Annotated in this window: 201 protein-coding genes, 4 tRNA genes, 1 other RNA gene and 7 pseudogenes (1 of these 213 cut by a window edge); 86 read left to right on the top strand and 127 right to left on the bottom strand. The window is 62.6% G+C overall.

Annotated elements, in window-relative coordinates; genetic code table 11:
• Together C8K18_RS13180 and C8K18_RS33685 are read right to left on the bottom strand one after the other, a co-directional pair.
• Positions 1–59 carry the start of a DUF1501 domain-containing protein gene (locus tag C8K18_RS13180; protein ID WP_107707716.1) on the bottom strand. Its footprint begins 1144 nt before the window's first position, so 59 of the gene's 1203 nt are visible here — the first part of the coding sequence; its start codon is at positions 57–59; its stop codon lies beyond the left edge, outside the window.
• 325 nt (positions 60–384) lie between these two features.
• The gene (locus C8K18_RS33685) at positions 385–711 is read right to left on the bottom strand and encodes a hypothetical protein (RefSeq protein WP_029968335.1); all 327 of its coding nucleotides are present in this window, start codon (positions 709–711) and stop codon (positions 385–387) included.
• A gap of 228 nt (positions 712–939) precedes the next feature.
• On the opposite strand from C8K18_RS33685, the gene ompR reads away from it, so the two are divergent.
• The 4 genes from ompR (at position 940) to C8K18_RS13155 (ending at position 4448) form a co-directional block, all read left to right on the top strand.
• Entirely contained in the window at positions 940–1674 is a 735-nt protein-coding gene (ompR, locus tag C8K18_RS13170; protein ID WP_006048917.1) for a two-component system response regulator OmpR, read from the top strand.
• Positions 1675–1718: 44 nt separating this feature from the next.
• Positions 1719–3068, top strand: a complete 1350-nt coding sequence (locus C8K18_RS13165) for an ATP-binding protein (protein ID WP_006048916.1) — start codon at positions 1719–1721, stop codon at positions 3066–3068.
• A 238-nt stretch (positions 3069–3306) separates the two neighbouring features.
• The gene (locus C8K18_RS13160) at positions 3307–3855 is read left to right on the top strand and encodes a peroxiredoxin (protein WP_006048915.1); all 549 of its coding nucleotides are present in this window, start codon (positions 3307–3309) and stop codon (positions 3853–3855) included.
• Positions 3856–3929: 74 nt separating this feature from the next.
• A complete protein-coding gene (locus C8K18_RS13155) occupies positions 3930–4448 on the top strand; it encodes a carboxymuconolactone decarboxylase family protein (protein WP_006048914.1) in 519 nt (172 codons plus the stop codon).
• A gap of 78 nt (positions 4449–4526) precedes the next feature.
• On the opposite strand, the gene ispF is transcribed toward C8K18_RS13155, so the two are convergent.
• Both ispF and ispD read right to left on the bottom strand, forming a co-directional pair.
• Positions 4527–5006: a 2-C-methyl-D-erythritol 2,4-cyclodiphosphate synthase gene (gene ispF / locus C8K18_RS13150; RefSeq protein ID WP_006048913.1), complete on the bottom strand. Its 480-nt coding sequence runs from the start codon at positions 5004–5006 to the stop codon at positions 4527–4529.
• Between the two features lie 54 nt (positions 5007–5060).
• Positions 5061–5774 (bottom strand): 2-C-methyl-D-erythritol 4-phosphate cytidylyltransferase, encoded by a 714-nt coding sequence (gene ispD, locus C8K18_RS13145; RefSeq protein WP_029968333.1) that lies wholly within the window; start codon positions 5772–5774, stop codon positions 5061–5063.
• A 120-nt stretch (positions 5775–5894) separates the two neighbouring features.
• Here ispD and mfd point away from each other — a divergent pair, with 120 nt between their 5' ends.
• The 4 genes from mfd (at position 5895) to mscL (ending at position 12481) form a co-directional block, all read left to right on the top strand.
• The gene (gene mfd, locus C8K18_RS13140) at positions 5895–9377 is read left to right on the top strand and encodes a transcription-repair coupling factor (protein ID WP_029968331.1); all 3483 of its coding nucleotides are present in this window, start codon (positions 5895–5897) and stop codon (positions 9375–9377) included.
• Positions 9378–9576: 199 nt separating this feature from the next.
• Positions 9577–10824 (top strand): acetylornithine deacetylase, encoded by a 1248-nt coding sequence (gene argE, locus C8K18_RS13135; RefSeq protein WP_006048910.1) that lies wholly within the window; start codon positions 9577–9579, stop codon positions 10822–10824.
• 62 nt (positions 10825–10886) lie between these two features.
• Entirely contained in the window at positions 10887–11921 is a 1035-nt protein-coding gene (locus tag C8K18_RS13130) for a threonine/serine dehydratase (protein ID WP_006048909.1), read from the top strand.
• A gap of 110 nt (positions 11922–12031) precedes the next feature.
• On the top strand, positions 12032–12481 hold the full coding sequence (gene mscL / locus C8K18_RS13125; RefSeq protein ID WP_107707715.1) for a large conductance mechanosensitive channel protein MscL: 450 nt from the start codon (positions 12032–12034) through the stop codon (positions 12479–12481).
• Between the two features lie 106 nt (positions 12482–12587).
• Here the strand turns inward: mscL and C8K18_RS13120 are convergent, their stop codons facing one another.
• The 3 genes from C8K18_RS13120 to C8K18_RS13110 form a co-directional block, all read right to left on the bottom strand.
• Complete coding sequence (locus C8K18_RS13120; protein ID WP_006048907.1) at positions 12588–14561, bottom strand: response regulator; 1974 nt, start codon at positions 14559–14561, stop codon at positions 12588–12590.
• A 52-nt stretch (positions 14562–14613) separates the two neighbouring features.
• Positions 14614–15099 carry a response regulator gene (locus tag C8K18_RS13115; RefSeq protein ID WP_107707714.1) on the bottom strand — a complete coding sequence of 162 codons (486 nt, stop codon included), beginning with the start codon at positions 15097–15099 and terminating at the stop codon, positions 14614–14616.
• Between the two features lie 142 nt (positions 15100–15241).
• Complete coding sequence (locus tag C8K18_RS13110; RefSeq protein WP_107707812.1) at positions 15242–16852, bottom strand: ATP-binding protein; 1611 nt, start codon at positions 16850–16852, stop codon at positions 15242–15244.
• A gap of 334 nt (positions 16853–17186) precedes the next feature.
• On the opposite strand from C8K18_RS13110, the gene C8K18_RS13105 reads away from it, so the two are divergent.
• Positions 17187–17678, top strand: a complete 492-nt coding sequence (locus C8K18_RS13105; RefSeq protein ID WP_006048904.1) for a hypothetical protein — start codon at positions 17187–17189, stop codon at positions 17676–17678.
• Positions 17679–17795: 117 nt separating this feature from the next.
• Here C8K18_RS13105 and C8K18_RS13100 read toward each other — a convergent pair whose 3' ends face one another.
• Entirely contained in the window at positions 17796–20435 is a 2640-nt protein-coding gene (locus C8K18_RS13100; RefSeq protein WP_107707713.1) for an AsmA family protein, read from the bottom strand.
• Positions 20436–20626: 191 nt separating this feature from the next.
• On the opposite strand from C8K18_RS13100, the gene C8K18_RS13095 reads away from it, so the two are divergent.
• Positions 20627–21337 carry an ATP-binding cassette domain-containing protein gene (locus tag C8K18_RS13095; RefSeq protein ID WP_107707712.1) on the top strand — a complete coding sequence of 237 codons (711 nt, stop codon included), beginning with the start codon at positions 20627–20629 and terminating at the stop codon, positions 21335–21337.
• Positions 21334–22140, top strand: coding sequence for an ABC transporter permease (gene fetB, locus C8K18_RS13090; RefSeq protein WP_107707711.1), 807 nt, complete (start codon positions 21334–21336; stop codon positions 22138–22140). The genes C8K18_RS13095 and fetB overlap by 4 nt, the downstream gene beginning before the upstream one ends.
• A gap of 24 nt (positions 22141–22164) precedes the next feature.
• Here the strand turns inward: fetB and C8K18_RS13085 are convergent, their stop codons facing one another.
• Together C8K18_RS13085 and C8K18_RS13080 are read right to left on the bottom strand one after the other, a co-directional pair.
• Complete coding sequence (locus C8K18_RS13085; RefSeq protein WP_006048900.1) at positions 22165–22728, bottom strand: DUF6013 family protein; 564 nt, start codon at positions 22726–22728, stop codon at positions 22165–22167.
• Positions 22729–23124: 396 nt separating this feature from the next.
• The gene (locus C8K18_RS13080) at positions 23125–24141 is read right to left on the bottom strand and encodes a zinc-binding alcohol dehydrogenase family protein (RefSeq protein WP_053858042.1); all 1017 of its coding nucleotides are present in this window, start codon (positions 24139–24141) and stop codon (positions 23125–23127) included.
• Between the two features lie 160 nt (positions 24142–24301).
• Between C8K18_RS13080 and C8K18_RS13075 the strand changes: the two genes are divergently transcribed.
• Entirely contained in the window at positions 24302–25270 is a 969-nt protein-coding gene (locus C8K18_RS13075) for a LysR family transcriptional regulator (RefSeq protein WP_107707710.1), read from the top strand.
• A 19-nt stretch (positions 25271–25289) separates the two neighbouring features.
• Here the strand turns inward: C8K18_RS13075 and C8K18_RS13070 are convergent, their stop codons facing one another.
• The 4 genes from C8K18_RS13070 to C8K18_RS13055 all read right to left on the bottom strand — a co-directional run bounded on the left by C8K18_RS13070 (position 25290) and on the right by C8K18_RS13055 (position 31103).
• Entirely contained in the window at positions 25290–25592 is a 303-nt protein-coding gene (locus C8K18_RS13070; protein WP_029968318.1) for a hypothetical protein, read from the bottom strand.
• Positions 25593–25872: 280 nt separating this feature from the next.
• The gene (ligD, locus tag C8K18_RS13065; RefSeq protein ID WP_107707709.1) at positions 25873–28695 is read right to left on the bottom strand and encodes a DNA ligase D; all 2823 of its coding nucleotides are present in this window, start codon (positions 28693–28695) and stop codon (positions 25873–25875) included.
• 9 nt (positions 28696–28704) lie between these two features.
• Entirely contained in the window at positions 28705–29712 is a 1008-nt protein-coding gene (locus C8K18_RS13060) for a Ku protein (protein ID WP_006048895.1), read from the bottom strand.
• 161 nt (positions 29713–29873) lie between these two features.
• Positions 29874–31103: a cytochrome P450 gene (locus C8K18_RS13055; protein WP_107707708.1), complete on the bottom strand. Its 1230-nt coding sequence runs from the start codon at positions 31101–31103 to the stop codon at positions 29874–29876.
• A 415-nt stretch (positions 31104–31518) separates the two neighbouring features.
• On the opposite strand from C8K18_RS13055, the gene serB reads away from it, so the two are divergent.
• Positions 31519–32364, top strand: coding sequence for a phosphoserine phosphatase SerB (gene serB, locus C8K18_RS13050; RefSeq protein WP_107707707.1), 846 nt, complete (start codon positions 31519–31521; stop codon positions 32362–32364).
• A 299-nt stretch (positions 32365–32663) separates the two neighbouring features.
• Here the strand turns inward: serB and C8K18_RS13045 are convergent, their stop codons facing one another.
• The 12 genes from C8K18_RS13045 to C8K18_RS12990 all read right to left on the bottom strand — a co-directional run bounded on the left by C8K18_RS13045 (position 32664) and on the right by C8K18_RS12990 (position 46714).
• A complete protein-coding gene (locus C8K18_RS13045; protein WP_107707706.1) occupies positions 32664–33125 on the bottom strand; it encodes a hypothetical protein in 462 nt (153 codons plus the stop codon).
• 205 nt (positions 33126–33330) lie between these two features.
• Entirely contained in the window at positions 33331–34515 is a 1185-nt protein-coding gene (locus C8K18_RS13040) for a cystathionine beta-lyase (RefSeq protein ID WP_053858035.1), read from the bottom strand.
• 126 nt (positions 34516–34641) lie between these two features.
• On the bottom strand, positions 34642–35286 hold the full coding sequence (locus tag C8K18_RS13035; protein ID WP_107707705.1) for a hypothetical protein: 645 nt from the start codon (positions 35284–35286) through the stop codon (positions 34642–34644).
• A gap of 59 nt (positions 35287–35345) precedes the next feature.
• Positions 35346–36530, bottom strand: coding sequence for a beta-ketothiolase BktB (gene bktB / locus C8K18_RS13030; RefSeq protein ID WP_006048888.1), 1185 nt, complete (start codon positions 36528–36530; stop codon positions 35346–35348).
• Positions 36531–36607: 77 nt separating this feature from the next.
• Positions 36608–37543, bottom strand: a complete 936-nt coding sequence (locus C8K18_RS13025) for a sugar kinase (protein ID WP_107707704.1) — start codon at positions 37541–37543, stop codon at positions 36608–36610.
• Positions 37544–37546: 3 nt separating this feature from the next.
• Entirely contained in the window at positions 37547–38938 is a 1392-nt protein-coding gene (gene rimO, locus C8K18_RS13020) for a 30S ribosomal protein S12 methylthiotransferase RimO (RefSeq protein ID WP_107707703.1), read from the bottom strand.
• A gap of 256 nt (positions 38939–39194) precedes the next feature.
• The gene (gene phaR, locus C8K18_RS13015; RefSeq protein ID WP_006048885.1) at positions 39195–39806 is read right to left on the bottom strand and encodes a polyhydroxyalkanoate synthesis repressor PhaR; all 612 of its coding nucleotides are present in this window, start codon (positions 39804–39806) and stop codon (positions 39195–39197) included.
• A 127-nt stretch (positions 39807–39933) separates the two neighbouring features.
• A complete protein-coding gene (locus C8K18_RS13010; RefSeq protein WP_006048884.1) occupies positions 39934–40674 on the bottom strand; it encodes a 3-ketoacyl-ACP reductase in 741 nt (246 codons plus the stop codon).
• A gap of 210 nt (positions 40675–40884) precedes the next feature.
• Entirely contained in the window at positions 40885–42066 is a 1182-nt protein-coding gene (locus C8K18_RS13005) for an acetyl-CoA C-acetyltransferase (protein WP_029968296.1), read from the bottom strand.
• A gap of 123 nt (positions 42067–42189) precedes the next feature.
• Positions 42190–44157, bottom strand: a complete 1968-nt coding sequence (phaC, locus tag C8K18_RS13000; protein ID WP_181324887.1) for a class I poly(R)-hydroxyalkanoic acid synthase — start codon at positions 44155–44157, stop codon at positions 42190–42192.
• A 374-nt stretch (positions 44158–44531) separates the two neighbouring features.
• Positions 44532–45392, bottom strand: coding sequence for a peptidoglycan editing factor PgeF (gene pgeF, locus C8K18_RS12995; RefSeq protein ID WP_107707701.1), 861 nt, complete (start codon positions 45390–45392; stop codon positions 44532–44534).
• Positions 45389–46714 carry an RluA family pseudouridine synthase gene (locus C8K18_RS12990; protein WP_029968293.1) on the bottom strand — a complete coding sequence of 442 codons (1326 nt, stop codon included), beginning with the start codon at positions 46712–46714 and terminating at the stop codon, positions 45389–45391. Before C8K18_RS12990 ends, pgeF begins: the two co-directional genes overlap by 4 nt.
• A gap of 38 nt (positions 46715–46752) precedes the next feature.
• On the opposite strand from C8K18_RS12990, the gene C8K18_RS12985 reads away from it, so the two are divergent.
• A complete protein-coding gene (locus tag C8K18_RS12985) occupies positions 46753–47613 on the top strand; it encodes an outer membrane protein assembly factor BamD (RefSeq protein WP_006048879.1) in 861 nt (286 codons plus the stop codon).
• A 119-nt stretch (positions 47614–47732) separates the two neighbouring features.
• Here the strand turns inward: C8K18_RS12985 and rlmD are convergent, their stop codons facing one another.
• The 6 genes from rlmD to surE form a co-directional block, all read right to left on the bottom strand.
• Entirely contained in the window at positions 47733–49160 is a 1428-nt protein-coding gene (gene rlmD / locus C8K18_RS12980; protein WP_107707700.1) for a 23S rRNA (uracil(1939)-C(5))-methyltransferase RlmD, read from the bottom strand.
• Between the two features lie 91 nt (positions 49161–49251).
• Complete coding sequence (locus C8K18_RS12975) at positions 49252–50028, bottom strand: 3'-5' exonuclease (RefSeq protein ID WP_029968289.1); 777 nt, start codon at positions 50026–50028, stop codon at positions 49252–49254.
• Positions 50029–50032: 4 nt separating this feature from the next.
• On the bottom strand, positions 50033–51112 hold the full coding sequence (gene rpoS / locus C8K18_RS12970; protein WP_006048876.1) for an RNA polymerase sigma factor RpoS: 1080 nt from the start codon (positions 51110–51112) through the stop codon (positions 50033–50035).
• A gap of 11 nt (positions 51113–51123) precedes the next feature.
• Entirely contained in the window at positions 51124–52071 is a 948-nt protein-coding gene (locus C8K18_RS12965; RefSeq protein WP_107707699.1) for a peptidoglycan DD-metalloendopeptidase family protein, read from the bottom strand.
• Positions 52072–52076: 5 nt separating this feature from the next.
• Positions 52077–53207, bottom strand: coding sequence for a protein-L-isoaspartate(D-aspartate) O-methyltransferase (locus C8K18_RS12960; RefSeq protein WP_107707698.1), 1131 nt, complete (start codon positions 53205–53207; stop codon positions 52077–52079).
• A complete protein-coding gene (gene surE, locus C8K18_RS12955; protein ID WP_053858026.1) occupies positions 53204–53962 on the bottom strand; it encodes a 5'/3'-nucleotidase SurE in 759 nt (252 codons plus the stop codon). The genes C8K18_RS12960 and surE overlap by 4 nt, the downstream gene beginning before the upstream one ends.
• Before the next feature lie 252 nt (positions 53963–54214).
• Between surE and C8K18_RS12950 the strand changes: the two genes are divergently transcribed.
• Positions 54215–55189, top strand: a complete 975-nt coding sequence (locus C8K18_RS12950; protein ID WP_107707697.1) for an NADPH:quinone oxidoreductase family protein — start codon at positions 54215–54217, stop codon at positions 55187–55189.
• A gap of 95 nt (positions 55190–55284) precedes the next feature.
• Here C8K18_RS12950 and C8K18_RS12945 read toward each other — a convergent pair whose 3' ends face one another.
• The 8 genes from C8K18_RS12945 to ffs all read right to left on the bottom strand — a co-directional run bounded on the left by C8K18_RS12945 (position 55285) and on the right by ffs (position 64414).
• Positions 55285–56109 carry an ABC transporter permease gene (locus C8K18_RS12945; RefSeq protein WP_006048871.1) on the bottom strand — a complete coding sequence of 275 codons (825 nt, stop codon included), beginning with the start codon at positions 56107–56109 and terminating at the stop codon, positions 55285–55287.
• A 78-nt stretch (positions 56110–56187) separates the two neighbouring features.
• The gene (locus tag C8K18_RS12940) at positions 56188–57000 is read right to left on the bottom strand and encodes an ABC transporter ATP-binding protein (RefSeq protein WP_006048870.1); all 813 of its coding nucleotides are present in this window, start codon (positions 56998–57000) and stop codon (positions 56188–56190) included.
• Positions 57001–57088: 88 nt separating this feature from the next.
• The gene (locus C8K18_RS12935; RefSeq protein WP_029968283.1) at positions 57089–58126 is read right to left on the bottom strand and encodes an ABC transporter substrate-binding protein; all 1038 of its coding nucleotides are present in this window, start codon (positions 58124–58126) and stop codon (positions 57089–57091) included.
• Between the two features lie 137 nt (positions 58127–58263).
• Positions 58264–59511, bottom strand: a complete 1248-nt coding sequence (locus tag C8K18_RS12930; RefSeq protein ID WP_107707696.1) for a CaiB/BaiF CoA-transferase family protein — start codon at positions 59509–59511, stop codon at positions 58264–58266.
• A gap of 72 nt (positions 59512–59583) precedes the next feature.
• A complete protein-coding gene (gene recR, locus C8K18_RS12925) occupies positions 59584–60180 on the bottom strand; it encodes a recombination mediator RecR (RefSeq protein WP_006048867.1) in 597 nt (198 codons plus the stop codon).
• Positions 60181–60536: 356 nt separating this feature from the next.
• The gene (locus tag C8K18_RS12920; protein ID WP_006048866.1) at positions 60537–60863 is read right to left on the bottom strand and encodes a YbaB/EbfC family nucleoid-associated protein; all 327 of its coding nucleotides are present in this window, start codon (positions 60861–60863) and stop codon (positions 60537–60539) included.
• Between the two features lie 79 nt (positions 60864–60942).
• A complete protein-coding gene (gene dnaX / locus C8K18_RS12915; RefSeq protein ID WP_107707695.1) occupies positions 60943–63993 on the bottom strand; it encodes a DNA polymerase III subunit gamma/tau in 3051 nt (1016 codons plus the stop codon).
• Positions 63994–64315: 322 nt separating this feature from the next.
• Positions 64316–64414, bottom strand: an RNA gene (gene ffs / locus C8K18_RS12910) — signal recognition particle sRNA small type.
• Between the two features lie 428 nt (positions 64415–64842).
• Between ffs and trxA the strand changes: the two genes are divergently transcribed.
• The 8 genes from trxA to C8K18_RS12870 all read left to right on the top strand — a co-directional run bounded on the left by trxA (position 64843) and on the right by C8K18_RS12870 (position 73798).
• The gene (trxA, locus tag C8K18_RS12905) at positions 64843–65169 is read left to right on the top strand and encodes a thioredoxin TrxA (protein WP_006048864.1); all 327 of its coding nucleotides are present in this window, start codon (positions 64843–64845) and stop codon (positions 65167–65169) included.
• Between the two features lie 262 nt (positions 65170–65431).
• Positions 65432–66700, top strand: a complete 1269-nt coding sequence (gene rho / locus C8K18_RS12900) for a transcription termination factor Rho (protein ID WP_006048863.1) — start codon at positions 65432–65434, stop codon at positions 66698–66700.
• A gap of 184 nt (positions 66701–66884) precedes the next feature.
• Positions 66885–67466 carry a MerR family transcriptional regulator gene (locus tag C8K18_RS12895; RefSeq protein WP_107707694.1) on the top strand — a complete coding sequence of 194 codons (582 nt, stop codon included), beginning with the start codon at positions 66885–66887 and terminating at the stop codon, positions 67464–67466.
• The gene (locus C8K18_RS12890; RefSeq protein WP_107707693.1) at positions 67463–69019 is read left to right on the top strand and encodes an MFS transporter; all 1557 of its coding nucleotides are present in this window, start codon (positions 67463–67465) and stop codon (positions 69017–69019) included. The genes C8K18_RS12895 and C8K18_RS12890 overlap by 4 nt, the downstream gene beginning before the upstream one ends.
• A gap of 14 nt (positions 69020–69033) precedes the next feature.
• The gene (locus C8K18_RS12885; protein WP_107707692.1) at positions 69034–69867 is read left to right on the top strand and encodes a M90 family metallopeptidase; all 834 of its coding nucleotides are present in this window, start codon (positions 69034–69036) and stop codon (positions 69865–69867) included.
• A 195-nt stretch (positions 69868–70062) separates the two neighbouring features.
• Positions 70063–70329, top strand: a complete 267-nt coding sequence (locus tag C8K18_RS12880; protein WP_006048858.1) for a type B 50S ribosomal protein L31 — start codon at positions 70063–70065, stop codon at positions 70327–70329.
• A 325-nt stretch (positions 70330–70654) separates the two neighbouring features.
• Complete coding sequence (locus tag C8K18_RS12875) at positions 70655–72412, top strand: glycosyltransferase family 39 protein (RefSeq protein WP_006048857.1); 1758 nt, start codon at positions 70655–70657, stop codon at positions 72410–72412.
• Between the two features lie 6 nt (positions 72413–72418).
• On the top strand, positions 72419–73798 hold the full coding sequence (locus C8K18_RS12870; protein WP_107707691.1) for an MATE family efflux transporter: 1380 nt from the start codon (positions 72419–72421) through the stop codon (positions 73796–73798).
• A gap of 193 nt (positions 73799–73991) precedes the next feature.
• On the opposite strand, the gene C8K18_RS12865 is transcribed toward C8K18_RS12870, so the two are convergent.
• Complete coding sequence (locus tag C8K18_RS12865; RefSeq protein WP_006048855.1) at positions 73992–74423, bottom strand: carboxymuconolactone decarboxylase family protein; 432 nt, start codon at positions 74421–74423, stop codon at positions 73992–73994.
• Positions 74375–74875 (bottom strand): MerR family transcriptional regulator, encoded by a 501-nt coding sequence (locus C8K18_RS12860; RefSeq protein ID WP_053858018.1) that lies wholly within the window; start codon positions 74873–74875, stop codon positions 74375–74377. The genes C8K18_RS12865 and C8K18_RS12860 overlap by 49 nt, the downstream gene beginning before the upstream one ends.
• 321 nt (positions 74876–75196) lie before the next feature.
• Here C8K18_RS12860 and C8K18_RS12855 point away from each other — a divergent pair, with 321 nt between their 5' ends.
• Complete coding sequence (locus C8K18_RS12855; RefSeq protein ID WP_107707690.1) at positions 75197–75847, top strand: helix-hairpin-helix domain-containing protein; 651 nt, start codon at positions 75197–75199, stop codon at positions 75845–75847.
• Positions 75848–75859: 12 nt separating this feature from the next.
• Complete coding sequence (locus C8K18_RS12850) at positions 75860–76504, top strand: YidB family protein (protein ID WP_370882110.1); 645 nt, start codon at positions 75860–75862, stop codon at positions 76502–76504.
• A gap of 195 nt (positions 76505–76699) precedes the next feature.
• Here the strand turns inward: C8K18_RS12850 and clpB are convergent, their stop codons facing one another.
• The gene (clpB, locus tag C8K18_RS12845) at positions 76700–79297 is read right to left on the bottom strand and encodes an ATP-dependent chaperone ClpB (protein WP_006048851.1); all 2598 of its coding nucleotides are present in this window, start codon (positions 79295–79297) and stop codon (positions 76700–76702) included.
• Positions 79298–79429: 132 nt separating this feature from the next.
• The gene (locus C8K18_RS12840; protein ID WP_107707689.1) at positions 79430–79939 is read right to left on the bottom strand and encodes an Rrf2 family transcriptional regulator; all 510 of its coding nucleotides are present in this window, start codon (positions 79937–79939) and stop codon (positions 79430–79432) included.
• A 310-nt stretch (positions 79940–80249) separates the two neighbouring features.
• Here C8K18_RS12840 and C8K18_RS12835 point away from each other — a divergent pair, with 310 nt between their 5' ends.
• Positions 80250–80792, top strand: coding sequence for a group III truncated hemoglobin (locus C8K18_RS12835; RefSeq protein ID WP_029971376.1), 543 nt, complete (start codon positions 80250–80252; stop codon positions 80790–80792).
• A gap of 36 nt (positions 80793–80828) precedes the next feature.
• On the opposite strand, the gene C8K18_RS12830 is transcribed toward C8K18_RS12835, so the two are convergent.
• The 6 genes from C8K18_RS12830 to C8K18_RS12805 all read right to left on the bottom strand — a co-directional run bounded on the left by C8K18_RS12830 (position 80829) and on the right by C8K18_RS12805 (position 87117).
• The gene (locus C8K18_RS12830; RefSeq protein WP_006048848.1) at positions 80829–81305 is read right to left on the bottom strand and encodes a molybdenum cofactor biosynthesis protein MoaE; all 477 of its coding nucleotides are present in this window, start codon (positions 81303–81305) and stop codon (positions 80829–80831) included.
• A 17-nt stretch (positions 81306–81322) separates the two neighbouring features.
• On the bottom strand, positions 81323–81580 hold the full coding sequence (gene moaD, locus C8K18_RS12825) for a molybdopterin converting factor subunit 1 (protein WP_006048847.1): 258 nt from the start codon (positions 81578–81580) through the stop codon (positions 81323–81325).
• Between the two features lie 24 nt (positions 81581–81604).
• Positions 81605–82861, bottom strand: coding sequence for a gephyrin-like molybdotransferase Glp (gene glp / locus C8K18_RS12820; RefSeq protein ID WP_107707688.1), 1257 nt, complete (start codon positions 82859–82861; stop codon positions 81605–81607).
• A 123-nt stretch (positions 82862–82984) separates the two neighbouring features.
• Complete coding sequence (gene thrC, locus C8K18_RS12815) at positions 82985–84436, bottom strand: threonine synthase (protein WP_107707687.1); 1452 nt, start codon at positions 84434–84436, stop codon at positions 82985–82987.
• Positions 84437–84443: 7 nt separating this feature from the next.
• On the bottom strand, positions 84444–85775 hold the full coding sequence (locus tag C8K18_RS12810; protein WP_107707686.1) for a homoserine dehydrogenase: 1332 nt from the start codon (positions 85773–85775) through the stop codon (positions 84444–84446).
• A 94-nt stretch (positions 85776–85869) separates the two neighbouring features.
• A complete protein-coding gene (locus C8K18_RS12805) occupies positions 85870–87117 on the bottom strand; it encodes a pyridoxal phosphate-dependent aminotransferase (RefSeq protein WP_029971373.1) in 1248 nt (415 codons plus the stop codon).
• A 464-nt stretch (positions 87118–87581) separates the two neighbouring features.
• On the opposite strand from C8K18_RS12805, the gene C8K18_RS12800 reads away from it, so the two are divergent.
• The 12 genes from C8K18_RS12800 (at position 87582) to C8K18_RS12745 (ending at position 101021) form a co-directional block, all read left to right on the top strand.
• Positions 87582–87956 (top strand): Mth938-like domain-containing protein, encoded by a 375-nt coding sequence (locus tag C8K18_RS12800; RefSeq protein ID WP_107707685.1) that lies wholly within the window; start codon positions 87582–87584, stop codon positions 87954–87956.
• A 163-nt stretch (positions 87957–88119) separates the two neighbouring features.
• Positions 88120–89841, top strand: coding sequence for a glycosyltransferase family 39 protein (locus tag C8K18_RS12795; RefSeq protein WP_107707684.1), 1722 nt, complete (start codon positions 88120–88122; stop codon positions 89839–89841).
• Positions 89842–89866: 25 nt separating this feature from the next.
• A complete protein-coding gene (locus C8K18_RS12790) occupies positions 89867–90238 on the top strand; it encodes an SMR family transporter (protein ID WP_006048839.1) in 372 nt (123 codons plus the stop codon).
• Between the two features lie 210 nt (positions 90239–90448).
• Positions 90449–91609 (top strand): DegT/DnrJ/EryC1/StrS aminotransferase family protein, encoded by a 1161-nt coding sequence (locus C8K18_RS12785; RefSeq protein WP_107707683.1) that lies wholly within the window; start codon positions 90449–90451, stop codon positions 91607–91609.
• Positions 91610–91615: 6 nt separating this feature from the next.
• Positions 91616–92686 (top strand): glycosyltransferase, encoded by a 1071-nt coding sequence (locus C8K18_RS12780; RefSeq protein WP_053858011.1) that lies wholly within the window; start codon positions 91616–91618, stop codon positions 92684–92686.
• Entirely contained in the window at positions 92683–93618 is a 936-nt protein-coding gene (locus C8K18_RS12775) for a formyltransferase (protein ID WP_006048836.1), read from the top strand. Before C8K18_RS12780 ends, C8K18_RS12775 begins: the two co-directional genes overlap by 4 nt.
• On the top strand, positions 93615–94661 hold the full coding sequence (locus C8K18_RS12770; RefSeq protein WP_006048835.1) for a bifunctional UDP-4-keto-pentose/UDP-xylose synthase: 1047 nt from the start codon (positions 93615–93617) through the stop codon (positions 94659–94661). Before C8K18_RS12775 ends, C8K18_RS12770 begins: the two co-directional genes overlap by 4 nt.
• A gap of 10 nt (positions 94662–94671) precedes the next feature.
• Positions 94672–95565, top strand: a complete 894-nt coding sequence (locus C8K18_RS12765) for a polysaccharide deacetylase family protein (RefSeq protein WP_107707682.1) — start codon at positions 94672–94674, stop codon at positions 95563–95565.
• Positions 95566–95763: 198 nt separating this feature from the next.
• Positions 95764–96225, top strand: a complete 462-nt coding sequence (locus C8K18_RS12760) for a peroxiredoxin (protein WP_107707681.1) — start codon at positions 95764–95766, stop codon at positions 96223–96225.
• A gap of 361 nt (positions 96226–96586) precedes the next feature.
• The gene (locus C8K18_RS12755; RefSeq protein WP_107707680.1) at positions 96587–98461 is read left to right on the top strand and encodes a PhoH family protein; all 1875 of its coding nucleotides are present in this window, start codon (positions 96587–96589) and stop codon (positions 98459–98461) included.
• Between the two features lie 213 nt (positions 98462–98674).
• A complete protein-coding gene (locus tag C8K18_RS12750) occupies positions 98675–99940 on the top strand; it encodes a C40 family peptidase (protein WP_107707679.1) in 1266 nt (421 codons plus the stop codon).
• 274 nt (positions 99941–100214) lie between these two features.
• Positions 100215–101021, top strand: coding sequence for an SDR family oxidoreductase (locus C8K18_RS12745; protein ID WP_006048830.1), 807 nt, complete (start codon positions 100215–100217; stop codon positions 101019–101021).
• A gap of 155 nt (positions 101022–101176) precedes the next feature.
• Here C8K18_RS12745 and C8K18_RS12740 read toward each other — a convergent pair whose 3' ends face one another.
• The 10 genes from C8K18_RS12740 to C8K18_RS12695 form a co-directional block, all read right to left on the bottom strand.
• Entirely contained in the window at positions 101177–102187 is a 1011-nt protein-coding gene (locus tag C8K18_RS12740; RefSeq protein WP_006048829.1) for an inorganic phosphate transporter, read from the bottom strand.
• Positions 102187–102813, bottom strand: coding sequence for a DUF47 domain-containing protein (locus C8K18_RS12735; RefSeq protein WP_006048828.1), 627 nt, complete (start codon positions 102811–102813; stop codon positions 102187–102189). Before C8K18_RS12735 ends, C8K18_RS12740 begins: the two co-directional genes overlap by 1 nt.
• 194 nt (positions 102814–103007) lie before the next feature.
• Positions 103008–104393: a replicative DNA helicase gene (locus tag C8K18_RS12730; protein WP_006048827.1), complete on the bottom strand. Its 1386-nt coding sequence runs from the start codon at positions 104391–104393 to the stop codon at positions 103008–103010.
• Positions 104394–104539: 146 nt separating this feature from the next.
• Positions 104540–104992, bottom strand: coding sequence for a 50S ribosomal protein L9 (gene rplI / locus C8K18_RS12725; protein WP_006048826.1), 453 nt, complete (start codon positions 104990–104992; stop codon positions 104540–104542).
• 27 nt (positions 104993–105019) lie between these two features.
• Positions 105020–105295: a 30S ribosomal protein S18 gene (gene rpsR, locus C8K18_RS12720; RefSeq protein ID WP_006048825.1), complete on the bottom strand. Its 276-nt coding sequence runs from the start codon at positions 105293–105295 to the stop codon at positions 105020–105022.
• A gap of 2 nt (positions 105296–105297) precedes the next feature.
• A complete protein-coding gene (gene priB / locus C8K18_RS12715; protein ID WP_006048824.1) occupies positions 105298–105597 on the bottom strand; it encodes a primosomal replication protein N in 300 nt (99 codons plus the stop codon).
• A 53-nt stretch (positions 105598–105650) separates the two neighbouring features.
• Complete coding sequence (gene rpsF, locus C8K18_RS12710) at positions 105651–106025, bottom strand: 30S ribosomal protein S6 (RefSeq protein WP_006048823.1); 375 nt, start codon at positions 106023–106025, stop codon at positions 105651–105653.
• Between the two features lie 193 nt (positions 106026–106218).
• Positions 106219–107199: an anti-sigma factor gene (locus tag C8K18_RS12705; protein ID WP_107707678.1), complete on the bottom strand. Its 981-nt coding sequence runs from the start codon at positions 107197–107199 to the stop codon at positions 106219–106221.
• Positions 107189–107902: an RNA polymerase sigma factor gene (locus tag C8K18_RS12700; RefSeq protein WP_374710193.1), complete on the bottom strand. Its 714-nt coding sequence runs from the start codon at positions 107900–107902 to the stop codon at positions 107189–107191. Before C8K18_RS12700 ends, C8K18_RS12705 begins: the two co-directional genes overlap by 11 nt.
• Positions 107903–108039: 137 nt before the next feature.
• Positions 108040–108954, bottom strand: coding sequence for a LysR family transcriptional regulator (locus C8K18_RS12695; protein WP_107707676.1), 915 nt, complete (start codon positions 108952–108954; stop codon positions 108040–108042).
• 165 nt (positions 108955–109119) lie between these two features.
• Between C8K18_RS12695 and gcl the strand changes: the two genes are divergently transcribed.
• The 4 genes from gcl to C8K18_RS12675 all read left to right on the top strand — a co-directional run bounded on the left by gcl (position 109120) and on the right by C8K18_RS12675 (position 113831).
• Entirely contained in the window at positions 109120–110895 is a 1776-nt protein-coding gene (gene gcl, locus C8K18_RS12690) for a glyoxylate carboligase (RefSeq protein WP_006048819.1), read from the top strand.
• 103 nt (positions 110896–110998) lie between these two features.
• Positions 110999–111808, top strand: coding sequence for a hydroxypyruvate isomerase (gene hyi / locus C8K18_RS12685; protein WP_006048818.1), 810 nt, complete (start codon positions 110999–111001; stop codon positions 111806–111808).
• 112 nt (positions 111809–111920) lie between these two features.
• Entirely contained in the window at positions 111921–112829 is a 909-nt protein-coding gene (locus tag C8K18_RS12680) for a 2-hydroxy-3-oxopropionate reductase (protein WP_006048817.1), read from the top strand.
• Positions 112830–113429: 600 nt separating this feature from the next.
• Positions 113430–113831, top strand: a complete 402-nt coding sequence (locus tag C8K18_RS12675; protein ID WP_006048815.1) for a DUF3597 domain-containing protein — start codon at positions 113430–113432, stop codon at positions 113829–113831.
• A 134-nt stretch (positions 113832–113965) separates the two neighbouring features.
• Here the strand turns inward: C8K18_RS12675 and C8K18_RS12670 are convergent, their stop codons facing one another.
• The 6 genes from C8K18_RS12670 to C8K18_RS12645 form a co-directional block, all read right to left on the bottom strand.
• Positions 113966–114997 carry an asparaginase gene (locus tag C8K18_RS12670; RefSeq protein ID WP_107707675.1) on the bottom strand — a complete coding sequence of 344 codons (1032 nt, stop codon included), beginning with the start codon at positions 114995–114997 and terminating at the stop codon, positions 113966–113968.
• Between the two features lie 111 nt (positions 114998–115108).
• Positions 115109–116035: a CysB family HTH-type transcriptional regulator gene (locus C8K18_RS12665; protein WP_006048813.1), complete on the bottom strand. Its 927-nt coding sequence runs from the start codon at positions 116033–116035 to the stop codon at positions 115109–115111.
• Positions 116036–116120: 85 nt separating this feature from the next.
• A complete protein-coding gene (locus tag C8K18_RS12660; protein ID WP_107707674.1) occupies positions 116121–117179 on the bottom strand; it encodes a sulfate/molybdate ABC transporter ATP-binding protein in 1059 nt (352 codons plus the stop codon).
• Complete coding sequence (cysW, locus tag C8K18_RS12655; RefSeq protein ID WP_181324884.1) at positions 117179–118258, bottom strand: sulfate ABC transporter permease subunit CysW; 1080 nt, start codon at positions 118256–118258, stop codon at positions 117179–117181. The genes C8K18_RS12660 and cysW overlap by 1 nt, the downstream gene beginning before the upstream one ends.
• Positions 118255–119157, bottom strand: a complete 903-nt coding sequence (cysT, locus tag C8K18_RS12650; protein WP_006048810.1) for a sulfate ABC transporter permease subunit CysT — start codon at positions 119155–119157, stop codon at positions 118255–118257. The genes cysW and cysT overlap by 4 nt, the downstream gene beginning before the upstream one ends.
• 152 nt (positions 119158–119309) lie before the next feature.
• On the bottom strand, positions 119310–120368 hold the full coding sequence (locus C8K18_RS12645; protein WP_107707673.1) for a sulfate ABC transporter substrate-binding protein: 1059 nt from the start codon (positions 120366–120368) through the stop codon (positions 119310–119312).
• Positions 120369–120679: 311 nt separating this feature from the next.
• Between C8K18_RS12645 and lexA the strand changes: the two genes are divergently transcribed.
• From lexA to C8K18_RS12630, 3 genes are all read left to right on the top strand, one after another.
• Positions 120680–121342 carry a transcriptional repressor LexA gene (lexA, locus tag C8K18_RS12640; RefSeq protein WP_006048808.1) on the top strand — a complete coding sequence of 221 codons (663 nt, stop codon included), beginning with the start codon at positions 120680–120682 and terminating at the stop codon, positions 121340–121342.
• A gap of 107 nt (positions 121343–121449) precedes the next feature.
• A complete protein-coding gene (locus C8K18_RS12635) occupies positions 121450–121830 on the top strand; it encodes a hypothetical protein (RefSeq protein WP_006048807.1) in 381 nt (126 codons plus the stop codon).
• A 129-nt stretch (positions 121831–121959) separates the two neighbouring features.
• Positions 121960–122661 (top strand): DUF2939 domain-containing protein, encoded by a 702-nt coding sequence (locus C8K18_RS12630; RefSeq protein ID WP_107707672.1) that lies wholly within the window; start codon positions 121960–121962, stop codon positions 122659–122661.
• 85 nt (positions 122662–122746) lie between these two features.
• Here C8K18_RS12630 and C8K18_RS12625 read toward each other — a convergent pair whose 3' ends face one another.
• The gene (locus C8K18_RS12625; protein ID WP_006048805.1) at positions 122747–123211 is read right to left on the bottom strand and encodes a universal stress protein; all 465 of its coding nucleotides are present in this window, start codon (positions 123209–123211) and stop codon (positions 122747–122749) included.
• A gap of 275 nt (positions 123212–123486) precedes the next feature.
• On the opposite strand from C8K18_RS12625, the gene nodI reads away from it, so the two are divergent.
• On the top strand, positions 123487–124401 hold the full coding sequence (gene nodI, locus C8K18_RS12620) for a nodulation factor ABC transporter ATP-binding protein NodI (RefSeq protein WP_006048804.1): 915 nt from the start codon (positions 123487–123489) through the stop codon (positions 124399–124401).
• A 75-nt stretch (positions 124402–124476) separates the two neighbouring features.
• Positions 124477–125304, top strand: coding sequence for an ABC transporter permease (locus C8K18_RS12615; protein WP_107707671.1), 828 nt, complete (start codon positions 124477–124479; stop codon positions 125302–125304).
• A gap of 81 nt (positions 125305–125385) precedes the next feature.
• Here C8K18_RS12615 and C8K18_RS12610 read toward each other — a convergent pair whose 3' ends face one another.
• Complete coding sequence (locus C8K18_RS12610) at positions 125386–125808, bottom strand: hypothetical protein (RefSeq protein WP_006048802.1); 423 nt, start codon at positions 125806–125808, stop codon at positions 125386–125388.
• Between the two features lie 211 nt (positions 125809–126019).
• Positions 126020–127072 carry an NADP(H)-dependent aldo-keto reductase gene (locus C8K18_RS12605; RefSeq protein ID WP_006048801.1) on the bottom strand — a complete coding sequence of 351 codons (1053 nt, stop codon included), beginning with the start codon at positions 127070–127072 and terminating at the stop codon, positions 126020–126022.
• A gap of 142 nt (positions 127073–127214) precedes the next feature.
• On the opposite strand from C8K18_RS12605, the gene C8K18_RS12600 reads away from it, so the two are divergent.
• The 5 genes from C8K18_RS12600 (at position 127215) to C8K18_RS12580 (ending at position 131566) form a co-directional block, all read left to right on the top strand.
• Entirely contained in the window at positions 127215–127427 is a 213-nt protein-coding gene (locus tag C8K18_RS12600; protein WP_006048800.1) for a DUF3820 family protein, read from the top strand.
• A gap of 104 nt (positions 127428–127531) precedes the next feature.
• Complete coding sequence (locus C8K18_RS12595) at positions 127532–127876, top strand: hypothetical protein (RefSeq protein ID WP_107707670.1); 345 nt, start codon at positions 127532–127534, stop codon at positions 127874–127876.
• 271 nt (positions 127877–128147) lie between these two features.
• Positions 128148–129386 (top strand): acyltransferase, encoded by a 1239-nt coding sequence (locus C8K18_RS12590; protein ID WP_035570657.1) that lies wholly within the window; start codon positions 128148–128150, stop codon positions 129384–129386.
• A gap of 314 nt (positions 129387–129700) precedes the next feature.
• Complete coding sequence (locus C8K18_RS12585) at positions 129701–130477, top strand: SGNH/GDSL hydrolase family protein (protein ID WP_258196111.1); 777 nt, start codon at positions 129701–129703, stop codon at positions 130475–130477.
• 15 nt (positions 130478–130492) lie between these two features.
• Positions 130493–131566, top strand: coding sequence for an acyltransferase (locus tag C8K18_RS12580; protein WP_107707669.1), 1074 nt, complete (start codon positions 130493–130495; stop codon positions 131564–131566).
• Positions 131567–131972: 406 nt separating this feature from the next.
• Here C8K18_RS12580 and C8K18_RS12575 read toward each other — a convergent pair.
• Positions 131973–132048 (bottom strand) — tRNA-His (locus tag C8K18_RS12575).
• Positions 132049–132147: 99 nt separating this feature from the next.
• Positions 132148–133149 carry a tRNA dihydrouridine(20/20a) synthase DusA gene (gene dusA, locus C8K18_RS12570; protein ID WP_107707668.1) on the bottom strand — a complete coding sequence of 334 codons (1002 nt, stop codon included), beginning with the start codon at positions 133147–133149 and terminating at the stop codon, positions 132148–132150.
• A gap of 333 nt (positions 133150–133482) precedes the next feature.
• On the opposite strand from dusA, the gene C8K18_RS12565 reads away from it, so the two are divergent.
• Positions 133483–133749 carry a hypothetical protein gene (locus C8K18_RS12565; protein ID WP_029971350.1) on the top strand — a complete coding sequence of 89 codons (267 nt, stop codon included), beginning with the start codon at positions 133483–133485 and terminating at the stop codon, positions 133747–133749.
• A gap of 122 nt (positions 133750–133871) precedes the next feature.
• Here C8K18_RS12565 and C8K18_RS12560 read toward each other — a convergent pair whose 3' ends face one another.
• The 3 genes from C8K18_RS12560 to C8K18_RS12550 all read right to left on the bottom strand — a co-directional run bounded on the left by C8K18_RS12560 (position 133872) and on the right by C8K18_RS12550 (position 134912).
• Positions 133872–134246, bottom strand: coding sequence for a glyoxalase superfamily protein (locus tag C8K18_RS12560; RefSeq protein ID WP_029971349.1), 375 nt, complete (start codon positions 134244–134246; stop codon positions 133872–133874).
• Positions 134247–134319: 73 nt separating this feature from the next.
• Positions 134320–134562, bottom strand: a complete 243-nt coding sequence (locus tag C8K18_RS12555) for a DUF6566 family protein (RefSeq protein WP_006048792.1) — start codon at positions 134560–134562, stop codon at positions 134320–134322.
• Between the two features lie 152 nt (positions 134563–134714).
• Positions 134715–134912 (bottom strand): hypothetical protein, encoded by a 198-nt coding sequence (locus C8K18_RS12550; protein WP_006048791.1) that lies wholly within the window; start codon positions 134910–134912, stop codon positions 134715–134717.
• A gap of 176 nt (positions 134913–135088) precedes the next feature.
• On the opposite strand from C8K18_RS12550, the gene C8K18_RS12545 reads away from it, so the two are divergent.
• Positions 135089–135385, top strand: coding sequence for a hypothetical protein (locus C8K18_RS12545; protein WP_029971346.1), 297 nt, complete (start codon positions 135089–135091; stop codon positions 135383–135385).
• Between the two features lie 8 nt (positions 135386–135393).
• Here the strand turns inward: C8K18_RS12545 and C8K18_RS12540 are convergent, their stop codons facing one another.
• From C8K18_RS12540 to ssuD, 4 genes are read right to left on the bottom strand one after another with little or no spacing between them, the layout of a single operon-like run.
• Positions 135394–135609, bottom strand: a complete 216-nt coding sequence (locus C8K18_RS12540; protein ID WP_006048789.1) for a molybdopterin-binding protein — start codon at positions 135607–135609, stop codon at positions 135394–135396.
• 47 nt (positions 135610–135656) lie between these two features.
• Positions 135657–136715, bottom strand: coding sequence for an ATP-binding cassette domain-containing protein (locus C8K18_RS12535; RefSeq protein ID WP_107707667.1), 1059 nt, complete (start codon positions 136713–136715; stop codon positions 135657–135659).
• Positions 136712–137578: an aliphatic sulfonate ABC transporter permease SsuC gene (gene ssuC, locus C8K18_RS12530; protein WP_053857989.1), complete on the bottom strand. Its 867-nt coding sequence runs from the start codon at positions 137576–137578 to the stop codon at positions 136712–136714. Before ssuC ends, C8K18_RS12535 begins: the two co-directional genes overlap by 4 nt.
• A gap of 50 nt (positions 137579–137628) precedes the next feature.
• Complete coding sequence (ssuD, locus tag C8K18_RS12525) at positions 137629–138789, bottom strand: FMNH2-dependent alkanesulfonate monooxygenase (RefSeq protein ID WP_006048786.1); 1161 nt, start codon at positions 138787–138789, stop codon at positions 137629–137631.
• A 371-nt stretch (positions 138790–139160) separates the two neighbouring features.
• On the opposite strand from ssuD, the gene C8K18_RS12520 reads away from it, so the two are divergent.
• Positions 139161–139586: a hypothetical protein gene (locus C8K18_RS12520; RefSeq protein ID WP_006048785.1), complete on the top strand. Its 426-nt coding sequence runs from the start codon at positions 139161–139163 to the stop codon at positions 139584–139586.
• A 58-nt stretch (positions 139587–139644) separates the two neighbouring features.
• On the opposite strand, the gene C8K18_RS12515 is transcribed toward C8K18_RS12520, so the two are convergent.
• The 3 genes from C8K18_RS12515 to C8K18_RS12505 all read right to left on the bottom strand — a co-directional run bounded on the left by C8K18_RS12515 (position 139645) and on the right by C8K18_RS12505 (position 141918).
• Complete coding sequence (locus C8K18_RS12515) at positions 139645–140781, bottom strand: enoyl-CoA hydratase/isomerase family protein (RefSeq protein WP_107707666.1); 1137 nt, start codon at positions 140779–140781, stop codon at positions 139645–139647.
• Positions 140782–141061: 280 nt separating this feature from the next.
• Positions 141062–141346 carry a DUF1488 domain-containing protein gene (locus C8K18_RS12510; protein ID WP_029971341.1) on the bottom strand — a complete coding sequence of 95 codons (285 nt, stop codon included), beginning with the start codon at positions 141344–141346 and terminating at the stop codon, positions 141062–141064.
• Between the two features lie 305 nt (positions 141347–141651).
• Positions 141652–141918 carry a hypothetical protein gene (locus C8K18_RS12505; protein WP_006048782.1) on the bottom strand — a complete coding sequence of 89 codons (267 nt, stop codon included), beginning with the start codon at positions 141916–141918 and terminating at the stop codon, positions 141652–141654.
• A 219-nt stretch (positions 141919–142137) separates the two neighbouring features.
• Here C8K18_RS12505 and C8K18_RS12500 point away from each other — a divergent pair, with 219 nt between their 5' ends.
• Both C8K18_RS12500 and C8K18_RS12495 read left to right on the top strand, forming a co-directional pair.
• Positions 142138–142329, top strand: coding sequence for a hypothetical protein (locus C8K18_RS12500; protein ID WP_029971340.1), 192 nt, complete (start codon positions 142138–142140; stop codon positions 142327–142329).
• Positions 142330–142374: 45 nt separating this feature from the next.
• Positions 142375–142755: a hypothetical protein gene (locus tag C8K18_RS12495; protein ID WP_053857986.1), complete on the top strand. Its 381-nt coding sequence runs from the start codon at positions 142375–142377 to the stop codon at positions 142753–142755.
• Positions 142756–142845: 90 nt separating this feature from the next.
• On the opposite strand, the gene C8K18_RS12490 is transcribed toward C8K18_RS12495, so the two are convergent.
• A complete protein-coding gene (locus C8K18_RS12490) occupies positions 142846–143178 on the bottom strand; it encodes an SMR family transporter (RefSeq protein ID WP_370882129.1) in 333 nt (110 codons plus the stop codon).
• Between the two features lie 10 nt (positions 143179–143188).
• Complete coding sequence (locus C8K18_RS12485; RefSeq protein WP_006048778.1) at positions 143189–143686, bottom strand: heme-degrading domain-containing protein; 498 nt, start codon at positions 143684–143686, stop codon at positions 143189–143191.
• Between the two features lie 373 nt (positions 143687–144059).
• Here C8K18_RS12485 and C8K18_RS12480 point away from each other — a divergent pair.
• The 7 genes from C8K18_RS12480 (at position 144060) to C8K18_RS12450 (ending at position 149583) form a co-directional block, all read left to right on the top strand.
• Positions 144060–144136: transfer RNA gene (locus C8K18_RS12480), tRNA-Met, on the top strand.
• A 278-nt stretch (positions 144137–144414) separates the two neighbouring features.
• A complete protein-coding gene (locus tag C8K18_RS12475) occupies positions 144415–144960 on the top strand; it encodes an NUDIX hydrolase (RefSeq protein WP_006048777.1) in 546 nt (181 codons plus the stop codon).
• Positions 144961–144969: 9 nt separating this feature from the next.
• A complete protein-coding gene (gene aat / locus C8K18_RS12470; protein WP_107707665.1) occupies positions 144970–145707 on the top strand; it encodes a leucyl/phenylalanyl-tRNA--protein transferase in 738 nt (245 codons plus the stop codon).
• A gap of 129 nt (positions 145708–145836) precedes the next feature.
• Complete coding sequence (locus C8K18_RS12465; RefSeq protein ID WP_107707664.1) at positions 145837–146658, top strand: arginyltransferase; 822 nt, start codon at positions 145837–145839, stop codon at positions 146656–146658.
• A 167-nt stretch (positions 146659–146825) separates the two neighbouring features.
• Complete coding sequence (locus C8K18_RS12460) at positions 146826–147848, top strand: quinone-dependent dihydroorotate dehydrogenase (RefSeq protein ID WP_107707663.1); 1023 nt, start codon at positions 146826–146828, stop codon at positions 147846–147848.
• Positions 147849–148003: 155 nt separating this feature from the next.
• Positions 148004–148798, top strand: coding sequence for a cystine ABC transporter substrate-binding protein (locus C8K18_RS12455; RefSeq protein WP_107707662.1), 795 nt, complete (start codon positions 148004–148006; stop codon positions 148796–148798).
• Positions 148799–148923: 125 nt separating this feature from the next.
• Positions 148924–149583 (top strand): amino acid ABC transporter permease, encoded by a 660-nt coding sequence (locus tag C8K18_RS12450; protein ID WP_006048772.1) that lies wholly within the window; start codon positions 148924–148926, stop codon positions 149581–149583.
• 97 nt (positions 149584–149680) lie between these two features.
• Here C8K18_RS12450 and C8K18_RS12445 read toward each other — a convergent pair whose 3' ends face one another.
• The 4 genes from C8K18_RS12445 to C8K18_RS12430 form a co-directional block, all read right to left on the bottom strand.
• Complete coding sequence (locus tag C8K18_RS12445) at positions 149681–150739, bottom strand: Gfo/Idh/MocA family protein (RefSeq protein ID WP_244230987.1); 1059 nt, start codon at positions 150737–150739, stop codon at positions 149681–149683.
• A 172-nt stretch (positions 150740–150911) separates the two neighbouring features.
• Positions 150912–151640 (bottom strand): FadR/GntR family transcriptional regulator, encoded by a 729-nt coding sequence (locus C8K18_RS12440; protein ID WP_053857982.1) that lies wholly within the window; start codon positions 151638–151640, stop codon positions 150912–150914.
• 384 nt (positions 151641–152024) lie between these two features.
• A complete protein-coding gene (locus tag C8K18_RS12435) occupies positions 152025–152894 on the bottom strand; it encodes a class I SAM-dependent methyltransferase (protein WP_107707661.1) in 870 nt (289 codons plus the stop codon).
• 57 nt (positions 152895–152951) lie between these two features.
• Positions 152952–153485 carry a GNAT family N-acetyltransferase gene (locus tag C8K18_RS12430; RefSeq protein WP_006048768.1) on the bottom strand — a complete coding sequence of 178 codons (534 nt, stop codon included), beginning with the start codon at positions 153483–153485 and terminating at the stop codon, positions 152952–152954.
• 1545 nt (positions 153486–155030) lie between these two features.
• On the opposite strand from C8K18_RS12430, the gene C8K18_RS12425 reads away from it, so the two are divergent.
• Genes C8K18_RS12425 through C8K18_RS12415 form a run of 3 tightly spaced genes read left to right on the top strand, consistent with a single transcriptional unit; the run spans position 155031 to position 158157 of the window.
• Positions 155031–155765 carry a Crp/Fnr family transcriptional regulator gene (locus C8K18_RS12425; RefSeq protein WP_006048767.1) on the top strand — a complete coding sequence of 245 codons (735 nt, stop codon included), beginning with the start codon at positions 155031–155033 and terminating at the stop codon, positions 155763–155765.
• A 35-nt stretch (positions 155766–155800) separates the two neighbouring features.
• A complete protein-coding gene (locus C8K18_RS12420) occupies positions 155801–157195 on the top strand; it encodes an undecaprenyl-phosphate glucose phosphotransferase (RefSeq protein ID WP_107707660.1) in 1395 nt (464 codons plus the stop codon).
• A gap of 2 nt (positions 157196–157197) precedes the next feature.
• Entirely contained in the window at positions 157198–158157 is a 960-nt protein-coding gene (locus C8K18_RS12415; RefSeq protein WP_107707659.1) for a glycosyltransferase family 2 protein, read from the top strand.
• Between the two features lie 88 nt (positions 158158–158245).
• On the opposite strand, the gene C8K18_RS12410 is transcribed toward C8K18_RS12415, so the two are convergent.
• The 5 genes from C8K18_RS12410 to rnr form a co-directional block, all read right to left on the bottom strand.
• Positions 158246–158668 carry a type II toxin-antitoxin system HigA family antitoxin gene (locus tag C8K18_RS12410; RefSeq protein ID WP_006048764.1) on the bottom strand — a complete coding sequence of 141 codons (423 nt, stop codon included), beginning with the start codon at positions 158666–158668 and terminating at the stop codon, positions 158246–158248.
• 300 nt (positions 158669–158968) lie between these two features.
• Positions 158969–160183 carry a glycosyltransferase family 4 protein gene (locus C8K18_RS12400; protein ID WP_107707658.1) on the bottom strand — a complete coding sequence of 405 codons (1215 nt, stop codon included), beginning with the start codon at positions 160181–160183 and terminating at the stop codon, positions 158969–158971.
• 322 nt (positions 160184–160505) lie between these two features.
• On the bottom strand, positions 160506–161201 hold the full coding sequence (gene rpiA, locus C8K18_RS12395; protein WP_107707657.1) for a ribose-5-phosphate isomerase RpiA: 696 nt from the start codon (positions 161199–161201) through the stop codon (positions 160506–160508).
• A 64-nt stretch (positions 161202–161265) separates the two neighbouring features.
• Positions 161266–162009: a 23S rRNA (guanosine(2251)-2'-O)-methyltransferase RlmB gene (rlmB, locus tag C8K18_RS12390; protein WP_006048761.1), complete on the bottom strand. Its 744-nt coding sequence runs from the start codon at positions 162007–162009 to the stop codon at positions 161266–161268.
• Positions 162010–162263: 254 nt separating this feature from the next.
• Positions 162264–164759 (bottom strand): ribonuclease R, encoded by a 2496-nt coding sequence (rnr, locus tag C8K18_RS12385; protein WP_006048760.1) that lies wholly within the window; start codon positions 164757–164759, stop codon positions 162264–162266.
• Between the two features lie 317 nt (positions 164760–165076).
• Here rnr and C8K18_RS12380 point away from each other — a divergent pair.
• The 4 genes and pseudogenes from C8K18_RS12380 to C8K18_RS12365 all read left to right on the top strand — a co-directional run.
• Positions 165077–165163 (top strand) — tRNA-Leu (locus C8K18_RS12380).
• A gap of 152 nt (positions 165164–165315) precedes the next feature.
• Positions 165316–165402: transfer RNA gene (locus tag C8K18_RS12375), tRNA-Leu, on the top strand.
• 153 nt (positions 165403–165555) lie between these two features.
• Entirely contained in the window at positions 165556–166788 is a 1233-nt protein-coding gene (locus C8K18_RS12370) for an integrase arm-type DNA-binding domain-containing protein (RefSeq protein WP_107707656.1), read from the top strand.
• 330 nt (positions 166789–167118) lie between these two features.
• Positions 167119–167445 (top strand): annotated as a pseudogene (locus tag C8K18_RS12365) (transposase); the annotation flags it as partial.
• A 477-nt stretch (positions 167446–167922) separates the two neighbouring features.
• On the opposite strand, the gene C8K18_RS33505 reads toward C8K18_RS12365, so the two are convergent.
• The 8 genes and pseudogenes from C8K18_RS33505 to C8K18_RS33680 all read right to left on the bottom strand — a co-directional run.
• The gene (locus tag C8K18_RS33505; protein ID WP_207909686.1) at positions 167923–168363 is read right to left on the bottom strand and encodes a hypothetical protein; all 441 of its coding nucleotides are present in this window, start codon (positions 168361–168363) and stop codon (positions 167923–167925) included.
• Between the two features lie 121 nt (positions 168364–168484).
• Positions 168485–168814 (bottom strand): colicin immunity protein, encoded by a 330-nt coding sequence (locus C8K18_RS12355; protein ID WP_107707655.1) that lies wholly within the window; start codon positions 168812–168814, stop codon positions 168485–168487.
• 6 nt (positions 168815–168820) lie between these two features.
• Positions 168821–180499, bottom strand: coding sequence for a colicin E5-related ribonuclease (locus tag C8K18_RS12350; RefSeq protein ID WP_107707654.1), 11679 nt, complete (start codon positions 180497–180499; stop codon positions 168821–168823).
• Between the two features lie 131 nt (positions 180500–180630).
• The gene (locus C8K18_RS12345; protein ID WP_107707653.1) at positions 180631–181257 is read right to left on the bottom strand and encodes a hypothetical protein; all 627 of its coding nucleotides are present in this window, start codon (positions 181255–181257) and stop codon (positions 180631–180633) included.
• Between the two features lie 66 nt (positions 181258–181323).
• Positions 181324–182238 carry a peptidyl-prolyl cis-trans isomerase gene (locus C8K18_RS12340; protein WP_107707652.1) on the bottom strand — a complete coding sequence of 305 codons (915 nt, stop codon included), beginning with the start codon at positions 182236–182238 and terminating at the stop codon, positions 181324–181326.
• 10 nt (positions 182239–182248) lie between these two features.
• Positions 182249–184093, bottom strand: coding sequence for a ShlB/FhaC/HecB family hemolysin secretion/activation protein (locus C8K18_RS12335; RefSeq protein ID WP_374710187.1), 1845 nt, complete (start codon positions 184091–184093; stop codon positions 182249–182251).
• 32 nt (positions 184094–184125) lie between these two features.
• Entirely contained in the window at positions 184126–186291 is a 2166-nt protein-coding gene (locus C8K18_RS12330) for a filamentous hemagglutinin N-terminal domain-containing protein (protein WP_216649313.1), read from the bottom strand.
• Between the two features lie 371 nt (positions 186292–186662).
• Positions 186663–187182, bottom strand: a pseudogene (locus tag C8K18_RS33680) (tyrosine-type recombinase/integrase); the annotation flags it as partial.
• Positions 187183–187342: 160 nt separating this feature from the next.
• Here C8K18_RS33680 and C8K18_RS12320 point away from each other — a divergent pair.
• Positions 187343–187684 (top strand): annotated as a pseudogene (locus C8K18_RS12320) (integrase core domain-containing protein); the annotation flags it as partial.
• Between the two features lie 168 nt (positions 187685–187852).
• Here C8K18_RS12320 and C8K18_RS12315 read toward each other — a convergent pair.
• The 5 genes from C8K18_RS12315 to C8K18_RS12295 all read right to left on the bottom strand — a co-directional run bounded on the left by C8K18_RS12315 (position 187853) and on the right by C8K18_RS12295 (position 192708).
• On the bottom strand, positions 187853–188623 hold the full coding sequence (locus C8K18_RS12315) for a hypothetical protein (RefSeq protein ID WP_181324880.1): 771 nt from the start codon (positions 188621–188623) through the stop codon (positions 187853–187855).
• Between the two features lie 116 nt (positions 188624–188739).
• Positions 188740–190185: a caspase family protein gene (locus C8K18_RS12310; RefSeq protein WP_107707650.1), complete on the bottom strand. Its 1446-nt coding sequence runs from the start codon at positions 190183–190185 to the stop codon at positions 188740–188742.
• A 232-nt stretch (positions 190186–190417) separates the two neighbouring features.
• Positions 190418–190894: a TIR domain-containing protein gene (locus tag C8K18_RS12305; protein ID WP_107707649.1), complete on the bottom strand. Its 477-nt coding sequence runs from the start codon at positions 190892–190894 to the stop codon at positions 190418–190420.
• Between the two features lie 85 nt (positions 190895–190979).
• On the bottom strand, positions 190980–191567 hold the full coding sequence (locus C8K18_RS12300; RefSeq protein ID WP_107707648.1) for a hypothetical protein: 588 nt from the start codon (positions 191565–191567) through the stop codon (positions 190980–190982).
• Between the two features lie 4 nt (positions 191568–191571).
• Positions 191572–192708 carry a toll/interleukin-1 receptor domain-containing protein gene (locus C8K18_RS12295; protein WP_107707647.1) on the bottom strand — a complete coding sequence of 379 codons (1137 nt, stop codon included), beginning with the start codon at positions 192706–192708 and terminating at the stop codon, positions 191572–191574.
• A 1759-nt stretch (positions 192709–194467) separates the two neighbouring features.
• Between C8K18_RS12295 and C8K18_RS12280 the strand changes: the two are divergent.
• Positions 194468–195742, top strand: a pseudogene (locus C8K18_RS12280) (IS3 family transposase).
• Between the two features lie 40 nt (positions 195743–195782).
• Here the strand turns inward: C8K18_RS12280 and C8K18_RS33675 are convergent.
• The 3 genes and pseudogenes from C8K18_RS33675 to C8K18_RS12265 all read right to left on the bottom strand — a co-directional run.
• A pseudogene (locus C8K18_RS33675) lies at positions 195783–195977 on the bottom strand (hypothetical protein); the annotation flags it as partial.
• On the bottom strand, positions 195970–196662 hold the full coding sequence (locus C8K18_RS12270) for a protein mobD (RefSeq protein ID WP_107707645.1): 693 nt from the start codon (positions 196660–196662) through the stop codon (positions 195970–195972). The gene C8K18_RS12270 and the pseudogene C8K18_RS33675, both read right to left, overlap by 8 nt.
• Before the next feature lie 10 nt (positions 196663–196672).
• Complete coding sequence (locus C8K18_RS12265; RefSeq protein WP_107707644.1) at positions 196673–197134, bottom strand: hypothetical protein; 462 nt, start codon at positions 197132–197134, stop codon at positions 196673–196675.
• A 915-nt stretch (positions 197135–198049) separates the two neighbouring features.
• Here C8K18_RS12265 and C8K18_RS12260 point away from each other — a divergent pair.
• Positions 198050–199158: pseudogene (locus C8K18_RS12260) on the top strand (IS3 family transposase).
• A gap of 179 nt (positions 199159–199337) precedes the next feature.
• Here the strand turns inward: C8K18_RS12260 and C8K18_RS12255 are convergent.
• Positions 199338–200615, bottom strand: a complete 1278-nt coding sequence (locus C8K18_RS12255) for a hypothetical protein (RefSeq protein ID WP_107707643.1) — start codon at positions 200613–200615, stop codon at positions 199338–199340.
• A 125-nt stretch (positions 200616–200740) separates the two neighbouring features.
• Between C8K18_RS12255 and C8K18_RS12250 the strand changes: the two genes are divergently transcribed.
• Together C8K18_RS12250 and C8K18_RS12245 are read left to right on the top strand one after the other, a co-directional pair.
• On the top strand, positions 200741–201922 hold the full coding sequence (locus C8K18_RS12250; RefSeq protein ID WP_107707642.1) for a hypothetical protein: 1182 nt from the start codon (positions 200741–200743) through the stop codon (positions 201920–201922).
• Complete coding sequence (locus C8K18_RS12245; protein WP_132384566.1) at positions 201915–202715, top strand: hypothetical protein; 801 nt, start codon at positions 201915–201917, stop codon at positions 202713–202715. Before C8K18_RS12250 ends, C8K18_RS12245 begins: the two co-directional genes overlap by 8 nt.
• A gap of 147 nt (positions 202716–202862) precedes the next feature.
• Here the strand turns inward: C8K18_RS12245 and C8K18_RS12240 are convergent, their stop codons facing one another.
• Positions 202863–204203: an ImmA/IrrE family metallo-endopeptidase gene (locus C8K18_RS12240; protein ID WP_107707640.1), complete on the bottom strand. Its 1341-nt coding sequence runs from the start codon at positions 204201–204203 to the stop codon at positions 202863–202865.
• Between the two features lie 179 nt (positions 204204–204382).
• Between C8K18_RS12240 and C8K18_RS12235 the strand changes: the two genes are divergently transcribed.
• The 4 genes from C8K18_RS12235 to C8K18_RS12225 all read left to right on the top strand — a co-directional run bounded on the left by C8K18_RS12235 (position 204383) and on the right by C8K18_RS12225 (position 206725).
• A complete protein-coding gene (locus C8K18_RS12235) occupies positions 204383–204652 on the top strand; it encodes a hypothetical protein (RefSeq protein ID WP_107707639.1) in 270 nt (89 codons plus the stop codon).
• Between the two features lie 147 nt (positions 204653–204799).
• The gene (locus C8K18_RS12230) at positions 204800–205180 is read left to right on the top strand and encodes a hypothetical protein (protein ID WP_132384565.1); all 381 of its coding nucleotides are present in this window, start codon (positions 204800–204802) and stop codon (positions 205178–205180) included.
• Positions 205177–205437 (top strand): hypothetical protein, encoded by a 261-nt coding sequence (locus C8K18_RS33085; RefSeq protein WP_132384563.1) that lies wholly within the window; start codon positions 205177–205179, stop codon positions 205435–205437. Before C8K18_RS12230 ends, C8K18_RS33085 begins: the two co-directional genes overlap by 4 nt.
• A complete protein-coding gene (locus C8K18_RS12225) occupies positions 205388–206725 on the top strand; it encodes an LPD38 domain-containing protein (protein ID WP_107707637.1) in 1338 nt (445 codons plus the stop codon). Before C8K18_RS33085 ends, C8K18_RS12225 begins: the two co-directional genes overlap by 50 nt.
• 416 nt (positions 206726–207141) lie before the next feature.
• Here C8K18_RS12225 and C8K18_RS12220 read toward each other — a convergent pair whose 3' ends face one another.
• From C8K18_RS12220 to C8K18_RS12210, 3 genes are read right to left on the bottom strand one after another with little or no spacing between them, the layout of a single operon-like run.
• Positions 207142–207654, bottom strand: a complete 513-nt coding sequence (locus C8K18_RS12220; protein ID WP_181324878.1) for a TniQ family protein — start codon at positions 207652–207654, stop codon at positions 207142–207144.
• Positions 207647–208516: a TniB family NTP-binding protein gene (locus tag C8K18_RS12215; RefSeq protein WP_107707636.1), complete on the bottom strand. Its 870-nt coding sequence runs from the start codon at positions 208514–208516 to the stop codon at positions 207647–207649. The genes C8K18_RS12220 and C8K18_RS12215 overlap by 8 nt, the downstream gene beginning before the upstream one ends.
• A gap of 9 nt (positions 208517–208525) precedes the next feature.
• Positions 208526–210145 (bottom strand): Mu transposase C-terminal domain-containing protein, encoded by a 1620-nt coding sequence (locus tag C8K18_RS12210; protein WP_107707635.1) that lies wholly within the window; start codon positions 210143–210145, stop codon positions 208526–208528.
• Between the two features lie 223 nt (positions 210146–210368).
• On the opposite strand from C8K18_RS12210, the pseudogene C8K18_RS12205 reads away from it, so the two are divergent.
• Positions 210369–210611, top strand: a pseudogene (locus tag C8K18_RS12205) (zinc-binding dehydrogenase); the annotation flags it as partial.
• 312 nt (positions 210612–210923) lie between these two features.
• Here C8K18_RS12205 and C8K18_RS12200 read toward each other — a convergent pair.
• The 5 genes from C8K18_RS12200 to C8K18_RS12180 all read right to left on the bottom strand — a co-directional run bounded on the left by C8K18_RS12200 (position 210924) and on the right by C8K18_RS12180 (position 217460).
• The gene (locus C8K18_RS12200; RefSeq protein ID WP_107707634.1) at positions 210924–212051 is read right to left on the bottom strand and encodes an L-dopachrome tautomerase-related protein; all 1128 of its coding nucleotides are present in this window, start codon (positions 212049–212051) and stop codon (positions 210924–210926) included.
• Positions 212052–212200: 149 nt separating this feature from the next.
• On the bottom strand, positions 212201–213214 hold the full coding sequence (locus C8K18_RS12195) for a zinc-binding alcohol dehydrogenase family protein (protein ID WP_107707633.1): 1014 nt from the start codon (positions 213212–213214) through the stop codon (positions 212201–212203).
• A gap of 45 nt (positions 213215–213259) precedes the next feature.
• Positions 213260–214858 carry a benzoylformate decarboxylase gene (gene mdlC, locus C8K18_RS12190; RefSeq protein WP_107707632.1) on the bottom strand — a complete coding sequence of 533 codons (1599 nt, stop codon included), beginning with the start codon at positions 214856–214858 and terminating at the stop codon, positions 213260–213262.
• Positions 214859–214885: 27 nt separating this feature from the next.
• A complete protein-coding gene (locus C8K18_RS12185) occupies positions 214886–216289 on the bottom strand; it encodes an NAD-dependent succinate-semialdehyde dehydrogenase (RefSeq protein WP_107707631.1) in 1404 nt (467 codons plus the stop codon).
• A gap of 73 nt (positions 216290–216362) precedes the next feature.
• Positions 216363–217460, bottom strand: a complete 1098-nt coding sequence (locus C8K18_RS12180; RefSeq protein WP_107707630.1) for an enolase C-terminal domain-like protein — start codon at positions 217458–217460, stop codon at positions 216363–216365.
• A gap of 315 nt (positions 217461–217775) precedes the next feature.
• Between C8K18_RS12180 and C8K18_RS12175 the strand changes: the two genes are divergently transcribed.
• Positions 217776–218315 carry a DJ-1/PfpI family protein gene (locus tag C8K18_RS12175; RefSeq protein ID WP_107707629.1) on the top strand — a complete coding sequence of 180 codons (540 nt, stop codon included), beginning with the start codon at positions 217776–217778 and terminating at the stop codon, positions 218313–218315.
• 83 nt (positions 218316–218398) lie between these two features.
• Here C8K18_RS12175 and C8K18_RS12170 read toward each other — a convergent pair whose 3' ends face one another.
• Positions 218399–218773, bottom strand: a complete 375-nt coding sequence (locus tag C8K18_RS12170; RefSeq protein ID WP_258196110.1) for a BON domain-containing protein — start codon at positions 218771–218773, stop codon at positions 218399–218401.
• A gap of 272 nt (positions 218774–219045) precedes the next feature.
• Positions 219046–220014: an AraC family transcriptional regulator gene (locus tag C8K18_RS12165; protein ID WP_165919822.1), complete on the bottom strand. Its 969-nt coding sequence runs from the start codon at positions 220012–220014 to the stop codon at positions 219046–219048.
• A gap of 578 nt (positions 220015–220592) precedes the next feature.
• On the opposite strand from C8K18_RS12165, the gene C8K18_RS12160 reads away from it, so the two are divergent.
• Together C8K18_RS12160 and C8K18_RS12155 are read left to right on the top strand one after the other, a co-directional pair.
• The gene (locus tag C8K18_RS12160; RefSeq protein ID WP_258196116.1) at positions 220593–221732 is read left to right on the top strand and encodes a major royal jelly family protein; all 1140 of its coding nucleotides are present in this window, start codon (positions 220593–220595) and stop codon (positions 221730–221732) included.
• A gap of 190 nt (positions 221733–221922) precedes the next feature.
• Entirely contained in the window at positions 221923–222975 is a 1053-nt protein-coding gene (locus C8K18_RS12155) for an AraC family transcriptional regulator (RefSeq protein ID WP_165919821.1), read from the top strand.
• Positions 222976–223406: 431 nt separating this feature from the next.
• Here C8K18_RS12155 and C8K18_RS33670 read toward each other — a convergent pair whose 3' ends face one another.
• Positions 223407–223628: a hypothetical protein gene (locus C8K18_RS33670; protein WP_258196109.1), complete on the bottom strand. Its 222-nt coding sequence runs from the start codon at positions 223626–223628 to the stop codon at positions 223407–223409.
• On the opposite strand from C8K18_RS33670, the gene C8K18_RS12150 reads away from it, so the two are divergent.
• Both C8K18_RS12150 and C8K18_RS33290 read left to right on the top strand, forming a co-directional pair.
• Positions 223521–224930, top strand: a complete 1410-nt coding sequence (locus C8K18_RS12150; RefSeq protein WP_375135812.1) for a winged helix-turn-helix domain-containing protein — start codon at positions 223521–223523, stop codon at positions 224928–224930. The genes C8K18_RS33670 and C8K18_RS12150 overlap by 108 nt on opposite strands.
• Before the next feature lie 31 nt (positions 224931–224961).
• A complete protein-coding gene (locus C8K18_RS33290) occupies positions 224962–225261 on the top strand; it encodes a hypothetical protein (protein ID WP_181324875.1) in 300 nt (99 codons plus the stop codon).
• Positions 225262–225993: 732 nt separating this feature from the next.
• Here C8K18_RS33290 and C8K18_RS34130 read toward each other — a convergent pair.
• From C8K18_RS34130 to C8K18_RS12105, 6 genes are all read right to left on the bottom strand, one after another.
• Positions 225994–226251 (bottom strand): immunity protein Tsi6 family protein, encoded by a 258-nt coding sequence (locus tag C8K18_RS34130; protein ID WP_107707624.1) that lies wholly within the window; start codon positions 226249–226251, stop codon positions 225994–225996.
• 295 nt (positions 226252–226546) lie between these two features.
• The gene (locus tag C8K18_RS33080; RefSeq protein ID WP_132384559.1) at positions 226547–226936 is read right to left on the bottom strand and encodes a hypothetical protein; all 390 of its coding nucleotides are present in this window, start codon (positions 226934–226936) and stop codon (positions 226547–226549) included.
• 615 nt (positions 226937–227551) lie between these two features.
• On the bottom strand, positions 227552–228451 hold the full coding sequence (locus tag C8K18_RS12125) for a DMT family transporter (protein WP_107707621.1): 900 nt from the start codon (positions 228449–228451) through the stop codon (positions 227552–227554).
• Positions 228452–229226: 775 nt separating this feature from the next.
• A complete protein-coding gene (locus C8K18_RS33285; protein WP_181324873.1) occupies positions 229227–229490 on the bottom strand; it encodes a hypothetical protein in 264 nt (87 codons plus the stop codon).
• Positions 229491–229814: 324 nt separating this feature from the next.
• Positions 229815–230063 carry a hypothetical protein gene (locus tag C8K18_RS12110; RefSeq protein WP_107707619.1) on the bottom strand — a complete coding sequence of 83 codons (249 nt, stop codon included), beginning with the start codon at positions 230061–230063 and terminating at the stop codon, positions 229815–229817.
• Between the two features lie 44 nt (positions 230064–230107).
• The coding region (locus tag C8K18_RS12105) for a hypothetical protein (RefSeq protein WP_107707618.1) at positions 230108–230686 on the bottom strand (579 nt) is incomplete at its 5' end.

Below are 230686 nucleotides of genomic sequence, written 5' to 3'. Positions count from 1 at the left end.
GGCAGCCAGAGGGCCGCGCTGGCGGCGGCGCTCATCGAGAGAAAGCTGCGTCGTTTCATGGGGCGTCCGGAAGGATGCGCGAATCACTGGCGAGCAAATGTGCAAGGCGCACGATGCGTTCATGACAGAGCAAATCTTCACGCACGATGACGCATCGCATGCGGCATGCCGCTCCCTTGTCTGCCCGCTTCTAGTACACAGGCCATATGCAAGACTCGACACACCTTGTCAGCATGATGAGCAAGACATGCCCAGCAAAATCACGAACGGGAAGCACAGCGAAGAGCGATGCAAGTGCGAACAAGCACAAGACAGCACAAGAACGGAAAGACAGCGTGGAACGCTAAAACCAGAACAAGCACGACGACCACCACCACCAAAACCCTACCGCTTATAAAGCTCCCGCACAGCATCTTCGATATGCTGCCTCAGCAAACGACGTTCGTCCGGCGTCATATGCCCATCGCGGCGGCGTTGATCGAGGTCGGGGGGAACCGCGGTGCGCAGCATCACGTCCGATGCAGGCCGCTCGCTGTTCGAGTCATGACGGTTTGCTTTTGAGGGACTCGGTCTGGGCGCGCGCGCGCTCGCAGCTCTGTCGGCAGAAGGCTGGGCGTGGGCGAGCGTTGATCCCAATGTGCCTGCGAGCGTACCGGCAACCGCCAGTGCAATCACGTTCAGGCGCACATTCGGCCAAACCCCTCCCTTCATGTTGTTCCCTTCGTGGCGCGGCAACCGGCGACCTCAAATGCTGTGACAAACCCGGTTACGAGCCGGGCGCGTGGGTTTTAGTCGAGTGAAGTATCCACCGAACAGCCGCATTCAGTAAAGGAGTCTAACTGGCGTCGCTTTACGCCGTGCCACAGGCAGGGTAAATTTTGTAACTGACTGTAACTCGACAAATGATGCAACCGCGCACCACTTTCTAATCGCGCTAAGATGCCGACCATGGAAACCAAAAACCCTTCGAAAATCCTCGTCGTCGACGACGATCCGCGCCTGCGCGACCTGCTGCGCCGCTACCTCGGCGAACAAGGCTTCAATGTTTATGTGGCGGAGAACGCGCCGTCCATGAACAAGCTGTGGGTGCGCGAGCGCTTCGATCTGCTGGTGCTCGACCTCATGCTGCCAGGCGAGGACGGCCTGTCCATCTGCCGGCGTCTGCGCGGCAGCAACGACCGCACGCCGATCATCATGCTGACGGCCAAGGGCGAAGACGTCGATCGTATTGTCGGCCTCGAAATGGGCGCTGACGACTATCTGCCGAAGCCGTTCAATCCGCGCGAACTGGTCGCGCGAATTCATGCTGTGTTGCGCCGTCAGTCGCCGTCGGAATTGCCGGGCGCGCCGTCCGAGACCACCGAGGTCTTCGAGTTCGGCGAGTTCGCGCTGAACCTCGCGACCCGCACGCTTACCAAGGCAGGCCAGGAAATCCCGCTGACCACCGGCGAGTTCTCGGTGCTCAAGGTATTCGCGCGTCATCCGCGCCAGCCGCTGTCGCGCGAGAAGCTGATGGAACTCGCTCGCGGCCGCGAATACGAAGTGTTCGACCGCAGCCTCGACGTGCAGATCTCCCGTCTGCGCAAGCTGATCGAGCCCGACCCAGGCAGCCCGCGCTTCATTCAGACGGTATGGGGTCTAGGCTACGTGTTCATTCCCGACGGCGCAGCCTGAGTTTGTTCACACCTCAAGCTTTTGTTTTCAGATAAGAAGGGCCCATGCGGATCGACCGGCGCCTCCTGACGCTCGCGTTCGGCGGCCTTTTCTGGCGGACCTTTCTGCTGATCGCGCTGTTGATCGCAGTCAGTCTCGCCGCGTGGTTCCAGAGCTTCCGGGTGATCGAGCGCGAGCCGCGCGCGCAGCGCGTGGCGTTGCAGCTCGTCGCCATCGTCAAGCTCACACGCACGGCACTCCTTTATTCCGATCCCGATCTGCGGCGCGCGTTGCTGCAAGATCTGGAAAGCAATGAGGGCGTGCGCGTGTATCCGCGCGAAACCACCGACAAGTTCAAGCTGCAGCCCGACGAGTCGCTGAACCGGCTGATCGAACACGACATTCGCGGCCGTCTCGGCGACGACACCGTGATCGCGCAAAGCGTCAACGACATCCCGGGCGTGTGGATCAGCTTCAAGATCGACGACGACGATTACTGGGTCGCGCTCGACCGCGATCAGCTCGACAATGCGACCGGCCTTCAATGGGCCGGCTGGGGCGTGTTCGCGCTCGCGTTGTCGCTATTCGGCGCGGCCTTCATCACGAGTCTCGTGAACCGGCCGTTCGCACGTCTCGCGATGGCCGCGCGCCGGGTCGGCTCGGGCCAGTCGCCCGAACCGCTGCCCGAGCGGGGCATGGGCGTCGCGGCCGAAACCAATCGCAGTTTCAACCAGATGGTGCGGGACCTCGAACAGCTCGAGGCCGACCGCGCCTTGATGCTCGCCGGCATCTCGCACGATCTGCGCACGCCGCTCGCGCGGCTGCGGCTCGAAACAGAAATGAGTCCGTCGGATCAAAGCACGAAAGACGCAATGGTCGACGACATCGAGCAGATGGATATGATCATCGGCCGCTTCCTCGATTACGCGCGGCCGGTGCAGCGCGTGCCCGAGCCCGTCGATCTGTCGGTGATCGCAAGCGAACTCGCCGCGCGCATGCAAAGCGAGGACAGCATGCGGCTGATCACGCGGCTTGCGCCGTCGGCGGTGATCGAAGCGGACGAGACCGACATGCGGCGCGTCGTCGGCAATCTGCTGGAAAACGCGCGCAAATACGGTTTGAGCGATGGCGACGGCATTCCGCACGTCATTCTGGAGACGCGTGTGTCGCACTCGCGAGTCGAGCTTTCGGTGGTCGACGAAGGCCCGGGCATTCCGGAAGATCAACTCGCGCTCGTCACACGGCCGTTCTATCGTGTGAACTCCGCTCGCACGCAGGCGAACGGCACGGGTCTCGGCATGGCGATCGTGCAGCGGCTCGTCGGCCGTTATCGCGGCGCGCTGCGCTTGCGCAATCGCACGCCGGGCCCCGGCCTCGAAGTCACGATCGAATTCCCGCTCGCCAAAGGCGCTTGAGTCCACTGCGAGCCCGCTGTGAACCGCTGTGGCCCGCGCCTTGCGACACCGGCGACATCAGACCAGGCTGCGCACTGCCAATGCCCGCCCCGTTGAATAATAACTATCCGGGTTGTTAGTTAAAAACTATTGAGCGGATAGTTCCATAGAGCTATAGTTAAAAGCCTGACACGCGCTCGTGATGACGAGCTGGTAGCCTCAACATGCTGTTTTTTCCAACACACGAAGGAGCACTCGCATGAAAACCGTTGGCGACAAACTCGAAGCGTTCACCGTCACCGCTGCCAAGCCTGGCTTTAACAACCACGAGGAAAACGGCGTCTCGGCGTTCGAAGAGATCACGGAGCAGTCGTTCCCCGGCAAGTGGAAAATCATCTACTTCTACCCGAAGGATTTCACCTTCGTGTGCCCGACGGAAATCGTCGAGTTCGGCAAGCTCGCGAAAGACTTCGAGGAACGCGACGCGGTGCTGCTCGGCGGCAGCGTCGACAATGAATTCGTCAAGCTCGCATGGCGCCGCGAGCACAAGGACTTGAGCAAGCTGAACCACTATTCGTTCGGCGACGTGAAGGGCGAGCTGATCGACCAGCTCGGCGTGCGCGACAAGGAAGCGGGCGTCGCGCTGCGCGCCACGTTCATCGTCGATCCGGACAATACGATCCAGCACGTTTCGGTGAACAACCTGAACGTCGGCCGCAATCCTGAGGAAGTGCTGCGTATTCTCGACGGTCTGCAAACGGACGAGCTCTGTCCGTGCAACCGCGCAGTCGGCGGCGCGACGCTGTAAGCCGTGTCTGCCCAGGCCCGCCACGCTTGAAAAAGCCGCGGGCTTTTTTATCGACAACCCGATAGGAGATCGCAATGGAGTTCTTGTCTTCCATTAAGGCGCTCGTGCCCGACTACGCGAAAGACATCCGGCTGAATCTCGACGGCACGATCGCGCGCTCGTCGCTGGAAGGTAACGATGCGGTGGGCGTCGCGTTGGCCGCGGCTTTCGCCGCGAAGAGCACGGTGATCGTCAACGCGATTCGCAACGCGGGCGTGCTCTCGCCCGAAGAGACGAACGGCGCGTTGACCGCCGCCGCGTTGATGGGCATGAACAACGTCTGGTATCCGTACGTCGAAATGACGGACAACGCGGATCTGAAATCGCAACCGGCGCAGTTACGCATGAACGCCTATGCGTCGCATGGCGGCGTGGACAAGCGGCGCTTCGAGATGTATGCGCTGGCCGCGTCGATCATCGGCAAGTGTCATTTCTGCGTGAAGTCGCACTTCGATACGCTGGTCGCCGAAGGCATGAGCACGACGCAGTTGCGCGACGTGGGCCGGATTGCCGCGGTGATCAATGCGGCCGCGCAGTGTATTGCCGCTGAATAACGGCCGTTGATTTCGTCGCGGCTTCCGGGCATTCTCGACGCCGCGCAAGCCGCTCTTCGCGGCCGCATAAAAAGCCAGTCAATCCTTGACCAGCAACACCACGGCCTGCGCCTCGATGCCCTCGCCGCGACCGAGATAGCCGAGCTTCTCATTCGTCTTGGCTTTCACGTTGACCTTTTCCGTCGGCAGGCCGAGGTCGGCGGCAATGTTCGCGCGCATGCCTTCGATATGCGGCGCGAGCTTCGGCGCCTGCGCGACCACGCTGCTGTCCACATTCGCGATCGAAAAGCCCGCGGCCTTCACGCGCGCCACGCACTCGCGCAGCAGCACGCGGCTGTCGGCGCCGGCGAACTTCGCATCCGTATCGGAGAAATGGCGGCCGATGTCGCCGAGCGCGGCCGCGCCGAACAGCGCGTCGGTGATCGCGTGCAGCAGCACGTCGGCATCCGAATGGCCGAGCAAGCCGCGCTCATAGGGAATCGTCACCCCGCCGATAATCAACGGACGCCCCGGCACCAGCGCATGCACGTCGTAGCCTTGCCCAATTCTGAAATCCATCTGCGTCAAGTCCTCAAGTCCGTTCACTGAATTCACTGAAAATGAAACCGCCGGTCACGCTGCCGAAGGCCGCAGCAAAATCGCCTCGGCGAGATCGAAGTCTTCCGGGTACGTCACCTTGAAATTGCGCAGGCTGCCCTGCACGAGCCGCGGCGCATGGCCGGCCCATTCGATCGCGCTCGCTTCGTCGGTGAGATCGTGGCCGTCGGCCTGCGCGCGCAAGATCGCTTCGCGCAGCATGCCGATGCGGAACATCTGCGGCGTCTGCGCCTGCCAGAGTCCGTCGCGCGATTCGGTGCGGGCAATGCGGCCGTCCGCCGATGCGCGGTCGATGCGCTTTAACGTATCCGCGACCGGCAAGGCCATGATGCCGCCCACCGCGTCGTCTTTCAGCGCGCCGGTCAACGTGCGGATCAGCCCCGGCGTGATGCCCGGCCGCGCGGCGTCGTGCACGAGCACCCAGTCGTCGTCGCGCGCGTTGAACTCGGTGAGCGCGTGCAAGCCGTTCAGCACCGACGCCTGGCGCGACGCGCCGCCGCAACGGCGCACGGCAAAGCGCAAGCCGCCGAAGCGGCGCGCGTCGAAGTGCTGGTCGTCGGGCGCAATGACGACGAGCGTTTGCGCGAATTCGCTGCACGCGTCGAATGCCGCGAGCGAATAATGCAGCAGGTCGCGGCCGGCGACGGTGCGATACTGTTTGGGCATCGCGGCACCGGAACGGCTGCCGGTGCCTGCGCACGGAATCAGGGCAAATAGACGGGAAGTCACGAGTGCGGATGCCGCGAGGTCAAAGTAAAGGACGGATTTTATAATAGGTCCTTCGCATCCACGCCCCGACACGCGTAAACTTGCCGGTTCGTGTGAGCCCGAGGCCGCCTTTTCCTTTCTATGCCAGATATCGCCGCAACATCGCAGTACTCCCCGCCCGTCGCGCTCGTCAAGGCCGGCCAGCGTTTCGCCTTCGACGGCACGCATGGCTCGTCCGACGCCCTGCTGATCGCCCGCTACCATCTCGCCTATCGGGAGAAGGTGCCGCTGCTCGCGGTCGTCTGCGAAAGCGCGGTCGATGCGCAGCGGCTGTCGCAGGAAATCGGCTTTTTCGCGCCGGACGCGCGCGTGCGCCTGCTGCCCGACTGGGAAACGCTGCCTTACGACACCTTTTCGCCGCACCAGGACCTGGTCTCGGAGCGCCTCGCCACGCTGCACGATCTCGGCGAGGGCCGCTGCGACATCCTGCTCGTGCCCGCCACCACGGCGCTGTACCGGATGCCGCCGGCGTCGTTTCTGGCCGCCTATACGTTCTCGTTCTCGCAAGGAGAGCGCCTCGACGAGGCCAAGCTGAAAGCGCAGCTCACACTGGCCGGCTACGAACACGTGAGCCAGGTCGTGCGCCCCGGCGAATACTGCGTGCGCGGCTCGCTGCTCGATCTTTACCCGATGGGCTCGCCCTTGCCCTACCGGATCGATCTGTTCGACGACCAGGTCGATTCGATCCGCGCGTTCGATCCCGACACGCAGCGCAGCCTTTATCCGGTGAAAGACGTGCGCCTCTTGCCGGGCCGCGAATTCCCCTTCGACGAAGCCGCGCGCACCGCGTTTCGCAGCCGCTGGCGCGAGACGTTCGAGGGCGATCCGAGCCGCGCGTCGATCTATAAGGACATCGGCAACGGCGTGCCGTCGGCGGGCATCGAATATTATTTGCCGCTTTTCTTCGACGAGACGGCCACCCTCTTTCACTACTTGCCGCAAGGCGCGCAACTCGCGTTTATCGGCGATCTGGATGCGGCGATCCGGCGCTTCACCAACGACACGAAGCAGCGCTACAACTTCCTGTCGCACGATCGCGACCGGCCCATTCTCGAGCCGCAGCGCCTCTTTCTGACGGACGAGGATTTCTTCACGCTCGCCAAGCCGTTCGCGCGCCTCGTGCTGCCGGCCAATGCGGGCGGCGGCTGGGCGACGCCGCTGCCGAATCTCGCGATCGACCGTCACGCGGACGATCCTGTCTCGGCCTTGCGCGCGTTTCTCGACACGACGCCGAACCGCGTGTTGTTCGCCGCGGAATCGGCGGGCCGCCGCGAAACGCTATTGCAGTTGCTTGCGGACAATCATCTGAAGCCCGCGTCGAGCGACAGCTTCCAGGACTGGCTCATCGGCGACGCGCGTTTTTCGCTCGGCGTCGCGCCGCTTGCGAACGGCTTTGCGGTGCCGGTCGACGGCATCGCGATCATCACCGAAACGGAGCTTTACGGACCGCTCGCGCGGCGTGCGGGGCGTCGTCGCCAGGAACAGGCGAGCAACGTCGATTCGATGGTGCGCGATCTGTCCGAGCTGAAGGTCGGCGATCCGGTCGTGCATTCGCAGCACGGCATTGGCCGCTACATGGGCCTCGTCACGATGGACCTGGGCGAAGGCGAAACAGAGTTCCTGCACCTCGAATACGCGGGCGACAGCAAGCTCTACGTGCCGGTCGCGCAACTGCATGTGATCTCGCGCTATAGCGGCGCCGACCCGGAAAGCGCGCCGCTGCATTCGCTCGGCTCGGGTCAATGGGAGAAGGCCAAGCGCAAGGCCGCGCAGCAGATTCGCGACACGGCCGCCGAGCTGCTGAACCTTTACGCGCGCCGCGCCGCGCGCTCGGGCCACGCGTTCGCGCTCGAGCCGAAAGACTATGTGAAGTTCGCCGAGAGCTTCGGCTTCGAGGAAACGCCGGACCAGGCCGCGGCCATCGCCGCCGTGATCGGCGACATGACGAGCGGCAAGCCGATGGACCGTCTGGTATGCGGCGACGTGGGCTTCGGCAAGACCGAGGTTGCATTGCGCGCCGCGTTTATCGCGGTGATGGGCGGCAAGCAGGTCGCGCTTCTCTCGCCCACCACGCTGCTCGCCGAACAGCATACGCAAACCTTCACGGACCGCTTCTCCGACTGGCCGGTGCGTATCGCCGAACTGTCGCGCTTCAAGTCGACCAAGGAAGTGAACGCCGCGATCCAGCAGATCAACGAAGGCAGTGTCGACATCGTGATCGGCACGCACAAGCTGCTCTCGTCGGATGTGCAGTTCAAGCGGCTCGGGCTCGTGATCATCGACGAAGAACACCGCTTTGGCGTGCGTCAGAAAGAAGCGCTCAAGGCGTTGCGCGCCGAAGTGGACGTGCTCACGCTGACCGCCACGCCGATTCCGCGCACGCTCGGCATGGCGCTCGAAGGGCTGCGCGATTTCTCCGTGATCGCGACCGCGCCGCAAAAGCGTCTGGCGATCAAGACCTTCGTGCGTCGCGAGGAAGAAAGCGTGATTCGCGAAGCGATGCTGCGCGAACTGAAGCGCGGCGGCCAGGTTTACTTTTTGCACAACGAAGTCGAGACCATCGAGAATCGCCGGCAGATGCTTGAAGCGCTCGTGCCCGAAGCACGCATCGCGGTCGCGCATGGGCAGATGCACGAGCGCGAACTCGAACGCGTGATGCGCGACTTCGTCGCGCAACGCGCGAACGTTTTGCTGTGCACGACGATTATCGAAACCGGTATCGACGTGCCGAGCGCGAATACGATCCTGATTCATCGCTCGGACAAGTTCGGTCTTGCACAATTGCACCAGTTGCGCGGGCGCGTCGGGCGCTCGCATCACCAGGCGTACGCGTATCTGCTCGTGCACGATCCGCAAGGTCTGACGAAGCAGGCGCAGCGCCGGCTCGAGGCGATCCAGCAGATGGAGGAACTCGGTTCGGGCTTCTATCTGGCCATGCACGACCTGGAGATTCGCGGCACGGGCGAAGTGCTCGGCGACAAGCAGTCGGGTGAGATTCACGAGATCGGTTTCCAGCTTTACACCGACATGCTCAACGACGCCGTGAAGGCGCTGAAGGACGGCAAGGAGCCCGACCTCACCGCGCCGCTCGCCGCGACGACCGAGATCAATCTGCATGCGCCCGCGATTCTGCCCGCCGACTATTGCGGCGACGTGCAGGAACGTCTGTCGCTCTACAAGCGGCTCGCGAATTGCGAGCACAGCGATTCGATCGACGGCATTCAGGAAGAGCTGATCGACCGCTTCGGCAAGCTGCCGCCGCAAGCGCATGCGCTTGTCGAGACGCATCGGCTGAGGCTAGCGGCGAAGCCGTTGGGCATCTCGAAGATCGACGCGGGCGAAGCCGTGATCGGCTTGCAGTTCATTCCGAATCCGCCAATCGACGCGATGCGTATCATCGAGATGGTGCAGAAGCACAAGCACATCAAGCTCGCGGGCCAGGACAAGCTGCGTATCGAAACGCGCAGTCCCGACCTTGCGGTGCGCGTCGCGACCGTCAAGGAGACCTTGCGCGCGCTCGGGTCGCCGAGCCGCGGTACGGCCGCGGCAACGGCCGCGCGATGAGTTGAGGCATGGCGTAGGGCGGGTTCATTCAGCGCACGCGTTACGCGCTGCCCAGCGCACAAAACCGCCCTACGTCTAGCGTTATTCCGCAATGCTGCGCTGCGCAACCCGCGCGCAGCAGCGCACTCACTGTACACAAGCCGCATACGGCACGGCATTTTTGGGTATGATCGAAAGACTCAAATGCCGGAGTCTTGTCATGTCTCATGTCGCTGATTCAGCGCAGTCCTCGCAAACATCCGCCACTGCATCATCCGCTTCCGCCTCCGATACGCCTGTCTCGCTGCCCTGGGTCACACGGCTCGTGTCGATGGATACCGTGAGCCGCAATCCGAATCTCGGTCTGATCGAAACCGTGCGCGACGAGTTGCGCGCCGTAGGCATCGACGCCACGCTCACGCACGATCAAAGCGGCAAATGGGCCAACCTCTTTGCGACGATCCCCGCGCACGACGGCGAAACGAATGGCGGCGTGGTCTTGTCCGGCCACACGGACGTGGTGCCCGTCGACGGTCAGCAATGGGACAGTGATCCGTTCAAGCCGGAAATTCGCGGCGACAAACTGTATGGCCGCGGCACCTGCGACATGAAAGGCTTCATCGGCGCGGCGCTTGCGCTCGTGCCCGACATGCAGCGCACGAAGCTCGCCAAGCCGATTCACTTCGCGCTTTCGTTCGACGAGGAAGTCGGCTGCGCGGGCGCACCGCTGCTGATCGCCGACCTGATGAAGCGCGGCGTGAAGCCGGACGGCTGCATCGTCGGCGAGCCGACCAGCATGCGGCCCATCGTGGCGCATAAGGGCATCAACGCTTATCAATGCTGCGTGCGCGGCCAGGCGGCGCATTCGTCGCTCACGCCGAAGGGCTTGAACGCGATCGAATACGCAGCGCGCCTCATCTGCTATATCCGCGACATGGCCGATCAGTTCCGCGAGCAAGGTCCGTTCGACGAACTGTACGACGTGCCCTTCACCACCGCGCAAACCAGCACGATCGTCGGCGGCAATGCGATCAATACGGTGCCGGCCGAATGCAAGTTCCAGTTCGAATTCCGTAACCTTCCCACGCTCGACCCGGAGCCGATCTTCGCGCGCATCGACCAGTACGCGCGCGAAACGCTGCTGCCGAAAATGTTGCGCGAGCATCCATCGGCGGCCATCGAGATCACGAAGATCGCCGCGGCGCCGGGACTCGATTCGTCCGAACAGGCGGCCATCACGCAGCTCGTGCGCGCGCTCACCGCGGATCAGGACAAGCGCAAGGTTGCATACGGCACGGAGGCCGGACTGTTTTCGCTGGCGGGCATTCCGAGCATTGTGTGCGGACCCGGCGACATCCAGCAGGCGCACAAGGCCAACGAGTTCGTCGCACTCGATCAGCTCGTGCAGTGCGAACGCTTCCTGCGCAAGTTCATCCACAGCATGTCGGTGGAAGCGCATGCGCTCTGAAAACGCGTGAGAAAGAAACACACACTCACGCGTTTCCCGATCAACCCATTGTCGCCCACGCCATGTCAACCGCCACGCCGCAGCACACCGACCATACGATCGACGGCGAGCCGATCCCCACTCTCGACGACATTGCCGCGCAGCACTTCGCGCTGACGCCGTGGGTGGCGCGAACGCCAGTGTTCGACAGGCTCGACTTCGCGTCGCTCGAAGGCACGGTGGTGAACTTCAAGTTCGAGTTGCTGCAGGCGGGCGGCAGCTTCAAGGCGCGCGGCGCGTTCACGAACCTGCTCGCGTTGGATGAAGCACAGCGCAGCGCAGGCGTCACCTGCGTATCGGGCGGCAACCATGCGGTAGCGGTCGCCTATGCGGCGATGCGGCTTGGCATCAGCGCGAAGGTCGTGCTGTTTCGCGCGGCGAATCCGGCACGCGTCGCGCTGTGCCGGCAATATCGCGCGGAAATTGTGTTCGCCGAAGATCTCGCCGAAGCGTTCGAGCTCGTGCGCCGCATCGAAGCCGAAGAAGGCCGCTACTTCGTGCATCCGTTCAACGGTTATCGCACGGTGCTCGGCTCGGCTACGCTCGGCTACGAATGGACCACGCAAACGCCCGACCTCGAAGCCGTGATCGTGCCGATCGGCGGCGGCGGTCTCGCGGCCGGCGTCGCCACGGCAATGCGGCTCGCGAATCCCGACGTCCACGTGTTCGGTGTCGAGCCAGAAGGCGCGGACGCAATGGGCAAGAGTTTCGCCGCGAATCACACGGTGAAGATGGGCCATATGCACAGCATCGCCGATTCGCTGATGGCGCCGCATACCGAGGAATACAGCTATGAACTGTGCCGCCGTCATATCGACGAACTCGTCACGGTTTCCGACGACCAGTTGCGCGCGGCCATGCTGACCCTGTTCGGACAACTGAAGCTCGCCGTCGAACCGGCTTGCGCGGCTGCCACCGCGGCGCTGCTCGGACCGCTGCGCGAGAAGCTGCAAGGCAAGCGTGTCGGCGTTCTGCTGTGCGGCACCAACACCGACCCGGTTACTTTCGCGGCGCAGATCGAACGCGCGCGCCACAGCGCGTCGCAGTTTCCCGACTAGGCTAGTCATGCCGACCAAGCCGAACTACGCTCACTAAGCTATAACTAAGGGCTGGCCTATCCGTCTGAGATTGGTATGATTAAGTCATCGATATTCGGGAGGAAAACCCTATGAGCATGGTCAAGGAATTCAAGGAATTTGCCCTTAAGGGCAACGTGATGGATCTCGCGGTCGGTGTGATCATCGGCGGCGCGTTCTCCACCATTGTCAATTCAGTCGTGAAAGACCTGATCATGCCGGTTGTCGGCGTCGCCTCGGGCGGCCTCGACTTCTCGAACAAGTTCATTCGCCTCGGCGACATTCCGCCGAGCTTCAAAGGCAGTCCGGAATCGTATAAAGACCTGCAAACAGCGGGCGTCGCCGTGTTCGGTTATGGCTCGTTCATTACGGTGCTCATCAACTTCATCATCCTCGCGTTTATCATTTTCCTGATGGTGAAGTTCATCAACAATCTGCGTAAGCCGGACGCTGCCGCACCGTCCGAACCCCCGCCGCCGCCGCCGGAAGACGTGCTGCTGTTGCGTGAAATCCGCGACTCGCTGAAAAACTCGCCGCGCTAGGCGACCGATGCTTGCCGTGCGGCGCTCTCATGTGCCGCACTTATGTGCCGCACTCATGTGCCGCATTTATGTGCCGTACTCATGTGCCACACCTACGCGCCGCGCGTTACATTTCCTTCTGCGCCTTCAGATTGATCGCGTTCTCGATCATCGTTTCCAGTTGCGCGAAGTTCACCGGCTTCGTCAAATGCGAGGTGAAACCAGCGGCGAGACAACGGCGCACGTCTTCGTCGGTGCCGAAACCGGTCAGCGCAACGGCGGGCGCATTCGAACGCTCGCGATATGCCTTGATGAAGTCGAGGCCGGTGCCGTCCGGCAAGCCGACGTCGCTGATCACCAGATCGAAAGTTTGCAACTGCGTGGCGGCGAGCGCGTCGTCCACGCGGCCCACCGTCGTCACGTCGTGGCCGAGCGTGCGTATCAGTTGCGCCATGACTTCGGCCGTATCGACGTGATCTTCGATCAGCAAAATGTTAAGTACACCGGCCGGATGCACCGGGTCGGGCAACACCGGCTGCGAGGTGCGCGCGGGGGCGGCAGCCGTCGGCAGCGTGATGGTGAACGTGGCGCCGCAGTGCGGGCCCGGGCTTTGTGCGGTCACCGTGCCGCCATGCACGTCCGTGAGCGCCTTGGTGATGGCGAGGCCGAGCCCCAGCCCACCGAACTGCCGCGTCATCTTCTGATCGCCCTGCTCGAACGCGTTGAACAGCTTGCCGATCTGTTCGGGCTCGATGCCGATGCCCGTGTCTTCCACCGAAATCTGCACATGCATGCGCTCGTCGCGCGTGCGTACGTAGATGTGGCCGCCGTCAGGCGTGAACTTCGCGGCGTTGCGAATCAGATTCCATAGCATCTGTTGCAGGCGCGCGCGATCGGCAAGCACGTAGTGATGCGTCGCGTCCTTGTGCACATGCACGTCCTGCTGCTTGACCTGGATTTCGCTGCGGAACAGTTCGAGCACGCTGTCGATCACCTCATGCACGTCGACCGTTTCCAGCGACAGACGCAGCTTGCCGTTGGCTACGCGCGTAAGGTCGAGCAGATCGTCGATCAGGCGCGCTTCCAGTTCGATGTTGCGGCGAATCATGCGCACGCTCGAGCGCGCCTGATCCGGCAGATCGGGAATCATCTCGAGGACGCTCGCGCCCGCCAGCACGGGCGTGAGCGGCGTGCGCAACTCGTGTGAAAGCATCGCGAGGAAGCGGTCTTTCGCGCGGTTCGCTTCTTCGGCGATCTGGCGCGCGGCCTGTTCGGAAGCGAGCAGCCGTTCGCGTTCCTGCATCGCTTCGCGCTCCGAATGGATGTCCGTGCAGCTGCCGAACCATTTGCTGATGTTGCCTTCGTTGTCGCGCGTGGCGACGATGCGCGTGTCGAACCAGCGATATTCGCCGTCATGGCGGCGAATGCGCAGTTCGTGCCGATAGGTGCCCGCATTCCCGGCCACCGCTTTGAGCCAGCTACGGCGCACTTCCTCGCGATCGTCGGGATGCACGGCATCGAGCCATGCAAGACCATGCGAGCTGTTTTCGGTGAGGCCGGTGTAGTCGTACCATTGCTTCGACAGAAAATCGCAGTCGCCCGCGGCATTGCAGGTCAGCACGAGATGAGGCAGCGCTTCAGACAAGTCGCGGTAATGCTGCTCGCGATCGCGCAGCAGCAATGCTTCGTCCGACGCGCGCTGCAGGCGCACTTGCGACAGCACGCGCTCCACCGCTTCGGGCAGGTAATCAAGGTAATCGCCTGACTTCGGCACCACGTCGGACACGCCCGCGCGCAGCGCTTCGATCACACGCGATTCGTCGGTAAAACCAGTCACGAGGATGGCCGGAATCCGCACGCCTTCGGAACGCAGCCGGCGAAAGAAGTCGAGGCCCGTTTCCGGTCCACTCAACTGATAGTCGAGCACCAGCAAGTCGAGGCCGCCCGCGGCGAGCCGTTCGCGCGCGGCCTCCACGCTCGGGCATACCGCGACCCGGCAGCCGGCGCGTTCGAGCGACTTGCGCGCGAGACGCAAGATGCCCTCGTCGTCGTCAACGACGAGAACACAAGCGGCGGGCTGCGTGGACACTTCTTCGGTCATGCGCGATCTTCGTCGGGTAGATATATAGAGTATGTGAACAAATTGAGGCACGTCATGATGGCGACGCAAAGCGATGCCCGGACGGCAGCTTCACCACTTGCAGGAAAAACCCGAGGCGGCGCACCGCTTCAATAAATGCATCGTACTCGACTGGCTTCGTAATGTAGACATTGCAGCCCAGTTCGTAGCAGCGCGCGATTTCGCGAGGATCGTCGGTCGTGGTGAGGACGATCACCGGCACCGGCGCCGTTTGCGGCGACTCCTTCAGGCGCCGCAATACTTCGAAGCCGTCGACGCGCGGCATCTTCAGATCGAGTAGAACGACGGAATTCCTCAGATCTTCCGCATCGGGATGCGCGCCCGGCGCGCTCTCGCTGTCCGCCTGCGCGCCGAAGAAATAATCGAGAGCCTGCTGACCATCGCGAAAGCGCACGAAGCCATTCGAAATACCGGCACGGCGCAGATTGCGTTCGACGAGCGTGGCGTGGCCGTCGTCGTCTTCGATCAACACGATGCTGACCGTTTCCCCGTGACTCATATGCCCTCCGTTCTCCCAGTTCACGGCAGTTCACGCCAGGTAAGGCCAAGTAAGGCCAAGTAAGGCCACGTAGTGCCGGCGTTGCGCTGGAGCGCAGGCCGCGCGAATCATGCGCTGCGAGTTTTCATTGCGCCCGCGCGACTCAGAGGCGCGCGGGCTGTTCCGGCAGCACGACGAAAAAGCTCGATCCCGCACCTTCCGCGGACTCGACCCACACTCGCCCGCCATGCCGTTCCACCGTGCGCCGCACCACCGCGAGACCGACGCCGTCGCCCTTTGCCACGTCGATATGCAGACGTTGAAACGCACGAAACACTTTCGACATATACGCGGCCGGAATGCCGAGGCCGTTATCGCGCACATAGTACGTGCGCATGCGCACGGCGCGCGGCCCGTTCGCTTCGACGGGCTCCGGCTCGAGCGCGCCGATCTCAATGCGCCCGATGCGCGCCGGGTCGAGGTAATTCAAAGCATTGCCAATCAGATTGCTGAAGACCTGTTCGATCGCGGCCGGGTCGCCCCAGGCCGGCGGCAAATCGCGCACGGTGACGACCACGCCGCGCTCGTCAATGGCGCTTTGCAGATTGTCGACAACGCGCGCCACCGCGCGCGCGACGCTCACCCGTTGCCACTGATACTCGAGCCGCCCCGCACGCGAAATGCGCAACAGCGCCTCGATAATCGCAGCCGCCTGGGTGACCGCACCACGCAAGTATTGCAGGGATTCGCGCACGTCGCCGTCGAGAATATGCGCCATCCGTTTATGTTCCGCTGCCGGCAGGCGCGCCTCGCCGACGATACCGTCCAGCTCGTCGCACGAAACCTGCAATTCCTTCGAGAACCCTTGCAGGTTCACGAGCGGCGAGCGCAGATCGTGCGATACGCTGTAGATAAACATTTCGTTGTCTTGCGTCTCCTGGCGCAGTTCCTCATTGACGCCGGCGAGTTCGTGCGCACGCGCTTCGAGGCGCCGCTTGAGCGACACCTGCTCGGCATCCGCCTCGCGCAGACGCGCGCCTGTCTGATGCAGCACGGCGTCGAGCGCAGCGATTTCGTCGTTGCCGGACAGGCGCGCGGCAAGCGGCCGCCCGTTGCCGAGGCGCTCCGCGTTATCGGTCAGCACCTCGAAGCGCCGGCCGATGCTGCGCGCAAAAACGACTGCGGTGCCGGCCCAGATCAGCATGGAGCCGATCACTGCCGCGATCAATGCATATTGCTGACGCTCGCGACGCCGCGCGAGCGCCGCGGCACGCTCGCCATCCAGACGCGAGGCCTCTTCGCCGAATGCCGCGAGTTCGTCGCGAAAGAGCGCGATAGGCTGCGGCAGCGCACCACTTTCGAGCGCGGCCAGCGACTTGCCGCTGCGCCCTTCATGCAACGCCTCCGACACGGTGGCGGTCTGCGCGCGATAAGCGTCGATCGCGCGTCTCATGTTCTGCACGCGTTGCACTTGCTGCGGCGTGTCGGCCACGAGCGCGTCGAGCTTCGACAGACGATCGCTCATGTCGATCCACACCGTGTGCCGGTCGAGCAATGACGGATCGCCGATCACCATGCCGGTTCGAACGCGTGCGGCCTGGCGCAGCAGCGGATCGACGAGCGCCGACGACTGATAAAGAATCTGCTTGCTATTGGTGACCCATTGCGCGGCCTGCGCTGTCTCTTCCTGCGTATCGAACACGGCGCCCAGAAGCGCCAGTTCGACGAGGCTAGGCACTGCGATCAGCAACAGACCCTTGGTGAATAATTTCATGGTCGCCCGAAGGTCGTTCACGCCGCGGCAAGTCACGGGAACCCGCCAGCCGGACGGGCCATTATCGACGTGAATCGGCAATATTTCAACGTGGCCCAAAGATGCGCCGCCCCACATAAAAACGACTTTTTTATTCGTGCGAGATGTTTTTTCGGCGCGCCGTGCGTCTATGATGGAGTCAGATGTGCTCGAATGCTAAGGCGCACGGCGAGGCGGTTCGGCATGATTCGTGCGGGAGACGGTGAGGCGGCGGGATTGTCGAATCATCGTGAATCCGGCCTTGTCGTATGCTATAAAAGATCGACGTGCGGCGCGCGAAGCCGGGAGTTGTCGCATGAGGACGCTGCGTTTCTTGCAATTCTTTTTCAGGCGAATTTTTATGTCCTTCCCGAAAAAGCGTAGACGCGCGAAGGTGGACGGCGATGAGTCGTTCCTCGCGGTACTGCGGCATTTCAAACCCTTCGGCCAACTCGACACCAAGATCGCACGCGCTCGGGCGCAAGACGAGCCGGTGCTTTATGCCCACGTGCTGCCGGGACTCGACGTACTCCTATGCAGCGTGCGCGGCGCACATCCACCCTACCCGGCCGCTGCCGAACTGCGGCGGCGCTGCATCGAATCCATTACGAATGCGCTGGAACAGCCGCTCGACGGTCTCGAGAACGGCGGTTACTGGTATGAAGCCGACGGCTTCGGGTTCCTCGTATTCGCAAGCCGCGCTCGCGGCAAGATCCTGACCGAGTTCGGCGCGACCCGCGTGGGCGCACGTCGTGGAGTTCGCCGGCAGGACGCGGCAGGCGACGCGACGCCGCGTTCGCTGCGCTAGGCACGCTGGCCTTTCATAGAAAGACAAAAGAAAGGCCGCCGCCGAACGTGCGAGTTTCACGAGTCGGCGAAAACAGGCAAGTGCCTCAGCTTCCCTTGGCCTCAGCTTCCCTTGGCCTTAGCTTCCCTTATATTCGGCGGCGCTCGCGGGCGACATCGGCGCGGGCTTGCGCGTTGCCGGTGCAACCGCCGAAGCGCCAGAAGCAGCCGATGCCCCCGAACCCGAGCCTGCCCCCGACGAACGCTTGTTGACCGGCACGCCCTCGAGCGAGATGGCGGGCTTCGGCTGCTGCTTGCTGCCCGGCGGCGGCGCAGTCGGCGCCTGACGCACTTGCGAGAGTAGTTGCGCGCACGGCAACGGCTTGTTGTTGCTCGGTGCGAGCAACGGCAACAGCGCCGCAAACGGATTGATGAGGCCGAGGCCGACGGCCGCGCCGCCTCGCAAGGCCAACGCGGCAGCATTCACGCCGACATGCGGGTTCTTGAACGTGCCCTTCGCGTACAGCGGCGAGCGCAGCGAGAACACGCGAAAACCCTTCGTATGCGGATGCACGCCGAGGTCCATCGTTTCGTCGCGCATGTTGACGTTGCCGTCGATGTCGATCACCGCGTCGTCGGTATCGAGTGCGAACACGCGCGAATCCAGCACGCCGTTGGTCGCGACGAAGTCGGCGGCCGCGCAGTTGATCTTCACGTCGCGATTGCCGAAGAGCTTCTCGTACACGACGTTCGCCACGTTCAGGCCGGCGGCCTCCATCAGCAGGCGGCTCACGGTGCCTTCGGTGACGAGCGCCTTGACCTCGCCGTTCGATGTCGCGGCGAGCGCGGCCGGCGAATTGCCCGTCGCGGTCAGCGAGGCGTCGCCGTTGATTTCGCCGAGTGCGTTTTGCATCGTCTTGAAGTTCGGGAAGAGCTGCTTCAACTTCAGATGCCGCGCCGAAGTCGCGAAGCGTCCCTTGAGCGGCGTGCCGCTACCGTCGAGATGAATGTCCGATGCGAGCGTGCCGCCTGCCACGCCGAACTTCAATGGCTGAAGCGACAGGACGCCGTCGGTCATCACGATGTGTGTGTACAGGTCGGTGATCGGCAAATCGGCGTTCTTGACGATGCGCCGGCCGGTGAACTTCACGTCGGCGTCGATCGCCTTCCAGCGGTCAGTGCGGAATTCTTCGACGGGCAGTGCCTTGTTGGACGGCTGCTTCGCCGCATCGCCGCGCTTGGCCTTGCTCGCGTTCGAGTCCGCGCCGATCACCGGCGCGAGATCGGAGAATTGCAGCAGGCGCGACTCGAGTTCGCCCTGCAGCAAGGGGCGCGGCCGACGCGCGGTGTAGGTCAGCGAACCGTTCAGATCGCTGCCGCCCACGCGGCCTGTAAAGTTTTCATACTTGAAGACGTTGCCGCTCGTCTTGAACTGGCCGACGAGACGTCCTTCGGTTGCGTAAGGCGGCGTGTCGGGCAAGGTGACGCCCGTCAGCGAATAGAGCTTGGCCATGCTGCTGCCTTGCACCCACAGGCGCAGGTCGACGGCGGCGAGATGCGCGGGGTCGGTGATGGTGCCGACGAGGCCCACGTGGAGATCGCCCGCCTTCACGTCCGCTTGCACGGGAAACGGGCGGTTCGCGTCCTGCAGCGCGAGCACGCCGCCGACCTTGCCGCTGCCCGACACGGGCGTCTTGTTGTAGGTGCCTTTCAAGGTCCAGCCGATCGCGTACGGCGGGAGTTCGGGTTTGCCGTTACGGGCGGTATTTGGGGCGCTGGCGGGGTTCGTATTGCTGGCCTCGTTGGCGCCGTTGGCTTCGTGGGTACCGCTCGTTCCGTTTGCATCGCTGGCGCGGTTCGCTCCATTGGCTCCGCTCGCGCCGCGTGCATCGCTCGGCGTCGCCGCCGATGCAACCGCCGCGCCGCTCGCGCCTGACCGCGCTGTCGCGCTTGCCCCCTTCGAACCGCCCGCGACCAGCCCACCCGAAGCGCCCGTGGCCGCCGTGGTGCCCGACGCATGCACATCCGTCGCGGAAGCCCCGCGCGCCGCGGCCGCGGAGGCAGCGGACGCCGCCGAGGCCGCCTGCGCATCGGCCTGCGCGCTCAGCTTCTTCGCGCCGTCCTTACCCACCGCTTCCGCCGATGCCTTGCGCGACGCCTCTTCCTGCTGCTTCATCGCCTCGCCGATCGGAATCGGCTGGCCGAGCGTATCGACGACCATCTGCGCGTCGACCTTCTTCTGCTGATCGGACAGCGCGATGTTGCCCTTCGCGAACACGATGTCATGCAACTGCAGCTTCCACTGCGACGGCGTCTTCGACTTCGGCAGCTCGAAGGTCCAGTTGTTACGTCCGTCGAGCATGCGTTCGAGATCGACGGAAGGATTCACCAGATTGATGGCGGGAATCACGATGTCGTGCGCGAGCAGCGGCAGCACCTTCACCTGGAAATCGATTTCGTCGAGTGTCGCGAACTGCGGGCGCTTGGCCCAGTCCGGATTCGCGATGGTGATGTTCGCCGCCGAGAAGCGCGGCCACGGCACCCAGCTTTTCAAGCCGGTCTCGCCGACCGGACGCCGCAAGCCGACCTTCAGATCGCCGTTGATCGTGAACTGCCGGCCGATGGCCTGCGTGACCTTGTCATTGACATAAGGCCGCGCGCGGTTCCAGTCGAAGGTCAGAATGAAAACCGTGAGCGCCACTATCAGAATGACGATGATCGCCAGTATCCATGCGACGATTTTGCCGGCCCGTCTTCCGATTGTGCTCGACCCTGCCATCAACGGCTCCGCGTTTTCTTCTTGGGTGCCGATCGTTCAGCAGATATTGTGCCCGGCGATTGCGTATCGTAAGAGTCGCGATCGCGTTTGAGCGCGGCACGGACTCATGCGAATGCTGTGCGTCTTGTGCCCTTCCGTGCCCTTATGATGCTGCATCGCTCATCGCGTTTTCTCACGCCTCGTCCATTGTCATGACCGACGTCCCCCTCGTCCTCGCCGACGGCATCGTGCGGCGCGATCCGTCGCGCGGCCAGACGCTTCTGCAGTCCACGCGCTTCGCGCTCGACGCCGGCGACCGCGTCGCCATCACCGGTCCGTCGGGCTCCGGCAAGAGCGTGTTCCTGCGCGCGCTCGCGCTGCTCGATCCGCTCGACGCGGGACGCATCGTCTGGCGAGGCGCGCCCGTCGCGCGCGCCGCGATCCCGCAATATCGGCGCAACGTCGCGTATATCCGGCAGCGGCCCGCTCTGCTCGATGGCACGGTCGAAGACAATCTGCGTTATCCGTTCGAACTGCGCGCGTATCGCGATGTGCGCTTTGACCGCGAGCAGGCGGCGAGTCTCGTTGCCCAGGCAGGCCGCGGCAACGGCTTCCTCGACAAGCTCGCAAGCGAACTGTCAGGCGGCGAGGCGCAAATCACCGCGCTCATTCGCGTGCTGCAACTCTCGCCCGAAGTGCTGCTGCTCGACGAACCGACCGCGTCGCTCGACCCCGAGTCGTCGCACGCCATCGAGGGGCTCGTGCGCGCCTGGTTCGACGCCGCGCCGCACGCGCGCGCTTCGATCTGGGTGTCTCACGACGCCGCGCAAGCCGCGCGCATGAGCGAGCGTCATCTGACGATGAATGCGGGTGTGCTTGATGAGCCGGCCGTCGCCTCCACTCACGAGGAACCCAGCCGATGACCTTGCAGAACCTGACGCTCTGGGACGTCGCGATCGCCGCGTTGCTGATCGTCGTGAACGGCGCGGTATCGGTTGCGCTCAAGCTCGATCTCGAGCGCAAGCTCGCATGGGCCGCCGTGCGCACTGTCGTGCAACTGCTCGCGATCGGCTATGTGCTTGGTTGGGTGTTTCGCTACGACCACTGGTTCGTCGTGCTGCCCCTGATGATCGTGATGACGCTGATTGCCGGCTTCGCGGGCGCGCAGCGCGGCAGCCGCACTTACGCGGGCCAACGCGTGGACAGCGTCCTGTCGATCTGGATAAGTTCGTGGCTGGTGGCCGCGGTTGGGCTCTTCGTCGTGATCCGCATTCACCCGTGGTACGAGCCGCAGTATGCGATTCCGATTCTCGGGATGATCCTCGGCAATACGCTCACGGGCGTATCGCTCGGCATCGAACGCATGACCGAGGAGTTGACCGCGCGCCGCGATCGCGTCGACATGGCGCTCGCGCTCGGCGCGACCCGCTGGGAAGCCGCGCAGGCGCCCGCGCGTCAGGCCGTGCGCGCCGGCATGATGCCGACGCTGAATCAGATGGCCGTGGTCGGCGTCGTGAGCCTGCCCGGCATGATGACCGGCCAGGTGCTGGCCGGCCAGTCGCCGCTGCAGGCGGTGCGCTATCAGATTGTGATCATGTTCCTGATCGCCGCGTCGTCGGCGCTCGGGACCGTGGGCGCCGTGCTGCTTACTTACCGGCGGCTGTTTTCGGCGGAGCACCGATTTTTGTCGGCGCGGCTGGTGGAGCGGAGCGCGGGGCGGCGGTGAGCCGGGCGAGCGCGGGCCAACCCTTCACCGCCTGGCGCTGATCGCGACCACCGTGCCGTCGCTGAGCGTCAGGGATTTGGTGCTGCCGTTCACGGGCATCGTGAAACGCAGGACCTGGCTCATGCTGACATCGTTCGGACACTTGAGCGATTTGCCGCCGGCCGTGACCGTCTTCATGCCGTCCGGCTTGTGCGCCTGGAAGCTCAGTTGCACGGTCGCCGTGCCGTCTTCGCCGACGACCGGCGCGAGCCGAATCTGCGTCTGGCGGATCATTGCGCCGTTGGCGTCGAGCGGCAGCGACGCGTAGTTCGGGCACGCATCGGTAGCAGGCACCGCGCCGCCGGGCGGCACGGTTTTCCACGTGAAATCGTCCGACTGGCCAGAGCGGATCGTGCGGGTTTCCTGCGAGTTGCCGAACTGTTTCGACGTGACGCGCACCGTGTAGCGAATCGGACCGTCGAGCGCGGATTGCGACGTCACCGTGATCGGCGTCGCCGCATGAGCGGCCGGCGCGAGCATGCCGCAAGAAAGCGCGCAAGCGAGAGAAGCGACAACTGGAACGGCGGAGAGTTTGAAGCTGGAGCTCATACTGTCACCTCGTTGTTGTGCCGTTGCATGCCCGCCAGAGCGCGGCCCTCCCGCATGGTCCCAGGTACGGTCCAGATACAGCGTGCGGGAGCCGGCAACGGACGCGAGACACGCAACCGTCTTAGCATGATGCATTACCAGTCTACCGCCAAGCGATGCCGCGCGTGCTCGCGCGGCATCGGGTGTTACCCCGCTTGCGCTGACGCGTTTTATCGGGGGCCGCTTGTCGAAGTTCCGTCAACAGCCGCACGTCGCAAGCCGCTCATGAAAAGCCGCGTGAGAAGCTGCTTATCGAAGCCGCGTCAGCAGCCACTCGTCACAAGCCGCTGATCGAAAACCGCGTTAAAAGCCCCTCGTCACGAGCGGCTCGTCTAAAGCCGCGTCACAACGCACGCATCAAAACCCGCTCAGCACCAGCTTCCCGATCGCGCGCCCTTCCTCCAGCAGACGATGCGCGCGACGCAGATTGGCCGCGTTGATCGCGCCCAGGTGCTGGCCGACCGTCGTGCGCAACGTTCCGGCATCGACGAGACGCGCCACCTCCGTCAGCAGCTTGTGCTGTTCGATCATGTCGGGCGTGCCGAACATCGAGCGCGTGAACATGAACTCCCAGTGAAACGCGGCGCTCTTCGCCTTCAGCAGTTCGACCGGCACCGGCTTGCTGTTCTCGACGATCGTGCAAATGCCGCCTTGCGGCTTGACGAGCTCGGCAGCGGCGGGGAAATTCGCGTCGGTGTCGTTGAAGAGCAGCACGTAGTCAACCTGCTCGATGCCGAGCTTTTTCAGTTGCGCCGGCATGTCGCCGAAGTGATCGACGATGTGATCGGCGCCCAGCTCACTCGCCCATTTCGCCGACTCCGGCCGCGACGCCGTGGCAATCACCTTGAGCTTGCCGAGCTGCTTGGCCAATTGGATGCCGATTGACCCGACGCCGCCCGCGCCGCCGAAAATCAGCACCGTGCGGCCTTCGTGCGCGCCCTGCGGCGAGACGCCGAGGCGATCGAACAATGCTTCCCACGCTGTTATCGCGGTCAACGGCAATGCGGCGGCATGCGTGAAATCGAGCGATGCCGGCTTGCGTCCGACAATCCGCTCATCGACGAGATGAAACTCGCTGTTCGCGCCCGGCCGCGTGATGCTGCCCGCATAGAAGACCGGATCGCCGACCTTGAAAAGCGTCGCCTCCGGGCCGACCGCGACCACGGTGCCGGCGGCGTCCCAGCCGAGCACGCGCGGCTCCTTCTCGACGGTGTCCTTCGGCGCGCGCACTTTCGTGTCCACGGGATTGACGGAGATCGCTTCGACTTTCACCAGCAGGTCGCGTCCGGTGGCTTGCGGTTGCGCAATCTCGACGTCGATCAACGCTTCTTCGTGGTCGATGGGCAGATAGCGGTAGAGGCCGACGGCTTTCATACAGGCTCCTTGGTTTGTTCAGGTCAGAGTTACAGGACGAGGACCGGCGGTGTGCGCGTGTGACGAGTACAACCGTCGATCCATGGACGTGATCGTAAGGCGCCTCTTACTGCGACAAAAGCGGCATAATCGCTGAAACATCTTTTTGATTTTCCGAAGAATGGACCTTGCTGCCGCTCCACAATCGCGTGATGCGCGCCCCGCTGCCGGCGAGCGCGAGCGCCTCGATCTGCTCGACGTCGCCCTGTTCGTGCGGGCCGCGCTGCTCGCCAACGTGTCGGCGGCCGGACGCGAGCTCGGGTTGTCGGCGGCGGTCGCGAGTTCGCGCATCGCTCAATTGGAAAAGCTGCTCGGCGCGCGGCTGCTGCATCGGACCACGCGCCGCATCAGTCTCACGCAAGACGGCGAAGTGTTCATGACGCGTGCCGAAGCACTGCTCGACGCGGCGGCGGCCGCGCGCGCGTCGGTGGGACGCGGCCAGGTGGAGCCGCAAGGCCGCTTGCGCGTGTCGATGCCGTCGTCGTTCGGACGGCAGCACGTGTCGCCTGTGATCAGCGAATTCCTGCGCCGTTATCCGGGCGTGAGCGTCGATCTGCGGCTGACCGATCAGGTGATCGATCTCGTAGATGCGGGTATCGACGTCGCGATCCGGATTGGCGCACTGAAGGATTCGTCGCTGGTGGCGCGCCGGCTCGCGGTCAACCGGCGTGTGTTGTGCGCGGCGCCTTCCTACCTCGAAGAGCGCGGCACGCCGCATCATCCGTCGGATCTCGCGCAGCACGAGTGCATCATTCTGTCGGACCAGCGCGACTGGGCCTTCCACACGCCGGCTGGACGGCTCGATGTGCGCGTGAGCGGGCGCATCGTCAGCGACAACGGCGAAGTGATCCGCGATGCGCTGCTCGCCGGCTTCGGCATCGCACTGAAATCCACTTGGGACGTCGCGTCGCTTTTGCGCAGCGGCGAACTGGTCAGCGTGCTCGAAAATTATCCGCTCGCCGAGCAGGTGGCGATCTGGGCCGTGTATCCGAGCCGCGCATTCGTACCGCCGAAGACAGTTGCGTTCATCGACTTTCTCGCCGCTCATTTCGGCGATCATCCGCCCTATTGGGACGTCGAGCCGGACTAGCTAGCGTCGCTCGCGCGAATCAGCGTTTGCCGGTGCCCGCGCCGGGCGATCTGTCGTCCGAATTGGTGTCGGCGTGCGCGTCGTTCTGCGTCTTTTCCTGATATTCGCCGCCACCGCGGCGGTCCGTGTCCTGCAGACCGCGTTCGACGTCCTGATGCGCCTGCTTGCCGACGCGCCGCGGATCTTCGTCGTTCTGCGATTCGGCATTCTGGTCGTTCTCATGCGGTAGCGGCGCGGCGGCTTCCTCCAGCGACTGAGGATTCTTCGGTGCATGCGGATCGGCTTGCTTGTCGCCGTCGGACGATTGCGGTGTGCTCTTCATAGTGGGCTCCTTTTTTGCGTTTGAGGTGCCTGAAGGAATGCGGCAGAGGCAATATGTCACGATGTGCTATGTGTGCGAAGGCGCGTTTGACGTGGTGAGGACGTGCCGCCGTATGTGCCAAGTACGCCGCATATGGCATGTACGCCGCGTATGGACATATGCCGCCAACGTCACGCACGCGATTTCCGCCACATACGTCACAACGTGACATATGCCACGTAGACTACATAGGCTACATAGGCCAAATACTCCACGCCCAGCGAGCCGCAGCCACCCTCAGCTACGCGCCGCTCAGACGCTTCCTCATCGCCGCCGTAATGCGTTGCCGCGTCTTTGCATAATCGGCCCACGGGTCTCCCTTCAGTTCGTCGAGGCGCTCGTGCAGGTTCTCGATATTCCACTGGTCGCCGCCCGTCGTTTGCGCGACTTCGTCCCAAGCAAGCGGAACCGAAACGCCGAGGCCGGGACGCGCCCGCACCGAAAACGCGGCGACGGTACTCGAGCCGCGGTTATTGCGCAGATAGTCGACGAAAATCTTCTGCTTGCGATTCTGCGCGCCCATCTTCGCGCTGAAGTACTTGGGCAGCGTGCTCGCCATGTGTTGCGCGACGGCCTGCGAGAACTCCTTCACCTCGTCCCACCCCGCGTGTTTCGAGAGCGGCACGACCACGTGCAGACCTTTGCCGCCGCTCGTCTTGCAGAACGACGTGAGGCCGAGTTCCTCGAGCAGCGAGCGCGTCAACATCGCGGCCTCGATCATCCGGTCCCAGCCGAGCGACGGGTCCGGGTCGAGATCGAACACCACACGGTCGGGCTTTTCGATGTTCGACGCCACGCCGTTCCATGTGTGAAATTCGATCGTGCCCATTTGCGCGGCGCCGACGAGCGCCTTCGCGCTATCGACGGTGATCAGCGGAGGATGACCCGGATCGAGCCCGGGATGCTGCGTGATGTTTGGAATCGACAGCTTCTGCGTGTGCTTCTGAAAAAACAGCTCGCCGCCGATGTCCTCCGGCGCGCGCACGAGCGACACCGGCCGGTCGACGAGATGCGGCAGCATCCATTGCGCGACGGATTCGTAGTACTGCACGAGGTCGATCTTGCGCGCGCCGGTGCTCTTGTCGATGACGCGGTCGGGATGCGAGATGCGGACCCCGGCGACTTCGGCGGGCGAGGATTTTTTGGCTCGCGGTGCGGTGGGTTCGGTTGAGTTTTGGGTGGCGGATTTGGTGGCTACTTTGCTCGCGGTTTTCGTGGCCACTTTGCTGGCGGATTTGGTGGCGGTTTTGTTGGCCTCGCCGCGCGCCGCACGCTTTTTCGGCGCGACCTCGGCCTCGATATCGGTTTGCTGTTGCACGTCGTCCCCCTTGCGTGGTGCTTCCTTGACGATCTGGCGCGCCGGCTTGTCCTTGCGCAGACTCACGAACGACGCCTGACGCACGATGCCGTCGCTCGTCCATTCGGCGAAATTGCATTCCGCGACGAGCACCGGCTCGACCCAATGCACAGGCGTGCGGCTGCGCTCGCGCGGTGTGCTCGCGAACGGCATGCGCTTCGTTTCGTGCGCGTCGAGTTCCTTCTTCACCGAGCGCAGCAACGCGGCGTCGAAACCCGTGCCCACGCGCCCCGCATACTGCAGTTTGCCCTTGCTGTCGTGCACGCCGAGCAGCAGCGCACCGAACGCCGCGCGGCTGCCCGACGGTTCCGAATAGCCGCCGATCACGAACTCCTGCCGCCGACGGCACTTCAGCTTGATCCACGTGGCCGAGCGGCCGGACACATAGCCGCTGTCGCGCCGCTTGCCGATGATGCCCTCGAGCGCCATGTCGCACGCGCTTTTCAGCAGATCGTCGGCGCTGAACTCGAAGTCGTTCGAAAAGCGCAGCACGCTGTCGTCGACGGGCTCCAGCAGCGCGCGCAAAATCGCGCGGCGCTGTTGCAGCGGCACGCCGCGCAAGTCGTAGCCGTTCAAAAACGGCGCGTCGAACAGATAGACGACGATGTCTTGCGGACGGTTCGAATCGAACGCGTTTTGCAGCGCCTGGAAACTCGGCACGCCGTTTTCGTCGAGCACCACAGCTTCGCCGTCGAGCCACGCGCTGTCGAGGCCCAGTTGCGCGAACGCCTTCACCTGCTTGCTGAATTTCGCGGTCCAGTCGTTGCCCGCGCGCGTGAAGACCTGCACGCCGCGGGTCTTCTCGCTTGCGTCGATACGGGCCAGCACGCGATAGCCGTCGAACTTGATTTCGTATGTCCAGTCGTCGCCGGGCGGCGTCGCGTCGACGAGCGTCGCCAGTTGAGGCTTCAGCGAGGCAGGCAGTTTGGCCTTCACCGCGCCTTCTATCGCGGGCGATGCGGCGAGTTCGCGCAGCGACTCGCTGCTGCGTGTCGCGACGATGTCGGGGCGCTTCGGATCGCCGCGCACCGAGGCGGTTCTGGTTTTGCCGGCGCTCTGCTTGATGGCCTGCTTATCGCTCTGCTTGCCGGCTTTTCCCTTCCCCGCAGACGGCGCTGCGCCGCTCAGCACGCTGCCGGGCCGTTCGGCGAGAATGTCGTATTCGCTTTCGTCGCGCGCCTCGTCGTCGCGTTCCTTGATGAGGAGCCACTGTTCCTTGTCCGCGTCGCCGCGCATGTGGCTGCGCACGAGCGTCCAGCCGCCGTGCAGCTTGTCGCCGTGCAGATGAAACTTGAGCTTGCCCGCGCGATACGCGCGCGCCGCTTCGGCCGGGCCGCCGACAGGTTCCCATGTGCCGCGGTCCCATACGATGACCGTGCCCGCGCCGTAATTGCCCGGCGGAATCTCGCCTTCGAATGTCCCGTATTCGACCGGATGGTCTTCGACATGCACGGCGAGGCGCTTCACCGACGGATCGAGGCTCGGCCCCTTCGGCACGGCCCACGACAGCAGCGCGCCGTTCAGTTCGAGCCGGAAGTCATAGTGCAGACGCCGTGCGTGGTGTTCCTGGATCACGTAGGACAGGCCCTGTTCGACTTCAGGCCGGGTGGCGCCGCGGCTGCCGCGCTTTTTCGCGGCGGTGCCCGCGGGCTCCGGCGTTTCGTCGAAGCGGCGCTTGCGGTTATAGAGGTCGAGTCTGTCGTTCATGGAGTGTCGTCATGCCGCCGCGCGGCGTTTGCGCGAAGCCGTCGTCGACTTCGCCGCGGCGCGGCCGCTCTTGCCGCCGCTCGTGCTGGCGCGAGACGTGCGCGTCGAGCGTGATTTTTTAGGCGCTGCCGTCGAGCCGCTGTCCTCGTCGGCATCGGAAGTTTCGTCGGCGGCTTCATCGTCCGCGGCACGCTTGCGCGAGCCCGACGCGGGCTTGCTCTTACCGCGTCCCAGGCTACGTTTGAGCAGATCGGACAAATCGAGAATATCCGCCGATTGACGCGATTCGCGCGGCGCTTCGATGTCGGTGATTTCCTCGGTCTTGCCCTCGCGGACCTTGCGCTCGACGAGCGCCATGATGTCGTCGCGGAACGTGTCGTGATATTTCGACGGGTCCCACGTGTCGCTCATGTCGTCGATCAGTTTCTGCGCCATGTCGAGCTCGCGCGCGCTCACGCCGGCGGCCTTGGCACCTTCGGCGGGCAACTTGAATTCGTCGAAATCGCGCACTTCGTCGGCCCAGCGCAGCGTGTTCAGAGCGAGCACCGGGCCGACTGGAATCAGCGCCGCGAGATGCTGCTTGTTGTGCAGCACGACGCTTGCGACGCCGACCTTGCCCGACGATTTCATCGCCTCGCGCAGCAGCGCATAGACCTTTTCGCCTTTGCGGTCGGGCGTCAGGAAGTAAGGCGTGTCGAGATAGAGAAACGAGATGTCCGGGGCGTCGACGAATGCGAGAATATCCACGGTCTGGGTCGACTCGGGATTGGCCGCGCGGATTTCCTCGTCGCTGAGGACGACGTACTTGTCCTTCTCGTACTCGAAGCCGCGCACGATGTTATCGCGCGTCACGTCCTTGCCGGTGCGCTTGTTGATCTGCTTGTAGCCGACCGGATCGATCGTGCGCTTGTCGAGCAGATTGAAGCCGACCTTTTCCGATTTCGTGGCCGGATATAACTGCACCGGTACGTGGACAAGGCCGAAGCTGATCGCGCCTTTCCAGATCATGTGTGCCATCGTGCGCTCCCCTGGGCCTGGAATCTAGGAGAAGCAGCAAGCATGCCACGGCGCTCTGCCGACGCACGGCGCGGGCGCGCCGTCATCAGCGCGCGCCGTGCTGTAACTCTTGCATGATGGCGGCAAGAACTACGGAGTCCCGCGTATTGCCGCCTCGCCTTCTATCGACACAACAGCGGTACTTCCGCGAAGCCGCGAAAACGCACGCGTCCGCCGCGCGTCGGCTCGCCATCGAGCTGATACGACGGAAAACGTCGAACGAAACGTCCGATGGCGATCCGCGCTTCGAGCCGTGCGAGCGAAAGCCCCGCGCATTGATGGATGCCGAAGCCAAACGCAAGGTGCCGGTTCGGCTCGCGGCGGATGTCGAAGCGGTCGGGGTCGGCGAACTGCTCGGGATCGCGATTCGCCGCGCCGATGCACAAGGTGACCGGCGTGCCGCGCGCGACCGGCTGGCCGCCGATTTCGGTATCGACAGTCGTCATGCGGTTGCCGAGCTGGTTCGAGCTCTCGTAGCGCAGGCATTCCTCGATAGCCGATTCGATCAACGACGGTTCGGCGAGCAAGGCCGCGCGTTGGTCCGGCCATTCAGTCAGCGTGACTAGCCCGTTGCCGATCAGATTCGTGGTGGTTTCGTGGCCTGCATTGAGGATGAAGATGCAGTTTTGCAGCAGTTCTTCTTCCGACAATTGCTCGCCGCCGGCCTCGCCCTGAATCAGCCGTGTCAGCACATCGTGCTGCGGATCGCCCGGCTCGCGTCGGCGCCGCGCGACCAGGCCGCGCAGATAATCGACGAATTCGCTGACGGCACGGTTGCCGCGCTCGAACTGCGCGTCGGTGAGCGACGGTTCGAGCGCGCCGAGAATCGCGAGCGACCAGTCGCGCAACGGGGCGCGTTCGGCATGCGGCACGTCGAGCAGATTGCCGATGATCTCCACCGGAATCGCCGACGCGAAGTCGCCGATCAGGTCGATGCGTCCGCGCTCGGCAGCGGCGTCCAGCAAGCCGTCGACGAGTTGGACCAGACCCGGCTCCATCGCCGCGATTGCTCGCGCGGTCAACGCGCCGGCGATCAGCTTGCGCACGCGCGTATGGCGCGGCGGATCGTTGAATACGAGACTCGTGGTGTGATGCGTGTAGAGCGGCGAGTCGCCGTACTTCGGACGGAATTCGACGGTCTTGTCCGAACTGAAGGTTTTCGGGTCGCGGTACACCGCCTGCACGTCGCGAAAGCGCGTGAGAAAGAGCGAGCCGTCCGGCATGCGCTTGACGGGTTCGTGAGCGCGCAGCGCGTGGTAGACCGGGTATGGGTTCGCGTAGAACTCGGGGCTCAGGTGGCGCAGATCGAAGTTGCGCGCGAGGGTGGCTGCGTCGGCGGTCGCCGTGGACATGCGTTGTCTCCTTGTTGTGTGTTTCTGTGCTCGTGTGTTGCGGGGCGTGTTTTGGTCGGGCGCTCGCTGCGTTTTGCGTGTGCTTTGCCTGTACGTTGGCTGTGCGTTGCCACTGCTTCGCGGCGCTTCAGTGCATGAAGTCCGTTTGAACTTCACGCCAAAATCCCGCGGCGGCTTCTGCATGCAATGGCAGTAAGCAGTGAGCGTGGTTTGATGCGTCAGTATGAACCGGGCGGACGCGGATTGCACTGGAGCCAACGCCCTGTTTGCGTTTCACGCGATGAGAGGCGCTCGCTGGCGGCAGCAAAGCACTAGGACGGCCCCCTAGCCCCCGAGCCGTTACAATAGCGGCATTTTCCGCGCCCCCTTCGCGCTCGCCCTTTCCTGCATCACTTCCCGCGTCAATGCGTCGTTCATGAACCTCGTCATCCAAAGCCCCGCGCCCCTTTCCGCCGATCACCACAAGACGCTCGTCGCGCTCGCACGCGGCTCGCACGCGACCGTCATCGATGCGACCGCGATTCGCATTGCCGACGCGGATGTCGCGCAGCGCCCCGACCTCGACGTCTATTGCGGCACGCATCGGCTGGACTACGCGTTTGTCGAAAGCGGCCGCCGTTTGCGCGACTTCGGGCTCGTGGCAATGGACATGGATTCGACGCTGATCACGATCGAATGTATCGATGAGATCGCCGATTTCTGCGGCCTGAAAGCGGAAGTCGCGGCGATCACCGAGGCCTCGATGCGCGGCGAAATCAAGGACTTCAACGAAAGCCTGACGCGCCGCGTGGCGCTTCTGAAGGGCCTCGACGCGAGCGCGCTCGAACGCGTGTACGAAGAACGCCTGCAACTCTCGCCAGGCGCCGAGCGGATGCTGGCGGGCGCAAAAGAAGCCGGGCTGAAAACGCTGCTGGTCTCGGGCGGTTTCAACTTCTTCACCGAGAAGCTGAAGGCGCGGCTTGGACTCGACTTCACGCGCGCCAATACGCTCGAGATCGTCGACGGCAAGCTGACCGGCAAAGTGCTCGGCGAAATCGTCAATGCCGATGTCAAAGCGCGCACGCTGCGCGAGACCTGTGCGCAACTGAACATCGAGCCGTCGCGCGCGATTGCAATGGGCGACGGTTCGAACGACCTGAAGATGATGGCGGAAGCCGGACTTTCAGTCGCGTTCCGTGCGAAGCCGGTAGTACGCGAAGCGGCCAGCGTGGCGTTCAACCACGTGGGGCTCGACGGGTTGTTGCGGTTGTTTGAAGCGTGATGCAGTTCGACGGACCGGCGCGATAGCTCGACGCGACGGTGCGATGGTGCGATGGTGCGATGGTGCGATGGCCAGGTGAAACGGCTGCATGATCGTCAACCAATGCTGCGCCTGACGGCGCAACCAGGCGACGTTATTTTCTCGGAAGCCCGAGAAGAAATAATAAAGCCGTGCTGATCCCGTCGACGACGATGAAGATGGTGGACCACTTCACAAGACGCGTGCGATTTTGTTCCGATGCCAGAAAACTTACGACCTTATTCATAGTGCCTCCTTGAGCGGTCAGTATAACGGCCCGACTATCCCATAAATGACATGATGCAGATATGTAGGATTGCCAATAGTAGGGCGGCCGCACACGTGGATGCGATCGAGCAGCCAATTGCCGTTCGGGAGAACGTCCGCGCCGCCGGACGCGCAGTATCGGAGTTAGAGGCTGCAGCCGGCCGGGCGTACCGTGTACTCAGAAGACACGTCATCACCACAATAGAACACGCAAACGCGAGCAGGCAAAAAGCGACAATCCCCGACTCCATAATCGGCGCGGCAGCGCTGCCCTGCTCCAACGCCGTCACCAGCTCATACACTCCGGCAGCGCACAGACCGATCGCACACCAGAACAGTTGTCCGTCCTTGATCGAGTCGGCGATCAATTCTTTCGCCACCGTCCAGCCATGTGCCGGCGCGACGAGCGCCAGCGTGAAGACCGGGCCGACGATCGGCACGCCGAGGTTCAGCAACATCCAGAAGAATAGGTTCATCGAAGCTCGCGGTCGTGCTCGGCAGTGAAATCGGATACGCACGATCGTAGCGTTTGCGCACTGCCGCAGCTATTCAGCCAAACGGCTAGTTCGTGAGGCAAAGCATAAGAAAAAAGCCCACTGAAAACCGAAGTCCAGTGGGCTTGTGTCGCTGCAACATTGCGTCGTCGCGGCGCGGAAAATTCACATCAGGTTTGCCTAAACTTCACGCGAGCGCCGCCAAACACTGCTCGATGTCCGCACGCAGATCCGCCTCTTCCTCAAGGCCGATATAGAACCGGACCAGCGTGCCCCGATGCGGCCACTGCGCCTCGGTCCGCATCGATGCGATGTCGTACGGCATCACGAGGCTATGCGCCCCGCCCCAACTCCAGCCGATCGCAAAGAGCTCCAGCGACTCGCAGAACGTGTCGATTTGCGCCGCACTATAGCGAGCATCGAACACGACGGAAAACAGTCCGCCCGCGCCCGTGAAGTCGCGTTCGTAAAACTCATGGCCCGGACAGTCGGCAATGGCGGGATGCAGCACCGCGGCAATTTCCGGCCGCGTCTTCAGCCACTGCGCGAGCGCGAGCGCCGAGCGGTCGTGCTGCTGAAAGCGTACCTGCATGGTCGGCAGGCTGCGCAGAATCAGCGAGCAGTCATCCGACGATACCCCGAGGCCCATGCGCATGCGCGCCGACTTCAGCTTCAGATGCAACTCGCGATCGACGGTAATGGTCGCGCCCATCAGCACGTCGCCGCCGCCCGATTGGTACTTGGTCAGCGCCTGCACCGAAATATCCACGCCGTGATCGAACGGCCGGAAAGCGAGGCCGGCGGACCACGTGTTGTCGATCGCCGTGACGACGTTGCGCGCGCGGGCCGCGGCCGTGATCGCGGGCACGTCGGACACTTCCATCGTCACCGAGCCGGGCGCCTCGAGCCAGATGAGCCGCGTGTTCGGCTGGATCAGGTCGGCGATTCCCGCGCCGATCATCGGATCGTAGTAGCGCGCCGTCACGCCGAAATCGCGCGCGAGCCAGTCGGCGTGATCGCGATTCGGCGAGTAGACGTTATCGGGAATCAGCACGTCGTCGCCCGACTTCACAAGCCCGAAGTACACGTTCGAAATCGACGACAAGCCCGACGGCTGCAACAGCGCGTGATTGCCGCCCTCGATGGCGGCAAGGCGCTGCGCGAGCGCTAACGAGGTGGGCGTCGCATGCAGGCCGTAGCGCCACTGCGCGTCGTTTTTCCAGTCGAGCGCGCGCATCGTCGCGAGGTCGGGAAATACGACCGTCGATGCACGCGTCACCGGCACGGAGAAAGACTCGAAGCCCGGCGTGAGTTGGTCTTCGGCTTGCACGATGCGGGTTTGCAAAGCCCGCTTGAGTTTTGATTGGGTCATGGCGAATTCGATGAAAAAGACAATGCGACGAGCGGACAATGCCGCGCCGTTCACGCAAGAGTAGACGAGTCGGCGGATTTTCGCCGCGGCGGGCGCAAGGGCCGCGAGGCTCGCGCCGTCGCGCGATTACTCGCCGGTTTGGAGATTGCTGACGCCGCCCACCGGGTGGCCCGCGCCGGTTGCGGGTGCGGATTGAGCCGGCAACGAAGGTGCGGTTGCAGCAGGCGCAGTCACATTACCCGGCTTACCCGCTTTGCCCGCCGCGGCCGGCACCGCTTGCCCCGCCGCCAGCGGCTTCAGATCGAACGGCTGCGGGTCGGAATCGTCGACGTTCATCCGCTCGCCGGCCAGCGAACCGTCGGCGGCGAACTTGCCGACCCAGTTCCCGGTGATGTGCGTGCCGTCGTTCGACTCCTCGACTTCGAGCGTGTCGCCGTCACGGTCCCCCGCGATCAGGATCAGTTCGCCGGTATCCGCGAACTGATATTCGCCGTGGACGCCCGCCGGATCGTCGGCTTTCGGGCCTAGGCGCAGCACGATTGGCCGCGAGCCGAGCGTGCCGCTGTAGCGCGGCAATTTCGCGAATTCGGGGCTCGGCTTGAGCGGCAACTGGATCGGCGGCGGCGCGGCAAGTTCCTTGACTGCGTCGCTCTGCGCGCAGGCCGCGCCCGGAAACCAGGCCACCGCGCTCACCGAGAGCAATGCGGCAACACTCGTCGCCGCCCAGCCGCGCCGGCGTACCGCGCCTTCCACCGATTTCACTTCCCGCATCCGTCGATCCTCATTGCTTGATACAGCTTGTGCGCCTTTCGCGACACCGTTCGTAAAATTCAGATCCGCTCGAAGACCGCCGCGATGCCCTGCCCGCCGCCGATGCACATCGTGACGAGCGCGTAGCGCCCGCCGATGCGCTGCAGTTCGTACAGCGCCTTCACGGTGATTAGCGCGCCGGTCGCGCCGATCGGATGACCGAGCGAAATGCCCGAGCCGTTCGGGTTGACCTTGGCCGGATCGAAGCCCAGTTCCTTGCTGACCGCACAGGCTTGCGCGGCGAACGCCTCGTTGGCCTCGATCACGTCGAGATCGGCGACCGTCAGGCCGGCGCGCTCGAGCGCCTTGCGCGTCGCCGGCACCGGACCGATGCCCATATACGCCGGATCGACACCCGCATGCGCGTACGACACGAGCCGCGCCAACGGCTTGATGCCGCGCTGCTCGGCGACGCCGCGCTCCATCAGCACGACGGCCGCGGCCGCGTCGTTGATGCCCGACGCATTGCCCGCCGTCACCGTGCCGTTTTCCTTCGCGAACACGGGCTTGAGCTTCGAAAAGTCTTCCGCCGATGCGTTCATGCGCGCGTGTTCGTCGGTGTCGAACACGACGTCGCCTTTCTTCGACGCCAACGTGATCGGCAGGATCTGTTCCTTGAAGTAGCCGTTCGTGATCGCGTGCGCCGCGCGGCGATGCGATTCTAGTGCGAGCGCGTCTTGCGCTTCGCGCGAAATTTCGTATTTGCGCGCGACGTTTTCCGCGGTCACGCCCATATGGATCGACTGGAACGGATCGTTCAGCGCGCCGACCATCATGTCGACGAGCCGCGCGTCGCCCATGCGCTGACCGAAGCGCGCGGCGGGCATCGAGTAAGGCGCGCGGCTCATGTTCTCCGCGCCGCCGCCGATCGCGATGTCGGCGTCGCCGAGCAGCACGCTCTGCGCGGCCGAGACGATGGCCTGCAAGCCCGAGCCGCACAGCCGGTTGACGGTGAGCGCGGGCGTGTGCTGCGCGACGCCGCCGTTGATCGCGGCCACGCGCGCGAGGTACATGTCTTTCGGTTCGGTATGCACGACATTGCCGAACACGACGTGCCCGACTTCGTCGCCGGACACGTTGGCGCGCAGCAGCGCCTCGCGCACGACGCGCGCGCCGAGTTCGGTCGGCGCAATATCCTTCAGACTGCCGCCGAAACCGCCGATTGCCGTACGCACACCGCTCACCACCACTACGTCCCGTTGCATCGTTCGCTCCTCTTTCAGTCTCTGCCGATAGTTTTGCTGCGGCGTGACCAGCATCGCCACGCGCGCCTTTACGACGCTCAGCCCGCCAGAATCTCTTCGACCGCCGCGCGCGAAGGAATCGGCGCGACCGCGCCATAGCCTTGCGTGGACAGCGCCGCCGCAACGTTCGCATAACGCGCGGCTTCGAATGGATCGTCGCCCTCAACGAGGCGCGCGATAAACGCGCCGCCGAAGCAATCGCCCGCGCCGGTTGCATCGACCGCATTGACGACGTGGCCCGGCACGACGCGCCGTTCATCCGGCGTCGCGATATACGAGCCGTCCTTGCCGAGCTTCAGCGCCACCACTCGCGGACCGTGCGACAGCAGAAAGTCGACGATCTCGTCGCGGCCCGTCAAACCGGTCAGCTCGGTGACGTCGTCCCAGCTCGGCAGGCAGATGTCGGTTTGCCGGATCGCTTCGAGCATCACGGCGCGCGCGCGGTTCAGTGGCCACAGCTTGAGGCGCAGATTCGTGTCGAAGCTCACGCGCACGCCGTTGGCGCGAGCATGCGCGATCGCCTCGAGCGCGGCATCGCATGCGGACAGGCTGATCGCGAGACTGATGCCCGACAGATGGACGACCTTGGCCGCGGCAATCGCGTCGAGCGGCAGGTCATGCGGCGCATAGCGGCTCGCCGCCGAGCCCGCGCGCAGATAGTCGAACGCGTGGCCGTCCGGACCGTGCGATACGAAATACACGCCGGTCGACGCCTGCGGATCGACGCGCACCTGCGCCGTCTCCACGTTCTCGCGTTCCCACAGGTCGATCAGCAGCCGTCCGAAATGATCGGCGCCGACCGCGGACACGAAGCCCGTCCGCGCACCTTGCCGCGCTGCCGCGATGCAGAAGTTCGACGTATCGCCGCCGAAGCCTTGCAGATACTTCGGCTCGCCTTTCGCCGACTGGTTGAACTCGATCATCGCCTCGCCGAGCGCGAGAACGTCCGGGTTAGCGGGCGTGTTCACCGTCATCGTTCAGACCTCGCCCCACAGGTCGTGACCGTCCGCGCCGGTGATCTTCACCGACACGAAGTCGCCGACCTTGTAACGCTTCGACGCCTTCGCGGCCGGCGCGATGTATACGACGCCGTCGATCTCCGGCGCATCCGCGGCCGTGCGGCCAATGCCGCCGTCGGCGTTGATTTCGTCGACGAGCACTTTCAGCGTCTTGCCGACCTTCTTCGCGATCCGTTTGGCCGACACCTGTTCGGCCACTTCCATGAAGCGCGCGCGACGCTCTTCGCGGACTTCGTCCGGCAACGCGCCGTCGAGCTCGTTCGCCGTTGCGCCTTCGACCGGCGAATACGCGAAGCAGCCCACGCGATCCAGTTCGGCTTCGCGGATGAAGTCGAGCAGCGTCTGAAACTGCTCCTCGGTTTCGCCGGGAAAGCCCGCGATAAACGTGCTGCGGATCGTGAGATCCGGACACATCTCGCGCCACGCCTTCACGCGCTCCATCACCTTCTCGGCGTTGGCCGGGCGCTTCATGCGCTTGAGCACTTCGGGATGCGCGTGCTGGAACGGCACGTCGAGATACGGCAGCACATGGCCCTTGTACGGACCCGTTGCCATCATCGGAATGACTTCGTCGACGCTCGGGTACGGATACACGTAATGCAGGCGCACCCACGCGCCGTATTGCGCGGCCAGTTCGCCGAGCGCGCCGACGAGATCGGTCATGCGCGTCTTGATCGGCTTGCCGTTCCAGAACCCGGTGCGATATTTGACGTCGACGCCGTAGGCGCTCGTGTCCTGCGAAATAACGAGCAGTTCCTTCACGCCGGACTTGAACAGATTCTCGGCTTCGAGCATCACTTCCGCGACCGGACGCGACACGAGGTCGCCGCGCATCGACGGAATGATGCAGAAGGTGCAGCGATGATTGCAGCCTTCGGAAATCTTGAGGTACGCGTAATGGCGCGGCGTGAGCTTGACGCCCGCGGGCGGCACGAGATCGACAAACGGATCGTGCGGCTTCGGCAGATGCATGTGAACATGCTGCATCACTTCGCCGACAGCATGCGGGCCGGTCACGGCCAGCACTTTCGGATGCACTTCTTCGATGAGGCCCGAGCCGCTCGCGCTCTTCTTCGCGCCGAGGCAGCCGGTCACGATCACCTTGCCGTTTTCGTTCAGCGCCTCGCCGATCGCGTCGAGGCTTTCCTGCACCGCTTCGTCGATGAAACCGCAGGTATTGACGACCACGAGGTCCGCGCCGTCATAGGTGCCCGAAATCTCGTAGCCTTCGGCGCGCAGCTGCGTGATGATCTGCTCGGAATCGACTAAAGCTTTTGGGCAGCCGAGGCTAACGAAGCCTACCTTCGGACTGGAAGGCGTCGGCGAGGCGGAAGAAGTGGTTTGCGACATAGGTGAATCCGGCGGATAGCGGTGACGTGGCGACAATGGGGATCGGGGACGGTGCGGCAAGCGGTGTGGCAAGGACAGGCGGCTCAGAAAACCCATGTCCCCGACTGCTGAAGATTCAGCGCCCCGCGCACGCAACCCGCTATTGTACCGCGCGCATTGGGCACGCGTCGGGGCGGGCGTTCGGACCCGAGCCCGCGCCTGAGCCGCTCGCCTACCCGCCGTCCGCAACGAGCGCGAGCGCCGACACAACCTTACGTCACTTCTTCTCCGGCTCCGGATTCGCCTGCGGAGTGGCGGTAGCAGACGGTGCCGCGGAGTTTGCGCCGCCCGGCGTGAACGGGAACGTCGCGAACATCGACTTCGCCTGGTTCTGCATCTGCTCCTGCATCTGCACGAACATGTTTTTCGACTGCTCGATGTAGCTGGTCATCATGCCTTGCATCATCGGCGCCTGCATGTTCATGAATTGCGACCAGACCTCCGGGTTCATCGCCTTGCCTTCGTACAGGTTCTTCGACTGATCGGCGAGCTTTGCCTGAATGTCGATGAACGCCTGGATGTTCTTCTCCAGATACGTGCCCATCATGCCCTGCATCGCATGGCCGTAGAAACGGATGATCTGCGACAGCATCGACGACGAGAACATCGGCAGCCCGCCGCTCTCCTCTTCGAGAATGATTTGCAGCAGGATCGCGCGCGTCAGGTCCTCGTTGCTCTTCGCATCGATAACCTTGAAATCCTCCTGGTCCAGCACGAGTTGCTTGACGTCCGTCAGCGTGATGTACGTGCTTGTCTCGGTATCGTAAAGCCGCCGATTCGGATATTTCTTGATCAGTCGTTCGGCTGCTTTCTTTGTAGTAGTAGTCATGTAACGCCTTTGAGCGCAAGTAAAGCGCGGACGGCGTGCCGGCTGCGCAATCGGGCCGTTGCGCAACGGGACGCCGCCGGAACCATCCGAGCGGGGCGCGCTGCCTCGTGAGCGGCGCGCCGCTTGCTCAGCCCATATGCAAACCGCCGTTCAGCGAGAAATCGGCACCCGTGGAAAAACCCGATTCTTCGGACGCGAGCCACGCGACGATCGAGCCGATCTCATCCGGCCGGCCGAGGCGGCGCACCGGAATCGTCGCAACGATCTTTTCGAGCACGTCGGGGCGGATCGCCTTGACCATGTCCGTGCCGATGTAGCCAGGCGACACGGTGTTGACCGTCACGCCCTTGGTGGCCACTTCCTGCGCGAGCGACATCGTGAAGCCGTGAATGCCGGCCTTCGCGGTCGAGTAGTTGGTCTGGCCGAACTGCCCTTTCTGCCCGTTCACCGACGAAATATTGATGATGCGCCCAAAGCCGCGCTCCACCATCCCGTCGATCACCTGCTTGGTGACGTTGAAGAGACTGGTCAGGTTGGTGTCGATCACCGCGGTCCAGTCTTCGTGCGTCATCTTGCGGAACACGACGTCGCGCGTGATGCCCGCGTTGTTCACCAGCACGTCGATCTCGCCGACCTCGGCCTTAACCTTGTCGAACGCGGCCTTGGTCGATTCCCAGTCGCCGACGTTGCCTTCGGATGCGACGAAGTCGAAGCCGAGCGCCTTCTGCTCTTCGAGCCATTTCACACGGCGCGGCGAATTCGGGCCGCAGCCCGCGACGACCCTGTAGCCTTCCTTGTGCAGGCGCTGGCAAATGCTCGTGCCGATGCCGCCCATTCCGCCCGTTACATACGCAATTCGCTGTGTCATAACCTAGACTCCGTTGTCGTTCTTGAGGCGCCGGCCGGCTGCCCCAGCCGGCTACCTCTACCCTCGCCTGATGCTTTGTCCACACTGCCGCCGGGCGACCGGCCGGCGAGGCCGCTCTCGGGCGTCACACGAGCGCGCGCCGGATTCGCAAAGCGGCGCGCGTCAACACCGTGCACGGCGCCTGATGCGCGGTCGGCGTGCGGATCGTCGTCAAACGCGCTCGAGCGCCAGCGCGACGCCCATGCCGCCGCCGATGCACAGCGAAGCCAGGCCCTTCTTCGCATCGCGCTTCTGCATTTCGTGCAGCAGCGTGACGAGAATCCGGCAGCCGGACGCGCCGATCGGATGGCCGATCGCGATCGCGCCGCCGTTCACGTTGATCTTCGACGTGTCCCAGCCCATCTGCTTGTGCACGGCGAGCGCCTGCGCGGCGAAGGCTTCGTTGATCTCCATCAGATCGAGATCGTTCACGCTCCAGCCCGCGCGCTCCAGACAGCGCTTCGACGCCGGCACCGGACCCATGCCCATGATCTTCGGATCCACGCCCGCGTTCGCGTACGCCTTGATGCGCGCAAGCGGCGTGAGGCCGAGCGCTTCAGCCTTTTTCGCGGACATGACGACCACAGCCGCCGCGCCGTCGTTCAGACCCGACGCGTTAGCCGCCGTGACCGTGCCTTCCTTCGAGAACGCCGGCTTCAGACCTGCCAGCGACTCGGCCGTCACGCCGTGACGCACGAACTCGTCGGTGGCGAAACGCACCGGGTCGCCCTTGCGCTGCGGAATCTCGACCGGCACGATTTCGTCGTCGAAACGGCCCGACTTCTGCGCGGCTTCCGCCTTGTTCTGCGACAGTGCCGCGAACGCGTCCTGCTGTTCGCGCGTGATGTCGAATTCCTTCGCGACGTTTTCCGCCGTCACGCCCATGTGATACTGGTTGTACACGTCCCACAGACCGTCGACGATCATCGTGTCCACCAGCTTGGCGTCGCCCATGCGGAAGCCGTCGCGCGAGCCCGGCAGCACGTGCGGCGCGGCGCTCATGTTTTCCTGACCGCCGGCGATCACGATGTCCGCGTCGCCCGCGATGATCGCGTTGGCCGCGAGCATCACCGCTTTGAGGCCCGAACCGCAGACCTTGTTGATCGTCATGCCGGGCACCGCCGAGGGCAGCCCCGCCTTGATCAACGACTGGCGCGCCGGATTCTGTCCCGAGCCCGCCGTCAGCACCTGGCCCAGAATGACTTCGCTCACCTGCTCGGGCTTCAGGCCCGCACGTTCCAGCACCGCGCGAATCACAGTCGCGCCGAGTTCGGGCGCGGCGATCTTCGCCAGCGACCCGCCGAATTTGCCCACTGCCGTACGCGCGGCCGATACGATCACAACATCAGTCATTTCCATATCCTCCGGGCTTCGCGGCCAATCAGGCCGGGGCCCGTCAAGTTAAAAATCTCGTTGCTCGTGAACCTGCTAGCTCGTCTTGCCCCGTTGCGTTGGGTGGCATCTGAGATCGTGTTCTTACTCGCGCTTGCGCACGTAGCGGCCCGGCGCCGGCTCGATAACCGGGAATTCCTCCGAGCCCGCCGCGGCGCGCGGCTTCACTTTCCTGCCGCCGTACTGATCGAGCCACGTGGTCCACTCGGGCCACCAGCTTCCGGGCACTTCCTTCGCCTCGCCGAGCCAGTCGTCCGGGTTCTCAGGCAAGCTCTTCTGCTCGCCCTCGAGCGTCCAATAGCTGCGCTTGTTTTTCGCGGGCGGGTTGATGACACCCGCGATATGACCCGACGCGCCGAGCACGAACTTCAACGGTCCGGTGAGGAGCGGCGCCGACGCATAGGCCGACGGCCACGGCACGATATGGTCGTCGCGTGAACCGTAAATGAAGGTGGGCACGTCGATCTTCGACAGATCGACCGGCTCGCCGCAGGTGGTCACTCCACCCGGTTCGCGCAGACGGTTCTCGAGATATGTGTTGCGCAGATACCAGACGTACATGGGACCGGGCAGGCTCGTGGAGTCGCTGTTCCAGTACAGCAGGTCGAACGGCACCGGTGTGCGTCCCTTCAGATAATTGTCGACGACGTAGTTCCACACCAGGTCGTTCGGACGCAGGAACGAAAACGTGTTGGCGAATTCGATGCCGCGCATGAGTCCCGGCGGCGCACCGTTCTTGCCGCCGATGGTCTGCTCGCGCATTTGCACATGCGCTTCGTCGACGAAAATATCGAGCACGCCGGTGTCGGAAAAGTCGAGCATCGAAGTGAGCAGCGTCATCGACGCGGCCGGATGTTCGCCGCGCGCCGCCGCAACCGCGAGCGCGGTGGCGAGCATCGTGCCGCCGATGCAGAAGCCGAGCGTGTTGATCTGCTCGCGGCCGCTGATCTTGCTCACGGTTTGCATCGCGGTGAATACGCCCTCGCTGACGTAGTCGTCCCACGTCTTATGCGCGATGGAGGCGTCCGCATTGCGCCACGAAATCAGGAACACCTGGTGGCCCGAATCGAGCGCATGGGCGACGAGCGAGTTCTCCGGCTGCAGATCGAGAATGTAGTACTTGTTGATGCAAGGCGGCACGATCAGAAGCGGCCGCTCGCGCACGGTCGCCGTGCGCGGCTTGTACTGGATCAACTGCATCAGGTCGTTTTCGAACACGACCGAGCCTTCGGTGGTCGCGAGATTTTCGCCGACCACGAAACGCGATTCGTCCGTCTGCGAAATCTTGCCGCGCTGCATGTCGGCAAGCAGATTCATCACGCCTTGCCGCAAGCTCTCGCCCTGGCTCTCGAGCAAGGTCTTTTGCGCCTCGGGATTCAACGCTAGGAAATTGCTCGGCGACGCGGCGGCCGTCCATTGCTGAACGGCGAAGCGGATGCGCTCGCGCACTTTCGGCTCGGTCTCGAGCGCGTCGACCATTTCCTGCAGATAGCGCGCGTTCAGCAGATACCATGCGGCGGTGAATGCGAAGGCCGGCGTGGCGCTCCATGCGTCCGAGCTGAAGCGGCGGTCCTTCAGTTCGGGCGCCTTCGGCGCCGCGCCGCCGCCGCTTGCCTGCTGCAGCAGCACCATCGCTTCACGCGTGTAGTCGGCTTGCAGTTTCTGCAGACGTTCAGGAGGAATCGCCGCGGCAGGTAGGCTCAGACCGGCGAACGACGGCATGCCGGGTATCCCACCACCGGCACCCGCTGCACCCGCTGCGAGCTTGCTGAAGTCAGGCATGCCAGGGAACGATGGCATCGACGGCATGCCGGGCACGCTCCACGGCGCCGCGCCTTGAACCGGAGGAAATTGCGGCATCGCGAACGGCGCGCCGTTGCCGCCGCCCGCCGTGCCTGCGCCCAACGAGCGCCAGGCGTTTAACCACGCGTCGAAAAATGGCTGAAGGCCCGCGGTCGCTGCGGCGCCGCTCGCGCCACTGGTGCCGGCCTGCTGCGTTTGCTCCTTCGAGGAGTCGGTGCTGGGGGAAGCTGGGGAATGAGGAGCTGCCATACCTGCTTTTGACCGGTAAGTCCTTGCGGACGGTTGAGAGGCAGGTTCTTGCGCACGTGGGCGATCGCTCGCGCCCTCGTCACGCCCTGTCCCATGTACGAGGAGCTGTGAGGAACATTCTTGCTCCCCATCGCAAGGCATGTCAATGCTTGTTCCCGATTTTGCCGCAGTGCGATAGTTTTTTAATTATCGTTTTCCCTGTATCACTGGCCGGCATTTTCAGACATATGTCAATCGAATGGCGGATTGCGAAAAAACGCTGTATTGCCGCGCTTAATTCACATTTATTGCTCGGTGTTAATGCGGGTATTAACGGACGAAACGATTCCGTTCGACGCTTCCGGCAGCGCAGCAAAATGCGAGTCGCGCTCGTCTCAGTCGCCGAGTGTCTGAGCTTCGTTGTCGAGCCAGATCAATGCGGCCATGCGCCCTGTCTCACGATCGCGGCGGTATGAATAGAAGCGCTCGCGCTCGCTGACCGTGCACATGTCGCCGCCGACAACGCGCGTCACGCCGAGCCGCTGCAAACGCAGACGAGCCAGCGCCGGAAGATCCGCAAGATATTTGCCGTCGGTTCGCGGATGCGCGACGAAGGCGCTCGCGGTTGCATCGCGTTCGCTCGCTTCCGCGCCGTCGAGGAATGCGTCGCGCACGTCGGGCCCGACTTCGAACGATTGCGGTCCAATGCAAGGTCCGAGATACGCGTGCAACGCGTGCGCTTCTACGCCGGCGAGTTCGGCGACGCGGCCGGCCGTCTGCTCGACGATGCCCGCAGCGAGTCCGCGCCAGCCCGCGTGCGCCGCGCCCACTGCACGGCCGGTTTCGTCGCACAGAAGCACCGGCATGCAGTCCGCGATCATCACTACGCACGCGATGCCCGCGCGATCCGTGGCGCTCGCGTCCGCTTGCGTCGGCGCGCCGTTCGCTTGCGCTTCGCGAAGCGCGTCCTCGGCTCGCACGATGCGCGCCGCGTGTACCTGATCGAGCCACGCGGCATCGGCGACGCCTGCCAGCGTGAGGAGCCGCTCCCGATTGGCCGCGACCGCGGCGGGATCGTCGCCGGACTTCATGCCGAGGTTCAGGCCGCCGGGTTCGTCCGCGCCGTCGCGCCAGCGACCGAACGGCGGCTTGCTCACGCCGCCGTTACGCGTTGTGACGAGCGCGCGCACGCGCGGCGCCACATTCCACGCGGGTTGCACGACATCGGCAAAGCTCAGTTCGGGCAGGCTGGTCATGCGCGATCGTCCTTGTCTTGCTGTGGGTTGTGGTCGTCGGGTTCGTCGGCTTGGTCGTGCTCGTCGGACTCGTCCTGCTCGTCGTATTCGCCGTGCGGATCGTGCTCGTCGGCGTCGTCGTGCTCGTCGTAGTCCGCGGCCTCGTAGCCGTCTTCCTCATAGTACGTCTCGTCGAACTCGCCCGCATCGTCGCGACCAAGACCCAGCGCCGCCGACAGCGCCGCGATATCTGCCGGCACGTCCGCGCGCCATTGCATCGTGCGGCCGGTCTTCGGATGAATCAGACCGAGGCGCCATGCATGCAGCGCCTGACGCGCGAACTCGCCGGGCAGCGGCGTCACCGAGCGCTTGCCGCGCGCGCGCCCATACACCGGATCGCCAAGCAGCGGATGGCCGATATGCGCGCAGTGCACGCGGATCTGATGCGTGCGGCCGGTTTCGAGATCGCAGTGAATCGCGGTGACCGGCTGACGCTGCCAGATCGCCGTATCGACGCGCCGGAAATGCGTGCGCGCCGGTTTGCCCGATGCGCCGGTCACGACGGCCATGCGCGTGCGCTCGCGCGGATCGCGGCCGATGGGCGCGTCGATCGTGCCTTCCTCGGGCATGTTGCCCCACACGAGCGCGAGATAGCGGCGCTTGACCGTGCGCGCCTGCAACTGGCGCACGAGGTCGGTCTGCGCCTCGAGCGTGCGCGCGACCACCATCAGCCCCGACGTTTCCTTGTCCAGCCGATGCACGATGCCCGCGCGCGGCAAGCCCGCCGCGGCGTCGCCGTAGCGGTACAGCAGACCGTTGAGCACGGTCCCGCTCCAGTTGCCGGCCGCCGGATGCACGACCATGCCGGCCGGCTTGTTGATGACGACGAGCGTGTCGTCTTCGTAGACGATCTCGAGCGGCACCGGTTCGGGCGTGAACGCGAGCTGTTCGGGCAGCAGGTCGGGCACGAGTTCGATGGTCGCGCCAAGCGGCACCGGCTGGCGAATCTTTGCCGGCTTGCCGTCGATCCGCACGCGCTCCGCCTCGATCCAGCTTTGCAGGCGGTTGCGCGAGAATTCGGGGAAAAGGCGCGCGAGCACCTTGTCGAGGCGCTCGCCTGCCAGTTCGTCGGGCACCACGACACTGCGCGGCGTTTCGTCCGCGACACGGTTTGCCACACTCGGCACCATGCTGGCGAGCGCGGCTTTGCCGAGCGCGTCGGCGGGGAGGTCGTCGTCGAGCGAATCGGGGCCCAACGCGTCGGAGGGGTCGGCGCTTACGTTATAATCTTCGTTGCTATTCCGGGCACCGGTTGCAGCGCCTGGAGTATTTGAGCGGGTCATTGAGTCTGGGTCACCTGGACGTAAAGCTAGACTGGAAAATGCGAGCCTTGAACACCATCACTAAAGCGGCGATCAATTTGAAGGCCATGAAGAGCGCGGCCCGGAAAGTGGCCGGATACATTGCGTGTGCCGCAGCCGTCGCGGTTGTTGCGGCTTGCCACGGCCTGCCGGAGAAGACCGACGAAACGGCAACGTGGAACAACAACAAATTATATACGGAGGCGAACGACGCCCTGAGCGGCGGCGACTTCGGCAAGTGCGCGAAGTACTTCGAAATGCTCGAAGGCCGCGACCCGTTCGGCCACTTCGCCCAGCAGGCGCAGATCAACGTCGCGTACTGCAACTGGAAAGACAATGAAGCCGCGGCTGCTGATCAGGCTATCGACCGCTTCATCCAGTTGCACCCGGATCACCCGGACATCGCCTATGCGTACTATCTCAAAGGCATGATCCACTTTAACGACGACCTCGGTCTCTTCGGCCGCTTTTCCGGCCAGGACATGAGCGAGCGCGATCCGAAGTCGCTGCGCGAGTCGTACGACGCGTTTAAGGTCGTGGTCGACCGGTATCCGAACAGCAAATATGCGCCGGACGCCGCCCAGCGCATGCGCTACATCGTGAACGCGCTGGCGTCGCACGAAGTCCATGCGGCGGATTACTACTACCGCCGTGGCGCGTATGTGGCTGCGATCAATCGCGCGCAGCTCGCGTTGAAGGAATACAAGAACGCACCGGCTATCGAAGACGCGCTGCACATCATGATGCTGTCGTATCAGAGGCTGAACCAGCCGCAACTCGCCGACGACACCAAGCGCGTGCTCGCCGGCACCTTCCCCGACAGCCCGTACGTCACGGGTCATGCAAGGCCGGGTAAGGAAAAGTCGTGGTGGCAGTTTTAAGCCGCGCCGCGGTGTGAACCGCGGCTGAACACGAGTTGCAAAGCAAAACGCCACGACTTCGGTCGTGGCGTTTTGCTTTATGCGTTAGCGGGATGGGTTGGCCATATCGACTAGCCGAATCAGTCCCGCTCGAACAACGCAATCGACTCGACATGCGACGTATGCGGGAACATGTTGACGACGCCCGCACCCACCAGCCGGTAGCCCGCCTCGTGCACGAGCAGACCGGCGTCGCGCGCAAGCGTCGACGGATTGCACGACACGTAGACGATGCGCTTCGGCAGCGGTCCATCGCCGCTTTGCGCGATTTCCGCCAGCGCCTTCGCGACGGCCAGTGCGCCTTCGCGCGGCGGGTCGACCAGAAACTTGTCGAAGTGGCCGAGCGCGCGCATGTCGTCGGCGGTGACTTCGAAAAGATTGCGGCATGCAAACGACGTGTGCGCCGCCACGCCGTTCAGCTCGGCATTGGCCAGCGCGCGCGAGGTCAGCACGTCGCTGCCTTCGATGCCCACCACTTCCCTCGCGATGCGCGCGAGCGGCAGCGTGAAATTGCCGATGCCGCAGAACAGATCCAGCACGCGGTCCGTGCGCGCGGGCGCGAGCAGGCGCAGCGCGCGGCTCACGAGCACACGGTTGATCGCGTGATTGACCTGCGTGAAGTCGGTCGGCTTGAACGGCATGCGGATGTTGTACTCGGGCAGCGTGTAGTCGAGCTGCACGTCGAGCGGATACAGCGGCGTGACCGTGTCCGGGCCGCCTGGCTGAATCCAGAACTGCACCTTGTGCTCATCGGCGAACTCGCGCAGCACTTGTTCGTCGGCGGCAGTCAAAGGCTCGAGATTGCGCACGACAAACGCCGTGACCGACGAGCCGACCGCCAGTTCGAGCTGCGGCATGCGGTCGTAGATGGACAGCTTGCGCACCATGAAGCGCAGCGGCATCAGCATCGCCGACACATGCGGCGGCAGCACTTCGCAGGTTTTCATATCCGCGATGTAGCTGCTCTTCTTCTCGTGAAAGCCAATGCGCATGCCGCCTTTTTCGGGCAGAAAACGCACGGCGAGACGCGCGCGATAGCGATAATCCCAGGCCGGTCCGTGAATCGGCCGGAACACCGTTTCGGGGCGCAGCTTCGCGAGATGCTGAAGGTTGTCCTCGAGCACGCGCTGCTTCACCGCGACCTGCGCGCGAATGTCGAGATGCTGCATCGAACAGCCGCCGCAAATGTCGAAATACGTGCATTTCGGCTTCGTGCGCATCACGCTTTCGCGGAACACCTGCACCACTTCGGCCTGTTCGAACTTCGGCTTGCTGCGATGTGTCGAGTAGCTCACGCGCTCGCCGGGCAGCGCGCCTTCGACGAAAATCACCTTGCCGGGTGTGCCGTCTTCGGACTCGATGCGGCCGACGCCGCGCGCTTCCATATCGAGCGAAACGATTTCGACGACCGGCTCGTTGCCGGTAATGACGGGCGCCGGAGCCGGCGCGGCTTTGTGGTATTTCGACGGGCGCTTCGGCGAGCGACGATGGTGGGCAGTTCGGGACACCTGCTACTTCCTGACAAACTTGGGGGAAAGGCGAGATTGTAGACGAAGCCGGCGCGAGCGACGCCCCGGCTCCGTGCACGCGGCCCCACGGCTATTGATCGAACGCCGCCAGATATTCCGCCCATTGCGGCGCGGTTTCGAGCGCGAGCGCGTTCTTGACGAGATTGATCTCGTCCGCATATTCGGCGGCGGAGAACGCGCCGCGAATCAACTGAAAGCGGCAATACAGCAGATACGTATTGACGACGTCGGTCTCGCAGTAATTGCGGATTTCCTCGATGCGCCCTTCCTGATACGCCTGCCACACCTGGCTGCCGTCCATGCCCATCTTGCCGGGAAAGCCGCACATCTTCGCGAGCGCGTCGAGCGGCGCGTTGGCGCGCGCCTGGTACATCGCGAGGACGTCCATGAGATCGGTATGGCGCGCGTGGTAGCGGCTGATGTAGTTGTTCCACTTGAACTCGCGGTCGTCCTCGCCGAGATCCCAGAACCGGTAGGCGGGAATCCCGTTGACGAGCGCGCGGTAGTTCAGCACCGGCAGGTCGAAGCCGCCGCCGTTCCACGACACGAGCTGCGGCGTGTACTTCTCGATCACGCGATAAAACGACTGCACCAGCGCCGCCTCGCCGTCTTCGAGCGTGCCGAGCGAGCGCACGCGAAAGCCGTTGTTATCGCGAAACACGCAGGAAATCGCGGCGATGCGTTGCAGATGATGCGGCAGAAAATCGCCGCCGGTCTTTTCGCGGCGCGCGGCGAACGCGTGCTCGGCGACTTCGGCGTCGCTCATCGTGGCGGGCAAATCTTCGAGACGGCGGATGCCGGCGACATCGGGAATCGTCTCGATGTCGAAAACAAGAATCGGTGTCATCAAGTCAGAGAACGGCGTCTTTGCGAACGCCATTAGAGGCGAAGAAGCGCTTTAACCGCACAAGCGCTTCCTGTTGGATCTGGCGCACACGCTCGCGCGTGAGGCCCATTTCATCGGCCAGCTCTTCGAGCGTGGCGGGTTCGATGTGATTCAGACCGAAGCGGCGTTCGATCACATGGCGATGCTTGTCCGACAGACGCGCGAGCCATGCGCGCGTGAGCGTTTCCAGTTCGCGATGCTGAACCTCCGCATCCGGCGACTGGCTCTGGTCGTCCGACAACAGATCGAGCAGACTGCTGGCCGGATCGAGATCGAGCGGCGCGTCGAGCGAGGCGGTGTGTTCGTTCAGCGCGAGAATGTCGGTGACTTCGTCGGTGGTCTTGCCGGTCAGATAAGCGATGTCGTCGATGCTGGCGTCGCGGCGCTCGGCTGCTTCGCCGGAGTTCATCGAATTCTTTTCCAGATGGCGCTTCGCACGCAGCACCTGATTGAGCTCGCGAATCACGTGCACCGGCAAGCGCACGGTGCGCGCCTGGTTCATGATCGCGCGCTCGATGCTCTGTCGGATCCACCACGTCGCGTAAGTGGAAAACCGGAAGCCGCGTGTCGGATCGAATTTCTCGATGGCGTGCATCAGGCCGAGGTTGCCCTCTTCGATCAGATCGAGCAGCGGCACGCCGCGATTCAGATAACCCTTAGCGATGCTGACGACCAGCCGCAGATTGCGCTCGATCATCACTTGCCGCGCTTCGAACTCGCCCGCCTTCGCGAGACGCGAGTACTTCTGCTCTTCCTCGACGGTGAGAAGCGGCTTCACGCTGATGCGATTCAGATAATGCTGGATCGTGTCGGCCGTGAGTTCGGCTTGCAGCAGCGCGCGGAAGTCGTCCGCGTCGGGCACGACCTCGGCTGCGCCTTCGCGCGCGTCGCCGCCTTCTTCGGCGCTCGGGCGCTCGTCGAGCTCGCGCTCTTCGACGAGCTCCTCTTCCGCTTCCGAAGCGCCGCTGTCGTCCACCGAAGCGGACGTGGCATTGCTGATCGTTTCAGATTCGGCTTGCGGCAGGCGGCGCTTCGGTTTCGGCATGGTCGTATCGCTTATTGCGGCGGCAAATACTTCAGTGGGTCGACAGGTTTACCCTGCCGGCGAACTTCGAAATGCAACATGACACGGTCTGAATCGCTGTTACCCATCTCGGCGATTTTCTGCCCCTTCGTGACCGCATCCCCCTCTTTTACCATCAAAGAGCGGTTGTGTGCATACGCGGTGAGATAAGTTGCGTCATGCTTGATGATAATTAGATTGCCGTAACCACGCAGCCCATTTCCGGCATAAACCACGCGGCCGTCCGCGGAGGCCTTCACCGCTTCGCCCGCCGCGCCGCCGATATTGACGCCCTTGTTGGTCGAATCGTTGAAGGTGCCGAGCAACTGGCCGCGCACCGGCCAGGAGAAGCTGATGTTGCTCGACGCGCCGGCAGTCGAATCGCTGGCTGCAGCGGCGTTCGACGGCGGCGTGAGCGCCGCGCTGTTCGCGCTCGAGCCGTAGATGGGCGGCGCGGCCACGCCGGCTGCCGCGCCCGTCGACGGCGCCGCGCCATTGAGCGGCGCGCTTTGCACCGCGCCGTTACTGCCGAGCGGCGCAGTCGCGACGCCCGGCGTCAGCGCAGCGGTGTTCGCGCCCGGCGGCACCACGCGCAGCAGTTGATCGACCTCGATCTGATTCGGGTTCGTGAGGTTGTTCCACGCGGAAATGTCGCGGTAGTTCTGGCCGTTCTCGAGTGCGATCCGGTACAGCGTGTCGCCCGGCTTCACGCGATAGTAGCCAGGCGGCGGCGGGCCGAGCGGCACGGCCGGTTGCTGCCCGGCCTGCGCGGCTTGCGTGCCGAGCACGCCGCCGCCGGAGCGGTCGACGACCGGCGCCTGATCGAGCCGGGATGCACAGGCTGTCATCAACAGGGACAAGGCGAGCACGCACACGCTACGCTGGGTTACGGACATGGGGACATTCAGGCTGGTTCTTTGCATCGCGCGCAACATACTCATCGGTGTCAAATCACTCCGGATTTTAAGGGTACAAAGAAAACGCGATCAAGCTGCGACTCGCGCCACTGCGCCGGCCCAAGGCGCTCGACGAGCGTCAGCACCTGGTTCTGGCCTTCCTGCGAGCCGACCGGCGCGATCAGGCGGCCGCCGATCGCGAGTTGTTCAAGTAATGCTTGCGGCACGTCGAGGCCCGCGGCGGCGATCAGGATCGCATCGAAAGGCGCCGCCGACGGCAGCCCCAAACGTCCGTCGCCATAGTGCAGCCGGATGTTCGGAATTCGCAGCGGACGCAAGTTTGTCTTCGCGCGCTCGGACAACGGCTTGATGCGTTCGATCGAATACACCTCGCGCGCGACCTGGCTCAGCACCGCCGCCTGATAACCGCAACCGGTGCCGATCTCGAGCACGTTGTTCAGCGCACGGCCCGTTGCGGCCAGCTCGATCATTCGCGCGACCACCGACGGCTTCGAGATGGTCTGGTGATGGCCGATTGGCAACGCCGCATCTTCGTAGGCCTGAACCGCGAGGCCGGGATCGACGAACATATGGCGCGGCACCACGGACATCGCGCTCAACACGCGCTGATCGGTGATGCCGTTCGCACGCAGGCGTTCGACCATGCGTTCGCGAACCCGTTCCGACGTCAATGCGGTTGCACGGTTCAGCGCGACGTTCGGCGCGGCGCCGCGCTCGTTCGAGCGGCTTGTCACGGACTTGGCGGCCGGCGAGGACGGTGCAGAGGAACTCACGGCCTTGCTCGCGGCTCGCGTAGACGACGACGCTGCACCCTTCACCGCGGACGACGGACGCGCGCCCGTGCTCTGCGCAATCGGCCGCGCCGGCGTCTTCACCGCAGGCGCGGCGAGCGCCCTGGGCGGCGTCACGATGAGCGGCCTCGCTGGCGTGCCGGCCGGCAATCTGTCCGCGACCGAAGCCGGCGCTCTCGCCTGCTTCGGCTGCGTCTTGCCAGCCGAACCGGGCTGCCCATGCTTCGCCGGCTGCTGCCGCGCATTGAGCGCGGCACTCGCGGCAAGCGCCGCCGCGCGCACTTCCCCTGGACGGCCTTCGGGCCGGCGCGGCTCGCGCACCAGATCTTCGAGGCCGAGTGGAAAGCGCTTCGCGCGCTCGCTCGTCATGAAGCGCCGCTGCCCGCACGCGCCCAGTCGTGTGCGGCCGGGAGCATTTGCGTGTGCGTCAGATCGAGCTGCAGCGGCGTGATCGACACATGGCCGTTCGCGACTGCGTGGAAATCCGTCCCTTCGCTCGCATCGCGCGCGCTGCCCGACGGCCCGATCCAGTAGATCGGCTCGCCGCGCGGATTGGTCTGCCGGATGACCGGCTGCGACGGATGCCGCTTGCCCAGACGAGTGACGCGCCAGTCGCGCAGTTGCTCGTACGGCAGGTTCGGAATGTTGACGTTCAGAAGGGGATGCCCCGGCAGCGGATGCGCGAGGTAATGCGCGACGATTTCCGCGGCGACGCGCACCGCGTCTTCGAGATGCACCCAGTCTTTATCGACGAGCGAAAACGCGATGGCCGGCACGCCGAACATGATGCCTTCGGTAGCCGCCGCGACGGTGCCCGAATAGAGCGTGTCCTCGCCCATGTTCTGGCCGTTGTTGATGCCCGAGACGACGAGGTCCGGCGTGTGGTCGAGCATGCCCGTCAACGCAATGTGCACCGAGTCGGTCGGCGTGCCGTTCACGTAGTAGAAACCATTGGCCGAGCGCAAAACCGAAAGCGGCCGCGACAAGGTCAGGGAATTCGACGCGCCGCTGCAGTTCTGCTCGGGCGCCATCACGGTCACGTCGGCGAGCGGCTTGAGCGCTTCGTAAAGCGCGCCGAGGCCGGGCGCCAGGTAACCGTCGTCGTTGCTGAGTAGGATTCGCATGCGGCGATTGTAACCGAGGAAAGATGGCGCGCGAACGACACGGCAAGCGCGTTGCGCAGGCCACGCAAAGCGCTTGCGCTGGTGTGTGAATGCGGGCTTGTTGTCTTGTCCCTATGCGCTCGTGAGCAGCGCAGTAAATGCAGATCGATGCGCGGCGCCCTGCTGCCGCCAGACCGCGAACCCGCGAAACGTACGGTCGTGCGCATGCATTACACTCTAAGCCATTGCGAACTCTGATCGAATGGAGACACGATGCGCGCGATTCGCTGCAATCAGTACGGCCCGCCGGAGAGCCTCACCGTCGAAGAGTTGCCTGATCTGGAACCGCCGCCAGGGCATGTCGTGATCGACGTGAAGGCGGCCTCCGTCAACTTTCCCGATGTGCTGATCATCCAGAACAAGTATCAGTTCAAGCCGCCACTGCCTTTTACGCCAGGCTCGGAAGTCGCGGGCATCGTGCGCGCGGTCGGTGCGGGGGTCACGCAGTTCACGCCCGGCTCCCGCGTGGTCGCGTTCACGGGCTCGGGCGGCTTCGCGCAGCAGGCGCTTGCGAGCGAGTCGGCCTGCGTGCCGCTCGCCGAAGACGTCGACCTCGAACTGGCCGCGGCCTTCACGCTCGCGTATGGCACGTCGCATCACGCGGTGGTCGACCGCGCCGCGCTGCAAGCCGGCGAGACGATGCTCGTGCTGGGCGCGGCGGGCGGCGTGGGACTCGCGGCTGTGGAAATCGGCAAGGCGCTCGGCGCGCGCGTGATCGCGGCGGCGTCGAGCGATGAAAAGCTCGCGGTGTGCTTGCAACATGGCGCCGACGCGACGATCAACTACGCGACCGAGGACCTGCGCGAGCGCATCAAGACGCTCACCGACGGCAAAGGCCCGGACGTGATCTACGATCCGGTCGGCGGCGTGTATGCGGAGCCGGCGTTTCGCAGCATCGGCTGGCGCGGTCGCTACCTGGTGGTCGGCTTCGCGAACGGCGAGATTCCGAAGCTGCCGCTCAATCTGACGCTGCTCAAAGGCGCGAGCGTGGTCGGCGTGTTCTGGGGAGACTTTGCGAAGCGCGAGCCCGAGCGCAATCATGCGGCGTTCCGGCAGATGGTCGGCTGGATCGGCGAAGGCAAGCTCAAGCCGCATGTGTCCGCGCGTTATCCGCTCGATGAAACGGCGCGCGCGCTGCGCGATATGGCCGAGCGTCGCGTGATCGGCAAGGTGGTGATCACGCCGTAGCCGGCCTCGCTGAGACGCGGCGCTCGCTCAAACAAAAACAGCGTGCGGCTCTGCGAGCCCACGCTGTTTTTTTTGCGCTGTGAAGTTTACGGCGCCTACAGCTTTTCGGTGTCTCCGGTCTTTGGCTGCCACTTCATCAGATGCCGCTCGCCGACGCCGACGATCGCATCGAGAATCAGCGCGAACGCGGTCAACACGAGAATGCCGGCGAACACGGTGTTGATGTCGAACGTGCCTTCGGCCTGCAGGATCAGATAGCCGACGCCGCGCGCGGAGCCGAGGTACTCGCCCACCACCGAGCCCACGAACGCGAGACCCACCGACGTGTGCAAGCTCGAAAAGACCCAGCTCATCGCGCTCGGCAAATAGACATAGCGCAGCAGTTGCTTGCCGTTTGCGCCGAGCATGCGCGCGTTCGCGAGCACGACCGGACTCACTTCCTTCACGCCCTGATAGACGTTGAAGAACACGATGAAGAACACCAGCGTGACGCCAAGCGCGACCTTCGACCAGATGCCAAGACCGAACCACACGCCGAAGATCGGCGCGAGAATCACGCGCGGCATTGAGTTCGCGGCCTTGATGTACGGATCGAACAGCGCGCTCGCAAGCGGCGACAGCGCGAGCCATAAACCAACGCCGAGTCCGAGCGCCGTGCCGAGCGCAAACGCGAGCACGGTCTCGAGCAGCGTGATCCACAGGTGCAGATAGATCTCGCCGGTTGTGAACCATTCCCAGATCCGCAGCAAGACTTTTTGCGGTTCGCCGAAGAAGAAAGCCGCCTTGTTCGGATCGTCGAAATAAAACGCGGGCAGCAGTGTCGGGCTCGTCAGCACGTACCAGAGCACGAAGCACAGCACGAGCAGCAGCCACTGCCAGATCACCAGATTCGCCCGGTTCGGGCGCAACGTCTTCCACATGACTCGGTTTGCCTCGGTTTGGCTTGGACGGTTGATAGACGTAAAGCGCGTTGCGTTCAGAGAGCGTTCAATGAGACGTCATACAGCGGTGAGTTGCTGTTGATAGCCTTTTAGCACCTCGTCGCGCAGCACGCTCCAGATCTGCGCGTGCAACTCGACGAAGCGCGGATGCGAACGGATTTCGGCGACGTCGCGCGGACGCGGCAAGTCGATCGTGAATTCGCCGATCGGATGCGTGCCCGGTCCCGCCGAGAGAACGACCACGCGATCCGACATCGCAATGGCCTCGTCGAGATCGTGCGTGATGAAAAGCACGGCCTTGCGTTTTGCCGCCCACAGGTCTAGCAACTCGTTTTCCATGAGTTGCCGCGTCTGGATGTCGAGCGCGGAAAACGGCTCGTCCATCAGGATGATGTCGGGGTCGAGAATCAGCGTCTGCGCCATCGCGACGCGCTTGCGCATGCCGCCCGACAATTGATGCGGATAGCGGTCGCCGAAACCGCCGAGACCCACGCGCTTGAGCCACTCCTCGGCTTTGGCACGCGCTTCCTGCTGCGCCACGCCGTGAAACGCGAGGCCGGCGATCACGTTGTCGATAGCGGAGCGCCACGGCATCAACGCGTCGGCCTGGAACATGTAGCCCGCGCGCCGGTTGATGCCGTTCAACGGCTCGCCGAATACGCTGACCGTACCCGCCGACGGCCCGAGCAAGCCCGCGCCGACATTCAGCAACGTGGACTTGCCGCAGCCGGTCGGGCCGACCACCGAGACGAACTCGCCGGGCGCGATCCGCAACGTGGTGTCCTTGACCGCCGTATAGCGCTGCGCGCGGTTGTCGCGCGCGGCGAAGGTGCAAGTGATGTTTTCGAGCGCCAGAGCTGCAACGGTCATGGTTCGACTCGCTTCGAGGATCGGTTGTTCGATGATAGGCTGACACGCGCCGCGCGCGGCATGTCGTCGTCGCGCGGCGCTCGAAGTTTTACGCCTTGACGGTGCTGAGCGCTTTCTTGACGAAGTCGTTGGTCCACGTCTTCGACACGTCGATCGGCTTGCCCTGCACGGTCGCGTCGAACGCCTGCAAGGTCTTGAGCGCGGTGCCGGGGCCGTCGGTCGGCATGAGGCCGTCGGGCGACATGGCTTCCTTGACGTGCTGCCATGCGTCGAGATAAACGGCGCGATCGCCGAGCAGATAGCTCTCCGGCACGGTGTTGATCAACTCGGTGCCGGTCGCCGTCTGCAGCCACTTCAGCGCGCGCACCATTGCATTGGTCAGCGCCTGCGTGGTGTTCGGATTCTTCGTGATGAAGCTTTGCGACGCATACAGGCAGCCTGCCGGCATGTCGCCGCCGAATACGCTGCGCGTATCGGCAAGCGTGCGCGTGTCGGAGACGATACGAATGTCGCCGGTGCGTTCGAGCTTGGTCATCACCGGGTCGAGGTTCGCCAGCGCGTCGATCTGGCCGGACTGCAGCGCGGCAATCGCGCCCGCGCCCGCACCCACGCCGATGAACGCGACGTCTTTCGCGGTCAGCCCGCCCTTGGCCAGCACGAAGCTCGCCATGATCGACGTCGACGATCCGGGCGCGGTCACGCCGATCTTCTTGCCACGCAGATCGGCGATCGACTTGTAGTTGGGCATCGTCTTCTTCGACACCGCGAGCACGATTTGCGGCGCGCGTCCTTGCAGCACGAATTCGCGGAACGACTGCTTTTGCGCCTGCAACAGCAGCGTGTGTTCGAACGCGCCGGACACCACATCGGCGCTGCCGCCCACCGCCGCCTTCAACGCTTGCGAGCCGCCGGCGAAGTCGGAGATTTCGACGTCGAGTCCTTCGTCCTTGAAGTAATTGCGGCGCTCGGCAATCGTGAGCGGCAAATAATAAAAGAGGTTCTTTCCGCCGACGGCAATGGCCACCTTCGTGGTTTCCAGTTTGCCCTGTGCGAAGGCGAGCGGCGTGGCCGTGAGCGTGGCGCCGGCAAGCGCGGCCGTACCGGCGAGGAAGCTTCTGCGATGCATGTTGGTTGTCTCCGAGGCTCTTGCAATTCTGCTGTTGCGATTTTATTGGCAGGTTGCTGCTTGCGTTGTGCGTGCGTGCGCGGCGTTCATGTGTCGGTCACATGGCTCACATGGCGCTCATGTCTCTCACGCCGCACTCACACAACTTGTTGCGCATGCAACCTTGCGATGTGGTCTGCATCATAACCTAGCGACTGCAGGACTTCATCCGTATGTTCACCCAGTTCGGGGCCGAGCCAGCGCGTTTCGCCGGGCGTCGCCGAGAGCTTCGGCGTGACCGCGGGCAGCGTGATCTCGCGGCCGTCCTGCCACTTGAAGCGCTGAATCATCTGACGCGCGAGGTACTGCGGATCGGTGAACATATCGGCCACGCTGTAGATGCGCCCCACCGGCACGTCGGCGGCGTTGAGCACTGCGAGCGCTTCGTCGATGGTGCGCGGCGCGAGCCACTCGGCGATCGCCGCGTCGATTTCCCCGGTGCGCGGCACGCGGCCGTCGTTGTGTGCGAGAGCGGGATCGTTGGCGAGATCCTCGCGTTCAATGGCAATCATCAGCCGCCTGAAAATCGGATCGCTATTGCCGCCAATCACGATGCTGCCGTCGCGGCAAGGGTACGTATTCGACGGCACGATGCCCGGCAGCGACGCGCCGGTGCGCTCGCGCACCATGCCGTACACGCCGTATTCGGGCACCATGCTTTCCATCATGTTGAAGACGGCCTCGTACAACGCGACGTCGACGACCTGCCCTTTGCCGCCGTTCACCTGCTTGTGATGCAGCGCCATCAGCGCGCCGATCACGCCGTGCAGCGCCGCAATCGAATCGCCGATCGAAATGCCGATGCGCGGCGGCGGCAATTCGGGGTAGCCGGTGATATGACGCAGACCGCCCATCGACTCGGCGATCGCACCGAAGCCAGGCCGATCGCGATACGGCCCGGTCTGGCCGTAACCGGAAAGCCGCACCATCACGAGTCCCGGATTTTCCGCCGATAGCACGTCGTAACCGAGCCCCAGCTTTTCGAGCAAGCCAGGCCTGAAATTCTCGACGACGATGTCTGCTTCACGCGCGAGGCGGCGCACGATCTCCTTGCCCTCCTCGGCCTTCAGGTTGATCGTGACGGACTTCTTGTTGCGCGCCTGCACGGCCCACCAGAGCGACGTGCCGCCGACTTCCGGATAAAGCTTGCGCCACTTGCGCAGCGGATCGCCGCCTTTCGGATCTTCGATCTTGATGACGTCGGCGCCGAACTCGCCGAGAAAGCGCGCGGCGAATGGGCCGGCGATCAGGGTGCCGAGCTCGAGGACTTTGACGCCGGCGAGCGGGCCAGCGCCGGGTGGGTTTTGCGGCGCGCCGTTCGCGCCCGAATCGGGAGTTGCGCTCATAGTCTCCTTCTCTGTTTTTGCTGTTTTGGCTGTTTCGGCGGCAGCGCTGGCGCCCACTCGTGCGGCTTGCCGCTACATCGAGCGGCGGTCAAGCATCGCGCGCGCGATGGTGCCCGCGTCGACGTATTCCAGTTCGCCGCCCACCGGCACGCCGCGGGCGAGGCGCGTGACGGCCAGACCGCGCGCCTTCAGCGTTTGCCCGAGATAGTGCGCGGTGGCCTCGCCCTCGTTGGTGAAGTTGGTGGCCAGCACGACTTCTTTAACGATGCCGTCCGACGCGCGCTTCACCAGCCGGTCGAAATGTATCTCCTTCGGGCCGATGCCGTCGAGCGGACTCAGACGCCCCATCAGCACGAAGTAGAGGCCGCGATAGGTCATGGTCTGCTCGAGCATGATCTGATCGGCGGGCGTCTCGACGACGCACAGCAACGTTGGATCGCGCTCCGAATCGAGGCACACTTCACAGATCTGCGCTTCGGTGAAGGTGTTGCACTTCTCGCAGTGCTGCAGATGCTCGGTCGCGAACAGCAACGCGCGACCGAGCTTCTCGGCGCCGTCGCGGTCGTGCTGCATCAGATGGTAGGCCATGCGTTGCGCGGACTTCGGCCCGACTCCAGGCAGCACGCGCAGCGCTTCGACGAGCGCCGACAAGGCGGAAGGTTGTTTCATGCGGATCGGCGTCGAGGTGAGTGAGGCCCGGGAATGCGGATTGGAACGCGTTTTTTGCGAACGTGGTACGAGCTTGTTTCAGCGGGCAAAGCTACGCGTGGCGATCTGCCGGCAGGTGGCATGGAGCGGCTCTTCACCGGCGAGTCTGGTCAGACAGCGCGCGGCAGCAAACGGCAACGATGCGCAACCAGGCGCGTCCGCGGTCGTCTCGCGAGGCGCACGGTCAGGCATCGCGCGGTGGGACCGACCACGAGTTCGACGCGTGCCGCGCTCTGCGTCGGCCCTCTTTACTCAGCCGCTTTGTGCACGCCCGGCAGACGACGTTGCCAGTTTGCCGCGTCGCCTGGAAGCGTCGCTTAGAACGGCAGTTTGAAGCCGGGCGGCAGCGGCAGGCCCGAGGTCATTCCGCCCATCTTTTCCTGCGCGGTCGCTTCGGCCTTGCGAACGGCGTCGTTGAATGCAGCGGCGACGAGGTCTTCGAGCATGTCCTTGTCGTCGGCGAGCAGGCTCGGATCGATCGACACGCGACGCACGTCGTTCTTGCAGGTCATCGTCACCTTGACGAGACCGGCGCCCGACTGCCCTTCGACTTCGATCTGAGCGAGCTGCTCCTGCATCTTCTTCATGTTTTCCTGCATCTGCTGAGCCTGTTTCATCAGCCCGGCGAGTTGACCTTTCATCATGGAAATGCTCCTTCTTGATAGCGTGAAATTCGGGAATCGGGCGCGCTTTTAATGTGCTTGCGTTCAGCGGCGCGGCGAATCAGTGAACCTGGGACGCGCCGTTCTGGCCGGCGTCGGGAGTAATCGGGCGGATCGAGCCCGGCACGATGCTCGCGTCGAATTCGCGGATCAGCGACTGCACGAACGGATCGGCGCTGATCTCGCGCTCGGCTTCCTGCTGACGTTGCGCGCGCATTGCGGCGTCGTGAGCGGCTGCAGTGCGGCGGGCCGGGCCGACTTCGACCACCACGTCGACATGCTGGCCGAGCTTGTCGGCGAGCGCCGCCTTGAGCTTCGCGACCTGCGAGGTTTCCGCGTACTGCGGCACGGGCACGTTGAGTTTGAGCGTGTTGCCTTCGAGCGCCATCAGTTCGCTGTTGAACGCAAGCTGATACGAAATGCCCTTGAGCGGCAGATCGACGGCGAGCGCCGGCCAGTCGCCGTTGAAGCCCAGCGGGTCGAGCGGCACGGCGGGCGGCAGCGGACGCCGATCGACGGCCGGTGCCGGTGCGGACGGTGCCGACGCGTTCACGCGGACGTCGTCCGGACCGCTGTCGAACACAGGCATGTAGTTGTCGTCGGGCGGGCCGTAGTAGCCGTCGTCCGATGCGGAAAGCGGCATGTAGTCGTCGGGCGGCATGTCGTCCCACGGCGGAACCGGCGAGCCGTTTTGCTGCGCGTCGTTGCGGGTCGCTGATTGCGCTGATTGCGCTGATTGCGCTGATTGCGCTGATTGCGCTGATTGCGCTGATTGTGCTGATCGTGCTGGTTGCGCTGGTTGCGGTGGCTGCGTCGACTGAGCCGATTGCGCTGACGCGCGCACGGTCGACGCGGGCGGCTGCTGCGCAGCAGCGCCGCGCGGCGCGCCGGGCGTGGGCACGGGGACTACCACGCGTGGCGCGGCTGGCTTCGGTGTTGCCGGCGCCGCGGTTTTCGCGGCCGTGGCGGCACTCGCGCGGCCACGATCGGACGATACCTTCAACCCGGCGCTGCGCAGAACGTCGAGCGCTGCGCTCGCACCGCCCGCGCGACGCGGCGGCATTTCAGATTCGGCTGCGGCGGCGTTGTGGCCTGCGGCTTGATCGACCGCTTCGCTCGCGCGTGCGAACGCGGCGGCGGCGGGCGGGTTCAATGCGGCGGGAGGCGCATCCTCGGCGAGCTTTGTGTCGGTGGAGGCGGAGTCGGATGCAGTGGTAGTTGCTGTGTCGGGTGCGGACGGCTGCGCCGTATTCAAAGGTGTCGGCGCAGAAGACGCCTGTCCGGCATCAGAAGATGCGGTGGCGGATGCCTGCCCCACTTCCGAAGATCCGGTGGCGGATGCCGTTTCCGATGATCCGGCGGCGGATACCTGCGCCGCGTCGGAAGGCCGCGCGGCGGATGCCTGCGCCGCATCGGAAGACGCAGTGCCAGCGGATGCAGAAGCAGAGGCATCCGATGCGTCTGCGGCGGCGCGTCTATCAGCTACGGGCTCAGCCGGCGCGTCCTCCCACGGCGCCAACGGCGGCGCGGCAGCGGCCTGCGCTGCGGCAGGCGTTGCGCTGGACGGCGCGGACGCCGGAGCACTTGCCGCCGATCGCTCCAATTCTGCGCTCTCTACCACTGACGAAGAGGCGGCCTCGACCGCTGACTCAGACGCCGCAGCCGCTGTACGCGCTACATCGTGCGCCGCACGCTCCGCCGCATTCCCGCCATCCTGCCCCGCTGCGGACTGCGCATCCCGCCCAGCGGGCTCCATCGAATCGGCTCGACGAACCGGCTCGGCTAACGCAGCGGGTTCGGAAGACACCTTAGCTGCCACATCTCGCGACTCACCAACCGGCGACGCAGCCGCAGCAACGCCGCCCACCCCCGCCCTGCCCGCCCCGCCCATCGACGCAACACTCCCAGGCGAAGCCAACGCGCGTGGCTGCGCGGCCACCGCCGGCGCGCCCGCCCGCTTCGATCCACCCGCGCCCGCCTGCCCGGCTTGCGCACCAGACCCCGCGACGCCGCCACCGCCGCCCGTCGGCGCCGGCTCGAAAGCCAGCATGCGCAGCAGCGTCATCGTGAAGCCCGCGTATTCGTCGGGCGCGAGGCCGAGCTCGCTTCGTCCGATCGTCGCGATCTGATAGAACAACTGCACCTGCTCGGCGCTGAGCGTCTCGGCGAAACGCCGCAAATCGCCGGCTTCGGGCCATTCATCCAGTACCGACGACGGCGCGAACTGCGCCCACGCAATCCGATGCAGCAAGCTCGCGAGATCCTGCAGCGCCGTGGAAAACGACAGACTGCGCAGCGCCATTTCGTCGGCAATCGTGAGCACCGTTGCGCCGTCGCCCTGCGCGAGCGCATCGAGCAGGCGAATCAGGTAGCTCTGATCGAGCGCGCCGAGCATGCCGCGCACGGCTTCTTCATTGACCTGATTCGCCGAGTAGGCGATCGCCTGATCCGTCAGCGACAGCGCGTCGCGCATCGAACCGTCGGCGGCACGCGCGAGCAGACGCAACGCCTGCGCCTCGTAAGGCACTTTCTCTTCGCCGAGAATGTGTTCGAGGTGCGAGACGATATGGCCGGCCGGCATCTGCTTCAGATTGAACTGCAGACAGCGCGACAGCACCGTGACCGGAATCTTCTGCGGATCGGTGGTGGCGAGAATGAACTTGACGTGCGGCGGCGGTTCTTCGAGCGTCTTCAACATTGCGTTGAAGGCGTGATTCGTCAGCATGTGCACTTCGTCGATCATGTAGACCTTGAAGCGCGCGTCGACCGGCGCGTACACCGCGCGCTCGAGCAGCGCCGCCATTTCGTCGACGCCGCGATTACTCGCCGCGTCCATCTCGACGTAATCGACAAAGCGCCCTTCATCGATCTCGCGGCACGCCCGGCACACGCCGCACGGCGTGGACGTCACGCCCGTTTCGCAATTGAGCGCCTTCGAAAAAATGCGCGACAACGTCGTCTTGCCGACGCCCCGCGTGCCGGTAAACAGATAGGCGTGATGCAGACGGCCGCCGTCGAGCGCGTGCGTGAGCGCGCGCACCACGTGCTCCTGTCCGACGAGCGACGCGAAATCCTTCGGCCGCCATTTGCGTGCGAGAACTTGATAGGTCATCCGGAAATTGTATCAGTAACAATGCCGCGCAAAACCGATTCGGCTGGCCGCGCGAACGCGCGTCGCCCGTCGATTGAAAGCGGCTAATGGAACGATAGAAAAAAATGGTCGCGCGGCGCGCAGTGCGGCTTGCGTGCGGGTCCGTGCGCGTTGCGTGCGTTGTGCAGAGAGTACGCCCACCGCCGCGCGGCAAAGGCCAAGGGCCAAGACACCGCGAGCACGCTTGCGAAGCGAACGGACGAAGCAAAGCGAACCGGCATCTGAAGTAGATGCAACGTGGGCAAACGCAAGGGGAGAAAAGCAGGACAAACAGAAAGAGGAAGGTGACGAGCCTGACCCTCGGCACTGGTGGAAAACGGCTGTGGCTGCTTCGTTCCCGACCTGACCAGGTTGACCATCCCTCCATGCGAGGAGGCCCGTCACGAAACATTCTATCATCGCGTGGCGCTTTGTGCGACTGTTAATACGACCAAACCGGCAAGCACACGCCGAATCGCGAACCCGCCGATTCGGTTGCGACGCGCGCGCCGCTCACTTGAGTTTGTCCGCCGAGCCTCCACATAGGCTACGTCGCAGTTGATGAAATACGGTGGCACTTCATCGGCAGCCGTTGGCCCCACTGCCTGTGATGACTACTATCGCCCCCGGCAACGCATAGCGAATTAAGCTAAACTGCCGTACGGATGACCCGCAAACGCGGGCCCTTTGCCGAAGCCAGAAAGTCTCGTACTTTTCAGGCGCCGGCAGCGGGGCTCCGGGTGCGGCTAAGCGAACGGAAGTTTCCCCAGGTTTTGACGTATCGTGGCGAGCAATTCAGGCGGGCCTCGAACCGATAGAGGTATTCATACAATGAGCGAACAAATCAAGCATATTAGCGACGCATCGTTCGAACAGGACGTCGTGAAATCCGATAAACCCGTGCTGCTCGACTTCTGGGCTGAATGGTGCGGTCCGTGCAAGATGATCGCGCCGATCCTCGACGAAGTCGCCAAGGATTACGCCGATCGCCTGCAAATCGCCAAGATCAACGTCGACGAACATCAGTCGACGCCGGTCAAGTTCGGCGTGCGCGGCATCCCCACGCTGATCCTGTTCAAGAACGGCGCTGTCGCCGCGCAAAAGGTTGGCGCATTGTCGAAGTCGCAACTCACCGCGTTCCTCGACGGCAACCTGTAAAACAGCGGCGCGGGTGCGTCACGCGGTCCGCCCGGACCCGCGCGCGCCCGCGTTGTTCTGCTTGCTGTCCTGGCTTGCCGTGCTGTTGTCAGCCGGCAACGTTTCGAAGAAGAAAGATGCCGCGCCGGCGCACTGGCGGAAACTGGCGTGTGCTATGCTAGAATCCGCAAAACGTCGAAAAGACGTGTAAGTCCTTGAGCGGTTCCGCTCACTTCTCCTCCCAGATTCCATTTCGTCGCACCTTCTCCTGCGGGTTCTCCGTATGCATTTATCCGAGCTTAAGACTCTGCACGTGTCCGAATTGATCGAGATGGCCAATGGCCTCGAGATCGAAAGTGCGAACCGCCTGCGCAAGCAGGAATTGATGTTCGCCATTCTAAAAAAACGAGCCAAAACGGGCGACACGATTTTCGGCGACGGCACGCTCGAAGTGCTGCCGGACGGCTTCGGCTTCCTGCGTTCGCCGGAAACCTCCTATCTCGCCAGCACGGATGATATTTACATCAGCCCGTCGCAAATCCGCCGCTTCAACCTGCATACGGGCGACACGATCGAAGGCGAAGTACGCACGCCGAAAGACGGCGAACGCTATTTCGCGCTGGTGAAGGTGGACAAGGTCAACGGCCAGCCGCCGGAGGCCTCGAAGCACAAGATCATGTTCGAAAACCTGACGCCGCTGCACCCGAACAAGGTGCTGCTGCTCGAACGTGAAATGCGCGGCGAAGAAAATGTCACGGGCCGCATCATCGACATGATCGCGCCTATCGGCAAAGGCCAGCGCGGCCTGCTCGTCGCGTCGCCGAAGTCCGGCAAGACCGTGATGCTTCAGCATATCGCGCACGCCATCAAGCAGAACCATCCCGACGTCGTACTGTTTGTTCTGCTGATCGACGAACGTCCGGAAGAAGTGACGGAAATGCAGCGTTCGGTGGCGGGCGAAGTGATCGCATCCACGTTCGACGAACCCGCCGCACGTCACGTGCAGGTCGCCGAAATGGTGATCGAAAAGGCCAAGCGCCTCGTCGAAATGAAAAACGACGTGGTGATTCTGCTCGACTCCATCACGCGTCTCGCGCGCGCATACAACACGGTTGTGCCGGCTTCGGGCAAGGTGCTCACGGGCGGTGTCGACGCGAACGCGCTGCAACGGCCGAAGCGCTTCTTCGGCGCGGCGCGCAACATCGAGGAAGGCGGTTCGCTGACCATCATCGGCACGGCGCTGATCGAAACGGGCAGCCGCATGGACGACGTGATTTACGAAGAGTTCAAGGGCACCGGCAACATGGAAGTGCACCTGGAACGCCGCCTCGCCGAGAAGCGCGTGTATCCGTCGATCAATCTGAACAAGTCCGGCACGCGTCGCGAAGAACTGCTGATCAAGCCCGAAGTGCTGCAAAAAATCTGGGTGCTGCGCAAGTTCATTCACGACATGGACGAAGTCGAGTCGATGGAATTCCTGCTCGACAAGATCCGCCAGACCAAGAGCAACTCCGAATTCTTCGACATGATGCGTCGTGGCGGCGGCAGCTAAGCTGTTTGCCGACCAACGCAGCATCGGATGTGAAAACCGCTCGTCGCCGACGAGCGGTTTTTTTTCGTCTGGCGGTTTTGCGTGAGCGTATAGGGGCAGCGTTTCGGGTCGCATCGGCCAACCTGTACGTGAACGTACAGGTTGAAGTACAATCACCCCGCCGCCACTCCGAACGCCACCGCTCATGCCGACCGAGCCGCCTGCCCTGCTGACCGTCGCCGATGCCGCCGAGCGCCTCGGCGTCACGCCGCGCACACTGAAGTACTACGAGGAGCGCGGGCTTGTTTCGCCGACGCGCAGCGAAGGCCGCTACCGTCTCTACGACGAGGACGATTTGTCGCGCTTCGGGCGCATCCTGCGTTTGCGTTCGCTCGGTTTCTCGCTGCACGGCATCACCGAAATGCTGAAACGGCCGCTCGAACCAGTGGAAGGCAAACACCGCTTTTCGACGGAATCGCTGCAGCAGATTCATGGCGCCTTGGCGGCACAAGTCGACGCGTTGAACGCGCGTATCGAAGCCATGCGCCGCGAGCTGAAGGAAGCGCAGAAACTGCGCGACGAATTGAGCCCTGATCTCGACTATCTGAAGCGCCGTCTGGCCGGCGAAAATGCGGACGCGTTGCTCGAGCAACGCCGCAACGCGCTGACAAAAAACGGCAACGCGCGTAAAACAGCGAGCGCCATTAAACCCGCCAAGGCCGACGCAAAGCCCACAGCAAAACGCGCCAAAAAACCGCGTGCCTCGGCGTCGCGCGAGCGGTCATGAACACATCGCGGGCTCACGCAGGCTGGCTCAGTGCTGACAAGCTGCGTGGCGATTTTTTCCCGTGGGTGCTCGCGGTCGTCACCGGCCTCGACTACTTCGACAATTCCGTCTTTTCGTTTTTCGCGAGCTATATCGCCGGCGGCGTGAATGCGTCGCCGGATGAACTCGTCTGGGCTTCGAGCGCGTATGCCGTGGCTGCTGTGCTCGGTATCCTGCAGCAGGAATGGTGGGTCGAGCGTTTCGGCTACCGGCGCTATGTGGCAGGCTGCATGTTGTTCTACGCGGCCGGCGCGGTGGCCGCCGCGCTCAGCGAATCGTCGGTTGAACTTGCGTTTGCGCGCGGCTTTCAGGGCTACTTCATTGGCCCGATGATGGGCACCTGCCGCATTCTGATCCAGATGAGCTTCACACCCAGAGAGCGCCCCGCCGCAACCCGCGCGTTCCTGATACTGATCGTGTTGAGCAGCGCGCTGGCGTCGTTGATCGGCGGTCAGTTGATTGGGTATTTCGGCTGGCGCGCGCTCTTTGCGTGCACGGCGCCCGTGGGCGCGCTGTTCGCCGTGCTTGCGTTCGCCGCGTTGCCCGACGCGGGCAACCGTCTGCCCGAAGAGCGTGGTTCGGCGCATTTCTGGCCGTACATCATCTTTGCGTTTGCGCAAGGCGCGCTGCAGATCGTGATGCAGCAAGTCCGCTTCCAGTTGTTCAGCGCGTCGCCCGGTCTCATTCTGCTGACGGTCGCCGGCATCGTCGCACTCGGCTGGTTCGCGTATCACCAGTGGCATCACCCCGCCCCGCTCATGCGTCTGCATGCGTTGCGCGAAAAGGTGTTTCAGGTGGGCCTCGTGCTCTACATGTTCTACTACTACCTGTCGACCGCGTTCAGCTACCTCGTGTCGCGTTTCCTCGAAAGCGGGCTGGGTTATCCGGTCGAGAATGCCGGGCAACTCGTCGGCGTCACGTCGCTGATTTCGGCGAGCGCGCTCTTCGTCTACCTTCGCTATGCAAAGCTGCTCACGCGCAAGAAGTGGATCATCGTGCCGGGCTTCGCGATCGCCGCGCTGACGGCCGCGTGGATGACGCGCATGTCGCCCGCCGCCGGCGAGGCCGCGCTCGCGGGACCGCTGCTGTTGCGCGGCCTGCTGTTATTGTTCATCGTGCTGCCGGTCGCGAACCTCACGTTCAGAATCTTCGCGATAGAAGAGTTCTCGCACGGCTACCGGCTCAAGAATGTCGTGCGCCAGTTGACCATCTCGTTTGCGACGGCGTCGGTGATCATCGTCGAGCAGCATCGGCAGGCGTTGCATCAGGCGCGCCTCGCGGAGTTTGTGAATCCGTACAATCCGGTGTTTCAGGATTCGCTGGCCGCACTTACGCGGGCGTTTTCCGCGGCCGGACATTCGCCCTCGGACGCGCATTCGCTTGCCGTCGTCGAGATCAGCCGGGCCGTGGCGCGGCAGGCGAGTTTTCTGAGTTCGCTGGACGGCTTCTATTTCCTGATCGGCATCGCGATATGCGGCGGGATTTTCGCCGCGTTGCAAAAACAGATCGACTAACGGTTTCATCGCCCATGCTTTCGAAACTCACTGGATGGCTCGGCTCACGCCGGCGCGAGCGCGCGCTGCGCGACTACGCGATCGGCGACACGCTGTGGCAAGCCACGCTCGACGGCCTGCCGTTCCTCGCGCATCTCGATGCGCCGGACCTCGCGCGCCTGCGCGAAATGAGCAGCCTGTTCATCGCGCAAAAGGAGTTCTCCACCGCGCACGAGCTCGAACTGACCGACGCGATGACCGTCGCGATCGCGGCTCAGGCGTGCTTGCCGGTGCTGAATCTGAGCCTCGACCTGTATCGCGGATGGGTCGGCGTGATCGTCTATCCGGGCGAGTTCGTGATCCGCAAGACCGTCGAGGACGAAGACGGCGTCGTCCACGAAGTCGAGCACGACGCGAGCGGCGAAGCATGGGAAGGCGGCCCCGTGATCCTGTCGTGGGAAGACGCGCAGATGACCGACGGGACGGACGCGTACAACGTGGTGATCCACGAATTCGCGCACAAGATCGACATGCTGAACGGCGAAGCGGACGGCCATCCGCCGCTCGTGCGCCGCTGGCATGCGCCGCTCGACTCAGAGGCGTGGGCGGACGTGTTCGATTCCGCCTACGACCAGTTCTGCGCCCGCGTCGACGCCGTGCCGCAGCGGCGCTGGACGCGCTTCGAGCGCGAGTCGCTGATCGATCCGTACGCCGCGGACCATCCGTCGGAATTCTTCGCGGTATGCAGCGAAGCGCTCTTCGTCAAGCCGCATGCTTTCGAGGCGGAGTATCCGGAACTGTACAGATTGCTCGCGCGCTATTACCGCCAGGACCCGGCGCGAGCCGGTCTGACGTTCGCCGCACCGTGATTTTCCGAATAGCGGCTGAATTCAGGCGGAAATGTGTCAAGAAAGCGGTCAAAAAACCTCGTCAGATTCGTCAAGCGACTGATTTTCTGGCATAATCGCCGTTTTTCGACCATAGGCAAGTGGCTCGCGCCTAAATGCGGTCCGCGCAACAGCGGCCTCACGCGGGTTGGCTACCGCCAGATTTAAGGAAAGATCATGAAAGAAGGCATTCACCCGAATTACCGCGAAGTCCTGTTCATCGACGTGTCGAACGACTTCAGGTTTGTGACGCGCTCCACGATCCAGACGCGTGAAACCGCCGAATTCAACGGCAAGACGTACCCGCTCGCCAAGATCGAAGTGTCGTCGGAATCGCATCCGTTCTACACCGGCCAGCAAAAGATCATGGACACGGCAGGCCGCGTCGAGAAGTTCCGCAACAAGTTCGGCTCGCGCGCTACCGGCAAGGCAGCAGCAAAGTAATACGCGCTTTGATCACCGCTTCGCCGGTTTCGGCCAGCAGCGGTGCAGCGAAAAGGAAGGGCAGCGCAAGCTGCCCTTTTTTGTCGCCTGCGCGCGGGCGGCTTGCGTCGCCTGGCTATGCTCACGCGCCCATCGCGCTCACGAGCGGCATCGCGCAACTCGCGCCTGAGCGCCTATGCGGGCCGATTGCAGCCCCGTTGCACGCGATTACTTGCCGTGACGCGCACAGTGCCGCCCGACTACAATGCCGGATGCTCCAATCGGGCCATCGCCGGCAGGAAGGTAGTCCGGTGACGGCTTTCGCTTATCCACTATCCCAAACCGCATGAGACCTGTCGTTCGCCTCACTGCCTCCGCGACCAGTGCGCTGCCACGCTGGCTGCTGTTGACCATCTGTATCGTCTACGCGTCGTTCGGCCTGTTCGGCCGCGATCCGTGGAAGAACGAGGACGCAGCCGGCTTCGGCGTGATGTGGACCATGGCGAACGGCAGCGCGCACGACTGGCTGCTGCCGAATCTCGTCGGCAAATACCTCACTGAAGACGGCCCGCTCGGCTACTGGCTCGGCGCGATCGCGATCCGCGTGCTGGCGCCGTGGGTCGACGCGAGCAATGCATCGCGCGTCTTCACAGGGCTGCTGTTCTGCGCGGGCTGCGCGTTCGTCTGGTATGCGGCCTACCTGCTCGGGCGGCGCGCCGAAGTGCAGCCGTTCAAATACGCATTCGGCGGCGAGCCGGAGCCGCGCGACTACGGCCGCACGCTCGCCGACGGCGCCCTGCTGATCCTGCTCGCGTGCTTCGGCCTCGCCGAACGCGGCCACGAAACGACGCCGCAACTCGCGCAATTCGTCGGCATCGCGATGCTGGTGTACGGCCTCGTGCGGATGATCGACAAGCCGATTCAGGGCGCTTCGATCTGGGGCCTCGCACTCGGCCTCGTGACGCTCGCGAGCAGCCCGGTGCTGGTCGGCGCGCTGCTGCTCGGCACCCTCGCGATGACCTTGATCGTGCGCGAAACGCGCTCGCGCTGGCTGCTGCTGGCGGGCCTGCCGATCGCTCTGGGGCTCTCCGTCGCATGGCCGATTGCCGCGCTGGCCGCGTTTCCCGTCGACGCCGTCTGGTATCTGAACCAGTGGGTGCACGTGAGCCTGAGCTCGTTCGCCGGCCCGCCCGGCTCGGTGGCGGCTTACGCGCTCAAGAACCTGCCGCTCTTCACGTGGCCCGCGTGGCCGCTCGCGCTATGGGCGTGGTTTAGCTGGTCGGGGCTGCGCCGCGGGCCGCACGTGGCGATTCCCCTTTCGGTGATCGGGCCGCTGTTCGTGCTGGTGGTGCTGCAAAGCCATCAGTCGAACCGGCTCTATATGCTGCTGCTGCCGCCGCTCGCGGTGCTGGCCACCTTCGCGCTGCCTACGCTCAAGCGCGGCGCAATCAACGCAATCGACTGGTTCGCCCTGCTCAGCTTCACGATTCTCGGCAGCTTCGTGTGGCTCGTTTATGTGGCCGGGCTGACCGGTTTCCCGCATCCGCTGGCGCGCAATCTCGCGCGTCTCGCGCCGGGCTTTGCGCCGCAGTTCAAGATTCTTTCGTTCGTCTGCGCGGTCGCGGTGACGGTGTGCTGGTTCGTGCTGGTGCAATGGCGTCTCGCGCGCCATCCGAAGGTGTTGTGGCGCAGCGTGGTGCTCTCCAGCGCGGGCACGACGCTGATGTGGGTGCTGCTCATGACCTTGTGGCTGCCGGTCGTCAACTACAGCCGGACATATAAGGACGTGGCCCAACAGATCTCGAGCCATCTGCCCGACGACTACACCTGCATATCGCCGGTGCGCCTCGGCAATGCGCAGATCGCGACCTTCGCGTATTTCGGCGACATGCACTTCGCGTTCAATGAAGATTGCGACGTGATTCTGCGTCAGGACACGCAGGACTACGGCGAGCCGAGCGCAATGTCCAACTTCGTGTGGAAGCTCGTATGGGAAGGCCGACGCGCGGCCGACCGCGACGAACGCTTCCGTCTGTATGTCCGCATCGACCGGCCGAAGCCGCCCGTCGTCAAACGGCGCAGCTGGCACAAGAAAGCCGACTGAACGACGATGCTCGCCGACCTACGGAAAATCGCAGGGCTCGCGTGGCCGGTGCTGATCGGCCAACTGGCGATCATCGCGTTCGGCGTGATCGACACGGCCATGGTCGGCCGTTATTCGGCCGTCGATCTCGCCGCGCTCGGCCTCGGCTCGTCCATCTACATTTCGGTGTACATCGGCCTGACCGGCATTCTCACGGCGCTGCAGCCGATCACCGCGCAACTCTACGGCGCGCGCCGCTATGAAGAGATCGGCGAGGAGATCCGCCAGGCGCTGTGGCTCGCGCTTGCGCTGACGGTGATCGGCTTTCTGATCCTGTTCTTTCCGGGCCATCTGCTGAAGCTCGCGCGCGTGCCGGAGGCGCTGCACGAGCGCACGGTGTCGTATCTGCGGATACTCGCGTTCGGTCTGCCCGCCGGTCTCGTCTTTCGCGTTTACGGTTCGATCAGCAATGCAGTCGGCAAGCCGCGGCTCGTGATGATTCTGCAGATCGGCGGCCTGTTGCTGAAGGTGCCGCTCAATACGTGGTTTATTTTCGGCGGTCTCGGTGTGCCGGCGCTCGGCGGCCCTGGCTGTGCGCTGGCAAGCAGCCTGATTAACTGGGCGCTCGCGCTCGTCGGCATGCTGCTGCTCACGCGCGTCGACGTGTTCACGCCCTTCGCGATCTTCCGGCGCTTTTGCTGGCCGGTCTGGCGGCGCCAGGCGGCGCAGTTGCGGCTCGGCATCCCGATGGGACTGTCGTATCTAATCGAAGTCACGTCGTACACGTTCATGGCGCTTTTCATCGCGCGCTTCGGCACGACGACGCTCGCCGGGCATCAGATCGCCGGCAACATCGGCGCGGTGTTGTACATGACGCCGCTGTCGATCGGCATTGCTTCGTCGACGCTCGTCGCTCAGGCGCTCGGCGCGCATCGCCCGGAAGCGGCGCGCACGCTGTCGCGGCACGGCATCATGATGGCCGTCGCGATCGCCTGCTGTTACGGCGTCATCGTGCTCGCGCTGCGCCCGTATGTGATCGAAGGCTATACGCCGAATGCGCAAGTCGTGGCCGCGGCGATGCCGCTCGTGCTGATCGTCGTGTGCTACCACGCGTTCGACGCGTTGCAGATCACCACCGCGTTCGTGCTGCGCGCGTACAAGGTCGCGGTCGTGCCGACCGTGATCTACGCGGTGGCGCTATGGGGCGTGGGGCTCGGCGGCGGCTATCTGCTCGGCTTCAATGTGAGCGGCACGATCCCGCCGTGGTTGACCGGCGCACGCGGCTTCTGGGTGGCCAATACCGCGAGCCTCGCGATTGCCGGCATCGGCTTGCTGCTTTACTGGCGAGTGGTCAGCAGGCGGCACGTGCGCGCGGCCGCGGCGTTGCGGGCGGATGCTGGGGTTTGATGGTGGAAGTCGCGGGCGGTCGCACTGCGGTGCGGTTGGTTGAAAGCGCGGATTGTTTCTATGTCCGCCCCCCGTACCGGGCGCGGGCGGGCCGGGCATAGGTGCAGTGCGTGTGTTGAGCGCAGGTTCCGAACGCCGGTTCCAGGCGACGACTAAACGCAGCCGCTCAAATACGCGGCCCGCATCCACCGCTTCAACCCGCATCCGCCGCTTCAACCCGCGCCTCCGCCCCTCCCGCCTCCCGATCATGCCGCTCGAAAATCTCGCGTGCGGCAAAGAGCGCGTTCAGCGCCGCCGGAAAGCCGGCATACAACGCCATCTGCATGAACACTTCGACGATTTCCTCGCGCGAGCAGCCGACATTCAGCGCTGCTTCGATATGCACCTTCAACTGCGGCTGCGCGCAGCCGAGCGTGGCAAGCGAAGCGATCGTCGCAATTTCGCGCGCGCGCAAATCGAGCTGCGGACGGCTGTAAATATCGCCGAAACCGAATTCGATCAAAAGACGCGCGAAGTCCGGTGCGATCGGCGCGAGCGCGGCGATGACCTGCTCGCCCGCCGAGCCGTCGATTTCCCTCAGCTTGTTCCAGCCTTGCGTGTAGCGGTCGTTTTGTGCGTGGTCCATGGTGAGTCCTTTTCCGAGTGTGATAGGGATGACGTGTCGTCGATCCGCCGTGTCCGGCCGCCCGCCGCGGGCGTCTGGCCGGCCGCTTCGCCTTCGTAATACGCGATCTTGTCGATGATCGCGCCGAGGTTCGTCTGCAACTCGGCGATCCGCGCCAGCACCGCATCGCGATGCGCGGCGAGCAGGTCGCGACGCGCGCCCATCGTCTGCTGACCCTCGGCCCGCAGCGCCGCGAAGGCCTGCATGCCGGCGATCGGCATGCCGGTCGCCTTCAGGCGCATCAAGAACCGCAGCCAGTCGAGGTCGGCCGGCGAGTACAGGCGATGCCCCGCCTGCGTGCGGCCGACCGCGCGAATCAGCCCGGCCTGCTCGTAATAGCGTAGCGTGTGCGTGGAGACGCCGATGGTTTCGGCGACCTGCCCGATGGTGAGTGCGTTCGACGTTTTCGACATGACAGGACTCAGGTTAGGACTTCGAGTGCACTCTAAGTCAAGCGCGCCGCGCTGTCATTCGCGCTGTCGTTTATTGCCGCTCATTCGTCGACACGGCCACGCGCGCGCGGACGATGTGAGCAATCGGCGCACAACCGCCTTATATCGAGGCAAAAGGTTTAAAGATTGTTCATGGCGATTTACTTGCCATCAATCGATCGGTATAAATCGTCGGCGTTCGCAAATAAAGGGGCGCATTTGTCCTATGCTTATGCGCAGCGCCTGCTGAGCGATGCGTCGCCCGTTTCCGGCTAACTTTTTGCCCCCAATGGAGTGCTTGCCATGCTGAAAAAGCTCGTGATGCTTTGCGTTGCTCTCGCGTTCTCGCTGTCGGCCGGATTCGCGGCAGCAGTGGAAGTCAACTCCGCCGATCAGGCGGCGCTCGAATCGGTCAAGGGCATCGGGCCCGCGCATGCGAAGGCGATCATCGAAGAACGCAGCAAGAACGGCCCGTTCAAGGACGCCGACGATCTGGCCGCGCGCGTCAAGGGCATCGGCAGCAAGTCGGTCGTGAACCTGGAAGCGGCGGGCCTGACGATCAACGGCTCGTCGACGCCGCCCACGGGTGCAAAGGCGGCCGCCAAACCTGCGGCTACGCCGTCCGCGGCCACGAAGCCGACGGAGACGAAGGCCGCGCCCACGGCTAATACGACCGCGACCGCGGCCACAACGCCGGCAACCGCGGCGCCGGCCACGCCTGTCGATGCTTCGGGCGCTAAGGCGTCCAAATCCGCAAAGTCATCCAAGTCGAAGAAGGCTAAGGAGGCTGCAGCGGCATCGGCGCCTGCGGGCACTGCTACTACCGCCACAACCACGGCCACCGCCGCCACGGCCGCGAGCGCGCCGGCCGACGCGTCGGGCGCCAAAGCATCGAAGAAGAAAGCGAAGAAGAGTAAAGCCGCGTCGGCAGCGGCGGCTTCCGGCGGCGCATAAAGAACCCGTCCGATGCAAACCGTGTCGGACATTGATCGAACAGCAAGGCAGTGCGCCGCGCAGCGATGTTTGCGCCGTGGGCGCACCCAGTGCAGCCGGCACAGTTGGCGCACCACGGGCACCACCGCACCGCACGCACTACCTTCTTTCCCCTCGACGCCGCGCAGCCGCGCGGCGCCTCACCCGCCGGCCCGTCATCGACGTGCCGGCATTCAAGAGAGACCCATCATGAGCCTACTCGATACCCTCGGTTCCCTGGTCGGTAAATCGCCCGAAGGCGGCGGCCAGGCAGCGCTGATCACAGCCGCACTCGAATTCGTCAACAGTCAGCCGGGCGGGCTGAACGGCCTGATCCAGCGCTTCCAGGAAAAGGGCCTCGGCGAGGTCGCATCGTCGTGGGTCAGCAACGGCGAGAATCAGCCGATCGCCGCCGACGCGCTGCATAGCGTGCTCGGTTCCGACGCCGTCGCCGGCCTCGCCGCGAAAGCCGGCGTGCAACCGGATCAGGTCACCGGCCTGCTCGCACAAATCCTGCCGCACGTGGTCAACGCGGCCACGCCGGAAGGCGAAGTGCCGGCCGAAGGCAAGCTGAACGCAACGACCGTGCTGGGCGCGCTCGGCGGTTTGTCGGCGCTGTTCGGCAAGGGCACGGCCTAAGCGAAATCGGGCTGGCGCGAGCGGCGTGAGCGATTGAAGCGCGCCTCGACGCACCGAGCGGACCGCTGAAGCAAGCGAACCACTCCTGCCGGCCACGGAGCAGCAAAAAAAAGCGGCAACGAAGTCACCTTCGTTGCCGCTTTGCCATCTACGCGCGCTTGATTACCGCGCGTGAGACCGTTCGTGACGTGTGGCTCAATGCACCACGCGCTCGAACACCAGGTTGCCGTCTTCCAGTTCGACCGGAATCACATCCTTCGGACCGAACTTGCCCGCCAGAATCAGCTTGGCGACCGGGTTCTCGATCTCCTGCTGGATCGCACGCTTCAACGGCCGCGCGCCGAACAGCGGATCGTAGCCGACCTTGCCGACGTGCTCGAGCGCCTCGTCGGAGACCACCAGTTGCATGTCGAGCTTCGCGAGCCGGTCATGCAGACGCTGCAACTGAATCCGCGCGATGGACTGCACGTTCGAGCGGTCGAGCGCATGGAACACCACGACGTCGTCGATCCGGTTCAGGAACTCAGGGCGGAAGTGCAGCTTCACCTCCGTCCACACCGCGTCCTTCACGGCTTCCTGCGGCTCGCCGACCATCGCCTGGATGACCTGCGAACCCAGGTTCGACGTCATCACGATCACCGTGTTCTTGAAGTCCACGGTACGCCCCTGGCCATCGGTCATACGGCCGTCGTCGAGCACTTGCAGCAGCACGTTGAACACGTCCGGATGCGCCTTCTCGATTTCGTCGAGCAGAATCACGCTATACGGCTTGCGACGCACCGCTTCTGTCAGATAACCGCCCTCTTCGTAGCCGACATATCCCGGCGGCGCGCCGATCAGACGCGCGACGCTGTGCTTCTCCATGAATTCGCTCATGTCGATACGGATCAGATGATCTTCCGAATCGAACAGGAACGCCGCCAACGCCTTGCACAGCTCGGTCTTGCCCACGCCGGTCGGCCCGAGGAACAGGAACGACCCGTACGGACGGTTCGGATCGGACAGACCCGCGCGCGAGCGGCGGATCGCGTCGGCCACCGCGCTGATCGCCTCGTCCTGGCCGATCACGCGCTCATGCAGCTTGTCTTCGATCTGCAACAGCTTCTCGCGCTCGCCTTGCATCATCCGCGAGACCGGAATGCCGGTGGAGCGCGACACGACTTCCGCGATTTCCTCGGCGCCGACCTGCGTGCGCAACAGGCGCGGACGCGTCGGATTGTTCTGCTCCTTCGCCTCGGCCTGCGTCACTTCCTTCAGTTGCGCCTCGAGACCCGGCAGCTTGCCGTATTGCAATTCGGCGACTTTTTCGAGCTTGCCTTCGCGCTGCAAACGCGTGATTTCCGCACGCGTCTTGTCGATCTCTTCCTTCAACTGCGCGCTGCCCTGCACCGCTGCTTTTTCCGCGGTCCAGATTTCCTCGAGGTCCGAATACTCGCGATCGAGCCGCTCGATTTCCTCTTCGATCAGTTGCAGACGCTTTTGCGACGCTTCGTCCTTCTCTTTCTTGACGGCTTCGCGTTCGATCTTCAACTGGATCAGCCGACGGTCGAGCCGGTCCATTTCTTCGGGCTTCGAATCAATTTCCATCTTGATCTTCGACGCGGCTTCGTCGATCAGATCGATTGCCTTGTCCGGCAGGAAACGATCGGTGATGTAGCGATGCGACAGCTCGGCCGCCGCGACGATCGCCGGGTCGGTAATGTCCACGCCGTGATGCAGTTCGTACTTTTCCTGCAAGCCGCGCAGGATCGCGATCGTGGCCTCGACCGTCGGTTCGTCGACGAGCACCTTCTGGAAGCGGCGCTCGAGCGCGGCATCCTTCTCGATGTACTTGCGGTATTCGTCGAGCGTGGTCGCGCCGACGCAATGCAGTTCGCCGCGCGAGAGCGCCGGCTTCAGCATGTTGCCCGCGTCCATCGCGCCTTCGGCCTTGCCCGCGCCGACCATCGTATGAATTTCGTCGATGAAGACGATGGTCTGCCCTTCGTCCTTCGCGATGTCGTTCAGCACGGCCTTCAGGCGCTCTTCGAATTCGCCGCGATACTTTGCGCCCGCGAGCAACGCTGCCATGTCGAGCGACAGCACGCGCTTGCCCTTGAGCGTCTCCGGCACTTCGCCATTGACGATGCGCTGCGCGAGCCCTTCGACGATCGCGGTCTTGCCCACGCCCGGCTCGCCGATCAGCACCGGATTGTTCTTGGTGCGGCGCTGCAGGATCTGAATGGCGCGCCGGATTTCGTCGTCACGGCCGATCACCGGGTCGAGCTTGCCGGCCCGCGCGCGCTCGGTCAGGTCGACCGTGTACTTCTTCAGCGCCTCGCGCTGGCTTTCGGCGTCCTGGCTGTGCACTTGCGAGCCGCCGCGCACCGCCGCAATCGCGCTTTCGAGCGACTTGCGCGACAAGCCATGCTGACGCGCGATGCGGCCGGCCTCGCCCTTGTCGTCGGCGACCGCGAGCAGAAACATTTCGCTCGCGATGAACGTGTCGTTGAGCTTCTGCGCTTCCTTGTCGGCCTGGTTTAGCAGTCCGGTCAACTCGCGGCCGATCTGCACATTGCCGTCGGTGCCCTGAACTTGCGGCAGACGCGTGATGGCGTCGTCGAGCGCGGTTTGCAGCGCCTGAACGTGCACGCCGGCGCGCGACAGCAGCGAACGCGCGGACCCGTCCTGCTGCGCGACGAGCGCCGCGAGGACGTGAACCGGTTCGATGTATTGATTGTCATGGCCGACCGCGAGACTCTGCGCGTCCGCCAGCGCTTCCTGGAATTTAGTGGTGAGTTTGTCGATTCTCATGCGAGACCTCCAATTTCGATTACCACCAAAATGAGGCGTTTTATTCAGGTTTCAAGCGCTTTTTTGTCCTCAGGACGTAGTTTTTAACGTTGCACGCGAAGAAAAATGCGCGACGCTTCGCGCGAGCCGCGTTCAGGCGACCGGCAGCGGGTTGTCGCTCGCCGGCTCGACGGGCACCGCCGGCACGACCGGGATCACCGTGCGGATGCCGAGCAAGGCCGCCAACGGCCCTTGCGGACCCGCGACTTCATCGATCGTATGGCGATCGAGTTCGGAGAGAAAGGCATTACGCGCAGCCTCGAGCACGTTGCGCAACCGGCATTGAGGCGTAATGACGCAAGGACGGCGTTCGCCGTTCTGGTCCGGCAGACACGCGACCAGCGCGAAGTCGCTTTCCGTCGCGCGCACGATCTCGCCGACCGTCAGCTTGCGGGTGCGCTCGGCAAGCCGCAAGCCGCCGTTACGGCCGCGCACGGTTTCCACCCAGCCCAGTTCGCTCAACTGCTGCACCACCTTCATCAGGTGGTTCTTGGAGACGCCGTACGCGTCGGAAATGTCCTGAATGGTCGACAAGCCCTCGCCGCGAATAGCGAGGTATAAAAGGACGCGCAGCGAATAATCGGTGTAATCGGTCAGTCTCATGGTTGCAGTATCACAATGAGCGCAAGCCGCGATCCGTGGGATAACCGCGTCGATGCAAGGGTTGCCGGGGGCCGCGGCTTCGCCATAAGATGCAGGGTTGGCACATGTTTAATTATGCTGCATCGATGAATCCGGGCCTTCGACGCCAATGGTAACGTTTCGCGCCGCGCCTATTCACACCAAAAGCGCGCTATTTTGAGCTGACTTCCGCGGAACTGGTAGTTTTTATGGCAGTTCCGGACGCCCGGTGGCGCCCGGTGGCGCGCTTTGACGAATCGCAGCGCAATCGTCGCATATTTCTGGAACCCGCATGAAACCGTCTTTTCCGGCCGCGCCGGTTGTCGAGCGCGCCGCCGAGCCTACCGAAACGAACATCCGCGAGCTGGTGTACGCGTTTTATGACCGCGTGCGCGCCGATCCGCTGCTCGGGCCGGTGTTCGACGCAACGCTCGCGGGCCGCTGGGACGACCATCTGCCAAAGATGTGCACGTTCTGGGCGAGTCTCGTGCTCGGCGCGAAGCAGTACCGCGGCAATGTGCAGCAGGCGCATCAGCCGCTCGAGGGAGTCGAACCGCAGCATTTCAGCCGCTGGCTGTACCTGTTTCTCGACACCGTCGAATCGCGTTACGAGCCGGCTGCGGCCGTGCGCTTCATGGAACCGGCGCTGCGTATCGCGCAGAGCTTGCAGCTAAGCCGCTTCGGCTGGGACTACAAGATTCCGGCGGAACAGCAGGCGTTGCTCGAACGGGTGGCGCCGAAGCGGCCTCGGGCGGACGACGAACCGCATCTTCCCGCACGGCCCGCCGGGGAACCGTTTCCGACGCGCATTATCGGTAAATCGCGGGACGAGTGAGAGCGGTTGGCGCCGTGCCGAGCGAGCGCCCGGCGCTTACTCCAACCCGCCGTTGCCCGACTCGATGCCCCAGCGCGCAAGCGCCGCGTCATCGGTCACGCGGGCGTCGACCCAGCGCTCGCCCGCCTCGGTTTTTTCCTTCTTCCAGAACGGCGCCTGCGTCTTCAGATAGTCCATCACGAATTCGCACGACGCGAATGCGTCGCCGCGATGTGAAGCGGTGGTCGCGACCAGCACGATCTGATCGAGCGGATAAAGCTTGCCGACGCGGTGCACGATCAGCACCTCGATGCCCGGCCAGCGCTCGCGCGCGCTCACGATGATCGCTTCAAGCGACTTCTCGGTCATGCCCGGATAGTGCTCGAGTTCCATCGCCTCGACGGTGCTGCCGTCGTTCAGATCACGCACCGTGCCGACGAAACACGCCACCGCGCCGACCTTCGGATTGCGGGCGCGCAACGCGGCGACCTCGGCGGTGAGATCGAAATCTTCGGTCTGGACACGAACGGGCATAGCGGGCTCCTTGCGGCTCAACCGCCCGTGACGGGTGGGAAGAACGCGACCTCGCAGCCTTCGGTGATGCGCGTGCCGGCGTCGGTCATCACGTGATTGCAGGCCATGCGCAGCGCGCGGCCTTCGGCCAGCGTGTCGGCCCAGATGCCGCCGCGCACGCGCAGCCATGCGCGCACGTCGCCGACGGTCGCGATGCCCTCGGGCACCTCGACGGTTTCGTCGGCCAGGCCGAGCGCTTCACGCACGCTCGCGAAATATCGCAGTTGAATCTTCATGGGATGCCGCCGGCTCAGCCGGCCTCAATTCAGCAATTCGGAAAAAGGAATGAAGCGCACGGTTTCGCCCGCGCTGATCGCGTGATTGGCCGGATTGTCGATCAGCCCGTCGCCCCATACCGTCGACGTCAGCACGGCCGAGCTCTGGTTCGGGAACAGGTCGAGCCCGCCCTCGGCATTGATGCGCGCCCGCAGGAATTCATTGCGGCGATCGGCCTTGCTCTGCGTGAAGTCCGCGCGCAGCGACAGCGCGCGCGGCACGACGGCCTGCACGCCGGCAAGACGCAGAATGAACGGACGCACGAACAGCAGAAAGGTGACGAAGCTCGATACGGGGTTGCCTGGCAGGCCGATGAAAAACGTGTCGGCTGAAGGGGTAGCGGGAGCCGCGGCTGAATCTTTTGCCGAGCCGCTGTCCACCCCGCGGCGCACCGCGCCGAACGCCAACGGCTTGCCCGGCTTCATCGCGATCTGCCACATCGCGAGGCGCCCTTCCGCTTCGACGGCCGGCTTCACATGATCTTCCTCGCCGACCGACACGCCGCCGCACGTCAGAATGAGATCATGCGCCTGCGCGGCTTCCCGCAGCGTGGCGCGCGTCGCATCCAGACTATCGGCGACGATGCCGAAATCGCTCACCTCGCAGCCGAGCTTCTCGAGCAGGCCACGCAGCGTGAAGCGATTCGAGTTGTAGATCGCGCCGGGCTTGAGCGGCTCGCCGGGCATGGTCAGTTCGTCGCCGGTAAAGAACACGGCGACTTTCACGCGACGGCGCACGGGCAGTTCCGCGCAACCGACAGACGCCGCGAGCCCTAGCGCCTGCGGCGTGAGCCGCGTGCCGGCCGGCAGGATCACCGAGCCGCTGCGGATGTCCGCGCCTTGTGCGGTAATCCATTCGCCCGGCTGCGGGCCGTGCAGGATAGTGACTTCGTCGGCAGCGGCTTCCGTTTGCTCCTGCATCACGACCGCGTCCGCGCCCGGCGGCACGGTCGCGCCGGTGAAAATGCGCGCCGCCGTGCCGGGCTTCAGCGGATCGGGCGCGTGGCCGGCGGGAATGCGTTGCGATACCGGCAGGCGGCGATTGCTGTGCGTCGTGAGGTCGGCGGTGCGGATCGCGTAGCCGTCCATTGAACTCGTGTTCATGGGCGGCACGTCGAGCGGCGACACGACGTCGGCCGACAACACACGGCCCGACGCTTCGAGCGTCGGAACCGACTCGCTGCCGTCGACGGCGCGCGCGGCGTCGAGCAGGGTCGCGAGTGCGTCGGCAGTGGCGAGCATCGGAGCGCGGGGCGTGGGAGTGGACATCTGTGGTTTCAGGCCGCTGGTCAAAAGAACATTGTAGCGGGCCAACGGCGAGCCTTGTCGGGTCGGCGATGCTGGCACCGACCCGCCCTTCGATACTCAGGCGCCCGTATTCGCGGCAATGAAGTCCTTCACGCGCTGCGCGTCCGCCGGCAACACTTCGAAGCGCTGCGGCAGCGACTCCAGTCCCGCGAACGCCGCCGGACGCTCCGGTTCGCGCAACAGCGCTTCGCGAATCGTTTCACCGAACTTGATCGGCTGCGCGGTCTCCAGCACGATCATCGGAATGCCCGGCTGCAGATGTTCGCGCGCAACCTTCAGGCCGTCGGCGGTATGCGTGTCGATCATCGTGTCGTAGCGCTGGAACACGTCGCGGATCGCCTCGACGCGATCGTCGTGACTGCTGCGGCCCGACACGAAACCGAACTCCTTCACGCGCGCAAAGTCGCCGCTCGCCGCAAGGTCGAACCCGCCCTTTTCCTCGACGTCGCGGAACAGTTGCAGCACGCGCGACGGATCGCGGCCGAGCAGATCGAACACGAAGCGCTCGAAGTTAGACGCCTTCGAAATGTCCATGCTCGGGCTGCTCGTGTGATACGTCTCGGCCGCCTTGCGCACGCGATAGATGCCGGTGCGGAAGAACTCGTCGAGCACGTCGTTTTCGTTCGTGGCGACCACGAGCTTTTCGATCGGCAGACCCATCATGCGCGCGATGTGCCCTGCGCACACGTTGCCGAAGTTGCCCGACGGCACCGTGAACGACACGCGCTCGTCGTTGCTCTTCGTCGCCGCGAAGTAGCCCTTGAAGTAGTAGACGACCTGCGCGACGACGCGCGCCCAGTTGATCGAATTGACCGTGCCGATCTTGTACCGCGCCTTGAACGCGTGATCGTTCGACACCGCTTTCACGATGTCCTGGCAGTCGTCGAACACGCCCTCGACCGCGAGATTGAAGATGTTCGGGTCTTGCAGGCTGTACATCTGCGCGGTTTGAAACGCGCTCATTTTCTTGTGCGGCGACAGCATGAACACGCGAATGCCCTGCTTGCCGCGCATTGCGTATTCGGCGGCGCTGCCGGTGTCGCCCGAAGTCGCGCCCAGAATGTTCAGCGTTTCGCCGTGCTTCGCGAGCGCGTATTCGAACAGGTTGCCGATCAACTGCATCGCCATGTCCTTGAACGCGAGCGTCGGACCGTTCGACAGTTCGAGCAGCGACAGCGGCGCGCCGTTTTCGACGCCAAGCGTTTTGAGCGGCGTGATCTGCGCGGCGCTTTCGTCGTCGCGCACGTTGCTGTACGTGGCCGCCGTGTACGTCTTGCGCGTGAGCGCGCGCAGGTCTTCGGCGGGAATGTCGTCGCTGAACTTCGACAGAATTTCGAAGGCGAGGTCCGCGTACGGCAGCGTGCGCCAGCGCGTGAGTTCGTCGGCGCTGACGCGCGGATAGTCGGCCGGCAGATAGAGGCCGCCGTCTTTCGCGAGACCGCCGAGCAGGATTTCGGAGAAGGTGTGGCGCTCGCCGGCTCCGGCGCCGCGCGTTGACAGGTAGTTCATAGTTGGCCTAGTTCAGCGCTTCCATGCGCAGCTTCGTGACTTGCGAGACAACGGTCTTCAATGCTTCGATCGTTTTGATCGCCGCGTTGACGTGCTTTTCGACCGTTTCGTGCGTGATCAGGATGATGTCGGTCTCGCCCTTGCCGTTGGCGTCGACCTGTTCCGATTCCTTCTGCAGCAGCGCGTCGATCGAGATACCCGTGTCGGCCAGAATGCGCGTGATGTCGGCCAGCACGCCGGTCACGTCGGCAACGCGCAGACGCAGGTAATAGCCGCTCGTCACTTCGTCGATGGGCAGAATCGGCGTGTTCGACAGACGGTCCGGCTGGAAAGCCAGATGCGGCACGCGATGCTCGGGGTCGGCCGTGTGCAGGCGCGTCACGTCGACCAGATCGGCGACGACCGCCGACGCCGTGGGCTCCGCGCCCGCGCCCTTGCCGTAGTAAAGCGTGGTGCCGACCGCGTCGCCGTGCACAACGACCGCGTTCATTGCGCCTTCCACGTTGGCGAGCAGACGCTTGGCCGGGATCAGCGTGGGATGCACGCGCAATTCGATGCCCTTGTCGGTACGGCGCGCGATGCCGAGCAGCTTGATGCGATAGCCGAGTTCCTCGGCGTATTTGATGTCGATCGCGGCGAGCTTGCTGATGCCCTCCACATACGCGCGGTCGAACTGCACCGGCACGCCGAACGCGATCGCGCTCATGATCGTCGCCTTATGCGCGGCGTCGATGCCTTCGATGTCGAAGGTCGGGTCGGCTTCGGCGTAGCCCAGTTCCTGCGCGGCCTTCAGCGCGGTCGCGAAGTCGAGCCCGCGGTCGCGCATTTCCGAAAGAATGTAGTTCGTCGTGCCGTTGATGATGCCCGCGATGTACTGAATCTGATTGGCCGTCAAGCCTTCGCGCAGCGCCTTGATGATCGGGATGCCGCCCGCGACGGCCGCCTCGAACGCGACCATCACGCCGTTCGCGCGCGCCGCCTCGAAGATCTCGGTGCCGTGCACGGCGAGCAGCGCCTTGTTGGCCGTGACCACGTGCTTGCCCTTGCCGATTGCGCGCAGCACCAGATCGCGCGCCACGCCGGTGCCGCCGATCATTTCCGCGATGATGTCGATCGACGGATCGTCGACCACCGCGTTGAAGTCGTCGGTCAGCGCGACGCTCGCGGCTTGCGCGCCGAGCGCCGCCGTCGCCTTGGCCGGATTGCGCACGGCGATGCGCGCAATCTCGATGCCGCGGCCCGCGCGACGTTTGATTTCATCCTGATTGCGGCGCAGTACCGTGAAGGTGCCGCTGCCTACCGTGCCGAAGCCCAGCAGTCCAACTTTGATCGGTTCCATGCAGCGTGGTGTCGTGTAGTGATTAAGGGAATTCGGGTGCCGGTTGGCCGGTGCGCGCAGCGGACAGATCACGCGTTGCGCACCGTATTGTGCGCTACGCCGTGTGACGTTTGCGATAACCGTCGAGGAAGCGCGCGATCCGGTTGATGGAATCGGCCAGATCGTCGACGTTCGGCAGGAACACGACGCGGAAATGATCCGGCGTCTTCCAGTTAAAGCCGGTGCCCTGCACGAGCAGCACGCGCTCCTCCAGCAGCAGGTCGAGGATGAACTGCTGGTCGTTCTCGATCGGATAAATCTTCGGATCGAGGCGCGGGAACATGTAGAGCGCCGCCTCCGGCTTCACGCAGCTCACGCCCGGAATCGCCGTCAGCATGTCGTACGCGAGCTCGCGCTGCTTGTAGAGGCGCCCGCTCGGCACGATCAGGTCGTTGATGCTCTGATAGCCGCCGAGCGCGGTCTGGATCGCGTACTGGCCTGGCACGTTCGGGCACAGGCGCATGGACGCGAGAATGCCGAGCCCTTCGAAATAGTCTTTCGCGTTGCGGCGGTTTTCGCCGGTGAGACCCGAAATGAACATCCAGCCGGCGCGGTAGCCGCACGAGCGGTAGCTCTTGGACAGGCTGTTGAACGTGACGGTCAGCACGTCTTCGGACAGCGCGGCCATCGACGTGTGCGTCTTGCCGTCGTAGACGATCTTGTCGTAGACCTCGTCGGCGAAAATCACGAGGCCATGCTGGCGCGCGATTTCGATGAGGCCGAGCAGCAGTTCGTCGGAATACAGCGCGCCGGTCGGGTTATTCGGATTGATGACGACGAGCGCGCGCGTATTCGGCGTGATTTTCGCGCGGATGTCGTCCAGGTCCGGCATCCAGCGGTTCGATTCGTCGCAGATGTAGTGCACGGGCGTGCCGCCCGCGAGGCTCACGCCGGCGGTCCACAGCGGATAGTCGGGCGCGGGCAGCAGCACTTCGTCGCCGTCGTTCAGCAGCCCCTGAAGCGCCATCACGATCAGCTCGGACGCGCCATTGCCGATGTAGATGTCGTCCAGTTCGACGCCGTGCACGCCCTTTTGCTGCGTGTAATGCATGATCGCCTTGCGCGCGGCGAACACGCCCTTGGAGTCCGAGTAACCGGACGAACCAGGCAGATTCAGGATCATGTCCTGAATGATTTCGTCCGGCGCTTCGAAGCCGAACGGCGCCAGGTTGCCGATGTTCAGCTTGATGATGCGATGGCCTTCTTCTTCGAGCCGCTTCGCATGTTCGAGGACGGGCCCGCGAATGTCGTAGCAGACATTCAACAACTTGTTGGATTTGAGAATCGGTTTCACGGCGGGCACTTCATCCTGGTTAATGTCCTGGTTAATGTCCCGGTTAAGGGCATTGAGGGCTTCAAGGCTTGAGCTCGGGGCTGGCGGCGAACGGCTCGGCCAACCGGCTCTGGCGAACAAATCGACGGACCGTGCAGGCTCGCCGATTGCGGAATTCGGGTGCGGCAACGCCGCGGGGCCGCCCGGGATCGGGCCGCCCATGATGGACGAAAGCGGGCGGAACCAGGTAGGTAGCCGGTGGGTCGCACCCCGAACCTTAGCGCCACTTGTGACGGCGCGTGAGCAGGGGCGCCGCGAGGCGGCTAAAAAGTTATAATTTAGCGGATTTTGGCCGACTTCCGCAATGCACCAGGCGTAACGGGAGCCTTTTGGGCCCTTTCCTGTCCCACCTCGTGTAGAACCGCCCTGCTCGCGCCTCGCGCGATCAGGCCTTCAACACGCATGATGTCTCGCGACGACTTCGGAAAACGAATTTGAAATTACATCAGGATTCCAGCGGCGCCCTCAATACCGTCACCGGTTACGGCGCCGGCTATGTCGAAATCAATCTGGTGCGTCACGCGGGCAGCCTTCTCGTGCTGCCGGACGCGCCTGTCATCCCCTGGCCGGTTACGTCTTTCGAGCAGTTGAGCGCCGAGCTCTTCGCGATGCTGGTCGAGCCCGCGCCCGAGGTCGTGATATTCGGCAGCGGCGAGCGGCTGCGCTTTCCGCATCCGCGCCTGACGGCGGCGCTCACCGCGAGGCGCATCGGCGTCGAAACCATGGACTTCAAGGCCGCCTGCCGCACGTACAACATTCTGATGGCCGAGGGCCGCAAGGTTGCGGCCGCGCTGCTGATCGAAGGCTAGCGCGGCAGCCGACGCGCCTCCCGCGCGCGCCCAGGCTCGCTCTCGCCGCGTCACGCCCGATCACGTACACTGCGCGCCATCCGCGCGAGGCCGGCTGCGTGCCGCCATCTCCGAATAACAACGCGGCGCCGCGCGAGCGGCGTCGCCAGAAAGGTTTGAATCCATGAACGATACGCCGTCGAGGCTACCGCTCAACCGCACCGCCATCCTGCTGCTGGTGCTCGCCCTTGCCGTCATCTGGTTCGTGCCGCTCGGCTGGCGCCATCTGCTGCCGAGCGACGAAGGCCGCTACGCCGAAATGGCCCGCGAGATGTTCGTCACCGGCGACTGGATCACGCCGCGCTACAACGGCTACAAGTACTTCGAAAAGCCGCCGCTGCAAACCTGGGCGAACGCGCTGACGTTCGCGTGGTTCGGCATCGGCGAATGGCAGGCGCGGCTCTATACGGCGCTGACCGGCTTTGCCGGCGTGCTGCTGATCGGCTACACCGGCGCGCGCGTGTTCAATGCGGCGACCGGCGTGTTCGCCGCGCTCGTGCTGGCGACCTCGCCGTACTGGAACCTGATGGGCCACTTCAACACGCTCGACATGGGCCTGTCGTTCTGGATGGAGCTCACGCTTTGCGCGTTGCTGCTCGCGCAGCGCCCCAACCTCAAGACTTCGTGCGAGCGCGGCTGGATGTGGCTGTGCTGGGGCTCGATGGCGCTCGCGGTGCTGTCCAAGGGTCTCGTCGGCGTGATTCTGCCGGGCGCGGTGCTGGTGCTTTACACGCTGATCGCGCGCGACTGGGCGGTGTGGAAGCGTCTGCATCTGATCGGCGGCCTGATCGTGTTCTTCGCGATCGTCACGCCGTGGTTCGTGCTGGTGCAGCAGCGCAATCCGGAATTCCTCAATTTCTTTTTCATCGTCCAGCAGTTCAAGCGCTATCTGACGCCTGAGCAGAACCGCCCCGGAGCGTTCTATTACTTTGTGCCGGTGCTGATTATCGGTTTCCTGCCGTGGCTTTCGGTGACGGTGCAAAGCGTGCGTCACGCGTGGCGTCTGCCGCGTCAGCCGAACGGCTTCGCGCCCGTCACGATGATGCTCGTCTGGATCGGCTTCATCTTCCTGTTCTTCAGCGCGTCGCACTCCAAGCTGCTGTCGTACACGCTGCCGATCGCGCCGGCCATCGCGCTGCTGATCGGCATGTATCTGCCGCTCGTCACGCGCGAGCAGTTGCGCCGCCATCTGACCGGCTATGTGCTGTTTCTCGTAGTCGCCGCGTTTGCCTCGCTGTTCCTGCCGCGCTTCGGCAGCGCGCGCAATCCGGCCGAGCTGTATGCCGAGTACCGCACGTGGGTGCTCGCGGCGCTCGCCGTTGCCTTCGTGCTGACGCTCGCCGCGCTGTGGCTGAATCGCCGTGGCCGCGCGAGCAGTCTCGGCGCCATCGCCAGTTTCGGCGCGGCATGGCTGCTGCTCGGCACGATCGCCGGCACGGGCCACGACGTGTTCGGCCGCCTCAGTTCCGGCGCGCCGCTCGCGCCCGCGATCAAGGCGCAAATGGCGAAACTGCCTGCCGACACGCCGTTTTACTCGGTCGGCGTGCTGGATCACACGCTGCCGTTCTACATCGGCCATACGATGACGATGGTCGAGCATCCCGACGAACTGGCGTTCGGCGTTTCGGTGGAACCGCAGAAATGGCTGCCTTCGGTGCAGGCATGGGTCGAGCGCTGGAAGGCCGACCGCTACGCGCTCGCGCTCATTCCGCCGTCCACCTACGACACGCTTCTCAAGCAGGGCCTGCCGATGCAGGTCATCGCGCGCGATTCGCGCCGCGTCGTCGTGATGAAGCCGCTCGCGGCGGGCGCGGCGGCCGCGGCGCTGGAAAAACCGCAGCAGTGACCCCATATCAGGACCTGAACATTCGATGAATCCGATTTCCCTCTTTTGCATTCTTGCCGGCGTCACGTTGAACGCCGGTGCGCAGTTGTTGCTCAAAGCCGGTACGAATGCCGTTGGACACTTCGAATTCACCCGTGCGAACATCCTGCCGATCGCCTTTCGACTTGCGACGCAGCCGCCGATCATCGGCGGGCTGGCGTGCTATGTGATCAGCGTCGTGGTGTGGATCGTCGGGCTGTCGCGCGTGGACGTGTCGATCGCGTATCCGATGCTGTCGCTCGGCTACATCGTCAATGCGTTCGCCGCGTGGTATCTGTTCGGCGAAGTGCTGTCGGTGCACAAGCTCGTCGGCATCGGCGTGATTCTGGTCGGCGTGGTGATACTTGCGCGCAGCTAGGCGCGTCGCGTAGAACGCCGTGGCAAACGCCGCGGCAAACGCCGGGGTAAAGACAGCGTAAGCCGGCATCCATGCCGGCCAAGCAAAATGTAAGGTTCATCGCGGTATGCTCCGCGGTTGCACCCTTTTTCGGCCTTGGCCTCGAATCGCGCGCAGTGTGTTTCCACAGCGCCGTTCGGGCCCCGGCCTCATTGATCGAGCGAAGCATTCATGACCCAGTCAACCGTTGCGTCTCTGCCCTTCCTGCCGTTCGTCAAACCGGAAATCGACGAAGAAACGATTCAGGGCGTAGCCGATGTGCTGCGCTCCGGCTGGATCACCACGGGCCCGCAAAACCAGAAATTCGAGGCGGCGCTCTCCGAATTCTGCGGCGGCCGTCCGGTGCGCACGTTCAATTCCGGCACGGCGACGCTGGAAATCGGTCTGCGCATTGCAGACGTCGGCGAAGGCGACGAAGTGATCACGACGCCTGCCTCGTGGGTGTCGACGAGCAACGTGATCTACGAAGTCGGCGCGACGCCGGTATTCGCCGACATCGACCCGGTCACGCGCAACATCGACCTCGACAAGCTCGAGCAGGCGATCACGCCGCGCACCAAGGCGCTGATCCCCGTCTATCTGTCCGGCCTGCCCGTCGACATGGACCGCCTGTACGCGATCGCTCGCGCGCACAAGCTGCGCGTGGTCGAAGACGCCGCGCAGGCGTTCGGCTCGACATGGAACGGCAAGCGCATCGGCGCGATCGGCGACATGGTCTCGTTCAGCTTTCACGCGAACAAGAACCTCACGTCGATCGAAGGCGGCGCGCTCGTGCTGAACAATGAGGACGAAGCCGTGCTCGCGCAAAAGTACCGCCTGCAAGGCATCACGCGCACGGGTTTCGACGGCATGGACTGCGACGTGCTCGGTGGCAAGTACAACCTGACGGACGTCGCCGCGCGCGTCGGCCTCGGTCAATTGCCGCATCTGGAACGCTTTCTCGCGCAGCGCAGGAAACTCGCGCGCGCGTATTTCGCCGGCTTCGAGGGCGGCGCGGCGCAGAAGCTCGGCGTCGGCCTGCCGTTCGCCGACTTCGAGAACAGCAACTGGCACATGTTCCAGATCACGCTGCCGCTCGACAAGCTTTCCATCGACCGCGCGGGTTTCATGAGTCAATTGAAAGACCGCGGCATCGGCTCCGGCGTGCACTATCCTGCGATTCACCTGTTCACGCTGTATCGCGCGCGCGGCTTTACGGAAGGCATGTTCCCGCACGCCGAGCGTTTCGGCGCGACGAACGTCACCCTACCGCTCTTCACGCTGATGAACGAAGGCGACGTGCAGCGCGTCTGCCGCGCAGTCAATGAAATTTGCGAACAATACGGAAAATAAGCGGAAATGATTTATACGGAACAACGCGCCGTCACACCGGAAGTGTCGATCATCATTCCGGTGTACAACGAGGAAGCCGGGCTGGGCGCGCTCTTCGCGCGGCTCTATCCGGCGCTCGACGCGCTCGGCACGTCGTATGAAGTGATCTTCATCAACGACGGCAGCCGCGACAAATCCCCCGCGCTGCTCGCCGAGCAGTTCCGCGCGCGCCCCGACACGACCCGCGTGATCCTGCTGAACGGCAACTACGGGCAGCACATGGCGATTCTCGCGGGCTTCGAGCAGTCGCGCGGCGAGATCGTCATCACGCTCGACGCCGATCTGCAAAATCCGCCGGAAGAAATCGGCAAGCTCGTCTCGAAGATGCGCGAAGGCTTCGACTACGTCGGCACGATTCGCCTGCAACGCCAGGACAGCTTGTGGCGCCGCAAGGCTTCGCGCGCGATGAACCGTCTGCGCGAGCGCATCACGCGCATCAAGATGACCGACCAGGGCTGCATGCTGCGCGCGTACAGCCGGCACATCATCGACACGATCAATCGCTGCGGCGAAATCAACACGTTCATTCCGGCGCTCGCGTACACCTTCGCGCAGAATCCGGTCGAGATCGAAGTGGCGCACGAAGAGCGCTTCGCGGGCGAATCCAAGTACTCGCTGTATTCGCTGATCCGCCTGAATTTCGACCTCGTGACCGGCTTCTCGGTCGTGCCGCTGCAGTGGCTGTCGTTCATCGGCGTCATCCTGTCGCTCGGCTCCGCGGCGCTGTTCGTGCTGCTGCTGATTCGCCGCTTCATCATCGGCGCGGAAGTTCAGGGCGTGTTCACGCTGTTCGCCATTACGTTCTTCCTGCTCGGCGTGATCATCTTCGCGCTCGGGCTGCTCGGCGAGTACATCGGGCGGATTTATCAGCAGGTGCGCGCGCGTCCGCGTTATCTGGTGCAGACCATTCTCGAAGAGCGCAACGGCACGGCGGTGGCCGACATGCCGCGTCAAACCGTCGTGCAGGCTGTTCAACCGGCGCCGATTGTCGACCAGCGCGACCAGCGCGATCACCGCGACCAGGGCCCGAACCGATGAAACCGCGCGCCGTCGTATTCGCGTATCACAACGTCGGCGTGCGCTGCCTGCAGGTGCTGCTCGCGCGCGGCGTGGACGTGGCGCTCGTCGTCACTCACGAAGACAGTCCGACCGAGAACATCTGGTTTGGCAGCGTCGCGAGCGTGGCGGCCGAGCACGGCATTCCCGTCGTGACGCCCGCCGATCCGAAAAGCCCGGAACTGCGCGCGGCGGTGAGCGCGGCGCGGCCGGACTTTATCTTCTCGTTCTACTACCGCCATATGTTGCCGGTCGACGTGCTCGCGCTCGCCGCGCGCGGCGCCTACAACATGCACGGCTCGCTGCTGCCAAAGTACCGCGGCCGCGTGCCGACCAACTGGGCGGTGCTGCACGGCGAAACCGAAACCGGCGCGACGCTGCACGAAATGGCCGCCAAGCCGGACGCGGGCGCGATCGTCGCGCAAACGCCGGTGCCGATCCTGCCCGACGACACCGCCGCGCAAGTGTTCGACAAGGTCACCGTGGCCGCCGAGCAGACGCTGTGGCGCGTGCTGCCGGCGCTGCTGGCGGGCGAGGCGCCGCATCTGCCGAACGATCTGTCGCACGGCAGCTACTACGGCGGGCGCAAGCCGGAAGACGGCCGCATCGACTGGAGCCAGCCGGCGCAACAGGTCTACAACCTGATTCGCGCGGTCGCGCCGCCCTATCCCGGCGCGTTTACCGACGTCGGCGGCCGGCGTTTTGTTGTTGCGCGCGCACGCCTCGCGACACCCGGCGCGCTTCGCCCGGATTTGCCGCCGGGCCTGCACGTAAGCGATAATGCCGTTTTCGCGATATGCGGCGACGGTCGCGCGATCGCCATCCACGAATTGCGGCATCAGCACGACGGCACCGAAACTGTCGTCACTCCGGCCGAATTCGCCCAGCTCATTCAAACTCCCCGACCTTTATGAAGAAAGTCCTGATCCTGGGTGTGAACGGCTTTATCGGCCATCACCTGTCCAAACGCATTCTCGAAACGACCGATTGGGAAGTCTTCGGGATGGACATGCAGACCGAACGTCTGGGCGATCTCATCAATCATGAGCGGATGCACTTCTTCGAAGGCGACATCACGATCAACAAGGAGTGGGTCGAATATCACGTCAAGAAGTGCGATGTGATTCTGCCGCTGGTCGCGATCGCGACGCCCGCCACTTACGTGAAGCAGCCGCTGCGCGTGTTCGAACTCGACTTCGAGGCGAACCTGCCCATCGTGCGTTCGGCGGTCAAGTACGGCAAGCACCTCGTGTTTCCGTCGACGTCCGAGGTCTACGGCATGTGCACGGACGAGCAGTTCGATCCGGAAGAATCGCAACTGTCGTACGGCCCGATCAACAAGCCGCGCTGGATCTACGCGTGCTCGAAGCAGTTGATGGACCGCGTGATCTGGGGCTACGGCATGGAGGGCCTGAACTTCACGCTGTTCCGTCCGTTCAACTGGATCGGCCCGGGCCTCGACTCGATCTACACGCCGAAGGAAGGCAGCTCGCGCGTGGTCACGCAGTTCCTCGGCCACATCGTGCGCGGCGAGAACATCAGCCTCGTCGACGGCGGCGCGCAAAAACGCGCGTTCACGGATATCGACGACGGCATCGGCGCGCTGATGAAGATCATCGACAACAAGAACGGCGTCGCGACGGGCAAGATCTACAACATCGGCAATCCGACCAACAACTTCTCGGTGCGCGAACTCGCGCACAAGATGCTGACGTTGGCCGCGGAATTCCCTGAGTACGCAGAGACCGCGAAAAAAGTGCAACTGGTCGAGACGTCGTCGGGCGCGTACTACGGCGCGGGCTATCAGGACGTGCAAAACCGCGTGCCGAAGATCGACAACACGATGCAGGAACTCGGCTGGGCGCCGAAGTCGACCTTCGACGAAGCGCTGCGCAAGATTTTCGAAGCGTATCGCGGCCACGTCGCCGAAGCACGCGCGCTCGTCGAACAGCAATAAGGGCTGATCCTTGGCCCGTATCGTCCTGAAGATCGACGTCGACACGCTGCGCGGCACACGCGAAGGCGTGCCGAACCTCGCGCGTATTTTCGATCGCTTCAAGGCGCGCGCCACCTTCCTCTTTAGCCTCGGGCCCGACCACACCGGTTGGGCGATGCGCCGCGTGCTGCGGCCGGGCTTTCTGAAGAAGGTGTCGCGCACGTCGGTGGTCGAGCACTACGGCATCAGGCAACTGATGTACGGCGTGCTGCTGCCGGGGCCGGATATCGGCGTGAAGGCGTCGGCGGAGATGCGCGCGATTCACGAAGCCGGTTTCGAATGCGGCATTCACACGTGGGACCACGTCTATTGGCAGGACAACGTGCGCTCGAAAGATCGCGGATGGACCGCGGCGCAAATGCAGCAAAGCCATGATCGTTTCGTCGATATTTTCGGCGCGCCGCCGCTCACGCATGGCGCAGCCGGCTGGCAGATGAACGGCCACGCGTTCGAGCAGATCGACGCGTGGGGCATGCACTACGCGTCCGACGGCCGCGGGCATTCGCCGTATCTGCCGGTCGTCGACGGCAAGACGCTTGCGCATGTGCAGATGCCGACCACGTTGCCCACGCTCGACGAAGTGCTCGGCGTGAACGGCGTCGACGAACACAACGTGGCCGCGTTCATGCTGAAGCACACGGAAAACAATCCGCACGATCAGGTCTTCACGCTGCACGCGGAACTCGAAGGGCAAAAGCTCGCGCCGATCTTCGAACAGTTGCTGAACGGCTGGCGCGCGCAAGGCCATACGTTTGCGACCATGGGCGACTATTACGCGGCGCTGGACCGCGGCGCGCTGCCATCGTACCCTGTTACGTGGGGCGAAATTCCAGGGCGCTCCGGCGAGTTGATCGTCCAGCCGTGACGGGTCGGTCGGCGCGCTTCCAGTCGACGCAGCCTTCGTTGCCATCCGGTTGCTGTTCGATTAAGGCCGGCAGACTGCCCTTATGCCCAGCCGCCACGCGAGACTATGCGCGCACCGGTAGCCCCTCCCCCAAAAAGTTTCGATGCCAGGCCCGCGCCGCCATAACGCGCACGCCGACCATAACAACCGGAGAACCTCGTGTCCATCGCAGTCGATAAACCCATCCCCGACTTCACCGCTGCCGCTACCGGAGGCGAGATCACGCTGTCCGGCCTGCGGGGTAAGAAGGTGGTGCTGTACTTTTATCCGAAGGACAACACGCCGGGCTGCACGACCGAAGGTCTGCAGTTTCGCGATCTGTATCCGAAGTTCAAGAAAGCCGGCGCCGAAATTCTGGGCGTCTCGCGCGACAGCCTGCGCTCGCATGACAATTTCAAGGCGAAGCTCGAATTGCCCTTCCCCTTGATCTCGGACCCCGAAGAAAAACTGTGCGCGCTCTTCGGCGTCATCAAAATGAAGAAAATGTATGGCAAAGAAGTGCGGGGAATCGAGCGCTCCACGTTCCTCATCGACGCTGACGGCGTGCTGCAGCAGGAGTGGCGCGGCGTGAAGGTGCCGGGCCATGTCGACGAAATTCTGGAGGCTGTACAAGCGCTTTGAGGCGCGTTATATTGGGTTGCAATGAGTGCCTGTCCACCCCAAATTTTTCGTCGCTGCGCAAGACTTGACGGTCATATCGCCGTCGTCGCCCTCATCGGGACTGGCGGAGTCGTCAGGCGCAACGCGAACACCGTAGGCGAGCCGCTTGCCCCGTACGACGGGGCGGCGGCTTTTTTAATTGCGCGCAGCCGTTCGTTCATTCGGCCACGCGTTTCCGTTAAGGAGCCGATCGAAGACCAGGCGAACCGGCATCTCTAGACCGAATGCGCGCCTCCGGGCGCAAACTGCGTGCGCAACATCGGCACCGGCAGAATGCGACAGGCGGCGCACGATATGCGACCCGATAATTTCGAGGGAAACCATGCCTTTGCCTACCCCCCCGAGCAAGCTCGGCAATCTCCTGCCCCCTGACGAATACAAGGCCAAGGCCGCCACGCCGGCGCGCTCCGCCGCGAAGAAACAGGCCGAGGGAGAATCCGCGGAGCCGGCCGACTACGGCCGCGCGAATGTCGCCACGCCCATGGCGCACGCCGCCAATGCCGCGACCACCTTGCGGCCGGTGCCGGCATCGTCGGCTGCCGCCACCGCGTCCGCCGCAGGCGAGGCCGCGCAGTCACGCGGCGCGTCGGGCTCCGGGCGCAAGACCCGGCAAACCGCCGCGCTGCTGCAGCCGGTTCCCGCAGCGCGTCCGCAGGCCGAGCCCGCTGTCGAGCCGTCCGCCGAACCGCAGCCGGCCATCGCGCGCAAGCCAGGCGCGAAGCAACCCGCCGCCAGCGCGCCCACTGTCGCGCCAACCGCGCGCGGCACGAGCAAAAAACGCGGCACGGACGCACAGTTGGTCGAGATGCAAAAGCTCTTCGTGCTCGACACCAACGTGCTGATGCACGATCCAAGCTGCCTGTTCCGTTTCGAGGAGCACGACGTCTATCTGCCGATGATGACGTTGGAGGAACTCGACAACCACAAGAAAGGCATGTCGGAAGTCGCGCGCAACGCCCGTCAGGTGAGCCGCACGCTCGACGCGCTGGTGGCGAACGCGGGCAACATGTCCGACGGCATTTCGCTCGCGCGGCTCGGCAGCCGCGAGGCTTCCGGGCGCCTCTACTTCCAGACGAAGCTGACGGCGATCGAACCGGTCGAGGGCTTGCCGGAAGGCAAGGCCGACAATCAGATTCTCGGCGTGGTGCGCGCGTTGCAGCGCGACCGGTCGGATCGCCAGGTCGTGCTGGTGTCGAAAGACATCAACATGCGCATCAAGGCGCATGCGCTCGGCTTGCCCGCTGAAGACTACTTCAACGACCAGGTGCTCGAGGACAGCGATCTGCTGTATTCGGGCATCCGCGCGCTGCCGCAGGACTTCTGGACCCGCCATGCGAAGGGCATGGAGAGCTGGCAGGACACCAAGACCGGCACCACGTATTACCGCGTGACCGGGCCGCTGTGTCCGTCGATGCTCGTCAACGAGTTCGTGTATCTCGAGCCGCAGAACGGCGAGCCGGCGTTCCATGCGCTCGTTCGCGAGCTCAACGGCAAGACGGCGCTGCTGCAAACGCTGCGCGACTACGGCCATCACAAGAACAACGTGTGGGGCATCACCGCGCGCAACCGCGAGCAGAATTTCGCGCTGAACCTGTTGATGAATCCGGAGATCGACTTCGTCACGCTGCTCGGCCAGGCCGGCACCGGCAAGACGCTGGTGGCGCTCGCAGCGGGGCTCGCGCAGGTGCTCGACGACAAGCGCTACAACGAGATCATCGTGACGCGCGCGACCGTGCCCGTCGGCGAGGACATCGGCTTCCTGCCCGGCACTGAAGAGGAAAAGATGCAGCCGTGGATGGGTGCATTCGACGACAACCTCGAAGTGCTGCAGAAAACCGACGACGCCGCGGGCGAATGGGGCCGCGCCGCGACCCAGGAACTGATCCGTTCGCGCCTGAAGATCAAGAGCATGAACTTCATGCGTGGCCGGACGTTCGTGGACAAGTATCTGATCATCGACGAGGCGCAAAACCTGACACCCAAGCAGATGAAGACGCTGGTCACGCGCGCCGGGCCGGGCACGAAGATCATTTGCCTCGGCAATATCGCGCAGATCGACACGCCTTATCTGACGGAAGGCAGTTCGGGTCTGACGTACGTGGTCGACCGTTTCAAGGGTTGGGCGCACAGCGGGCACGTGACGCTGGCGCGCGGCGAGCGTTCGCGCCTCGCCGACTACGCATCGGAAATCCTTTAAAGATCAACCGGCTGGCCGTCAGGCCGGTTACCGCTCAAGCCGCGCCCCGCTTTCCCGGGGCGCGGTTTTTTTATGGCTGCGGCGTCTTTGGCAGGCAACACTTAGCGTGTGAACTTCAAGTAATTTGTCAAGAATTCTTGCCGGTTGCGCGTTTCACCGGCTACCATCCGGACATCGTCCGCCTTTAAACGAGCGTTTACCGCCTTCCCTTTCATGCGCCGACTCGCCCTCTCGCTACTGACCGTCGTGCTGCTCGCCGCGTGTGCCGGCGCGCCGCAGAAGACGTCGTCGCGCGCGGGAAGCTCCGTCGTCGTCGCAAACGGGGCGTATCGGCCGCCGCCGCCGGGCTTTCCGAACTTCGTGGACCACAGCATCGGCCGCGAGGAAATCTCCATTCAGGCGATGAGCCTCGTCGGCGTGCCCTACCGCTGGGGCGGCAACACGCCCGATAGCGGCTTCGATTGCAGCGGCCTGGTTCGCTACGTGGTCGCGCGCGCGGCTTCGGTGAATTTGCCGCGCACGACCGCGGATATGAGCGGACGCGGCGAATCGGTCGAACCCGACGAGATAGCGCCGGGCGATCTGATCTTCTTCAACACGACTGGGCGCCCGCACTCGCATGTGGGCATCTACGTGGGCAAGCTGCGCTTCGTGAATGCGCCGTCGACGGGCGGCACGGTGCGGCTCGACTACCTGACCAATCCGTACTGGGCAAAGCGCTTCGACGGCATCCGCCGTATGGCCGGACCGGCCGCCAAGCCGGCGCCGTTCGACGCGCCGAGCTATCAGGCTGCGGCGCCGCAGCCTGAGCGCTCCGCTGCGACTGGCTACGGCAGCGATCAAGGCGGTGCCCGCGCGAGCGCCGCGAATACGCCGTCTGTGACGGCGAAGACGGGTTCGGACTACGCCGCCGATGCTGGACTTTCGCAAACCACCACGGCTCGGGTTACCGGACAACCGCGAGTGACATCGAACGCGACTGGCGATTCGGCCGCGCTCTCGACGGTCTCAACGGCAGCGACCCGCGCGCCGCAAGCCGATCCGTTCGAGCCGCCGCCGCCCGCGATGACCGCAGCGCAATTGCAGGCCCGCGCGGCCGGCGCCGTCTCGCCGACGCCGGTCGCGTCGACGCGGGCAAGCGGCTATGGCAGCGACAGCGGCAGCAGTGGAACGCCCGTTCAAGCGCAATCGACAGCCACAGCGCGCGCGATGCCGCAGACGGCAAACGCCGCTACACCGGACGCCATCGATGCAGCCGCCGACGCTTTCGAACCGCCGCCACCGGCTTCGATCGCCGCCCGCCAGGCGCGCCTCGCACAGCAGACTGAACAAACGGGGCAAGCCCAGCGCGCAGGTGAAGCACAGGCGGATGACGGCGCCGTGCAAATCATGCGCGCCTCGACGGCCTCGCGACCCACACCCGCTCCTTCGCAGACCAACGACGACCCGATCGCCCGTTTCGCCAACGGCAAGTTCTAGCGAAAGCGGCGACCCCAGCACGCGCCAACGCGCGCGCCCTTATACATGCTGGTTAGTTGCCTGGAGCACAAAGCATCCGCCATCTGCAATGCGGTCAATCTGCTTCGCAATGCTGATAAATACGCGAACTAAACGCGCACACATTGTCCCAGCGATGAATCGGATTCGTCCGATCGGCACGTCCAGAAACACCGCGCGCAGCCTGGCTCGGTCAGCACGCGGACGCCGCCGATCTGCTATCGTCATCGGTATTCTTCCGAAGCGGGTGACGACAATGGATCTCGGGCTGAAAGAAAAAGTGGTCTTGATCACGGGTGGCAGCAAGGGCATTGGCTTTGCGTGTGCCCGCGCGTTCGCGATCGAAGGTGCGAAGGTCGCGATCGTTTCGCGCGATCCCGCCAACCTGGCGCGCGCCTACGAGCAGCTGAAACAGGAAGGCTTGCACGTGCATCGCACGCGCGCCGATCTGCACGAACCGCACAGCGCCGCGGACATCGTCGAGGAAGTGACTACCGCCGTCGGCCCGATCGATGTGCTGGTCAACAGCGCCGGCGCGGCGCGCCGCTACGACCCCGAAACGCTCGATGCGGACGCGTTTCGCGCCACGATGGAAGCCAAGTATTTCCCGTACATCTACCCGCAACAGGAAGTGCTGCGCCGGATGGCGGAGCGCGCGAAAAGAGGCGATGGCGGCGACCCGGGGACGATCGTGAATATCATCGGCATGGGCGGCAAGATCGCGAGCGACATCCATATTGCCGGCGGCGCCGCAAATGCCGCGCTGATGCTCGCCACGGTCGGCCTCGCCCACTACTACGCGCGTTACGGCATCCGGATCAACGCGATCAATCCGGGCGCGACGCTGACCGAGCGCGTCGAGGAAGCAGTCCAGTTGGAAGCGACGCAGCAAGGCATCGGGAGCGCGGAGGCGCTGGCGCGCGGACAGGCGAAGGTGCCGCTCGGGCGCTATGCAAAACCGGAGGAAATCGCGGACGTCGCGCTATTTCTGGCGAGCCGCCGCGCGAGTTATGTGACGGGCGCGATCGTGCCGATGGATGGCGCGAGCGCGCCGTTGATATGAGGTGAGGCGTTGAGCCTGGGCGTTGGGCTTGGCCCGTTCATCCGCCCGCGGCGGTAGAGCCGTTGACCTGCACCGCTGCCACGCTGTGTTACGCCTACCGTGTTACGCCTACCGGGCGGACGACCACAGCGTCCCCCGCCGGCAGGCCGTGAAACTTACAGGAAATGGTGGCCGAGCCACCATGCGACGGCGGCGAGCGCCGCCGAAGCCGGGATCGTCAGAATCCAGGCCCACACGATGTTGCCGGCCACGCCCCAGCGCACCGCGCTCAGCTTCTGCGTCGCGCCGACGCCGACGATCGCGCCGGTGATCGTATGCGTGGTGGACACCGGAATACCGAGCCACGAGGCGGTGAACAGAGTAATCGCCCCGCCCGATTCCGCGCAAAAACCGCCAACCGGCTTCAGCTTCGTGATCTTCTGCCCCATGGTGCGGACGATTCGCCAGCCGCCGAACAACGTTCCAACACCCATCGACAGATAGCAGCCGCCGATCACCCACAACGGCGGCGCATCGGCGAGCGACGACGCATAGCCCGTCGCGATCAGCAGCATCCAGATAATGCCGATGGTTTTTTGCGCGTCATTGCCGCCGTGCCCAAGACTGTACAAACCGGCGGATACCAGTTGCAGGCGGCGGAAGCGCCGGTCGACCTTGCTGGGTGGCGTGCGGAAATAGATCCACGACACGGCCAGCATGAAGAACGAGCCGAGCACGAAGCCGAGCAGCGGCGAGACGAGAATAAACGTCACGGTCTTCATGAGCCCGTCGAAATTCAGCGAGCCCCAGCCGGACTTGGCGAGCGCCGAGCCCACGAGCCCGCCGATCAGCGCGTGCGACGAACTCGACGGAATGCCGTAGTGCCACGTGATGACGTTCCACCCGATCGCGCCGACGAGCGCGCCGAAAATCACGTAGTGATCGACGATGGCCGGGTCGATCGTGCCCTTGCCGACCGTCGCGGCGACTTTCAGGTGGAACACGAAATACGCGATGACGTTGAACGCCGCGGCGAACGCGACCGCCTGCTGCGGCTTCAGCACGCCGGTCGACACGACGGTGGCGATCGAATTCGCCGCGTCGTGAAAGCCGTTCATGAAGTCGAAAATCAGCGCGACGGCGACCAGGGCGGCGACCACCCAGATAGCGAGTTGTATCGATTGCATTATGCGTTTTCCAGCACGATGCCTTCAATGATGTTCGCTACGTCTTCACACTTGTCGGTGATCGTTTCGAGCAATTCGTAAATCGCCTTCAGCTTGATAAGCGTCTTGACGTTGTCCTCTTCGCGAAAGAGTTTCGACATGGCCGCGCGCAGCACGCGGTCCGCTTCGGATTCGAGCCGGTCGATTTCCTCGCACGCCTTCAGAATCTGGCTTGCCTGCTTCATGTCCGACAACAGTCTCACCGCGAACTGCACGCGCTCGGACGTCGCCGTGCAGATGTGCGCGAGCTGGCTCGCCTCGGAGGTGACGGACTGCACGTCGTAAAGGGAAATAGCGGTGGCGACGTCTTCCATCAGATCGAGGATGTCGTCCATCGTGGTGATGAGCTTGTGGATTTCGTCGCGGTCGAGCGGCGTGATGAACGTCTTGTGCAGCAGGTCGATGGTTTCGTGCGTGAGCTTGTCGGCAGCCTTTTCGGCCTTTTGCACGTTTTGCTTGTGGGTTTCCGCGTCCTGCAGATTGTCGATCAGCAGTTCGAGTTCGCGGCTCGCCGAGACGATGCACTCTGCATGCGCGTTGAAAATATCAAAAAACTTGCCCTCGGTGGGCATGAATCGACCGAACATTGGGATCCCGAAAATTGGTCACATAATGGCTGACATAAAACCGCCATATTGTACCGTTGCAGGATCGATGTCGCACTTTGCAAAGCGCGGTTACAACAGCGCCATTGCTTCGGCGCTGCTTTTGGTCGCGGCTTTCGTGCTACGTCATCGATTCGCGGCTGCTCGCCGCTTTATTTGCCGTGCTACTCACCACGCTACTCGCCGTAAAAATTCTGCGCGCCGGCAAAGTTGTCGAACTTCGTGAATTGGCCGTGGAACGTGAGCCGAACCGGCCCGATCGGACCATTCCGCTGCTTGCCGATAATGATTTCCGCCGTGCCTTTGTCAGGGCTGTCGGGGTTATACACTTCGTCGCGGTAAATGAAGAGGATCACGTCGGCGTCCTGTTCGATAGCGCCCGATTCGCGCAAGTCGGACATGATCGGCCGCTTGTTCGGACGCTGTTCGAGGCCGCGATTGAGCTGGGACAAAGCAATTACCGGTACGTCGAGTTCTTTCGCGAGACTCTTGAGCGAACGCGAAATCTCCGAGATTTCGGTCGCGCGGTTTTCGCCGGACGACGACCCGCTCATCAGCTGCAAATAGTCGATGATGATGAGCCCTAGCTTGCCGCACTGGCGTGAAAGCCGCCGCGCGCGCGAGCGCAGTTCCATCGGATTCAGACCGCCGGTTTCGTCGATGAAAATCTGCGCCTCGCTCATTTTCTGCACGGCGTGCGTGAGCTTCGGCCAGTCCTCGTCGGTCAGGCGGCCGGTTCGCATGCGGTGCTGGTCGAGCCGGCCGACCGAGCCGAGCATACGCATGGTGAGCTGGGAGCCTGGCATTTCCATCGAGAACACGGCGACCGGCAAGCCGTATTCGACCGCGACGTATTCGCCGATATTCATCGAAAACGCCGTCTTACCCATCGACGGACGCCCTGCGACGATGATCAGCTCGCCGCCGTGCATGCCCGACGTCATGCGGTCAAGGTCGACGAAGCCCGTCGGCGTGCCCGTCACATCGCTCGGATTGGCCGTGTGGTAAAGCGTATCGATGCGCTCCACCACTTCGGTGAGCAGCGGCCCGATTTCGAGAAAGCCCTGGGTGCCGCGCGCGCCGTCTTCGGCGATCGAAAACACCTTCGACTCCGCTTCGTCCAGCAGTTGCCGGACTTCCTTGCCTTGCGGATTGAACGCGTCTGCCGAGATTTCATCGGCAACCGAAACCAGCCGGCGCAGCACCGCGCGATCGCGCACGATCTCGGCGTAGCGCCGGATATTCGCCGCGCTCGGCGTGTTTTGCGCAAGCGCATTCAGATAGGCAAGCCCGCCGACCTCTTCCGCCTTACCCGAGGTGCCGAGCGCTTCGTACACGGTAATCACGTCGGCCGGACGCGTGGCCGCGATCAGCTTGCCGATGTGCTCGAAGATGATGCGGTGGTCGTAGCGGTAGAAATCGCTTTGCGACAGAAAGTCGGCGATGCGGTCCCACGCGGCGTTATCCAGCAGCAAGCCGCCCAGCACCGATTGCTCGGCCTCGATCGAATGCGGCGGGACTTTCAGCGACTCGAGTTGGGGATCTTTGGACGGTGCGTTCATGGAGAGGGATTATCGTGGAAATGAGGCGACCGCGGCCAGCAGGAAATCAATTTGACGCGCACAAAAAAACAGGGGCCGGTTGCCCGGCCCCTGCCTTTAGCCAGCAACTTCCTGGCCGATACTATCGGATGCTCGACGCAGCCGGTTTAAACGTGCTCGCCCAGCACCGACACCGTCACGTCCACAACCACGTCGGTGTGCAGCGAAACCTGGATCGGGTGGTCGCCCACCAGCTTCAGCGGGCCTTCCGGCAGACGCACTTGCGCCTTTTCCACTGCGAAGCCTTGCTTGCCCAGCGCTTCAGCGATGTCAGCGTTCGTCACCGAGCCGAACAGACGGCCGTCGACGCCGGCCTTCTGGCCGATCTGAACCGTCGAGCCAGCCAGCTTTTCGCCTTGAGCTTGAGCAGCAGCCAGCTTTTCAGCGGCGATCTTTTCGAGTTCGGCGCGGCGGACTTCGAATTCAGCCAGCGCTTCTTTCGTTGCACGGCGAGCCTGCTTGTTCGGGATCAGGAAGTTACGTGCGTAACCGTCCTTGACCTTCACGATGTCGCCCAGGTTGCCCAGATTGACGACTTTTTCCAGAAGAATGATTTGCATTCGGATGCTCCTTATCGCGTCGTCGGGTTAGGCCTTGTGCTGGTCGGTGTACGGCACGAGCGCGAGGAAACGCGCGCGCTTGATTGCCGTATCCAGCTGGCGTTGATAGTGCGACTTCGTACCCGTGAGACGCGCCGGCGTGATCTTGCCGTTTTCGCCGATGAAGTCCTTCAGCGTTTCGATGTCCTTGTAGTCGATGTACTCGACGCCAGCGGCCGTGAAACGGCAGAACTTCTTGCGCTTGAAGAGCGGATTTTGTTGCTGACGACGCTTGTCGAATTTCTTACCAGTCGGGCGGGGCATGTTCAGTCCTTTCCAATGTCCTGCAATGCTGTGATGTGAAATACCAGAGTTCTCGCGTTGCGGTGCTTTTTAGCCAGGAAGCCTGTGAAGAGCGTTTCGACGCCCATCGGACAGCTTTCCAGCTTACCGCTCGCCTCGCCTGCGGCTACTGCCTGCATGGTCAGTTCGACTTGCCGGGCAATCCCGGCTTCGACGACTTCGGTGCGGTGCTGCAACGTGCAGCCTGCAATCGGAACGCCGGCGGGTGTGTACCGCACCGGTTCGCGTTCGACGACGCTGGCCGTAAGTTGCAGCCGGTTCATGTAGCCTTTGGCAAGAGCGGCGCGCTGTGCTCTGGTAGCTTAAATTGGGTGTCTTAAGCCTGCGCTTCGGACGGTTGCGTAGCAGCCGACTTCTTGGCTTCTTCGCGCTGCACTTCCTTCATCATCGGCGACGGGCCGGTTTCGGCCTTCTTCATCTTGACGATGAGGTGACGCAGAACTGCGTCGTTGAACTTGAACGCGTGTTCCAGCTCGTCGAGCGTGGTCTGGTCGCATTCGATGTTCATGCAGACGTAGTGAGCCTTCGCGAGTTTCTCGATCATGTAGGCCAGTTGGCGACGGCCCCAGTCTTCGATACGGTGGATCTGGCCACCGTGCGAGGTGATCGTGCTCTTGTAACGCTCGATCATGGCGGGCACCTGCTCGCTCTGATCGGGATGCACGATAAAGACGATTTCATAATGACGCATACACACTCCTTGTGCTGACTTATGGATAGAAGCCACCCGGGCGTCGAACCGGTGTGGCAAGTGAGAAGCCGAAGATTGTAGCCCGATTGGGGCCGGGTTGCAAGGCATCGAACCGCGCCAGCACGCGGTTCGGGCGTGTTTTCAGGCATTTAGCGAACGCGCCCCGGTGCGGGCGCCGGCTTGCCGCGCCGGCTCAACCGCTCTCGGTGCGCGCGCTGCCGGCCGCGAGGCGCGCCTTGAGCGCCGTTTCCAGACCGCTCAGCGCCTCGGGCGCAGCGTCCGTGATCGCCCACCAGGTCATGCCCTCGGCGTCCCAGTGCGCGAGCGAATAGCCTTCGCGGGCAAGCGCCGCCGGCGCGCCGCCGTCCGTGCCGCCCGTCTGCGGGAACACGTAGACGTCGATCACGTGCTTGCGGTAACGGTAGACCAGCACGGCGACCCGTCGATGCGCGAGGTAATCGAGCCGCCCGCCTTCCAGCGCGAACCCGCTCGCCGCGAGGTCCTCGACCGGCGGCGAATAATCCAGCCGGCCGTTGAACCAGGGCTTGACGGTATGCCGGTCCGTCGAAATCACGTCGATGTCGCGGCCCGACACCTGCGCACGCACATGGCTCGCCACGAGTTCGTCGGCGAACGGCGCGAAGTCGGCGGGACGGCGCAGGTTGAGCGTCACTGTGACGGCCAGCGCGCCGAAGGCGACGACGAGCGGCACCAACCAGCCGGACGCGAGCGGCGCTGCCACGCCACGAGGCGCCGCCGGACGGCTCCCCCCGCCCAATGCGCCCTGCCCGCCCTCGGCGGAACGCCCGCCGAACCATCTGTCGATCCGATCGCGCAAACCATCGCCTAGCCTGCGCGGCCGCTCGCCGCCCAACGGCTGCGGTGCCGGCGCGCGCCCCGCCTGCTCCGCCTCAGCGCCCGCACCCCGCGCTCCAGCGTCTTCCGCCGCGCTTTGCGTCTCCGGCAAGCCCGCAAGAATGCGCGAGCGCAACGACTGCGGCGCGCGATGATAAGGCGCCGTGCGCAGCGCGTGGCTCATCGTCCGGAGGCTCTCGCTTTCGCGCCGGCAGGCCTCGCAGCTCTCGATATGCTGCTGGACGCGCCGTGCATCCGGCGCGGGCAATTCGCGATCGGCGTTCGCATCGAGGAGCGGCCGCGCTTCGTTACAGTCCATCTGGCGTCTCCTGAGCGTTGCCGGCGGACGCGCCGCCGCGGTTGTTGAGCGATCTGCCGTTGGCCACGGCCCGAAGCGGCGTCACCGACGCGCTCGGCGCGCCCGCCGCATCGCGCGGCTCGCCGAGGAGCGCCGCGAGCTTGCGCCGCCCGCGTGCGAGCCGCGACATCACAGTGCCGATCGGCACATCGGCGACCTGAGCGATCTCGCGATAACCCATCTCTTCCAGTTCACGCAGAATCAGCACCTCGCGATACTCGACGGGCAGCAGCGCGAGCGCCTCGTGCACGCGCTTCGCGTCCTCGTCGCGGATCAGGAGCGCCTGTGGATCGGCGCCGCCCGCGCTCCACCCCTCGAACGTGGCGTCGTCCATCGTGTCGTCGAACTCCACTGTTTCATGCGACGACGCGCGCCGCCGCCACTCCGTGTACCAGGTGCGGCGCACGATCGCGAGCAGCCACGGCCGCGCCGAATCGCCGCGGAACGTGTCGAAAAAGCGGAACGCGCGCATGAAGGCTTCCTGCACGACGTCGTCGGCATCGTTCGGATTGCCGCACAGCCAGCGCGCGAGGTTGTACGCGGCGTCGAGATGCGGCAGCGCGAGCTGCTGGAAACGGCGGCTGCGCGCGGCATCGGTCTCGCCGTTCGCGCGGGCAGCGTCTGAATCGGCGTCTGAATCGGCGTCTGAATCGATCTGGACCACCTCGGCCCTCCAGGGCATGTGCGGCTATGCGGTGCGGTTCGTCGTCAAGCTTCACATCGCATAACCGGCCATGCGCCGAGTTTATTCCCGCCGCGGCGCGCCGCTGACAAAAAACCGCGGCAGAACCCGAAACAGCGCTAATACGCGGGCCGGTTCCAGTAGTCCTCGCTCGCGTAAATCTCCTTCAGATAATCGATGAAATAGCGCACCTTGGCCGGCACGTAGCGCTGCTGCGGGTAGACCGCGAGGATGTCGTAGTCGGGCAGCGCGAATTCGTCGAGCACCGTTTCGAGTTCACCGCGCGCGAGCTGCTGCTGGATTTCCCACGTGGAACGCCAGCCGAGGCCGAGCCCTTCGGACACCCAGCGGTGCAGCAGTTCGCCGTCGTTGCAGTCGAGCGTGCCGCCCACGCGCACCGTGACGAGCTTGCCGTTGCGGCGGAAATACCAGCCGCGGTTCTGCCCGCCTTGCAGATTGAACGCGAGGCAGTTGTGGCGCGGCAGATCTTCGAGCGTTTTCGGCTTGCCGTGCTGGCGGAAATACTCGGGCGTGCCGCAGACCACGCGCCGGTTCGACGCCAGTTTCACCGCGACGAAGTTCGGGTCGACCGCGCCGCCGATGCGAATCGACAGGTCGTAACCCTCGCGCACCAGGTCCACCACACGGTCGGTCAGGTTGAACGACACCTGCAATTCGGGCTTGTCGGCGACAAACGCGGGCGCGAGCGGCGCGACATGCTTGCGGCCGAACGCGGCCGGCGCCGACACGATCAGGTGGCCGTTCACCGCCCGCCGCCCCGCGCTCAGTTCGTTTTCCGCCTGATCCCACTCGGTCAGAAGACCGCGGCAGCGCTCGAGAAACGCGGCGCCGTCTTCGCTGACGACGAGCCGCCGCGTCGAGCGGTACATCAGCTTCACGCCGAGGCGCTTTTCGAGCGCGTCGATGCGCCGCCCGAGAATCACCGGCGACACGCCCTCTTCCAGCGCGGCGGCCGCGAGGCTGCCTGCGTCCGCGACACGCACAAACGTTTCGATCTGCTTGAAGCGGTCCATGTCTGTCTCCTCACGCTTTTTTGCCCGCGTCGCCCGCCCTCCGGCATTCCATACTTTTTGTTTCGAAATAAGCGACGCGGACTGATCTTATCAAACCTTTAGGTCGAGCCTAAAGTGCGTTCAACAGCCTTAATCGCCATTTCCCAGGACATTCAGGAGACATTCATGGCCAAGATGAGAGCCGTCGACGCCGCCGTGCTGGTGCTCGAAAAAGAAGGTATCGACACCGCGTTCGGCGTGCCGGGCGCCGCCATCAACCCGTTCTACTCGGCGATGCGCAAGGCCGGCAACATCAGCCACGTGCTCGCGCGTCACGTCGAGGGCGCGTCGCACATGGCCGAAGGCTATACGCGGGCGCAGCCCGGCAACATCGGCGTGTGTATCGGCACGTCGGGTCCCGCGGGCACCGACATGATCACCGGTCTCTACTCCGCCCAGGCCGACTCGATTCCTATTCTGGCCATCACGGGCCAGGCGCCGCGCGCGCGTCTCTACAAGGAAGACTTCCAGGCCGTCGACATCGAGTCGATCGCCAAGCCCGTCACCAAGTGGGCGGTGACGGTGCGCGAGCCGGCGCTCGTGCCGCGCGTGTTCCAGCAGGCGTTCCATCTGATGCGCTCGGGCCGCCCCGGTCCGGTGCTGGTCGATCTGCCGATCGACGTGCAGCTCGCCGAAATCGAATTCGATATCGACACCTACGAACCGCTGCCGGTCTACAAGCCGAAGGCGACGCGCAAGCAGATCGAGGCCGCGCTCACGCTGCTCAACGATTCCGAGAAGCCGCTGATCGTCTCCGGCGGCGGCGTGCTGAACGCAGCCGCCGAGGACCTGCTCGTGAAGTTCGCGGAAACCGTCGGCGTGCCGGTGATCCCGACGCTGATGTCGTGGGGCGCGATTCCCGACGACCATCCGCTGATGGCCGGCATGGTCGGTCTGCAGACCTCGCACCGCTACGGCAACGCGACGATGCTCGCGTCCGACTTCGTGCTCGGCATCGGCAACCGCTGGGCGAACCGTCACACGGGCAGCATCGATGTCTACACGAAGGGCCGCAAGTTCGTGCACGTCGATATCGAGCCGACGCAAATCGGCCGCGTGTTCGGTCCGGACCTCGGCATCGTGTCGGATGCGAAGGCGGCGCTCGAACTGTTCGTCGAAGTGGCCAGCGAATGGAAGGCCGCGGGCAAGCTGAAGGACCGCAGCGCGTGGGTCGCCGATTGCCAGCAGCGCAAGCAGACCATGCATCGCAAGACGCACTTCGACAACGTGCCGATGAAGCCGCAGCGCGTCTACGAAGAGATGAACCAGGTGTTCGGCCGCGACACCTGCTACGTGAGCACGATCGGTCTCTCGCAGATCGCCGGCGCACAATTCCTGCACGTCTACAAGGCGCGCAACTGGATCAACTGCGGCCAGGCGGGCCCGCTCGGTTGGACGATTCCGGCCGCCCTCGGCGTGCGCGCAGCCGATCCGCAACGGCCGATCGTCGCGCTCTCCGGCGACTACGACTTCCAGTTCATGATCGAAGAACTCGCCGCCGGCGCGCAGTTCAAGCTGCCGTACGTGCATGTGGTCGTGAACAACTCGTACCTCGGCCTGATCCGCCAGGCGCAGCGCGCGTTCGACATGGACTTCTGCGTGCAGCTCGGCTTCGAGAACATCAACTCGCCGGAAATGAACGGCTACGGCGTGGATCACGTCGCGGTGGCCGAAGGTCTCGGCTGCAAGGCGATTCGCGTGTTCAAGCCGGAGGAGCTCAAGCCGGCGCTGCAAAAAGCGCAGTCGATGCTCTCCGAGTTCAACGTGCCGGTCATCGTCGAAGTGATTCTCGAGCGCGTGACCAATATTTCGATGGGCGCCGAGATCGACGCGATCAACGAGTTCGAGGAACTGGCCACGACGCGCGAGGACGCGCCCACCGCAATCAGCATCGCCGACTGACATCGCAAGACATCACCGGTTCGATCATGCAGGCGCGATGCGCGGCCGCGTTGCGCCTGCATGACGATCCACTCCACCGACCGACCAGCGAGACCTACGCACCATGCCGAAATTCGCAGCGAATCTCACGATGCTTTTCAACGAAGTCCCGTTCCTCGACCGCTTTGCGGCGGCGGCGGACGCGGGCTTTCACGCCGTCGAATTCCTGTTTCCGTATCCGTATGCGATCGCCGAGCTGAGCGAGCGTCTTCAGCAGAACCGGCTCAAGCTCGTGCTCCACAACCTGCCTGCGGGCAACTGGGAAGCCGGCGAGCGCGGCATTGCGTGCCTGCCCGATCGCGTGAGCGAATTCCAGGAAGGCGTGGGCCGCGCGATCGAATATGCGAGCGCGCTGAAGGTGCCGCAACTGAACTGCCTCGTCGGCATTCCCGGCGCGGGCATCGATGCCGACAAGGCGCGCTCGACCATCGTCGATAACCTGCGTTTCGCGGCCGGCGAACTGAAGAAAGCGGGCATCCGGCTGCTCGTCGAACCGTGCAACTCGTACGACATTCCGGGCTTCGCGCTGAACCGCTCGAGCGAAGGTCTTGACGTGATTCGCGCGGTCGGCTCGGACAACCTGTTCCTGCAATACGACATCTATCACATGCAACGGATGGAAGGCGAACTCGCGGCCACGATCAAAAAGAATCTGCCGCACATCGCGCACATCCAGCTCGCCGACAACCCGGGGCGCAACGAACCCGGCACCGGCGAAATCAACTACCCGTTCCTGTTCGATCTGCTCGACTCGATCGGCTACGACGGCTGGATCGGCTGCGAATACAAGCCGCGCACCACCACCACGGCCGGCCTCGTCTGGGTGCAGAGCGTGGCCGGGCAAACGCGCGGCGCCGCGCACGCGGCAGCGTGAGCCAGGCGCGATTCATCTTCACCGCATTGCTCGAACCGGGCGCAGCGCGCCTTTGAAGCACGTCCCCTCGCGGGCGCGCAAACAACACTGGAAACACTGGAGATTCAGACACATGGCAAAGATCGGTTTCATCGGGCTCGGCATCATGGGCGCGCATATGGCGCGCAACCTTCTCAAGGGCGGTCACACGCTGTTCGTGAACGGCGCGTATCCGGTGCCGGAAGACCTGGGCAAGAGCACGAACGTGGTGGCCGATTCCACCGCCGTCGCGCAAGCCGCCGACATCGTCATCATCATGGTGCCCGACACGCCTGACGTTGCTAACGTGCTGTTCGCCGACGACGGCGTCGCCGCCGGTCTGACAGCGGGCAAGCTCGTGATCGACATGAGCTCGATCTCGCCGCTCGACACGCAGGCGTTCGCGAAGAAGATCAACGCGCTCGGCGTCGACTATCTGGATGCGCCGGTGTCCGGCGGCGAGGTCGGCGCACGCGAGGCCACGCTCACGATCATGGTCGGCGGCCCCGAAAAAGCGTTCGCGCAGGCCAAGCCGCTCTTTGAACTGATGGGCAAGAACATCTCGCTGATCGGCGATAACGGCGCGGGTCAAACGTGTAAGGTCGCGAACCAGATCATCGTCGCGTTGAACATCGAGGCCGTGGCCGAAGCGCTGCTGTTCGCGTCGCGCTCGGGCGCCGACCCGGAACGTGTACGCAAGGCATTGATGGGCGGCTTCGCTTCGTCGCGCATTCTCGAAGTACATGGCGAGCGCATGACGAAGCGCACGTTCAATCCGGGCTTCAGGATTGAACTGCATCAAAAGGATCTGAACCTGGCACTCGACGGCGCACGCAAGCTAGGCATCGCGCTGCCGCATACCGCAAGCGCGCAGCAACTGTTCAGCGTGTGCGCAGCGAACGGCGGCAAGGCGTGGGATCACTCGGCGATGGTTCGCGCGCTCGAGATCATGGCCAACTATGAAGTCGCGCAGGCGCCGGATAGCGAGGCGAAAGCGGCCTGATGTCGCAAGGTTGCTTCGCGGCTTGCGGAGCAGCGTAGTAACACCGATTGCCGCCGACGCCGCTTCCTTCGGCACGTCACGGCAATCCAATGTGGGGCGCCTGTTCCGTCGCGCGGCATCGCGGCGGAGCGGGCAAATCGAGCCGCTCTGGGCTGAGAGCGGCAAAGTGGGGTCCGCAGCGGCACCCGGCGGCGCCGGGGAAGCCTTGGTCGGTCAGACGTCGTCGTCGGGTGTCCGGCTGTCGGATTCATCGTTATGCGCTTTCCGCCAATCTCTCGCAGCAGGTGCGCCATGCGCGCCGCCTGCCAGCGCCTGTCTTTGCAGATTCCCTCGCACGTTGGCTCGCAAGTCCGCTTGCATTTGCTTGCAACTCCGCGTCCGCGGCACGACCTTTTTTGACACTTCGGTCCGCGCTTTTCTCCTACACTCCCTGAGTCTGGTTGCAGCGTATCGGCGATCACGTACGGCTTGCCGATCATTGCAGCGCATGTGCCCTGCTTCGTTCGCCCGAGTCGAAACGACTTGCAACGACTCGCAACCAGTGTTCAACCCGTGAGCGGTATGTGCTTGCGCCGGTAACCCATCTGCAAAGGATTCAGAATGAGCATCTTTGGTGACATCGTGAACAAGCTCTTCGGCAAAGCGAAGCCCGACCAGCCCGCACCGGCAGTCGAGCCGACACCGGACCCGGCAGCGGCGCAAGCTGCCGCACCGCAGGCTGCACCGGCGCCCGCGCCGCTGGCCGATGTGGACGTCGCTGCCGTGATGGACCAGTTCGTCAGCGAGAGCGGCCAAACGTTGAACTGGCGCACGTCGATCGTCGACACGCTGAAGGCGCTCGGCGTGGACAGCAGCCTCGAGCATCGCAAGGAACTCGCACGCGAACTGAAGTACAGCGGCGACACGAACGATTCGGCGAGCATGAATGTCTGGCTGCACAAGCAGGTAATGCAAGCGCTGGCGGCGAACGGCGGCAAGTTGCCCGCGGATCTGGCGGACTGACGTCCATCGCGACAAACGTCAAGCTCAAACGATAACGCGGCGCCAGGTCGATGACCTGAGCGCCGCGTTGTCATTTGACGTTCATCTGCGGGACACGTTTCCGACTTTGAATCGGGCCGCTCGCGCGAGATCGATCAGTACGTATCGAACGCCTTTTGCAGTGCAACCGGCCCCGCGCCGCCCGCGGCCAACGCGAGCATCAACAGCACGCGCGCCTTGTACGGATTGAGCGAGCCGGCGCTGACGAAACCGAGTGCATCGTCGGCGGCTGCGCCGTTGCGCATCACATGTCCCGAACCCACGCGCGACGAACGCACGACGGCGACGCCCTGCGACGCTGCATCGGCGAGTGCCTGCGCAAGCGACGCGTGAATCGAACCGTTGCCCGTGCCCGCCACCACGATGCCGCGCACGCCGGCTGTCACGAATGCATCCACGGCGATACGCGATACGCCCGCATAGCTCGCGACGATCTCCACATGCGGCCAGTTCGCGCCGATCACGAACTCGGTCGCGCGCGTATGCGGACGCACGACGCTGCGCTGAAACTCGACGCGCCCGTCCTGCACCCAACCCAGCGCGCCAATTTCCGGCGACTGGAACGCATCGACGGCATAGGTGCTCGTCTTGACCACGTCGCGCGCGCTGTGAATCCTGTTGTTGAACGCAACCAGCACGCCCTGCCCGCGTGCGGCCGGATTCGCTGCAACGGTGACCGCATTCAGCAGATTGAGCGGACCGTCCGCCGACAACGCCGACGCCGGACGCATCGCGGCGGTCAGCACGACCGGCTTATCCGACTTGACGGTCAGATGCAGCAGATAGGCCGTTTCCTCGAGCGTGTCCGTGCCGTGCGTGATGACGACGCCGTCGATGTCGTCGGCGGCAAGCAGCGTGTTGACGCGTTGCGCGAGCGTGGTCCACAGCGGCATCGCCATGTCCTTGCTGTCGATGCTCGCAATCTGCTCTGGCGCGATGCGCGCCACCGTCGACAACGCCGGCACCACGGAGAGCAATTGTTCGACGCCGACCACGCCGGCCTGATAGCCGGAAGTGTTGGTGGCGTCCGCGGCGGCGCCGGCAATCGTGCCGCCGGTCGCCAGCACGGCGATGCGCGGCAGCGGCGCCGCAGCGCTTGACGAAGAGGAGGAAGTCAGTGTGTTCATGGCGGCGATTGTAAGCGATGATGCGCCGCCCTCTCGCGCCGTTGAAGTCCTCACAAACCCTTTGGTTGCTTAAGCGGATCGTTTAGGCAGATCGCTTAAGCAATCGCGCGCTCACACCGCCTCGCGCAATTGCACGGCGATTTCCGCCTCCGTCAATTGCGGCGCGAACATCTCGATCAGCCGATACGCGTACGCGCGCAGGAACGCGCCCTTGCGCAAGCCGACGCGCGTCGTGCTCGCTTCGAACAGATGCTGCGTATCGAGCGCGACCAGTTCCGTGTCGCGCTTCGGGTCATAGGCCATTGCGGCCACCACGCCGATGCCCATGCCGAGTTCGACATACGTCTTGATCACGTCGGCGTCGATCGCGGTCAGCACCACGTCGGGCAGCGCGCCCGCTTTCGCGAACGCCTGGTCGATATGCGAGCGGCCCGTGAAGTCCTGGTCATACGTGACGATCGGGAATTCGGCGATTTCGTCGAGCGTCAGATTCGGGCGGCCGACGAGCGGATGATCCTTCGGCACGACCACGACGTGATGCCACGAATAGCACGGGAACGTGACGATGTCCGGGAAACGGTCGAGCGCCTCGGTCGAGATGCCGATGTCCGCCTCGCCGTTGATGATCATCTGCGCGATCTGCTGCGGGCTGCCCTGACGCAGCGCGAGATGCACCTTCGGAAAGACCTCGGTGAACTGGCGAATCACTTTCGGCAACGCGTAGCGCGCCTGCGTGTGGGTGGTCGCGACCACGAGGTGGCCGCTGTCCTGATCCGCGAACTGGCGCGCCACGCGGCGCAGATTCTCCGCGTCGAGCAGCATCCGCTCGATCAGTTGATGCACCGCCTTGCCAGGTTCCGTGAGGCCGGTGAGCCGCTTGCCGCGTCGAATGAAGATGTCGACGCCGAGTTCGTCTTCCAGATCCTTGATCTGTTTCGATACGCCCGACTGCGACGTGTACAGCACGTTCGCCACTTCGGTCAGGTTCATGTTCTGACGCACGGCCTCGCGCACGAAGCGCAGTTGCTGGAAGTTCATGTTGAAGTGTCCGGTTCAGCGAAAATTGAATTATTGGAGTGGGTCGCGTTGGATCGAATCGGGTTGCGCATGCGTGCTGAGCCGCTCATTGCGCCGGAAATACGCGCAGCGCGCGCGGCACGGCCGTCACGCCGTCGCCGACCGCGAGTTGCAGCTCGCGCCATGATTCGCGATCGAGTTCGGCTTCGAGCAGATGGCCTTCGCGGCCCGCGAGTTCCACTCGCACCGAGCCGCCCAGCGTCACGACACGCCGCACATCGACGACGATACCTTCGCGGTGCCCCGCCGACTGCGGATACAACTGCAGATCGTGCGGACGCACATAGGCGAAAGCCGGGCCGCTGAAGTCGGTGCTGATCGCAACCGGCAACGCCGCGCCGTCCACCACGAAACCCCTTGCGTCGACCTTGCCGTGCAGCCGGTTGGCCGCGCCGAGAAACTCATAGACGAACGAAGTCTGCGGATGGTCGTACACGTCTTGCGGACTGCCGACCTGCTCCACGTGTCCATGATTCAGCACGACGATGCGGTCCGCCACTTCGAGCGCCTCTTCCTGATCGTGCGTGACAAAGATCGTCGAGATATGCAGGTCGTCGTGCAAACGCCGCAGCCAGCTACGCAGTTCCTTGCGCACCTTGGCGTCGAGCGCGCCGAACGGTTCGTCGAGCAGCAGCACTTTCGGTTCGACGGCAAGCGCGCGAGCGAGCGCGATGCGCTGCCGCTGGCCGCCCGACAGCTCCGACGGATAGCGTTGCGCGAGCCAGTCGAGTTGCACGAGCTTCAGCAGCTCATGCACCTTTTCGCGGATCACCGCTTCCGAAGGCCGCTCTTTCCTCGGCTTCACGCGCAGCCCGAACGCCACGTTCTCGAACACCGTCATGTGACGGAACAGCGCGTAATGCTGGAACACGAAGCCCACTTCGCGCTCGCGCGCGCCGACCGTGGCGACGTCCTGGCCTTGTAGTTCGACCTGTCCGCCATCCGCGTATTCGAGGCCTGCGATCACCCGCAGCAAAGTGGTCTTGCCACAACCCGAGGGCCCGAGCAGCGCAACCAGTTCGCCCGGCGGAAAATCGAGCGAGACGTTATCGAGCGCGACGAAATCGCCGAAGCGCTTTTGCAGGTTACGTACGGTGATACCCATTACAGCTCTCCTTGCTTGAGCGGGTGTTGCTGCGAGACTGATGTTTTGAGCGGCCTGGAGCCAGACGACGAGGCCGACGACGACGCTGGGGACGACGACGCCGACAGCGCCGACGGCAGCGTGACAGGACCAGCATGTGCGGGCACGTCGCGCACGTCCGACAGCTCCGCCGACATATGACGCTCGGCGAGCAGCTTGAGCGCGAGCGTCACGAGCGCGAGCAACGCCAGCACCGACGCCACGGCAAACGCCGCCGAGAAGTTGTATTCGTTGTAGAGAATTTCGACGTGCAGCGGCATCGTGTCGGTCTGCCCGCGAATGTGGCCCGACACCACCGACACCGCGCCGAATTCGCCCATCGCCCGCGCGTTGCACAGAATCACGCCGTACAGCAGGCCCCATTTCACATTGGGCAGCGTGACGCGGCGGAAAATCTGCCAGCCGGACGCGCCGAGCACATGCGCGGCTTCTTCCTCGTCGTTGCCTTGCGCCTGCATCAGCGGAATCAATTCGCGCGCGACGAACGGGAACGTGACGAAGATCGTCGCGAGCACGATGCCCGGCACCGCGAAAATAATCTGTATGTTGTGCGCCTGCAGCCACGGACCGAACCAGCCCTGCGCGCCGAACATCAACACGTAGATGAGACCCGAGATCACCGGCGACACGGAAAACGGCAAATCGATCAGCGTGGTCAGCAGCGCCTTGCCGCGAAACTCGAACTTCGCGATGCACCACGAAGCCGCGAGGCCGAACACGAGATTGAGCGGCACCGCGATCGCCGCGGTGATCGCCGTGAGCTTGATGGCGGCGAGCGCATCCGGGTCCGCGAGCGACTCCAGATAGAAGCCGAGCCCCTTGCTCAACGCCTGATAAAACACCGCGACGAGCGGCACGACGAGAAAGAGCGCGAGAAACAGCAGCGCGATGCCAATGAGAATCCAGCGCACCACGGGCGGCTCAGTCACGGGGTCGGGCCGGCGCGCGGCAGTCAGCGGCGCGCGTGCGGGCGCGGCATGCGCGTCAATGCTTTCGGCGCTTTCGGCAGGCTTGAGGGTTTCGACAGACTGGCGGCTCATTGCACACCTCCGCCAATCGCCGCGACGCTCGTCACGCTCGCTGCGGGCGCAGGACCGGAACCGCCGCGGCTCGTGCGCCGCTGCAAGTACCACTGCAACGTGTTGATGAAAAGCAGCATCAGGAACGAGACGACGAGCATCACCACGGCAAGCGCGGTCGCGCCTGCGTAGTCGTATTGCTCGAGCTTCGTGATGATCAGAAGCGACGTGATCTCCGACTTCATCGGCACATTCCCGGCGATGAAGATGACCGAGCCGTATTCGCCGAGCGCCCGCGCGAACGCGAGCGCGAAGCCCGTCAGCAACGCCGGGAAAACCGCCGGCAGCACGACGCGGCGAAACGTCAGCCAGCGCGACGCGCCGAGGCAGGCGGCGGCCTCTTCCTGTTCGCGCTCGAACTCCTCGAGCACCGGCTGCACCGTGCGCACGACGAACGGCAAGCCGATGAACGTCAGCGCGACCAGCACGCCCACCGGCGTAAAGGCGACCTTCAGGCCGAGCGGCTCGAGAAACTGTCCGATCCAGCCGTTGCCCGCATAGACAGCCGCGAGCGAAATGCCGGCGACCGACGTCGGCAGCGCGAACGGCAGATCGACCACCGCGTCGACGATGCGCTTGAACGGAAACGTGTAGCGCACCAGCACCCACGCGACCAGAAAGCCGAACACCGCGTTGATCAGCGCGCCGCCGAGCGCGGAAAAAAACGTCAGCCGGTATGAAGCAAGCACGCGCGGCGAGCTGACCGCGCGCACGAACTGGCTCCAGTCGAGGGTCGCCGTTTTCAGAAAAGTCGCCGCGAGCGGAATGAGCACCACGAGGCTCAGATAAGCCACCGTGATGCCGAGGGTCAGGCCAAAACCGGGCAACGCGCTCGGCTTTCGGAAGGTCAACGTCGTCATGCTCGTACTCTTTCAGTTGATGCTCGTGTTGCAGGCCTCGGCGTCCCGATCGGCCAAAAGCGCGCCCGCGGCGCGCTCCTTCACGACGCCTGACGGCGCGTCGCGTTTGCCCTGTCCGCGCCGGGTTGCGGCGCGGACCTGGACGATGCTACTTACTGCGGCTGATAGATCGAATCGAACACGCCGCCGTCGGCAAAGTGCGTCTTTTGCGCGTTGGTCCAGCCGCCGAACGAATCGTCGACCGTGTAGAGCTTCAGCTTCGGAAACTTCGCGGTCAACTCGGCCGGCACCTTGTTCGAACGCGGACGGTAGAAGTTCTTCGCGGCGATTTCCTGGCCTTCCTGGCTGTACAGGAAGTTTAGATACGCCTCGGCGAGCTTGCGCGTGCCGTGCTTGTCGACGACCTTGTCCACCACCGCGACCGGCGGCTCGGCCAGAATACTCACCGACGGCACGACGATTTCGAACTTGTCCGTGCCGAATTCCTTGATCGACAGGAACGCCTCGTTTTCCCACGCGATCAGCACGTCTCCGATCCCGCGTTGCACGAAGCTGGTGGTCGCGCCGCGCGCGCCCGAATCGAGCACGCCCGCATTCTTGTAGAGCTTGCCGACGAATTCCTTGGCCTTCTGGTCGTTGCCGCCCGGCTGATGCGCGGCGTACGCCCACGCGGCCAGGTAGTTCCAGCGCGCGCCGCCCGAGGTCTTCGGATTCGGCGTCACGATCGACACGCCCGGCTTCGTCAGATCGTCCCAATCCTTAATGTGCTTGGGGTTGCCCTTGCGCACCAGGAACACGATCGTCGACGTATAAGGCGATGCGTTGTCGGGCAGGCGCTTCTGCCAGTTCTTGTCGATCAAGCCCTTGTTGGCGAGCGCGTCGATGTCGTAGGCGAGCGCAAGCGTCACGACGTCGGCCTGCAGGCCGTCGAGCACCGAGCGAGCCTGCGCGCCCGAGCCGCCATGCGACTGCTTGAACGTGATGGTTTCGCCGGTCTTCGCCTTCCACTCCTTGCCGAACGCCTGGTTCACGTCCTGATAGAGCTCGCGGGTCGGGTCGTAGGAAACGTTCAGCAGCGTGTTGTCGGCGGCTTGCGCCTGGCCGATTGTGCCAATTACGCCGAGCGCGGCCGCCGCGCCGAATGCGAGCGCGGCGATGATGCTCCGCGCCTTATGGGTAGTCCGTGCCCGCCCCGTGTTCCGATGATTCATGTCCTGTTCTCCGCGTGTTGGTCCGCTAAAGCTGCGAGTGGTGTTGTTTTGCGTCGGGTCACGTGCACATGAGCGCGACTGGAGGCCAGTCTATCGAAGGGCTTTCATCATTAAAAATAATGTTTCCTCATTTTTTAATACGCAAAAGTGGTAATGGCAGCCAGACAAGGCGTTGCGGCATGCAAACCGATGTTTTGACGTCGATTGACGACGTTGCAGCGCGGTGCTTGAGCGCGAACTTAAAGTAAAGCTTGAATTGCGCCGAATACTGTATAAAAATACAGTCACCTGTTCATACATACAGTGGCGCCATGACAAAACTCACCGCACGACAGCAGCAGGTTTTCGATCTGATCCGCCGGGCGATCGAACGCACCGGCTTTCCGCCCACCCGCGCGGAGATCGCCGCCGAGCTGGGCTTCAGCTCTGCCAACTCGGCCGAAGAGCATTTGCGGGCGCTTGCCCGCAAGGGCGTGATCGAACTCGCCGCCGGCGCGTCGCGCGGCATCCGTCTGCTGCCCAGCCAGGACTTCGGACAGGACGGCACCCAGCATCAGTTCACGCTGCCGCATCCGAGCATCATGCAACTGTCGCTGCCGCTCATCGGGCGGGTCGCGGCCGGTAGCCCGATCCTCGCGCAGGAACATATCGCGCAGCACTATGCGTGCGACCCGGCGCTGTTCTCGAGCAAGCCCGACTACCTGCTGAAGGTGCGCGGCCTGTCCATGCGCGACGCGGGCATCTTCGACGGCGATCTGCTCGCGGTGCAGAAAAGAAGCGAGGCGAAAGACGGCCAGATCATCATTGCCCGCCTCGGCGACGACGTCACGGTCAAGCGCCTGAAGCGCCGGCCGAACGGTATCGAGCTGATCGCCGAGAACCCCGATTACGAAAACATCTTCGTTGAGACAGGCAGTGCGGACTTCGCGCTGGAAGGCATTGCTGTCGGTCTGATTCGCCCCGGCGAGTTCTGATCGCGCCTGCCGGGTTGGTCGCCTGTCAGTACACCGTACACAGGCGGATCAACCCTCGCCTGCCACTCACTACCGCAGCACACACGTTGAATCGCCCGGAGAGCCTCATGGAACGCCTTGCCCGCCTGTTGCCGTTTCGCCAGTTCGGCCGTTTGCGCCATCTGCGCAAGCTGGTGCCCTGCTCACTGATTGAAGCATCCACGGCCGCCACTGCGTCGCTGTTCGATTCGCCGGTGAACGGCTCCGGTGCGCATGCCGCTTCGTCATCCTTACAGGCGTCTTTGTTGCCGTCGTCGTTGCCGGCGTTCGCGCGGGTGTCGCTGAATTCCGGGCTCAACACCGCGGAGCCGGCGCGTCGCGCGCCGGTGCGGGTTTATCACGGGCCGTCGCGGCTCATCATGGTCGGCACCATGGACGCGGTGTGCAGAATGATCGACCGTTGCATCGCCGACGAAACCAACGTCCAGGGCGCGGTGTTCGAGTCCTGATGTGCGGTAAGGTGTGCGGGCGCGTTGCGGGAAACGTCGTTCGTCGCATCGAACGGGAATCATGAGTGGGGATCGTTTCGGCGCAACGCCGGTCCACGTTCGATCTCACCTGATGGAGAATCCCGGCCCATGGCAGCAGTATCAATACGCAAGAAGCGCGGTGCTCGTCCGCTTGTCGTCGCGCTGATCGTCATCGCGATAATCGCCGGCTTGGGCTTTGGCTATGCATCGCCGTATATCGCGCTCAACAACCTCAAACGCGCCGCCGACGCGCGCGACGCGCAGACGGTGAATCAGTACGTCGATTTCCCGGCGTTGCGCGAAAGCCTCAAGCAGCAGGTGACGGGTTTGCTGACGCGGCGGCTCGACTCGCGCGGAAACGGCAACCCATTGGCCGCGATCGGCGCGATGATCGGCGTCGCATTGATCGGCCCGCTAGTCGATGCGTATGCGACGCCCGACGGCGTGGCCGCGTTGCTCAACGGCATGCCGCCGCGCGGCGTACCGGGCGAACGGCCGCCCGCGCCGCCGGCTGCGAGCAATCCGGCTGCGGCAAATGGACCTGCGCCGGCAGCGCCGGGCAGCGCTAATAGCGCGGATCAAAGCGGCGCGGATCAAAGAGCCGGCAATGGCGCCAACTCCGGTGGAGAAGGCAACGCGGCGCATGGCGCCACGCCGCCGCAGCCGCCGGAAACCACCGCCGGTTATCGCGGCATCAACGAATTCGTCGTTACATACCAGCACGGCGCCGGCGACGCGCGTTACTCCGCGATCTTCCTGCGCGAAGGCCTGTTCACATGGAAGCTGGCCGCGGTCAATCTGAACGAGTGAGCGGGAGCGCGGCGCTTGGGCGTTGAAGTTCGCGAATTCGACAGCCGCACTCGCGCCGCGAAGGTCGCAAGCGCGAGCCGTGTGCTCAGGCCGCCTCTTGCTGCTGCTCCTGCGCCGATGAACACGCCACCAGGATACTGCACGACACGCGATCGAGCAGCGGCGTGTTGCCCGCGCCCATCCACCATCGGGACAAGCCGGTGCGGCAGCGGTGGCCGACCACTACGAGGTCGACATGCAGTTCATTGGCCAGATTGGCGATCTCGTCGATCGGATGGCCGAACGCAAAGTGCCCTTGAGCCCGCACGCCGCGCTCCGTCAGCCAGTCCACGCCTTCTTGCAGGATGTCCCGCGCGGTCTTTTCGAAGCTGCCGCACGCGACGTCGGTCAGCAGGCCCGCGCTTTGCGCGATGCTCGAGCGCATGTCCACGACCGAGAGCAGATGCGTTTCCGCTTTGAGGTCCAGCGCAAGATCGGCGCCGCAGCGCAGCGCTTTGCGGCCTTCACGCGAGCCGTCGTAGCACAGCAGGATTTTCTGGTAGCTCGCCATGGTATTTCCCCTTTCCGCAAAAGCGCGGTCTGAGTTAATCATGGTGCGCCGCAATTCAGCTTGCAAGGGATGGAAAACGCTAAGTGCGACTCGTGCATGCCCCTGCCCTGTGCATGCGAGCTTCGCGCCGTTGCGACAGCGTCGGCGGCGTTCATGCGGCGGTGCAAGAAGCGGCTCCGACCGCGCGCCGCAGCGGCCACCCGTTCGCAGCCGATGGCCTAGAATGAGCAGCCTTCCCGGCCATTCGCGCCTTTTCCATGACGTCGATCTCATTCATGCCCGATACCGCCATCCAGTTCGATCAGGTTGAAAAAAGCTACGGCGAAAAGAAGGTAGTCGACGGACTGTCGTTTCACGTCGACACCGGCGAATGTTTTGGCCTGCTCGGACCAAACGGCGCGGGCAAGACGACCACGCTGCGCATGCTGCTCGGCATCGCCGCGCCGGACGCCGGCGCGATCCATCTGTGCGGCGAGCCGATTCCAGGCCGCGCGCGCGTAGCGCGGGCACGCGTCGGCGTCGTGCCGCAGTTCGATAACCTCGACCCGGACTTCACCGTCCGCGAGAACCTGCTGGTCTTCGGCCGCTACTTTGGCCTGAGCGGCGCGCAATGCCGCGCAATGGTGCCGTCGCTGCTCGAATTCGCGCGTCTGGAAAGCAAGGCCGACGCGCGCGTGAGCGAGCTGTCGGGCGGCATGAAGCGGCGCCTGACGCTCGCGCGGGCGCTCGTCAACGATCCCGACGTGCTGATCATGGACGAGCCGACCACCGGCCTCGACCCGCAGGCGCGGCATCTGATCTGGGAGCGTCTGCGCTCGCTGCTCGCGCGCGGCAAGACGATCCTGCTGACCACGCATTTCATGGAGGAAGCCGAGCGGTTATGCGACCGGCTGTGCGTGATCGAAGAAGGACGCAAGATCGCGGAAGGTGCGCCGAGGGCGCTGATCGAATCGGAAATCGGCTGCGACGTGATCGAGATTTTCGGCCCCGATCCGCTCGCGTTGCGCGACGAACTCGCGCCGCTCGCGCAGCGCACGGAAATCAGCGGCGAGACGCTTTTCTGTTATGTGAACGACGCGGCGCCGGTGCACGCGCGGCTCAAGCAGCGCGCGGATCTGCGCTATCTGCATCGTCCGGCGAATCTGGAGGATGTGTTCCTGCGGCTCACGGGCCGCGAGATGCAGGACTGACTTTCGTCGATACCGCACGAGATACCGAAAGAGACACTAGAGAATCACGGCACCAAACCCCGCACGAGACACGCAATGGATGCACGCACCTACCGAAGCAACGAAGCGAGGCCGCCGAGCCAGGCGCTGCTCGCCGCACTGCCCGCCAACGCGGTCAACTGGATCGCCGTGTGGCGCCGCAACTACCTCGTGTGGAAAAAGCTCGCGCTCGCGTCGATGTTCGGCAATCTCGCCGATCCGATGATCTACCTGTTCGGCCTCGGCTTCGGCCTCGGATTGATGGTCGGCCGCGTGGATGGCGTGTCGTATATCGCGTTCCTCGCCGCGGGCACGGTCGCGTCGAGCGTGATGATGTCGGCGAGCTTCGAGTCGATGTATTCCGGCTTCTCGCGCATGCACGTACAGCGCACGTGGGAAGCGATCATGCACACGCCGTTGACGCTCGGCGACATCGTGCTCGGCGAAGTGATCTGGGCGGCCAGCAAGTCGGTGCTCTCGGGCGTGGCCATCATGCTGGTGGCGGGCGCGCTCGGCTACGCCAGTTTTCCGTCGATGCTGCTGGCGCTGCCCGTCATCGTACTGACGGGACTGGCGTTCGCGAGTGTCGCGATGGTGGTGACCGCGCTCGCCCCGTCGTATGACTTTTTCATGTTTTATCAGACGCTGGTGTTGACGCCGATGCTGCTGCTTTCGGGCGTGTTCTTCCCGATCTCGCAGTTGCCCGCCGCGGCGCGCGGTGCGGCGCAAGTACTGCCTTTGGCACACGCCGTCGATCTGCTCCGCCCGGCGATGCTGGCGCGCCCGCTCGATAACGCGTTATCGCATGTCGTCGTGCTGACGGTTTATGCGGTAGGCGGCTTTGTTGTGTCGGCGGTGCTGTTCCGGCGCAGGATGATGAAGTAGCGGACGGCTTCGCGCGCGTTCCTCCAAAGGAGCCGGCGCCCGCGAATGAACGTGCATGACGATGATGGCGATGCCGCGGACTCAGTCCTCGTCGTCGGTCCACGGAATGTCGACGTCCGAGATAAACGCGACCGTCGCGAACGGGCCGCCTTCATGCCGGCCGATCTTGCCGTCGGCACGCTGCCACTCCACGCGAAACACGGTGCCGGGGTCGTCGGCGATCAGGCGCACGGTGCGGATCTCGTCGGGATCGGCGTCTTCCACGGGACCGTCGAGCGAGATTTGCAGCTCTTGCGGCCACAGGCCGTCGGCGGGATCGTAAATCTTGTCGCCGTCCGGGATCAGCGTGAACGCCTCTACGCCGATGGTCGCCGACGCCTCGACGATCATCTTGGCCAGCGCGCGCAGCAACGCAGTCGCCCGCGCCGAATTCGCCTGACGGATTGCAAGATCCCCGCGCGTCAGCGCCTGCTCGAGTTTTGGGTTTGTTTTTTGTTGAGCCATTCGATGTCCTGGTCCTGGTGCTGTGTTTTGTGCAGCGCGGCGGAACAACCGCCGCGGCTGCCGATTCACGGGCCGAGTCGCATTATTCGCGCGCGCCGTTAACTTACGACGTGCCGGATAAGAAGGACAAGCCCGTACTGCTCACCACAGTTTAGGTCGTGATTTGCCGACAGGCAGGCACATTTGCCTTTCGTTGCATGTCCGTGCGAACTCAGGGCGCGGGGTTCGGCTGCAACTGATGCAACGCGTCGATTTCATCGAGCACGTCTTGCGAGAGCTTGACGTCGACGCTCGCAATGTTCTCCTTCAACTGATCGAGCGATGTCGCGCCGATCAGATTGCTCGTCACGAACGGCCGGCTGTTCACGAACGCGAGCGCGAACTGCGCGGGCGAGAGGCCATGCCGCTTCGCCAGCTCGACGTAGCGCGTGGTGGCCTGAACCGCTTGCGGCTTGCTGTAGCGCTGGAAGCGCTCGAACAGCGAAATGCGCGCGCCTGCCGGACGCGCGCCGCCTTCATACTTGCCCGACAGCCAGCCGAACGCGAGCGGCGAATACGCGAGCAAGCCGATGTTGTCGCGATGCGCGTACTCGGAGAGCCCGACTTCGTAAGTGCGATTAAGCAGACTGTACGGATTCTGAATACTGACGATGCGCGGCAAGCCGAGCTTCTCCGACGCGCGCAGGAACTGCGCGACGCCCCACGGCGTTTCGTTGGAGACGCCGACATGGCGCACCTTGCCCGCCTTGACGAAATCGGCGAGCACGGAGAGCGTTTCCTCGATAGGCACCGTGTATTCGTCGTCGACCCACGGATAGGCCGGGCGGCCGAACGTCATCGTGTTGCGGTCGGGCCAATGCAACTGGTACAGATCGACGTAATCGGTTTGCAGGCGCTTAAGGCTGTCGTTGAGCGCCTCGGTGAGATTCTTGCGGTCGAACTGATTGGTTTCGCCGCGGATATGACGCGGATTGTGCGGCTGACGCGCGGGTCCGGCGATCTTGGTGGCCAGCACGATCTTCTCGCGTGCGCTGCGATGCTGCGCGAGCCAGGTGCCGATAAAGCGCTCGGTGGAGCCTTGCGTTTCCGCGCGCGGCGGCACCGGATACATCTCCGCGGTATCGATCAGGTTGACGCCGTGATCGAGCGCGTAGTCGATCTGCGCGTGCGCCTCCTGCTCGGTGTTCTGCTCGCCCCACGTCATCGTGCCGAGCCCGATCAGGCTGACCTGTACATCCGAATCGCCGAGTCTGCGGTATTCCATTGAACCTGTCCTATCGGTTGTATGAACATAAACCGCTGACGTTACCACGCCCGCGCGATGCCTGCAGCACAGCTAAAATGCCGTCGTCGCGGGCGTCTGAAGATGCGCCGCGCTCAACCTTCCTTGCGTCGATCGAATCACGATGAATCCCGAACACCTCGAGTTGCTGGTCACGCGCGTCATGCCCTACGGCAAGTACAAGGGCCGCCTGATCGCCGACCTGCCTGGCCACTACCTCAACTGGTTCGCGAGTCAGGGCTTTCCGCCCGGCGAGATCGGACGGCTGCTTGCGTTGATGCATGAGATCGATCACAACGGTTTGTCGTCGCTGATCGAGCCTTTGCGCAAACGCTAAAGGCGTGGGCCGCGCTGTAACGCGACGACACAAATACGGCTGAACTCCCGGACGCGCGATCTTTCTGACTCTTTAGTGAGGACGTATGGGGACGGGAGACGATCGTGAGCAGACTCTTTGCATCGATGGCATGGCTGGCGATTGCAGCGGGCGTGAGCGGATGCGCGGTCGCGCCCGGCTATGACTACGGCTACGCGCAGCCGTATTACCCCGACTATGGTTATGCGTACGGCGCGCCATACGCACCGTATGCGCCGGTATACGGCACGGTCGGGATCTGGGGCGGCTGGGGTGGCTCCTGCTGCTACCACGGCGGCGGCGGGCACTGGCGCGGCGGTGATTGGCATGGCGGCCACGGCGGTGGCGGCGGGCATGGCGGCGGTTATGGTGGATCGCGCGGCGGCAGCTCGTGGAGTGGTGGCGGCGGGCATGGCGGACGGAGTCATTGAGGCTCGCAGCTCATGCGACGATGGTTGCCGCGATCCGTGCGGTAGAACAAAAGCGGCGTTGTGGTTTCTCACGACGCCGCTTGCAAATGCCTACTGAAGCTTACCGCTGAAATTCTTCGGGTCGCTACGGGGCTCGCAAACGACCCGAACTCAATCGTAATTTCTGCAAGAAGCCGGACCGGGCGGCCGCGCCATGCCTGCGCTCGAGCCGCTGAAATCCTTACCAATTCATGTAGACTCGTCCGCACCGATCCTAAGAAAGATATGGGACATGGGCCTCTACAACATCGCGCCGTACTTTGTCGTCATGGCGGCGTTGTGCTGCCTGTTTGCGCTGCCCATATTCAGGTTTGTGGACACTGTCGGTGGAGACTCCGGGAGAGTCGTCACCATCGACGGCTTGCGCGGATTCCTGGCTCTGTCCGTCATGATCTACCACGGCCTGATCAGCTATAACTACCAGGCGAATGGCCAATGGATCGCGAGCGACTCCCTTTTCTACAGACCGCTTGGCGGCGTCGCGGTGATGCTCTTTTTCATGATCACAGCCTACCTGTTCTGGACGCGCCTATTGAAGCGTGACGGTCGACCGGACTGGAAAGGACTTTATATCGGTCGTCTTTTCAGGATCGGCCCGCTTTACGTCTTTTCCATTCTGGCAATGACTCTCATCGTATTCTGGCGAACCGGCTTTGAACTGCGAGAACCGTTGGATTCAATGGTCTCGAATCTGGGCCGGTGGTTCGCGCTCGGCCTGAACGACGATATGAAACCGATTAATGGATTCCCGTGGACTATATTCATCCTGATGGGAGTCACATGGAGTATCAAATATGAATGGTGGTTTTACTTCTCACTGATCATCACTGCAATATTTATTCAGCTGAGAATGCACCTGACTTTTGCGGTCGTCGGTCTGGCCGCGTCGTTCGCCCTGATTCTCACAACGCAGTCTGACCTGTGGTGCCTTCCTGCCGCGTTTTTTTGTGGCATCTTGACCGCATCGCTGTTGCACGAGGGCATCAAGCCGCGGCTCAGCGCTAACTGGATGTCGATCATGGCGCTTACCGCATTAGCGATAATGTTCTCGTTCGCCAGGACACACGCGGGCGTGATCCAGATCGCCCTGATTGGGATTGCCTTTTACCTGATTTGCAGCGGCGCCGACCTGTTCGGCCTGCTTTTGCTGCGGCCCGCGCAGCGCATGGGGCACATCAGCTATGGAATCTACCTGTTGCAAGGCATCCCACTGACGCTTCTTTTCTGGCATGCGCCATTCAAAGCCTGGGCGCTTTTCTCGCCGACGCATTATTGGACAGCGCTACTGATCTGCGCAGCAGTTTTGTGTGTCGCTGCATCGATCACATTTGCGGCAATCGAACGGCCCTTTATCGAACTTGGAAAATCGCTAACTCGCATAGGCAAGCGCGATGCAGTCAAAATCGAGCCGACGCAATCGCCGCAAAGCGTCGGCTCGATGATGAACAAAAACCAGAAATACAAACGCTAGTTCTTTCTCCTGTCCGAGAAATGCGGCGCGGTGTCTACTTGCCCGCGCATTAACGCCGTCAGGCAGCGCAACGGCTGCTGGCGATGTGCGATGGCGGAAGGGATTACCCGTTTGTGTTCGACCTCGGCTATCGGTCTCAAAGCATACGCGAAGCACCCTGTATGAAGAAGGCATCCGGTCCTCGCCATGCAACGACCCGGGGCATCAAGTGTTGGCCGAATTGGTCGCGTAGCGACTACAGTCGGCGATGCATTAGGCGTGCGTCGACTAATAAGTGTACTATCCCGGTCCGGGTTATTACACTTTCTTACAACGTGATAAAAATAATTTCTGTTGCATGCTTTCTCGCGTGCACCTGCGCCCATGCAGCGGGACCCGAGTGTTACATCACAGATCCGAAGCTGCCTCAATCCTGCGTCGTCGACCCAGCCGCACTGAACCGGTCGGTTATCCAATACGGAGACGATTCGCGCCTTTGGAAAGTTTTCGAGAAAGCCCGGGCGGGTAAACCGATAACCATTGCCGCGATCGGCGGCTCAATCACGCAAGGTGCATGGGCGACGAGTCAGGAAAAAAACTATGTGGGCCGCGTGTTCGGCTGGTGGCGAGCGACCTTTCCGAAAAGCAGGATGAGGCTTGTCAATGCCGGGATCGGCCAGACGAATTCCGAATACGGCGACAAGCGCCTGCAGAAAGACCTACTGAGATACAAGCCAGACTTCGTAATTACCGAGTGGGCAAATAACGATGCCATCACTCCAGAGATGAGAGCGAGCTACAAGCGAGTCGTGCAGCGCATCCTGGCTGCGCCCAATCATCCAGCCGTACTGATGCTTTTCACGATGGATCGTAAGTGGTCAAGCGCGGAAGACAACCAGATCCCAATCGGTCGGGAACTCGGCGTGCCAATGATCGCCCTGCGAGAGGCCATCATGCCTTTGGAGAAGGCCGGGAAATTCGATCCCATGGAGCGCACAGCGGACCCGATCCATCCTAATGACCTTGGCCATCAGATCATCGCTCAGCTTGTCGCATACCGCCTCCAGTCCGGGCTCAACAATATGCACGCGACGTTGTCGGCGAGCAAGTGACAGGAGCACTTATCAATGACACTCGATGATGCTCTCCGGCGTGAAAATAACAACGCGGATCTGTTTCGTTTGATCGCCGCCCTGGCGGTGATATGGGGGCACGCTTTCGGGCTGTCTCCTCGCGAGGGCGAGCATGAGCCAATCGGAGCGCTTTTGGGTTTCGACTACTCCGGCTCGCTTGCGGTCAAGTTTTTCTTCTTCCTCAGTGGGATTCTCGTCACGTCTAGCTGGCTTCGCCAGCCGTCGCCAGTGAAGTTCGCCGTCGCCCGAGTATTCCGCATTTTCCCGGCGCTCATCGTGAGCGGCTCCATTTGCATGCTCGTCATCGGCCCCATGTTGACCTCGCTACCTTTAGGCCAATATTTCGGGAACACCTGGATGTACATCCACATTTTCAAGCAACCCTATATGGGTTACGTGATGCCGGGCGTGTTCCAGAATAATGCATACCAGGATGCGAATGGCTCGCTTTGGACAATCTGCTATGAGCTCCTCATGTATGCAGCGTTACTGGCGCTTGCCATGTGTGGTTTATTGCGATTGAAGGTCGTTGCGGCATTTGCTTGCGGTGCAGTGATCGTTTGGTTTTTGTATCGACCAGACAGCATCTCAATCTTTGGCTTGCCCAACAACAATGATGCTGGACGCCTACCGGCGTTCTTTTCATTTGGCGTCTTGCTGGCACTCTTCAAGGAAAAAATCCGCATCGACGCGCGAGTGGTCCTCGGTACCTATCTCCTTGCATGGCTGCTTCGAGACGGACCAGTGTTTGAATACGCGTTCTATGCTGCCTTCCTGCTGACGCCGCTATGGCTGATGACACTGAGGCCCATCAAAGCGCTTAAACTTCCCGGAGACTATTCATACGGGGTTTACGTTTATGGATGGCCGATACAGCAAACGATCACTGCTTTATTTCCTGACATTAGCCTGCAGCAAAATCAGCTTTTCTCAATTGCTGTGGCTATCGCTGTCGGTGCTGCTTCATGGCATTTTCTCGAGAAGCCTTTCGTCAAAGTCGGGCACCGCCTTCCGGACGTTCTTCAAGCAATCCGACCGATGGTGCCGACCCGCTGGTTTTCAGGATGAAGAGTGTTACATCACCGCCGCTTTTTACCAACCGCAGGTTGGCGTCATTGATGCAATGCGCAGATCATGGCTACGACGAGCACATCAATCCGCTGATGGCTCACATCGCCGAGATCTGCCGTGCCGACAAGATTGCATTCGGTCTCGTTCTTCGGTCTGGCGACATCTTGCAGTAGGCGTCAAACGCCGGGTTTTGCTTGGGCTCCCGTTGCCATCGCCAATCTAATAGTCGTAGTACTCGACCAAATTAACGAGCGGCTGCACCCCTAACGTCGAAATCGTTTTATTCCCCGGTCTCTCTAGCCGGCTTATGTCGACTGCGTAAGTGCGCAGAACGAAAAAAAGCCCGCAACGGTGTGCGGGCTTAATTCCGAAACTTCCAACTGCTTGATACCGCTGAATTCTTTGGGGTGGCTGATGGGGCTCGAACCCACGACAACAGGAATCACAATCCTGGACTCTACCAACTGAGCTACAGCCACCACTGACATCTGCTTTGACTCGCCGGAAACAACTAAAAAACCCGGGTCACCAACGAAGAAACGAGATTATACGAACACAAACGGCGTTTGCCTAGCCCTTTATTCAAAAATCTCGACAGGCTCACGCAGATGCTGTCTCGCCTCGTCGAAGATCGCGAGGTCGCGTGCCGCGAGCCGTTTGCTGTCCGACAGAACGCGCCGCCAGCCGCGCGCCCCCGCCTCGCCGCGATAGAGGCCGAGCGCATGACGCGTGATCGCGCCGAGATACGTGCCGCGCGCCATCTCGGCCGCGCAATACTCGATCAATTGCGCTTCCACCTGCTCGCGCGTGAGCGGCGCCTGCGTCGAACCATAGAAGCGCGCGTCGACGTCAGCCAGCAGATACGGGTTGTGATAGGCCTCGCGCCCGAGCATCACGCCATCGACGTGTTGAAGGTGCGTCTCCACTTCGTCGAGCGTCCGGATTCCGCCGTTGATGATGATCTCCAGGTGCGGGAAGTCGCGCTTCAACTGATAGGCGTATTCGTACTTGAGCGGCGGAATTTCGCGATTCTCTTTCGGGCTCAGACCTTTGAGAATCGCGTTGCGCGCATGCACGATGAAAACATCGCAGCCGGCCTCTGCGATCGTGCCGACAAAGTCGCGCACGAAGCCGTATTCCTCGACGGCATCCACGCCGATCCGGTGCTTGACCGTGACCGGCACCGACACCACGTCGCGCATCGCCTTCACACAGTCCGCCACGAGTTGCGGCTCGTTCATCAGACACGCGCCGAATGCGCCGCGCTGCACGCGCTCAGACGGGCAGCCGCAATTCAGGTTGATTTCGTCGTAGCCCCAGTGCTCGCCGAGCTTCGCCGAGCGCGCGAGATCGTCCGGCTCGCTGCCGCCGAGTTGCAATGCGACGGGCGCTTCGTCGGGCGTAAACGCCAGATGGCGCGGCACATCGCCGTGCAGCAGCGCGCCGGTCGTCACCATTTCCGTGTACAGCCACGTATGGCGCGAAATCATGCGATGAAGCGACCGGCAGTGGCGATCGGTCCAGTCCATCATGGGGGCGACGCTGACGCGGCGCGGACTGGCGGGACGAGCTGAAGACATGGGCGGTAACGACTTGAATCGAAACCGCAATTTTACCGCAACGCGGGAAGCGGCCGGCGTCGGTGCCCCTCGACTGCCCGATAAACCCTTGCAAGATCAGGTATTTGGACTCCGGCCAACGCACAGGAAAGCCGCGGAAAGCAGGGTCGAACCACTGCTAAGCCATATGCGGCGCGGCTCTGACGGATTATTTCAGCAGCGAGAATAGTAATTTCAGATTATCGGCACAAATTTTCGATAGTAGGGGTATACACTGCATTCCATCGACGTAGCAGACACAGCCCACGGCTTCCTGCCACGCCATCCTGAAAATCGAAATCCTGGAGGTACATCATGAAGACCAAATTTATCGCTGCCTTGCTCGTCGCTGTTTCCGCTTCCGTCGCTGCACCGGCTTTCGCAAGCGGCTACGGCCCGGCACCGTTCTATCGCCCGTCCGTCGGCGCACCGGCTTCGCAACAAGGCCAGAACGCGCAAACCGTCGCGGCCGAACGTGCTAACGCCGGCTCGACCGCTTACGGCGGCGTGAACAACGTGTCGTCGCAATCGGGCACCCGCGAACCGGTTTCCGGTCCGCAATCGGTGTTCTTCGGCCACTAAGCACTCGCCGTCGACCCTCCTGCCCCTGCTGCCCAGGTGGCAGCATGCGAACTGGGCGCTGCATCGGATTCCGGTGCGGCGCCCAGTTTCGTTTACGGGAATGAATCGCCACCCACCGCGCGTTACGCCGCCCCTTCTTCCGGCGCCTCACAAAAGCGGATGCGATTGCCAAACGGATCGGCGACTTCCAGCACTTTGCCCCACGGCAGCGCGTCGACACCCGGCTTCGCGTACTTATAGTCCTTCGCATCGAGCTCGGAATGCAGCGCGTCAATCTCCCGTACCGGCACGAAAATCGTCGAGCCGGGCGTCGCGTCGCCATGATGTTCGCTGAGGTGTAGAACCAGATCGGAGCGCCGCACTTGCGCATACAACGGGAAGTTGTCGCCGAAACGGTGTTCCCAATCGACGCTAAAGCCCAGGAAATCCACGTAGAACTCGCGGGCTTTGTCCTCGGAGAAGATGCGGATGATCGGCACAGCAGGCGCAAGATGCATGACGAGGCTCAGCGAGTCGGAATGAGCCGCCAAGCATAGTCGAATACGTTGCCGATTTCACGCGCCGCCGCAATCAAGCCGCGAGCCCCGCGTCGATCACGTCGCGCGCCGCGCGAAAGCCGGCCTCGGCGGCGGCGTGCTCGGTGGGCCAAAGACTGTCGATATGCACGAGCCGCCAGTCGACCACCACCGCGCTCTCGCGCAGCACGCGGAAATGCGCCTTGACGCCGGTGAGCACCTGTTCGACCGCGACTTCGATGTCGTAGTCCTGATAGCGCTCCTTGTAATCGCCCATGTCGAGGCCCGTCGGCTCCATCTTCACTTCCCCCTTCACTGCGGTTCCAATCGCCGTTTATCGCGCGCGAACGCGCCGGCACCGGCGGCAGCGCGGTGCGCTGCAACCTGCCCTTGCCAACCCGCTTGCGGCTCGTTCGAACAAGGTCGCGCAAACGTCGCCCGTCGGTTCGCTCAGTCGCAATCGCCGGAAAGGTACTGCCTGCCGTTGCAGGTGATTTCGACTTCGTCGCCGCTCGATTCGGCGACGAGTCCGCTCGCCAGCAACTGCGCGGTGACGGACTGCGGGAATTTCGGCGCCGGCTGGCCGACGCCCACTTCGTTCAGGCGCCGCAACGCTTCGATTGCTTCGGGACTCAATGACTTCGACATGGCGGTCTCCGTCGACGTGACTGAATTTATCGTAGCAAGTTTCGAGAGCGAATGGAGGCGCATTGGCGCATCGTCACGAGCGAATGGCTCGCGCGTGAATTTTCGCGGGCGACGCCGGTCTACCGGGAAAACCCATGCAACCCGAGCAGACGCGAGGAACGCAAAAGGAGAAGGCGATGAAGCGAAGCACTCTGGCCGCGCTAAGCGCAGCCGCCGCGCTGCTGGCGCTGGGCGCGAGCGGAACGGCGGCATCGGCGACGCCAACGACGACCAACGCGGCAGGCTCGACCACGCCGCCCACGCAAGCAGCGCAACCGGCCGACGCCGCATCGTCGATGGTAAAGCCGCCCGAGTCGGCATCAGGCGCGACCGGCTCGAGCAATCCGGACAACATGCCGATCAAGCGTCCGCGCAAGCCCACCAACGACAAAATGATGCACGAGCCGCCCGCGAGCGGCGCGAACGCGAAATAGCGCGGCGCTTACAGGCGCGCGATCGAGACCTCCGTCGACTTGACGAGCGCGACGACTTCCGAGCCGACCTGCAGCTCGAGTTCGTCGATGGAGCGCGTCGTGATCACGGAGGTCACGATGCCGAACGGTGTGTCGACATCGACTTCGGACACGACCGGTCCGCGGATGATTTCCTTGACCTTGCCTTTGAACTGATTGCGTACGTTGATTGCGGAAATGCTCATTGCGAGTGACTCCAGGGAAAGCGATTAGATTCAGTCAGTCAAGGATGTCAGATGGCCCAACGGACATCTGTTGGCCGCGTGAAACGGCCTGCGTTGCCAGCGTTACCTGCACCACGTGCGTCGCGCGAATCGTGCGCCTCCTCGCGCAACGCGTCGTCGTTCGGCGCATTTTTCAGCACGCGCTGCAGCACATGCTCTTCGAGCGCGGCAAAACCCGCGGACGCACGCGCCCGCGGACGCTCGAGCGGCACCGGCTGATCGAGCGCGATGCGCCCTTCTTCGATCAACAGGATGCGATCGCCTAACGCGACGGCCTCGTGCACGTCGTGCGTGACGAGCAGCGCGGTGAACTTGTGCTCGCGCCATAGGCGCTCAATGAGCGCATGCATTTCGATGCGCGTCAACGCGTCGAGCGCGCCGAGCGGCTCGTCGAGCAGCAGCAATTGCGGACGATGCACGAGCGCGCGGGCCAACGCGACGCGCTGACGCTGACCGCCGGAAAGCTGCGCGGGCCAGTCGTTGGCGCGCTCGAGCAAGCCGACTTCGGCAAGCACCGCGCGCGCGTCGTCGCGCGCGCCGCGCGGCAGGCCGAGCATCACGTTTTGCAGCACGCTCTTCCACGGCAACAGACGCGCGTCCTGGAACATGATCCGCGTGTCGAGCGGCCGGCCGTCTTCGGCGCGTTTTTCGAGCACGCCGGCGCTCGTCTTCTCGAGACCGGCGACGAGCCGCAGCAACGTCGATTTACCGCAGCCGCTGCGGCCGACAATCGCGACAAAACTGCCGCGCTCGATCGACAGATCGAAGTCCGTCAGCACCTTGCGTTCGCCATACTGCTTGCCGACGCCGCGCAGCTCGACCGAGTAATCGGCTGTGCGGGTTGTGCGGGTTTTTCCGTTCGCGTCCCTTGCATCTTCGCGCGCCACGGCGCCCGCCTGCTCCGCCGCCCGTCGCTCATTGCGCACCTGACGACGCGCACGCTCACGCTCATCGAGATCCGCGGCGACATCCGCGTTGTGATCCGCGACGCGCGCCTGCGCCAGCTCGACCTCCAGATCGCGGCCCGCGATGCCGCCGAACGTCGTCGACAGTGTCGTTGCGCTCATGCCTTACCTCCACGTTGATAGGCCGGATGCCAGCGCAGCGACACGCGCTCGAGGCTCTTCGCCAGCACGTCGGCGATCTTGCCGAGCGCCGCGTACAGCAGAATGCCGACCACGACGACATCGGTTTGCAGGAATTCGCGCGCGTTCATCGTCATGTAGCCGATGCCCGATTGCGCCGAAATCGTCTCGGCGACGATCAGCGTCACCCACATCAGCCCGAACGCGAAGCGCACGCCGACGAGAATCGACGGCAGCGCGCCCGGCAAAATCACGTGCCGATAGAGCGCTACGCCCTTCACGCCGTAGCTGCGCGCCATCTCGATCAGATTCGAATCGACCGAACGGATGCCGTGGAACGTGTTCACGTAGATCGGGAAAAAAACGCCGAGCGCGACGAGGAACACCTTCGCCTGCTCCTCGATACCGAACCACAGAATCACGAGCGGGATCATCGCCAGCGCGGGAATATTGCGGATCATCTGCACGGTCGAATCAAGCGCGATTTCGATCGGCTTGAAGAGACCGGTCGCGAGCCCGAGCACGAGACCGATTCCACCGCCGATCGCAAAACCGGACACCGCGCGCCACGTGCTGACCTTCACGTCCGCCCACATTTCGCCCGACTGGATCAACGACCACGCCGCCTTTACCACCGCGAGCGGCTCAGGCAGAACGCGCGTGGACAGCACGCCGCTGCGCGCGGCGGCTTCCCAGGCGAGCAGAATCAGAAGCGGTGCGACCCACGGCGCAAGCGACGCGCCGACTTGCCGCAACGACCCGAAAGCGGACCGCAGCGCGGGCCGGAAAGCCGCGCCGCCCCGCGCGCCTTCATCGCGTTGCGCACTCACAGTGGATTGAGTCATGTGACTTCCCTCATTGCGTGTCGAAGGTGTCGTAACCGAACGGACGCCGCTCAGCTCGCACTCGCCGCCTTCGGCAGATAGTTGTTGCCGACGATCTCGCCGAACGGCCCGGAAAGCGGCCCGTTTGAGGTCTTGCTCTGGCGGCCGGGCAGCAGCGGAAACACGAGTTCGGCAAAGCGGTACGACTCTTCGAGATGCGGATAGCCCGACAGAATGAACGTCTCGATGCCGAGCTCCGCGTATTCCTTCATGAGCGCCGCGACCTGCTGCGGATTGCCGACGAGCGCGGTGCCCGCGCCGCCGCGCACGAGGCCGACGCCGGCCCACAGGTTCGGATAAACCTCAAGCTCCGCGCGTCCGCCGCGCTTGCCGCCGTGGAGCGCGGCCATGCGGCGCTGACCTTCGGAGTCCATCTTCGAGAACGACGCCTGCGCGCGCGCAATGGTCTCGTCGTCGAGCTTGCTGATGAGTTTGTCGGCGGCGGCCCACGCTTCTTCTTCCGTCTCGCGCACGATCACGTGCAGGCGAATGCCGAAGCGGATCGTGCGGCCATTCGCAGCCGCGCGTGCGCGAATGTCGGCGATCTTTTTCGCGACCGCCGCGGGCGGCTCGCCCCACGTCAGATAGGTGTCGATATGCTCGCCCGCCATGTCGTGCGCGGCCGGCGAGGAACCGCCGAACCACAGCGGCGGATGCGGCTTCTGCACGGGCGGATACAGGGCCTTGCCGCCCTTCGACTGCAAGTGCTTGCCTTCGTAGTCGATCGCATCGTTCGTATGCGCGGCCGTGAGCAGCTTGCGCCAGATGTGCAGGAACTCGTCGGTGATTTCATAGCGCGTGTCGTGATCGACGAACACGCCGTCGCCTTCGAGCTCGGCCGCATCGCCGCCGGTCACGACATTGATCAACAGGCGCCCGTTCGACAGACGGTCGAAAGTGGCGGCCATGCGCGCGGCAAGACCCGGCGACGAAATGCCCGGCCGGATCGCGACCAGAAATTTCAGGCGCTTCGTCGCGGCGATCAGGCTCGACGCGACGACCCATGCGTCCTCGCAGGAGCGGCCCGTGGGCAGCAGCACGCCCTCGTAGCCGAGCGTATCGGCGGCGACGGCGATCTGCTGAAAGTAGTCGTAATCGGCCGCGCGCGCGCCTTGCGACGTGCCGAGATAACGGCTGTCACCGTGAGTCGGAATGAACCAGAACACATTCATTTGCTGCTCCCCGCGTATTCGGAAACTGGAGTGGATCGAGACAACGCCGGACGCACGCATCCAGCCGGTCATCGGACATGAACCGGACGATGCATCGCGAAGGGACGGAAAAAGGTTGCGGTATCGACGCTAAAGGCAACGGCGCGAGGCGCCGTCTGCATGGAGAAACAGTCTATGGACGGGGGCGCGGCTTTTGAACGATTTTTTTGAGCTTAGGTTTTCCACTTCCGTGATTAGCCCGACGCTACAGCATACGGGCACGACCCCGGAGGCCCGCGGAAAAGCCGCGAGCGCTGGATATAATGGCGCACGTTTCCAATAATCCGGTGCAGGCAATGCAATCACGCGCCTGTACCCTGGCGGTGCAATGCATGCAAAAACTCATCCTGCCGTTTGTCGCCGGTTTTCTGGCATCGCTGTTCTTTCATGAATCCACGCTGGCGCTGCTGCATGCCGCAGGCGTCGTCGATCAAAGCGGTTTTTCCACTGCCCCGTTCATGCCGCTCGGCCTGCCCGAGTTCATCGCCAACGCGATCTGGAGCGCGTTCTGGGCGGTGTTGATGGCGTGGCTCTTGCGCGTCGCGCCCGAGCGCCGCGCGCCGTGGCTGCCGGCGTTCGTGTTCGGCGGCATCGTATTGACGGCGGCCAGCGTGTTCGTCGTCGATCCGATTCGCGGCATCTGGCCAAGCGGCAACATGCTGCCGCGCCTCGCGATGGGCTTTGCCGCGAACGCGATGTGGGGCTGGGGCGCGCTCGTCTTCATGCGCGCGTTCATGGCGGGTGAGGATGCGGATTGAGCGCGCGCTGAGCGTTCGTTCCGATGTTCGTCCGCGACTAGTGGCGAGCGACTAGCGGCTAGCTCCGCAGGTCGCGCAGCGGATGCTCGTTCGGCGGCCACGGGCTTTCGAACATCTTCTCGACGTCGGCGACGCTGACGTCTTCAATGCGCGCAAAGCGCCAGCGCGGCGCATTGTCCTTGTCGATGATGCGCGCGCGCACGCCCTCCACGGCGTCGCCTTGTTCAAAGCTCGAGCGCGTGAGATCGAGATCGCTGCGCAGCACCTCGGCCATCGAGCCTTCCGCGCGCGTCACCACCTCGAGCGATACCGCCATCGAAAGCGGCGAGCGCTCGCGCAACACGGCGATCACCTGCTCGGCCCACTCGGCGCTGTCGCGATCGCACTTCTGCTGCAGCGACGCCAGAATGCGCGGCACGTCCGGCAGCGCGAAATGCCGGTCGATCAGCGTTCGCGCGCGAGCGAGCGGCGACTCGTCCGGCGGCGGCGTCACCTGATCCTGATACGCGCGGCATTCGCGCTCGACGCACGCCACCACATCTGCGCCGCGCTCGAACAGTTCGCTGCGCAACGTGTCGACGAGCGCGGGCAACGCGGCGTCTTCCATATAGACATCGGCGAGACCGGCGTACAGCGCGTCGGCCGCGCCGATGGTTTCGCCCGTCACCGCGAGATAGCGGCCGATCGCGCCCGGCGTGCGCGCGAGAAACCAGCTCGCGCCGACATCGGGAAAGAGGCCGATGCGCGTTTCCGGCATCGCCATCTTCGTGGACTGCGTGACGACCCGCAGCCCGCCCGTGCGATGCGCGCCCTGCGAAATGCCCATGCCGCCGCCCATCACCACGCCGTTCGTCAGCGCGATATAGGGCTTCGGATACGTGAAAATCGCGTGATTGAGCCGGTATTCCTCGATAAAAAACGCGTCGCGAGCTTCGTGGTCGCCGCGCTGCACGGACTCGTACAGGAAGCGGACGTCGCCGCCCGCGCAGAACGCCCGGGGATGCTGGCTGCGCACCACGACCGCGAGCACGTTGGGATCTTCCGACCAGGTGTCGAGCGCGGCGTGCATGGCGCGGATCATGCCGATCGACAGCGCGTTGAGCGCCTGCGGTCTTTCGAGTTCGATGAAACCAATGCGGTTGGCTACGTAAGTCGCGAGCTGGTCGCTGGCTGCGGGCGAGGCGGAAAGAGACATGGAAGACGACGCGCGACGGCGCAGAGTCACGGGAAACCCAACGTTATCACGTAGCTGCGGCGTCGGACCTGTTTGTGGTGGAAGGCGGCGCGGCGTCGGGCAGGTTGCCGGCGGCTATGCGCGGGCGCGCGCTGCACGTTGTGCGTTGGCGCGGCGAGCCGCTGTCTTGCGGTGCGGCTCGCCGCATGGGGTTCGTTGAGCTTGAGCTTGAGCTTGAGCTTGAGCTTGAGCTTGAGCTTGAGCTTGAGCTTGAGTTTGAGCTTGAGCTTGAGCTTGAGCTTTAGCCCGCCGCGTTGCCGGGCGGAAAGTGGCCGCTCTTGAGCAGCACCGGCGTGCCGTTGCTGATCTGCAAGTGCTCGCGCGCAACGGCTTCGATGCGCGGACGGCCGGCGTCGAACGCGCGCATCCAGCCTTCTTCGTCCTCGGAGTGGGCGCCGAAGTGATCTTCGAGCGCCTCGACGGAGATCGCACAGGGCACGGGCTCGCCATCCACGAGCGCGGAAAACACAACGGTCAGATTGGAATCGCGGTAGGCTGGCGCGCCTGCGGGAAACCTGATTTCCATGGTCGCCTCATCGGAAGTATCTGGCACACAACCGGAGCCCGCAAAAACCGGCCGGCCCCGGACGACCCGAATATGGTACTCGCGGGGCCGGACCGCGGTCCAGAGCGCTGCGGCTGGCGTGTGGGCGGTTGGTTGGGGATGGGCGTCGGCGCCAGAGTGGCTTTCGGTTCGACTCCTGGCCTGGCTTTGGGCGTGGCTTCCGGTGCGCGTTTCGGTTTGACTCTTGCCGTGACTTTGGGGGTGACTACGGGCGTGACTCCGCGCCTCGGTGCGCGCGTGCTTGCGCACTCCACGATCGCGCGCCGTCATGGCCGGCCTCCGAGCAGCCGGTCGATGTAATCGCGCGCGGCCTGTTCGACGAATGCGAGCGCCTCGTCCTCGCTGCCAAAGCGCTGCTCGCCGCCGAGATCGACCAGGGTTTCCATCCGGTGCGAATCGTCGGGGCCGAGTTCGGCGAGGCTGACCGACCCGACGTAATGGCCGCCCGCGCCTGGCGCGTCGCCTGCCGGCACGAGGCGCGCGGCGGCGCTGATGTAATAGCCGCGATAAGGGCCGCTGACCCGCTCAGCCATGTTCGTTCTCCTCGATGCAATGATTGAGGTAAGGCGCCGGGGAAGCCAATTAGTTCTGCGAGCGTGCGCTTGTTGAGCGCTTTTCCACCCTTGTTAGGCCCTTGCTTCGCGCTCGCTGCGCATGTATGCCGCACGTTCGCGCTTGGCGCCGGTCGAAGAGCTTTATCGGCACACTCCATGCTCATGCAGTCGGTCCCTTTCCAGTTCCGCGAGCGCAATATGGGAAAATATTTTCTGGACGACCACGAATTGCCCGAGCCGGATGCGGCGAACAGATGGTTTGCGTACGCCGAAAGTCACGGCATCGACATCGCGAGAGCCATCAGCATCTGGGAAGACGCGGCCACCGAAAGCGGCGCGGAAAGCCGCAAGCTGGTCGGCGCAGCGGGCATCACTATCGACGCACCCTGAGCTTGCGCGCGTCGCAAGCTCGCATGATCAAAGGAAACAATCACGATGCATTTCATGACGCAATTGCCGCGCACCCGCCATCTTCGACATGGCCTCGCGCGGGCTCTGCTGCGCCGCATTTCGCTTTTTGCCGCGTTGCCGGCCGCGCTCGCGATCGGCGTGGGCATAGCCGGCTGCGCGTCGTCGAATACGACGTCGCTGATCAATCTGCCGAACGGCCAGACCGGCTTTGCGGTGAATTGCAGCGGCGCCGGCGCCGATTCGAGCTGGGCCTCATGCTACGTGCAGGCCGGCAAGGCGTGCGGCGCGACGGGCTATGACATCGTGTCGAAGGACAACGACGAAGGCGGCACCGCGGGCGGCAGCGTGACGAACGTCGTGTCGGCCAACGTCAAGAACCGTTCGATGATCGTGCGCTGCAAGTGAGCGCGTTCAGCTTCAGTTGCAGTCGCAGTTGCAGTTGCAGTTGCAGCGCAGTTGGCGCCCACCGTTGCGGCACAGGCGCCGGAGCATGCTTCAATGCGCCTGCATCTTCGAGAACATATTGAGCACGGCGACGCCCGCGATAATCAGCCCGAGGCCGATGACGGCCGGCACGTCCGGCACCTGTCCGTACAGCAGCAGCGCGACGAGCGTGATCAGCACGATGCCCGCGCCCGACCACACCGCGTAGACGATGCCGACCGGAATGCTGCGCAGCGTCAGCGACAGGCAGTAGAACGCGACGGCGTAGCCAAGCACCACAATCGCCGACGGCACGAACCGCGAGAAGCCCTCCGACGCGCGCATCGCCGATGTCGCGATCACTTCGGCCACGATGGCGATGCCCAGCAATGCATAAGGCGGCAGCCGCATCGGCTCAGGCCTTTGCAAGCGCGAGCTTGCTGTAGTCGTGACCGAGATGCGCGCATAGCGCTTCGACCACAAACTCATGATCGGCGCGCTGCGGCAGACCGGACACCGTGATCGAACCGATTACGCCCGCGCCCGTGACTGTCAACGGAAACGCGCCGCCGTGCGACGCGTATTCGGTGGCGGGCAGACCGTGTTTGTCGGCGAGCGTGCTGCCGGCCTGCTGCATTTTCAGACCGATCGCGTACGAGCTGCGCCGGAAATGCGCGACCGTGTTGCCCTTTCGGCGTGCCCAATCGATGTTGTCCGGCGTCGCGCCGTCGAGCAGGCTGAAGAACAGCGGTTGACCGAACGTGCGGACGTCGATGGCGGCCGCGATGCCGCGCGCCTTCGCGACCTCGTGCAAATAGGCGCCGATTTGCCAGGCGCGGTCGGCGTCGAATTGAGGAAACACGAGCGCGTGTTCCTGAGCGGCAATGACCTGCAGATCGTGAGCGATGTCCATGAAATTCCGAGGGCGAATGGGAGTGCGGGCGCGTCGTCGTGCAGTGCTGACGGTTTGTGCGGTTGTCTGCTTTGTCGTGCGGCGAGTCGCGCGGTTCCTTGCGAATCGATCGGGATTACTTCGCGACTACCTGGCGACGGAGCGACATACGTGACGGCGCGTCGAATTGCGATTTTAGCGCAGCGTGTTGCGGGGGCCTTGCGCGATGCGACGCGGGGCACGCATCGCGCGACGTGCTGTTAGTTAGCGCCGGCGCTTGTCAGAGCGAGGAGAAAGCGTTCCGCTGAGGAAAAGGCCCGCGCCCAAAAAGCCGTTTTCTTAAACGCCTATTGCACGCGCTTCCCATCTGTTCTATAATCTTTTCTTCGACGGACGCGGGGTGGAGCAGTCTGGCAGCTCGTCGGGCTCATAACCCGAAGGTCGTAGGTTCAAATCCTACCCCCGCAACCAAGTGCTCAATGCGAGCGAACAGGTCAAAGCGTCGAAAACAACATTCAAGGCTTGCCAAATCGGCAGGCCTTTTTTGTTTTGAGCTTGCCATTCCTCTTCCAAGCTTCGACACGCGGGTCATCGGCTCGCACACAGCGTTCCAGTTGTTCGCAAACGCTCGCGCTCGCGTCGCCGTGGCAACCCCCGCCAACTTCGCCTCTCCCACCGCCCTTCGCTCCCGCCACAAAACCACGCCGCCCCAGTGATAAACTCCTAGCACCCTTTCTCGTCCCCTTCCTATGAAATTCTGTTCTGTCTGCGGCCACGGCGTCAGCCTGAGCATTCCGCCGGGCGACAACCGCGAGCGCTTCGTGTGCGGCAGTTGCGGCACGGTGCACTATCAGAATCCGCGCAACGTCGTGGGCACCGTTCCGGTGTGGGACGACAAGGTGCTGCTATGCCGCCGCGCGATCGAACCGCGCTACGGCTACTGGACGCTGCCTGCGGGCTTCATGGAAATGGGCGAGACCACGGCCGAGGCCGCGTCGCGCGAAACGCTCGAGGAAGCCGGCGCGCGCGTCGAAGTGCAGAGCCTGTTCTCGCTGCTGAACGTGCCGCACGTGCATCAGGTGCATCTGTTCTATATGGCGCGCCTGCTCGATCTCGACATTGCCGCGGGCGAGGAAAGTCTCGAAGTAAAGCTCTTCGAGGAAGGCGACATTCCGTGGGACGAGATCGCGTTTCCCACCGTCGGACAAACACTGCGCTTCTTTTTCGCCGACCGCGCGGCCGGCAGCTTCGGCCTGCATACCGGCGACATCTTCCGCTCGCTGCGCGAAGGCTGAGCGGCGCGCATGGTCCCCTGGCTCGGCCCCGACGATCCCTTTCCGCCCGTCGAGCGTGCGCTCGGCGCGGCCAGTGGCGCGCCGGGCCTGCTCGCCGCGAGCGGCGACCTGCTGCCGTCGCGGCTCATCGACGCTTATCGTCACGGCATCTTCCCGTGGTATTCCGACGGTCAGCCGGTGCTGTGGTGGAGCCCCGACCCGCGCATGATCCTGCGTCCCGCGGAGTTCAAGATCTCGCCGTCGCTGCGTAAAACGCTCAAGCGCGTGCTGCGCGACGACGCATGGGAAATTCGCGTGGATCACGATTTCGCCGCGGTGATGCGCGCGTGCGCGCAGGCGCCGAGGCGCGGACAGCGCGGCACCTGGATCACCGCCGACGTCGTCGACGCCTACACGTCGCTGCATCGGATGGGCGATGCGCACAGCATCGAAACATGGTTCGAAGGTGAGCGCGTGGGCGGCTTATACGGCGTCTCGTTCGGCAAGATGTTCTTCGGCGAATCGATGTTCGCGGACGTCACCGATGCCTCGAAAATGGCGCTGGCCGCGCTTGTCGGGCACTTGCGCCGTCACGAAATAGAAATGATAGACTGCCAGCAGAACACGTCGCATCTGGCGTCGCTCGGCGGTCGCGAGATAGCGCGCAAGGCGTTCATCGCGCATGTTCGCGCGTCGGTCGACGCACCGCGCATTCCCTGGCGCTTCGACAAGACCGCGTTGCTCGATGTGCTCGCGCGAGCGGCGTAGAAGGAATCAGGCCGAATCCGGGTCCGCATGATCGAACGCACAAGCGAACGCGCGGATCGACAAGCTAGCCGCAACGCGCGCCGGGTTTGCATTACCAGAGACACCAGAGACGCTTCGAGAGCTGCCAACGTGACTCATCCCAACGAGCTGCCTCTTTCTCCGCTTTCGGCGCTGCAATTTTATGCAACGGCGCCTTATCCCTGTAGTTATCTCGACGGGCGCATCGCGCGCTCGCAAGTCGCCACGCCCAGTCACCTCATCAACTCCGATGTCTACACGGACCTCGTGAAGGCCGGCTTCCGGCGCTCCGGCGTGTTCACCTACCGGCCGTATTGCGACGGTTGCCGCGCGTGCGTGCCGGTGCGCGTGCCGGTCGAGCGCTTCGAGCCGAACCGTACGCAGCGCCGCGTGTGGAAAAAACATGGCGAGATGATCGCCACCGTCGCACCGCTTCACTACGACGAAGAGCACTACGCGCTCTACATGCGCTATCAGTCGGCGCGGCATGCGGGCGGCGGCATGGACCGCGACAGCCGCGATCAATACGAGCAGTTCCTGCTGCAAAGCCGGATCAATTCGCGGCTCGTCGAATTCCGCGAGCCGCTGCCGGACCGGCCCGATTCGCCGGGCCTGCTGCGCATGATCAGCATGATCGATATTCTCGGCGACGGGCTCTCGTCCGTGTACACGTTCTTCGAGCCGGGACTGCCGCATACGAGCTTCGGCACGTACAACATCTACTGGCAGATCGAGCAGGCGCGCAGTCTCAAGCTGCCGTATGTGTACCTCGGCTACTGGATTCGCGAGAGTCCGAAGATGGCGTACAAGGCCAATTTCCGGCCGCTCGAAGGATTGATCGACGGCACGTGGCGCGTGCTCGATCCCGCCGGCGTCGATCTCCAGCCGACCGGCGCGGGGATGCAAGGCAGGCGCGGGCCGCTGCGGCCTTGAGTGTGGGCTGAGTGTGGGCTGAGTGTGGGCTGAGTGTGGCCCGAGGAACACCACGCTCGACCCGCGCCCGCGGCAACGCACCGCCCTCGCCTTCCGCCTTATCTCATTGACAGCGCAAAGCCGGTAAAATAGCGGGTTCCCATTTTCCGGCCGCCCGGCTTCGTCCTGTGTTCAGTTCCCTCTATCCGCTCGTACGCGCCCAACTCTTTCGCATGGACGCGGAAGACGCTCATCACCTGACCTTGCGCGCGCTCGGCGCCGCGGGCCGCACTGGGCTCGCGGGCGCGCTCGCCGCCCGCGTGCCCGATGCGCCGCGCACGGTGATGGGACTGACGTTCCGCAATCCGGTAGGACTCGCAGCGGGACTCGACAAGGACGGCGCCGCGATCGACGGGCTCGCCGCACTCGGCTTCGGCTTCATCGAAGTGGGCACCGTCACACCGCGCGCGCAGCCGGGCAACCCGCGTCCGCGCATGTTCCGGCTGCCGCAGGCGCAAGCTGTGATCAACCGGATGGGCTTTAACAACGCGGGCGTCGACCAGTTCGTGAAGAACGTGCAGGCCGCGCGTTACCGCGGCATTCTCGGGCTGAATATCGGCAAGAACGCCGATACGCCGATCGACCGTGCCGCCGACGATTATCTCTATTGCCTCGAGCGCGTCTATCCGTTTGCGAGCTATGTGACGGTCAACATCTCGTCGCCGAATACGAAGAACCTGCGCCAGTTGCAAGGCGCGGACGAACTCGACGCGCTGCTCGCCGCGCTCAAGGACAAGCAGCAGCGTCTGGCCGACATGCACGGCAAGCTCGTGCCGCTCGCGTTGAAGATCGCGCCCGACCTCGACGACGAGCAGATCAAATCGATCGCCGGCACGCTGCTGCGCCACCGCTTCGAAGGCGTGATCGCGACCAACACGACGCTCGCGCGCACGGCCGTCGCGGGCATGCAGCACGGCGACGAAGCGGGCGGCCTGTCGGGCAAGCCGGTGTTCGACGCGTCCAATGAAGTGATCCGCAAGCTGCGCGCCGAAGTCGGCGAGACGGTGCCGATCATCGGCGTCGGCGGGATTTTTTCCGGCGACGACGCGCGCGCCAAACTTGCCGCGGGCGCTTCGCTCATTCAGCTTTATACGGGTTTCATTTATCGCGGCCCGGCACTCATCGGCGAATGCGTGCAGGCGTTGCGCTAGGTATGCGGTCAGCGTGCGCGCTCTCACGCGTCGCTGATGGTCATGCACACGCCCGCCTCGTAATACAGACATGAGCAATGGGTATTTAGCGACGGGCACTCTGCTTTGTTAAGCTCTCGTCCGCTATAACGCCATACGAACAAAAAAGGACCACGATGCAACTTCGCTTGTTGAAAAAACTTTTCGTCGCCGCGATGATCGGCGCTTCGTTCACCGCGATCCCGGCCCATGCCGACGATCTGCTGGATCAGGTCAAGCAGCGCGGCACGCTGCGCGTCGGCCTCGAAGGCACCTTCCCTCCGTTCAATTCCAAAGCGCCGTCGGGCGAACTGGTCGGCTATGACGTCGACATCGCGAAGGCTGTCGCGTCGAAGCTCGGCGTGAAGCCGGAGTTCGTCACGACCGAATGGAGCGGCATCATTGCGGGCCTGCAGGCCGGCAAGTTCGACGTGATCGTCAATCAGGTCGGCATTACGGACGCACGCAAGCAGTCGCTCGACTTTTCGCCTGCGTACACGTACTCGGCCGCGCAACTGATTCAGCGTAAGGACGACACGCGCCAGTTCAAGTCGCTCGACGATCTGAAGGGCAAGAAGCTCGGCGTCGGCCTCGGCACCAACTACATGGACATGGCGAAGTCGGTGCCGGGCATCGACGTGAAGACGTATCCGGGCGCGCCCGAATATCTGCGCGATCTCGCGGCCGGCCGTCTCGACGCGGCGCTCAACGACCGCCTGATGCTCGCGTATCTGCTGAAGAACTCGCAGTTGCCGCTGCGCACCGGCGCGAACGTCGGCGCGGGCAACCCGTCGGGCATTCCGTTCAAGAAGAACAACCCGAAGTTCGCCAAGGCAATCGACGACGCGATGACGCAGCTTGAAACCGACGGCACGTTCGCGAAGATCTCGGACAAGTGGTTCGGCATCGACGTGAGCAAGCCGATCAAATAAGCGCCTGAAATAAGCGGCTCGCGATGAAACGAAGGGCGGCATGCTCGGTATGCCGCCCTTCGCACTTGTGCGGCACGCGCTCCCATTGACGATATGCGCCTTGCGCGCCAACCCGAGCACTGCTCATGTCCACCACTTCCCTGCTCGTCGAATCGCTTCCTGCGCTCGCGCAGGGCGCCGTCCTGACGGTCAAGTTCGCCGTTCTGTCGATGTTCTTCGGCCTGATCGCCGGCGCCGTGCTCGCGCTGATGGGCGTGAGCCACAGCCGCACGCTGAACCGCCTCGCGCGCGTCTACGTGAGCGTGATGCGCGGCACGCCGCTGCTCGTGCAGATCTTCGTGATTTACTACGGCTTGCCGAGCTTCAATATTTCGCTCGATCCGACGCCGGCCGGCGTGATCGCATTGTCGGCGAACGTGGCCGCGTATCTGTCGGAGAGCATGCGCGGCGCGATCCTCGGCATTCATCAGGGACAATGGCTCGCCGCGTACAGCCTCGGACTCTCGCGGCGCCAGACGCTGCGTTACGTGATCGCGCCGCAGGCGCTGCGCATCGCCGTGCCGAGCCTGTCGAACAGCCTCATCAGCCTGATCAAGGACACCTCGCTCGTGTCGGTGATCACCGTCACGGAACTGCTGCGCAGCGCGCAGGAAGTCATCGCGTCGACGTATCAGCCGTTGCCGCTTTATCTCGCCGCGGCGGCTGTTTACTGGGTGCTGTGTCAGATACTGGAACTGTTGCAGCGCTGGTATGAGCGGCGTCTTGCGTTGCCTTCGCGGCATTGAGCGCGGCACGCGATGAACGCGTGGTCGGCTACGCTTTCATTGCGAGCCGGGTGAAACGCGATGCGTGTAAGTCGTGAGTCGTGACTCGCGGCCCCCTTCACTCTCCCGCAAACTTCAGCCCTAGCGCCGCGCGCGCCGCGTCGGCCATCTCGATCATCTGCAACGATTTACTGTGCGGCATCAGCGGACTTTCGAGCTGTCCCGCGCGAATCAGGTCGCAGAAATGCGCGGTCTCGTAGTTGAGGCCCCCGCCTTCGAACGGCTCGTCGAGCTCGACCACGCGACCGTCGGTGTAGCGGATCGTCGCGCGCGACGGGTTCCACCACGGCTCGTGAATCGTCACGTGCCCGCCCTTCGCCATCAGCAGCGCGTCGCCCTTGCCGTGCAGATCGAGCCCGCAAAACAGTTGCGCGATGCCGCGCTCGTGCCGGCTATTCAGGCTCGCAAACGTATCGACGCCGGTCGAGCCGAGCCGGCCGAGCGTTTGCACTTCCAGCGGCGCGCCGAGCCAGTCGACGGCAAGAAATATTTCATAGATGCCGATGTCGAGCAGCGCGCCGCCCGCGTGCTCGAACGACAGCGACGGATGATCGTCGGGTACGCCCGGCACCGAGCAGCCGGCCCGCACGAGTCCCATGTCGCCGATCGGATCGTCGTTTAGATGCGCGCGCAACTTTCTGTAGAGCGGATAAAACGGCGGCTTCATCGCTTCCATGAAGAGCCGTTGTGCGCCGCGCGCGGCATCGACCACACGCTCGAGCTGCGGCCTGTTGATCGTCGCGGGCTTTTCGCACAGCACATGCACGCCCGCTTGCAGCGCGGCGACGGCGTAGTCGGCGTGGCTGTCCTGAACCGTGGCGATGTAGAGCGCGTCGATGCCGCTCGCGAGCAACGCGTCGAAGCTCGCGCAAGCCTCGCCGCCGAACTCGTCGGCGAAAGTCTGAGCGGGCTCGGGCCGCCGTGACCACAGCGCGGCGAGACGCGCGTGCGGCACATAGGCGAGGCCTTGAGCGAACCGGCGCGCAATGCGGCCGGCGCCGACGATGCCCCAACGGATGTCGCGGTCCGAAGCAGTGGTTTGGGTTGCGGTTGAGTTGGCGTTCGTCACGATCGGCTGGCGTCCATGCGGATAAAGAGAGCCGCTATTGTCGCGCATGCGGCCCCGCACGTGTGCCGTCGCCGGCGAACGCCCTGCCTGTTTGTCTCTATCGAAGAACTAACGGCGACCGAACCATGAGCGAACACTCGCGCGCCGCTGCGCGAACGCGCGCAGCAGCAGCGCGCAACCGATGCGCCGCCCCGTGTTGCCCTGCGTCTTGCCCAGCGTGTCAGCCGCGTGAGGGCGGCACCGGCGGCGCGCCGGCGAAGGTGCCGGCGATTTCCTCGGTCGTGTGATCGATCATCGCCATCGCAGCGAGTTCGGCCTCTTTCGGGTCGCGCCGTTCGATCGCCTCGACCACGCGCCGATGCGAGTTCACTGCCGTTTCCCACGCGCCTTCGCGAGCGGTGACGATGGGATTACCGGTCGACAGCGCGCCGCGAATAATCGCCGCCATCTGCTTGAAGAACTGATTGCCGCTCGCGACGACGATGCGCGTATGGAACAGCTCGTCGGCTTCCTGATAACCGGGTTCGCCCGGACGGATCACCTTGAACGCCTCGAACGCGTCGCGCACCGCCGCGATGTCGGCCGCGCTGCCGCGCGACGCGGCCTGCGCCGAAGCACGCGGTTCGATCAGAATACGAAACTCGATGACGTCGCGCAGGAACACCGGATCGGGCTTCGCGCGAAAACGCCAGTTCACGACGTCCTCGTCGATCATGCGCCAGTCGCTCATCGGCCGGATGCGCGTGCCGATCTTCGGGCGCACGTCGAGCATGTCGCGCGCGAGCAGCATCGAGAGCGCTTCGCGCATCACCGTGCGGCTCACGTCGAACTCTTTCGACAGCACGTCCTGCGGCGGCAGTATCGCGCCGTATTTCTCCTCGACGATCCCTGTGACGAGCCCATCCATGACCTTGCTCACCAGCGATCGATCCTTGTTTGCCTGTTCCATGACCCTCTCCCCGAAGCGGTGTTCGCCCCCGCGTAGCCTGTTGATAAACCGCCCTTTTGTGTGTTTTATCGTCGCGTGGTTACTCATCCACGATACGTTGCTAGCTTCACAACGGTTACGCCAGTTGGGACACTTCCTGACAGGGTTATCCCTCTGAAGAATTGTTTCTTCTGTGTAACGCGATCGGCCCCGAAGGACCATAAGCTTGCGTCTCAAGCATGCCTTTCACGCCGACTTTGCATCGTGCGAAGACGCACGTAGGACGGCAAATTGTCTGAACGGAGGCGGCGTGCAATCGATCATGGGTTGCCGCAAGCGGCGGACCTGGTGCCTGTGTGGTTGCTGGTGCGACTGCCCGTGAGTCTTTAGTGCGCTCACCGCTCTTCAATTCGACACACGTGAGCATGCATGGCCTCGCTCGTCATCAAGGCGATGCGCCGCAAGCGGCTTGTGCGCGATGAAGTGGAACCAGCACGCGCCGCTGTTCTCGACGCCGTCGGAAATACGGTTGCCCGCGCAACTATCAAACACCGCATCGCATTGCAAGCCAATCTGCGCAAGTTGCCGGCGCTGTTCGGCAAGTGTCGTGTAGACGATCACAATGCCGAAGTTGTGAGCCGCCGCTGTCTTGACCGCATAGCCGCCATAGTCGCGATTCAGCTTGACGTTGTGTATATAGTTGAGCGTGCCGAGCTGGAAGCGGCGCATCGAGCGCAGCGTACGCCAGCCGAGCGTCAGCGGATTGAGCGTGAAACGCGGCAGCAGATGCCAGATGCCCTCGCGGTAACCGGGGCCGCCGCGATTGTGCGACGAGAACAGCACATAGCCGCCTGGCCGCACCACGCGATACATTTCCTGAAGGATCTTCACGCGATCGTTGTAGTCGACGCAGTCGATACCGTTCCAGCTAAATGCAGCGAGCCCGTAATGATCGGACGGCAGTTCGGACATATCGCGTGCATCCATATGCCGCAAATCGCAGCCGGGATAGCGCGATCGCGCCGTCTCCAGCAGGTTCGGCGCGTAGTCGACGCCGGTGTATTCGTTCGAGATACTAAGCATCAGCGCAACGGTGCGTCCGGTGCCGATGCCGATATCGAGCAACGGCGTGCCCGAACAACGCGGCGCGAGCCATCTGAAGGCGGCCTCTTCGCCCGCGTCGGAGAAGCTCTTGCCGGTCGTGAAAACGCGGGCCGCGTCGCGCGAATTCCAGGCGAGGCGATTGATGCGGTCCAGCTCCGATTGACTATTCACGACACGTCTCCAGTGCGATGCAAGAGCGCGGCGACAGCGCGATCAGCAGCGGCTTCCTCACAGCATCTCAAACGTGTTGACGAGCGCGGCACGATCGCGCTCGCGGCGCCGCAATGCGGTGAGCGGTTGCGAGGCGCGCACTTGCCGCGTGAGACCGATGAACGGCACGCCATGCTCGAGATACGGACCTTCCGTCTTGCGAAAGCCGAACTGCTCGTAGAACTCGCGCAAACTGAGCGGCGCGCTCACGCGTGCGGCGTGTCCCGGCCAACGCTCGGCAATGGCCTGCAATACGCGCTCCATTAGCATTTCCGCGGTGCCGTCGCCGCGGCGCAGCGGACTCGTCAGCACCTTGTCGATCATGATGTCGGGATCTTCCGCATCGCCGGGCTGCACACGGGCGTACGCAAGAATCGGCATCGGCCGCGCCATGTCTTCGACGGCGAACACGTGCAGCGAAGTTTCGTCGCGTCCATCGGCATCGAGGCACACATGCGATTGCTCGACGACGAACACTGCGCTGCGCGCCCGCAAGATCAGGTACAGCTCGCGTGCAGAAAGCTGCTCGAATTCCAGCGTTTTCCAGTTCATCACGTTCCCCAGCGGATTCTTTAATGTTCGGTGCGGCGAGCGCACAGGTTGCCCTCGCGGGCCTCGCACGATTGGCGGGCCGGTTTTGACGCCTACACGGTACGGCCGCCATCCGGCTGTTTCCGTTCGCCATCGCACTCACGCTGGAGGTTGCCGAATCTTCATACGAGGCACCGATAACGCGGCGCGAACGGAGACGCTGCACACCAGATCGTGACGGCTTTAGAGTTGCTGAGTGATGCGCGCCACGCGATCGGAAACGTGGACATCGCAAGCAAAATAGACGGCGACAACGGCGTTGTTTCGCTGACGCTACATTTCGCTGATTTGCACGGTGCCGCGACAACGGCGCATAGACATGGCCGCGAGGCTCGTTCGGCTCTCGCGAGATCGGAGTCGAACGCGGCGCGCACGGCACCGGACTTCGCGCCGCGTATCACCGACGTGCCGGTGTTCTTCCACGGCACCTGTCGGACGAATGCCGATCCCGTCAGCCGGAGAAGCAGCGAAGCGCAACCACAACACGCCTTCGAGCCGGCCCGCGACGCACGCATGAAACATGCTGCGCGCGAGCAGGACAATGGCGTACGAATCGGACAGGTTCTATGCGCTAGCCGACGAGCACGGCCGTGCGCATCTGGCCACACGTCGCATTGGCGAATTTCGACTATGCGAATGACGCGGCCCGCGCGCCCACTACAGACGTCTGGCCATTTTCAACTAATAAGGGCATCACTCATCACCACGCGTGGCGCCCTGCCCGACGCGATCCCACTCTCGCCACCCACATCACAAAGCGCGGGCTGTTGCGTGCGCATCCATCATTCAGCTTTAAAGCGGATGCAACACTTGCGGCACGGGCCGCCGAAGTCCGGGCGCTCGATGACGCATCCGCCACTTCTACGGATACCCGTACCATCCGCCCGCCATTTGCCCGCGATGTCTTCGCGAAGCGCGTAAAACCTCGCGCTGCGCGAACCCATTGGTCGGGCTGCGCCCATCACTGTCGTTTTTTTTGCGACTCCTGACAGCCATAAATGATGAACCGTGCGGCAACCGACGCAAGCGGTTGAACACATCTGAATCAATTCCGGCACATCGCGGACACCGCGCCAAAAGGCGCTCACAAAGCGCGGAACAACCCTGGCGCTCCAATCGCAAAACCGCCGCCACGCGCAGCGAACTCAATTGGATCAAGCACTTGGCCCGTATAAAAAGACCATCGCGCGCACGGTCGACGCAAACGTCGGATGTACAGAATTGAAACAAAAAGGCGCGCACAGGGGGTTTATTTCGCCCGCCCGTCGTCGCTGCGCCGCACCAGTCACGCTTTCCCCTATGGTTGGCACAGTCCTCGCTAATACAAGGACGCAACACCGCGGCGCCGTGAGGACGACCACAACGGCGGCGGCGCACCAACCAATACGGGGCCGACTCTGTTCACCCTGCGCTGACTGCAATGCAGAGCGCGCGTTATCAAAGGGTGCAGGAATCGGATCAAAAACAGGAAGACGCGAGACCCGCGGCTTCACGCGAGGACCGATCATGTTGACACTTCAATCAGATCTGCACGGAAACCATTTGCTCGGCGCATTGCCGTCTCACGAATGGCAAGCGCTTGCTCCGCACCTCGAACTGGTTCATCTGCGCACGGAACAGTTGCTCTGCGATTCCGGCCAACGCATTCATCACGTGTACTTCCCGACGACCGCGATCATTTCGATGCTGTCGACGATGGAAGACGGCAGCTCCGTCGAAATCGCCGCGGTCGGACGCGAAGGCATGACCGGCGTGCCCGTGCTCACGGGCGGCGAAACCATGCCGAACCGCGTGCAGGTGCAATGTGCGGGCTTCGCGTATCGCATGAGCGCGCAGGCCCTCAAGCAGCAATTCGCCCGCTCCGACTTCCTGCGCCGTCTGATGCTGCTCTACATGCACGCGCTTCTCACGCAAGTCGCGCAGACCGCCGCATGCAACCGCCATCACGCACTGAACAAGCAACTGTGCCGGTGGCTGCTGATCGAAGTCGACCGTGTCGCGTCGAACGATCTGACGGTGACGCAGCAATTGATCGCCGACATGCTCGGCGTGCGCCGCGAGGGCATCACCGAGGCAGCCGGCAAGCTGCACGACGAAGGCCTGATTCACCACAGCCGCGGACACATCAAGGTGCTCGACCGCAAGGGGCTCGAAGCGCGCGCGTGCGAATGCTACGGCCTCGTCAAGCGCGAATTCGATCGCCTGCTGCCGCGCCTGCGCCAGGCCGAAACCGTCGAATAACACGCGGCGCGATTGCCGTCCTCGCAGAGTCGATAATGTTCAGGAATACTGCGCGATGCCTCGACGCATTCCTCGTGATTGCGGGAGGCCTGCTCGCCCACTGGATGCGCTTTGCCACGCTCGCCGCTTTGCCGGACACCGAACGCCTGCTGATCGCCTTCAACTGCGTGCTGGTGCTGTTGATGTTTCCCGGCTTCGGCGTGTATGAAACATGGCGCGGCAAGCCGTTGACGGCGATGCTCGCACGCGTGGCCGCGGCGTGGCTCGCGGTCGTCGCGGCGGCGTTGCTGCTCGCCTTCACGCTGCATCGCATGGATGCGGTGTCGCGGCTGTGGTTCGTCTACTCGACGTTGATCTCGGGCGCGTTGATCGTCGCGACGAAGTGCGCGGTGCATGTCGCGTTGCGCAGTGTTCGCCGGCGCGGCATGAATTTCCGCACCGTTGCGATTGTCGGCGCACCTGGCTTTGCGCGCACGCTGCTCGCGCATCTCGAGCATGCGCCGCAAGCGGGCTTCAAGCCGGTCTGCGTGTTCGACACGAGCGTGGACAGCAGCGTTGAACGGGCAGCGTATGGCGCGCGGCTTAATCGCCTGCCGGTGCTGACCGACCTGACTGCATTCGCCGCCAAAGTGCGCGACGAGCGCGTGAACGAAGTCTGGCTCGCGCTGCCGCTCTCGGAAGAACGCACGATCTATCGCTTTCAGCGCATGTTCAGGCATGACTTCGTGAACCTTCGTTTTATTCCTGACGTACGCAGCCTCTCGCTTTTCAACCACTCGCTCGTCGATGTGGTCGGTTTGCCCACGCTAAGTCTCGGCGCGCCGTCGCTCTCGCCGCCGCAGATGTGGCCGAAGCTGATCTTCGACCGGCTCTTCGCCGCAGGTGCGCTCGTCACGCTCGCGCCGGTGTTCATCGTGCTCGCGACGGCGATCAAGCTCACGTCGCCGGGGCCCGTGTTCTTTCGCCAGACGCGCAAGGGCGCCGACGGCGAGCCGTTCTCGATCTACAAATTCCGTTCGATGACCGTGCATCATGAAGCGCAGGGTCAGGTCACGCAGGCCACGCGTCACGACGCGCGCGTGACGAAGCTGGGCGCGTTCATGCGCCGCACGAGCCTCGACGAGCTGCCGCAGTTTCTCAATGTGCTGCTCGGACAGATGTCGGTGGTCGGCCCGCGTCCGCATGCGCTCGAACACGACGATCTCTACAAGGACCAGGTGTACGGCTACATGCACCGCTACCGCATCAAACCCGGCATCACCGGATGGGCTCAGGTGAACGGCTATCGCGGCGCGACCGCCAAGGTCGAGAAGATGGAAGCGCGCGTGAAGTTTGATCTCTTCTATATCCACAACTGGTCGTTCTGGTTCGACATGAAGATCGTCTTCATCACGATTTTCAAGGGCTTTATCAGCCGCAACGCGTTCTGATCATGCCGCTACGGACGCCGCTCCTGAAAGTCTCCGTGATCGTGCCGACGTATCGGCGCACCGCCGATCTCGCGCGGTGTCTCGCGGCACTCGACGCACAGGAGCGCCGCGCCGACGAGGTAATCGTCGTCGCGCGTCACGACGATCACGCGACGCTCGACTGGCTGCGTACGCGTGAGACCACACGCCCCGATCCGCGCCGCTGCGTCGTGCTCGTGCACAAGCCCGGCGTCGTGGCCGCGTACAACCTCGGGATCGACAGCGCATGCGGCGACGTGCTCTGCTTCACCGACGACGACGCCGCTCCGCATCCTGACTGGGTCGCGCGAATCGCCCGCACATTTGGGGGCGATGCATGCCTCGGCGGTCTCGGCGGCCGGGACATCGTGCATGAACGCAACGGTATTCCGCAGGGGCGGAAACCGTGCGTCGGCATCGTGCGATGGTATGGCCGCACGATCGGCAACCATCACATCGGTCATGGCGAGGCGCGTGAGGTGCACGTACTCAACGGAGTGAACATGGCGTTTCGCCGCGAGGCGATCGGCGCGCTGCGTTTCGACGCGCGGCTGCTCGGCAGCGGCGCGCAGGTTCATTGCGAAATGGCCTTCAGCCTCGACGTGCGCCGGCGCGGCTGGACGCTCGTCTACGATCCTGCGCTGCTCGTCGAGCACTTTCCCGCTCAACGCCGCGACGAGGACCCGCGCTTCGTCTTCAACGATACGGCGTTCTATAACGCGTCGTTCAATCTTCGACTCATCATGTGCGAACACCTGACGCCGCCAGGCCGATGGGCGTTCGTCGTTTACTCGACGCTGATCGGCGATCGCGCGGACCCGGGGTTCCTGCGCGCGTTGTCGTTGTCGTTGGCGTTCGAGCGCGGCGGAATGGCGCTTGCGTTTCGCAAATGGCGAGTGGGCTTACGCGCAATGCGCGGAGCGTGGCAGGAAGCGGCGCGCTAACGCCCGCAAGCCGAAGTAATTTGCGTTGCAATAGATAGCCGGTCAAGGGCTGCGCCGCATGAAGGCGCAGCCTTTTTTTTTTACGCCACTACAAAAACGCGCTGACGTCCGTCTGAAAGCGCTGCGCCAGCGCCTTCGCGACCTTCTTGCTGATCGCCCGGCGGCCCGCGAGGATATCGCTCACCACCGTCGGCGATGCGATGCCCATCAGATCTTTTTGCCGCAGCCCGTGCGTTTCGAGCAGATGCCGCAACACCTCGCGCGGCTCCGCTTTGGGCAGCGTCACGTTCTGCGCCTTCCAGCTCCGAACCAGGTCCGACACGATCGCGTGAAGATCGGTGAGCGGCTCGTTCTCCTTGCCGTTCAGATGATCGGCAAGGGCACTGGAGAGTTCGACCATCGTCTGATAGTCTTGTTCGTTGCGAATGGGAGTAATGGGCAATTGGGCCTGTAGCGCGGCCCAGCTTCGAGCGATGTCGGGAAAAGAGCCCGGAAGGCGATCGGCATTCATGAGTGTAGAGTCTTCCTCGTCCAAAGGTCGCGCATCGCATGCGTCATCGCGTGACGTACGGATTAACGACTGCCTGTTTTAGTAAATCGCAGCGACGATCCGTGATTGTTTGCGTTACCACGGCGGTTACGATTCGTCGCCTGCGTCGAATATCGCGTATTGAGGCGGCTTATGATCCACGCTGCCGCCTGCCCCCGATAGCCGCTCCGGTGGCATCGCCCGAACGGCTTGTTGATGGTGCTGCCCTGCTGAAACACGAGAGGATCGCCGAGCCGCGAAGCCGGCGAACGCCTCGGCTAATCATCCGCAACTGCTCTGCGCCGCCGGCTCGACCGGCCATCCGGCCGGTTCGGCGAGGCGCTCAGCGTCGATCCGCTGCACGGTTGCGGACTCGCCGCGTAAATGCTCGGAAGCGATCGTGCGCGTGACCTCGGCCATGAACGCGCGACGAAACACGGCCGCCGAAAACCGCTCGGCGTTCGCGCGGCACGCGGCCGGCGTGATCTGTTCATGCTGCCGTTCGAACCGGTCGATTGCGTCGAGCATCGACACAACAGTTTGTGATCCGAAATAAATGCCGGTGGGATGCGCGTCGCCGACGGGCACCACGGTCTCGAGCGACCCGCCCTTGCCGAATGCGATCACCGGCGTGCCGCACGCCTGCGCTTCGAGCGTGACGATGCCGAAGTCCTCTTCGGCGGCGAATACGAAAGCTCGCGCACGCTGCAAGTAGCTCTTCAGCACGCCGATCGGCTGATAGCCGAGTATCGTCACATTCGGCCCGGCCTTCGCGCGAATCGCAGCCATCTCCGGTCCATCGCCGATCACGATCAGCTTGCGATGCGGCGTGGCGCTGAACGCCTCGACAATCAGATCGATGCGCTTGTACGGCACCATTCGCGAGGCCGTCAGATAGAACTCTTCCTTATGCGTGCACAGTTCGAATTCGTCGACATTGACCGGAGGTGGAATCACGGCGGCGTCGCGCCGATAGGTTTTCATCATGCGCCGCGCGACGAATTGCGAATTCGCGATCAGGCGGTCGACGCCATTCGCCGAATGCGAATCCCAGCCGCGCAGATAATGCAGCAACGCACGCATGAGCCAGGACTTCGGCCCGCGCGTCAAACCGGCTTCGCGCAGATACTCATGCTGCCGGTCCCACGCCTGACGCATCGGCGAATGCACATAACTTATGTGCGTTTGATCGGGGCCGACGAGCACGCCCTTTGCGACCGTATGCGAACTCGTGATGATCAGATCGTAGTCCGCGAGATCGAACTGCTGGACCGCGAGCGGCATCAACGGCAGATAGCTGTCATAGCGACGGCGCGCGAACGGCAGGCGTTGAATGAAGGAAGTGGTGACGGGTTTGCCGTGCAACGGTCGACGGTCTTCGAGAAAATCCACGAGGCTGAAAAGATCCGCGTCGGGAAAGCATTCGATAATCTGCTCGAGTACCTTCTCGGCGCCGCCAGGTGCGACCAGCCAGTCGTGCACGATCGCAACTCTCATGATCTCCCTATCCTCGTTAACGCCTCCTGGGCATAGCGACGAGTGTAGGTGGCGCGTGCTTTACTGTGCGTGCGCGTGACCACATTCGACGCACGACAGCACGGGAATAATTCATTCGCCGCCATTCGCTTCTTGCGAATGCACGGAACAAATTAATTCGCTTTCCTATGCGCCACGCGTTCGATGTTTCGCTCGACACGGCAATGCAGCGGCCCGCCGGCGAGCTAATGCTCAGACGGGGCCGCTGAAGCGTGTTTCGGTGAACGGAAAACGAAGGGCCGCAGGTGCCCGCACGATGCGATGCGGGCGCCTGGGTTATTGCTCAGACCTTGCGGTACTCGATGGTCTGTACGCCGGTGTCCGTGCCGAGCAGGCACAGATTCGCGCCACGGCCCGCGAAAAGGCCCACTGTCATGACGCCCGGCCACGCGTTGATATGCGTCTCGAGCGTGCGCGGATCGCTAATGCGCAGACCTTTGACGTCGATGATTTCGTTGCCGTTGTCGGTGATGAACGGCGTGCCCTCTTTCGTCACACGCACGACCGGCACACCGCCGAGCGCGGTCACACGGCGGCCGATCGCGGTGCGCGCCATCGGCACGACTTCGATCGGCAGCGGGAAGTTGCCGAGCGTGTCGACGAGCTTGCTGGCGTCCGCGATACAGACGAATACGTCCGACACCGACGCGACGATTTTCTCGCGCGTAAGCGCACCGCCGCCGCCCTTGATCATAGCGCCGCTGTGATCGATCTCGTCGGCGCCGTCGACATAAACCGGCAGCGAGTCGATCTCGTTCAGATCGAGCACCTTGAAGCCGTGCGATTGCAGGCGCGCGGTGGTGGCGAGCGAACTCGACACCGCGCCGCGATAGCGCGCCTTGTTGGCGGCCAGCGCGTCGATGAAACAGTTCGCGGTGGAGCCGGTGCCGACGCCGATCACCGAGCCTTCCGGCACGTTCGCGTGGACATAATCGGCGGCGGCCTGACCGACCAGTTGCTTGAGTTCGTCTTGAGTCATGAGAATGCGGGCGAGCTGTAAAAGACGCTAGTTTACCGGAGTAAGCGGCGGAAACCGGGCGAAATTACTTCTTCACCGCCCGCTGCCTGACCGCCTCGAACAGACACACGCCGGAAGCTACGGAGACGTTCAGGCTCTCGACCGTGCCCGCCATCGGAATCTGCATGACGATGTCGCAGGTGTCGTGCGTGAGGCGGCGCATGCCCTCGCCTTCGGCGCCCATCACGATCGCAACGGGGCCGTCGAGTTCCGTCTCGTAGAGGCTCTTCTTGGCCTCGCCCGCCGTGCCGACGATCCACACGCCGGCCTCCTTCAGTTCACGCAGCGCGCGCGCGAGGTTCGTCACGGTGATGTACGGCACCGTGTCGGCCGCGCCGCTCGCGACTTTCGCGGCGGTCGCGTTCAGGCCGACCGCGCGGTCGCGCGGCGCGATCACCGCGTGGGCGCCGGCGGCATCGGCGACGCGCAGGCAGGCGCCGAGATTGTGCGGATCGGTCACGCCGTCGAGCACCAGAAGCAGCGGCGAGCCGTTGATGCCGTCGAGCAGTTCCGCGAGATTCTGCGCGAGCGGCATGTCGCCCGCGCGCGCCACCACGCCCTGGTGACGCTCGGTGTGCGCGAGCCCCCACAGACGCGTTTCGTCGGCGGCGATCAGGCGCACGCCCGCTTCCTTCGCCGTGTGCAGAAACTCCGTCATGCGGCGGTCCTTGCGCGTGGCGTCGTAATAAACATCTTCGACGGTCGACGCGTCGTGCCGGATGCGCGCGGTGACTGCATGAAAACCGTATAGAACCTTGTGACGTGCCATGACTGATACAACCTTTGATTGAGCGCAGCGGAGAAGCCGCGCTGCTGTGATGAATACGTGTGCCTGTCCGCGATCGGGCCGGCGCGTTACTCAATGACTGCCTGATGAAGCGTGCTGAGGCTGCATGAAGCGCCGATCAAACTCGAATCAAGCGCGGACTAAACTCGAACCAAGCGCGGACCAAACGAACACCGCGCGCAACCGGCACGTCTTCACGTACCCGCTGCGCGCGGTTCGGGCGCCGACGCGCGGCGTTAGCGCTTCTTGCGCGCGGTCTGCCTGGACGCCGCCTTGGCCGACGCGCCGCCCTGCTTCTTCGCGGCGCCGCGCGCTTCCTTGACGGCCGCGCTTTGCACCGGCGCGGCCCGCTTGCGGCGCGCACCCGGCGCTGCCGCGCCGCCTTCGGGCGACGACAACTCGCGCACGCGCGGGCCGCCGTTGTCCGCGGACGACTTGTCTGCCGACACGCTGCGAGCCGGATGCGGCTTGATCGGCGTATCGCGCACGAGGCGGAAGTCGATCTTGCGCGCGTCCAGATCCACGCGGCTCACCTGCACGCGCACGCGATCCGAGAGCCGGTAGCGAATGCCCGTGCGTTCGCCGCGCAGTTCGTTCTTGATTTCGTCGTACTGGAAGTAGTCCGAGCCGAGTTCGGTGACGTGCACGAGGCCTTCGATAAAGAGCGAATCGAGCTGCACGAAGATGCCGAACGACGTGACGCCGTTGACCATGCCGCCGTACTCTTCGCCGAGCTTGTCGCGCATGAAGTAGCACTTGAGCCAGGCTTCGACGTCGCGCGATGCTTCGTCGGCGCGGCGCTCGTTAGCCGAGCAATGCAGGCCGAGCTCTTCCCAGATCGCGACGTTGGTGCCGCGCGTGCGGCCGGTTTTTTCGTCGTCGGCCTGCTGCATGGCGCGAGCGCGCGGCGACAGCGCCGTGTTCAACACGACGCCTGCCGGCGGCTCCGGCTGATACTTGCGGCCTTGCAGAATCGCGTAGATGGCGCGGTGCGTGAGCAGGTCGGGATAACGGCGGATCGGACTCGTGAAGTGCGCATACGCCTCATACGCGAGACCGAAGTGGCCGATGTTGTCCGGGCTATAAACCGCCTGCTGCATCGAGCGCAGCAGCATGGTTTGCAGCATCTGCGCGTCGGGCCGGTCGCGGATTTGCGCCATCAGCGCGGCGTAGTCGCTGGCGTGCGGCTTGTCGTTGCCGCCGAGCGTGAGGCCCATGCCGCGCAGGAACGTGCGCAGATTCTCGAGCTTCTCCGCGGTCGGGCCGGCATGCACGCGGAACAGACCCGGATGCTTGTTGCGCTTCAGCAGGTCGGCAGCGCACACGTTCGCGGCCAGCATGCATTCCTCGATCAGCTTGTGCGCCTCGTTGCGGGTGCGCGGCACGATCTGCTCAATCTTGCCCTGCGCGTTGCAGACGATGTACGTCTCGGTCGTATCGAAGTCGATCGCGCCGCGCTTCTGCCGCGCGGCGAACAGCGCCTTGTACACGCCGTAGAGGTTCTGCAATTGCGGCAGCAGCGCGGCGCGGCGCGCGGCTTCCGGACCCTTGGTGTTTTTCAGCACCGCCGCGACTTCCGTGTACGTCAGACGCGCAGCCGAATGCATCACACCAGGATAGAACTGATACGCCTTAACTTCGCCGCGCGCGGTGACGATCATGTCGCACACGAGCACGCAACGGTCGACGTTCGGATTGAGCGAGCACAAACCGTTCGACAGTTTCTCCGGCAGCATCGGAATCACGCGGCGCGGGAAATAGACCGACGTGCTGCGCTCGATCGCGTCGGCATCGATCGCGCTCTTCGGATGCACGTAGTGCGAGACGTCGGCAATCGCGACGATCAGACGGAAGCCGTCGCCGCGGCCGACCTTGATCGGCTCGCAATACACGGCGTCGTCGAAATCGCGCGCGTCTTCGCCGTCGATCGTGACGAGCGGCACGTCGCGCAGATCGATGCGATGACGCACGTCAGTGGGACGAACTTCGTCGGGAAGTTTCGCGGCTTCGGCAAGCGCGTCGGGGCTGAACTCATGCGGCACGCCGTATTTGCGCACCGCGATTTCGATTTCCATGCCGGGGTCGTCGATATCGCCCAGCACTTCCGCGACGCGGCCCAGCGGCTGCGAATGACGGCTCGGAAAATCGGTCAGCTCGACCACCACCACCTGGCCGACCTTGGCCTTCTTGGTGTTCTGCGTGATGAGGATGTCGTGGCCGATGCGCTTGTCTTCGGGCGCGACGATCAGCGCGCCGTTCTCGTTCAGCAGACGCCCGATCACGCGCTTGTTCGCGCGGTCCGTGACCTCGACGATGTGCCCTTCCGGCCGGCCGCGCCGGTCATAGCCGACGATGCGTGCAAGCACGCGGTCGTTGTGCATGACCTTCTGCATTTCGGCGGTGGGCAGGAACAGATCGTCCTGACCGTCGTCGCGAATCAGGAAGCCGTAACCGTCGCGATGACCCTGAACGCGGCCTGCGACGAAGTTCGACGGATGAGTCAGCTGATAGAGATTGCGCTGATCGAGCCGGATCTGGCCGTCGCGCTCCATGGCGCCGAGGCGCTTGAAAAATCCTTCGCGCTCCTGGCGCTTGATGGACAGGGCTTCGGCGATCTCGTTGGCGGCGAGCGGCGTTTCGCTCGTACGCAGGACGCCGAGGATTTCCTCGCGGCTCGGAATCGGATACGGAAATTTGCTCAAGGGCTTGTCGATGATTTTTTCTCGTTGCATGGACGTCGGTCGGCGATCTGGCTCGGCTTAAGAAGCGTTTGCGTGGCGCCTGAATGGCACTTGCTGCTGCACTAAAAGACTCTCTCGGGTCCGGCTTGTTCAAGGCTGAGTCCGACGGGCTTGTGTACCGTGCCAACGAACTACTGCGAGGCATTCTAACACCCGTCTCGCACGCCACGCGGGCCGTCAATAGTCGCCAGGAAGCGTCGCCGGCAAGCCCGCGCGGGCTCGTTTGCGGCGTGTTTAAGCAGCTTTTGAGAAACGCTTGACAGCCTCGATGCTGTCGCTATAATGTCGGTCTTTGCTGTTCATCACCTGCCCAGGTGGCGAAATTGGTAGACGCACTAGGTTCAGGTCCTAGCGGTGGCAACACTGTGGAGGTTCGAGTCCTCTCTTGGGCACCAGGATTCAAAATTGAAGCCGCCTCGGTTCATCGGGCGGCTTCAGTTTTTATGTAGAGCGGTAATGTTGTTTGTTTCGGTTCAAGGCGTGGGTTGGCGGCGGGGATTGACACGCTGCATCATCCCGCTAAAATAGCGGTCTAGCTTCAAGACGTGCCCAGGTGGCGGAATTGGTAGACGCACTAGGTTCAGGTCCTAGCGGTGGCAACACCGTGGAGGTTCGAGTCCTCTCCTGGGCACCAACAGTTGTTCCGGCGTGAGCCGCAGTAGTCCGAGAAACCCCGTAAGATCAAGGTCTTACGGGGTTTTTTGTTCTCCATAGATCCCTTGCGTTCCACTGACATCGACGATTTTTGCGTATACTGTTGCGTATACCAGATTCGGGGGGCAAACCCATGCCCAAACGCGTCAAACCGAAGTCAGAGCTAGTGTTCCGTGCCGCCAAAGCGGGCGCCCGTTCCTACCTACTCGCGGATGGAAACGGACTCGCGCTGAGGGTCCAGCCGAACGGCACCAAAACCTGGCTGTTTCGCTATCGACGACCGAGCACGGGCAGGGAAAACTTCCACAGCCTCGGCCCCTACCCCGATATCACGCTCACTGATGCACGACGGTCGGCCACTACCGCACGCAATCTCGTACGCGAAGGCATCGATCCGGTTGCATATCGCCAGGCCGAGTCCATCGCCCGCAAACGCATGGCCGAAGGCGCCTTCCATCTCGTGGCCCAGCGCTGGCTCGACTTCAAACGCAAGGAATGGGCGGACGAAACCTACCGGAAGGCAGAGTTTGTCGTGCGCGAATACCTGACTCCCGCACTTCGCAACAAGCCCATCTCGACGCTTGCCACGCCAGAGGTCAAGCCCGTACTCGAAGCGATTGCCTCTCATGCGCCTAACCTCGCGACCAAGGCACGGCAGTATGTCGGTGGCATCGTGACGTACGCGGTCCAGAACGGACTGCGGGAAGATGGCGCCGCCTTGACACTGCGCGGCGTTGTTCCTCGCCACAGGAAAGGCCATATACCAGCGATCACCAGGCCTGCGGACATAGCGCCGCTCGTTCTTGCTATCGATGCCTACAAGTCACCCATTACCCGCGCCGCCCTCAAGCTCACCATGCTGACCGGCCTTCGCCCCGGCGTGGTTGCAGCGGTGCCGTGGACCGAGGTGAACCTCGAGACAGCTGAATGGCATGTTGCAGCCGAGCGGATGAAAATGCGGCACGATCACATCGTGCCATTGCCCAAACAGGCGATCGCGGTCCTGAAAGAGTTGCAGTCACTTACCGGCAAGGGGCACTACGTCTTTCCGTCCCCTGCCCGCCAGAAGACTCCTCATTTGCATCGAGACGCATTGAGCAAAGCACTACGGGAGATGGGATTTCAAGGAAAACACGCGACGCACGGTTTCCGGGGCATGCTTCGCACGGTCGGACGAGAACGACTCGGTATGGATATCGATGTACTGGAAGCGCAACTGGCACATGCCAAGCGTGGCGATGTGCAAAAGGCCTACGATAGAACAACGTTCGACGATGACCGTCGCAGGGTCATGCAGGAGTGGGCCGACTATATTGATCGGCTAAGTAGCTCAACGACGGTCGCAGGATCAAGCAGGCGGCCCTGAGCACCATACCCACTCGATTGTCAATCATTGGGCTGGAGCCTTGCGTAGACGGCACTTCCGCAGTTTGACACGACAGCGATACCGACAACGATGCCGACAAATCCCACCAGCACTTCTCGGCTTCCGGTCGATTGCAATGGAGGACAGCGCCCCTTTCCCTCACAACTCCCGCGGAGAAAGAGTACCGAAAGACATTGCACAAAGGTAATACCGTCACAAATACCGCCAGGCTCCTTCCGACGCAGCCGCTTAAAGCCAACAGATGCCGCGATGTTCAAGATCACGTGCTCCCTTCGCACACCTCCAAAGCGCGAAGCTCGTGCGATATGTCCAAAGGCGACCGAAACGCTGAAGAAGGACCGGGAGAGCCTGTTGGCCTTTTACGACTTTCCGGCCGAACACTGGCAGCATTTGCGCATGGCGAATGCGGTTGAGTCGACGTTCGCAATCGTGCGACACCGGACGACTCGTACGCGCACCTGCCTGTCCCGACCTACGTTCCTCGGCTTGGCATTCAAGCTAGTCATGGAAGCTGAGAAAACCTAGCGCCGCATCAACGACCCCGAACGGATCAAGCTGTTACTAGAGCGCATCGCCTTTAGGGACGGCGAACCGGTGGAAGGCGACCAGCCGGTTCTGCAGAAACTCGCCGCTTGAGTCGGACGCTATTAAGCCGCCCATACACCACTCTTGACGTTAGCTTCGATCGAGTTCGGCAGCTAGCTTGCAGGTAGATCAAGACGCCGTTCGAGTTCCCGCTGCCAGCCTTTAGGAGCATTCTTGGTTGAGTAACCAAGCTATCGGATGGCCGCCGCTACTAGCTGCCCCAGTTTGATGTACGGCTTGACCGCGCGGATGAGGTCTTCGTATGAATACATGAGCTACCCCCAAGAAGTCCAAGATCCAGTCCGCATCCCTACCACGAACATTCGCGATTACCCCGGCCGGTGACGGCCCGGCGTCCCACGGCGATTCGCGCATTTGCGCGGCATCGCCACCGCCGCGCACCGGGGCACAACCCCGACGCGGCCACCGATTAAATTCAGAGCGCGATGCATACTTCGAAGCAAATGCACTCCAACGAGGACGCGTGCAGGGAAGTAGCAAGGATGCTTTTCTGTTTGTGGCAGCAACTCATCGCAATTTGAGTTTTGCATCGCCTTCTCCAACCAAGACTTTGGTCACGCAGCGCATCCAATCCGTCCAGACTGCGGGATCAGCTGTTTCGCCATCGGCTAGGTAACTCATGCTGCCCAACAACGAACCTAACTCGTCCGACTTCGTTCGCTGGTACAGCTCCGCTAGGAACTCATACATCGCTAGATACGCGAGTTCAGGTGTCAAATTTTCAGCGTTCATTGCTATTTCCCTTTCGACAATCCGGTAGCTGGGCTGAAGCTCCGGGGCGTCGTATTCAATCCGCCATTTTGATAACCCCGTTTCGGACACTTCCCCAAAGCTGAGTTCCGTTTGGCTGCGTATGAGCAAACCATTTATTACCAAACTGGTCGGTACCGAAGCTATTGCCGGCATTGTTGACCAGATTAACCAACGCTTGCCGATTTTCAGGAGCATCGGTCTGATCCCGGCGTCGTCACGGAAGATGTGAGACAGCTAGGATGCATTGTTAGGCAGGCTATTGTTTGTGACAACAAATCACCTGCGCCGACGTTGGTTAGGATGCTCTTCGTCCAGTTCACCAGCCTGTCATCTGCGGGGCCGTTACAACAAAGACATCGTGAACTTGGCTCTCTGAGCGAATGAACTCGGCCGCGGCTAGATTGTTTTGTTCCGCGACACCATCATCAACGGGCGGATCGACGCCATCCCAAATGCAATCAAGCCTCGCTTCGAAACCGGGGAAATGCCAAATTCCTCCCTCGATCCTAGCGATAATCAAACCGTGTTGCCCCGCCCGCTCACAAACCGCAATTGCCGCATCGGCGGACAACTTCATCACAATGCTCCCACCTATTGAGAAGAAGTCGTCCGAAGAATCGTAGCGTCGTTGAAGATCAATTTTCATCTCGACTCACTTCCATTTAATTCGACTGTCGGGAATCCAGCCGGGATCGTTCTTGCCGCTCACCTGAACAACTTCGCCGGTCCGGTCGTTGACCACCACGTAACCGCTCTTCGAGCCATACACGGATGCGGAATCATTTCTCGGCAACCCGTCTGGAGTCTTCCCCGCGGATCGATTATCCATCGTCGTTCCGACAGGTCCCTCATCGACGACCGCTTGAACTTCTTGCTGCGTCCATCCGCGAGCTCCAAGTTGGCCGCCAATCTTTCCGTCGATAATAATCCCGCCTTTGTTTGTGGCGCTATTCACGCCTCCTTTCGTGGTGTCATTGTTCGCACTTTTGGTTGAATCGCCGCTGTTCCCACTATCGCTTCCATTACCGGTAGAAAAGATGGCGCCAATGCTGGGCAAGGAAAACGGCGTGGGTACCGGCACGATTACAAACGTACAGCCACCGTATGGTACGCAGACCGGAATAGGCGTTCCGGCCAGGGTAAAGCCGCTGGCGTGTTGTCCCTGCGAGCCACCGCTTAGGTCGTCATCGTTGTTGCCTGGGTGATCTGGCAACTGCGGCAGGTTGTTCCCGGAATCGTCCTTTGAACTGCCCATTGCACTCGCGACATAACCGATTGCAGCGATCTTCGCCGGCGCGGGCAACATTGCGCTACAAAAAGAACTCTGCAGACAAGCCTTGAGGATGTCAGCGGTATGTTTCTCGGAGTTGTTAGTCGCTTCGTTTTCGGCCCAAGTTGCTCCGGCTTGCGCATCGCCGCCTGCAAGGCCTGCGGCGACGCCACCCGTCAAGACGGACAGAGCCGTCACGACTGCGGCCTGGCCCTCAGTAAGCGGTGCCCCGGTCGGATCCATCGCGATGATTGCAAGCGGCGACAACATCGCACTTGTGGCCGCTCCAATAGCTCCGCCCGTGCATCCGGTGCCACTTAGCGAGCTGGCAGCGCACCCCAGCACCGCATGTCCCAGTATGTTTTCGATCGAAAGAGGGGCTGTGCCATCGCCGATGGCATACGCGCCAGATGCCGCCGTTTCCTGAATCAGCGCGTTCTGGAATGCGCCAAGCAGGCTGCCTCCCTCAATCGCTGTACCTACGCCAGCCGAAATCCCGGCCTCGGCCAGCATTGCCAGAGCTCGGGTTTCCAAGGTAGAGGCGGTTGATGCAGTCGCCTGATTCACAGTGGTGCCAATCGACGGATTAACACCGGCGAGGCTGGCAAGGGAGCTAGTCGGACCTCCGACAGTTAAGGGTGCCGTCGTGAAATCGAATCCGGTGTCCGAATTGTAAGTAATGCCATTCGTCAGCCCCGCCGTGATACCTGCAACGCCAGCCGCTTCGAATGCGCTGCCCCAATCCAGACTTCCGGTCATCGTCAGTTGCGAGGCGATGCTCGACGTGAACCCGGCAAAAGCCGCCGACAGCGCCATGTTGCCCAGCCCTGCTGTCGTCGCTACTGTAGCCGCCGAGGTCGCCGTTGCAGTGGTTGCCGCCGTGCCTGCTGCAAACGTGCTACCGGCCGTCGTGCCAAGGGTCGCCCCGATGGCCGCACTCGCAGCGCCGGCCGTCATGATCGACACGACGACAGCGAAGGCCATTCCGACGATATCCGCCGCTCCAAACCCGCCCATTGCGGTAAAGCTCGTATCGAGGTGGTCGGTAACCGTCGTCTGCGTAAAGTTGGTCCCGAGCTGTTGCTGCAGACTGGCTAGCAACTGCTCAGTACCGGCCTGATCGACCGTTGTGTCGCTACCCAGCAGTTGCAATGCTCCACCAATCTGGTTGAGCGTCTGCACGTTCAGATTCATGTCAGCCGCGCTCATGAACCCGCCAGGCTGGACCTCAGTACCGCTCGTCTTCAGGTAGCCGGTGGCTGCGATGTACTGCCAGACATCCCCTACGTTTACCTGATTCGCCTGGTTGGTCAGCGTGCCGGTATTGACCGTCAGCGTATTCGACGCAGCAATGTTGCCTGTGTTGAGAATGCTTCCCTGCCCACCCTGATTGAAATCAAGTGAGACGTTCTGGCCGGTGATGTTGCCGCCGGCAGACATCGCACTCCAGTTCGGCGGCAGGTAGACCTGGGGCATGAGCGCGCTAACAGTCGGGCAAGCGACCACGCCGGTCGAGAGGCAACTTGGATCGGGCACAGACTGCTGGACATACCACAACATCGGTTCGGAAAGCGCATTGATCTGCGCTTGCGACAACGCATTGCCGAGCTGAAGATTGTTCTGCTTCGCGTAGTCGATGGCGTTCTGATACAGGATCGCCTTTTCCTGGTCAGTCACCGACAGGTTACGTGTGCTGTCGTAAGAGAGCCCGTTGACAAAGCTGGCCTGCCCCGTCTGCTGCAGCGCCGCCTGCTGCAGCATGAGGTCTTCCGCCTGCGGGTCGTAGTAGAACAACGTGGAGGAAGGCTGCAGGCTCGATGGCAGATTTTTCAGCAGCGCTTGCGGACTCACCGCCCCGAGCGCCGAGCCATCCAGCGTACCGGTAACGTACGACGCCTTGCCTGCAACGGGCGTGGGCAGGGCCCCACCGACCGACCGCGGCGTCGACAGATGCAGCCCGGGCAGGTTCACAAGGCTCAACGATATGACTTGCGACGGCGCATTGACCCGCGGCGTATAAGTGTTCGCCGTAGTGATGCCGTTAATGAGCTTCTGCCCTGTCAAAGAGACATACGTACCGATCACATTGCCAACGTTCCGAATTTCTCCAGTCGACGTGATCGATAGATTCGGCGCCTGGATCGTCGCGGCGATGTTGTCCACCGGGGTCGGCGGATCGATCGTGCCGCCAGCGCTCGTATAGGCACTCCCGTAAAGCGCCGTACATTGGGCCACTGAACCGCACGCCCACACGTCGTGACGCTTATCGGGGCTGAAATCACCTGTCTCCTGGACCCAGTGCGAATGCCAGTAGGCATTTAGCGTCTGAGCCTCGTTTACGACCGGGCCAGCGACGTTGATCGTAGCGGTGGTGCCTGCAGCGATCAGGCTGCCGATGTTCGTCAAGCTACCCGCATTGATCTGCAAGTTGTTGCCAGCACTGATCACCGACGAGTTGCCAGATTGCTGGTCGACATAACCTTCGCAGTAGCTTTCCTTGTATCCACCAGCTGTCATGCAGCCGTTGTACTGCTCCGTCGCACCGAAGTTCTGGTGAAGGGTTACCGGCGGCGGTAGATTATTGGTGATAGCGCCCGAAACGTTCAGCGCAATATCGTTTCCCGCAACAATGTTGCCCGACGTGTTATTCAGGGTTTGCGCCGGCGTTGTCGAAGTCGCCGTGGTTCCCACGCCGCCAATAACGATGTTATGGCCCGCGAGCAGGCTACCGTACGTGTTGTTAATCTGCCCTGCGGCGATAACCAGGTCGTTGCCCGCAAACACTGTGGCGCTTTGCTGAGCATAGGAGAATGTCGTCGAGTTCGGATTGCCTCCGCGCATCGCATTGCCAGGCTGCGTCGTCGAGACTGAGTTGTATTGCCCCTGATTGGTGAAGGACTGCGCGGCGCTGGCGTTGAAGTTATTGCCGGCATAAAGCAAACCGCCGTTAACCAGGTTCCCACCCGACAAAGTCATGTTCCGGCCGGCAACAATCTGACCTTGTGACCCGAACGCGGTGTTGGTACTGACTGAACTCGGAGGTACGCTCGCCGTGGAATCGAACGTCACCGTCGACTCAGGCACCACCGTGCCGGATATGGCAACATGAACCGTACCGTAAATGCCGACGAGTCCGATCGCATACATTTGCGCCATAAAGGCATCCAGTTGGGCCTTATCGACGGTGTCTACAATCGTTGCTGTTGCGTTGCCAATAGGCGCATTATTGAGCGATTGCAGGTTGAGGTTGACGTCCAGCCCCGCCGAGATTGTGCTGCCCGCATTCGATAACGTACCGGCAACGATATTGACCGTCCCACCCGCCGCTATCACGCCGGGAGACACCGCCCCCGGCGCAGTGACGGTCCGATCGATACCCGGCAAGGACACATACTGATGGTCTCCACTGAGGGTGTTACCAACCTCCACGTATTGACACGCGCTTGCGTCGCCATAGCAGGTGCTGCCGCCGCTCCGCACGTCCACATATCCATTTGTGAAATCTGGCTTGAGCGTAGCAATCGTCGCCGTTGCAGTGGACGAACCGAGATAGCAGTCGCCCTGGCTCAGCGTGCAGCCCCAGCCGGTCACCGTACCTACAACGATGCCGTTCAACAGATTAGGGTCCGCTGAAGCGCTGACCTGTTCTGTGTAGGTTTGAGTCTGTCCCTGAAGCGCATCGTTGATCACAGCACCGGCCGTGATGCTGATATCGCCGCCCGCCGTAATCCTCCCAACCGTGTTGTAAACGGTTCCACCGGTGTTCAGCGCGATGCTGCCATTGGCCTGTGTCAACCCGTACTGATTGTCGTAATTGCCACCTCCGTTGAACGCCAGGTTACCTGCGCTCTCGACTGTTCCCCGGTTGGTTACGTTGCCGTTGAGCGTGAGCGAGTCCGACGCATGCATCACCGCCCCAGCAACATTATTCAACGTCCCATTGAACGTAACGTTGCTGCCGGTAACCTGCCCAGAATTCGTGAACGTGCCGTTAGTCGACAGAGTCAGCGGCGCGGTCCCCGTCATGGTCCCGTAGTTGTTGATGCCGTAGACGCCTGTCAGCGTCACGCCCTGCCCACCATAGTTCCAGGTGCCCGTATTACTGATCGACCCGGCGGTAATGGAAAGCTGCCCACCCTGACTGATCGTCCCCTGCGACGGATCAAACGCCATGTTCATCGCGCTGATGCCCATGTTGCGCTGTGCGAGCAACTGGCCGCCCGGGTTATAAAAGGAGCCGTTGCCGCCGTTGATCGTCAGTGAGACGTCGCCGGTCGTCGGTCCACCGGGCGCATTGGGATTGCCCGCAAAAATAATCCCGTTCTGATTGTTCAGCGATCCGGTGTTGATGTTCAGGCTGTTCACCGCCATCAACGATCCGCCGCTGTTGTTCAGCCCGCCCGCCACCGTGACATTGGTTGTCGAGCCGTTCACCAGACCCGCGTTGGTGAAGTTCGTGGCGTTGATCGTCGTGGTAGTCGTCGAAGCCAGTGACGCATTCGCTGCGTTCGTCACATTCGGTGCCGACACATAGAGTGCGCCACCCGAGAGCACCTGACTCGTGTTATAGAAACCGTTGCCCGCGGTCAGCGTCGCCGCACCGACCGCGTCCACTGCGGCGCCCACGAGCGACAACTGGTTCGACGCTGTGGCCGTCAAGGCGCCGCCGACAATCGCCGTCCCCAACGTTACGTTGGTGCCGCTGAACTGCATGTTCTGCGTCGAGACCATCGACGCGCCGCTCGCATCGAGCGTCCCTTGCGCAGTCACGCTCACATTCTTCGAGCCGCCCTGTGAGCCGCTTAGCGTGACGTTGCCGCCGCTCAGCGTGAACTGCCCCGCCACCGTGCTAGTGCCGCTCAGAGTAAGCGTCTGACCTGCGCTCATCGTCGTGTCACCGTTCGACGACACGCCCGCCACACTCACATTGCCCTGCGTGCCGGTGACGTTCACAGTGCCCATCGACGACACAGCGCCCGCCACCGTCGCACTCTTCGCGGCCTGGATCGTTACATTGCCGCCCGACTGTAGATTGCCGCCGACGCTTACGCTGCCGCCCGTCGACTTCGCACTTACATTGGCCACGGCCGTCGTCGCACCGAGCGACATATCGCCGACCGAAGTCGCCGAGAACTGACCCGCGCCCTGGATCGCGCCGAGCGTCACACCACCACCCGCGCTCACAGTGATGTCCTTGCCGAACGTCAGCGAGCCACCGCCGTTCACCGAGCTGCCCGCGTTGATCGTCGCGAGACCGAGCCCCAGGAAGGCGCCGGTCACCGTCGCAGTGCCTCCTGCAGTCAACGTGGTATTTCCGTTGATGAGTTCGCCGTTCAAGGCAAGCGCGCTACCGGAAGTTGCGTTGAGGTTTCCCTGACCCGTAATTGCACCGCCGACAGACAGGCTACCGCCCGTCGCCGTCAACGTCACATCGCCGTTCGCACCGACCGTGCCGCTCGCAGTGAGATTGCGGCCGGCGCTTACGGCGAGAGCACCGGTACTGCTCGCGTTGCCGCCGACCGTTGCATCGCGCGCGGCATTGACCGTCACCGCGCCGCCGGACGCGACTGCCCCACTCACCTTCACGTCGCCCGCGCCGTTATGCCCTTGCGCCTGCAACGCGATCGCGCCGCCCGCCTGCGCGGAACCGAGAGAGAGGTCATTCCCCGCCGTTGCATTGAGTACACCGTTGGTGGCGACGGCGCCGGTCACGCCGATGCTAGCTCCCGCGTTCAACGTGGCCTGCTGGCCAAACGCCACCGACGCCGCACTGATCGAGCCGCCGGCCGTCAACGTGCCCGCGTTCTGCGCGCCGATGCCGCCCGCGAGGGTCATGTCGCCGCCTGACGTGAGCTGCGCATTGCCACCCACGGTCGTCGCGCCCGCGATGTGCAGCGCCTGGCCCGAGCTTCCGGTCAGGTTGCCCTGCGTGGTGACGTTCGCCGCGCTGGCATTGCCGCTCGTCGCGGCAAGTGTCAGGTCACCTGCCGAATTCACATCGGCGAGCGCGATATTGCGGGTTGCGTCGATTGTCGTGGTACTGCCTGTGTTGATCGCGCCGAGTACGCTGACGTCGCGTGCCGCCTGCACAGCAAGTGCACCGAGTGCAGTAGCCGCACCGCCGAGCGTCACGTCTCCACCGCCTGCATTGCCGTTGGCCATCAGGCTTACATTGCCGGTGACGGCCTGCACGCTCCCAAGTCCGGCATTGTTGCCGCCCGTCACGGTGACGCTTGCGCCTTGCAATGCGCCGGTCAATGCGAGGTCATGCGAAGCATTCAGCGTTGCAGCCTGAGCAAATGCGGCCGTGCCCGCACCCGCGATATCGTTCGATGCCGTCAGCGTGCCGCCAAGCTGACCGGCGAGCGCGCCGCTCAGCGTAATGTCGCGGCCCGCCTGCACGGTGACTTCCTTCGCCGCGTTGATCTGGCCACCCAGTTGGGTGTTGAGCGTCGAACTCAGATTCAACGCGCCCGATGTGGTCGTGGTGCCCGTCAGCGCGATGCTGCCGGTAGCCGCAGTCGCACTCAGGTCGCCGGCTGTAGTCTGCAGCGTGCCACTCGCCGATACGTCACGAAGCGCTGCCAGCGTCAGCGAGTCTCCAGTAGTCAGCGATCCGCTCACAAGTACGTCGCGCGCGCCGCTCAACGTAACGGTGCCCGGCGCCGTGGCCGTTCCCGTGATCGCCGCATCGCCACCGCCGGCGTTGCCGTTGGCGCTCAGCGTCAGCGTGCTCGCCGAATGGGCGTCGTGCAGCGCGGCGTTATTGCCGCCCGTCGCGTTGATGACATTGGCCTGCACGCCACCTGTCAACGCAATATCGCGCTGCGCCGTGTAAGTCGCAGCTTGCGTGAAGGCCTGTGTGCCCGCGCCACCTATATCGCGGCCCGCCGTCACAGAGCCGTTCGCCTCGCCTATCAGCAGGCCATTTAGCAGCGCGTCGCGGCCTGCGTTCAACGTCGCATCGCCAACCGCACTCGTGCTCGCTCCAAGCGAAAGATCGAGCCCCGTGGCGATATTCAGCTTGCCCCCGCTGTTGATACCGCCCGTTGCATTCAGACTGCCTTGGGCCGCGAGCGCCGTATCGCCGACCGACTCGACGGCGCCTGCAATGTCAATGTCGTGCTGGGCATTGACGTTGACTGTCGTGCCGCTTGCGATTTTCCCGGTCGATACAACCGAAACGTCGTTGCGCGCCGTTGCCGTCACGGCACCCGCCGCCGCGACCGAACCATTCACGGTGACATTGCCGGGACCGTTAACCGTGTTCGTGCCATTCGCGGTGAGCACGACCGTGCTCGCCGACTCGACGTTGTTCACGCCGATGTTGCCCGCCGCCGTCACCTGCACGGACTTGCCCTGGATCAGACCGCCTTGCGCGACGTCCCGGCCAGCATCAAGCGTGGCCGCCTGCGCGAACGTCATGGTGCCTGCACCACCGATGTCACGCCCCGCTGTCACGCCGCCCTGCCCTTGCCCGGCGAGCATGCCGGTCACGTTGATGTCGCGCGTTGCGCTGAGCGTGGTGTCGAGCGCGGCGGACGTCGTGCCGCCAAGGTTGATGTCGGAGCCGGCCTGCGCACTCAATGCACCATTACTGGCGATGGTGCCTGTCGAACTGAGGCTGCCGCTCCGGGCGCTGAGCGTCGTGTCGTTAGCGGACTGGATCGAGCCGCTGATGACGATGTTCTGCCCCGCGTTGAGCGCCACTGCCGCGCCGCCTGTCACAGCGCCGGTGATAGTCAGGTCATTGCTGGATGCGAGTGCAAGGCCCGATGCGGCCTGCACGTCATGCAGCGACGCAGAGCCGCCGGCCGTCGTCTGCACAGAACCGCCGCGCAGCGAACCGGTGAGATCCGTATCGCCGCCGGAACTGACGTTCGCCGCGAGACCGAACGCGGCTGTCGCCGCACCGGCGATCGTACCGCCGGCAGTCAGCGTGCCGTTGCCTTGCGCAACCACCGAGCCGTTCGTCGTTAGGTTCTGGCCGGCGTTGACAGTCAGATCGCCGAGCGCGGAAGTACCTTGCCTGCCAAGGTCGACAGATTGCGCCGCATTGATCAGCAGGTTGTCGCCGGACTGAATGTTCCCGGTGCTCGTCAGCGAGCCCGCCGCATTCGCCAGCGTGACGTTGCCGTTCGACGCGACGCTGCCGGCGATCGACGTGTTACCGCCGCTCGTCACGCTTAATGCATTCGCACTCTGCAATGCGCCGTTAATCGACGTGTCGCCGCCGGAACTCAACGACGCCGTCGAAAGCGAAGCAACGAGCCCGTTCACCGCTAGCGTGCCGCCCGTTGCCGTCACCTGCAGCGCATTATTGGCCTGCACGTTGTTCAGCGCGACTGATCGCCCCGCTGTCAGCGAAACGGCCGCCCCTTGCAGCGCACCGGTCACCGCAAGATCGTTCGCCGCGGTCACACTCGCGTCTTTCACGAAGCCGCTGCTGCCGCCCGCGATGACGTCATGGCCAGCATTGAGCGTCGCCGCGCCCTGTCCCGCGAGCGTGCCGCCAATCACAACGTCATGCCCTGCGGTGAGCGTCGTATCGCCGGTCACGCTCGTCGCGCCGGTCAACGCGACATCCTGGACGCCGCTAACCGATAGGTTTGCGGCACCGTTCACGGTACCGCTCGAACTGACGCTGCCACTCACCGCCGCAACAGCCAGATCGCCGACGGCCTGCACCGTACCGCTGGTTGCCACCGTCACGTTGCGCTCCGCCGTCAGGGCGACCTGCGAGCCGCCTGCGAGCGTTCCGTTCACGATGACATCGCGCGCGGCCTGCACGGTCGTCGCACCAACCGCCGCCGCATTGCCATTGAAGCTGACGTCGCCGCCGCCGGCTGGATTACTGGTCGACCCGTTCGCGGCGATGCTGAATGCACCGCCTGCCTGCACATCGGCGACACTCGCGTTATTGCCCGCCGTCACCTGGAGACCATTGGCCAGCAGCTTGCCGGCGAATGCCACGTCCTGCCCCGTGGCCAGCGTGCCGTTTTGCCCGAATGCGACAGAACCGCCGCCGGTCATATTGTTCTGCGCGTTGATCACACCGTCCTGCTGCACGATGACGACACCGGGCACATCGACATTGCGCCCTGCATTCACCTGCGCATTAGTCCCGACGAGGAGCGACCCCGGCACCGACACATCGCGCGCGACATTCGCGGCGAGCGTCGTGCCGCTGGCGAGCGATCCGCTCACGGTCAGGTCCTCGCCTGCCGCGACGGTGACTGCGTTCTGGGCAGTGGCTTGTCCGGTAACGATGGTGTTCTGGCCAGATGTGAGCGCAAGGTTGTTGCCGCTCTTCACCGTGGCGCCTGCGTTCAGGTTGCCTTGCGTGGCGCTCAGGGCAAGATCGCCTGACGTCTGCAAAGCCGCGTTCACATTGACGTTGCGTTGCGCAGTCGCCTGCAACGTTCCGCCGTTGGCCTGTCCATTGACGTTGATATCGCGCGCGGCCTGAAGGGTCGTCGCGCCGCTCACCACCGACGTGCCATTCAGGTTGACGTCGCCCGCACCGTCGTTGCCCTGCGCGCTAACCGAAAGTGCGCCCCCCGTCTGCACGTCGCCAAGCGTGACATTGGCACCACCTTTGATCGCGGCATCGCCGCTCGATTGCGTGTTCGCCACGTTCACGTTGCCGCCCGCACTCACTGCGAGCTTGCCGCCGCTCTGGATCGTGCCGCTCGAGGTCAGATCGCCATTCGCATTGATGGTGTAGCCGGTGACGCCGACGTGAGCGCCGGTCATCGACACATTGCCACGTGCCTGCAAGGTTGCCTGCTGTTGCGCGGCGGAGCCGTTTACCGTGAGATCGCCGTTCGACGAGAGCAACAGGTCGCCGGTGTTCGCGGCCATCTGTGCATCGGTGCGCACGCCCATGCCCGCCGCTGTGCCGATCACCTGGATCTGGCCCGCGGTCATCGCGCCGAACGCGGTGGCGTCGATTGCGAGACCGTTGTTGGCGCGGCCGTTTGCGTTGTTGATGGCGTTCGCCGTGTTGTCCGCGCCGTTTGATGACGTGGCATACGTGGTGCCGCTAGCCGTCACGGCCGAGGGCAGCACGAACTGGCGCCCCGCGATCGCATTGATGCGCTGGCCGGCATACAGCGGCGCGTTGATGCCAATGGTCTCGCCGATCAGGTCGATCGTGCCGACCGTGCCTTCGATACCTGCGCCTGGACCGTTCACACCCGCGTTGCCCTCGATCTGGATGTGACCACCGGTCACGCTATAGCCGATTGCCTGTGCGTTGTTGAAGTCGGTGACACTGCCTTTGAGGTCGCTCAGAAATTGCGGCGTACCCGTCGATAACGTAACGCCGATCGTGTTCGTGAAGCCGGGGCCGTGAGTCGTGATGCCGTTCGGATTCGCGATAATGACCGTGGCCGGCGCGCCGAACACTTCGAGCGGACCGTTGAGCAGGCTCGCGAAGGCGGCGCCCGTAGACGTCACCTGGTTGACGATCACACTTGCCGTGCGGCCGGAGAGATTCGGATTGGCCTGCACATCGCCGCCTGTGAGCGACGTGCCGGACATCAGGCTGTTGTTGAGGATCAGCCCGACAGGATCAATGTTAAAGCTCTGATACTGGTTCAGCGAAATGCCGGCCGCGTTGGGCGCGGTGATGTTGACCACGGGCACACCGCCGTTCGCGCCAGTGCTCTGCGTGATCTTCGGCTGGAAGGAAATAGGCGCGGTCGGGTCAACGATAGGCGCGGCCTGCGCCTCCTGAATCGTGAAGCGAACGCGCAAGCCGGCAAGATCCTGAATCTGCTGCCACGCTTCGTCGTCCAGGCGCGTGCTTCCTGCGGCAAGCACGCCCGCGGCGTCGCGGCTCTGCTCGAACGTGATAGACAGCGGTCCGGCGAAAAGTGTGAGCGCCACGAGCGCCGAGACGGCGCGCTGCCAGAGTCCGTACACGCGATACACACGCGCAGGCGTCAGCACAGACCAACGCTGATGCGCGGACTGCACACTACGTTCGTGCCGCTCGTCGTGGACGTGACGGTTCTGTTCGAGTTGTCGTAAAGCGTTGCGCGTCCAAACTGTCATGGTCTTCTCGTTCTTCGTCTATTCTTTTCAGGCACGTTGCAGGATGGCCAGTCTGCATCGCGCTGCGGCAGCGTTTCCCCGTCTGCCGCATCCCCGGTATCGGGTGAGCTGCATGCGCTTGACTTGCGCTGTCAGACGCCTGATACGGTGCTGCTCTTCGGCGCGCTCGGCAGTAAATCCTCCGCCCGTACCTTGGGGTGGCCCGCCTCGAACACCCAGGCCTTCGGAACATCCGCTGCGGTCCGGCCCGCACTGTGAACAAAGGGCTCCAGTTGATGGACCACTTCAGCCGCGTCCCAGCCGGCAACCTTCGTCGTGATCACTGCGTCGTCGTTGAACATGCGGATATCTGCGGCATCGGCGGAGTACCTGACGCCGGTGTTTCCGCCGCTATAAACAATGATCGGAACGTAGCCATGGACCTTGCGCATCTGCGTGCGATCGAAGCCCCCGCTTCGAACGAGATTGCTCGTCGGAGGGACCGCTCCCGACAGGGCAGTCGGGACGACCATGAAGTATTTGAAACCATGCTGCCGGGTCAGCTCCGCGCAGCGGTACATGAAGTACTTGTGCACCGTGTCCCGGGATGTGTAGCCGTTGCCACGAAACTCGACGTGCAGCGTCTGATCGTCGATCTGTCTGTCCTTGTAGCCGCCCGTCGTGCCGAGAGGCTGGTATGACGTCACGCAACCCGTCAACGTAGCCATAGCCGCCGCCACTACATAGGCAAGAAGTGTCCGCTTGATATTGACGTTCATTTTCCCCGAGCCTTTTTTGAGTTTTCTGTACTGTCTTTGATCAGCGTGTGTATCGCCGTCGCACCTTTACTGCTGCTGAATCTTTGCGTTCTTCATCAGATCTACGACGACCTGCGCGGTCGCTTTCTGCAGCGCAACCTGCTCAAGCTGCTTGCGCAGTGCGTCCTTGATCTGGTCGTACTGCGGAACCTGCGTCGCGCGTTTTTCGTCGACACGCAAAATCCAGAATGCGTCGCCAACCTGCACCGGCGTGCTCGACACCCCGCCCTGCGGCAGCTTCAACAGTGCTTCGGCGAGCGGCTGCGGCCAGTTCTGTGTGTTGCCCGGCTGGATCGGCGTCTTGAATGAAATCCAGTTCAGCGCGCCACCCTGAGCGGCGCCTGGCGCCTGGCTGTACTGCTTCGCGAGTTGCGCGAAATCAGTACCCTTCTTCAGTTGCGTGAGTACCGTTTGCGCCGTATCCGCGTCCTTCACGGCAATGGCGCTGGGCTTGTACTCGAACTCGCCGAGCGTGGCGACGATCGCGTCGTACTTCGCTTTCACGTCCGCGTCGGTCACCGGCTCGGGCTTCACCTGGTCGCGCAGATAGGCCGCTGTCATCGCTGCGGTCTTCGCCTGTTCGACCGCCGCCACCACCTGTGGGCGCGATTCGTAATGCTGTTTTTCCGCAGCCTGGCGGAACAGTTCGCGTGCAATCAACTGGTTTTTTATCGACGCACGCAATTGAGGCGTGTCCGGTGCATTCGAGGCGCGCACCGCATCGTCGAGCTGCGTCTGGGTGATGGTCACGTTGTTTACGCGCGCGACTGCATTCGCGGGCAGCGGGCCCGACACGGCCTCGACCGTCTTTTCCGGCGATGGCTTCGACGACGGTTTGTTGGACGCGTGCGCGAACGGCATGCTGACAACGAGACCCGCCGCGGCAAGCATCGCGAGCAGGGCGGCATTGCGGATCGTGACTGCGATCGGGCGATGTTTCATGAGAACCTCTTCAAAGTGACCAGTTGAGTGTGGCGAGCAGCACGGTGGCTTTCTTTCCGAGTGCAGCCGGTTGGAGCAAGGCCTGCCCGAGCAGCACCTCGCTGGTGACGGTTTGCGCTTTGTAGCGCCATTGCGCGCGTGCGCCGATGCCTGTGCCGATCAACGTCGGCCAGCCGCCTTGCGCGACCAGATGAGATTTGCCGCCGTCGAGGAACACATATGGTTCGAGCCGCGCGTCGTGCCAGGGAGGTACGTTCTGCCAGGCCGCCTCGTTACGCAGATAAAAACCGCTGTCACCCGCAATGCCGCCTTCGGTGAAGCCGCGCACCGAGTCCATGCCTCCGAGGAAAATCTGTTCGTTGCCGAATAGCGCGACGCGGCTGTACTGTCCGCGCAGGGTGCCGCGATAGGTCCATTGCGTGCCCGCCAGTGTGCCGAGCGCGATCTGCAGCGTGGCCGTCGCGTCGAGCCGTGTGAACTGGCTGTGCGCCTCGACCTCATCGATGCCAGGGCTGTCGTGGCTAGCCGAAAGCCAGGGCAAACCTTGTGACACGCCGACGTCCCAGGTGGCAGCAGCGCCCTGCTCGTTCGCCACGAAACGGCGCAAGCCATTCAGTCCGATGCGCAATACCGTGAGGTCCTGCGGCGACAGTTCGATACCGTTCAGACTGCGCTCGGTGCGCATTTTCGTGAGCGTGACGTCAACGCTTGTGCGGCCCGCGCGTGAACGGCTCAGCACATCGTTCCAGCCGAGAATCTGGCTGAACGTGCGGCCCTGAAGCAGAGCAACGTCGCCAATGGCCTGCTGATATTCCGAGAGTGATGTCGTATAGCTGAAAGTCTGATAACCGTAGGGCGCCGCCGCAGAAAACACCACTGCGTTGCTGTCCTGCGTGCCCACGAAGTTGAACGACAGCGACTCCTGCAGGCCGATCAGGTTGTTCGCCTGCACGCCGGCGCGATAGCGCAGCGTGCCGGTCTGCGAGCTGCCATAGTTGTCGATGCCAAGATCATAGAAAACGCGGTCGCCATAGTGGTTCGTGATGGCCACGACCGAATCGCCCGGCGTCTCGCCCGGCAGGATCTGGATTTCAGCCTGGTTGCGGCGCAGCCGGTTGATCTGGTCCACGCCCTGTTCGAGATCGGGCAGGCGCAGCACGTCCCCTACGCTGTCGCCGAACGCCCACGCGGTACCTGCGTCGGTCAGCAGGCCCCCGCCGTGTGTCCTGTACCAGGGCTCGTCGCGCTCGCGCGGACGCAACGGATGGCCATTCAGCGTAAAAGCCGAAACCTTGCCGTCAACGATGTTGATCCTGAGCGTCCCCGACGCGAGGTTCTGCGCGCCGAGGTAGGCCCGCGTCGTGATATAGCCCCGCGCGATGAATGCTTCGGTCACGCGGCGCAGCAGCAGGTTGATGCGGTTGCGGCCGAGCTCCTTGCCGATGAAGGGCGCGGCGATCGTATCGAGCTCGCGTCGGCCGAGCACCGTATCGCCAACAAATTCGACGTGGTCGATTCTGAACAACGGCGCCACGTCCGGCAGTGTTTCAACATCCGCGCCTTCGGGCAGATTGACCACGGTGGGCTGCTGCACTTCGATCCGCGCAGGCGCCTGCTGGATTTCCTCGCGACGCTGGCGGTCGCGCTGCTCCTGAAGCAGCCTTTGCGCAGGGTCCTGTTCCGCGCGCATCGGCACGCCTAACGGAACGCCGCCGAGTGCCGGGAGATTCGGCAAGCCTGGCGGCACCGTTTGCGTCCAGGCTCTGGCCGACGCCGTACCGGCGAGCACGGCCAGCGCGCAGCGCGCGAGGCAGTGCACGTGGCGCTTTGCCCCCTGCCCTGTCGGTCGCTCCATGAGCCGCCTGATGGTGCGCTTCATGGTGCGATCTAGAGCCCGAACCATGATACGAGCCCGATGTGATTGTGATTGCCGACCGTCACCGGTGCGCGGTATGGCGCGCGGATGGTGTTCACACCGCCTGCGGCCTTGATGCCGCCAGGCGCGTTAAAGGCGCCGCCCTCTATATCGGCCTCTCCAGTCAGTTCAACCTGCCCAGTGCCGCCGGTGAAGACGCCCCCTGTGTCTGCCGCGAAAATTGCCGACCAGGAATTGCCGAACCAGGCCTTCAGATCGTGGTTGCGGTTGATCGCGCTGTAGCCGAGCACAGCCTGAGCGAGCGTCTTTGGTGCGTCCAGTTTCAGCACGTTGAGCGCGAGGACAGTACCGCCCGTGTTCGTGATCTGCGTGCCTGCCTTGAGCGTGATGTCCTGTGATGCTTCGATGACGCCGCCGAACGTCTGAACGCTGCTTGACGACGATGAACTGCAGAAGAAAAAGCACGTCTGCCGATACGACGCCTGGCCAGTAAAGACGCCTTGCGTCAACAACTGATTGCGCGCGGTGATCGCGATGGAACCGCCATTCGCGAGAATCGAGCCGCCGATATTTGCCACGTTCGTGCCTGAGATCGTCAGCTTGCCGTCGTCCGCAGTGATGTAGGAGAGCTTCGAGGGATCGGCGATTGCGCCATAATCCACATCGAAGCCGTTCTCGCGATGCTCGATAAAAATGAGCCGCCAGCTGCGATCTGAATAGCCGACCGGCGCGCCGCCGTTCGTTCCCGCGGAATGATCTACGATGTTGTTGACGTCGCCGCCAGCGGTGATCGTCAGTGCCTTATTGGACAGGATGCGGGCGTTCTGGTTGGTCACGGAGCCGCCGGCCGTGACCGACACGTCACCGGCCACGCCGAATAGAACCGCGAGCTTGCTTTCCGCAGTCGAGTGGTTCCAGACATTCCCCGTCGCTTTCAGTGTCACGGCGCCAAGCGATGCGCTGTCGAGCGCGTTGGTCTGCTGGCCTTGGATAAGCGAGCCGAAGTTCGTGATGTCTCCGGTGCTCGTCAGCACTACACCGCTGTTGGTCGAGGCCACCACGGACTGCGCCGTGGCGTCCTGCGTCAGGGCGATCCCCGCACCGCTGATATTGATGCCCGTCGCGGCAAGCAGACTGCTGCCCGTCAGCGACACGGCGCCGCTCGCAGCGAGTGTGGCCGAACCGTTGTTCGTTTTGAGCTTCGTGTCGGTCAGCGCAATGCCGTCCTGAACCTGCAGATCGAGATTGTTCTGCGCGGTAAGCGTGGTGTTCGAAAACTGTACCGAACCGTTAGAAGACAGCGTGAAGTCGCCGAGCGTCGCATTCATCGGTCCAGCGCTGCGTACGCCCGGGCCTTTGTCGGTAACGATCAGTTGGACGCGGCCGCTCGTCAGGCTGCCGGCTGCCGTGATGTCGATAGCAAAGGAGTTTGCGGTGGCGGGCGTCGCTGAGGAATTGAGCGTGAGCCAGTCGTTGCCGTTGTCGGTGGGCGAGACAGCGGTGTTTAACGTAACGTTGCTCGTGCCCGCTACCGCGCGTATCGCAGCGGTTTGTGACGTGAAAGTATTGGCGAGCGGCCCGTTGATCTGCAGGTTCTTCGCGATCAGGTCAAGACCGATCAGTGCGCCCGTCAATCCCTGTGGGCCAACCACGATCGTCCCCGTGCTTGTGTCCAGCACAATGTCGCGCTCGGGGAGTCCGGCCACCGGCACGGTGTCCTTGAAACTGACGTGACCGGTGGTTAGCGCCACCCGGCCGGTGTTCACGAACGAGCCGCCGTTCACCGTGATGCCGTTGGGATTGGCCAGTATCACATTGGCCCGCGACCCGAGTACATCGATACGGCCACTGATAATGCTTGGATTAGTACTCGTGACCTGATTGACGATGGTCCGGGCATTAATGCCAACGTTATTCAGCGAAGCGCCGGCAGCATCGACACTGAAATTCGTATAAGTGTTGTTTGATACGCCGGCAAATGCTGGGGCAATATTAACGGTTTGGTGGCCATTTGTGGCAGTGGAAACCGTGGTTGCAGTTGCACCATCGACGACGATGCCTGCCGCACTGGCCGTAGCCGGCACAGCAGCAGACACTGAGATAAGAAAATGCGCAGCGCGCGCAATCGCGCGTCGACTCCCGAATAGCGGGTGTCGTAGACAATACCGGCCTTTCATGCAACCCCGTCCGACGGACTCTCTCGTTTGGTTTTTGTAGGGCGGGTTCTGTGGACCCATGCACCCGCATTACGAATGTCGGCCTTATCTGAGAAAACTTTAGTAAGTTACGGAATTTTTTTGATTACTTTTTCATTACAGCTTCGATATAGAAGCAAAGCAATGATCTACCCCTAATCGATTATCCATTTTGCATACTCTGATCTTTCGTTCGGATTGCGCGCACTCAGCACGTCGACGACTGCCCGCAACCCCTGAAGTACGACGAAGCGAGTCATCACTGGACGCAAGGCATGTCCTAACTGAAGTCTCAGTCGACGCGTCGATGCTTCAACGGGCGCTCGCACTGGAGAACGTCTCGACAGTCCTCATGAGGCCGCTGCGCAGGTATGCAACGCCACCATGATGTCGATCGACTGGCGGGACAAATATACGTTGTGGGCTCGGCGCGCTTTCGTCCGGAACTTCGGTATGGTCCACACCGCGGCTTCGAAATCGACCTCATCCCACGTTGCTTCGATAGATTCGCTCTTGCGCACCATCGTCAGCAAAATAAGACGCAAGGCGAGCCGAATCGTCGGTATGTCGCCACCTGCTGCAACTGTCGATGCATGCACCGAATTTCCAAGGGAGACAGGACCCGGTCCCTTCGGCACGAACGTGGCGACTCGACGCGACGCCAACCTCATCAGCTGGATTCTCGAGTTTTTCGCCGTGCAGATTCGCGTAGGCATAAATCTGCTTGCCGATATCGCGAAGCTGAACCGCGGTAGCCGGTGCACCCCGCTCCTTGACCCGCATGCAGAGCGCATGCAGATCATCGGCGGTGACCTCGCAGAGCAGCCTCCCGTTGAAGGCCGGAAGAATATCGCGCACAACGATGGCGCACCTCGACACGATCGGTGGTGACGACACCGGATCCGATACCGTCAGGCATTTTCCAACGCGGTCCTGACAAAGCCAGACGGTGGCGAGACCACAATCAGAAAGACTGATCCCCCGGGTTGACGAAAGCAAATTCGCTGCGCACTGATTCGCTGGCCTGCGCTGGTCGATTGACGTGGCCGGATCGATCCGCTAGGGGCGCGTGATCGAAGTGCTGTCCCAACTGGTCAGCGCTCGTGGCGCGCCTCGCTACCTGTGCTCCGTCCGCAGTTCGTCTCGAGGGCTATCCTGAAGTGGGCCGTGCAAAACGGCATGGACATGGCGGGCAGCGAGCGCAACCCCTGGCAAAACGATGCGGACGAAAGCTTTACCGGTAAGTTCCAGTGAATGTCTTAGCCTTGAACGGATTCGAACCCGCACGGAAGCGAAGGTCGTAATCGAGCAGTGGCGGCGTCACTACAATGCCATCCGGCCGCATTCAAGCCTACCTGATCTGACGCCCGACTAGTTCAAGCAGCGGTATGCATGCCAACCGGAAAGTTACCGGCGCGAGATCGCCTGCATAGAAAAACCACGTCCGGTTCACCATGAAGACACGGTCAAAACAGGTATTGCACAGTTCGGAATATGATCCAGCCCCATCGGGCTGGACGAAAATCGCACTGCCAAACGCAAATCACTCAGGCAAGCGTTTCATCCCGTAAAGCAGGTCGAGCGGATGCGCATCGCTAACCGCAGCACCGCGCCTCCACGCATCAAGATCGCGCGAGTTTAGCGATCCCAGGTGGCTAACGCTCACGTCATATCGCAGCGTAAGACTATCTGCGACCGCCCTCGCCTCCTCCCGCACGCGTCTGTGTTGGCTCATGCTTTTACGACGGATCAACCCGCTCATGGCAATCTCCGAATAAATCCATGGAGATGTTGTGATCCCGGTCCCAACCTCTTCTATCACGTCAGCCGGTGTAATCGATGACGGTGTGTTTAGAAAAAACAGGCATTCACACCTGTCCATCATGGTCACGAGCGCAGTCGATAGCATCATATGCACGTGACTGGTTGATCGGTTTCGCTTTGAATAGCTGTACGTTTCCCCGCCCGGGTTTCTGCAGAATTGTTTGTCGACCAGTGCAAGCAAATCATCCGCATAGCCCCAGGCGCAAGAGTCAATGAACGAGACAAGGTCAAAGTGTGTCTTGAGCCAGCCTGCAAGACCTAGTGCGAAGGTCGCGTCAGCGTGGGAATGTGATATAAATACTTGCGCATCGATCTGAGGAAACCAACTGGCCTGCATTTTCGATGCATCCAGGACCCCATCGTGACCGGCAAAAGCATCGATCGTCGTCTTCACCTGTCTGCGCTGCCCAGCGTGTAGCAACTCCCCGTATGCAAGATCCTGCCGATCCCACAGAACGTTCTTTAGCGCGAGATTGAATCCTTGGTACATCGCATTCCTTCTTCATTATCGGGAGCCACTGCGTGCCCCCGCCCCTACTGGTCGAGGCTTCCAATAGCGCGACCCTCGCCCTCCCGCAAACCTCGGTGCCGAGCCCCGCTTGAACTCTAGCCCTTGCTTACCGTATGCCCATAGGGAAACAGCACCCGTGTCTTCTGGTCATGCGGAAACGCACAACTGACAGCTAGTAGATCAAGCGGGATGACCATCTCTTCAGAAATACGCTCGATTAATGCCTCCGCCTGCATGGGCTCAAGCCCAAGCTCCGCCTGCTCGTCATCAGTATTGCGAAGCACATCTATACCCGCAAAATAGACACCTCGTATAATGTGCTCACCCTTATCAGTTGTGTCCGACACCACATCGACACTGGTCTTCAGATTCTTGCCCGGGATCTGGTAGAACCGGCTCGCATAGAGCGACAGGCACTCGGATATGAAGTCGAAGCTGGGCGACAATGCAGGATCCGCCTGCAATTCAAAAAGCACATTGAATTCGCCGATCTTGAACTGCTGGCGAATCTCGCCCTTTGGATTGAAGAATATTTCAAAGAGCATGCCGTCAAGAATCGCGTTCGCGCATTCTGCCGCGTATCCGGCCGCTTTTGCCGAATAGTTCCCTAAAAAGCTGCTGGCGGCGGTCGAGCCTCCACAAGCAGCCTGGTAAATGTTGCGACCTATCACGAACAATGTGTCTTTATCGATGCCTTGCACGGCTGCAGGCGATAACGCGTTGATGGCAGGATTCTGGACATACCAGTTGTGACTGCGCAGGTCACGGATGATGTCGTTCCCGGGAACGCCCGGGCGCACAACAAAGAGTTTGTCCGCGATCGCATGCTTGCCGTAACCGTCGATCCGTTTTCCCAAGCTCACGTTGAAGAAAAAATCGCCCGAAAGACTGGTATGCTCCCAAGAGGTCTGACGGCCTTTCGTGACGGCAGACAGTGTCTTGCGCACCCGCTTGAATGTTTCCTCGACGGTAATGTCTGGCGTATGGATGTGACGCAGTAGCGCTTCTGTATACGTACCGTTCCGTCCCTTTCCGTCCAGTGCAACCTGCCCCGGAGACGTGGCAAACGCGATCAGAGTCCCCTTCGGCACATACACGGGCGCGAGGCCCGACTGGTCGACCGAGCGGTGCCAAGCGCGCTCATATGGATTGTTCCGACACGCATCCAGAATGATCAGATTTGTGTTGTTATTGCTGCGCTCCATACTTTCAATGAGCCGGTTCAGTGGAATCGACGAGTACTTGAGCACCGTCTCATCACTAAAATCCGTGTCCACCGCAGTGATGTAGTTCTGACCGCCTACTTGAAGACCGTGACCGGCGAAATAAAATATCCCGACATCGCTCGAGGCCAGACTAGCCTGAAATGCCTTCATTGCCCTGTCAATCTCGCTGCGTGTCGCATCCTTGAGCGTCGTTACCGAGAAACCATACCCGGTCAATACTTTGGAGAAGTCCTCAGCATCATTGGTCGGATTCTTCAGTTCCGCGCCGGCATACGCGCCATTTCCGATCACCAGCGCTGCTACCTTATAAAGCATTTCTTTCCTTTTCTAGTCCGAAGTACTGATCGATCGTCTGCAAGACAGGATCGATGTGCAGGTACGTGGGCCGTTAGTATTGTCGAGATCTTTCTTCCAAAGCCGGCTGATGATGCGCGATGCACCTGAGTGTTTCACTTCGGCAGTGCGCCATCATCCCGGCAGCGCAGACGCACCGTACTGCGCCAAATAACGACATGCGCTTTCCGGTTCCTGCCCAATCAACCGTCAATTATCGGCCTGCAGCTGTAGCTGCCGCTTCAATCCACTTACCGAGGTTCGTATATCCATTGTCGGCAATCCAGTCGTAAACGGGATAGACCACTTCCTTGCCCTCCTTTGTGAACCGGAAATCCGTGAACGGATTCGCTCCCATTGAGCCGAGTTGTCCGTTGCTGTTCTTGATCCCGTGCACGTATATCCCCAGCAGCCCGTTTCCCTTCTTGTGACTACTGACAATTTCATGCTTGATCCACTTCTTTCCCGCGGTGTCCGCCCCAATCAGCACTACTGTCACAGATGTTCCCTTCAGCTGTTCATCAATCCATGCAGCGATTTTTTCGTCGGTCTTCTTCTTGACCTCCTCCCACTCCGCTGAATCAAAGAAACCAGAGGCTTTTCTATCCTGGGTAACCCAACTGTTTCTAACAATGGCTGCCCGCCAGTTGTCGTTACGGTAGCGAAAGCTGAAAAATGTCTGCCTTGCCATTTCGATATCCTTATTTTTTTAAAATACAGATAAAAAGAAAGCACTTCCGTCGCTGCCGGTAGGGATCTGCTTATTTCCCCCATCACTACAGCCTGGGTTCGTTTGGCGAAATGTTCAGCCGTTCATGAAATAGTCGCACGAAATCTATATCGGGATGCCACGGTTGCCCGATTCTCGGAATCTGCTGCGCCAACTCCCGTGCAGCCCCTCCAGGGGCCGAAACCGCAATCATGTTCGCGTTCGGATGAAACCGCTCAAACATTGCATGTTCATCGATGACACCTTGCATGCCGCCGATAAACACCGCAGCATCGAGGTCGGCCCGAGACAGCATTGCTTCACGCATGCGCAGAAGGCTCGCTTCGCGGTCGCCCGGGACCTCGTCGACATACTCGACGTTGCCAAACCGTGCATTTTCCTCAGGAAACCATTCGGTGAAAAACCTGCTCTGATAGATGACAACGCCAGCCGCGTAACTCACCCCGAGGTCTTCGCATACCGCCCATATCATTGGTGTAATCGCCGGATGTCCGCCAAAAATAATCTTCCTCCGGCCCAGTACCGCTGTTACAAGCTCGCGCACGGCAAACTGGATCAAAAACGGATCAGCATCATCGAAGAACCGGCCGCCCTCCGGTTGCGGAACGCTGGCTGACAGAAATAGCTCCTTCATCGCTTCAACCCTCCCAGTCGGCGAGCCGCCACGCCGCCTCTTCCACCTTCATCCACCTAACGGTGCGAATCTGACCGCCAAGCCAGTCCAGATGCGCTTGCCACTCCGGGTGGAGGCCGACCGGGTCGTACATTACGGCGCTCGTCGAATCCGGCGTATGGGTTGTCGCTTCATGTAACGTCAGCGCAGTGGGGACGCCAACCGCGGGATGTACGATAAGCGGCCTGCTATCGGGCAAACTAACGTGCACCGCCTTGTGCGGGCCAACGCCGACAAACGCCCCCCCAATCGTCTCGACTGCGAGGCGCAGCTTGCTCACGAGATTCAGATTGCGCACGGCATACCCTTGGCTTCGCACCATCTCAAGCTGCAAACAGATTTTCTCGATCGCATCAGCCGATACGCGCCCACTGCCCTGGACGTCCGATGCCAGCAACTCCACGCGGCTCGCGGTGCCAGTACGAGGTGATGGCGTCTGGTCAGGCCATCCGATCCGAAGCACTGAAATACCTTTTGCGAGCGCGCGGCCGAATTCTGCATTGGTCCACCGACTCTCGAAATACCCCGGCGTATCGAGCATGACAAGAACGTCGGAATCGCACAGGCGATGCCATAACATGGCCTGAAAATCTTCGGCGGGCCGGATGTCGTGCGTATCAAGAAAGACGTCAAACTGGCGGGCGGACAGCTCATCGAAAAGCTGGAGCGCCACTTCGCGTGACTCGTTGCGGCGATAGCTGACAAATACGCGACGCTGCTTCGGTAGCAACCCGGCGCATTCCAGGAGGGCAACGGCGACCCGCTGTGCCCCGGCCGCACCATACGCAATGCAGTTAAGCTGCCTTAGCGCCTCCGGTATTTCTTCACGCACACGCGTCAGTTCCGACGCGACCGGCAATATAGGAACGCCGCGACGTAGAAGCGGAGCAACATCCTGCTTCAGCGCCTCCGCGCCGCCGTAGACTACCGCAGCCGCAGCGAGATTAGATGGTGGCGCAAACGCGTCTGGACAGACAGACCAGCCGACTTCGTTCCCGAGAGTCATGCCGAACGAATCGACGACCTTCGACACCACCCCCTGCAACTCTTCCGCCTGCCTTGTAGTGGGTGTACCCAGCACGGCCAGCTCATATAGCGCCATTTATTGCCCCGTTGGCGCGTCATGATGCGCGCCCTTCTACCGGTGATGGACCGGATTGATGAAATTTCCAATGACATAACCTGGTCGATTGCAGTCTGCAGGCGTTCCTATCAACCGCTCCGTCCTCGAACCAGCCATCGTCTGCATAACCGTACACGCGACATGCATACATCGCGTCACCGTTGATGCTGTTGACTGCGAATATATTAACCAGCGCATCAAATGGCCACTTCGCAAATCAGCAACCTTGTTATGGCCCGGCCTTTAATGGATTGGACAATCGTCCGATTCTTCGGTGTACGCCGCACAACCTCACCCGATGCTCGCCCAACTGCTATAACGACCATAATGGCAATTACTTGAGCTGTCACCTGTTTGCTTTATTAGTTTTCGACCGAGCCTTGTGAAAATAATGCATTTCGCATACGACGCGTTTCGCAAAATGATGCAGCGGTCCGCTTTGATTTTTGTTGGCGAGAGCGCGATGCTGGTTCCCACCATAGCGCTCATCCAGCCGACTCGCTAGCCAGTTCGCTCGGGCGAACTGGCGCTCACTCGCACCGGTTGTTGTCGACAAGTTTCGCGAACTGCTCGCACTCAATACCTCTCCTGCTATATGCCGCCCAACCAGGGCGGCCAACCGGGCGGCCCGGCATGGTGGCGACGCGCATCTAAGCAAGGATGCGATCCGGGAGGTCATCGATTATTGGATTGACAACCACGAGCCTTCAATACGCCGATTTACACCGCATGATCTTCGTTCGACCATGAAGTCTCGTATGCAGAAACTAAGGATCGGCCGCGACGTATCTGGGATGTGCCTGAATCACAAGCTTTCCGGCGTCGAAGGAGTCTACGATCAATACACGTACTACGGCGAACGACGCCTTGCCTTGGAACGGTCGGCAGCATTCATCGAAGACTGCCGACAATCAAAGGCGGAGCTTGCTGAGTCCACAACAGAGACAGATTGCGACGACCGCGATCCTGATCTCATTGACGCGTTATCGGTATGAGGGAGAGCATTCAACTCGCCAACGAGGCACCGGCCCAGGTAGTCGGCGCGCCCACGATGATGGCGTTCGCCCACATCCCGAACACTGCTCCATCCCATGAGCTAAAGTCTCCCCCTACCACGCCGTTAGCCAGAGTATGGCCGTTTAATCGGATATGATTCGTTCGCAGGAGACCTAGGTTGAGTACCCTATGCGTAACAAATCGTGCAGACCAGCCGTAAGCTGAATTGCGCTGAGATTCGGGGAATATCATGGAGTTTACGAATTGCAGATGGGAAGCATTTCATAGTCGGGCGGACCTGGGGCCGAGCGGATGACAGCCTTAGTCAAGCACAGCGCGCCCGGCCCCTATCTGGGTTTCTCATTGCAGCCAGTCCGGCTCTGCTACCACCTCCTCAGCAGCCCATCGGATTCGAGCGTTTCCTTAGAGCTTCTGGATGATGTCGCCGTTCACTACTCGGACGGAAATGTTCTTTTGGAACAGTGCAAGAGCGCACTGTCCCACAATGCACTCTCTGATTGGTCCGAGGACCTTTGGAAAAGTATTGCGAATTGGCTTGTCGCGGTCGAGTCCAAGAAGGTGGACGGGAGCAAGCAACATTTCGCCTGTACGTGACACCACCGAAGATCGGAAAGGTAAGCTCTGCCATTCATGACGCAAAGTCTGCCGATGTGAGCTTCCCCTGAAATTTCGCCTTCCAGCAGGTCGCGTATAAACTCGACCGAAAGGAGGGAAAGAAGAAATGTTCAAGGTACCGCACCAGGTGTACACGGCGGAGTTCAAGGAAGCCGCCGTGCAACGAGTCAAGGACGGGCAAGGCATAAGCGCCGTGGCTCGCGAGCTAGGCATGTCGATGCAGACTTTGCGCAACTGGCTCAAGGCTTCCGAGACGGGCAAGCTGAACGGCCCCGGAGCGAAGGTCGTCACGGCAGAACAGATGGAACTCTCGCGCCTGCGAGCGGAGAACAAGCGCTTGCAGATGGAGCTCGAAATCGCAAAAAAAGCGGCGGCGTTCTTCGCGAAGGACCTCCTGTGAAGTTCGCCTGGATTGACACGCAGTGCCGGCACTATCCACTGTCGGCGCTGTGCGAGGTCCTTGGAGTAAGCGTCAATGGCTATCGCGCCTGGAAGCGCGGCGGCACACCCGAGCGGCAGCGACTGACCGATGCCCAGTTGCTCACGTTGATTCGAACGATTCATGCCAAGTTCAAAGGTGCCTACGGTTCGCCACGCATGACCGACGAGGTGCGCTCTCGCGGCTTTCCGGCCAGCAAAGCACGTGTGGAACGGCTGATGAGCACCAACGGTATCCGAGCCCGCCATAAGCGCCGTTATCGCGTGACAACTGATTCCCGGCACCAGTTTCCGGTCGCGCCGAACGTGTTGAACCGGCAGTTCACGCCGGACGAGCCTAACCAGGTGTTCACATCGGACATCACGTATATCTGGACCGACGAAGGCTGGCTGTATCTGGCGGTTACGCTGGACCTGTTCAACCGGGAGGTCGTGGGCTGGTCCGTCAAGCCGCGCATGACGGCGGACCTCGTGACCGACGCATTGACGATGGCATGGTTCCGCCGCCGACCTGCGCCCGGTGCTAATACGTTGAACTCAAGGCCGCGTAAAACTCTTGGATGGAAGACGCCCGCGGAAGCCCTGGACGACTACTTAAAATCTGTTCAACAATGCAGTGTTGCGAGGACCGGTTGAATCCGCCCAATACGCGAGCCATGAATTCCAGCGCAAGCTGGCCTCCTACGGGATGCGCTGCTCGATGAGCCGCAAAGGAAATTGCTGGGATAACGCGCCGACGGAAAGCTTCTTCAACAGCCTGAAGAACGAGCGGGTACACGGCACGAAGTACCGCACGCATCGCGAAGCCGTGGCGGACTTGTTCGAATACATTGAAGTGTTTTATAACCGCAGTCGTCGTCATTCATCGCTTGGCTTCATGTCGCCAACCCAGTTCATGCAAGACTGGCTTGCGGCTCAGCGGACAAAGGATACGGCCGCATAACCCCGGGCCTCTGGAAGGCGAAAAACCGAGGGAAGCTCACTTCGTAAAGACGCGCATAGTATTCGAGCACCGCCAGCACCGACCACAGTGCATCGTTATCGCGCAGATTCAGAGCCGTCGACACCCGACGCATACGCAGCAGGATCGCGTCGTCCGGCTTTTCCCCGGTGACGTCATAAAAGAGCCGGGCGAGTGGATCGACAGGACGCCCGCGCCGCGCCCGCCGCTCAGGCATTGCCCGTCACCCCGACGAACATCGCGTCATAGAGCGCCCGCCAGCGCAGCAGCTCCGCGCGCTGCCCGATGGGTAACGACTCTGCCGCCTTGCGCACCGACAGGCGCTGACTGCGCAGATCGTCCGCCACGCGATCCGCGAGTTCGGGAAAATCGAGCGACTTGCCCTTCGCCTCGACACTCTTGCGGATTTTCGAGTCCTGATACAGCACGAACCTGTCCGGTGTACCGTAGTGGCCATTGCGCACGACGTGCGTCATCGCATCCGGGAAGGTTTCACCGAACTGCCGCAGCAGTTCCAGACTGTCGCGCTGCCGGTTGATCACCCAGAACACGACCAGCCGCCTGCCAAGCTCGCCCAGCGTGCTGGCCAGCGTCGCGCCGTAGCGGGCGACGCCATCCTGGTTGCGGGCTGCCGTGCTGACCACCACAACCGCGTCGCGATGCTCGTCGCAGTAGTTAACGAAATTGATCCACCCGTCCGCCTCGTCCAGATCGAACGCGGCGCAATCAATCTCACCCTGTACGGCCTTCATCACGTCAGGGTTTGATGTGTCATTCTCAACCAGCACAGGCTTGACGCCGCGCCGCTGCAGATGATCGACCAGCGCGAGCGCGACGAGGCTCTTGCCAACGCCGCCCTTGCCGCCGCCCACAAGATAGATTGGATTGACTGCCGTATCCATCGCGACTCCTCTACAGATCGTCGGTGTCGGGCCGGATCGCAAATCCGAGTGCACCCTGCACTTGCCCGGACCGCGGTCTGGCTTCCGTCTTCCCCCCATCCTTGCGAACGTGCTTTGTCTGAGACGTCGCATCCTGCGCCCGCGGTTGCGTCGAGAACACCTTCTCAGCACCGGGCGCGCGTGCACCTGATGCTGGCCGCGCAACACCACCTGCGCTACCGCCTTTCGTGGTCGAACGCAGTGCATAGCGAATCGTCCCGGCTGTGATGTCGAGCCCTTGCCGCTGCGCCTGCTCCGCGATCTGCTCCAGCGTATAGCCCTTCGCCTGCGCAGTCCTCACGCGCACACGCATGTCCTTCATCGCATCGCGCACCGTCACTCCTCGTTCGGTATCCGGCTTCTCTGGCAGCGCATCGAGTGCACGACCAAACGCCTCCCATTGCGACTTCGTATAGACCTTCGCAACAGGCATCGTTACCCTCCTGAACATCGACTACGCATCTCTGTGACACCATCGTGCGCACGTCCTGAGCACGCGTCAACACGGTTTTTACGCACGACCTGCTCGCGCAGGAACACACCGGCAGTGAAGGGAAAGTAGGAGAACAATCCACTTTTTTCGTGTGTGGTGCGCACGCGACACGCTACATCAACGCATCAAGGAACGCCGCCGTACGCTCGCCATTCACTCCCGAGGCCATCACGTTGCCGCGGGATTCTGGCTTCGCCCTCGTCAGATGTGCGCGTGCGGATTCCACACAACTGCGAGGAACTTGGTCACAATGCTCTGCGTTTGTCGGCGAGACCCATAGTCACGCGATAGCGCATCGCTGGCATCGCAACGTGCGCAATTTGTCGGCCGCTCCGCGCGTTACGTTGACAGCCTACGCTCTCGATTTGATTCTTTATACGTCCCGCGAAACGAATCGCTTAGCGCATTTACTCCGCGAACAATTCGCACTTTGCCCGTGCGCCAAACGTAGCGGAGTACGCACATTCCACACATCAGGTTCGCCACTGGTCAGCAGCGCATGGCGCAGTGGTTGCACATCCCTTAACACATCGTTTTACGCAATACGTTGGCTCAGGTGGTAACCCTAAGTCGCATCATTTTCGCTGGGACAACGCACGTCGTTCTCCAGGGCTCGATCAGACGTTTACGTGAAAGCGGCAACCTCTGCGTACGGCGTTTACTCTGGGCCACAAAAAATGCGCGAAGAACAAGGGACGGCAGGATAGGCTACCGCCGGTTTTGGGCGCCATGCGACGCACTTCTAGGATGCAACCCCGACCGACGGACAGAGGTGGCCGCGCAAATTCGGACAATCGGATAAGTGGTTTGGCCGGGGCCTGAGCCAGTGATAATGCTGGTAAAGGAACCGAGGAAATGACGAAGAGAACCCGAGGGACGCACTCAGCCGCGTTCAAAGCGAAAGTGACGCTGGCCGAACTGGCGCAGCAGTTTGATGTGCATCCGAACCAGATCACGGAATAGAAGCGGCAGTTGCAGGAGCGTGCGACAGAAGTGTTTGGTGCGACCGGTGCGCCGTCGAGCGAGCCGCCGGTGGACGTGAAAACGCTGCACGCGAAGGTCGGACAGTTGACTCTGGAGAATGATTTTTTGTCAGGAGCGCTCGGCAAAGCCGGACTGCTGAGCGCAAAGCGATGATTGACCGTACGCATGCGCTGCCGGTTTCGCGACAGACGCGACTGGTTGGCATCGCGAGGTCGAGCGCGTATTACCGGGCGCAGCCAGTCAGCGAGGTCGATCAGTTGCTGATGCGGCGAATCGACGAACTGCACATGGAGTTTCCATTTGCCGGGGCACGGATGCCGGCGCGCCTGCTGCGCCGGCAAGGCCATGGGGTGGGTCGCCGTCGCATACGCACACTGATGAAGCGCATGGGTGTCGAAGCGCTGTACTGCAAGCCGAACACGAGCCGGCGCAACGCACAGCACAAGATCTGGCCGTACCTGCTGCGCGGCATGAAAATCGACCGTGCCAATCAGGTGTTCGCCCTCGACACGACGTACATTCCGATGGCGCGCGGCTTCGTGTACCTGACGGCGGTGGTGGACTGGGCGAGTCGCAAGGTTCTCGCGCACCGGGTCGCCATCACGCTGGAAGCCACGCACGCCGTCGAGGCGCTGGAAGAGGCGTTCGCCCGCTACGGACTGCCGGACATCATGAACACCGATCAGGTTAGCCAGTTCACAGCAGGCACGTTCACCGAGGCTGTGTTGAGCCGGGGCGTGCGGCTGTCGATGGATGGCAAAGGGGCCTTGCGCGACAACGTGTTCGTCGAACGCGTGTGGCGCAGGATCAAGTACCAAGAGATTTATCTGCGAGCCTATGAGTCGGTCAGCCATGCCCGGCGCTCCATCGGCGACTACATCGAGCTGTATAACCGGAAACGGCCCCATTGGAGCATGCCGGACCAGACGCCGGCTGAGGCATACTTCGCGACGCTGCCTGCGATTAAATCGGCAGCATGATTGCCTCGGACGTTCCACTTAAAAATCTCAGAAAACTGTCCGAAGGAGTGAGGCCACATCTACCCACGGATGTCGCCCAAGATTGCACCCAACATTACCGGCATCCCAATAGACCACGATGATGAGGTATAGGAGCACGAGCCAAAAGGACTACTGTGCCGCGAATTGTCAGAGGCAGGTCAGGTGGTTGCCCGCATGAATTCCTCGAACCCCGACTCAGCCATCAACTTGTCGAAGTCCTCGTCTGCCATCGCTTTGTTGGCTTTCAATTCATTCGCCAAATGTACCCACTGGAAGCTGCCCCGGATTTCATAATTCTCCTTTGCTGCGGTAACAATCGCCACGATCTCATCGGAGGTGAACGAGTCAGCCATTTGGGAAAGCAGTCGTCCCCATGAATTTGCCGAATCATAGTTCTTGACCGTCAAGTAGCGGGCGATGACCGTCTCTCTGATAACCGGGTCCGCTGGTAAAAATAGGTACAGCCACTCATCCAGCTCCGCATACGTCAGGCGTTTGGCTCGCACTATGGCTGTGTCGCGCAACATCGGTTCGTTAAGCCACCAGAAGAGGTGGCCGACTTGTTCGGTGGGCAAATGAGTTATGAAATACTTCAGCCTTACTTTCTCCGCCTCAGCAAGCGCAATCCAGACTTCCTCATCAAGCGCGACCAGATCGGTCGCCCGCGCTAATCCATCTGCTGAAGTTATCGGGTGCACGAGTTTCGATAGATCACTGCGGACGGTCTCCCTCCATACTCCTAGGTGCATTTCCTTGATAACGGCGAAGACCTGGTTAAGCTGCGCTACTTGCCGTACATCAGTAGCGGGGTCCAGTAGATCCTTAACAACCACTATCAGGAAATTGCGTACTAAAGAGGTTCGACCACGCTTGAGGGGGCTGCTTGCGAGAACGGCGCGTACGTCCGCGAGCTTCATTGGAAAATACGGCGACCTCACCTCGTCCACTAACCTGGTCAATGCAGCTTTTCCCTGAGACGGCTCGTGCCTAAGAAGATGCTCGACAGCGGAGCGGATATGGACGCGCGCAAGCTCGGCGGAAGGTGAAAAGACCTCGTTCTCACTTGCCATCGATGGATGAGCACACCGGTTGCGATCTTCCTGCAACCGGCTGAGGTCAATGTGTTCGACCGGCGAGATGAGTTCAAATCGGTCTTTTGCGACGTCCAGCAAAGACCGCTCAAAAGTCAGGGAACGTGGGATGTCGTTCTGGGCTCGCATCGCATCGAAAGCCTCCACTTGCGAGAGTGCTTCTTTGTCACCACTCAGCGCAAGTTCCCGGAACTTGTCTATCAGGTCAAATGCGACGGCGATCCATGTCGCAACGATCGCCGACCTGTACGCTCCACTCCGGTAACAGGCCACGGCTTCGCGTATGTATGATTTGGCGCGCTCATCGCGACAGTGAAGAACAAGCTCATCCAGGTCGTGCAGCATTGCTGCCTCCGTTCTGTTAGTCACATTTCTGTGCGGCAATTGTACTTCCGACCGTCGAGGCTGCTTGATGAACTGAAGCAGTGGAATAGCTTTACCGAACATAGCTTGCATGCTAGAAGCCGTGCATGGACATGACCTCGCAGCTCGCGACGGACACAGCCGTGCCGAAAAGCGCGCTGCTCGATCCGGTGGCCGACCTCGTTCGCGACCGCTACCGGCGTGCGCGGCACTGGCGTGCGGTGGACCGCATCGGCAGGTACACCGTCGAACAGGCGCTGCAGAATTCCTACCGCCAGTACCACAGCATTCTCGATCCCCGCGACGCGGAGCTGGTCGAGGCCTCGGGTATCGACCTCGACATCTCGATCACGAAGCACAAGACAGACGTACTGGTTGCATGGATGCGGGACCTGCTGCTGAACAGTGCAGACGCCCCGTTCATTATCAGTCCAACGCCGGTACCCGAGCTGTCCCCCATGGGCAAGGCGCAGGTAGTCCAGCAGGTCAAGAAACAGCTGCTCACGCAGGGCGCGATGGCCGCGCCGCCTGGCCCTGACGGTATCCTGCAGATGGTCCGCACGATGAAGGCGCAGCAGCTCGCCGCTGAGCAGGACGTGGCCCAGGCGGCAGCCAAAGGCATGCAGCAGAAGATCGAGGACCCGCTGATCGAGGCGTCGTTCCGCGACGAGCTGCTGCAGTTCCTCACCAACTTCGCGCTTTATCCGTATCCGGTGATGACCGGACCGACGCCGGAGATGCGCCCGGTTTTCTCGTGGCATGGTTCGAACCCCAAGCAGACCTATGAGCCGATGCTGGTGGTGCGCAACGTCAGTCCGTTCGACTACTTCTACTCGCCCGACTCTCCCGGCGCGAGCAAGGGCACCTTCGACATCGTGCGCGACCGGATGACGAAGCACCGGCTCCTGATGAGTGCCACGCTCCCCGGCTACATCACGAAGAATGTGGTCGCGGCACTCGAACACTTCGCCTTGCCCGAGACGAACCGCGACTGGCTGAACCCGAACCCGGACAAGCCGATGATCGGGTCGACCATGTGGGGGCTGGACGAGTCGATTGACGTGATCCGTCATTTCGGCCTGCTCTCCGGCCGGGAGCTGCGCCAGTACGGGCTGTCGGCAGACGATTCGGAGTACCACGAAACGGAAGCTGTCCTGCTGGGTCAGTGGACGATCAGGCTCATGATCAATCTGAATCCGAACGTCTCCGGAGCGGCCCATCTACGCGACGGCTTACCAGAGCACACCGGGCAAACTCGCTGGCTATGGTGTCGGCCAGCTCGTGCGTGACATCGAGCGCGCCTTCATGGCAGCGCTGCGCGGGACCCTGGAAAATGTCAGCTATTCGGTCGCGCCGCTGGGCGAAGTCGATTACCGCCGTATGCAGCGTTACATGGCCGAAGACCAGATCGGCAACGTGATGGCGAGCACGATGGTGCCCGTCGATCCGGACCCGGCTTCCGGTGGCAGGCCCGCGCACTACTTCCATACCGTGCCGAGCATCACGTCGCAGACCATGCAGCTGATGCAGTTCTTCATCGACATGGCGGACCGGTGGACGGGACTGCCGGCGGCGCTGTCAGGCCAGCCGGTCGGCACGGGGGTGAACCGGACGTTCCGCGGCATCATGGCGCTGTACGGCAATGCGCTCAAGGGTGTGCAGAGCGCGCTGACCAACCTCGACATCGACCTGTTCGAACGCCTGGGCAACGCCTACTTCGACTGGAACATGAAGTACACCGACGATCCGTCGATCCGAGGCGATGCCAAGGTCAAGGCTCGCGGAACAAGTGGCTTGCTGGAAAAGGGAGTTGCCAAGCAGAACGCGCAGGACATGCTGCAGTTCATTGCGCAGCTCGCGCAGAGCGGCCAGATTTCCCCGGCGGTGCTGCGCTGGGCCATCGACCAGGCGCTGTCGGCTTCCGGGGTACCGCTCGACCAGTTCCCCGACGAAAGCACGCCCGCCCAGCAGCAGGCAGCAACTGCCCAGCCCGGCGCGCCGCCTGCCCCGTCACCCGTAGGAGGTGCAGGTGTTCCCGATTCGAACGTGGCTGCGTCGTCGGCTCCTGGTCAACCCGTGTGATGTTGACTCGGTAGTCGGCGACTGGATGGAAAAGATCTTTCCCACCGGGTGCTGGTGCTGCGCGGCGTTGCGGGGGATGCTGTATGGGATGCTGGTTAGCATAGCGATGCTGGCAATCGCAGAGGCGATCTATGTCCGCGCGTGCGGCTAAAGGAAAGTTTTGTTCCAACGTACCATCTGGCCCACCGAAAGGACGGTCCGCTTGTCCCGCAGCAGTTGGAGCGTCTCGAGCCTGATGCGGACCGCGCTGCGGGAAACAGCATATTTCTTCATGAGTTGGCCGGTCACGAATTCGTAGTTGTGGAGGTTACACGGCTGGTCATCCACATACAGCGCGCCGAACCCTTTGTCTGCGATCCCGAGTGTTCGCATCAATTTGTGGAAATCGTGGATGACTCTGGCGCGCGGCAATAGCATGCTCGATGCCATATAGTTAGCTTGAAATTCTAGCCGCGCGATCGCGGCGTTCGTCATGCCAGTGCGATGCAGAACGAAGTCGTTGCTATCACACGATTCGTGAACCAAATATCTGCCGTGATCGAGAAAGTGGTGAGCCATCTCGTGTGCCAATGTGAACCGTTCTCTGCCTTGGTTCGGCTCAGACTGGGCGAAAACCTGAATCACTAGTGGGTCAAAAGTGATCCGCCCCAGCAGCCTAGCACCCACCTCCGCGTCGTTGTGCGGCACATCCAGTTGAACCTGAAGTCCAGATGTGACCAACTCTCGCTTGCAAATCTCCTGTAACGCCACCTCCCCCCCGGAGTAACCAATCCGAGATAGCACCGACGCACCTAGGTCCTCAATTGCGGCCCCGGCCAAAAAAGCAACCTCGCGTGCGGCGCGCCGCTTATTCCTCGCTTTGAGAAGCGCATGCGGTGCAGCGGGAACCTCGGCACAAGTGTCTTCGATGAAGTCCCACAACGAGTTCGTCAACGCTTGCGGCCCTTGGAAGTAGAAGTCAAAGGACGCGTCTGGAAACACATCGTCTGAAAGTCCCCGCTCCAGATCTTCGTAGCCTGCGCCGCTAGCACTGGCCGTGACGGCAAGCGATCTTTGCAATTCCCATTTGAAGTTTTCGGGGCCGAAGTAGCGCGCAAGCCCCATTTTCTTGGCGTTCGCAAACTCTCGCGCACCTTTCTGATATGGAGCCGTGCTCACGACAATTGCCTTCGTGTTCGCAGCCCCGACCTGTTCGACCTTCGCAAAAAACTCTTCAACGTCATCAACGGGAACCGGATGCGAGTACCGTTTGCATTCAATTAGCAGAAGCACCAAGTGCTGTTGCTGGCCCGGCAAGTAAATTTCAAGCGAAATATCGAAGATGATCTCCGAGCATCTATCGCGCGAGTAGTAACCTTTCTTGGCAAAAAGCTTGCAGCAATCCTTCTTGAACGGCATGCGGCCAGCGTCTATCTCGTCCCGGAAATAATCGAAGATTTGTTTTTCAAATTCGTCACCGACCCGTGTTGTATTTGTGGGAGTGCTCATCTAGCAGGAGGTAAGAGATAGACGGGGACTACTTGGGCATCACTCGCGATACTACATTCTCTCATGCTGGCTCGCTTACAGGATACCGCGCGGCTCCAGCCGTCCATGTCCATTGCGAAGACCGATTGACACACCGCAATGCATAAGATAAACAGCGCAATGATTCTGGGGAGTTTCCGATGCTGGATGGAGACAATGTGTTCCCGCAGGACTGCGTATGGGACATATTCCTTGGCGCAGGCCAGGTCGAGGAAGTGACGCCGGATGGGGGCTTCAGTGTGCGCTTCGGCAAACGTTCGATGCGCTACACGCCTGACGGCTACTTCTCGGGCGTGAAGCGCGTGTACTGGTTCAATCCCATTGTCGTACTTCCGCGCAAGGGCCAGTACCGCCGCGTCGAGTTCATCAAGTCACTTGTCGAAGTCCTCGACCGCTACAGAGGTGTCTAGGGAGCGTCATGAACTGCGATGTCTCAACTGGAATCCTTAGCTGCGCGCCTGCACAGGCAGGCTCCCCAGGGCGCGTCATGTGACTCGCGGTACCGTACCGACATTGTCTTCGATGCGCATTCCGCGAGCCGCTACAGCAGCGTGTTCGTGGTCGAGCCAGGCGCTGCGCTGGTCGTGTCTGTATTCGATCTCGCGGGCGGCACGATGAAGGTCTTCAAGGTCGCGCTCGCGGCCAGCGACATGCCGCAGGGATATGCGTGTCCGACGCTGTGCGACGAGGGGCCGTCCGCGATTCCGCCCGGCGCGCTTTTTCCGACCATCACCCACCAGAAAGTTATCGTCACCAATGGCGTGGCGTGGGCCATGAGCGATAACGACGACATGAAGCTCATCAGCGTGCCAGGCGCATACCGGTTCGAGCTGTCTGACGACATGCTGGTGGGCGAGACGCATGTGGAAGCGCGACTCGTGCGTGGCGGCAGCGTGCCTGCCGTGGTGTTCTTCGGCAGTTCCGGGGAACCGGCATGATCCTCTTCGACAGCCGCAGCGCAAGCATCACAAGCCCGACCTTCATGGTGCGTCGTGGCAGGGGCGTCGTGCTATCCGCGTTCGGCCTCGTGCAGATGCTCAATGGCACGCCGCAGATTGCCGTCATCGAGAAGGTGCGGTATGAGGACGGCATCATGCCGCAGGGCGGCGCGTGCGAAGAAGGAACTCCACGAAGGGGGCGCGTTGATGACGTACACCGACGAGTACGCAAAATCGCGAGACTCGATCATCCGTGAGGCCGCACGAGCAAAGGACGTTCTGAAATCGAAGGACCTGAAGGAAGGCGCACTCACCGCACGTGACGCGGCGCTGAATTACGTCAACAGATGGAACGAGTTCTTCGACACGGGCTCGTCCCTCTCGATCTACTCGGCGCTGCGCGATCAGGGTGTGCCGAAACAGGAGGCCCTGTACCGCACGCTGGATCTGTTCGACCTGAACCAGCGTGGCAAGGCGACCGGATGGGCACGCGCTTTCATGCCGTTCGCCAACAGCGCGTTCAAGGGCGGCGCAAACTTCGTGCGCTCGATGGGCACGCGCCGTGGCCAGGCGACGTTCGCCACTGCCTTTGTCGGCGCGATGATGATGTACTCGATGGCGCGCGCCATGGGAGACGACGATCCCGACACCGGCAACGAGATAGACAACCTGCCGATGAGCACGATTTCGAACGGCATCCCCGTCAAGGTCGGAGACCACTTCCTGTCAGCGCCAGTCGGTTACGGCATTCCCAAGGTCGCCTGGGAAATGGCCGTGCTGGCTTCACGTGCGGCGGCAGGCAAGGCCGACATGAGCGATGTCGTGTTCGGCGCGGCCAGCTCGGCACTGAAGGAGACGACGCCGTTGCAGCTTCCGGAAGGTAGCAGCGGCAACCTGTTCAGGGACGCGTTCCTGTCAGCGACGCCCGGACTGCTACGCCCCGCCGCGCAGGTTGCGCTCAACACGTCGGCGTTCGGCTCGCCCATCACGCGGGACCTCTCGCCCGACCAGTACCGCTCGATGCAGGGGCAGCTGAACACCGAGGAATCGTACAAGCACCTGGCCAACGCGGTACGGGAAACAACCGGGCTCGATCTCGCGCCGGAGGAATGGAAGACACTCGTCAACGGCTACATGATAGGGCCGCTGACGGGACTTGCCAGCGCTGCGTTCCAGGAACCGGAAGCCAAGGGGAAGGCCGCCACTACGCGGGAGCAGCTGGGACTGATGGATGCGTTCGGCCTGTCGCGGCTCATCAAGAGCAATCCGCGGGAGCTGGAGAGTGTCTTCTACAGCGAGCTGAACCTTGCGCAGCAGCACCAGCGCGCCAGCGGTGCGGGCGACGAGGACACGGACTTCGCGACCAGTGACGCCGCGACGAAGGCGACCAACGCACTGCGCGCGCTATCGACGCAGGCAAACACGCTGTACAGGGAATCGGACGGCGACGTCGAAACGATCCGTCCGCAGCTTGAAGCCATCGAGCAGCAGCGCCAGCAGGTCATGCGCTCGTTCCTGCAGGAGACAGCTCATGCACGTCCGTAACCTCATCGTGCGCGTCGTCCCGTACCGGACCATCCGGACGTGCCTGCTGCTGCGCGAGTCGGCTCATGAGCCGGATTGCGAAGGTGAGCTTTTTCAGGACCCCGACATAACCGCGCGCATCGAGCGGGTGCACTGCTGGCGTCCGCCGCCGCCCAGGCAGATATGGAACGGCTGCTGTTACGTTGCATGCGCGGGTAACGACGATCCGCCGCCTTGCCCCGTCCCCGTGCTGGAGTACCCGGCCTTCGACCGTGATACGAACGGGCGTATCTGCTTTTACTGGGACAGGCTGCTTTACTCGCAACCGCCCGGGCGCTATAACGCGGCGATCCGGCGCGGCGACCGGACGCTTCTGTTGGCGCCCACAATTGGCGCTAGCAATGTTCACAGAGGCGCTAGCAAGTTCAGTAACTCCGCTAGCGTAGCCCTCCATTTCTGGGAAATCGCGGAGTTCGATAGCGAGATATCGCTCGCAGAGCGGCACCGAAGTTGGCGGCTTTTCCAAATATCGATGCAGGGACCGTTTCCAGCAGGCTATGATGCGCCGCGCAGTATTCAGCTTCCGGGTCAAGCCATTCCCTCTTCCACCGTGGGGCCGACACGTCGACATCGTTGAGCACGAGACATCTGAAACAGTAAGCAAGGTACCGCTGGTCGGCCATCCATTCGGGTGGAGTCTGGATCGAGGCCAATCTCCCCTCGCTCACCCGCGCCAACTTGGAGAGCTGATCCAACGGTGATGCGGAGACCGGCGGAAACAATATCCATCCCGCTTTTCCAAGGTCCGGCATATCCAGCCCCGTGCTCGTTTCCCATAGCATGCCCACGCTGACCTGGTAGCACGTCGCGACCCGACCTAGCCAACTGCCAAATGCCTCTTCGAAAAACGGCCTTGGAGCGACAGGCCAAGGCTTCCCAAGATCAGGCATGTTCGCGAGCGACACGCTCGAGATGTGAGATACCGATAAACTCGTCACCGTTTCGGATAGAAAGCTCCGCTGCGTCGTTCAGGATTGTCGAAATGGCACCGGTCAGCCCACCGCTCGCTTCCAGCACGTACTGGACAATCTCGCGCCGCGAAAGATCGGACGGCTTCCTCAGCGGCAGCACCCTTTCGAAGGCGGCGAGAAGCCGCCGAAGGCTATCGCTCTCTCTCCATCGAGGGATCTCGAACGGCCTGTAACGGCTCACCATCTGCGGATCGGTTTGAAGCGCAAGCACTGCGTCGCGAGTGCCCACAAGGACCATGCTGATCTGCAGATCATTTGCAAGGTATTTCAGTAGATTCAGAGACGCACGCTGCTCGCGATACGTTCCTGCGAGCAGGTGATGCACCTCATCCACAATCAGCATTTGCGGCGACATCCGTTTCAGGATATCCCGCGCCAGCCGTTCGAGAGACGCCAGACCCGCGGCAGCGTTATGTGGAGCGCCGAGTTCGAATAACAGTGCAGAATAAAACCTATGTTGATCTGGAGTCGGGGGCATCTGGACGGAAACAACCGGACACCGCTCTACACCTCGTCGCTCGTCAAACTCATTGGGATGAGCGCGCCTGAACTTCGCCGTAATTTTCGTCTTCCCAATGTTCGAATCGCCGTGCAACAAGAGGCATGGCATACGGTCGCGTGGGGGTGTCTCATAGAGCCTCTGAAGCACCTGCAACGCTTCAGTCGCGCGTGGATAATCGATCCAGCGATCACGAAGGAGACCTTTTACACGATCTTCGCTTCCCAACTGCGCCTGCTCTCTGGCAGCCGGAAGTAAGTGCGCCAGTCCATCGTGCTTCATGTCGGCTCCTTACCACTGTTCGACATCGTACGCGGTCACCGGCAAGTCATAATCCACCTGTTCCGCGTCCCGCTGCTCAGGTTGCTGCTCGGCGTCCTGTCGGTCTAGCCTTCCCACAGGAGGAATGCTCTGTGATCTGGAACGCCGACGCTTCCGTGTGGCTCGCGTCGCATTCATGATCACGCTTCGCTGTTCCATGATCGTCTCAAAAATTCCTTTTTCTGAGATCGTTCGCTGTCCTCTCTCCCTGATTGCTTTCAAGGCTGCCCGCTGTTCGAAGAGCGAGATGGGAGGCCGTCGCAAATCCGCGTAACGCACCTCTATGTAGCTCTTCTTTCCCGCACTTACGAATACCCTCGACAGGTCTTCGGGATGGTAACGCACAGTCACAGCACGGCGTGTCTCCCGCCATGCGGCGAACAACGGGTGCCAGTACCGGATCCGAAATATGTTGAGGCCATCCGCCTGTATTGTTCGTTGCTCGACTGGCAGAAACCTTATCAAGAATTGAAGTTCTGCATCCGGTGCATTCGGCAGATATCGGGACTCGGCCGAACCCGAAAGCTCGCGCCACTTCTCGGCAGGAGGAAGCTCAGACAGGCCGCGATGAGGGCTTTGGTGATATCGCCTTCCAATTTCGATCGTCATCCATTGTTCGAAGTCCCTTAATGTCAGGCTGGCGGTTTTCTCGGCCTGGCGAGCCTTGCGTCCTTTTGCGGACGATCCCGTCGCTCCTGGCAAGCCACGCACGCGCTCCATCAACGTCCGGTTCAACCGTTCAATATGGCCACCAAAGTGAGGCTTACCGACTGGACGATACATGAGGTCAATGCCGTATTCACGGCACCCGCTGCGGAGCGCCCTGCTCTTGAACTCAGCTGCGTTATCGAGATGCAGGACACGCGGAATGCCTCGCATGGGCCAGTCCGCTTCTACGCCTATCTTGGAAAGCCATGCCGCTTTCGGCAACGCGACCCGCGTGAGAAGCAAGCCAACCGTGGCCGCGCCGGGCCGCTCCATTCCTAAGTAGAAGCCCAGCACGCACCTCGACGCAACGTCAAGCGCGAGGGACAGCCAGGGTCGGCCAATGACCTGCCCGTCCACCTCGCTCACCAGCAGTATGTCGGCTTGCGTATGGTCGATCTGGACGATGTCGAGCGGATACCGGACCCCGAACGTGCCGGGTGCAACCATCGATTCGGGAAGTGCAGCCCGTGCCAATGCATCCTGCTGGCGATATGCAGTCCATCGGCGAGCCACCGTAGACCGACTGGGAGAATCCAAACCCGCAACAGCACATCGACGTTTTATTTCAAGCACCAGATCGGTTGCTGGATGGGCCAGTTGCCGTTGCGCGGGTAGCCATTCGTGCACGACATCGTCGATGACAGTCTCAACCGCGGCGTCCAGTCGGCCGCCTGGTATGCGACCGCAAGGAGACGGCTGCAAAGTGCTCGTCACAGGATTCGCGAGAAAGCGGCGACGCAAGCGATAAACAGTCGCCCAGTGAACGTTGAGCAATTGCGCCGCGCGTTTCGCCTGCTCCCGGGAAAGCACGCCGCTTCCAAGCGGTCTAAGCACTGACGCTATCTTCGCTGCCCGAGCTTCAATCTCTTCCGAGGAAGCCATGTCTACCCCCCAGTACGCGGGAAGGACGCGCTAGCAGCATTAAAGAACATGAAATCGACGCTAGCAACGTTAGTGGACACCGTGTCACTCAGTCGTTGTATCGATACAACAATGCAAAATCGCTGGATTTTCCGCTTTTCGGTCGGAATGTACGGCGTTTTACGACAAATTCGGCGCTAGCAGTTTCCTTGACACGGCTAGCGGCAATTGTGAGCACCAACAGCTGGCTCCCCTGTCGTTTCGAGAAGCGACGTACTCAGGAGTCTTCACCCTCTATCCGCTCCTGACGGGCAAACATCGCGCGCATTACGGAGAGATGCTGCGCGAGGCCACACGGTTGATCGAAGCCGGCAAGCTCACGCCGAATCTCGATCCTCGCCGGTTCCACCTGCGATCCGCAGAAAGCGCCTACGACGCCATCACGAGCGCCACCGCACGCGGGAAAATCGTGGTGGATGTCGCGTGAGATCGAACGTGTCAGCTTCGCTGTGTCGCGTGTGCGGATCTCCTTCAGCTGCGCCTGCCACTCGACATGGCCAAGCGTCTGGCGACCGCGAAGGTCACGCCGGCTCAGTGGGACGACATCGCGAATGACAGAAGCCTTTGAATTGATCCGGCAATCCGCCCATAACGCAAATCCTGGGCCGCGGTCCTGACATGATCAGCCACACCTCCTCGGCTGCAGGCTGGTAGGGCCAGGCTGGATCGCAGTCCCAGATCGGCAGCGCCCGACCCACGAGAGACAGTCACGTTTACGAACGGTGATGATTGCCGCCGTCTAGATCAGCTTGACGGGTCCGCCATCGATCCGAACGCGAAACAGCGAATACGGTTTCTCCCGCCGATCGACGCCGTTATGGAACTGCGCTTGCCGGTGGAGCTGATTCGCGGTGAAGTAAAGATAGCCATCGCTGGCGACCGAGAGAGTGTCGGGCCAGAGGATTCGCGGATCGTGCGCGATCGTTGTCCACTCGCCGTCGGCGCCACGCTGGCGAATGCCATTGCGTTCGTAGTCGCCTGCGTAAATCCGCCCCCGGTCGTCCGCTTCAAGACCGTCGGACGCGCCCTTTTCGCCCAGGTCGACGACCGCGCTCGCCACATCTGCTTCGGATGATGCTTCATCGAGCAGCAGCGAGGTCGGCACCGAGAAGAGATGACGGCTCGACAGCGGGCAATAAAACAGCGATGCTCCATCGGCGGATATCGCGATGCCATCCGAAGCCACGCTGAAGGGCGAAGGTGCGTTTCCTTGGCTGCGAATAGCGAGCCGTTCGCCTTCGACCACGGGAACGAATGCGGGATCCGCCGAAGTCGAAGGGTGGCCCGAGAGCTTGCGCCAGCTATGACCGCTCGCGAGATCGACGACGATGATTCCGCCTGGTCCCGACACCGACGAGTCGGTGACGTATGCGACGCCGCCCGCGCCGCTGCGCAGGTCGAAACGGACATCGTTGACGTAAGTGGTCGGCAAAACGACGCTGGCGGGAAGCACGATCGTCCTGACCACCCGGTCCGCGGTCAGATCGACGGCGACGAGCTTCGCGCCGCCATCGACGGGGGTCGAAAACGATGGCGCGGCCGTGTCGAGGATCCACAGACGATTGGCCGCGTCGACCACCACGCTTTGCACGCTACAGAGCGTTTCGCCGGGCCGGTCAGCGTCGAAACGGTTGATCGCCGCGTCGGGATACGGCGCCACCTTGCCTGCGCGCAATTCGCCGACGGTGAACGGCACATCGTCGCCCCAGCGCGGAAAATTCACGAAGATGCGTCCATCGTGCGAAACCGTTACGCCGGTCGGCATCGCATCGTAGAAAGCGAAGACCGGCTCGATTTCCCCGATCGTTTTGTCAGCGGCGAGCTGTGCCGCGCCTGCCGATGCGATGGTATGTACTGAATTCGACATGTCGTGCTCCTTGATTGATCAATCGCGTCGGCGCCCGAGACTTGCTGCGCGCACCGCTTTTGCCGGGTTGGACCGCCGCACTCTCCAGTGCCATCACGGCTATCGCCTTGCCTGATGCCCGCACCTCCTCCGCCGCGCCGCTGCCGCTTCTAGAAGCCTGTGAGAACCGTCTTGCCGATCGACCGGCCGCCCTCGACGCGTGCATGAACGCGCAGCAGATTCTTCGCATTGATCGGACCCGCGTCCTCGGTCAGCGTCGTTCTCAGAACGCCCGCGTCGACGAGATCGGCGACGCGGTTCAGCAGGCGATGCTGCTCGATCATGTCTGCCGTCTGAAACAGTGACCGCGTGAACATCAGTTCCCAATGCACCGACACGCATTTGAGTTTGAGACTCACGATGTCGAGCGCCGCAGGGTCGTCGATCAGCGCGAGTTTTCCCTGCGGCGCGATGATTTCGCCGATACCCGGCAGATGCCGGTCGGTGGCGGTCAGGCTGGCAACGTACTGAACCTGCTCGACGCCGATGTCCCGCAACCCGTCTTTCAGCGGCTTGTGATGATCGATCACACGATGCGCGCCCATCTTCCGGCACCACGCGATCGTCTCCGGCCTCGACGCCGTCGCGATAACGGTCAAACCCGTCAGCATGCTGGCGATCTGCGTAAGGATCGAACCGACCCCGCCCGCCCCGTTGATGATCAGGATCGCCGCGTTGCGCTTGCCTGCATGTTGCGTTACACACAACCGGTCGAAGAGCAACTCCCACGCGGTGATCGACGTGAGCGGAAGCGCCGCCGACTCGCCGAACGACAACGTCGCCGGCTTGCGCCCGGCGATCCGCTCGTCGACGAGATGGAATTCGCTGTTGGTCCCGGGCCTGTCGATGGCGCCGGCGTAGAACACCTCGTCGCCTGGCTTGAAGAGCGTCACGTCCCGGCCCACGGCCTCCACCACGCCCGCCGCGTCGAATCCCAATATCGCGGGTCCGCCATCTGCAGGTGCGCGGGTCGCGCGCAGCTTGACGTCGGCGGGATTGACCGAGACTGCCCGGACTGCCACCCTCAGATCATGCGGGCCGGGCTCGGGTGTGGGCAACTCGAAGTCGACCAGCCCGCCCGATGCGCTGGACGGACCCGCGACACGGTAACCAATCGCTTTCATGTGTCAGTCCTCTTCGTCATGACATCGGTACGCGCGCGGCGTCGGCTAGATCAGCGACGGCACCGCCGGATCGATATGCACCTCGACGAGGTACGGGGCACCCGCCGCGAGGCCACGGCGAAGCGCGGCTTCGAGGTCCGATGGATTGTCGATCCGCTCGCCCGCCACGCCGTATCCTTTCGCGAGCGACACGAAATCGAGGCCGGGTAGATCGAGGCCGGGCACCCCAGGCGTATCGAGCTGATTGGCGAACGCCTTCAGAATATTGTAGGCGCCGTTGCGAGGTACGACGAACAGGATTGGCAGCGCGTGCTGGACCGCGGTCCACAATGCCTGGATCACGTAGTTGGCCGCGCCGTCGCCGACGATATCGATGATTTGACGCTTGCCGCCGTTGTCGCGCTCCGCCAGCGCGACGCCGACCGCCGCCGCGAGACCATAGCCCAGCACGCCGCTCGACATCGAAAAAAACGAACGCGGCGAGCCTGTCGGAATGCGCTGGCGAAGCAGCTTCATCGTCGAAAGCGATTCCTGCACGATGATGCTGTCCGCGGGCCGCACTTCGTTGATCGTGTGATACAGATAATCCGCCGTGATCTGCCCGTCGATCACCGGCAGCGGCAGCTTCGCGGCGGGAACCGGTGCCTCGCGCACGGCCTTCGGCAGATGCTCGGTCAATACCGCGCAGGCACGGCCGGGATCGGCCAGGAAACTGTCGCCGACCGGAGCGCGCGCCGCTTCGGAGGGATCGTCGGTGATGTGGAACAACCGCGAACCTGTCGGAATGAAATCGCCGGGAACGTACGGGTAATAGCGGAACACCGGCGCGCCGATCACAACGATCACGTCGTGCCCCGCGAGCTGTTTGCCGAGCGGCCCGATCGCGCTCGTCAGCACGCCCTGATAGGACGCATGCGTTTCGGGAAAGCCGGGACGGCCTTCGGCTGGCGCCGCCCAGACCTTGCAGCGCAGACGGTCGGCGAGCGCCACCGCGTCGTCCCAGCCGCCGCTCTGATCGACTGCGCCGCCGATCACTAGCACCGGCGAGCGCGCTTGCGATAGCGCGTCGATGATCGGCGCGAGGTAGGCCGGGTCCGCACCCAGCCTGCGGCTTACCGAACGGATGACCGGCACCGCAGGACACGGCTTGTCGACATCGTCCATGGGAATCGACAGAAACACCGGTCCGGCAGGCGGCTGCACCGCCATCGCATAAGCGCGCATCAACGCGCCCGGCACATCTTCCGGACGGGCCGGCTCGTAGGCCCACTTGACAAACGGCTGCGCGATCGCGAGCGGCTGCGTGTTGGTCAGGTAAGGTTCGAGCAGCAGCATCTCACGTGTCTGCTGCCCAGCCGTGATGATCAGCGGTGCGCGGTTGTACCACGCGCTTTCGATATTGCCGAGCGCGTTGCCCATGCCCGCCGCCGTGTGCAGATTGACCAGTACCGCTTCGCCGGTCGCCTGCGCGTAGGCGTCGGCCATCGCGACTGCGGGTGCTTCCTGCAAGGCCAGCACATAGCGGAAGTCGGATGGAAAATTCTTGAGCAGCGTTTCTTCGGTCGAGCCGGGATTGCCGAAAATCGTGGTCAGCTTCAATTGACGCGCAACTTCGAAAAACGCCTGTTGTACGGTCGTCGTCATAGCGGTTCCTTGAGAAAAATGAGCCGTTCAACCCGCGTTCGTGACGGAGGGCGGCGGCGAACCCGCGGGCGTCACGCTGACAAGCTTGCGATTCACAAACTCTCCGAAACCCAGCTCCGACAGTTCCCGCCCGTAGCCTGAGTTCTTGATGCCGCCGAACGGCAATTCGGGTGCGGTCCACGTCGGGTGATTGACGAACACCATGCCGCTTTCGATCTGCGCCGCCACGCGTCGGCCGCGTTCGAGATCGGCGGTGAACACCGAGCCGCCCAGTCCGAACGGCGTGGCATTGGCCAGTTCGATGGCTTGCGCCTCGCTCTCGACGACGTAGAAAGACACGACCGGCCCGAACAGCTCCTGCCGGTAGATCGGATTGTGTTCATCGATATCGGTGAGTACCGTCGCCTCGACGTAGAAGCCCGGACGATCCGGCCGGCCACCGCCCAGCGCGACGCGCGCGCCATGCTGTTTTGCGACGTCGATCTGATGCAGCAGCCCGCGCATCGCGTTTTCGGACGACACCGGTCCGAGCGTGGTTGCCGAATCGGCTGGATCGCCCAGCTTCAGCGCGCCCATGCGCGCGACGAGACCGTCGAGAAACTGCTGCCCGCGCGCTTTGCCGATCACGATCACCCGCTTGGCCGCGACGCAACTCTGGCCGGTGTTGTTCATTCGCCCCCACAGCGCATTGTCGAGCGTCGGTTCCAGCGGCGCGTCCTCGAGCACGATCAGCGGATCGCTGCCGCCCAGCTCCATCACCGACTTTTTCAGCGCCCGGCCCGCGCGTTCCGCGACCGCCGCGCCCGCGCGTTCGCTCCCGGTCACCGTCGCGCCCCGCACGCGCGGATCGTCAATCAGCCTCGCAACCTGATCGAAGTTTGCGAATACGTTCGTGTAGATGCCTTCCGGCGCATCGACGTCCTGAAACAGGCGCTCGAACGCCAGCGCCGATTGCGGCACATTGCCCGCGTGCTTGATGATGACGACGTTACCCACCATCAGTTGCGGACCGGCCACCCGCGCCAGCTGGTAGTACGGAAAATTCCACGGCTCGACGCCAAGAATGATGCCCAGCGGATGCGTCTCGATGCTGTTGCCCGGCATCCCGTCGACCTCGACAGGGCTCAGATAGTGCGCCGCGCGGTCGGCGTAGTAATCGAGGATCGCGGCGGACAGCTGGACCTCGGCGCGCGCCTCGGCGATCAGCTTGCCCATTTCGGTCGTCAGATATCCTGCGTACTCGTGCGCATGCGCGCGCAACTTCGCGGCGGCCGAGCGGACGATTCGCGCGCGTTCCGCGACCGGCCGCCGGCGCCACGTTTCGAAGCACGCTTGCGCGCGATCCACCACCTTGTCGAGATCGGAATCCGTGATGTCGGGAAACGTTCTGACGAGTTCGCCGGTGGCGGGATTGATCGTTTGATAGGCCATAATTTTTCTCCTTTCAGACATGGGCGACGCTGACTGATGCGGTTTGCGGAGGACTTGTCCGCCACGTGCCCGGCTAGACCGGCACCTCGTATTTCGAAACGTTTTTCTCGTTCCAGCTCATGCCGATTCCGGGACGGTCGGGCGTCCATACAACACCGTCGCGCGGTTCCAGCGGATCAGCGAGTATCGGATTGGCCCAATCGACCCATTCCAGCCAATGAGCGGTGGGCGTCACCCTGAGCAGATGCGCGGCGATCTCCGGATACAGATGATTCGACAGCTGCACGCCCGCTGCTCCCGCAACGTGCGCGGTCTGCAGCCAGCCCGTGACGCCGCCGATGCGCATCAGATCGGCCATCGCGTAGTGGACGGCGCCGGCGGACAGGAACGTGAAGAAATCGCGCGAGCCGTAGAAGTTTTCGCCGATCTGCAATGGCGTTCGTACTTTCTGCGCAAGCTGCACGTAGCCGCGAACGTTGTCGTATGCGATCGGCTCTTCGATCCAGTAAAGACCCTGATCGTCGAGTTCGTGGCAACGGCGGATCGCATCGCCCAGTCCGAGCGCCTGATTGAAGTCCACCATCAGGTCGATGCCGGCGCCGACGCCTTCGCGCACGGCGCGAATCGCCGCCAGATCGTCCTTCAGGTGCACGCTTCCAAGCCGCAGCTTCATCGCCTGAAAACCGCCGTCGGCCTGTAGTTCGCGCGCCTCGCCGGCCAGCGTCGCGACGTCGTGCCGCCACAGGCCGTTGCTGTTATATGCACGGTTCGGCCCCGGCGTTCCGCCGAGAAACACCGCTAAAGGAAGATTCGCCGCTTTGGCGAGCGCATCCCAGACCGCCATGTCGAGGCCCGAAACGGCGATCGTCGAAACGCCGGTGACGCCGTCGACATTGAGCGCTTTCATCGCCGCGTCGAACAGATCGAAAGGCGCAAGCGGTCTGCTTCTGAACGTATCGCCGAGCTCACGCAACGCGGTGACGATGGCGGGCACCGACGCGGCACGATACGGCGCAACGTAGCTGTGTCCGGTGATACCGCCTTGCGTCTCGACATCCACGAGGATCATCGGCCAATGATCGAAGCGGCCGATTCCCGCAATCACCGGGCGGCGCAGCGGCACCACGACCGCACGCACTTTCACATTCTTCAGGGTCAGTGAACTATTCATCGTAGGTCCGGACATCCAGCGTGAACGGGAACAACATGTGTCCATCATGACGATCTCGCGCGACAGATTCTTTCGCGTGCGCGCCGCACTTTAGATTTCGCACCGGCAACGCATGCATGCCGAACCCGCCAGCTTCACGATCCGGCGATCTGATGCGGCGGAGTCACGCCGGCAGGTCGATACGGCAAGAACGATACGGATGCGAAAGACGAGGACGGCGGACGATGCTCTTATTCCGCGGTGGGCGTCTGCAACCCGTGCTTGCGGAACCTTGCCGCTCACGCCAATCCACCTGATCAATCGAGGAGTTCAGTCATGAGTGCTATCGCCGTTGTCATTCCCGAGGACAAGTTTCGCGACGAAGAACTCTTTGTTCCAATGGCGGCCTGGAAACACGCGGGAATCAGAACGAAACTGTTTTCGACCGTGCTCAATGAGGTGACCGGCGACCTTGGCGGTAAGGCGCAGCCCGAAGCGCTCCTGGAAGACCTGGATGCCAATGACTTCGATGCGATCGCAGTCATTGGCGGCAGCGGCACGGTGAGTCATCTATGGAAGAACGCCGGGCTGCAAACGATGCTTCGTGCGTTCGATGAAAAGCACAAGCTGGTGACGGCCATCTGTGCCGGGGCAGTGACTCTCGCTTATGCCGGCTTGCTGCAGGGCACACGCGCGACGACATACCCCGCCGACATGATGATCACCGAGCTTGAAAAGCATGGCGCCACCTATGCATCCGATCACGCGATCACGGTGGGAAATATCGTGACCGGCGACGGCCCGATGGGTGCGAGCGAATACGCGGAGGCCGTGATTCAGGCGCTTTCAACGAGACACGACATGCCCCCGGCGTGAGCGCGGGAGCAGGCCCTGAAGCGGCGTGCGGCATTCGTGCCGGCACGCCGCTCACCGCATCGGCGATGACTTACCGCGCTTCGTCAATGGCCGCCCGATACCGCAATCGTCAGTTCGTTCCTGACAGTCGAGACGCCTTCGACCGCTTGCGCGCGGTCGTTGGCCGTCTGGATCTGCACTTCTTCCGGAACGCTGCCCGCCAATGTCACGGTACCCGAGCGGGCCACCACGGTCAGGCGCGACACGTCCACGTCACCAGGCTTCGCGATTGCGGATCGAACGTTGCGTTCGAGGCGGCGATTGGATTGCCTCGCAGCTTTGCGCGCCAGCACCGCGCTCGATGGCTTATAAGGCTGTGCCGCCTTGGACGGCGGATAGTTGCCGTTGTCGGCCTGCGCTGGCGAATTCAGAAGCGCCACCCCAACAAGCGCCGACATCAATGCTGCAGGAACCTTCATCTTCATTCTCCTTTGTGTAGAACAGTTCGCGTAGATAGAGGATCGAGTACGCACGCACCCGACGATCCGATGCTATCCGCGCCCATCTGTCTGTTCTTTCGCAAGAGGACAAAGCTTGCCAATCCGCACGCTGCTCAGAACCGCGCCGGCTTCCCGACGAGGCGCCATTGAGGTAGCTTGCGTTCCTGAACGACAGCGATGCAAGCGAAGGTGTGCTCCGGCCCAACGCGCCTGCGATATGCCCGAACTCGCTGACGTCCGCGAACGCATCGTCACGCGCCGAACAGTATTCTTCTGCGCCAGTCTTTAGGCGTTGCACCCATACGCCGTTTAAACACGGTGGCAAAATGCGCGTGAGAAGCAAAACCACTGTTTAGCGCAACCTCCAAAATGTTCATATCTGTTTTCTGCAGCAACTGCCGGGCATGCTGCAGACGCCTTTCCTGAAGATAGCTGTGTGGCGTAAAGCCGGTTGCTTCGCGAAACTGCCTGGCGAAATGCATGCGTGTCAACCCGACACTCGATGCGATATCGGACAAACGGATCGGGTCGGCAAGATTGGCCTCGATGTACTCCATCGCACGCTGAAGTCTCCAGCGCGGCACCGTACGGTTTTCCTTGCTTGCGTGCAGCGGAAACAGCCGGGCCAGAATGGCCAGCGACAGACTTTCGACGTACAACCCGTTGACCGGTTGATGTTCGTCATGCGTGCTGGCAAGCAGCCGGCCCAGTTGTTCGAGCGTGCGGTCGTAGAAAATGCTATTGCCTGGAATCTGGTCGTCGCCCAACTCCCCGCCATCGAGTAATTCCGCGCAATAACGATTCAATACATGGTGCGCGACATAGAGGTGAATAACATCGCATGAAGATCTAAGCGCGACGGAAGCGGCTTCGCCCGGTCGGGAAACATGCGAAGCGCCGGGCGCGAGACGTCCGTCCACCACCAGACGTCCGGCATTGCGAAACTCGACCGACGTACTCGCGAGCTGAATCCCGATGATGAAGCGGTTCTGATCGTTGTGGCTGATCGTGCGTCCTGTGAAAACGCCGTTCTGCATCCAACGGGATGCTTCGATGCCATCAGCGTCGGCGACCGGCAACGAAACCGAAGCGCGCGGAACGCGCCACACTTCTTCCTTTGCTACCCACACCGGTTGCGATCGCCCCGCATCCGGCGGACTGCCGAAACCGCGCACGATGTCACCCACGGGCGCATGGTCGGAATTGGAAAGTGGATCCATGACGTTGACATCCATAGAAGATAAAAAGACCGCACGAGCCAGGCGCGACACGTGACATCGCCAATCGCTTTGCGCCGGGTCCGATGTTCGGCCGATCGCCCTCGCCGGATCCCGCGGCGGATACGCCGTTTGCGTAATCAAGCCTATCGCAGAGGCGGTATTGATGCTGTTGGAAGTTGTGAAAATATGCGGATTGTCGTGAAACGAATGCGACCGACACGCACGAGTCGGCCCGCGCCGATTCGTGCCGATTCTTGCCGCACATTCGATCGTGGTTCTCGTCGCGACAGCGTCGACACACCGTCGGACACACCTTCGCGGCAATCGTGCTCAATCGAAAGTTTTAGCGCGGGAGTAAAGATCATCCGCTGTCATCGCAATATGCTTTGCCCAAATCGCGTTGCCGACGCTGAGTTGTTCTCCGCATTCTGCAAGGACTGGTGGGATCCCACGGCGGCGGCGTTGCATTGAACGCGTGATTCCGATCGCGCAACACTCATGAAAACTGGAGGTAACACACCGTGCGCTGGCATTCATTTTTCTCGCCATTCAACGTTTCTTCGGCCATGTCGTTAGCGATGATCGCGAGTCTGAGCGTCCCGTCCGTTGCGCTTTCGGCGACCGCGAAGCCGCAACAGGCGCGCGAGCAGACCATCGGAAGACTTGAAACCGTCGCGACGTTTTACGACGCGATGCCCACCGGCGTCACTGTCACGGCGAGCGGCCGGATTTTCATCAATTACCCGCGCTGGGGCGACAACGTCCCCTTTACTGTCGCCGAACTGCGCAACGGCAAAGCCGTCCCCTATCCGGACGCGACGGTCAATCGTGAAACCGGTGGGGACGCGGCCGGTCACTTCATAAGCGTGCAAAGCGTCGTCGCCGACAGTCAGGACAGGCTCTGGGTTCTCGATACCGCGGCGCCCGGATTTGCACCGCCGCTCGCTGGCGGCGCCAAACTCGTCGCCATCGACCTGAAGACGAATAAGATTGTCAGGACGATCGTCTTTCCGGCGAACGTCATGCAGCCGCGCACGTACGTGAACGACGTCAGATTCGATTTTCGCGTTGGCCGCGCCGGCGTCGCGTATGTTACGGACTCTTCATTGAGCGGCATCGGCGGCATCATCATCGTCGACCTCGATACGGGTACCGCGATCCGGCGTCTGACCGGCGACCCGTCGACGTCGGCCGATCCCTCGTTCGAGCCGGTCGTCGAAGGTAAAACGCTGATGGGACGCAACGCCGACGGCACCACTTCCGCGTTCACTGTCGCGTCCGATGGAATCGCGCTGTCGCCGGACGGCAAGACGCTGTACTTCTGCCCGCTGTCGAGCCGTCATCTTTATTCGGTGCCGACTGCCACGCTGCTGGATCCCGCACTCAGCGATCACAATGTCGCTTCGAGCGTCAAGGATCTGGGAGAGAAAGGCGCATCCGATGGTCTCGAAGCGGACGCCGACGGCGCCGTCTATGCGGGGGACTACGAACGCGATTCGATACGCAAACTCGTTCCCGGCGGCCAATGGCGGACGATTGCGCACGACCCCCGCATCCTGTGGCCCGACACGATGTCGATCGGTCCGGACGGCTATCTGTATTTCACCGCTAACCAGCTGCATCGCCAAGCGGGTTTCCACGGCGGTAAAGATATGCGCAAGAAGCCGTACGCGCTGTTCCGCCTCCGTATCGACGCAAGCCCGGCTCCGACACGCTGAGTTCACCCGCATCGCCGATCTGCTTTCGAGTCCAGCGGTTGCCCGACGCTGCCGCTCGCGCGAGCCGCTATAGGAATCTGTCGGCGGCTCGCGACTTCCCGAGCCGGTTCCCACGCCCAAAATTAGTATGACGAATCGCGTGCGGGTTGCCGCCGGGCCCGTCGCACTGCCGGTCACGAACGACCTAAGCATGACTTACAATTGGCAACGTCAGCGCGAAATCGATGGTCTTCTTGACACGCGCAAGCTCAACCACGCATCGCCGCGTTCGAGGCGAGTCCCGTTTTGCGAGAACACAATGCCTCACGACAACGAGAGTGCTGATGGAAAACCGACTGCAGAAATCGCCCGTGGCTGGCCCGATCGCGCCTGGCGTGGACGCGTCGATGTCGACCAGTCCATCTACAGCAAAGATCTGAAGAAATCGTCGCTGCATGTGATTCGTCACGCTCGACATACAGCCGGCGCCGGCTGGTCGAATCCCAGTCAGGTGGATAACGGTTTTATCGTCACCAGTTGCCTGCGCCCTACTTTCCTTGAAGAAGTTCAGGCCGACGGTAAAACCGTTGCAACATCGGTTTCGGTGCCGGTGACAGGCCTGCTGATTTACTCGCAGAAGTCATCGTATGCGGTACATATCCCCGAAGCGTTCGACGCGGTGAGCTTTCGGGTATCTCAGCCGGCGCTGGACGCGAAAGCCCGCGACCTGGGCCATTCGAAAGCGCCCGACCTGTGCGAAACGTTTCTGTCTGAGCCCGACGATGTCCTGTTCCATCTCTCCAAAGCACTATTGCCCGCACTGGAAGATCCAGCGGGTGCAAGCATGCTTTTTGCCGATCACATTTTCGATGCCGTGGTCACCCATCTCGTCCAGCAGACCAGCGGCCTGAAACCGCGACTTGCGCGAACGGGCGGACTCGCGCCGTGGCAGGAACGACGCGCAATGGATCTGCTGAGATCGGATTTTCGCCACGACATATCGCTTGCAGAGGTGGCCGCAGTTCTGGGACTCTCGACTGGACATTTTGCGCGGGCGTTCCGCACGTCCGTGGGTTTGGCACCTCATCAGTGGCGGCTGAAGCAGCGCATCCAGTACGCGATGACCCTGCTGGACAAGCAGCCCGCGCTCGAAATCAGCGAGATTGCCATGGCCTGCGGCTTTGCCGACCAGAGCCATTTCACGCGCCTGTTCAGTCGATGGGTCGGCACAACCCCCGCCGTTTGGCGCCGGCAACGTCGATGATCCAAGCGGCATTTTTCGTATGCATCAGTTTCGTTCCAAACGCGTTATTTTCGTGCAATATCGCAGCCGCGAAAGCAGGTAAAAATGACTCTGCGGTGAAGCGCATCGAGCGGCTCATGCCAGTCACGAGGCGCGCCATCTGTCCTCTTCGGGCGAAGATCGCCCGGCATCCGGGACGGTTCGGCTAACGAGAGTTACGCGTTTCACGCAAAGAGAAATTGCGCTTGCCGTCCGGTAGTGCCGCTTGGGCTTCACCGGACGATACCGTCACGACGCTATCCTTCGGCGCTCATCCCGGCGAGAAGATCACTACGGCAACCCTTGGCGCGTCATTCGCTGCAGCAACCGTGCCGACGTAGGTCTATCGCCATACACAGCGCCTGAGCGTTCGACTATGGGCCGTTCCAGTCGCTAAACGCTGAGTGCACAAATCAATGCGAGAGAATGGAACATCGAAGCACGCTGTTGCACTTGAAGGCGAGGCCCGTTTCGGTCCTTTTCGCCTCATCCCCTCGCGCCACCTGCTCCTTTGTGACGGAAAGCCCATACGCATCGGCGAGCCGGCCCGCAACGTTCTTACCGCACTGGTCGAAAGAGCCGGTGAAGTCGTCGAGCACGACGATCTGATCGCCCGCGCGTGGCGCACGCCTCATCTCGAAGAGTCGAATCTGCGTTCGGCTATCGCTGCGATACGTCGAATGTTCAACGAAGCGGGATGCTCGCGTTCTTATGTCGACACCGTTGCACGTCGCGGCTATCGCTTTGTGGAACCGGTGAGCTTCACCGATGCTGCCGTTGCGCGGCAAGACATGTCTGCACCGCTTGCGAAGGTCGTGGGTCGCGACGCATTCGTCGAGAATCTCGTCGATGACATGCGCCGGCGGCGCCTCGTTACGGTCGTCGGACCGGGAGGAATCGGCAAGACCGTTGTCGCCTTGTGCGCGGCGCGTCTCGCATTGCCTGCCGGGTATATCGACTCGGTAATAATCGTTGGACTGGACACCGTCGTGGACGCTGGATGTTTGATGAGCGTGGTTCGGGCTGGATTCGGTTTAGCCGCCGACAACGATGACGCCATCGGCGATATCAAGTCGTTCCTCGGCAATCGCCGGGTACTCATCGTTCTCGACGGCTGCGAAAGACTCGTCGGCCCCTTGGCGCACCTCGTCGAGAAAATCCTCATCTCCGCACCCAACGCGGTCATTCTGGCAACCAGCCGGGAACCGCTGCGCGCCGAGAGCGAACTGATCCGCCGGCTCGAATCGCTGCCCGTTCCTTCTCTCGCGTCGACGCCGGGCGCGCTCGACGCACTCAACTGCGCGGCAGTCGAATTGTTTGTCGATCGCGCTACCTTGAGTTGTCCGAACTTCGAATTGACCGATGAGATAACCGCGTTCGTTATCGATATCTGCAGACGTCTGGATGGCATTCCGCTCGCAATCGTGATGGCCGCGGCGCACATGGACGCGTTCGATCTGCCGGTACTCGCTGACCTGATGAGCGGGCAGTTCCGGCTTCGGATGTCAGGCCAGATGACGGCTTTGCATCGGCACCGTACCCTGTCCGACGTGCTGGACTGGAGCTTCGAAACACTTTCCGCGAAGGAACAGATGGCGCTTCGGCGTCTGTCGGTTTTCGATGGCGCTTTTTGCATCGCCGCTGCCCAGCAGATTGTCGGCGACGCTGGGCTTTCACCCGACGACGTCAGCGGTCTGCTCGCGAATCTGACGGCGAAGTCGCTGGTCATCACGCTGCGATCCGGCGCACCCAGCCGGCATCAGCTGATGGAAACGACGCGAGCTTATGCAAGCGGAAAACTCAGAGCGAGCGGCGAATCCGAACTTTTTACGAATCGACATGCGTCGCACTACCGCGCGATTTCAGAGACCGGCCGCACTGCTCTGGCCGATATCGACTGTGCTGCGGGGGTCGTGACGTGCCTCGATCCGACTTAACGCCGCGACAGGTCGTTCCGCTTACCGAGGCGTGAAACGACTGGCGGCTCGCCTGGATGGCAACTCGGCGGTTCCGTATCTGGGCTTTAATGCCGCGCGTGCCAAACCGGTTCGCTCGAGGTTGTGCTGCTGCCCGGATGATGTCGAGGACATCTGGCGGGACGTCGCCCGCTCCGGTGAGTTGGCGCACCTCCAGGTCATCGTCCGTGCCGAGACCGGCTGGCGCGCGCAATGCCCAGGAAATCGCCCCCTCAAGCGATCCAACGTCGATGATGTAAAGACCAACGACCAGTTCCTTGACTCGGCAAACGGGCCATCAACGATGTCGTAGTACGAAGCAGAGTTGTCACCAAAAGCGAAGTAACGTTGTCAACATCCGTTTCGTACATCTCAGACAAGTGCTTCCGAACGACGAACCCAGGAAGAACGTCGCCTCACCATAGCGCCGGCACTGTTCGCGATGCTCGGGGAGCTACAGGCCGCGGTCGTCACCGCCAAGGCGAATTCTGCATGCCATACGATTTCGGGGATGTCGGACGATGGGATGCGAAGGCTTTGCTGACTGCCTGCTTCGTTGGGACTCACGCTACGCCGATGCGCCACCTGTCGGTGCTTTTACAGTTCAAATCCCACACACCATCCCAAACCAATGTGTCGCGGATGAACATTGATAGCAGTACCAATCATTGACGTTAGCTCAGTTTTCATGGTGAACGGGCAACCGCCCGCCTCATCTCCTCGCATGAAGGAACTCTGGAATGTTAGACGCACGTAACCTCGCAAACCGCCAACTATGCTCACCGCTCACTCGAGAATTTGGCAGTCGAGACCGAACGCGAATTGACATTTTTACTTCGCGCTGATGCGAGGTGACGACATTACTTCGCTGCCGAACGAAGTAATGTCGTCAACGTGGACCTTCCGGCCCTGTTGTGTCGGGCATGGGCCAGTGACAACATTGCTTCGCTCTACGCTAAACCAGCGGGACGGGCGGACTTTCGCGAGATAAGGCAGCAGTCGACCCTGAGCGGTCCGTCGCGAGCGCCAAAAGCAGTCATTCACTTTACTCGACGGCGCGTTGTATTTGGTTGATCAGAGCTGCGAGTTCTGGCTTGTCTCCCCACATGTCAAATTCCCGGGTCGCAATCAGCCCCATCGTAAGCGGCCCCTGCTTAGGCTCCGACGGCTCACCGGAGATTTGAGCGCGGCACCATATCAGTTGACGGTGAATACTCTGAACGTTCGGCCACATTGAAGTCAGCATAGGTTCAATGACTGACAGCGCTTCGTCAATTTTGCTTAACAGTTCGGTGTTTGTCATAACGGTCAAGAAACGCGGGCGCTACGTCACGAAAATACTCGCCGAGCTATCCACATGCAGCGGAAATCCGTGGTTCGCGCACCACGCCACCAATTGGACGTAGACCAAGTTCCAATACGGACGCGCCCATGTCGGCGCTAGGTTCTGCCAAGCGGATTCCGTGGGAATGTACACGGAGGGAACGCCCATCGGCATCTCAAGGACGAATTCGCCCAGCGTACAGGAGCAGACTAATTCCTCCTTCCATCGAGGTTGAAAGGTGAAGTCCAAACCTCATTCTCCAGAAATCACGCAGTCAGAACGATTTCAGGCGCAGCCGATCGTGCACATTGAATACGATGTCGGGATCGACTTGCGCGTGGTAGTTGAAGTGCAAATATAGCCCGTCGGAACGAGAGTCAAGGTCCGAAAATGCAATTGGCAACACACTTAGCGGTTTAGGGGCGGGCCATTGCTGTGCAATGACGGCGAGTGGACGCCCCGACACGGCAGACCAAGTCGCTTTCCCGCCGACTACTGAGGGTAGGTAGCTCAATTGCGAAACGTATCGAAGAATGTCAGCGATTGCCCGATCGCTTGAAATACCAAACTCCAAGCGGTGAGGAGCGTCAATATCGTCTCCGGCTGCAACGCTGTCGCGTGTGACGACGATTTTTTGGTTGTGGCCGCTGTCAGAGTGCGTCATTCGACTGAGTTCAGTTATCGGAGAGGTGCGCGAAGGTATTCAGATGGCAATTGCCGTGGTGAATGTCAAAAAATCCTCCACGTTTCGGAGCCAACGAACGAAAAGGGCGCCTGCGCAGGTGTCTTCACATCCAGAATTGAGGGCCATTCGATGCGCGGATTGTAGATGTATCGCGGCAAAACAAAGTATCGGGAATGTCTCACATCGACAATTGTCGTCAGTCTTTCGAATTTTCTCTCCATCCAACTGAAGGCAATGAAGTTCGAGCAGTCCGACATAGAGAACATGCAACCCCACGCATAGCCCGGAAACCGGCGACCGGCCACATCTACAACGTGATATGAATCCCCGTGCGGAGGTTCGCCCTGATATCGCAGAGTGACCTCATAGCTGCGATCAGGCGGAGTCAGCACATGGTCGCCCATGCCAGCCCAATGGCAAAGGTTGTCAGCGGTAAACTGGATCTCGCAAGGTTCCATCGGCCTGATTTCCGTCGCAAGCGAAGGTGTTTCACCGGATTGTCGACGATTCACGCCGGTATGTCGAACGACCGGTTGTGGCCGACCGGGGTCGATTGACTCGAGCAGGTCCAATGTCCGCCTAAGAGCTTCGTTGCTAGACCGCCGGTCCCTCAGGTGGCTGCTCGCGAACGGCAACAGCGATAGAGCTGCCGACAATCGCGGCTATTCCAATGACTGGCACGAGGCCTAACGTCTCGCCCCACACCAAGAAGCCGAAAAGCGTTGCCCAGATGATGCTTGTGTAAGTGTAGGGAGCCAGTTTCGCAGCACTATCTCGTCTTACCGCCACCGTGAACAAAAGCTGGCCGGCTGTCGCAAATAGCGCCAGCAGTGCCATGATCAGCAGGTCTTTGAGCGTCGGCGTCCGCCAGGCAAAGAATAAAGAAACGCTGGTAACGGCAGTTCCGAACGCCGTGAAAAAGAGCACCGTGATGCTTGAGTCGTCGCCAGCCTTGAGCTTGCGAATCTGAATCATGGAAAGAGCACCACACAAAGCGCTCAGCAGCAGCAGACCCGGGCCGATGAGATTGGACAAGCTGCCCTGAGGTCGGACCACTAGAAGGACCCCGACAAAGCCGACAAACGCGGCGACGGCATTTCGCGCCAGTAAGCGTTCACCAAGCAAAATGGGAGCGAGGAGGACAACAAAAATTGCCTCCGAATATACAATCGCCACTGCTTCGCTCAATGGCAGATACGGCAAGCCAGCGAAAAAGAGTCCGGAGGCACCGAGAAGCGTGAGTGCGCGGGTTGTCTGTCCGCCAAGGTCGATCGCTCGAATCCGAGCGACAAGCGAACCACCACGGAAAGTGACAAGAACGGCCGGCACAACGCCGAACAGCATCCGGAAGAAAGTCACTTCGTTAGCGGGATAGTCGAGGGCTACCGCTTTGCCTAGTGCATCGACGACCGCAAAACAAAACATCGAGACCAAAATCAGTGCGATTGTTTGGTACTGGGCGGTGCGATCGGAGACTGAGACGTTGACGCGCATATCACCTCGGCAGCGATAGTTCCAATGTAAGAAAGCAGATTGTCACGAATCCATGAATCGCTGTCGAATGGCGCTTTTTGGGCCGCCCACTGCCTCATGCAGATCGCATCGACGGCTTGGCCTCCCGTGGTCTGGACCGACGACACGCGACCCTGAGGAGACCTTCGGCGATCCCGTTAGCGGACATTCGCGAGCAACTATTTGACTGTTCCGCAAGGTCGATATACTGTCGTCGCGGCGGGGGGAAGGACACTCCGTCAGGGGCACCAGTGGGTAATGCCGACCGCGCCCAGGGTCTTGGGCACCGTCTGCGTAATAGTCAGGCGCAGACCTTGCCCCGCCGCACCGCTTGATTTGAAGCTTACCGCTACCGTATCCGGTAAATCTCGGTTTTCCAGTCGAGCAGGAATTCGGCAACTCGCTTGGAATGTCCCGGATTTCCGTTCAGTCCCATCCTTTCAGTAGCAACGTTATCCAAGTATGCAGCGATGGGCGAAACGCCCACTCCCCCCTGCAACATTGCAAACACTTCGGGCAAATACCTTTGATATTCGTCACGTGTAACGGCGTTGGGCGCAACACCGATAGGGTCCCAAACGTAGTACAGAACCTCATCTACTCTTCGGTATAGTTCCAACTCGGTATCGCCTAGTTTCTGTCCCATAGCGTCTTGTCTCACTTTTCCTTGACTGCCCATTTACGAAGGGGTACGTCAATTTTCAGCGATATAGACCTTGACGTCGACTGACCGCAACTCGCTGTCTGTTGCCGCAGGCTACTCGGTTCCGTCAATCGCCGATGCAGCGAGCACAGAGTCTTTATACATACTTGCGTCGAAAACAAACGGTCCTAACGTCTCAACAGTCGTCAAGTCAGATTCGCTTGTCTGGTAGGCGAAGCTTTCCCATCTGTAGGATTCAAGGTCGCGCCGCACAAGAACCGAATATGCACCGCATGCGACGTCGCCGCACTCTGGACAGATGTAGAGTAGTACGCGCTTTCCGCCCACCGGCGGAATGTCGAGCAACATCGTGGACATGCGCTCGCATTCCTTCGCGTGACCACTCACAAAACAACCCATGAAGTCGGAGTGTCCCCCGGCACTTTCAACCAGCATTCCCAGCAAAGACTGTCCGTCTATCAGAAAGTCTGCAGAGGTTCTCTCTGTACAGGTGGCGCCTCCAGACCCGGTTGCTGGTCGATGCAGTCGGCGATGCCCAAGTAGATTCATTTTCGTGTGCGGAATAAGCTCAATTTGCCGAGATTGTCACCGATCGAGGAGCCTGTGTCGAATGACCGGTTGTGGCCGAACTGAGCCCGACGGTGTGCATTGGCCTTATGGTCAAACTCGACCTCGTACGCGTTATTCCTCAAAGAGATCCGGCGTCAAACCCGGCTCCTGCAACCCCGGAAAATCGCCCGTACGGATCTTCGCGAGCGTCGCCGGCGGCAGCCACGTTTCCTCCATCGCGTCGATGCCGCGCTCGATGATCTGCTGCAGGAAAAACGACTGCTTACGGCCCGTCGTTTCTGCCAGCAGCCGAAGTCTCTGCTTGATCTGCGGGTCGACGCGGGCCGCGACGACCTTCCTGTTGTCGGCACTTCGTTTCATCCCTGTTCCTAACGGTTTGACGAACGGAGCAATTGCGACCGGTCCTACTTCGGGACCACTTGCCAGCCGTCGCTGGTTAGCATGAGGAAGGTCTCGCCGTTGAACCGGTTGTTGGCTGTTGCGGCGAGCTCGATGTGACCGACGAGAACCGATTCGTCGTCCCATGCGGGTCGCTCAACGAGTTCGGCTACATAGTGGACATATATCCTGTCGCCCACCTCTCTCTTGGCGCCTAGGGACGGCGCCTCAATGTCGACAAGTTTCGCCTTGCCGCCGCAGAAGCGGTTTCCCAAACCTGACACCACACCCCTGGACGCTTTCTTTCCGGCGTCGGTGAGCGTGTATCGGGCGCCGGGCAGCGCCTGTCCGAAATCGCGCACGGTCGTGGGCTCCTTCGTCAGCAAGCCGACTTTCACAAGCTGGTCTGCCTGCTGCTGCTCATGTACGCGGACGTTCGCATATTCGAACGGCGCGGGGGCCGCGCTCCAGACGCAGACAGCGTCTGTGTTATCGAGATGCCGTTGCACAGCCGCGGCATAGTTTTCTTTTGTTGCGTCCAACTTGCTGCTACAGGCGACGAGGGTGACGCTCAAGAGTACTGCGGTCGCGCGGTAAACGTTTAA

Source organism: Paraburkholderia sp. GV068, from assembly GCF_003058125.1.
Classification (GTDB): Bacteria; Pseudomonadota; Gammaproteobacteria; order Burkholderiales; family Burkholderiaceae; genus Paraburkholderia; species Paraburkholderia graminis.
This window is presented reverse-complemented; position numbering and strand designations above follow the sequence as displayed.

Excerpts from the sequence above, each read along its gene's own strand:
- C8K18_RS33685 (WP_029968335.1), bottom strand. The coding sequence starts at position 711 with ATGAAGGGAGGGGTTTGGCCGAATGTGCGCCTGAACGTGATTGCACTG.
- ompR (WP_006048917.1), top strand. The coding sequence starts at position 940 with ATGCCGACCATGGAAACCAAAAACCCTTCGAAAATCCTCGTCGTCGAC.
- C8K18_RS13165 (WP_006048916.1), top strand. The coding sequence starts at position 1,719 with ATGCGGATCGACCGGCGCCTCCTGACGCTCGCGTTCGGCGGCCTTTTC.
- C8K18_RS13160 (WP_006048915.1), top strand. The coding sequence starts at position 3,307 with ATGAAAACCGTTGGCGACAAACTCGAAGCGTTCACCGTCACCGCTGCC.
- C8K18_RS13155 (WP_006048914.1), top strand. The coding sequence starts at position 3,930 with ATGGAGTTCTTGTCTTCCATTAAGGCGCTCGTGCCCGACTACGCGAAA.
- ispF (WP_006048913.1), bottom strand. The coding sequence starts at position 5,006 with ATGGATTTCAGAATTGGGCAAGGCTACGACGTGCATGCGCTGGTGCCG.
- mfd (WP_029968331.1), top strand. The coding sequence starts at position 5,895 with ATGCCAGATATCGCCGCAACATCGCAGTACTCCCCGCCCGTCGCGCTC.
- argE (WP_006048910.1), top strand. The coding sequence starts at position 9,577 with ATGTCTCATGTCGCTGATTCAGCGCAGTCCTCGCAAACATCCGCCACT.
- C8K18_RS13130 (WP_006048909.1), top strand. The coding sequence starts at position 10,887 with ATGTCAACCGCCACGCCGCAGCACACCGACCATACGATCGACGGCGAG.
- mscL (WP_107707715.1), top strand. The coding sequence starts at position 12,032 with ATGAGCATGGTCAAGGAATTCAAGGAATTTGCCCTTAAGGGCAACGTG.
- C8K18_RS13120 (WP_006048907.1), bottom strand. The coding sequence starts at position 14,561 with ATGACCGAAGAAGTGTCCACGCAGCCCGCCGCTTGTGTTCTCGTCGTT.
- C8K18_RS13115 (WP_107707714.1), bottom strand. The coding sequence starts at position 15,099 with ATGAGTCACGGGGAAACGGTCAGCATCGTGTTGATCGAAGACGACGAC.
- C8K18_RS13110 (WP_107707812.1), bottom strand. The coding sequence starts at position 16,852 with ATGAAATTATTCACCAAGGGTCTGTTGCTGATCGCAGTGCCTAGCCTC.
- C8K18_RS13105 (WP_006048904.1), top strand. The coding sequence starts at position 17,187 with ATGAGGACGCTGCGTTTCTTGCAATTCTTTTTCAGGCGAATTTTTATG.
- C8K18_RS13100 (WP_107707713.1), bottom strand. The coding sequence starts at position 20,435 with ATGGCAGGGTCGAGCACAATCGGAAGACGGGCCGGCAAAATCGTCGCA.
- C8K18_RS13095 (WP_107707712.1), top strand. The coding sequence starts at position 20,627 with ATGACCGACGTCCCCCTCGTCCTCGCCGACGGCATCGTGCGGCGCGAT.
- fetB (WP_107707711.1), top strand. The coding sequence starts at position 21,334 with ATGACCTTGCAGAACCTGACGCTCTGGGACGTCGCGATCGCCGCGTTG.
- C8K18_RS13085 (WP_006048900.1), bottom strand. The coding sequence starts at position 22,728 with ATGAGCTCCAGCTTCAAACTCTCCGCCGTTCCAGTTGTCGCTTCTCTC.
- C8K18_RS13080 (WP_053858042.1), bottom strand. The coding sequence starts at position 24,141 with ATGAAAGCCGTCGGCCTCTACCGCTATCTGCCCATCGACCACGAAGAA.
- C8K18_RS13075 (WP_107707710.1), top strand. The coding sequence starts at position 24,302 with ATGGACCTTGCTGCCGCTCCACAATCGCGTGATGCGCGCCCCGCTGCC.
- C8K18_RS13070 (WP_029968318.1), bottom strand. The coding sequence starts at position 25,592 with ATGAAGAGCACACCGCAATCGTCCGACGGCGACAAGCAAGCCGATCCG.
- ligD (WP_107707709.1), bottom strand. The coding sequence starts at position 28,695 with ATGAACGACAGACTCGACCTCTATAACCGCAAGCGCCGCTTCGACGAA.
- C8K18_RS13060 (WP_006048895.1), bottom strand. The coding sequence starts at position 29,712 with ATGGCACACATGATCTGGAAAGGCGCGATCAGCTTCGGCCTTGTCCAC.
- C8K18_RS13055 (WP_107707708.1), bottom strand. The coding sequence starts at position 31,103 with ATGTCCACGGCGACCGCCGACGCAGCCACCCTCGCGCGCAACTTCGAT.
- serB (WP_107707707.1), top strand. The coding sequence starts at position 31,519 with ATGAACCTCGTCATCCAAAGCCCCGCGCCCCTTTCCGCCGATCACCAC.
- C8K18_RS13045 (WP_107707706.1), bottom strand. The coding sequence starts at position 33,125 with ATGAACCTATTCTTCTGGATGTTGCTGAACCTCGGCGTGCCGATCGTC.
- C8K18_RS13040 (WP_053858035.1), bottom strand. The coding sequence starts at position 34,515 with ATGACCCAATCAAAACTCAAGCGGGCTTTGCAAACCCGCATCGTGCAA.
- C8K18_RS13035 (WP_107707705.1), bottom strand. The coding sequence starts at position 35,286 with ATGCGGGAAGTGAAATCGGTGGAAGGCGCGGTACGCCGGCGCGGCTGG.
- bktB (WP_006048888.1), bottom strand. The coding sequence starts at position 36,530 with ATGCAACGGGACGTAGTGGTGGTGAGCGGTGTGCGTACGGCAATCGGC.
- C8K18_RS13025 (WP_107707704.1), bottom strand. The coding sequence starts at position 37,543 with ATGACGGTGAACACGCCCGCTAACCCGGACGTTCTCGCGCTCGGCGAG.
- rimO (WP_107707703.1), bottom strand. The coding sequence starts at position 38,938 with ATGTCGCAAACCACTTCTTCCGCCTCGCCGACGCCTTCCAGTCCGAAG.
- phaR (WP_006048885.1), bottom strand. The coding sequence starts at position 39,806 with ATGACTACTACTACAAAGAAAGCAGCCGAACGACTGATCAAGAAATAT.
- C8K18_RS13010 (WP_006048884.1), bottom strand. The coding sequence starts at position 40,674 with ATGACACAGCGAATTGCGTATGTAACGGGCGGAATGGGCGGCATCGGC.
- C8K18_RS13005 (WP_029968296.1), bottom strand. The coding sequence starts at position 42,066 with ATGACTGATGTTGTGATCGTATCGGCCGCGCGTACGGCAGTGGGCAAA.
- phaC (WP_181324887.1), bottom strand. The coding sequence starts at position 44,157 with ATGGCAGCTCCTCATTCCCCAGCTTCCCCCAGCACCGACTCCTCGAAG.
- pgeF (WP_107707701.1), bottom strand. The coding sequence starts at position 45,392 with ATGACCAGCCTGCCCGAACTGAGCTTTGCCGATGTCGTGCAACCCGCG.
- C8K18_RS12990 (WP_029968293.1), bottom strand. The coding sequence starts at position 46,714 with ATGACCCGCTCAAATACTCCAGGCGCTGCAACCGGTGCCCGGAATAGC.
- C8K18_RS12985 (WP_006048879.1), top strand. The coding sequence starts at position 46,753 with ATGCGAGCCTTGAACACCATCACTAAAGCGGCGATCAATTTGAAGGCC.
- C8K18_RS12975 (WP_029968289.1), bottom strand. The coding sequence starts at position 50,028 with ATGACACCGATTCTTGTTTTCGACATCGAGACGATTCCCGATGTCGCC.
- rpoS (WP_006048876.1), bottom strand. The coding sequence starts at position 51,112 with ATGCCGAAACCGAAGCGCCGCCTGCCGCAAGCCGAATCTGAAACGATC.
- C8K18_RS12965 (WP_107707699.1), bottom strand. The coding sequence starts at position 52,071 with ATGAGTATGTTGCGCGCGATGCAAAGAACCAGCCTGAATGTCCCCATG.
- C8K18_RS12960 (WP_107707698.1), bottom strand. The coding sequence starts at position 53,207 with ATGACGAGCGAGCGCGCGAAGCGCTTTCCACTCGGCCTCGAAGATCTG.
- surE (WP_053858026.1), bottom strand. The coding sequence starts at position 53,962 with ATGCGAATCCTACTCAGCAACGACGACGGTTACCTGGCGCCCGGCCTC.
- C8K18_RS12950 (WP_107707697.1), top strand. The coding sequence starts at position 54,215 with ATGCGCGCGATTCGCTGCAATCAGTACGGCCCGCCGGAGAGCCTCACC.
- C8K18_RS12945 (WP_006048871.1), bottom strand. The coding sequence starts at position 56,109 with ATGTGGAAGACGTTGCGCCCGAACCGGGCGAATCTGGTGATCTGGCAG.
- C8K18_RS12940 (WP_006048870.1), bottom strand. The coding sequence starts at position 57,000 with ATGACCGTTGCAGCTCTGGCGCTCGAAAACATCACTTGCACCTTCGCC.
- C8K18_RS12935 (WP_029968283.1), bottom strand. The coding sequence starts at position 58,126 with ATGCATCGCAGAAGCTTCCTCGCCGGTACGGCCGCGCTTGCCGGCGCC.
- C8K18_RS12930 (WP_107707696.1), bottom strand. The coding sequence starts at position 59,511 with ATGAGCGCAACTCCCGATTCGGGCGCGAACGGCGCGCCGCAAAACCCA.
- recR (WP_006048867.1), bottom strand. The coding sequence starts at position 60,180 with ATGAAACAACCTTCCGCCTTGTCGGCGCTCGTCGAAGCGCTGCGCGTG.
- C8K18_RS12920 (WP_006048866.1), bottom strand. The coding sequence starts at position 60,863 with ATGATGAAAGGTCAACTCGCCGGGCTGATGAAACAGGCTCAGCAGATG.
- dnaX (WP_107707695.1), bottom strand. The coding sequence starts at position 63,993 with ATGACCTATCAAGTTCTCGCACGCAAATGGCGGCCGAAGGATTTCGCG.
- trxA (WP_006048864.1), top strand. The coding sequence starts at position 64,843 with ATGAGCGAACAAATCAAGCATATTAGCGACGCATCGTTCGAACAGGAC.
- rho (WP_006048863.1), top strand. The coding sequence starts at position 65,432 with ATGCATTTATCCGAGCTTAAGACTCTGCACGTGTCCGAATTGATCGAG.
- C8K18_RS12895 (WP_107707694.1), top strand. The coding sequence starts at position 66,885 with ATGCCGACCGAGCCGCCTGCCCTGCTGACCGTCGCCGATGCCGCCGAG.
- C8K18_RS12890 (WP_107707693.1), top strand. The coding sequence starts at position 67,463 with ATGAACACATCGCGGGCTCACGCAGGCTGGCTCAGTGCTGACAAGCTG.
- C8K18_RS12885 (WP_107707692.1), top strand. The coding sequence starts at position 69,034 with ATGCTTTCGAAACTCACTGGATGGCTCGGCTCACGCCGGCGCGAGCGC.
- C8K18_RS12880 (WP_006048858.1), top strand. The coding sequence starts at position 70,063 with ATGAAAGAAGGCATTCACCCGAATTACCGCGAAGTCCTGTTCATCGAC.
- C8K18_RS12875 (WP_006048857.1), top strand. The coding sequence starts at position 70,655 with ATGAGACCTGTCGTTCGCCTCACTGCCTCCGCGACCAGTGCGCTGCCA.
- C8K18_RS12870 (WP_107707691.1), top strand. The coding sequence starts at position 72,419 with ATGCTCGCCGACCTACGGAAAATCGCAGGGCTCGCGTGGCCGGTGCTG.
- C8K18_RS12865 (WP_006048855.1), bottom strand. The coding sequence starts at position 74,423 with ATGGACCACGCACAAAACGACCGCTACACGCAAGGCTGGAACAAGCTG.
- C8K18_RS12860 (WP_053858018.1), bottom strand. The coding sequence starts at position 74,875 with ATGTCGAAAACGTCGAACGCACTCACCATCGGGCAGGTCGCCGAAACC.
- C8K18_RS12855 (WP_107707690.1), top strand. The coding sequence starts at position 75,197 with ATGCTGAAAAAGCTCGTGATGCTTTGCGTTGCTCTCGCGTTCTCGCTG.
- C8K18_RS12850 (WP_370882110.1), top strand. The coding sequence starts at position 75,860 with ATGCAAACCGTGTCGGACATTGATCGAACAGCAAGGCAGTGCGCCGCG.
- clpB (WP_006048851.1), bottom strand. The coding sequence starts at position 79,297 with ATGAGAATCGACAAACTCACCACTAAATTCCAGGAAGCGCTGGCGGAC.
- C8K18_RS12840 (WP_107707689.1), bottom strand. The coding sequence starts at position 79,939 with ATGAGACTGACCGATTACACCGATTATTCGCTGCGCGTCCTTTTATAC.
- C8K18_RS12835 (WP_029971376.1), top strand. The coding sequence starts at position 80,250 with ATGAAACCGTCTTTTCCGGCCGCGCCGGTTGTCGAGCGCGCCGCCGAG.
- C8K18_RS12830 (WP_006048848.1), bottom strand. The coding sequence starts at position 81,305 with ATGCCCGTTCGTGTCCAGACCGAAGATTTCGATCTCACCGCCGAGGTC.
- moaD (WP_006048847.1), bottom strand. The coding sequence starts at position 81,580 with ATGAAGATTCAACTGCGATATTTCGCGAGCGTGCGTGAAGCGCTCGGC.
- glp (WP_107707688.1), bottom strand. The coding sequence starts at position 82,861 with ATGCTCGCCACTGCCGACGCACTCGCGACCCTGCTCGACGCCGCGCGC.
- thrC (WP_107707687.1), bottom strand. The coding sequence starts at position 84,436 with ATGAACTACCTGTCAACGCGCGGCGCCGGAGCCGGCGAGCGCCACACC.
- C8K18_RS12810 (WP_107707686.1), bottom strand. The coding sequence starts at position 85,775 with ATGGAACCGATCAAAGTTGGACTGCTGGGCTTCGGCACGGTAGGCAGC.
- C8K18_RS12795 (WP_107707684.1), top strand. The coding sequence starts at position 88,120 with ATGAACGATACGCCGTCGAGGCTACCGCTCAACCGCACCGCCATCCTG.
- C8K18_RS12790 (WP_006048839.1), top strand. The coding sequence starts at position 89,867 with ATGAATCCGATTTCCCTCTTTTGCATTCTTGCCGGCGTCACGTTGAAC.
- C8K18_RS12785 (WP_107707683.1), top strand. The coding sequence starts at position 90,449 with ATGACCCAGTCAACCGTTGCGTCTCTGCCCTTCCTGCCGTTCGTCAAA.
- C8K18_RS12780 (WP_053858011.1), top strand. The coding sequence starts at position 91,616 with ATGATTTATACGGAACAACGCGCCGTCACACCGGAAGTGTCGATCATC.
- C8K18_RS12775 (WP_006048836.1), top strand. The coding sequence starts at position 92,683 with ATGAAACCGCGCGCCGTCGTATTCGCGTATCACAACGTCGGCGTGCGC.
- C8K18_RS12770 (WP_006048835.1), top strand. The coding sequence starts at position 93,615 with ATGAAGAAAGTCCTGATCCTGGGTGTGAACGGCTTTATCGGCCATCAC.
- C8K18_RS12755 (WP_107707680.1), top strand. The coding sequence starts at position 96,587 with ATGCCTTTGCCTACCCCCCCGAGCAAGCTCGGCAATCTCCTGCCCCCT.
- C8K18_RS12750 (WP_107707679.1), top strand. The coding sequence starts at position 98,675 with ATGCGCCGACTCGCCCTCTCGCTACTGACCGTCGTGCTGCTCGCCGCG.
- C8K18_RS12745 (WP_006048830.1), top strand. The coding sequence starts at position 100,215 with ATGGATCTCGGGCTGAAAGAAAAAGTGGTCTTGATCACGGGTGGCAGC.
- C8K18_RS12740 (WP_006048829.1), bottom strand. The coding sequence starts at position 102,187 with ATGCAATCGATACAACTCGCTATCTGGGTGGTCGCCGCCCTGGTCGCC.
- C8K18_RS12735 (WP_006048828.1), bottom strand. The coding sequence starts at position 102,813 with ATGTTCGGTCGATTCATGCCCACCGAGGGCAAGTTTTTTGATATTTTC.
- C8K18_RS12730 (WP_006048827.1), bottom strand. The coding sequence starts at position 104,393 with ATGAACGCACCGTCCAAAGATCCCCAACTCGAGTCGCTGAAAGTCCCG.
- rplI (WP_006048826.1), bottom strand. The coding sequence starts at position 104,992 with ATGCAAATCATTCTTCTGGAAAAAGTCGTCAATCTGGGCAACCTGGGC.
- rpsR (WP_006048825.1), bottom strand. The coding sequence starts at position 105,295 with ATGCCCCGCCCGACTGGTAAGAAATTCGACAAGCGTCGTCAGCAACAA.
- priB (WP_006048824.1), bottom strand. The coding sequence starts at position 105,597 with ATGAACCGGCTGCAACTTACGGCCAGCGTCGTCGAACGCGAACCGGTG.
- rpsF (WP_006048823.1), bottom strand. The coding sequence starts at position 106,025 with ATGCGTCATTATGAAATCGTCTTTATCGTGCATCCCGATCAGAGCGAG.
- C8K18_RS12705 (WP_107707678.1), bottom strand. The coding sequence starts at position 107,199 with ATGGACTGTAACGAAGCGCGGCCGCTCCTCGATGCGAACGCCGATCGC.
- C8K18_RS12695 (WP_107707676.1), bottom strand. The coding sequence starts at position 108,954 with ATGGACCGCTTCAAGCAGATCGAAACGTTTGTGCGTGTCGCGGACGCA.
- gcl (WP_006048819.1), top strand. The coding sequence starts at position 109,120 with ATGGCCAAGATGAGAGCCGTCGACGCCGCCGTGCTGGTGCTCGAAAAA.
- hyi (WP_006048818.1), top strand. The coding sequence starts at position 110,999 with ATGCCGAAATTCGCAGCGAATCTCACGATGCTTTTCAACGAAGTCCCG.
- C8K18_RS12680 (WP_006048817.1), top strand. The coding sequence starts at position 111,921 with ATGGCAAAGATCGGTTTCATCGGGCTCGGCATCATGGGCGCGCATATG.
- C8K18_RS12675 (WP_006048815.1), top strand. The coding sequence starts at position 113,430 with ATGAGCATCTTTGGTGACATCGTGAACAAGCTCTTCGGCAAAGCGAAG.
- C8K18_RS12670 (WP_107707675.1), bottom strand. The coding sequence starts at position 114,997 with ATGAACACACTGACTTCCTCCTCTTCGTCAAGCGCTGCGGCGCCGCTG.
- C8K18_RS12665 (WP_006048813.1), bottom strand. The coding sequence starts at position 116,035 with ATGAACTTCCAGCAACTGCGCTTCGTGCGCGAGGCCGTGCGTCAGAAC.
- C8K18_RS12660 (WP_107707674.1), bottom strand. The coding sequence starts at position 117,179 with ATGGGTATCACCGTACGTAACCTGCAAAAGCGCTTCGGCGATTTCGTC.
- cysW (WP_181324884.1), bottom strand. The coding sequence starts at position 118,258 with ATGAGCCGCCAGTCTGTCGAAACCCTCAAGCCTGCCGAAAGCGCCGAA.
- cysT (WP_006048810.1), bottom strand. The coding sequence starts at position 119,157 with ATGACGACGTTGACCTTCCGAAAGCCGAGCGCGTTGCCCGGTTTTGGC.
- C8K18_RS12645 (WP_107707673.1), bottom strand. The coding sequence starts at position 120,368 with ATGAATCATCGGAACACGGGGCGGGCACGGACTACCCATAAGGCGCGG.
- lexA (WP_006048808.1), top strand. The coding sequence starts at position 120,680 with ATGACAAAACTCACCGCACGACAGCAGCAGGTTTTCGATCTGATCCGC.
- C8K18_RS12635 (WP_006048807.1), top strand. The coding sequence starts at position 121,450 with ATGGAACGCCTTGCCCGCCTGTTGCCGTTTCGCCAGTTCGGCCGTTTG.
- C8K18_RS12630 (WP_107707672.1), top strand. The coding sequence starts at position 121,960 with ATGGCAGCAGTATCAATACGCAAGAAGCGCGGTGCTCGTCCGCTTGTC.
- C8K18_RS12625 (WP_006048805.1), bottom strand. The coding sequence starts at position 123,211 with ATGGCGAGCTACCAGAAAATCCTGCTGTGCTACGACGGCTCGCGTGAA.
- nodI (WP_006048804.1), top strand. The coding sequence starts at position 123,487 with ATGCCCGATACCGCCATCCAGTTCGATCAGGTTGAAAAAAGCTACGGC.
- C8K18_RS12615 (WP_107707671.1), top strand. The coding sequence starts at position 124,477 with ATGGATGCACGCACCTACCGAAGCAACGAAGCGAGGCCGCCGAGCCAG.
- C8K18_RS12610 (WP_006048802.1), bottom strand. The coding sequence starts at position 125,808 with ATGGCTCAACAAAAAACAAACCCAAAACTCGAGCAGGCGCTGACGCGC.
- C8K18_RS12605 (WP_006048801.1), bottom strand. The coding sequence starts at position 127,072 with ATGGAATACCGCAGACTCGGCGATTCGGATGTACAGGTCAGCCTGATC.
- C8K18_RS12600 (WP_006048800.1), top strand. The coding sequence starts at position 127,215 with ATGAATCCCGAACACCTCGAGTTGCTGGTCACGCGCGTCATGCCCTAC.
- C8K18_RS12590 (WP_035570657.1), top strand. The coding sequence starts at position 128,148 with ATGGGCCTCTACAACATCGCGCCGTACTTTGTCGTCATGGCGGCGTTG.
- C8K18_RS12580 (WP_107707669.1), top strand. The coding sequence starts at position 130,493 with ATGACACTCGATGATGCTCTCCGGCGTGAAAATAACAACGCGGATCTG.
- dusA (WP_107707668.1), bottom strand. The coding sequence starts at position 133,149 with ATGTCTTCAGCTCGTCCCGCCAGTCCGCGCCGCGTCAGCGTCGCCCCC.
- C8K18_RS12565 (WP_029971350.1), top strand. The coding sequence starts at position 133,483 with ATGAAGACCAAATTTATCGCTGCCTTGCTCGTCGCTGTTTCCGCTTCC.
- C8K18_RS12560 (WP_029971349.1), bottom strand. The coding sequence starts at position 134,246 with ATGCATCTTGCGCCTGCTGTGCCGATCATCCGCATCTTCTCCGAGGAC.
- C8K18_RS12555 (WP_006048792.1), bottom strand. The coding sequence starts at position 134,562 with ATGGAGCCGACGGGCCTCGACATGGGCGATTACAAGGAGCGCTATCAG.
- C8K18_RS12550 (WP_006048791.1), bottom strand. The coding sequence starts at position 134,912 with ATGTCGAAGTCATTGAGTCCCGAAGCAATCGAAGCGTTGCGGCGCCTG.
- C8K18_RS12545 (WP_029971346.1), top strand. The coding sequence starts at position 135,089 with ATGAAGCGAAGCACTCTGGCCGCGCTAAGCGCAGCCGCCGCGCTGCTG.
- C8K18_RS12540 (WP_006048789.1), bottom strand. The coding sequence starts at position 135,609 with ATGAGCATTTCCGCAATCAACGTACGCAATCAGTTCAAAGGCAAGGTC.
- C8K18_RS12535 (WP_107707667.1), bottom strand. The coding sequence starts at position 136,715 with ATGAGCGCAACGACACTGTCGACGACGTTCGGCGGCATCGCGGGCCGC.
- ssuC (WP_053857989.1), bottom strand. The coding sequence starts at position 137,578 with ATGACTCAATCCACTGTGAGTGCGCAACGCGATGAAGGCGCGCGGGGC.
- ssuD (WP_006048786.1), bottom strand. The coding sequence starts at position 138,789 with ATGAATGTGTTCTGGTTCATTCCGACTCACGGTGACAGCCGTTATCTC.
- C8K18_RS12520 (WP_006048785.1), top strand. The coding sequence starts at position 139,161 with ATGCAAAAACTCATCCTGCCGTTTGTCGCCGGTTTTCTGGCATCGCTG.
- C8K18_RS12515 (WP_107707666.1), bottom strand. The coding sequence starts at position 140,781 with ATGTCTCTTTCCGCCTCGCCCGCAGCCAGCGACCAGCTCGCGACTTAC.
- C8K18_RS12510 (WP_029971341.1), bottom strand. The coding sequence starts at position 141,346 with ATGGAAATCAGGTTTCCCGCAGGCGCGCCAGCCTACCGCGATTCCAAT.
- C8K18_RS12505 (WP_006048782.1), bottom strand. The coding sequence starts at position 141,918 with ATGGCTGAGCGGGTCAGCGGCCCTTATCGCGGCTATTACATCAGCGCC.
- C8K18_RS12500 (WP_029971340.1), top strand. The coding sequence starts at position 142,138 with ATGGGAAAATATTTTCTGGACGACCACGAATTGCCCGAGCCGGATGCG.
- C8K18_RS12495 (WP_053857986.1), top strand. The coding sequence starts at position 142,375 with ATGCATTTCATGACGCAATTGCCGCGCACCCGCCATCTTCGACATGGC.
- C8K18_RS12485 (WP_006048778.1), bottom strand. The coding sequence starts at position 143,686 with ATGGACATCGCTCACGATCTGCAGGTCATTGCCGCTCAGGAACACGCG.
- C8K18_RS12475 (WP_006048777.1), top strand. The coding sequence starts at position 144,415 with ATGAAATTCTGTTCTGTCTGCGGCCACGGCGTCAGCCTGAGCATTCCG.
- aat (WP_107707665.1), top strand. The coding sequence starts at position 144,970 with ATGGTCCCCTGGCTCGGCCCCGACGATCCCTTTCCGCCCGTCGAGCGT.
- C8K18_RS12455 (WP_107707662.1), top strand. The coding sequence starts at position 148,004 with ATGCAACTTCGCTTGTTGAAAAAACTTTTCGTCGCCGCGATGATCGGC.
- C8K18_RS12450 (WP_006048772.1), top strand. The coding sequence starts at position 148,924 with ATGTCCACCACTTCCCTGCTCGTCGAATCGCTTCCTGCGCTCGCGCAG.
- C8K18_RS12445 (WP_244230987.1), bottom strand. The coding sequence starts at position 150,739 with ATGCGCGACAATAGCGGCTCTCTTTATCCGCATGGACGCCAGCCGATC.
- C8K18_RS12440 (WP_053857982.1), bottom strand. The coding sequence starts at position 151,640 with ATGGAACAGGCAAACAAGGATCGATCGCTGGTGAGCAAGGTCATGGAT.
- C8K18_RS12430 (WP_006048768.1), bottom strand. The coding sequence starts at position 153,485 with ATGAACTGGAAAACGCTGGAATTCGAGCAGCTTTCTGCACGCGAGCTG.
- C8K18_RS12425 (WP_006048767.1), top strand. The coding sequence starts at position 155,031 with ATGTTGACACTTCAATCAGATCTGCACGGAAACCATTTGCTCGGCGCA.
- C8K18_RS12420 (WP_107707660.1), top strand. The coding sequence starts at position 155,801 with ATGTTCAGGAATACTGCGCGATGCCTCGACGCATTCCTCGTGATTGCG.
- C8K18_RS12415 (WP_107707659.1), top strand. The coding sequence starts at position 157,198 with ATGCCGCTACGGACGCCGCTCCTGAAAGTCTCCGTGATCGTGCCGACG.
- C8K18_RS12410 (WP_006048764.1), bottom strand. The coding sequence starts at position 158,668 with ATGAATGCCGATCGCCTTCCGGGCTCTTTTCCCGACATCGCTCGAAGC.
- C8K18_RS12400 (WP_107707658.1), bottom strand. The coding sequence starts at position 160,183 with ATGAGAGTTGCGATCGTGCACGACTGGCTGGTCGCACCTGGCGGCGCC.
- rpiA (WP_107707657.1), bottom strand. The coding sequence starts at position 161,201 with ATGACTCAAGACGAACTCAAGCAACTGGTCGGTCAGGCCGCCGCCGAT.
- rlmB (WP_006048761.1), bottom strand. The coding sequence starts at position 162,009 with ATGGCACGTCACAAGGTTCTATACGGTTTTCATGCAGTCACCGCGCGC.
- rnr (WP_006048760.1), bottom strand. The coding sequence starts at position 164,759 with ATGCAACGAGAAAAAATCATCGACAAGCCCTTGAGCAAATTTCCGTAT.
- C8K18_RS12370 (WP_107707656.1), top strand. The coding sequence starts at position 165,556 with ATGCCCAAACGCGTCAAACCGAAGTCAGAGCTAGTGTTCCGTGCCGCC.
- C8K18_RS33505 (WP_207909686.1), bottom strand. The coding sequence starts at position 168,363 with ATGCTCCTGAAAATCGGCAAGCGTTGGTTAATCTGGTCAACAATGCCG.
- C8K18_RS12355 (WP_107707655.1), bottom strand. The coding sequence starts at position 168,814 with ATGAAAATTGATCTTCAACGACGCTACGATTCTTCGGACGACTTCTTC.
- C8K18_RS12350 (WP_107707654.1), bottom strand. The coding sequence starts at position 180,499 with ATGACAGTTTGGACGCGCAACGCTTTACGACAACTCGAACAGAACCGT.
- C8K18_RS12345 (WP_107707653.1), bottom strand. The coding sequence starts at position 181,257 with ATGAACGTCAATATCAAGCGGACACTTCTTGCCTATGTAGTGGCGGCG.
- C8K18_RS12340 (WP_107707652.1), bottom strand. The coding sequence starts at position 182,238 with ATGAAACATCGCCCGATCGCAGTCACGATCCGCAATGCCGCCCTGCTC.
- C8K18_RS12335 (WP_374710187.1), bottom strand. The coding sequence starts at position 184,093 with ATGGAGCGACCGACAGGGCAGGGGGCAAAGCGCCACGTGCACTGCCTC.
- C8K18_RS12330 (WP_216649313.1), bottom strand. The coding sequence starts at position 186,291 with ATGAAAGGCCGGTATTGTCTACGACACCCGCTATTCGGGAGTCGACGC.
- C8K18_RS12315 (WP_181324880.1), bottom strand. The coding sequence starts at position 188,623 with ATGTACCAAGGATTCAATCTCGCGCTAAAGAACGTTCTGTGGGATCGG.
- C8K18_RS12310 (WP_107707650.1), bottom strand. The coding sequence starts at position 190,185 with ATGCTTTATAAGGTAGCAGCGCTGGTGATCGGAAATGGCGCGTATGCC.
- C8K18_RS12305 (WP_107707649.1), bottom strand. The coding sequence starts at position 190,894 with ATGGCAAGGCAGACATTTTTCAGCTTTCGCTACCGTAACGACAACTGG.
- C8K18_RS12300 (WP_107707648.1), bottom strand. The coding sequence starts at position 191,567 with ATGAAGGAGCTATTTCTGTCAGCCAGCGTTCCGCAACCGGAGGGCGGC.
- C8K18_RS12295 (WP_107707647.1), bottom strand. The coding sequence starts at position 192,708 with ATGGCGCTATATGAGCTGGCCGTGCTGGGTACACCCACTACAAGGCAG.
- C8K18_RS12270 (WP_107707645.1), bottom strand. The coding sequence starts at position 196,662 with ATGGATACGGCAGTCAATCCAATCTATCTTGTGGGCGGCGGCAAGGGC.
- C8K18_RS12265 (WP_107707644.1), bottom strand. The coding sequence starts at position 197,134 with ATGCCTGTTGCGAAGGTCTATACGAAGTCGCAATGGGAGGCGTTTGGT.
- C8K18_RS12255 (WP_107707643.1), bottom strand. The coding sequence starts at position 200,615 with ATGCTGCACGACCTGGATGAGCTTGTTCTTCACTGTCGCGATGAGCGC.
- C8K18_RS12250 (WP_107707642.1), top strand. The coding sequence starts at position 200,741 with ATGGACATGACCTCGCAGCTCGCGACGGACACAGCCGTGCCGAAAAGC.
- C8K18_RS12240 (WP_107707640.1), bottom strand. The coding sequence starts at position 204,203 with ATGAGCACTCCCACAAATACAACACGGGTCGGTGACGAATTTGAAAAA.
- C8K18_RS12235 (WP_107707639.1), top strand. The coding sequence starts at position 204,383 with ATGCTGGATGGAGACAATGTGTTCCCGCAGGACTGCGTATGGGACATA.
- C8K18_RS33085 (WP_132384563.1), top strand. The coding sequence starts at position 205,177 with ATGATCCTCTTCGACAGCCGCAGCGCAAGCATCACAAGCCCGACCTTC.
- C8K18_RS12225 (WP_107707637.1), top strand. The coding sequence starts at position 205,388 with ATGACGTACACCGACGAGTACGCAAAATCGCGAGACTCGATCATCCGT.
- C8K18_RS12220 (WP_181324878.1), bottom strand. The coding sequence starts at position 207,654 with ATGCCTGATCTTGGGAAGCCTTGGCCTGTCGCTCCAAGGCCGTTTTTC.
- C8K18_RS12215 (WP_107707636.1), bottom strand. The coding sequence starts at position 208,516 with ATGAAGCACGATGGACTGGCGCACTTACTTCCGGCTGCCAGAGAGCAG.
- C8K18_RS12210 (WP_107707635.1), bottom strand. The coding sequence starts at position 210,145 with ATGGCTTCCTCGGAAGAGATTGAAGCTCGGGCAGCGAAGATAGCGTCA.
- C8K18_RS12200 (WP_107707634.1), bottom strand. The coding sequence starts at position 212,051 with ATGTCGAATTCAGTACATACCATCGCATCGGCAGGCGCGGCACAGCTC.
- C8K18_RS12195 (WP_107707633.1), bottom strand. The coding sequence starts at position 213,214 with ATGAAAGCGATTGGTTACCGTGTCGCGGGTCCGTCCAGCGCATCGGGC.
- mdlC (WP_107707632.1), bottom strand. The coding sequence starts at position 214,858 with ATGACGACGACCGTACAACAGGCGTTTTTCGAAGTTGCGCGTCAATTG.
- C8K18_RS12185 (WP_107707631.1), bottom strand. The coding sequence starts at position 216,289 with ATGGCCTATCAAACGATCAATCCCGCCACCGGCGAACTCGTCAGAACG.
- C8K18_RS12180 (WP_107707630.1), bottom strand. The coding sequence starts at position 217,460 with ATGAATAGTTCACTGACCCTGAAGAATGTGAAAGTGCGTGCGGTCGTG.
- C8K18_RS12175 (WP_107707629.1), top strand. The coding sequence starts at position 217,776 with ATGAGTGCTATCGCCGTTGTCATTCCCGAGGACAAGTTTCGCGACGAA.
- C8K18_RS12170 (WP_258196110.1), bottom strand. The coding sequence starts at position 218,773 with ATGAAGGTTCCTGCAGCATTGATGTCGGCGCTTGTTGGGGTGGCGCTT.
- C8K18_RS12165 (WP_165919822.1), bottom strand. The coding sequence starts at position 220,014 with ATGGATCCACTTTCCAATTCCGACCATGCGCCCGTGGGTGACATCGTG.
- C8K18_RS12160 (WP_258196116.1), top strand. The coding sequence starts at position 220,593 with ATGATCGCGAGTCTGAGCGTCCCGTCCGTTGCGCTTTCGGCGACCGCG.
- C8K18_RS12155 (WP_165919821.1), top strand. The coding sequence starts at position 221,923 with ATGACTTACAATTGGCAACGTCAGCGCGAAATCGATGGTCTTCTTGAC.
- C8K18_RS33670 (WP_258196109.1), bottom strand. The coding sequence starts at position 223,628 with ATGAGGCGTGCGCCACGCGCGGGCGATCAGATCGTCGTGCTCGACGAC.
- C8K18_RS34130 (WP_107707624.1), bottom strand. The coding sequence starts at position 226,251 with ATGACAAACACCGAACTGTTAAGCAAAATTGACGAAGCGCTGTCAGTC.
- C8K18_RS33080 (WP_132384559.1), bottom strand. The coding sequence starts at position 226,936 with ATGACGCACTCTGACAGCGGCCACAACCAAAAAATCGTCGTCACACGC.
- C8K18_RS12125 (WP_107707621.1), bottom strand. The coding sequence starts at position 228,451 with ATGCGCGTCAACGTCTCAGTCTCCGATCGCACCGCCCAGTACCAAACA.
- C8K18_RS33285 (WP_181324873.1), bottom strand. The coding sequence starts at position 229,490 with ATGTCCACGATGTTGCTCGACATTCCGCCGGTGGGCGGAAAGCGCGTA.
- C8K18_RS12110 (WP_107707619.1), bottom strand. The coding sequence starts at position 230,063 with ATGAAACGAAGTGCCGACAACAGGAAGGTCGTCGCGGCCCGCGTCGAC.